Origin of the sequence: Ruegeria profundi, assembly GCF_049800715.1 — a bacterium.
GTDB classification, from domain to species: Bacteria; Pseudomonadota; Alphaproteobacteria; order Rhodobacterales; family Rhodobacteraceae; genus Ruegeria; species Ruegeria profundi_A.
The window spans coordinates 282341-466530 of sequence record NZ_JBNAFO010000002.1; the positions used below are offsets into that span (position 1 = coordinate 282341).

General features: G+C 55.1%; 164 protein-coding genes and 14 pseudogenes. 69 read left to right on the forward strand and 109 right to left on the reverse strand.

Annotation, left to right across the window (positions count from 1 at the left end; genetic code table 11):
* Positions 1-267 precede the first annotated feature (267 nt).
* Positions 268-1671, reverse strand: coding sequence for an MATE family efflux transporter (locus ACP15L_RS05280; RefSeq protein WP_425083387.1), 1404 nt, complete (start codon positions 1669-1671; stop codon positions 268-270).
* A gap of 314 nt (positions 1672-1985) precedes the next feature.
* On the opposite strand from ACP15L_RS05280, the gene ACP15L_RS05285 reads away from it, so the two are divergent.
* The 4 genes from ACP15L_RS05285 to ACP15L_RS05300 all read left to right on the forward strand — a co-directional run bounded on the left by ACP15L_RS05285 (position 1986) and on the right by ACP15L_RS05300 (position 5515).
* Positions 1986-2546 (forward strand): TRAP transporter small permease subunit, encoded by a 561-nt coding sequence (locus ACP15L_RS05285; RefSeq protein ID WP_170718254.1) that lies wholly within the window; start codon positions 1986-1988, stop codon positions 2544-2546.
* Positions 2543-3871 (forward strand): TRAP transporter large permease, encoded by a 1329-nt coding sequence (locus ACP15L_RS05290; RefSeq protein WP_425083388.1) that lies wholly within the window; start codon positions 2543-2545, stop codon positions 3869-3871. Before ACP15L_RS05285 ends, ACP15L_RS05290 begins: the two co-directional genes overlap by 4 nt.
* 66 nt (positions 3872-3937) lie before the next feature.
* On the forward strand, positions 3938-4978 hold the full coding sequence (locus ACP15L_RS05295; RefSeq protein ID WP_170376212.1) for a TRAP transporter substrate-binding protein: 1041 nt from the start codon (positions 3938-3940) through the stop codon (positions 4976-4978).
* Positions 4979-5089: 111 nt separating this feature from the next.
* Positions 5090-5515 (forward strand): VOC family protein, encoded by a 426-nt coding sequence (locus tag ACP15L_RS05300; RefSeq protein ID WP_425083389.1) that lies wholly within the window; start codon positions 5090-5092, stop codon positions 5513-5515.
* 82 nt (positions 5516-5597) lie between these two features.
* Here ACP15L_RS05300 and xylA read toward each other — a convergent pair whose 3' ends face one another.
* The 4 genes from xylA to xylF form a co-directional block, all read right to left on the reverse strand.
* On the reverse strand, positions 5598-6905 hold the full coding sequence (gene xylA / locus ACP15L_RS05305) for a xylose isomerase (protein WP_425083390.1): 1308 nt from the start codon (positions 6903-6905) through the stop codon (positions 5598-5600).
* A gap of 9 nt (positions 6906-6914) precedes the next feature.
* The gene (locus tag ACP15L_RS05310) at positions 6915-7712 is read right to left on the reverse strand and encodes an ATP-binding cassette domain-containing protein (protein WP_170551730.1); all 798 of its coding nucleotides are present in this window, start codon (positions 7710-7712) and stop codon (positions 6915-6917) included.
* A complete protein-coding gene (locus tag ACP15L_RS05315; RefSeq protein WP_170376204.1) occupies positions 7712-9010 on the reverse strand; it encodes a sugar ABC transporter permease in 1299 nt (432 codons plus the stop codon). The genes ACP15L_RS05310 and ACP15L_RS05315 overlap by 1 nt, the downstream gene beginning before the upstream one ends.
* A gap of 66 nt (positions 9011-9076) precedes the next feature.
* A complete protein-coding gene (gene xylF / locus ACP15L_RS05320) occupies positions 9077-10096 on the reverse strand; it encodes a D-xylose ABC transporter substrate-binding protein (RefSeq protein ID WP_170470315.1) in 1020 nt (339 codons plus the stop codon).
* A gap of 153 nt (positions 10097-10249) precedes the next feature.
* Between xylF and ACP15L_RS05325 the strand changes: the two genes are divergently transcribed.
* Both ACP15L_RS05325 and ACP15L_RS05330 read left to right on the forward strand, forming a co-directional pair.
* Positions 10250-11467: an ROK family protein gene (locus ACP15L_RS05325; protein ID WP_425083391.1), complete on the forward strand. Its 1218-nt coding sequence runs from the start codon at positions 10250-10252 to the stop codon at positions 11465-11467.
* Entirely contained in the window at positions 11457-12968 is a 1512-nt protein-coding gene (locus ACP15L_RS05330) for a CRTAC1 family protein (RefSeq protein WP_425083392.1), read from the forward strand. The genes ACP15L_RS05325 and ACP15L_RS05330 overlap by 11 nt, the downstream gene beginning before the upstream one ends.
* Here the strand turns inward: ACP15L_RS05330 and ACP15L_RS05335 are convergent.
* The 4 genes from ACP15L_RS05335 to ACP15L_RS05350 form a co-directional block, all read right to left on the reverse strand.
* On the reverse strand, positions 12962-14245 hold the full coding sequence (locus ACP15L_RS05335; protein WP_425083393.1) for a cytochrome-c peroxidase: 1284 nt from the start codon (positions 14243-14245) through the stop codon (positions 12962-12964). The two genes, ACP15L_RS05330 and ACP15L_RS05335, sit on opposite strands and share 7 nt — an antisense overlap.
* Positions 14246-14247: 2 nt before the next feature.
* Complete coding sequence (locus tag ACP15L_RS05340) at positions 14248-15219, reverse strand: aldose epimerase family protein (protein ID WP_425083394.1); 972 nt, start codon at positions 15217-15219, stop codon at positions 14248-14250.
* Between the two features lie 258 nt (positions 15220-15477).
* On the reverse strand, positions 15478-16404 hold the full coding sequence (locus ACP15L_RS05345; RefSeq protein ID WP_425083395.1) for an aminotransferase class IV: 927 nt from the start codon (positions 16402-16404) through the stop codon (positions 15478-15480).
* The gene (locus ACP15L_RS05350) at positions 16401-17132 is read right to left on the reverse strand and encodes an HAD family hydrolase (RefSeq protein WP_425083396.1); all 732 of its coding nucleotides are present in this window, start codon (positions 17130-17132) and stop codon (positions 16401-16403) included. Before ACP15L_RS05350 ends, ACP15L_RS05345 begins: the two co-directional genes overlap by 4 nt.
* 270 nt (positions 17133-17402) lie before the next feature.
* Between ACP15L_RS05350 and maiA the strand changes: the two genes are divergently transcribed.
* Complete coding sequence (maiA, locus tag ACP15L_RS05355; protein ID WP_425083397.1) at positions 17403-18035, forward strand: maleylacetoacetate isomerase; 633 nt, start codon at positions 17403-17405, stop codon at positions 18033-18035.
* A gap of 18 nt (positions 18036-18053) precedes the next feature.
* Here maiA and ACP15L_RS05360 read toward each other — a convergent pair.
* The 3 genes and pseudogenes from ACP15L_RS05360 to ACP15L_RS05370 all read right to left on the reverse strand — a co-directional run.
* Positions 18054-18605 (reverse strand): annotated as a pseudogene (locus tag ACP15L_RS05360) (IS6 family transposase); the annotation flags it as partial.
* Positions 18606-18716: 111 nt separating this feature from the next.
* Positions 18717-19124: a universal stress protein gene (locus ACP15L_RS05365; RefSeq protein ID WP_425083398.1), complete on the reverse strand. Its 408-nt coding sequence runs from the start codon at positions 19122-19124 to the stop codon at positions 18717-18719.
* 57 nt (positions 19125-19181) lie between these two features.
* Positions 19182-19631 carry a phasin family protein gene (locus ACP15L_RS05370; protein ID WP_170765791.1) on the reverse strand — a complete coding sequence of 150 codons (450 nt, stop codon included), beginning with the start codon at positions 19629-19631 and terminating at the stop codon, positions 19182-19184.
* A 200-nt stretch (positions 19632-19831) separates the two neighbouring features.
* On the opposite strand from ACP15L_RS05370, the gene ACP15L_RS05375 reads away from it, so the two are divergent.
* Positions 19832-20989 carry a cation:proton antiporter gene (locus ACP15L_RS05375; protein WP_425083399.1) on the forward strand — a complete coding sequence of 386 codons (1158 nt, stop codon included), beginning with the start codon at positions 19832-19834 and terminating at the stop codon, positions 20987-20989.
* A 15-nt stretch (positions 20990-21004) separates the two neighbouring features.
* On the opposite strand, the gene ACP15L_RS05380 is transcribed toward ACP15L_RS05375, so the two are convergent.
* Both ACP15L_RS05380 and ACP15L_RS05385 read right to left on the reverse strand, forming a co-directional pair.
* Entirely contained in the window at positions 21005-21589 is a 585-nt protein-coding gene (locus tag ACP15L_RS05380) for a c-type cytochrome (protein WP_425083400.1), read from the reverse strand.
* Positions 21573-23177: a Na/Pi cotransporter family protein gene (locus tag ACP15L_RS05385; protein ID WP_425083401.1), complete on the reverse strand. Its 1605-nt coding sequence runs from the start codon at positions 23175-23177 to the stop codon at positions 21573-21575. Before ACP15L_RS05385 ends, ACP15L_RS05380 begins: the two co-directional genes overlap by 17 nt.
* Before the next feature lie 440 nt (positions 23178-23617).
* Between ACP15L_RS05385 and ACP15L_RS05390 the strand changes: the two genes are divergently transcribed.
* Positions 23618-24838: an APC family permease gene (locus tag ACP15L_RS05390; RefSeq protein ID WP_425083402.1), complete on the forward strand. Its 1221-nt coding sequence runs from the start codon at positions 23618-23620 to the stop codon at positions 24836-24838.
* Positions 24839-24881: 43 nt separating this feature from the next.
* Positions 24882-26498: a hypothetical protein gene (locus ACP15L_RS05395; RefSeq protein WP_425083403.1), complete on the forward strand. Its 1617-nt coding sequence runs from the start codon at positions 24882-24884 to the stop codon at positions 26496-26498.
* Here ACP15L_RS05395 and ACP15L_RS05400 read toward each other — a convergent pair whose 3' ends face one another.
* Positions 26499-28067: a trypsin-like peptidase domain-containing protein gene (locus tag ACP15L_RS05400; RefSeq protein ID WP_425083404.1), complete on the reverse strand. Its 1569-nt coding sequence runs from the start codon at positions 28065-28067 to the stop codon at positions 26499-26501.
* Between the two features lie 243 nt (positions 28068-28310).
* Positions 28311-28814 (reverse strand): Hsp20/alpha crystallin family protein, encoded by a 504-nt coding sequence (locus ACP15L_RS05405; protein WP_425083405.1) that lies wholly within the window; start codon positions 28812-28814, stop codon positions 28311-28313.
* A gap of 278 nt (positions 28815-29092) precedes the next feature.
* On the opposite strand from ACP15L_RS05405, the gene ACP15L_RS05410 reads away from it, so the two are divergent.
* Positions 29093-30397 (forward strand): ferredoxin reductase family protein, encoded by a 1305-nt coding sequence (locus tag ACP15L_RS05410; RefSeq protein ID WP_425083406.1) that lies wholly within the window; start codon positions 29093-29095, stop codon positions 30395-30397.
* 336 nt (positions 30398-30733) lie between these two features.
* The gene (locus ACP15L_RS05415; protein WP_425083407.1) at positions 30734-31297 is read left to right on the forward strand and encodes a flavodoxin domain-containing protein; all 564 of its coding nucleotides are present in this window, start codon (positions 30734-30736) and stop codon (positions 31295-31297) included.
* Between the two features lie 79 nt (positions 31298-31376).
* Here the strand turns inward: ACP15L_RS05415 and ACP15L_RS05420 are convergent, their stop codons facing one another.
* The 20 genes and pseudogenes from ACP15L_RS05420 to ACP15L_RS05515 form a co-directional block, all read right to left on the reverse strand.
* The gene (locus ACP15L_RS05420) at positions 31377-32222 is read right to left on the reverse strand and encodes a universal stress protein (protein ID WP_425083408.1); all 846 of its coding nucleotides are present in this window, start codon (positions 32220-32222) and stop codon (positions 31377-31379) included.
* A 75-nt stretch (positions 32223-32297) separates the two neighbouring features.
* A complete protein-coding gene (locus ACP15L_RS05425; RefSeq protein WP_170376164.1) occupies positions 32298-32675 on the reverse strand; it encodes a nuclear transport factor 2 family protein in 378 nt (125 codons plus the stop codon).
* Positions 32676-32760: 85 nt separating this feature from the next.
* Positions 32761-32907 (reverse strand): annotated as a pseudogene (locus tag ACP15L_RS05430) (IS6 family transposase); the annotation flags it as partial.
* Positions 32908-32991: 84 nt separating this feature from the next.
* Positions 32992-33999, reverse strand: a complete 1008-nt coding sequence (locus ACP15L_RS05435) for a LacI family DNA-binding transcriptional regulator (protein ID WP_170718277.1) — start codon at positions 33997-33999, stop codon at positions 32992-32994.
* A gap of 5 nt (positions 34000-34004) precedes the next feature.
* On the reverse strand, positions 34005-35174 hold the full coding sequence (locus ACP15L_RS05440; RefSeq protein ID WP_425083409.1) for a dihydrodipicolinate synthase family protein: 1170 nt from the start codon (positions 35172-35174) through the stop codon (positions 34005-34007).
* A 4-nt stretch (positions 35175-35178) separates the two neighbouring features.
* Positions 35179-35487, reverse strand: coding sequence for a Dabb family protein (locus tag ACP15L_RS05445; RefSeq protein WP_425083410.1), 309 nt, complete (start codon positions 35485-35487; stop codon positions 35179-35181).
* Positions 35488-35489: 2 nt separating this feature from the next.
* A complete protein-coding gene (locus tag ACP15L_RS05450) occupies positions 35490-37076 on the reverse strand; it encodes a GMC family oxidoreductase (protein WP_425083411.1) in 1587 nt (528 codons plus the stop codon).
* A 16-nt stretch (positions 37077-37092) separates the two neighbouring features.
* A complete protein-coding gene (locus ACP15L_RS05455; protein ID WP_425083412.1) occupies positions 37093-37851 on the reverse strand; it encodes a 3-ketoacyl-ACP reductase in 759 nt (252 codons plus the stop codon).
* Complete coding sequence (locus ACP15L_RS05460; RefSeq protein WP_425083413.1) at positions 37848-39338, reverse strand: GMC oxidoreductase; 1491 nt, start codon at positions 39336-39338, stop codon at positions 37848-37850. The genes ACP15L_RS05455 and ACP15L_RS05460 overlap by 4 nt, the downstream gene beginning before the upstream one ends.
* Positions 39335-40447, reverse strand: a complete 1113-nt coding sequence (locus ACP15L_RS05465; protein WP_425083414.1) for an ABC transporter ATP-binding protein — start codon at positions 40445-40447, stop codon at positions 39335-39337. Before ACP15L_RS05465 ends, ACP15L_RS05460 begins: the two co-directional genes overlap by 4 nt.
* A 6-nt stretch (positions 40448-40453) precedes the next feature.
* Positions 40454-41335, reverse strand: coding sequence for a carbohydrate ABC transporter permease (locus ACP15L_RS05470; RefSeq protein ID WP_068340098.1), 882 nt, complete (start codon positions 41333-41335; stop codon positions 40454-40456).
* Positions 41335-42228 carry a carbohydrate ABC transporter permease gene (locus tag ACP15L_RS05475; protein ID WP_170376146.1) on the reverse strand — a complete coding sequence of 298 codons (894 nt, stop codon included), beginning with the start codon at positions 42226-42228 and terminating at the stop codon, positions 41335-41337. Before ACP15L_RS05475 ends, ACP15L_RS05470 begins: the two co-directional genes overlap by 1 nt.
* A gap of 101 nt (positions 42229-42329) precedes the next feature.
* Positions 42330-43568, reverse strand: coding sequence for an ABC transporter substrate-binding protein (locus tag ACP15L_RS05480; RefSeq protein ID WP_170677839.1), 1239 nt, complete (start codon positions 43566-43568; stop codon positions 42330-42332).
* Positions 43569-43636: 68 nt separating this feature from the next.
* The gene (locus ACP15L_RS05485) at positions 43637-45160 is read right to left on the reverse strand and encodes an aldehyde dehydrogenase family protein (RefSeq protein ID WP_425083415.1); all 1524 of its coding nucleotides are present in this window, start codon (positions 45158-45160) and stop codon (positions 43637-43639) included.
* A gap of 4 nt (positions 45161-45164) precedes the next feature.
* On the reverse strand, positions 45165-45932 hold the full coding sequence (locus tag ACP15L_RS05490; protein WP_425083416.1) for an enoyl-CoA hydratase/isomerase family protein: 768 nt from the start codon (positions 45930-45932) through the stop codon (positions 45165-45167).
* Positions 45929-47500 (reverse strand): acyl CoA:acetate/3-ketoacid CoA transferase, encoded by a 1572-nt coding sequence (locus ACP15L_RS05495; protein WP_425083417.1) that lies wholly within the window; start codon positions 47498-47500, stop codon positions 45929-45931. The genes ACP15L_RS05490 and ACP15L_RS05495 overlap by 4 nt, the downstream gene beginning before the upstream one ends.
* On the reverse strand, positions 47500-48501 hold the full coding sequence (locus ACP15L_RS05500; RefSeq protein WP_425083418.1) for a Gfo/Idh/MocA family protein: 1002 nt from the start codon (positions 48499-48501) through the stop codon (positions 47500-47502). The genes ACP15L_RS05495 and ACP15L_RS05500 overlap by 1 nt, the downstream gene beginning before the upstream one ends.
* A gap of 212 nt (positions 48502-48713) precedes the next feature.
* Entirely contained in the window at positions 48714-49538 is an 825-nt protein-coding gene (locus ACP15L_RS05505; protein WP_425083419.1) for a TauD/TfdA dioxygenase family protein, read from the reverse strand.
* A 43-nt stretch (positions 49539-49581) separates the two neighbouring features.
* A complete protein-coding gene (locus ACP15L_RS05510; protein ID WP_425083420.1) occupies positions 49582-49989 on the reverse strand; it encodes a VOC family protein in 408 nt (135 codons plus the stop codon).
* Positions 49990-50595: 606 nt separating this feature from the next.
* Complete coding sequence (locus tag ACP15L_RS05515) at positions 50596-51582, reverse strand: serine hydrolase domain-containing protein (RefSeq protein WP_425083511.1); 987 nt, start codon at positions 51580-51582, stop codon at positions 50596-50598.
* Positions 51583-51778: 196 nt separating this feature from the next.
* On the opposite strand from ACP15L_RS05515, the gene ACP15L_RS05520 reads away from it, so the two are divergent.
* Positions 51779-52759: a hypothetical protein gene (locus tag ACP15L_RS05520; RefSeq protein ID WP_425083421.1), complete on the forward strand. Its 981-nt coding sequence runs from the start codon at positions 51779-51781 to the stop codon at positions 52757-52759.
* Between the two features lie 207 nt (positions 52760-52966).
* Here the strand turns inward: ACP15L_RS05520 and ACP15L_RS05525 are convergent, their stop codons facing one another.
* Entirely contained in the window at positions 52967-53671 is a 705-nt protein-coding gene (locus ACP15L_RS05525) for a helix-turn-helix transcriptional regulator (RefSeq protein ID WP_425083422.1), read from the reverse strand.
* Positions 53672-53777: 106 nt separating this feature from the next.
* Between ACP15L_RS05525 and ACP15L_RS05530 the strand changes: the two genes are divergently transcribed.
* Entirely contained in the window at positions 53778-54215 is a 438-nt protein-coding gene (locus ACP15L_RS05530; RefSeq protein WP_170689768.1) for a hypothetical protein, read from the forward strand.
* A gap of 41 nt (positions 54216-54256) precedes the next feature.
* The gene (locus tag ACP15L_RS05535) at positions 54257-54613 is read left to right on the forward strand and encodes a VOC family protein (RefSeq protein WP_170376129.1); all 357 of its coding nucleotides are present in this window, start codon (positions 54257-54259) and stop codon (positions 54611-54613) included.
* Between the two features lie 878 nt (positions 54614-55491).
* Here ACP15L_RS05535 and ACP15L_RS05540 read toward each other — a convergent pair.
* From ACP15L_RS05540 to ACP15L_RS05550, 3 genes are read right to left on the reverse strand one after another with little or no spacing between them, the layout of a single operon-like run.
* Positions 55492-55656 (reverse strand): hypothetical protein, encoded by a 165-nt coding sequence (locus ACP15L_RS05540; RefSeq protein WP_425083423.1) that lies wholly within the window; start codon positions 55654-55656, stop codon positions 55492-55494.
* Between the two features lie 47 nt (positions 55657-55703).
* Positions 55704-56054: a hypothetical protein gene (locus ACP15L_RS05545; RefSeq protein WP_425083424.1), complete on the reverse strand. Its 351-nt coding sequence runs from the start codon at positions 56052-56054 to the stop codon at positions 55704-55706.
* Position 56055: 1 nt separating this feature from the next.
* Positions 56056-56676 (reverse strand): hypothetical protein, encoded by a 621-nt coding sequence (locus tag ACP15L_RS05550; RefSeq protein ID WP_425083425.1) that lies wholly within the window; start codon positions 56674-56676, stop codon positions 56056-56058.
* A gap of 613 nt (positions 56677-57289) precedes the next feature.
* Here ACP15L_RS05550 and ACP15L_RS05555 point away from each other — a divergent pair.
* Both ACP15L_RS05555 and ACP15L_RS05560 read left to right on the forward strand, forming a co-directional pair.
* A complete protein-coding gene (locus ACP15L_RS05555; RefSeq protein WP_425083426.1) occupies positions 57290-60889 on the forward strand; it encodes an adenylate/guanylate cyclase domain-containing protein in 3600 nt (1199 codons plus the stop codon).
* A gap of 27 nt (positions 60890-60916) precedes the next feature.
* Positions 60917-61174 carry a DUF4242 domain-containing protein gene (locus tag ACP15L_RS05560; RefSeq protein WP_170376838.1) on the forward strand — a complete coding sequence of 86 codons (258 nt, stop codon included), beginning with the start codon at positions 60917-60919 and terminating at the stop codon, positions 61172-61174.
* A 162-nt stretch (positions 61175-61336) separates the two neighbouring features.
* Here the strand turns inward: ACP15L_RS05560 and ACP15L_RS05565 are convergent.
* Positions 61337-61511: pseudogene (locus tag ACP15L_RS05565) on the reverse strand (IS6 family transposase); the annotation flags it as partial.
* 211 nt (positions 61512-61722) lie between these two features.
* Between ACP15L_RS05565 and ACP15L_RS05570 the strand changes: the two are divergent.
* Positions 61723-65103 carry a S8 family serine peptidase gene (locus ACP15L_RS05570; protein ID WP_425083427.1) on the forward strand — a complete coding sequence of 1127 codons (3381 nt, stop codon included), beginning with the start codon at positions 61723-61725 and terminating at the stop codon, positions 65101-65103.
* Positions 65104-65123: 20 nt separating this feature from the next.
* Here ACP15L_RS05570 and ACP15L_RS05575 read toward each other — a convergent pair whose 3' ends face one another.
* From ACP15L_RS05575 to ACP15L_RS05585, 3 genes and pseudogenes are all read right to left on the reverse strand, one after another.
* Complete coding sequence (locus ACP15L_RS05575; RefSeq protein ID WP_425083428.1) at positions 65124-65486, reverse strand: hypothetical protein; 363 nt, start codon at positions 65484-65486, stop codon at positions 65124-65126.
* A gap of 79 nt (positions 65487-65565) precedes the next feature.
* Positions 65566-66003, reverse strand: a complete 438-nt coding sequence (locus ACP15L_RS05580) for a hypothetical protein (RefSeq protein ID WP_425083516.1) — start codon at positions 66001-66003, stop codon at positions 65566-65568.
* A 63-nt stretch (positions 66004-66066) separates the two neighbouring features.
* Positions 66067-66756: pseudogene (locus ACP15L_RS05585) on the reverse strand (IS6 family transposase).
* Between the two features lie 137 nt (positions 66757-66893).
* Here ACP15L_RS05585 and ACP15L_RS05590 point away from each other — a divergent pair.
* Positions 66894-67592, forward strand: a complete 699-nt coding sequence (locus tag ACP15L_RS05590; protein ID WP_425083429.1) for a GntR family transcriptional regulator — start codon at positions 66894-66896, stop codon at positions 67590-67592.
* A 193-nt stretch (positions 67593-67785) separates the two neighbouring features.
* Here the strand turns inward: ACP15L_RS05590 and ACP15L_RS05595 are convergent, their stop codons facing one another.
* Both ACP15L_RS05595 and ACP15L_RS05600 read right to left on the reverse strand, forming a co-directional pair.
* A complete protein-coding gene (locus tag ACP15L_RS05595; RefSeq protein WP_425083430.1) occupies positions 67786-68607 on the reverse strand; it encodes a phytanoyl-CoA dioxygenase family protein in 822 nt (273 codons plus the stop codon).
* A complete protein-coding gene (locus tag ACP15L_RS05600; protein ID WP_425083431.1) occupies positions 68600-69658 on the reverse strand; it encodes an L-idonate 5-dehydrogenase in 1059 nt (352 codons plus the stop codon). Before ACP15L_RS05600 ends, ACP15L_RS05595 begins: the two co-directional genes overlap by 8 nt.
* Positions 69659-69727: 69 nt before the next feature.
* Between ACP15L_RS05600 and ACP15L_RS05605 the strand changes: the two genes are divergently transcribed.
* Positions 69728-70495, forward strand: coding sequence for an SDR family oxidoreductase (locus ACP15L_RS05605; RefSeq protein WP_425083432.1), 768 nt, complete (start codon positions 69728-69730; stop codon positions 70493-70495).
* 47 nt (positions 70496-70542) lie between these two features.
* Here ACP15L_RS05605 and ACP15L_RS05610 read toward each other — a convergent pair whose 3' ends face one another.
* Genes ACP15L_RS05610 through ACP15L_RS05630 form a run of 5 tightly spaced genes read right to left on the reverse strand, consistent with a single transcriptional unit; the run spans position 70543 to position 75366 of the window.
* Positions 70543-71133, reverse strand: coding sequence for a LysE family translocator (locus ACP15L_RS05610; protein ID WP_425083433.1), 591 nt, complete (start codon positions 71131-71133; stop codon positions 70543-70545).
* Between the two features lie 16 nt (positions 71134-71149).
* Positions 71150-72073 (reverse strand): 2-hydroxyacid dehydrogenase, encoded by a 924-nt coding sequence (locus ACP15L_RS05615; protein WP_425083434.1) that lies wholly within the window; start codon positions 72071-72073, stop codon positions 71150-71152.
* The gene (locus ACP15L_RS05620) at positions 72066-72914 is read right to left on the reverse strand and encodes a fumarylacetoacetate hydrolase family protein (RefSeq protein ID WP_425083435.1); all 849 of its coding nucleotides are present in this window, start codon (positions 72912-72914) and stop codon (positions 72066-72068) included. Before ACP15L_RS05620 ends, ACP15L_RS05615 begins: the two co-directional genes overlap by 8 nt.
* An 11-nt stretch (positions 72915-72925) precedes the next feature.
* Complete coding sequence (locus tag ACP15L_RS05625) at positions 72926-74722, reverse strand: IlvD/Edd family dehydratase (protein ID WP_425083436.1); 1797 nt, start codon at positions 74720-74722, stop codon at positions 72926-72928.
* Positions 74719-75366 carry an SDR family oxidoreductase gene (locus ACP15L_RS05630; RefSeq protein WP_425083437.1) on the reverse strand — a complete coding sequence of 216 codons (648 nt, stop codon included), beginning with the start codon at positions 75364-75366 and terminating at the stop codon, positions 74719-74721. Before ACP15L_RS05630 ends, ACP15L_RS05625 begins: the two co-directional genes overlap by 4 nt.
* A gap of 189 nt (positions 75367-75555) precedes the next feature.
* Here ACP15L_RS05630 and ACP15L_RS05635 point away from each other — a divergent pair, with 189 nt between their 5' ends.
* Together ACP15L_RS05635 and denD are read left to right on the forward strand one after the other, a co-directional pair.
* Positions 75556-76440: an NAD(P)-dependent oxidoreductase gene (locus tag ACP15L_RS05635; RefSeq protein WP_425083438.1), complete on the forward strand. Its 885-nt coding sequence runs from the start codon at positions 75556-75558 to the stop codon at positions 76438-76440.
* Positions 76437-77405, forward strand: coding sequence for a D-erythronate dehydrogenase (gene denD, locus ACP15L_RS05640; protein ID WP_425083439.1), 969 nt, complete (start codon positions 76437-76439; stop codon positions 77403-77405). The genes ACP15L_RS05635 and denD overlap by 4 nt, the downstream gene beginning before the upstream one ends.
* Here denD and ACP15L_RS05645 read toward each other — a convergent pair.
* Positions 77402-78052, reverse strand: coding sequence for a GntR family transcriptional regulator (locus ACP15L_RS05645; protein WP_425083440.1), 651 nt, complete (start codon positions 78050-78052; stop codon positions 77402-77404). The two genes, denD and ACP15L_RS05645, sit on opposite strands and share 4 nt — an antisense overlap.
* 198 nt (positions 78053-78250) lie before the next feature.
* On the opposite strand from ACP15L_RS05645, the gene ACP15L_RS05650 reads away from it, so the two are divergent.
* The 10 genes and pseudogenes from ACP15L_RS05650 (at position 78251) to ACP15L_RS05695 (ending at position 89255) form a co-directional block, all read left to right on the forward strand.
* Positions 78251-79264 carry a TRAP transporter substrate-binding protein gene (locus tag ACP15L_RS05650; protein ID WP_170376099.1) on the forward strand — a complete coding sequence of 338 codons (1014 nt, stop codon included), beginning with the start codon at positions 78251-78253 and terminating at the stop codon, positions 79262-79264.
* Positions 79265-79343: 79 nt separating this feature from the next.
* Positions 79344-80513, forward strand: a complete 1170-nt coding sequence (locus tag ACP15L_RS05655) for a mandelate racemase/muconate lactonizing enzyme family protein (RefSeq protein ID WP_425083441.1) — start codon at positions 79344-79346, stop codon at positions 80511-80513.
* Positions 80514-80529: 16 nt separating this feature from the next.
* The gene (locus ACP15L_RS05660; RefSeq protein WP_425083442.1) at positions 80530-81372 is read left to right on the forward strand and encodes a TRAP transporter small permease subunit; all 843 of its coding nucleotides are present in this window, start codon (positions 80530-80532) and stop codon (positions 81370-81372) included.
* The gene (locus tag ACP15L_RS05665; protein WP_170383340.1) at positions 81372-82994 is read left to right on the forward strand and encodes a TRAP transporter large permease subunit; all 1623 of its coding nucleotides are present in this window, start codon (positions 81372-81374) and stop codon (positions 82992-82994) included. Before ACP15L_RS05660 ends, ACP15L_RS05665 begins: the two co-directional genes overlap by 1 nt.
* Before the next feature lie 10 nt (positions 82995-83004).
* Positions 83005-83955 carry a phytanoyl-CoA dioxygenase family protein gene (locus tag ACP15L_RS05670; RefSeq protein WP_425083443.1) on the forward strand — a complete coding sequence of 317 codons (951 nt, stop codon included), beginning with the start codon at positions 83005-83007 and terminating at the stop codon, positions 83953-83955.
* A gap of 24 nt (positions 83956-83979) precedes the next feature.
* Complete coding sequence (locus tag ACP15L_RS05675) at positions 83980-85482, forward strand: UxaA family hydrolase (RefSeq protein ID WP_425083444.1); 1503 nt, start codon at positions 83980-83982, stop codon at positions 85480-85482.
* Positions 85479-86483: a Gfo/Idh/MocA family protein gene (locus tag ACP15L_RS05680; protein ID WP_425083445.1), complete on the forward strand. Its 1005-nt coding sequence runs from the start codon at positions 85479-85481 to the stop codon at positions 86481-86483. Before ACP15L_RS05675 ends, ACP15L_RS05680 begins: the two co-directional genes overlap by 4 nt.
* A gap of 106 nt (positions 86484-86589) precedes the next feature.
* Positions 86590-87510, forward strand: a pseudogene (locus ACP15L_RS05685) (NAD(P)-dependent oxidoreductase); the annotation flags it as partial.
* 3 nt (positions 87511-87513) lie between these two features.
* Complete coding sequence (locus ACP15L_RS05690) at positions 87514-88395, forward strand: DMT family transporter (RefSeq protein WP_170614479.1); 882 nt, start codon at positions 87514-87516, stop codon at positions 88393-88395.
* A complete protein-coding gene (locus ACP15L_RS05695; RefSeq protein WP_425083446.1) occupies positions 88392-89255 on the forward strand; it encodes a sugar kinase in 864 nt (287 codons plus the stop codon). The genes ACP15L_RS05690 and ACP15L_RS05695 overlap by 4 nt, the downstream gene beginning before the upstream one ends.
* On the opposite strand, the gene ACP15L_RS05700 is transcribed toward ACP15L_RS05695, so the two are convergent.
* Both ACP15L_RS05700 and uxaC read right to left on the reverse strand, forming a co-directional pair.
* On the reverse strand, positions 89242-90438 hold the full coding sequence (locus tag ACP15L_RS05700; RefSeq protein WP_425083447.1) for a mannitol dehydrogenase family protein: 1197 nt from the start codon (positions 90436-90438) through the stop codon (positions 89242-89244). The genes ACP15L_RS05695 and ACP15L_RS05700 overlap by 14 nt on opposite strands.
* Complete coding sequence (uxaC, locus tag ACP15L_RS05705) at positions 90439-91782, reverse strand: glucuronate isomerase (protein WP_425083512.1); 1344 nt, start codon at positions 91780-91782, stop codon at positions 90439-90441.
* 123 nt (positions 91783-91905) lie between these two features.
* Between uxaC and ACP15L_RS05710 the strand changes: the two genes are divergently transcribed.
* From ACP15L_RS05710 to ACP15L_RS05740, 7 genes are all read left to right on the forward strand, one after another.
* A complete protein-coding gene (locus ACP15L_RS05710; RefSeq protein WP_425083448.1) occupies positions 91906-92922 on the forward strand; it encodes a Gfo/Idh/MocA family protein in 1017 nt (338 codons plus the stop codon).
* Positions 92919-93920: a Gfo/Idh/MocA family protein gene (locus ACP15L_RS05715; RefSeq protein ID WP_425083449.1), complete on the forward strand. Its 1002-nt coding sequence runs from the start codon at positions 92919-92921 to the stop codon at positions 93918-93920. The genes ACP15L_RS05710 and ACP15L_RS05715 overlap by 4 nt, the downstream gene beginning before the upstream one ends.
* A complete protein-coding gene (locus ACP15L_RS05720; RefSeq protein WP_425083450.1) occupies positions 93917-94969 on the forward strand; it encodes a Gfo/Idh/MocA family protein in 1053 nt (350 codons plus the stop codon). The genes ACP15L_RS05715 and ACP15L_RS05720 overlap by 4 nt, the downstream gene beginning before the upstream one ends.
* Entirely contained in the window at positions 94966-96147 is a 1182-nt protein-coding gene (gene uxuA, locus ACP15L_RS05725) for a mannonate dehydratase (protein ID WP_425083451.1), read from the forward strand. The genes ACP15L_RS05720 and uxuA overlap by 4 nt, the downstream gene beginning before the upstream one ends.
* 224 nt (positions 96148-96371) lie before the next feature.
* Complete coding sequence (locus tag ACP15L_RS05730) at positions 96372-97262, forward strand: NAD(P)-dependent oxidoreductase (protein ID WP_425083452.1); 891 nt, start codon at positions 96372-96374, stop codon at positions 97260-97262.
* 11 nt (positions 97263-97273) lie between these two features.
* The gene (locus tag ACP15L_RS05735) at positions 97274-98137 is read left to right on the forward strand and encodes a sugar phosphate isomerase/epimerase family protein (RefSeq protein ID WP_425083453.1); all 864 of its coding nucleotides are present in this window, start codon (positions 97274-97276) and stop codon (positions 98135-98137) included.
* Between the two features lie 112 nt (positions 98138-98249).
* Entirely contained in the window at positions 98250-98669 is a 420-nt protein-coding gene (locus ACP15L_RS05740) for a secondary thiamine-phosphate synthase enzyme YjbQ (RefSeq protein ID WP_425083454.1), read from the forward strand.
* A gap of 30 nt (positions 98670-98699) precedes the next feature.
* Here the strand turns inward: ACP15L_RS05740 and ACP15L_RS05745 are convergent, their stop codons facing one another.
* From ACP15L_RS05745 to ACP15L_RS05775, 7 genes are read right to left on the reverse strand one after another with little or no spacing between them, the layout of a single operon-like run.
* A complete protein-coding gene (locus tag ACP15L_RS05745; RefSeq protein WP_425083455.1) occupies positions 98700-99470 on the reverse strand; it encodes an SDR family oxidoreductase in 771 nt (256 codons plus the stop codon).
* Positions 99467-100507 carry a zinc-dependent alcohol dehydrogenase gene (locus tag ACP15L_RS05750; RefSeq protein ID WP_425083456.1) on the reverse strand — a complete coding sequence of 347 codons (1041 nt, stop codon included), beginning with the start codon at positions 100505-100507 and terminating at the stop codon, positions 99467-99469. Before ACP15L_RS05750 ends, ACP15L_RS05745 begins: the two co-directional genes overlap by 4 nt.
* On the reverse strand, positions 100504-101604 hold the full coding sequence (locus ACP15L_RS05755) for a mandelate racemase/muconate lactonizing enzyme family protein (RefSeq protein ID WP_425083457.1): 1101 nt from the start codon (positions 101602-101604) through the stop codon (positions 100504-100506). Before ACP15L_RS05755 ends, ACP15L_RS05750 begins: the two co-directional genes overlap by 4 nt.
* Positions 101601-102593 carry an ABC transporter permease gene (locus ACP15L_RS05760; protein ID WP_425083458.1) on the reverse strand — a complete coding sequence of 331 codons (993 nt, stop codon included), beginning with the start codon at positions 102591-102593 and terminating at the stop codon, positions 101601-101603. Before ACP15L_RS05760 ends, ACP15L_RS05755 begins: the two co-directional genes overlap by 4 nt.
* 3 nt (positions 102594-102596) lie before the next feature.
* Complete coding sequence (locus ACP15L_RS05765) at positions 102597-103436, reverse strand: ABC transporter permease (RefSeq protein ID WP_425083459.1); 840 nt, start codon at positions 103434-103436, stop codon at positions 102597-102599.
* Positions 103437-103439: 3 nt separating this feature from the next.
* Positions 103440-103562: a hypothetical protein gene (locus tag ACP15L_RS05770; RefSeq protein WP_425083460.1), complete on the reverse strand. Its 123-nt coding sequence runs from the start codon at positions 103560-103562 to the stop codon at positions 103440-103442.
* Positions 103559-103864, reverse strand: a complete 306-nt coding sequence (locus ACP15L_RS05775) for a hypothetical protein (protein ID WP_425083461.1) — start codon at positions 103862-103864, stop codon at positions 103559-103561. Before ACP15L_RS05775 ends, ACP15L_RS05770 begins: the two co-directional genes overlap by 4 nt.
* A 43-nt stretch (positions 103865-103907) precedes the next feature.
* Here ACP15L_RS05775 and ACP15L_RS05780 point away from each other — a divergent pair.
* Positions 103908-104090, forward strand: a pseudogene (locus ACP15L_RS05780) (integrase core domain-containing protein); the annotation flags it as partial.
* A 678-nt stretch (positions 104091-104768) separates the two neighbouring features.
* Here the strand turns inward: ACP15L_RS05780 and ACP15L_RS05785 are convergent.
* Both ACP15L_RS05785 and ACP15L_RS05790 read right to left on the reverse strand, forming a co-directional pair.
* A pseudogene (locus tag ACP15L_RS05785) lies at positions 104769-105455 on the reverse strand (IS6 family transposase).
* Positions 105456-105554: 99 nt separating this feature from the next.
* Entirely contained in the window at positions 105555-107021 is a 1467-nt protein-coding gene (locus tag ACP15L_RS05790) for an FAD-binding oxidoreductase (RefSeq protein WP_425083462.1), read from the reverse strand.
* Between the two features lie 267 nt (positions 107022-107288).
* Between ACP15L_RS05790 and ACP15L_RS05795 the strand changes: the two genes are divergently transcribed.
* The gene (locus ACP15L_RS05795) at positions 107289-108182 is read left to right on the forward strand and encodes a YegS/Rv2252/BmrU family lipid kinase (protein WP_425083463.1); all 894 of its coding nucleotides are present in this window, start codon (positions 107289-107291) and stop codon (positions 108180-108182) included.
* Positions 108183-108306: 124 nt separating this feature from the next.
* Here the strand turns inward: ACP15L_RS05795 and ACP15L_RS05800 are convergent, their stop codons facing one another.
* Positions 108307-109401: an AI-2E family transporter gene (locus ACP15L_RS05800; RefSeq protein WP_170722253.1), complete on the reverse strand. Its 1095-nt coding sequence runs from the start codon at positions 109399-109401 to the stop codon at positions 108307-108309.
* A 257-nt stretch (positions 109402-109658) separates the two neighbouring features.
* Positions 109659-110306, reverse strand: a pseudogene (locus ACP15L_RS05805) (IS6 family transposase).
* On the opposite strand from ACP15L_RS05805, the gene ACP15L_RS05810 reads away from it, so the two are divergent.
* Entirely contained in the window at positions 110226-110492 is a 267-nt protein-coding gene (locus tag ACP15L_RS05810) for a hypothetical protein (RefSeq protein ID WP_425083517.1), read from the forward strand. The pseudogene ACP15L_RS05805 and the gene ACP15L_RS05810 overlap by 81 nt on opposite strands.
* Here ACP15L_RS05810 and ACP15L_RS05815 read toward each other — a convergent pair.
* From ACP15L_RS05815 to ACP15L_RS05855, 9 genes are all read right to left on the reverse strand, one after another.
* Positions 110476-111216, reverse strand: a complete 741-nt coding sequence (locus ACP15L_RS05815) for a metallophosphoesterase family protein (RefSeq protein WP_425083464.1) — start codon at positions 111214-111216, stop codon at positions 110476-110478. The two genes, ACP15L_RS05810 and ACP15L_RS05815, sit on opposite strands and share 17 nt — an antisense overlap.
* A gap of 11 nt (positions 111217-111227) precedes the next feature.
* On the reverse strand, positions 111228-112283 hold the full coding sequence (locus tag ACP15L_RS05820; RefSeq protein WP_425083465.1) for an aldolase/citrate lyase family protein: 1056 nt from the start codon (positions 112281-112283) through the stop codon (positions 111228-111230).
* Positions 112284-112297: 14 nt separating this feature from the next.
* Positions 112298-113098, reverse strand: a complete 801-nt coding sequence (gene hpaH / locus ACP15L_RS05825; RefSeq protein ID WP_425083466.1) for a 2-oxo-hept-4-ene-1,7-dioate hydratase — start codon at positions 113096-113098, stop codon at positions 112298-112300.
* Positions 113095-113949, reverse strand: coding sequence for a fumarylacetoacetate hydrolase family protein (locus tag ACP15L_RS05830; RefSeq protein WP_425083467.1), 855 nt, complete (start codon positions 113947-113949; stop codon positions 113095-113097). The genes hpaH and ACP15L_RS05830 overlap by 4 nt, the downstream gene beginning before the upstream one ends.
* Positions 113946-115343: a pyridoxal phosphate-dependent decarboxylase family protein gene (locus ACP15L_RS05835; RefSeq protein ID WP_425083468.1), complete on the reverse strand. Its 1398-nt coding sequence runs from the start codon at positions 115341-115343 to the stop codon at positions 113946-113948. Before ACP15L_RS05835 ends, ACP15L_RS05830 begins: the two co-directional genes overlap by 4 nt.
* Before the next feature lie 3 nt (positions 115344-115346).
* The gene (locus tag ACP15L_RS05840; RefSeq protein ID WP_425083469.1) at positions 115347-116828 is read right to left on the reverse strand and encodes an NAD-dependent succinate-semialdehyde dehydrogenase; all 1482 of its coding nucleotides are present in this window, start codon (positions 116826-116828) and stop codon (positions 115347-115349) included.
* 24 nt (positions 116829-116852) lie between these two features.
* On the reverse strand, positions 116853-117695 hold the full coding sequence (hpaD, locus tag ACP15L_RS05845) for a 3,4-dihydroxyphenylacetate 2,3-dioxygenase (RefSeq protein ID WP_425083470.1): 843 nt from the start codon (positions 117693-117695) through the stop codon (positions 116853-116855).
* Between the two features lie 155 nt (positions 117696-117850).
* Positions 117851-119359 (reverse strand): 5-carboxymethyl-2-hydroxymuconate semialdehyde dehydrogenase, encoded by a 1509-nt coding sequence (gene hpaE, locus ACP15L_RS05850; protein ID WP_425083471.1) that lies wholly within the window; start codon positions 119357-119359, stop codon positions 117851-117853.
* A gap of 3 nt (positions 119360-119362) precedes the next feature.
* Complete coding sequence (locus ACP15L_RS05855) at positions 119363-119761, reverse strand: 5-carboxymethyl-2-hydroxymuconate Delta-isomerase (protein WP_425083472.1); 399 nt, start codon at positions 119759-119761, stop codon at positions 119363-119365.
* Positions 119762-119866: 105 nt separating this feature from the next.
* Between ACP15L_RS05855 and hpaR the strand changes: the two genes are divergently transcribed.
* Positions 119867-120307 carry a homoprotocatechuate degradation operon regulator HpaR gene (hpaR, locus tag ACP15L_RS05860; RefSeq protein ID WP_170556492.1) on the forward strand — a complete coding sequence of 147 codons (441 nt, stop codon included), beginning with the start codon at positions 119867-119869 and terminating at the stop codon, positions 120305-120307.
* 37 nt (positions 120308-120344) lie between these two features.
* Here the strand turns inward: hpaR and ACP15L_RS05865 are convergent, their stop codons facing one another.
* Together ACP15L_RS05865 and ACP15L_RS05870 are read right to left on the reverse strand one after the other, a co-directional pair.
* The gene (locus ACP15L_RS05865) at positions 120345-121697 is read right to left on the reverse strand and encodes an aminotransferase class III-fold pyridoxal phosphate-dependent enzyme (RefSeq protein WP_425083473.1); all 1353 of its coding nucleotides are present in this window, start codon (positions 121695-121697) and stop codon (positions 120345-120347) included.
* Positions 121694-122509 (reverse strand): IclR family transcriptional regulator, encoded by an 816-nt coding sequence (locus ACP15L_RS05870; RefSeq protein WP_425083474.1) that lies wholly within the window; start codon positions 122507-122509, stop codon positions 121694-121696. The genes ACP15L_RS05865 and ACP15L_RS05870 overlap by 4 nt, the downstream gene beginning before the upstream one ends.
* 108 nt (positions 122510-122617) lie before the next feature.
* On the opposite strand from ACP15L_RS05870, the gene ACP15L_RS05875 reads away from it, so the two are divergent.
* The 7 genes from ACP15L_RS05875 (at position 122618) to ACP15L_RS05905 (ending at position 130679) form a co-directional block, all read left to right on the forward strand.
* The gene (locus ACP15L_RS05875) at positions 122618-123547 is read left to right on the forward strand and encodes a tripartite tricarboxylate transporter substrate binding protein (RefSeq protein WP_425083475.1); all 930 of its coding nucleotides are present in this window, start codon (positions 122618-122620) and stop codon (positions 123545-123547) included.
* A 63-nt stretch (positions 123548-123610) separates the two neighbouring features.
* Positions 123611-124147: a tripartite tricarboxylate transporter TctB family protein gene (locus ACP15L_RS05880; RefSeq protein ID WP_425083476.1), complete on the forward strand. Its 537-nt coding sequence runs from the start codon at positions 123611-123613 to the stop codon at positions 124145-124147.
* A 9-nt stretch (positions 124148-124156) separates the two neighbouring features.
* The gene (locus tag ACP15L_RS05885; protein WP_425083477.1) at positions 124157-125689 is read left to right on the forward strand and encodes a tripartite tricarboxylate transporter permease; all 1533 of its coding nucleotides are present in this window, start codon (positions 124157-124159) and stop codon (positions 125687-125689) included.
* Between the two features lie 7 nt (positions 125690-125696).
* On the forward strand, positions 125697-127181 hold the full coding sequence (locus tag ACP15L_RS05890; protein ID WP_425083478.1) for an aldehyde dehydrogenase: 1485 nt from the start codon (positions 125697-125699) through the stop codon (positions 127179-127181).
* 15 nt (positions 127182-127196) lie between these two features.
* Positions 127197-128492 carry an aspartate aminotransferase family protein gene (locus tag ACP15L_RS05895; RefSeq protein ID WP_425083479.1) on the forward strand — a complete coding sequence of 432 codons (1296 nt, stop codon included), beginning with the start codon at positions 127197-127199 and terminating at the stop codon, positions 128490-128492.
* On the forward strand, positions 128489-129421 hold the full coding sequence (locus ACP15L_RS05900) for a phosphotransferase enzyme family protein (protein WP_425083480.1): 933 nt from the start codon (positions 128489-128491) through the stop codon (positions 129419-129421). The genes ACP15L_RS05895 and ACP15L_RS05900 overlap by 4 nt, the downstream gene beginning before the upstream one ends.
* A gap of 22 nt (positions 129422-129443) precedes the next feature.
* Entirely contained in the window at positions 129444-130679 is a 1236-nt protein-coding gene (locus tag ACP15L_RS05905; protein ID WP_425083481.1) for a Tm-1-like ATP-binding domain-containing protein, read from the forward strand.
* 132 nt (positions 130680-130811) lie between these two features.
* Here the strand turns inward: ACP15L_RS05905 and ACP15L_RS05910 are convergent.
* Positions 130812-131518, reverse strand: a pseudogene (locus ACP15L_RS05910) (IS6 family transposase).
* A 254-nt stretch (positions 131519-131772) separates the two neighbouring features.
* Here ACP15L_RS05910 and ACP15L_RS05915 point away from each other — a divergent pair.
* From ACP15L_RS05915 to ACP15L_RS05925, 3 genes are read left to right on the forward strand one after another with little or no spacing between them, the layout of a single operon-like run.
* The gene (locus ACP15L_RS05915) at positions 131773-133350 is read left to right on the forward strand and encodes an ATP-binding protein (protein WP_425083482.1); all 1578 of its coding nucleotides are present in this window, start codon (positions 131773-131775) and stop codon (positions 133348-133350) included.
* 2 nt (positions 133351-133352) lie between these two features.
* Positions 133353-133724, forward strand: coding sequence for a response regulator (locus tag ACP15L_RS05920; protein ID WP_170639091.1), 372 nt, complete (start codon positions 133353-133355; stop codon positions 133722-133724).
* A gap of 8 nt (positions 133725-133732) precedes the next feature.
* Entirely contained in the window at positions 133733-134821 is a 1089-nt protein-coding gene (locus ACP15L_RS05925; RefSeq protein ID WP_425083483.1) for a response regulator, read from the forward strand.
* Positions 134822-135398: 577 nt separating this feature from the next.
* Here ACP15L_RS05925 and ACP15L_RS05930 read toward each other — a convergent pair.
* The 3 genes and pseudogenes from ACP15L_RS05930 to ACP15L_RS05940 form a co-directional block, all read right to left on the reverse strand.
* Positions 135399-136304, reverse strand: a complete 906-nt coding sequence (locus ACP15L_RS05930) for an NAD(P)-dependent oxidoreductase (RefSeq protein WP_425083484.1) — start codon at positions 136302-136304, stop codon at positions 135399-135401.
* A gap of 186 nt (positions 136305-136490) precedes the next feature.
* Positions 136491-137198, reverse strand: a pseudogene (locus ACP15L_RS05935) (IS6 family transposase).
* A gap of 536 nt (positions 137199-137734) precedes the next feature.
* A complete protein-coding gene (locus ACP15L_RS05940) occupies positions 137735-138622 on the reverse strand; it encodes a LysR family transcriptional regulator (protein ID WP_170718372.1) in 888 nt (295 codons plus the stop codon).
* A 144-nt stretch (positions 138623-138766) separates the two neighbouring features.
* Between ACP15L_RS05940 and ACP15L_RS05945 the strand changes: the two genes are divergently transcribed.
* From ACP15L_RS05945 to ACP15L_RS05970, 6 genes are all read left to right on the forward strand, one after another.
* Positions 138767-139615 (forward strand): TauD/TfdA family dioxygenase, encoded by an 849-nt coding sequence (locus ACP15L_RS05945; protein WP_170377263.1) that lies wholly within the window; start codon positions 138767-138769, stop codon positions 139613-139615.
* A gap of 135 nt (positions 139616-139750) precedes the next feature.
* Entirely contained in the window at positions 139751-140089 is a 339-nt protein-coding gene (locus ACP15L_RS05950; RefSeq protein WP_425083513.1) for an alcohol dehydrogenase catalytic domain-containing protein, read from the forward strand.
* A gap of 108 nt (positions 140090-140197) precedes the next feature.
* Positions 140198-140554 (forward strand): zinc-binding dehydrogenase, encoded by a 357-nt coding sequence (locus tag ACP15L_RS05955; protein WP_425083485.1) that lies wholly within the window; start codon positions 140198-140200, stop codon positions 140552-140554.
* Between the two features lie 444 nt (positions 140555-140998).
* Positions 140999-141670, forward strand: coding sequence for a cupin domain-containing protein (locus tag ACP15L_RS05960; RefSeq protein ID WP_425083486.1), 672 nt, complete (start codon positions 140999-141001; stop codon positions 141668-141670).
* Positions 141667-142662 (forward strand): flavin monoamine oxidase family protein, encoded by a 996-nt coding sequence (locus ACP15L_RS05965; protein ID WP_425083487.1) that lies wholly within the window; start codon positions 141667-141669, stop codon positions 142660-142662. The genes ACP15L_RS05960 and ACP15L_RS05965 overlap by 4 nt, the downstream gene beginning before the upstream one ends.
* Positions 142659-143168, forward strand: coding sequence for a TetR/AcrR family transcriptional regulator (locus tag ACP15L_RS05970; protein ID WP_425083488.1), 510 nt, complete (start codon positions 142659-142661; stop codon positions 143166-143168). The genes ACP15L_RS05965 and ACP15L_RS05970 overlap by 4 nt, the downstream gene beginning before the upstream one ends.
* A 136-nt stretch (positions 143169-143304) precedes the next feature.
* Here ACP15L_RS05970 and ACP15L_RS05975 read toward each other — a convergent pair.
* From ACP15L_RS05975 to ACP15L_RS06040, 14 genes and pseudogenes are all read right to left on the reverse strand, one after another.
* Positions 143305-143588: pseudogene (locus ACP15L_RS05975) on the reverse strand (DDE-type integrase/transposase/recombinase); the annotation flags it as partial.
* Between the two features lie 52 nt (positions 143589-143640).
* A complete protein-coding gene (locus ACP15L_RS05980; RefSeq protein ID WP_425083489.1) occupies positions 143641-144348 on the reverse strand; it encodes an IS6 family transposase in 708 nt (235 codons plus the stop codon).
* A 31-nt stretch (positions 144349-144379) separates the two neighbouring features.
* A complete protein-coding gene (locus tag ACP15L_RS05985; protein WP_425083490.1) occupies positions 144380-144928 on the reverse strand; it encodes a hypothetical protein in 549 nt (182 codons plus the stop codon).
* Between the two features lie 20 nt (positions 144929-144948).
* On the reverse strand, positions 144949-145890 hold the full coding sequence (locus ACP15L_RS05990) for a YHYH protein (RefSeq protein ID WP_425083491.1): 942 nt from the start codon (positions 145888-145890) through the stop codon (positions 144949-144951).
* 73 nt (positions 145891-145963) lie between these two features.
* The gene (locus ACP15L_RS05995) at positions 145964-146902 is read right to left on the reverse strand and encodes a 3-keto-5-aminohexanoate cleavage protein (RefSeq protein WP_425083492.1); all 939 of its coding nucleotides are present in this window, start codon (positions 146900-146902) and stop codon (positions 145964-145966) included.
* A 4-nt stretch (positions 146903-146906) separates the two neighbouring features.
* Complete coding sequence (locus tag ACP15L_RS06000; RefSeq protein ID WP_425083493.1) at positions 146907-147935, reverse strand: branched-chain amino acid ABC transporter permease; 1029 nt, start codon at positions 147933-147935, stop codon at positions 146907-146909.
* Positions 147932-148795 (reverse strand): branched-chain amino acid ABC transporter permease, encoded by an 864-nt coding sequence (locus ACP15L_RS06005; RefSeq protein WP_425083494.1) that lies wholly within the window; start codon positions 148793-148795, stop codon positions 147932-147934. Before ACP15L_RS06005 ends, ACP15L_RS06000 begins: the two co-directional genes overlap by 4 nt.
* A gap of 1 nt (position 148796) precedes the next feature.
* Positions 148797-149504, reverse strand: a complete 708-nt coding sequence (locus ACP15L_RS06010; RefSeq protein ID WP_425083495.1) for an ABC transporter ATP-binding protein — start codon at positions 149502-149504, stop codon at positions 148797-148799.
* Positions 149497-150213: an ABC transporter ATP-binding protein gene (locus tag ACP15L_RS06015; protein ID WP_425083496.1), complete on the reverse strand. Its 717-nt coding sequence runs from the start codon at positions 150211-150213 to the stop codon at positions 149497-149499. The genes ACP15L_RS06010 and ACP15L_RS06015 overlap by 8 nt, the downstream gene beginning before the upstream one ends.
* A 62-nt stretch (positions 150214-150275) precedes the next feature.
* Positions 150276-151556, reverse strand: a complete 1281-nt coding sequence (locus ACP15L_RS06020) for an ABC transporter substrate-binding protein (RefSeq protein WP_170681654.1) — start codon at positions 151554-151556, stop codon at positions 150276-150278.
* Positions 151557-151599: 43 nt separating this feature from the next.
* On the reverse strand, positions 151600-152523 hold the full coding sequence (locus tag ACP15L_RS06025) for a 3-hydroxyacyl-CoA dehydrogenase family protein (RefSeq protein WP_425083497.1): 924 nt from the start codon (positions 152521-152523) through the stop codon (positions 151600-151602).
* Positions 152524-152526: 3 nt separating this feature from the next.
* Positions 152527-153312 carry an SDR family NAD(P)-dependent oxidoreductase gene (locus tag ACP15L_RS06030; protein ID WP_425083498.1) on the reverse strand — a complete coding sequence of 262 codons (786 nt, stop codon included), beginning with the start codon at positions 153310-153312 and terminating at the stop codon, positions 152527-152529.
* Positions 153313-153323: 11 nt separating this feature from the next.
* Entirely contained in the window at positions 153324-153668 is a 345-nt protein-coding gene (locus ACP15L_RS06035) for a cupin domain-containing protein (protein ID WP_170681660.1), read from the reverse strand.
* Between the two features lie 61 nt (positions 153669-153729).
* The gene (locus ACP15L_RS06040) at positions 153730-154566 is read right to left on the reverse strand and encodes a cyclase family protein (RefSeq protein WP_425083499.1); all 837 of its coding nucleotides are present in this window, start codon (positions 154564-154566) and stop codon (positions 153730-153732) included.
* Positions 154567-154782: 216 nt separating this feature from the next.
* Here ACP15L_RS06040 and ACP15L_RS06045 point away from each other — a divergent pair, with 216 nt between their 5' ends.
* A complete protein-coding gene (locus ACP15L_RS06045) occupies positions 154783-155529 on the forward strand; it encodes an IclR family transcriptional regulator (protein ID WP_170768549.1) in 747 nt (248 codons plus the stop codon).
* Positions 155530-155654: 125 nt separating this feature from the next.
* Here ACP15L_RS06045 and ACP15L_RS06050 read toward each other — a convergent pair.
* The 5 genes and pseudogenes from ACP15L_RS06050 to ACP15L_RS06070 all read right to left on the reverse strand — a co-directional run bounded on the left by ACP15L_RS06050 (position 155655) and on the right by ACP15L_RS06070 (position 160130).
* Positions 155655-156317, reverse strand: a pseudogene (locus ACP15L_RS06050) (IS6 family transposase).
* Positions 156318-157053: 736 nt separating this feature from the next.
* Complete coding sequence (locus tag ACP15L_RS06055) at positions 157054-157332, reverse strand: hypothetical protein (protein ID WP_170642941.1); 279 nt, start codon at positions 157330-157332, stop codon at positions 157054-157056.
* 496 nt (positions 157333-157828) lie between these two features.
* On the reverse strand, positions 157829-158941 hold the full coding sequence (locus tag ACP15L_RS06060) for a cytochrome-c peroxidase (protein WP_425083500.1): 1113 nt from the start codon (positions 158939-158941) through the stop codon (positions 157829-157831).
* A gap of 8 nt (positions 158942-158949) precedes the next feature.
* Positions 158950-159327, reverse strand: coding sequence for a hypothetical protein (locus ACP15L_RS06065; protein ID WP_425083501.1), 378 nt, complete (start codon positions 159325-159327; stop codon positions 158950-158952).
* The gene (locus ACP15L_RS06070; RefSeq protein ID WP_425083502.1) at positions 159324-160130 is read right to left on the reverse strand and encodes an amidohydrolase family protein; all 807 of its coding nucleotides are present in this window, start codon (positions 160128-160130) and stop codon (positions 159324-159326) included. Before ACP15L_RS06070 ends, ACP15L_RS06065 begins: the two co-directional genes overlap by 4 nt.
* 488 nt (positions 160131-160618) lie before the next feature.
* Here ACP15L_RS06070 and ACP15L_RS06075 point away from each other — a divergent pair, with 488 nt between their 5' ends.
* On the forward strand, positions 160619-162628 hold the full coding sequence (locus ACP15L_RS06075; RefSeq protein ID WP_170642944.1) for a peroxidase family protein: 2010 nt from the start codon (positions 160619-160621) through the stop codon (positions 162626-162628).
* A gap of 208 nt (positions 162629-162836) precedes the next feature.
* The gene (locus ACP15L_RS06080) at positions 162837-163244 is read left to right on the forward strand and encodes an alpha/beta fold hydrolase (protein WP_425083514.1); all 408 of its coding nucleotides are present in this window, start codon (positions 162837-162839) and stop codon (positions 163242-163244) included.
* Here the strand turns inward: ACP15L_RS06080 and ACP15L_RS06085 are convergent.
* Both ACP15L_RS06085 and ACP15L_RS06090 read right to left on the reverse strand, forming a co-directional pair.
* Positions 163170-163877 (reverse strand): annotated as a pseudogene (locus ACP15L_RS06085) (IS6 family transposase). The gene ACP15L_RS06080 and the pseudogene ACP15L_RS06085 overlap by 75 nt on opposite strands.
* Positions 163878-163934: 57 nt before the next feature.
* Positions 163935-164099: pseudogene (locus tag ACP15L_RS06090) on the reverse strand (IS6 family transposase); the annotation flags it as partial.
* A 163-nt stretch (positions 164100-164262) separates the two neighbouring features.
* On the opposite strand from ACP15L_RS06090, the gene ACP15L_RS06095 reads away from it, so the two are divergent.
* Positions 164263-166074: a BCCT family transporter gene (locus ACP15L_RS06095; protein ID WP_170719234.1), complete on the forward strand. Its 1812-nt coding sequence runs from the start codon at positions 164263-164265 to the stop codon at positions 166072-166074.
* A 21-nt stretch (positions 166075-166095) separates the two neighbouring features.
* Here the strand turns inward: ACP15L_RS06095 and ACP15L_RS06100 are convergent, their stop codons facing one another.
* On the reverse strand, positions 166096-166704 hold the full coding sequence (locus tag ACP15L_RS06100; protein WP_170565504.1) for a TetR/AcrR family transcriptional regulator: 609 nt from the start codon (positions 166702-166704) through the stop codon (positions 166096-166098).
* 171 nt (positions 166705-166875) lie between these two features.
* On the opposite strand from ACP15L_RS06100, the gene ACP15L_RS06105 reads away from it, so the two are divergent.
* On the forward strand, positions 166876-168270 hold the full coding sequence (locus ACP15L_RS06105) for an aminotransferase (RefSeq protein ID WP_425083503.1): 1395 nt from the start codon (positions 166876-166878) through the stop codon (positions 168268-168270).
* Positions 168271-168334: 64 nt separating this feature from the next.
* Here ACP15L_RS06105 and ACP15L_RS06110 read toward each other — a convergent pair whose 3' ends face one another.
* The 7 genes from ACP15L_RS06110 to ACP15L_RS06140 form a co-directional block, all read right to left on the reverse strand.
* Positions 168335-169903 carry a trimethylamine methyltransferase family protein gene (locus ACP15L_RS06110; protein WP_170565509.1) on the reverse strand — a complete coding sequence of 523 codons (1569 nt, stop codon included), beginning with the start codon at positions 169901-169903 and terminating at the stop codon, positions 168335-168337.
* A gap of 25 nt (positions 169904-169928) precedes the next feature.
* On the reverse strand, positions 169929-171128 hold the full coding sequence (locus ACP15L_RS06115; RefSeq protein ID WP_170642949.1) for an aromatic ring-hydroxylating dioxygenase subunit alpha: 1200 nt from the start codon (positions 171126-171128) through the stop codon (positions 169929-169931).
* A gap of 8 nt (positions 171129-171136) precedes the next feature.
* Positions 171137-173203 (reverse strand): FAD-dependent oxidoreductase, encoded by a 2067-nt coding sequence (locus tag ACP15L_RS06120; protein ID WP_170660088.1) that lies wholly within the window; start codon positions 173201-173203, stop codon positions 171137-171139.
* A gap of 94 nt (positions 173204-173297) precedes the next feature.
* Positions 173298-174353, reverse strand: coding sequence for an extracellular solute-binding protein (locus tag ACP15L_RS06125; RefSeq protein WP_170565520.1), 1056 nt, complete (start codon positions 174351-174353; stop codon positions 173298-173300).
* Positions 174350-175465 carry an ABC transporter ATP-binding protein gene (locus tag ACP15L_RS06130; protein ID WP_170642951.1) on the reverse strand — a complete coding sequence of 372 codons (1116 nt, stop codon included), beginning with the start codon at positions 175463-175465 and terminating at the stop codon, positions 174350-174352. The genes ACP15L_RS06125 and ACP15L_RS06130 overlap by 4 nt, the downstream gene beginning before the upstream one ends.
* A gap of 20 nt (positions 175466-175485) precedes the next feature.
* A complete protein-coding gene (locus ACP15L_RS06135; RefSeq protein ID WP_170642952.1) occupies positions 175486-176280 on the reverse strand; it encodes an ABC transporter permease in 795 nt (264 codons plus the stop codon).
* Complete coding sequence (locus ACP15L_RS06140; protein ID WP_170642953.1) at positions 176277-177140, reverse strand: ABC transporter permease; 864 nt, start codon at positions 177138-177140, stop codon at positions 176277-176279. Before ACP15L_RS06140 ends, ACP15L_RS06135 begins: the two co-directional genes overlap by 4 nt.
* Before the next feature lie 192 nt (positions 177141-177332).
* Between ACP15L_RS06140 and ACP15L_RS06145 the strand changes: the two genes are divergently transcribed.
* The 5 genes from ACP15L_RS06145 to ACP15L_RS06165 all read left to right on the forward strand — a co-directional run bounded on the left by ACP15L_RS06145 (position 177333) and on the right by ACP15L_RS06165 (position 184048).
* Positions 177333-177974: a TetR family transcriptional regulator C-terminal domain-containing protein gene (locus ACP15L_RS06145; RefSeq protein WP_170565532.1), complete on the forward strand. Its 642-nt coding sequence runs from the start codon at positions 177333-177335 to the stop codon at positions 177972-177974.
* A 480-nt stretch (positions 177975-178454) separates the two neighbouring features.
* Entirely contained in the window at positions 178455-180425 is a 1971-nt protein-coding gene (locus ACP15L_RS06150) for an alpha/beta hydrolase (protein ID WP_425083515.1), read from the forward strand.
* 27 nt (positions 180426-180452) lie between these two features.
* On the forward strand, positions 180453-180749 hold the full coding sequence (locus ACP15L_RS06155) for a hypothetical protein (protein WP_170768558.1): 297 nt from the start codon (positions 180453-180455) through the stop codon (positions 180747-180749).
* 51 nt (positions 180750-180800) lie between these two features.
* The gene (locus ACP15L_RS06160) at positions 180801-181826 is read left to right on the forward strand and encodes a hypothetical protein (RefSeq protein ID WP_425083504.1); all 1026 of its coding nucleotides are present in this window, start codon (positions 180801-180803) and stop codon (positions 181824-181826) included.
* A 344-nt stretch (positions 181827-182170) separates the two neighbouring features.
* Complete coding sequence (locus tag ACP15L_RS06165) at positions 182171-184048, forward strand: adenylate/guanylate cyclase domain-containing protein (RefSeq protein ID WP_425083505.1); 1878 nt, start codon at positions 182171-182173, stop codon at positions 184046-184048.
* The last annotated feature ends 142 nt before the right edge of the window (positions 184049-184190 follow it).

Sequence of the window (184190 nt, forward strand, 5' to 3'; positions counted from 1 at the left end):
CACTAGCATTCAATATCTGGAAGAAAATCAGAAGTCTGGCTTCAATCTTGCATTGTTTTGTCTTTGTTGCCTCTTGCTTTGGCTTCTATTGATGCTTTTCCAGTTGTGGTTGCTAAAGTTCAATTCGTGCAAAACACTCTGGCAACCTTTCGTTCCAGAACCCCAAACCTCCGCCAGCGTGTTACGCCCTTCGACCGTTTCGACCACAAACTGATCGTTGAACCTATGGCACTCGCAGAGCCATGGTTCACCGGCACCTGCCTCGTGCTACCAGCCGCGACGGCCAAACAGAGAATGCAAGCGATTTTGACCGGCAAACGGATCGATCGCCTGCGAGCGCTCCAGACCTGAAACAACGCGGCCAACCAGTATCCAACTGATCGCGGCTAAGATGATGCCTCCGAAAGCCTGCCCCAACAGAACTCCGGACGCCCCGGCCAGTGCCGATCCGATTGAGGCAAAGACCCATGTGCCCACGGTGTGGCGGCCCCAGTTGATCCAAGTGGAATAGACCGGGTGGCCCAGGTTGTTGAAGCTGGCATTGGCGACGAAGATGACACCGTTGAAGAAAGACGCCAGCGCCAGAGGCCCGCAGAACAGGTAGATCAGCACGCGGGTCTCGCCCTCGGCCGCGAACAAATCCGCGATTGGTGCGCGCAACAGGAAAAGGACCGCCGCCATCCCAAGAACGTAGATCGCCGTAAATTTGATGCCGGCCAGAAAGGCTTCGCGCACGCGGGTGAATTGCTCGGCCCCGAAGTTTTGCCCGATGATGGGGCCGATTGCCCCAGACAGCGCAAAGATGACCGAGAACGCCACGGGCAATAGCCGCCCGATCACAGCCATTCCGGCCACCGCATCCGTTCCGTACTCGGCGATTTCACGCACGACGATGGCATTGCCGATCGGCGTTGCCACATTGGTAAGCACAGCCGGGATCGCGATGGCCCGGACTGGTTTAAGATCGGATGCGACTTGCCGCAGCGATGGGCGGGAAAAGCCTCGGTGGACGCGCAGGGCGGGCCAAAGCGCAGCGGCGAGCATGCAAATCCGCGCCAGAACCGATGCAATCGCCGCACCGTCGAGCCCCAAACCAACCCCGAAGATCAGGATCGGGTCGAGAACCGCATTCACCACGCCGCCATAGATCGTGGCCATCATGGATCGCCGCGCATCCCCATGCGCCCGCAGAACCGCCATTGCAACCATTGCAATCGCCATCACCCACATGGTCGGCAAAATGATCGACACATAGCGTGTGGCGAGCCTCAACACCTCGCCTTCGGCCCCCAATAACGACAACAACGCGCTGAGGTTCCAAAGCACCAGAACCGGGGTTATCAGCCCGACGCACAGACCCAGCGTTGCAACGCTGGAGGCATATTTTCGCGCCTCCTCTGGTCGCCCTGCCCCCAAGGCCCTTGCCGTCAACGCTCCGGCCGAGATCGACAGGCCGATATTGATTGCATTGGTGAAGAACAGCAGCGTTCCGGCATATCCCACGGCGGCGGCCAACGCGTCATTGCCAAGCATCGAGATGAACACCATGTCGACGAAATCGACCGCAAAAATCGCCATCAGACCGATGCTTGTCGTCAGAGACATGCGCGTGACATGTCGCATCAGGCTGCCACTCAGGAAAACGGCTTCGCCTTGGGATTGATTGGCCATGTTCTACCTGCTCTGCGACGGCGTTTAAGTTCTGTCACCTTCTCAGATGGCAGCGCAGCGTCAACAGTTTCATTTCGCCCAAAAGGCAGGCCGTTTCCGCGCAATCACAACTGAGTCGGGTTTTGCAAGCCCTGAGCCGAAGCCGTGCTTGACAGAATCCAACCATCTCGTTCTGATACCAGCGTGAGCAAAAACACTGAATCAAACCAATGCATTGCCCGGATCGCGCGCTGCTGTCAGCAACGCTCTCGGCATGGTTGCGTTCGGTCTAATGACCCCAAACGCCTGAAAGTCTGCCTCTCGTGACGGGACCCATGATGACTTACGTGCGGTTCATCGACCGCGCCAACCGGATGCTGGGTCGCGTGATCATGTATGGCATCTTCGTGATGATGGCGATCCTGCTGTATTCCTCGGTTTCCAAGACATTCTTTGTGCCGTCCCTCTGGACGTTGGAGATGGCGCAGTTCGCGATGGTGGCCTATTACATGCTGGGCGGGCCTTACGCGATGCAGATGGGCGCGAATGTCCGGATGGATCTGCTCTATGGTGAATGGACGGACCGCAAGAAAAGCCAGATCGACGCGCTAACCGTGTTGTTTCTGATTACCTACCTCGCCTTCCTGCTCTGGGGTGGCTGGGACAGTCTGATGTATTCCTTCCAGTATGGCGGTGAGCGTTCGTCCTCCGCCTGGCGGCCCTATATCTGGCCGATCAAGACCATAATGGTTATCGGCATCTTTCTGATGCTGCTTCAGGCGATCTCGGAACTCTGCAAGGACATCCTGCGCCTCAAAGGCTTTGACATGGGCAAAAAGGATGATGAGCCCGTCCACATGGCCCCCGAAGACCTTGAAGGAGGGCATCGCGGGTGAGCTATGAACTGATTGCCGCGCTCATGTTCTCGACCATGATGCTGATGTTGCTGACTGGTCAGCGGGTCTTTGGCGCGATTGGTTTTGTCGCCGTGATCGCCGCCTTCTTCCTGTGGGGCGACCGCGGAGGCTACGATCTCGGCTTTGCGGCGGCGATCAAGGTGATGCGTTGGTACCCCCTTCTGACCCTGCCGATGTTCATTTTCATGGGCTACATCCTGTCCGAGTCCCGGATTGCCGATGACCTCTATCGAATGTTCCATGTCTGGATGGGTGGACTGTCCGGAGGACTCGCCATTGGCACCATCGGCTTGATGGTTCTGATCTCGGCCATGAACGGACTGTCTGTGGCTGGTATGGCGATCGGAGCCACCATCGCGCTGCCCGAGCTGCTACGCCGCAACTATGACAAGCTGATGGTCACCGGCGTGATACAGGCCGGATCGTCTTTGGGCATTCTGGTGCCACCCTCAGTCGTGCTGGTCCTTTACGCCATGATCGCGCGCCAGCCGGTCGGGCAACTCTGGATGGCCGGCGTGATCCCCGGCCTGATGATGGCCACGATGTTCATCATCTACATCGCCATCCGCTGCCGCATAAACCCTGCACTCGGCCCCGTGATGAGCGCGGAGGAACGCGCAGAGGTCACGTGGGGCGAAAAGCTGCGTCTGCTGGGAGCTGGCCTGCTGCCGCTGGGCATCTTCGCCGTGATGATGGTGCCCTTTGTCAACGGCTGGACGTCCCTGGTGGAAAGCTCCGCCCTAGGTGCCATCGCGGCCTTTCTGGCGGCCGTTCTCAAACGTCGCATGACATGGCAGGTCTTTGAAACCTCGATCAAGCAGACGCTGGGCATCACCTGCATGTTCATGTGGATCATCCTCGCCGCACTTGCCTTTGGGGCCGTCTTCGACGGTCTAGGCGCGGTCAAAGCAATTGAGAACCTGTTTACCGTTCAACTCGGTCTGAACCCGTGGATCATCCTGATCCTGATGCAACTGAGCTTTCTGCTCATGGGGACATTCCTTGATGACACGGCCATGCTGGTCATCGTCGCCCCCCTTTACGTGCCGCTGGTCGGCGCGCTTGGGTTTGACCTGATCTGGTACGGCGTGCTCTACACGATCACTTGTCAGATAGCTTATATGACACCGCCTTTCGGGTATAACCTGTTCCTGATGCGGGCAATGGCCCCGCCTGAGGTGACGATCAAAGACATTTACCGCTCAATCATCCCGTTTGTCTGCGTGATGGCTGTGGCACTGGGATTGGTTATGGCCTTCCCTGACATCGCATTGTGGCTTCCGGGCGTCGTCTACGGAAACTGAGCATACAAGAAAGAGAAGCCGGAAAAACCGGTTCGATTTCAACAAAAAGCACAGGAGAGGAAGACTATGACAACAACAAGACGCAGATTTTTACGCACTGCAGCTTTGGCCGCGCCTGCGACACTGGCAGCGCCCGCAATCGTCAAAGCGCAGGCCCCGATCAAATGGCGCTTTCAGACCTACGCAGGGGGTGCGTTGGGTGAGCATGTGACCAAACCAGCCATCGATTACATCAACGCCAACGCCAATGGCGAGCTTGAGATCGAGCTGTTCTATGCCGACCAGATCGTCCCCACCGGAGAGCTGTTCCAGGCGCTTCAGCGCGGCACCATCGACGGTGTACATTCGGACGATGACTCGATGGCCTCGCCCACGCCGCTGCGCGTGTTCGGAGGGTATTTCCCTTTCGCAACCAAGCACATCCTCGACGTTCCTGTCCTGTTTAACCAGTACGGTCTAGCTGATATCTGGCGCGACGAATACGCCAAGGTCGGTGTGCAATGGCTGTCCGCCGCAGGTCAGGACCCATGCAACTTCAATACCAAGAAGGAGATCACCTCGGTCGCTGACCTGGATGGTTTGAAGCTCTATACCTTCCCGACCGCTGGTCGCTTCCTTGCCAAGTTCGGCGTGGTTCCGGTGAACATCCCCTATGAGGACGCCGAAGTCGCGGTTCAGACGGGCGAGCTGGATGGCATGGCCTGGTCCGGCATTACCGAGGACTACACGGTCGGCTGGGCTGATGTGACCGACTACTTCCTGACCAACAACATCTCAGGCGCGTGGATCGGATCATGGTTCGCCAACCAAGAGCGTTGGAACGAGCTGCCGGATCACCTGAAATCCGTCGTGATGGCAGGGATCGAGGCTGGGCACACCTATCGGAACCAGTGGTACTGGGGTGGCGAAGCGGCGCTGCGCGCCAATGGTGATAAGCTGGAGTTGCGCTCGGTTCCGCCCGGCGAATGGGCCGAGGTTGAGAACGCAGCCAAGGAGTTCTGGGACGAGATTGCTCAGGAAGGCGAAGTCCACCAGAAGATCATCGGCATCTTCCAAGAGTATAACAGCGTCATCAATCAGGCTGGCGTGCCCTATAACTTCGAATAAAGAAACGGGCGACCCCGCGCAAAGGGGTCGCCTTGCCAATTTGTCATCCACAGAAACCAACCGACATGCTAGAGGTCCCAAGACACCGAAGGTTCAGGGCAAGGGCAGAGCATGAAACTGGAATTCCACCACATCAACTTCGTCGCCGATGATGTTGATCGTATGCACGATTTTTACACCAACGTGCTGGGGCTGGATGACATCCCACAGGACAATTTCCCACGGACCGAGGCCGATGAGGAAAGCGGCTATGACGGCAAGATTCGCTTTGCGACCGAGGGCCATATGCAGATGCATCTGGCCGAACGCGCCTTTGACGTCGCCTTCAAAAACGGTCAGGTGATCAACCCCGTGGAACGCGGCCATATCGCCTTTCGTACCGATGACCTGCCCACGTTCCTGAATCTGCTGGACGAGCGCGGCATCCCTTATTCCGACTACGGCACCACCTTCGCGAAAGAATGGCACCAGGTCTTCTTTCAAGACCCGGAGGGCAACGTGATCGAAGTGCATCAACAGGTCGATCAAGGCGACTAGCCAAAAAAGGCCCGCGCACTCAGGTCGTGCGGCGGGCCTTTGAAAGAGTTGTTGGGCGGGAAACCCGCCCAAGCGTGGCGGTTCAGACGAACCTGTTGACGTAGTTCTCGAGAATTTCCTGACGACCGGAGCGAGGCTGCGGGTTGATTTCCTCGGCCAATACACGGGCCGTGATCTCATCCAGACCAGAAGAAAGCATGGATTGCGCGGCTTCCGTCGACCAGCCCGCGTATCTGTCCGCCAGCGCGGCCTCTAACCCGCCATCTTCGATCATGGCGGCGGCCGCTTTCAAACCGCGCGCGCAGATATCCATACCACCCACATGTGCGGCGATCAGATCCTCGGCGTCGATCGACTGACGCCGGATTTTCGCGTCGAAATTGGTGCCGCCCGTGGTGAAGCCTCCGGCCTTGAGGATGTGAAAATAGGCCAAGGCGACCTCGGGCGTGTTGTTGGGGAACTGGTCCGTATCCCAACCCGACTGATAGTCGTTGCGGTTCATATCTATGGAACCCAGCATGCCTTCGGCTGTGGCAGTTGCGATCTCATGCTCAAAGCTATGACCGGCCAGAATGGCGTGCCCCTGTTCGAGATTCAGCTTGACCTCATCTTCAAGGCCATACTTGCGAAGGAAACCGATGCAAGTGGCTGCATCATAGTCATACTGATGCTTGGACGGCTCCTGCGGCTTGGGTTCGACCAGAATGGCGCCCTTGAAGCCGATCTTGTGCTTGTACTCGACCACCATGTTCAGGAACCGACCCATATGATCAAGCTCGGCCCCCATATCGGTGTTGAGCAGCGTCTCATAGCCTTCACGCCCACCCCACAGCACGTAGTTCTCGCCCCCCAGCTTATGGGTCGCGTCGATACAGGATTTCACCGTTGCAGCCGCAAAGGCAAACACGTCCGGATCAGGGTTCGTGCTCGCCCCACCCATCCAGCGGCGATGGCTGAACATATTGGCAGTTCCCCAAAGCAGCTTGGTGCCCGAAACTTGCATCTTCTCACCGATATAGTCGGTGATCTCTTCCAGAGTTCTCAGGTTATCCGCATAGTTGCCCTGTTCGGGCCGGATATCCGCATCGTGCCAGCAGAAATAGGGCTGCCCGAGAATGTCGAACATCTCGAACGCGATGTCAGCTTTCATCTTAGCACGGCCCATATCGTCCTGCGGATGCCAAGGGCGCTCAAGCGTCGGGCCACCAAACGGATCGCCGCCTTCCCAAGCAAACGAGTGCCACCACGCGACGGCGAAACGCAGGTGATCCTCCATGCGTTTGCCCATGATGACTTCATCCGGATTGTAGTGACGGAAGGCGAGCGGGTTCTTGCTGTCTTCGCCCTCGTACCGGATCTTTTCGATCTCTTGAAAGAAACCACTCGCCATTGTCTTCCCTCACTCAGTCTTTTCGCCGGGCTTTTTGCCCAGAATAATCATCGACAGCAGGTCATCATCGGTGACATCGGGGATGTCGACGGTTCCCACCAATTGACCGTTCTTCATGACCGAAGCCCGATCACACAGTTCCATTACAGCATGCACATCATGGTCGATCAGGAAAATCCCGATCCCCTGCGCCTTGAGCTTCTGGATCAGTTCCGCAACCATCTGGGTCTCATGAGGGCCCAATGCGGCAGTGGGTTCATCCATGATCAGGATACGCGCGTTGAAATACACCGCCCGGGCAATCGCCACCGACTGGCGTTGACCGCCTGACAAGGCCGAGACCGGGTCATTGAACTTCTGGAAGTTCGGGTTCAGTTGACCCATGATCTTGCGGCACTCGGCCTCCATCGCAGCGTCGTTGACCAAACCCATCGGTGTCACCATCTCGCGCCCCAAAAACAGGTTCGAGCTGGCGTCTAGGTTATCGGCCAAAGCGAGCGTCTGATAGATCGTCTCGATATTATTGGCCCGCGCGTCCCGAGGGTTGTTGATCTCGACCTTTTCACCGTCGATCCGGATCTCGCCGCTGTCCATCTGGTAGGCGCCAGACAGCACCTTGATCAGCGTGGACTTCCCTGCCCCGTTGTGGCCCAGCAGGCCCACAACTTCGCCGGGGTAGAGGTCGACCGACACATGATCCACCGCCTTGATGCCCCCGAAGGAAATCGAGATGTCGTTCATTTCGACCAGAGGTGGCTGGCCTGAGCCGCGACCTGAGTTTGTGTTCTGCGTTTCTTCAGCTTGCATCATTTCGCTCCCAGACGTTTGCGATAGACGATGTCGATATAGACAGCCAGGACGAGGACAGCACCGACGACGATGTTCTGGAACGGAGCATCCACGCCGACCATAGCCATCCCCGATTGCAGCGCCTGCATGATCAAGGCACCCAGTATTGCGCCATAGATCGTCCCCAGACCACCGGACAGGGCTGTCCCACCAATTACGGCTGCAGCAATAACACGAAGCTCATCCAGCGTACCAATGTCGTTCGAGTGGTTGGCCAGACGGGCCGAAGCCACAACAGCGGACAGCGCACACAGGAAACCCATCAAGGCAAAGATCTTGACGGTCATCATGCGGGTGTTGATACCCGAAAGCTCTGCCGCGTCGGGGTTGCCGCCAGTTGCAAAGATATAGCGTCCGAACCGGGTCTTGCGGGCCACGACGGTCAGTGTGACAGCTACCAGGATCAGGATCAGAACCGAGATCGGGATGCCGTAGCCGACGACCAGACCCTCGGGCATGATCTCACCGCGCGCTTCGAACATGCGCTCGAGCCGACGTGTCGGGATGGCGTAGCTGTTGACGATGAAGACATAGCCCATGATCGCGATGCCGATGATCCCGGCCAGCGTTGTTTCAGCCCAGACGGGTTTGACGGGGAAACCATGTGCGGCCTTGGACCGGCGCGCACTCCAGAGCGCCCAGATCGCGGCGGCTGTGGCGGCAAGGCCGAACAGAAGACTGGCCGTGGTGCCGAGCGTTCCGTTTGTGCCACCGAACATCAGGAATGTGCTGTCCAGCGGGCCGATGGTCTGGCCATCGGTCATGTACCAGGCGACGTTGCGCCAGACCAGAAACCCTCCGAGGGTCACGATGAAGGCAGGAATTGTCAGGTACCCGATCATCCAGCCTTGGAAGGCCCCGATCAGGGTTCCAACCGCAAGCCCAACGACCAGAGTGATCGCCCATGTGGCCGGGTTATTCAGGCCCATGCCCAGCATGTTCGGCAAAAGCTCGGTCTGGGTCATGGCCATCACGGCGGATGTCGTCGCCAGCAAAGCGCCGACGGAAAGGTCGATGTGGCGCATCACGATGATGAACACCATGCCACAGGCCATGATCGCAACCGACACGGTCTGAATGGACAGGTTGAACAGGTTGCGAGGGGTCAGGAAACGCCCATCCGTGACGATATTGAACCCGATGCAAAGGATGATAAACGCGCCGATCATACCCAATAGCCGCATATCCAGCTCAAGCTGCTGGAACAAGTTTTGCTTGCTTTTCTGGGGTACCGGCTGAGACGAAGTTTCGGTCATATCCGATCTTTCATGTTCAGCGATTTGGATCCCGGCCCGCCTACGCAGGCCGAGAGTTATAGGTATTTAGTTACAAGGGGCCGGGCCGTTTTCCACGCCCTGACACAGGTCTTCCAGCGGAATCCAGCCTGCATCCACAACAACCGAGAGGTTGTCTTTTGTGATCGGAACCGGTGCCAGGAAGACCGAAGTCATCTCGGTGCCACCGGGCGACGTCCAACTGACCGCGCCTTCAACATCTCCTGCAGCAGTGCCACCGCTCAGCGCGACTGCGATCTCGCCTGCGGCTTTGCCCAGCTCACGCGCGTCTTTCCAGACGGATACGGTTTGAGTGCCCAGCGCGACGCGGTTAAGCGCCGCATGGTCACCGTCCTGACCCGAGACGGGGATACCCTCCATGCCTTGCGCCGTCAGCGCAGCAACAACACCACCGGCCGTACCGTCATTCGAGGCAACCACGGCGTCCACGTTGTTTTCGTTCGCCGTCAGGATCTGCTCCATGTTGCGCTGTGCGTTCGCGGGTAGCCAGCCATCGGTGTAGGCTTCGCCGACGATCACAACATCACCACTATCGACAGCGGCCTGAATGATCTCTTGCTGACCGCCACGCAGGAAGTCTGCGTTCGGGTCAGTCGGAGAGCCCTTGATCATGACGTAGTTGCCCTTGGGCATAGCTTCGAACACCGCGCGGGCCTGCATGCGGCCGACTTCGACGTTGTCGAAGGTCAGGTAGAATGCACGGTCATCTTCGATCAGGCGGTCATATGCGATAACCGGGATGCCCTCGTCCGCGGCGGCCTGAACAGCCGGGCCAATCGCCTGCGAGTCTTGCGCGAGGATGATCAGCGCGTCCACGCCCTGTGCGATCAGGCTTTCAATGTCCGCCAGCTGCTTGGCAGAAGACGACTGCGCGTCGGCAGAGATATACTCGGCCCCACCCGCTTCAAGCGCGGATTTGATCGCGGCTTCGTCAGTCTTCCAACGCTCTTCCTGAAAGTTCGACCAGCTGACGCCAACGACGGTTTCAGCAAAGGCAGCCGTGCTCATCAGAGCAGCCGCAACTGAAATGCTTAGGAATTTCTTCATGCTTTCCTCCCGGTTGTTCGAGTCCCTTCGAAGTGATTCGAGGACTTCACCTACTTGAGTAGCACATTTATTTCAGTCGGCAAAATATTTATGCTATCGCTAACATAAGAATCTGACTAAGGTGAATGCCAAGACGGGATTCGCGAGGGCAAGATGCTGAAAAACAAAGCCTCTTCTATCTCTACCGAGCAGCGGAACGTAACGCGGCTGCGCGTGCTGGAGCATATCCGCCGCAAGGGGGCGATCTCGCGCATTGATATTGCGGGTGCGTTGCAAACCAGCCCCGCTACCGTCACCACCGCAACGGCAGATCTGTTGTCTGCGGGGCTGATCCATGAGGTTGAAGGCGACCCGCAGTCCGGGTCCCCACGGCGTGGGCGGCCCCGTGTTTTGCTTAAGCTGAACGGTGGATCATTGCTGATCGCGGGGTTCAAAGTCACACGCCACTATGTCTCGGTTTTGATCGCAGATTTCGAAGGTCTTGAGTTAGCGTCGATCAAATACCCGCTGATCGAGGCCTGCATGACGCCGCTCGAGTTTGCGAAAACCATCCGCAAGGCGCTGGAAAGCGCCTGCGCGGCTGCGTCCCTTTCAATGTCGGATATCGCAGGGGTCTCGATCGGGATTGCGGGTCTGATCGATGCCGAGCACAACTTTGTTCATTGGTCATCTTCGATCTCGGAACGGAACGTGCCCCTTGGCCCGCTTCTGCAGCAAGAGGTTGATTGTCCTGTCTTCATTGAAAACGACGCAAATCTTGTTGCGAAGGCGGAGCAATTGTTCGGGCTGGGCAAGGGGCTGCGAAACTTCCTTGTTATCACGATAGAACACGGTGTCGGCTTGGGGATCGTGCTGGGCGGCAAACTTTACCGGGGCGAGCGCGGATGCGGGGCTGAATTTGGCCATACCAAGGTGCAACTGGATGGCGCGCTCTGCCAATGCGGCCAGCACGGATGTCTTGAAGCTTATGTCGGGGAATACGCCTTGATCCGAGAGGCCTCGATTGACGGTCAGGATCGCGACCAGATCACCATTGCCGACCTGCATGACAACGCGCAGTCCGGTGATCAACATGCCTTGTCCGTGCTAGATCGGGCCGGTCAGATATTCGGCATGGGCGTTTCGAACCTGATCAACCTGTTCGATCCGGAATGTATCATCGTCTCGGGCAGTCAGGTCAGCTTTCAGCACCTCTATTCCGACAGCGTGATGGAGCGGATACGTAAGGGGGTGGTCCACGTCGATGCCCCCCTGCCCGACATCAAGGTCAACCAGTGGGATGACACCATGTGGGCCAAAGGCGCCATTGCCTATGCCATCGAACAAGTCTCAACCTTGAAGATACGCGAGATGCCGACCCATGCATCGTGAGTGCGCCCTCCTACTGGCAAGCGCCACAGCTGTTGCGGCCGATCAGCCCGTACCAAGCTTTCAACAGATCGAGGTTGCCACACACGTCTATGACGGCGGCTGGGAACATTTCGTGGGCGGAGGCGTTGCGGTGTTCGACTGCAACGGAGATAGCCTGCCCGACCTCTTCGCCGCGGGTGGATCAAACCCGTCGCAGCTGTTCCGCAACACCTCGGGCCGCGATCTCTCTTTCCGCGTCGACACACCAGAGGCGCTGTCACTGACCGGTGTGATCGGGGCCTATCCTTTGGACGTCGACGGCGACGGCTTTCAGGATCTGGCGGTTCTGAGGGTTGGTGAGGACCTTTTGCTGCGCGGACAACCTGACTGCCAGTTTGCCCCTTTTGCCGATCTGAGTTTCCAGTCGGACGATCATTGGACAACCGGTTTCTCGGCCACGTGGGAGGACGGCGAGACGCTGCCAACGCTGGCCTTCGGCACCTATGTCGACCGTTTTGACCCCGAGGGGCCGTTCGAGACATGCGGTCCGACGCTCCTCTATCGTCCCGAAGGATCAGGATACGGCGCACCCACGCCACTGGAGCCGGGCTATTGCTCTCTGTCGATCCTGTTTTCCGACTGGGCACGCACGGGTCGGGCGGACCTGCGGGTCAGCAATGATCGCCACTACTACGTGCGCGGCGGGCAGGAACAACTCTGGGCGATGGAGGCTGATCCGCGCCTCTACACCGAGGATGACGGATGGCTGCCCTATTCGATCTGGGGAATGGGGATCGCCTCGCGCGATCTGACGGGGGACGGGTTCTCCGATGTCTACCTGACGTCGATGGGCGACCAGAAGTTTCAGGTGTTTGACCCCTCAAACGATAGCCCCACCTGGCGCGATGCGACCTATGAGAAAGGCACCACCGCGCACAGGCCTCATGTCGGCGGCGACGGGCGACCGTCGACCGGGTGGCATGCGCAATTCGGAGACGCCAACAACGACGGGCTGGACGATATTTTCGTGACCAAAGGCAATGTCGAACAGATGCCTGTCGCGGCCTTGAACGACCCGAATAATCTGATGCTGCAACAGACTGATGGCTCCTTTGTCGAAGCCGCCGCCGAGGCGGGCGTGGCCTCGATGGCCAAGTCACGGGGCGGCGCTTTGGTTGATCTGAACAATGATGGCCAATTGGATTTGGTCGTCGTCAACCGGGGCGCGCCGTTGGAGGTTCACCAGAACACAACTACCGCTGGAAACTGGGTTCTTGTCGATGTCTCTCAGAACACCTCCAACCGTGCTGCGGTGGGCGGGTTTATCGAGATGCGAACGCCGTCGGGCTTGCAGACCCGCGAAATCACCATTGGCGGAGGCCATGCGGGGGGGACGTCAGGCCTGCATCATTTCGGATTGGGACCGGCTGAGGCAGTCGAACTTCGGATGATCTGGCCGGATGGTTCCACAAGCGACTGGCATGCGTATGACGCCAACCAGATCATCCGCCTCCATCACTGATCCACAGGCAGCCCGCTGGGAACGGTTTCGGGAACACCAAGCCTTAGGGCCGGGTCTTCAAGGGTGTTCAGAAAACTGAGGATCGCGTCGACCTCATCATCGCTCAACGCAACCGGTTCAAGGCTGTTGGCGGCGGCGATTGCTTCGGTTGTTTCGTCCAAGGCACGCTGATCATTTGCACCCTGAAACGCGGGCAGACGTGCCTGTTCCAGCGAATACCGCTGCAACGACCCCACCGGATCAAGGTGGTGGCGCACCACATCCTCCAACTCGGCATAGGCACCGCTGTGACCATACGGGGCGGTCAGGGTCACATTGCGCAGTGACGGTGTACGGAAGGCAAAGGCATCGTCGGCCTCACCAGTCACCCGCATGCGACCATCGTCGCGCGAGTGATTTTCGAACCGCGCAGCTTTGCCCGGCCCGATCTGAGGCATCGCGATAGCATGGAACGCGTGATCCGTCTGGAGCCATCCGGAATGGCAGGAACTACACCCAGCCTCGCCATAAAACAGATCCAACCCAGCCTGCGCATCAGGCGGCAGTTCGGCTTCTCCGCGCATCGCCTGATCAAAAAGGCTGTTGTCGGCCCGCCATTCGAAGGCAATGAAATCAGCTATGACGTTGGCAATCGTCGTGAAGGTGATCTCCTCCCCCGGCAGAACGTCTTCGAACCGCGTCTGATATTCGGGAATTGCAGCGACACGCGCAGCGATCAGGTCCCAGGCCCCGCCTTCTTGCGTCAGCAGACCCAGACGCACAGCTTTGCTTATTTCATTCTCGGAGTAATGCCCGGCCATTTCGTCCGGCGACAGCACCGGGAACATGGCCTGCGCCGCGAGGGCGGATTTGAACCCCGGCCGCATATGCGTTCCAAGCGGAGTGCGGATGCCGTTGGGGCGGCTTGGGTCGGCCTCAAGCCGCCCGTCATGGAAGAAGACCGTGAACTCGTCCGCGCCGAGGTTCCACAGGGCCGGAGAATTGCGAGGAATGCGCTGTTCCGGGCGGTTTTCGGGGTCCATCGCCCGTGTAGCGCCAAGCCCGATGCCGCCCTCACCCACGCCCAGCGACAACCCGTCGGACGTGCCGAGACGCGGATGGTGACACGACCCGCAGCTGATGTTGCGATTTCCCGACAGGATCGGATCGTAAAACAGCAACTGCCCCAGCTCGACAACGGCCAGATCGGGTTCCGCGAATTCGGGAGGTGGGCCAAGCTCTAGCGCCTGTGCGGCTGAGGCCAGCCCCATCATTCCAATCGCCGAAATCACCCTCATGCTTAGATCCCTGTGAGTTTGAGTGTAAGTGTCTGATGATAGGGCCGCTCAGGTGAAAAAACCATGCTGGGGAACGCGTTGATGTTGGGCGCGTTGGGATAGCCTGATGGCTCAATACATAGACCAGCGCCGGCGTGAAACGGTGCCCCCAGTGAACCAGCAGAATAGACCTGCGCCCCTGCCTGATCGGAGAATACCTGCAATCCCAGCCCATTTGCGGCGTCTATCGCGGCGATTGGCTTCTGCGCGTCGTGGTCACTGTTGAACAAGTAGAAATGATCGACGTTTTTGCTCGGGCAGCCCGGCGTCCTGAAATCCAAAACCGTGTTTTGTACATCTTGCAGTTTGCCGGTCGGCACACCCTGCTCATCGGTTTCCAGCACATGCGCGGCATCTATTCGGAGGCTGAAATCCTCAACGCCCGCAGGACTGCCAAGTGTATAGTAGTTATGCTGCGCAATGCTGATCGGCGTTGGCCGGGCCGGCTGGGCTGTAATGGTATAGGTCAGATTGGGAAAACGGAGCGATACGTGCAGCTCGAACCTGACCTCGCCCGGAAAGCCGCCTTCGCCATCGGGGGAAAGATAACTCATCACCGCCTCACGATCCGAAAGCTGCTGCAGTGTCCAGATTTGGCGGGAAAGGCCCTCGGCCCCGCCGTGCAGGGTATTGGCGCTCTCGTTCGGGTTCAGCCGGTATCGCGTGCCTTCAAGATCAAAACCTGCGCCCTTGATCCGGTTTGCCACCCGCCCGACAATCGCCCCAAGATAAAAGGGGTCGTTCAGATAGGCCTGAGGATTGTCATATCCGAGGATCAACGACGTATCACCAATCCACCACCCTTGGGTGATTGCGCCGTAGTTGAGAAGGCTGACGGACATGTTCCTGTCCTGCAACCGCACCTGTTCGATCTGCAATTCCGCCCCCATTTCCATCGTGTCGCGCAGTGCCGCGACACCTGTAGTCCTGTCCAAAGGCCGCCTTGAAGACCAACTCAAGTTACTGCGCTCAAAAGATCGCCGAACAGGTCCCAGCCTCACGGATGCCTTAGGGGCCGCGTCTGAATGGCGACTACGCACGCCCGCACCGCCTTAAGTTAGCGCTATCATAAACGGTGTCAAATACCGAAACCAGATGAAAATTGCTTTTCACCCGCAGTTTATGGCTTTGTTTAAGCTTGGATACAGGACACCCCAAACAGCGCGATCACGCCCCCGCTGATCGGCCAAGGATCACGCTTGCGCGGCCACGTTCCGGGCGACCAGTTCTTTGTAGAGCGCCCGGATGCGCAATGTCATCGGACCCGCCTTGCCCTCTCCGATCTGTTTGCCGTCGATCTCAGCCACTGGGGTTTGCGCGCCGAAGGTGCCGGTCAGAAACGCCTCATCCGCACCGTAGGCCTCGTAGAGTGAGTAGTTCTTTTCGAAAACCGGTATGTCATTGGCGCGGCACAGGTCGATCACCTTCTGCCGCGTCACCCCGTTCATGCAGTAGTCCCCGGTCGAGGTCCAAACCTCGCCCTTGCGCACGATGAAGAAATTACAAGCGTTGGTGGTGTTCACAAAGCCATGCGGATCCAGCATCAGCCCCTCATCCGCGCCTGCCTGTTCCGCCTGCAAACAGGCGATGACACAGTTCAGTTTGGAGTGGCTGTTGAACTTCGCATCCTGGCTGGTTGGCAACCCACGCACCTGGGGCACGGTCGCCAGACGGATCCCCCGCGCGGTCAGTGCCTCGGCGGTTTTGGAGTGTTCGACGATGGCTACAATCGTCGGCCCCCAGCGCGACAGCTTGGGATGCTGAAACGGCTTGGCCTTGCGACCGCGCGTGATCATCAGTCGCGCGTGAGCATCGGTTGTTGCGCCATTGGCGGCGGCGGTGGCGTCCAGAATCTCGTGAATTTCCTCACGCGTTTTGCCGATGTCCAGAGACACGGCCTTGCAGCTGTCAAACAGCCGATCCATGTGTTCGTCAAAGAAGGCCCAGCATCCATCATAGAGCCGCAGCCCTTCCCACATGCCATCCCCCAGCATGAACCCGGAATCATAGACCGAGACCTTAGCCTCATCCTTGTGAACCAGCGCGCCATCGACCCAGATTTTCAGGTCCTCGTTGCGGGCATCGTATTCCGCGTCATGAGTTGAGAGTTCGGTCGTCATGCATCACCTTCCAGAACAAGCGCATCCGCCTTGAGCCGCTCATAATACGGCATCGCCGTGTCGCAGACGGATTGAAGCGCAGGCGGTAAGGTCGGGAGCGCCCCCTCAGCGCCCGCAAACCCGGTTGAGGCATGCACGGCCCCGTACCAGTGGCTGGCCCACACACCGTCCGACGGATGGCCGCCCGCAGGCCAAGACAACATGGCCGGGTCAAAGGGCAAATCAATTGCCGCACATAGTTTCCGCAACATCCGTTCGGGCGCCTGACGAATGTCATAGCTGTCGACGATCACCCCTGCCCCGGTTCGCGCGCAGATCAGATCGTAAATCTCGGCCTGTTGCACAAAACCAATATCCTCGAGCGTCGGGTTTTCGCGTTTTGCGGCATAGCTGGCCAGCACACGCGCTGGGTGGCGGATCAGAAAGACATGTTTCAGCCCATCCATCCAGAGCTGATCCAAGCCCCAAACCATATGCTGGGTCATGTGTTTCTGGTAGATATGCGCCTTGCCTTCGGGCGGCTGCGCTGCGCAACCCTGGCCGACCTGAAGGGGGTCCGTTTCGCCGGCAGCAACGATCTCCTCGCCCATCGGGTGATCCAGCCCAGTCTCGGCCAGATAGGCCGCGTAGAACGGCTCATCCCAGACGGCGCAATCCTCGCGCGCGCCGAAAGCATACATCATCGCAGTGGATAGATTTCTGGGGCCAGACCAGCAGGCTATGTTCATTTTTCAAGACCCCTCAATCGGGTTGACAGATGGTAACGCGGGCGTGCCTCAGCCCGAAGTTTTAGCATGCACTGCGGTCACATAAGGACACAACTTCAAGTTCACGCATACCCCGTCTGCTTGTCATAGCAACACCCCGATCTTGTCAACATCGAGTGCTCAGAGGATCACTTAAAACAGCCTTGGCAAGACGCCAGACTGACGTCGCGGTTTTTCCAGTTGAATTTCGTTGCAAATGTAACAATGTTGGAGCAACGACAGGATGATATCATGAAACTCTATTCCTACTGGCGCTCAACGACTTCATATCGGGTTCGCATAGCCTTGAACCTAAAGGGCCTCAGCTACGATTACAGCCCGGTCGATCTGGTCGCCGGAGAGCAAAGCGAACCCGGGTACACCGCGCTCAACCCTGGCAAGGGTGTTCCGACCCTGGTTCTGGAGGACGGCACAGCCCTGACCCAGTCGCTTGCAATCATCGACTATCTGGAGGCCATCGCGCCAGAACCTCGGCTGCTTCCATCCCACCCCCTGCCGCGCGCGCGTGTCCAGGCCGCCGCGCACGCCATCGCGATGGACATCCACCCGGTGAATAACCTGAGGGTCATGACCTACCTCAAATCTCAAATGGGAATGGACTCTGCCGGTCAGACCGATTGGTTCCACCATTGGATGACCGAAGGGTTTGTCGCCTACCAGGCGCTGTTGCCGCAAAACACCCGTTATAGTTTCGCAGATACCCCGACCCTCGCCGATATCTGCCTTGTCCCCCAGCTCTATAACGCGCATCGCTGGGGGGTGGACATGACACGCTTTACTCGACTGCTAGAGATCGAAAAACACGCGCTGTCCCTTGCCGCTTTTGATCAGGCGCGCCCAGAGAACCAACCCGACGCAAGTTAACAAGTTTAACTAACGGCAGGCGGATGGTCGTCGTCGGAAAGGAAGGTACGAATTCTCAACACGGTTGTGGAGCAAACTGCCCGTTTGTTGTTTTCCCTTGGCACCAAGTTCTTTGAGAGCAGCCCGATATGATACGAAAGGATCCGTGACCACATTCTCCGCAACACCGTAGCGGTTCATAAATTTCTCTATTAATTTCTATGCTTTCCGCCTGCTTCGGCGATAGGTGACGACAGCTTCGAGCACCTCTCCTTCGTGATCATCGGTGCGCCACAGGTGGTGCCACTTTCCATTGATCTCAACAAGCACTTCACCGATCTGCCATTTCAATTTTGGGTATGCCCGCAACTGCTGGATCCGTTTTATCCGAATTTCCGATGCGAAAATCGGGCTAAACCAGTTCCGCCACTACCGCACGGTCTTGTGGCTGACTTCGATGCCATGCTTACGCATCAGGTCTCCCACATTTTTAAGCGACAGAGGAAACCAAACACGTAGCATTACCGCCAAGAGAATGATTTCTGGGCTGGTTTTATAACATTTGAAGGGAACTCGTCTTTTCACGAGCAGGGGCTACAAAAGCCCCCTACCCGACTCAAGACAAGTTCCTCTGACAAGCCTTTATTTTGGTTCAGCAAGTAAGGGGCCATTACAAAAGAATCTCGTATCGCTAGCTTTGGATCACCGAATTACGTGAACCGAACACTTGGCATGATGCACGACTCTGTTCGCAGTGGAACCTAGAAATATGTCCTCGAAACCTGGCTTGTGTGACGCTAAGACGATGCAATCAACGTCGTTCAGATTTGCGAAGTCGACAATAGCCCTACCGGCATGCCCGGAGATGAGCTGTACCTTCGCGTCTGAAATTTCAGAGGCAGTCTGATGCAGGTTTTCCAATATCTCATGCCGCGTATGTGCCAGCACTTCGCTTGGGATCTGAGAACCCACATATGCCGGTATAGGCTCCTGGACGTGCACAACGGTGAAAACAGCGTCCGCATCAGCCAATTGGCGCGCGGCCTTAAACGACGCTTGTGTGTCGTGTTCTTTGTCCAGAGCAACCGGGATTAGGATATTCTTGTACATTTGACCTCCTATCTACTGCTCAGATGACTTCAGTTTGGTATTTCGGCAGCAGGAAACCTACACAGGCTCAGACTTTGAAGATTTCCCCGCACTCTTTGTAGCGGCTGCAACATCACCAACTGTTTTCTCGACAGCTTCAGCTTCGGTTTCAGCGACATAAGATGCACAACGGGACACGGTTTCGAACCATTCCTGCGCGTCAGCAACCAACCGCTCAGCCGAATGGCGCTGCCATTCTGCCATGCTCTGAAAGGCTTTCGATGGATCGGACGGGTTTGCCGAAGACACATTGCGTGCAGCTTGCAAAGCCGTCCGAACCGCTTCATGACGCCGTTCGAACCAATGCTGCGCAAAGGCCTCTGTTTCCTCGAGCAATTTTTCTTGCGCGTCCCAAAATTGTTCGATCTGGGCTCCGAAGGCCGGATTGCCAGACATGGGTGGCTGCATTTGCTTGAAAACTTCCAATAGCGAGGTCGGGCTATTTGTGTTGGATTTCTTTGTCGGCATCGAAAGTTCCTCCTCATTTCCTGAATGAGTTATTGTGCCACTTGCGGCGCGCCGTCGCCTTAACACAGATCAATATCCCTTATTTTTCGGGTCTTCGGCTTAAGCTGCGACGGGAGATTCGCATTCTCTCCGACATCGGTTCCTAGAAGGCAGGGTTGGAGTTAGAGTAGTTTAGACAAGAACTTAACGCTTGGATTTCTATGCACATTGCCGGATTTCTGATTACCCTTGGTGTCCTCTTTCTTGCCGGATTGGTGGCCGACCAACTAGGCCGGGCCACGCATCTTCCTCGTGTTACAACTTTACTGTTCCTCGGTCTGATCGCCGGGAACGCCGGAATGGGGTTGATCCCACTCGACGTTGCAATGTGGTTCGACGAGATATCCATTGTGGCCTTGACGATGGTCGCGTTCCTTCTTGGAGGATCTTTGACCCGCGAGAACCTGGTTCGGCATGGCCGAGCCATTCTGACGATTTCGATTTCAATCGTGGTTGCAACCCTTGTTATCGTGTCTGCTGGATTGACCGCAATCGGCGTACCCTTCGGGCTGGCATTGGTGCTGGCGGCAATTGCCACGGCTACAGCTCCGGCCGCCATGACAGACGTGATCAAGCAATCTGGAGTGTCCAACAGCTTCACCGAGACATTAAAGGGCGTCGTCGCAATTGATGACGCTTGGGGTCTGATCGTTTTCAGTATCGCCCTGGTTCTGGCCGGTCATTCGGATGGTTGGGCAACCGTTACGACCACAGCGATGTGGGATTTCGGAGGGGCTATTTTGTTGGGTACCGCACTAGGCGTGCCATCCGCTTACCTGACCGGCCGCTTGAAACCGGGAGAGCCAATGCAGGCAGAAGCAGTGGGCATAGTCTTTCTCACAGCGGGCCTCGCGCTTTGGCTGGAGGTTTCCTTCTTGGTAGCTGGCATGGTTGCAGGCGCAGTGATCGGGAATCTTGCCCGCCATCACGACCGTGCTTTTCATGAGATCGAGCACATTCAGTGGCCATTCATGATCCTGTTCTTTCTGTTGGCTGGCGCCACGTTGGATATCGAAGCCTTCGGCTTGATGGGCTGGGCTGGTGCTCTTTTCCTGATCTTGCGCGCCGCGGCCCGCCTTGTCGGGGGCTATTGCGGAGCAAGACTGGGCGGCCTGCCTCGCCATCAGACCCGCTGGTACGGTCCCGCGTTGTTGCCACAGGCTGGTGTCGCGGTGGGCATGGCCCTCGTTGCCGGAGAGCAATTTCCGAATTGGGCCGCGTCCATCATGGCCTTTACTCTTGCCAGCACTGTGGCTTTCGAAGTGTTGGGGCCGCCACTGACTCTCATGTCAATCAGACGCACGGCTGATACGGACTAGCTGGTTGGCCCGTGACTAGTCAGCCTGAAGCGATTCAAGAAAAGCGAGCAAATTCGCCAACGGCAGGCCAACCATAATTCGTTGCCCGTCGGGCAAAGCCACCGCGATTTGTTGGTCTGTCTCAAACACCGCGCCAAAGATTGGCATCTCGCCCCCATGGGCGAGCAGTTGTGAGCGACCATCAATCTGTTCAGCTATGCGATCTGTGGGAAACACACCGTCGTTTTGGCCCGCCAATTTGGTAAGGTCGGGCGTTCGAATAGCCAGCATTTCTGCCATTGGCCCGTCTCCGGTCGCTTCGAAACCGTGACATTGCCAGCAATACGTCCGGTACAAATCACGCCCATCATCGACGCTGACGTCCTGTGCCAGTGCAGGTCCCGTGACGAACAGTGCCGGCAAAACCCCTCGAACAATCTTCATATGCTCCTCCAATTTGCTGCCCCGGATGCAGATCCTATTAAACCGCATCCTTAAGAAACTTCTTTGACCTTGCTCATGTTGCACGCTTAAGCACGAAGAATAGCGTTTCAGTCGAAGAACGTTTGGGCGCTTACCAAATCTAATCCACGCCAGCCTCCAACTACGCCAGTTCGTCATTGACCTCACCACCCTTTCGGTCAGGCGGCACTCCTTCCAATGCGTTCAAATGCCAACGAACTCGCCAGAGGTGATAAGATACGCGATGCAACCATCTGAGAGCATCGAGCCGAGCCCAAACCACGTCGTCCGGCAGATTGTCAGTTGCCGCGTCGGAGATGAGCAAGTCTCTGCGAAGTTTCCTCTGTCGCCGCAGAAAACGGCGAAGACGGTTCAGCGTGTTTTCACACTGCACCGGATTGTCGATCTCCAAGTAGCCATCCGTTGCTGTAATCAACACCGAAGCGAGCCGCTTCAAACGCCGGTCTTTCGGTAACTCGCTTATCCGATCATCTTGGCTACACCGGTAAAGCAGCCGGTCTAGGTGATCGAGGACATGGTACATACCCTTGATGCTGGATATCTCTGCGTCGGACCTGCTGGGCAGTTCAATCTTGTCTAGGTACGAGCGCGCCTCAGAAACAGCCGTCTCAATGTTATCCCGCCCATAGTCAGGTCCGCTTGGCTGAGATGCCCCCATACATGACCGAAGGTGCCCCACTTCGGCCCTTACAATTTGTTCGACTGAAGCTTTTGCTGCATCCACCGCTATTTCCGGCACCCCAAGAACGAGCGGATCCAGAGACCTCGTCAACTCAGCACCTCTGTCGGGTACGAGCGCCTCGATAAATCTGGCGAAGGGTTTCGCGAACGGCAAGATCAGCGCTACGCCTATGGCGTTGAAGAAACTATGGAACGCGACAAGCGCAGTCAGTGAGTTTCCGGCCCCCGTCCCACTTACAAAGACCGAAGTAAACGGCCCCAGCAGAAAAAATGCCATTGCTCCTGTCATCACGTTGTAGATCACATGCGCAAAACCGGTTCGACGCGCCATAGTGCCCCCACCCAAGGTGGCCAGAACAGCGGTGAAAGTTGTCCCCACGTCCATTCCAATGACGAGAGCCGCGGCTTGAGGGAAGTTCACAGCACCGGCGCTCAACGCAGCCAATGCCGTTGCAACACCAGCACTCGAAGACTGCGTCACCATCGTGATAAGGACGCCGATCAATACAAGCTTCAGCCTGCCCAGTAATGTATCTGGCGGAAAATCGGCAGGGGTAACTACGCCGCGAAAGGCGTCAAGCCCGGACTTGAGCTGCTCGATCCCAATGAAAATCAAGCTGAAGCCGGCCAACGCCAGCCCAATGCCGGCAACCGCTTTTTTTCCTGAAAGCGCCAGCAAAGCCCCAACAAAAACAACGGGCAACATCACTTGCCCAAGGTCCAGCTTGAACCCCAAGAGCGCGACGAGCCAACCTGTCATGGTCGTTCCGATATTGGCCCCAAAGATGATCCCAAGCGCTTGGGGAAAGGTGAGAAGACCAGACGCGACAAATCCGACGGCCGCGACAGTCGTCGCACTGGAAGACTGGATCGCAGCTGTCGTAACCGCGCCTGTTACCGCCCCGGTAAACGGTGTCGACGTGAACCGGCCCAAAATATCTCGCAATCGCGCCCCTGCCAACGCCTTCAAACCGTCCGTCATCAACAGCATGCCGATAAGGAACAGGCCGATGCCGCCCAGGGCTGGTAACAGGTTCCAGAGCATTATGAATTGCCTTCCACCCTAAATCTCAAACCGCCTGACATGTTTGCTTTGCCGTTAAGTTCGACGGCAAACGACAGTTGGTTGGGATTCAGCCTCGCAGACCGGCGACCGCGAGTTGATTGACATAGATCAAAGCACCAATAGGAATCACATAGTGAAATACGAATGTTTCAGCGTGTTCTACGTTCACCCGTCTGTCCCCAAGCAAACACAAAGGTGAACGGAATTCTGAAGGAGTGGAAGTTCCACCCACTGGGGGCTCGGCAGAAGTGGTGGCGAGCCCCCAGTTAGTTTATTGGCGCCCTATGCGCCCAGACGTTGAGACACAAGGCATTCGGTGCAGCTTTGACCATCGGATCGCGCCGCTCCGCCAATCGCGGACAAAACTGGGAAGGACGCCACAGACGACGTTCTGAATGGGCAGTTGGTGGAAAACGCTTATGAACTCTGTTGACCCTAACGAACAGAAACTCAGACGAGCCCTGACTACCCCGTTGCTCACGCTTTATGGCCTCGGGGTAACGGTCGGAGCGGGCATTTATGTTTTGGTCGGCGCGACAGCAGACATTGCCGGACCGTTTGCAGCGTTTTCGTTCGTTGTAGCCGCGCTCGTCGTATCACTCACCGCGCTTTCGTATGCAGAACTCGCAACGCGATTTCCCGTCAGCGCAGGCGAAGCGGCCTATGTTGAAGCCGGATTTCGGAAAAGATGGATGGCGGTTTTCGTCGGGCTCGCGGTTGCAGCTTCTGGAATTATCTCTGCCTCTGCAGTTGCAATTGGCGCAGCGTCTTACCTGCACGCTTTAACAGGTTTTGCGATCCCTGTTTTGACCATCAGCGTCGTTTTGATCATGGGTCTAATCGCGCTCTGGGGGATCACTGAGTCGGTCTTTGTTGCGGCTGTCATTACGATCATCGAGATCGCAGGCCTTCTCTTTGTGATTGGCTGGGGCATGTCAATTCAGGATCCGCAGGGATACGGGATCAGTTCGATGCTTCCCCCGCTTGAACTCGAGGCGTGGAGAGGCATTTTCGCGGCATCACTCCTCGCCTTCTTTGCATTTGTTGGCTTCGAGGACATGGCCAATGTCGCAGAAGAGGTCAAAGACCCGGTCCGCACGATCCCAAAAGCGATTTTACTAACGCTCGTTCTGGCGACCGTGTTGTATCTGGGAACGTCAATGACGGTTCTACTTGTTGTTCCGATCGATGTTCTGTCGACATCTGCAGCCCCCCTCGCGCTTGTGTTTTCAAACGCACCCGAGGTGATCAAACAAGGCTTTTCCGCAGTCGCGATTGTGGCGACAGTCAATGGAGTACTGATCCAGATGATCATGGCCTCACGGGTGATCTACGGCCTAGCTGACCGTGACCATTTGCCGAAGGTTCTGGCGATTGTCCCGAAAGCAACTCAGACACCTGTTGTCGCTACTTTGTTGGTCGTCGCAATCATCGTTCTCCTGACCCAAACTATACCGATTGGTACTCTGGCAGAGCGCACGTCTCAGATCGTTCTAGGTGTCTTTGTACTGGTCAATGTCTCGCTGTTCCTGCTGAAGATGAAGCCGGACGAGGCCGCCAAACACTTCCGTGTTCCTCTTGTGGTACCGATCCTTGGGGTGATCACCAGCGCATTGCTTTTTGGATCTGGATTTCTCTAACTAGATACAACGAACCATAGGCCTCAGCGAGCTGCCACAGCATATGACGACTGACCAAGCTTCCATAGGATCAAAACTTTCGGCCTGGTGGCATAGAACGTTTGTGGATCTGGTTCAGCAGCTGCAATGGTCCTATTTGCCGCCACTGATGGTCTATTTCGCGGCCGGTGTGTCCGGTCTGACCTCAGTCGTCGGAGCTTTTTTCCTAAAAGACTATCTCGATTTATCCGCCTCTTTCGTTGCAGGACTTGCATTTTGGGCCAGCCTCCCTTGGATCCTCAAAATGCCACTTGGCCATGTCGTGGACTTGTTCTGGCGTTGGAAGTCCTTGCTGATCTTGTTCGGCGCATCCTTGATCACATTGTCTTTGCTCACAATGTACGGTCTCGTGACCGCGCCTGCACAGATGTCCAAGTTCATGCCGTTGGAAGACTGGTATGTTGTTGCCCTCCTCTTGGCGCCTTCCGGCTATGCCCTTCAGGATGTTGTCGCTGACGCCATGACTGTTGAGGCGGTCCCAAAGGTTGACCAGCGCGGCCTACCGTTTACGCCAGAAGAAACCCGTGCTCAGCACACGACGATGCAAACCTTGGGCAGAGTTTCGATCATTTCCGGGTTCGCGGCGGTTGCGGCTGTAAACATCTGGATATTCTCTGGGACCGAAGAACTGCAAAAATCCGAACGCCTTGCGCTTTATGGCCAAGTATACCTGATAGCTCTGGCCATACCGGTGTTGTCCGTCAGTGGAGTGGTTCTTCACAGCTTTATCCAGCGTCAGCTTGTCAAGCGCGGCCACCCGCCCCATACGCCGGATGAAGCCACCGAAGTCAGATGGTCCATATTGCTCGGCGGTCTTGCATTCGTTTTGCTTAGCATCGTGCTGGGAACCGCGGATTTCGAATTTGCGCAAGAGACCGTTTTTGCGGTTTCCCTGACGGTGATCCTCTACCTCATGTCGCGTCTGCTGAAAGAGTTGGAACCGGCCCAAGCCAAAGCCCTAATCGGGACAGCGACAATCATTTTTGTATTCCGCGCTGTGCCGCTACCGGGACCAGGCCTGACATGGTTTGAAATCGATGAACTGGGGTTCGATGAACAGTTCCTGGCAATCCTGGCTTTGTTGACTTCGATGCTGGCCCTGCTCGGGTTAATCGTCCTTCGACCATTTATGGCCAATCGCTCCATTGCGCATGTGGTGGTGTTGCTGACGATTGCGGCGGGCGTACTCGCCCTGCCCAATCTTGCCCTCTACTACGGCGTGCATGAATGGACGGCGGCGCGTACCGGCGGAGTTGTCGACGCAAGGTTCATTGCCATTCTTGACACAGCCGTTGAGTCGCCGCTTGGACAGATCGCAATGGTCCCGATGTTGGCTTGGATCGCACGCAATGCCCCTGTTCAGTTGAAAGCGACCTTTTTTGCGGTGATGGCATCGTTTACCAACATGGCTTTGTCGGCCAGCAGCCTCAGCACCAAATACCTCAACCAAACATTCGTCGTCACACGCGCTGTCACAAATCCAGAAACCGGTACGGTCACGTCCACCGCGGACTACAGTGAACTTGGGTACTTGCTGATCTCCGTAGCCGTGATCTCGGTGATCGTTCCACTGGTCACAGTGTTTTTTGTTCAAAACTCGCGCTTCCGAACGAGCGAATGATCACTGGCTTTCAACCTCTCCCAGCAGAGCTCTGAGATGTGAGACCGGGACGCCGATGTTTGAGCCACCAAACTCGGGCAGGATCGCAGCATTGATGGCAACGACCTCACCCCGCCGATTCAATGCTGGCCCCCCGCTCCCACCGGTTGTGGTCTCGGCGTCATAAACGATGGCGCTCCCACTTGTCCGCGCAACAATCCCTCGGCTTGCCAGCGGGTGTATCTTGCTTTGTGTAGAAAGCCGGGACGCGATCGACCAAAAGTTTAACGTTCCTTCTGCTTCTAGTTCCCCTAAAAAGCCCGGACCGGCCTGCGCGATCAAAGCCTTCAAACCCGTTGGATATCCCAACAGATACAGCTCTTCACCTACGCGCGACGTGGCATCCGCCAAAGGAATTCCGAGGTCCTGAACGCGGCTTGGCTCAACTGCCAAAATCGCCAAGTCTGCCGCGTCGCTGAATCGGACCAGACGCGCATTTATTGGTTCCGTTTGATCAGGCAAATAGGCCAGCAGCCTCAACATCTCTGGCTCAAGACCCGCGTCTATCAGCGCTTGTTCTCGGTTCCCCGAAGTCCAAGGCAAAGCGACATGGCGATTGGTGGCCATCAACGGTACCCCAGCAATCAAAAAGCCCGTTCCGGTGAATTGAAATTCTGCGGGTTCGCCGGTCCCGTCCGGTTCGATCCAAGGCTGGCCAAATGGGGTTTTCAGGTTTTCTCCGTTCGGTCCCAACACATGCCGCAAAATCTTGCCGCTTTCCACGTGGCGCAGCCCATAAGCTCCCTGGAGGAAAGCGACGGATCGATTTGACGCAGCGATCACGCGCGTGGGTGCTCCCGCCCGCTGCTCCAAGGTTCCAAGACGCTCCTCGGTCGATAAGACCTGGTTCTCAAATGCGTCGCGCAACGAAGCCAAGTCATCAGGCGTAAGTGCGTCTTCTCGCGTCTGTGCGAGCATAACTGCGACCGCTTCAATCTTGCGGGACTCCTGTTCGATGCTATCCGCCAAGCGCCGGTCGTTTTGATACAGCAGGTACCCAAACCCCGCGATCACAAGAAGCGTTGCAAGAACTGTGATCCTGAACAGTATCGTGGTTTGAGAGGCAAGCCGCCGCCCACTATCGCGCAAGGCACCAGACATCTTTTTGGCGAAAGGTCGACGGCTCGTTCGGGTGTAAGCATATGCATCACTTAGGATATCCTCGACTGTATGGTGCGCGGGAAATGAATGATCGCACAACCTGTATCGAGACATGGGGCCCTTTTCGCCAAACTCGATCATGTCGCCATGGTCAAGAGGCGCCGATGAGGCTTTTTGCCCGTTCACCCATACATTGCGCCCTAACGACACGGTTATCTTATAGCCGTCGTCAGCCCACTGTAGGGTCGCAATATCGTTGTCATGCGGAGGCAGGTCGTCTTTAGGTCGAAGGCTTAGCACCCTGCCCTCGTCAACTGAAACAGTTAGGGCTTTATCGACCAGCCAGTTCACCTGGCCGCGCGATGGTCCGGTCAGGCTCTCCAGAAAGGCCCGCACCTCTCCTTCACCAGCATGTCCTGAGGGTGTCATGCCACTCTCTTCTGGTTTTCGCATTATGGCCCCCTACCCAAACGCGTTATGGCATTCTACCACGCTTCAACGCCAAACCCATGGACTGGTACGAACGTGCAAAAAACACGTTTGTACAGACACTTGCGATTTCTGCCCGGTCTCAACCAAAGAAACTTATCAGGCCGCAACTCTAGGAGGGCCGATCCATGATCGACCCTCTGCCTTGGCATTTTTATGCGCGGTATCGAGCCACCAGACTGTCTATTTAGACGATACCTTGATCTTACGGCTTGGATCCTGAGGTTCAGTCTTCGGCATTTCTACATGCAGAACGCCCTTGTCGAATGTGGCTGAAATCCTGTCGATTTCTACAGTGTCCGGCAGCGACATGGCTCTGGAAAAGCTGCCATAGCTTCTTTCGCTTACACGCAAATCGCCCGCTTCATCATGCGCAATCTTCTTCTGACCGCTCAAGATTAGCCTGCGGTCCTTGATTTCAATTTCCACATCATCCTCTTCGAGCCCCGGCAATTCAGCCGTCAGGACAATCGCAGAATCCGTTTCTTGGACATCGATTGCCGGCGAAATCGCGCCCGTCATATCAAGAGACGGAAAACCCGTGCGTTGCGCAGCCGTTTCCATCGGCAGGAAGGGTGATCCTCCCCCCAAAAAACGCGACATCAAGGTTTCCATTTCACGCCGAAAGTTGTCAGAGAGCGGATGCATTCCAGTGAAAAGTTGCGGTGACTTTTTGTCTTCCAACATTTTGAGCCTCCTCCTTTGGTCGGATTTCGCGCGCGCAAAATTATGACAGGAAAAGCGGTCAAGGACCTTGATCTTGCGCAAGCATGCAACCTCAGCATCAGCCAGACTGAACGCAGCGGCTGAACGAACTGAAACGGGAAACGTCGCCCACTAAACTTGCCTCGTCGCGCCAGAGTTAACACCAATCGCAGTAGTCTTGATCGGAATCCCAGGTCAGCTTAGCGTCTATTTTGAATGAGCCCGAGCTGCCCAGCTTTAGCACAGTGGAGCAAAACTGTATGAAATGGCCTTATCTGGCGCTGATTTACGTTTTGCTGATCTTGGCTCCCTTTGGTTTTTCTTGGTCTCTGGGATGGCCACCAAGATCATTTCATCAAGAGCTCGCGTCCGGGCTTGGGATGCTTGCTTTTTCAATAATCTTAGTCGAGTTCCTGCTGTCTGGGCGGTTCAAGTTCATCTCTTCCGGCCTAGGTATAGATGTAACCATGCGGGTACATCAGTTGATGGCGCGTACAGCACTCGGCTTTGCGCTGATACACCCGCTGCTGTATCAGGGTACGCCTTCTGGCGGGCGCCGCCCGTGGGATGAAACAAACCAACTTACGATTTCGACCGACTTTTCTGTGCTGGTATCGGGCATCGGCGCATATTTTTTGCTGTTCATTCTGGTCGCCTCGGCAATTGCCCGCAAATCCCTTGATTACAAATACGAAACATGGCGCCTCTTACACGGGCTGGGAGCCTTGGTGATTGCATGCCTGCTGTTGCATCACACGGTCTATGCTGGGCGCTACGGTGGGCATCCGCTGTTGATGTATCTCTGGCTTGCCCTGACCAGTATTGCAGTTGGAACTTTGCTGTATGTCTATCTCGTTCGCCCTTTACGTCAGAGGAAAAGGCAGTGGCGCGTCACGTCTGTATCTCGACTAACACCGAAGCAATGGGAGTTGCGCCTCATGCCCCATGGTCACAACGGACTGACCTTCGAAGCAGGGCAGTTTGCCTGGCTAAACGTCGGCCACAGTGCTTTTTCGCTGCATGAAAACCCATTCTCGATTAGTTCAGCACCCGCCGAAGGCCCCGAAGTTTCATTCGTGATAAAGGAGCTTGGGGATTTCACATGCGGCCTCGGACAGATCGCTCTGCAAACCAAGGCCTATCTGGATGCCCCGCACGGGAATCTGTCGATCAGCCACCGAACTGAGAAAGGCATTGTTCTGATCGCAGGCGGTATCGGAATCGCTCCAATGTTGAGCATTACGCGTCAAGTTCGACTGAATGGAACACAGCGCGATCTCAAGCTTTTCTATGGCAACCGGGTGGAGGAGCAGATTGTTTATCGCCAGGAGTTGTCCAAAGAAGACACAGTATTTGTTCTATCCGAACGGCCAAAGGATTGGTCCGGAGAGACAGGCTTGATCGACGGTCCTCTTTTGGACCGCAATTTGTCTTCTGAACAATTTGAAAGCTGGCTTTTTGTTCTTTGCGGCCCCCCAGCCATGATGGACACCGTCGAAGATCATCTAATTGAGCGGGGCACCGCGTCACACCGGATTTTGTCTGAAAGGTTTGACTATGATTAGACTTCTCAGAAACCTGCCCGCACGCCAACAAGTGAAATTCGCAGTGTGGTTCATCAGTATTACAATCTTCGTCGCTGTCTTAGCCTTTTGCTTAAGGTAGCAAGCTAGACTACCAAGGGTTGGCTAGCTTCAAGGCTATCGGCCGAAAAGGCAGGTTTTCTTGGAGATGGACGCCGCCGCGAACTTCCCTAAAAACATGCTCTGCGTAGACAGCAAAAGCGTACGACAACGATCCCGATATGGTCCCAAGAAACGCCTTTGATGGAGATCAAGGGCAACGCACGTCACTCATTCATAATAAGCAATCTATTCAGACCGATTTATGGGAGGATCGGAATGACTGTACTCATCGCCTTCGCCACGGTCGAAGGCCAGACAGCAAAGATTGCGCGCTTCATCAGCGATCTCGCGAAGAATGCCTGTTTCAACGCAAAGCTTATCAATACCGATGAAATGCCCAGCCACGTTTCACTTGACGATGCGGTCAAGGTTATTCTTCTGGCCCCTGTCCACGAGCGTAGGCACCCCAATTCATTCGAGACATTTATCGCTTCAAATAGAGACGCCCTAATGAAGCGAAAGTCTCTCGTGCTTTCCGTCGGTTTAAAAGCTGCTTTTGCGTCAGGTCGAGAAGAAGCACGCGACTATCTTGACGAAATGCTTCTGCGGACAGGTTTTGAACCAAATGCGACGGCTTTGATCGCAGGCGCGGTGAGACCCGAAAACTACGGGTATTTTGAGAGGGAGATCCTCAAGCACGTCGTCTTGCTCGGTCGAAAAATCGATCCACGAGAAGGGGCAAGGGAGTTTACTGACTGGGATGAACTAACGTCAATTGTGATAGCGTTCCTTGGCGAAAACGGTCGGGCAAACACGCTTCAACCTCAAGCAAACTCTTAAAAAAATGGTTTCTTAACTATTTAACGATGAATTATTATAGCTATGGCTTCCCGAAAGTCACAGTCTTCGGCTCACTTCATCAGTGTCCGAAAAGCACTGGTAAACTTGTCTGCTCCAACATTGCGTGCGTCGTGCCCCCAAAAACTGACTCTCGCAAACGGGAATGCCCATAGGCGCCCATAACAATGAGATCGGCCCCCGCTTCGCTTGCTCGTTCTTGAATGCAGTCTGCAATTGAATTCCCCCCGCACTGGAACTGCGACACGGTCAAGTTGCAACCGTGATGGCCGAGCCATTCAGCTAGGTCAGTTCCCGGCACACTACCTTCTACGTCCTCAGGCAACGGCAAATCAAAACACCCAATCACGACTTCTTTGGCCGCCAGTAGAATGGGTAAAGCTAAATGCGTTGCCCTGGACGCAGGCAAGCTGTCATTCCATGCCAAAAAAACGCGGTCGCGTTGGGCAAACGGGTCTCCATTGATCATCAGAGCGACAGGCGAATGAAACAAAACTCCGCACGCGATCTTGTGAAATAAATCAGGATCTTTTCGCAATCCAGCGTCTAGATAAGCGATATCAGAGCATTTGGCTTGTTCTGCTACAAGTTGCTGTAGCTCTGCTCCAAGTCCCATGAAGCCAGTTGCATTTGCAGATACGCCCTGCCCAGCAAGAAGCGCTTCAACTTCAGTGGCCCGAGACTTCAAGGCGGCATTTTTCGCGTGAAGAACATCCAACCAGTTTGAGGGAAGACCCGCTTCCACGAACCTGTTTGATCCATACTTCAGGTAAGGCAGGTTAGGTAAGGCCGCGATCAATACGCAATTCAAGTGGTCGTTCTGGGTACGGGCAGTTTCAGCGCATTCCAAAATCGACGCGTCTTCCGCATCAACTCCTACATAATATGCCACTGTTCTGTGTTGCATTCCCGACCTCCGCCCGGAATTTCACTTCACCCAAGAGCCGTGCGCACCGACTGAACCAACAAATCGCCGATGATGTTACTTCGGCAGCATGAAGAACTCTTCCAGCACAATCTTGCCTTCCGCCACCGAATACACTGCGATCTCGCGCAGTGTCATACGCTCACCCGTGGCCTTCTGAACGACTTCGGCTCTGAAACGGACTCCAAATCGGTTGGGTGGGTGGACGTAGGGGCCATCCACTTCTAGTTCTTGGATTTCATGCGATGCCAACCAGTCCTCTCTTTTTCCCTTGATGGCTTCGCGACCCTTTGAAACGCGAAATTGTCGAACCGGAGGCACAACGGCTTCAATCGACTGCGCGTTTTCGGCATACATTTCATCAACACTTCCAAGGCCCCGGCGCTCACGCATCGCCTGAACAAAGGATCTACCGATTTCAATCAACTCTTCCATGAATCCCCTCCCCTAGATTGCCATTGAGTGTACCACTTCTTGCCCGCTCAATTCTTGACAAGGATCAATAAGCACATTGGTGGAAAGTTTCGGGACTCACGTCGATGCCTCGCTCGTGCAGCAGATCTTCGACACTCCGAAGCGAGAACGGCAAGAGAGTGTATAGCGTCACCGCAAGGCGGATGATCTCGGGACTAAACTCGAAGTGTTTGAAAAAGTCAGGTCTGGTAATGGCAAAAGCTGCGCAACCGCTCTGCCCCCTTCAACCAAAGTTCCTCCGACAAGACCTCTCGACAAGGGCTGGTATAGCCTCTTGTTACACCGTTTCTTTCGTAGTTTGCCTCAATACCAAGCGCGTTGTAGTTCGCGTGTGTTGCGCAGGCGCGACACCATCCTGCAACCACAGCAAAACAGTGTCCGCAACTTGTTCTCCAAACTCAGAGACGCCGCAATGTACTGTAGACAAAGCTGGCCAGCACTCTGATGCTTCCTTGATGTCGTCGAAACCGACAATCTGAAACTCCGTTCCAATTTTAACCTGAGTTTCATGGCAGGCATTGATCATCCCAAAAGCAACAAGATCATTGAAACATACTGCGGCATCGCACGCAGGATGCTCCTTGAATAGGTGGGCCGTCGCTTCATGTCCAAATGATCGGCTGGATTCCCCTGTTTTCACAATAGGCTGCAAGTGGTTGTCTTTCATGGCACTGATATAGCCGGACAGCCTTTCCTGAGTGACTTCGGCACCATCCAGACCACCGATAAAGGCGATGTTTCGCGCGCCTGTTTCGATCAGGTACTGCGTTGCCGTGCGTCCACCCTCTGCGTAATCAGGGGCGATAAAGGGAAACCTGCCCGTTTCGCTTTCAACTTGTCGCAAGACTTGCATCAATGGAATGCCAGCTCGCTCTACCGCGGAGAGGGTGTTTGTGACATCGCCATAAGCTGGCGAAAGGATCAAGGCAGAAACACCGTGCTCGAGCATTGCGCCCACCACCTGATCCTGAAGTTCGGGGTCTTCGTTCGTGTTGGCCAACACAACCGCATAGCCTCGGGACCCCAGCGCCATTTGCAACGAAGTCGCAAACTCGGTGAAAAACGGGTTGGTTAGGTCGTTGATCACCAAACCTATTAGCGCCGTTCCCGTGGCTCGCAGATTTGCCGCCGATCGGTTGTAGACATACCCAATCTCTTTCATCGCGGTATGGACGAGCTTGCGTGTCTCCGGCTTCACCTGTGGGCTGCCCTGCAACACAAGGCTTACCGTCGACTTGGAAACGCCCGCAGAGTTGGCGACATCTATGATCGTGGGTCTTCGCATTCAGGCTATTGTTCAACTCCATGCAAGCTAAGAAGCGTGGTCATCCGTGCTTTAGCCAGTTCAGGATCCGAGAGTAAACCGGCCTGATCCGCCAATCTGAACACTTGCGCGTAGTGGCAGATGTCACGGCTGGATTGGAACCCACCCGGCATGATGAAATGAGACTGGGCTCCGTTCAGCCATGCCAGATAGGCAATCCCGGCTTTGTAGAACCGCGTCGGAGCCTTAAATATCTCTCGGCTGAGGGGAATAGTCGGTGCGAACAGCGCGTTGTAGCGATCCATGTCGCCCATAGCCAACGCCTCAAGCGCCTGGCTAGCGGCGGGGGCGATAGCAGCGAAAATGCCAAGCAGAGCGTGCGAAAAATGCGTTCCATCCCCGGCAATAAGATCGGCGTAGTTGAAATCGTCACCTGTGTAGAGGCGCACGTCGTCCGGCAGCCGCGCGCGGAAGGCTTCTTCATGTGCCTGATCAAGCAAGGATATTTTTATCCCGTCAACCTTGGCAGGATTTTCGTTGATCAGGGACAACACAAAGTCGCTGGCCGCGTCGATATCCGTGATACCCCAATAGCCCGTCAATGCAGGATCGAACATATCGCCAAGCCAGTGCAGGATTACTGGGTTCGCCGCCCCATCGATAAGCGCGCGATAGACGTCGTGATATGTGTCCGGACCCGCGTTGATCGCTGGAAAGGCACGTGACGCCATGAGGATCAATTGCCCTCCGGCGGCCTCGATAGCCTCGGCCTGGTGCTCGTAGGCTGACAGAATTTCACCTGCTGTGTTCAACGCGCTTAGAGGCAGATGATCGGTCCCAGCGCCACAAGCCACCCGGGGCGACAACGGATGCGCTTGCGCCGCCTTCATTGTGCGCTGGATCAGCTCCAACGCGGTCTCCCAATCGACACCCATACCCCGTTGTGCGGTATCCATAGCTTCGGCCAGACCCAGCCCCTGATCCCAGAGCCCCTGACGAAATCGCAGTGTCGCTTCCCAATCAACCGTGGGGCGTCCATCCCAGGGGTTACGTTCTGCCAGCGGATCAGAAACCACATGAGCCGCTGCAAAGGCCGTGCGCGTAAGAGGCACCTGCGGCGCGCGCGGTAATAGCGGCGTTCCGGTCAGCGCATAGGGTTCCAATTGCCCATCTAGATTTGGCAAAATCAATTTCATTGTCTCAAACCTCCAAATCCAGAACCAGAATGCCGTCGATACCACCCACGGCGTTCTCAACCAGCTGCGCGCCCAGCGCCTTGTGCGTTTCGTTGTTCTGATAGGCCTCCAGCGCGGCCCAATCGTCGAAATCGATCACGAACCCATGCATGTATCCGCGCTCGATCTGCTCGGGGCTTTCACTTCGGCCCCCGGTGAACCCGCTGGCTCCGGGAAGGATCTTGGACACGTCCTCGAGGCCTTTGTAGATGGCTCCGATTGTGTCTTCGGCTACATCGGCGCGGAATTTGGTCAGTACGATGTGGCGGATCATTTTTAGAAACCCTGATCTTGTTTGATCATGTCGGCAGCTTTTTCCCCGATCATGATCGTAGGTGCATTGGTGTTGGATGAATTGACCGTCGGCATAATCGACGCATCCGCGACGCGAAGCCCTTCGATCCCATTGAATCGTAGGCGCGGGTCCAGCACGGCATCGGCATCGCTGCCCATACGGCAAGTTCCAGCACAGTGGTGCGATGTTTTCGAATGTACGCAGATAAAATCGAAATACTCCTGCTCGGTCCGCACGTCCGGGCCCGGCAAACGTTCGGCCAGGATGTACGGCTTCAGCGCATCCTGTGCGAGGATGTTCTGCACCAGTTTTAGCCCCCGAATGGACATCTCGCGATCGTAAGGATCCGCCAGATAGTTGGGATCAATAAGCGGCATCACCGCAGGGTCTGAACTTTGTAATCGGACGGTTCCGCGTGACCTGGGGCGCAGGAAACAGGCGTTCAGCGTAACCCCGCCGTTGGGCATCGCCTCGACCCCAGCCTCAATGCCGGTACCAAGCCCCAGATGCATTTGAAGATCCGGCGAACGCGCATCCGGGTCTGCGTACCAGAACCCACCCGTTTCAAATAGACTGGACGCGACCGGTCCCTTGCGGGTGAAAAGGTATTGCAGACCTGCGAAGGCTGAAAGGTGAAGCTTGGCGAAACGGTCGTAGGTGTGCGGGCCGGTCACTTCACAAATCGAGTACAAATCCAAATGGTCTTGCAGGTTCGCGCCGACCTGAGGCTGATGATAAACCGCGTCGATACCTAGACTGTCCAAATGATCCGCTGGGCCAATTCCCGACAGTTGCAACAAGCGCGGTGAACCGATGGCACCTGACGACAGAATGACCTCTTTCGCGGCCAGGATCTTGTCCCCGTTCATCATCTCGACACCAGTTGCCCTGCCCTTGTCCACAATGATGCGGCGGACCTGTGCGCCGGTGCGCACCGTCAGGTTCGGTCGGCTGCGGTTTGGCGCGATAAACGCCATCGCGGCAGATGAGCGTCGCGCATTGCGCTGGGTCAGCTGATAGTACCCCGCGCCATCCTGCTTCGCCCCATTCACATCGCGCGTTCCGGGAATCCCCACTTCCCCTGCGGCCTTGATGTAGGCATCGCAGATTGGCAAAGGTGCTGCGGGCATGGACACGCCCAGCGGTCCGCCTTTGCCGTGAAACTCGTTGTCGTAGGTGTCGTTGTCTTCGGATTTTTTGAAAAAGGGCAGCACGTCGGCATAGCTCCAACCCTCGCACCCCATCTGTCTCCAGTCATCGTAATCCTGAGCTGCACCCCGTGTGTAGATTTGCGCGTTGATCGCAGACCCTCCGCCGATCACCTTGGCCTGGGTGTAGTTGAAGACCTTGTTCTGCATGTGCTTTTGCGGAACCGTGGACCAGCCCCAGCTGCCGATACCCTTGGTCATCTTCGCGAACCCGGCTGGCAGGTGAAAGAACGGGTGACGGTCGGTGGAGCCAGCCTCTAACAACAGCACACGCGCCGAGGGTTCTTCGGAAAGACGTGCAGCGATCACCGAGCCTGCCGAGCCGCCCCCAATGACAATGAAATCATATCCTTCAGACATTCTTATGCGCCTTGATTTACAGACGTGAAATCGACAAGCCGCCATCCACCGGGATGACAGCGCCGTTCGCAAAGTGCATCTGGCCCTGAACCAGTGGGACGACGACGGATCCAATATCCTCGGGCTCACCCCAGCGAGCCGCCGGAACAAGTCCGCCTTCGATACGGTCGGTGTACTTGTCGCGCACGCCAGCCGTCATCTCAGTCGCGATGATGCCCGGTCGCAGCTCAAAGACACCGATGCCTTCGGGGGCCAAGCGTACTGCGAACAACTGAGCCATCATCGCTGCGGCCGCCTTGGACACGCAGTACTCGGCACGTTCGATCGACACCATTGTCGCGCTGACAGAGGTGACAAAGGTGATTGATCGATAGGTATCGTGCGGCTGCTCCAACATGCGCCGAGCCACTTCTTGCGCCAGAAAAAACGCGCCACGCAGGTTGATGTTCTGCACGAAGTCCCAGTTCTCGGGCTTCAGATCCAGCATGTCGCCGCGCACCGGTGCCCCTACGCCTGCGTTGTTTATCAACGCGGTGATCGGGCCCAAATCGGCTTCGATCTGATCCAGTAGCGCCGGAACGTGATCAATGTCGGACACGTCGTGCTGCACATAAATTGCGCTTGGGCCAAGCTCTTCCAAAGCCGCCCTCACGACCGGATTGTCGGGTGCAGAGCGAGAGGCTATTGCGACCTTATACCCCGCCGCGATCAAGGCGCGCGCCACCCCTAGTCCAATGCCCTGTTGTCCTCCGGTCACCAATGCTGTTCCGGTCATGCGGCGAACTCCGTTTCAATGATATGACGCCCCGCACGGAGTGCGAGTGCGGCTATCGTGAGGGCCGGATTCACCGCCGCTGATGTCGGCAGAACTGACGCGTCAACGATGAAAAGGTTTTTGTGGTCGTGGCTGCGGCAGAACGTGTCGACGACACTGCTTGCCGGGTCATTGCCCATCCGCGCCGTGCCGCATTGATGCGACGGAGTGCGCCGATCAAATGGTCGCGACAGTACCACGGGAAACCCGGCCTGCTTCAGATGCGCCTTTAGCCGCGCAACCAGGGCCTCGTGCGCAGCCCAATTCGAGCGTTTCCAATCCAGCCTGATCTGGTCACCTTCGACCGTCACCCGGCTGTCTGGGTTCGGCAGATCTTCGGACATGGCATAGAAATCAAAACTGCGATTGGCGATCAGTGCTGCAAGTGGACCCGGAAGATGGGTTTGCGACGCAAGGATCGGTCCAGTGATCTTTCCCAACATCTGAATGTTACCCAAAGGCAAGCCACCCTGTCCGTCGCTGTTGTAATAGTCGTTGAACATCAATGTCTTTTGATAGACCGCCCTGTTTCGACGCAGAGGATGAAGGGCCAGAACCGCCGAGCAATTGTGGTTCATGAAGTTACGCCCGACCTGATCGGACCGATTGGCAAGACCGGTTGGACAATTGTCGTTCGCGGACTGCAGCAACAGGACTGAGGACTGTACCGCACCTGCCGCGAGCACGATGACCGGCGTACTAAGGGCACCGTGGCCATCAACCTCGACGCTTGTGACGCGACCAAAGGCATCAGCCTTCAGTTTTCGGACACGCGCGTTAGTTAAAAGTTCGACATTCTCGTGCTTCAATGCTTCGGTAAGCGCACAGGTTTCGGCATCCATTTTGCCGCCGCATGTATTGGGAAACGCATCCCAAGTTGTTTGCCCAGCCTCTAGCCAGGTCTCAATATCCACGCCCAAAGGCACTGAGGATGGCGTCAGGCCTACTTGGCTTAGCCGCGTCCTCAGGTCTGCAATATCAACCTCATCCGGCACAGGTGGGTGCGGGTAATCCCCACTGTGCGGTGGCTCGGTGGGATCTTCTTTGGTGGTCCCATGCGCGTCGTAAAGCTGTTCCGCGGCGGTATAATCCGGCTCCAGCACTTCGTAGGGCATGGGCCAGCCGTGAGAGTAGCCACCCATATGCTGACGCGGCTCAAAATCCTCTTTCCGATAACGTATCAAAGCTGCGCCGTAGAACTTGGAATTGCCACCAACGCAGTAGTAGTTTCCGGGATTGAAAGGCTCGCCTGCTCCATCCAGCCATGTTTCATCGGGGCGGAAGTGCCCATTGGCAAAGATCGCCCTTGGGTCTCGATCCTGAGATGAGGGCTGCAACCACTCTCCTCGTTCAAGGATCAGAATGCGACGACCGGACGGAGCCAACGCGGCAGCCAGCGTTGCCCCCCCTATACCCGACCCAATGATTATGACGTCAGCCCGATTCATGGGAGGATCCGCATCTCGCTTTCGGGATCAAAAGCCACGGCCTTTTCCATGTTAACTGCAAAGTTGAAATCCTGACCCGGTGCCACTTCGGCATCCGAACGCATACGCGCGATCACATCTCGTCCGCCCAATTGCATCGAGACGAAGGTGTCCGATCCAGCGGGCTCCGTCACCACGATACGGTTGGTCATCTGCGCGACGTTCGACGACTTTCGATCCGCGCCATCCATATCGGTGATAGTCTCAGGGCGAATTCCCAACAAGATCTCGCGCCCATCCCATGCGGCCAAGTTGTCTTGGCTGAACGGAAGTTGCGCCATAGATCCGTCGTGAACGGCGACCTCTGCATGGGGGCGGCCATTCAAAACCGTAACCTTGGCCGGTACCACGTTCATCGCAGGCGAGCCCATAAACGTTGCAACGAAGATATTCGCAGGCGTGTCATAGATTTCCTGCGGCGTGCCCAGTTGCTGAACATAGCCGCCGTTCATCACGGCGATGCGGCTTGAAAGCGTCATCGCCTCGATCTGGTCATGCGTCACGTAGACGATGGTGGTGCCGAGGTTCTGATGTAGCTTCTTGATCTCGGTTCGCATGTCGACGCGAAGCTTGGCATCGAGGTTCGAGAGCGGTTCATCGAACAGGAAAACGTCCGGGTTCCGCACCAACGCGCGACCCATTGCAACCCGCTGACGTTGACCGCCGGACAACTGACCGGGCTTGCGATCCAGCAACTGCTCAATCTGCAAGAGCTTGGCAACTTCTTGCATCGCTTTGTCGCGTTCAGGCTTGGGCACACCATGCATCTCAAGACCGAAAGTGATGTTCTGCCCGACCGTCATATTGGGATACAAAGCATAGCTTTGGAACACCATGGCGATGTTGCGGTTGGACGGGTGCACCCCGTTCATCACCTGGTCCTTGATGCGGATTTCACCGCTGGTGATCTCCTCCAGCCCCGCGATCATGTTCAGCAGAGTGGATTTGCCACAGCCCGAGGGACCGACCAGCACCAAGAACTCACCCTCCTGCACCGAGATATCGACCTTGTGCAGAACCTCGACCGCCCCGTAGGATTTGGTCGCGTTGTCTATGTCTAGAAAACCCATGAGGTCTTATCCTTTCACCGAACCCGCCATCAGGCCGCGGACGAAGTATCGACCGGCCACGATGTAGACGAGCAGAGTTGGCATGGCCGCCAGAATGGCGCCTGCGAAATGAACGTTGTATTCCTTCACACCGGTTGACGACTGCACCAGATTGTTCAGTGCCACCGTCATTGGCTGGCTGTTGGCATCGGCAAAGGACGCGCCGAACAGGAAGTCATTCCAAATATTGGTGAACTGCCAGATGATCGAAACCACAGCGATCGGCCCGGAACTGGGCAGAAGTATGCGCCAGAAAATCTGAAAGAACCCAGCGCCATCAATCTGCGCCGCCCGGATCAGCTCGGTCGGGAACACGGCGTAGTAGTTGCGGAAGTACAGCGTGGTGAATCCGATACCGTAGACAACGTGGACAAGCGCAAGACCCCAAGTGGTGCCTGCCAGCCCGATTATGCCCAACATCCGCGCCATTGGGATCAGAACAATCTGAAACGGGATGAAGCAGGCAAACAGCATCAGACCGAATAGGATTGTGTCGTATTTGAAGCGCCACTTGGTCAGCACATAGCCGTTCAACGCCCCAAGAATGGTTGAGACGATCACCGCCGGAACTACCATCTTGATCGAGTTCCAGAAGTAGGGCTTCAGCCCTGTAGGATCGACGCCGATCTGCGCCGAAGACCACGCCTTGAGCCACGGCTCAATCGTGAACACCTGCGGCAGGTTCATCATGCCGCCGCCGGTGATCTCTTCCAATGGCTTAACAGAGTTCACCAGCATGACGTAGAGCGGCAGCAGGTAGAAAAGACCGAACAGCAGCAGCACCAGGTAGATCAGCGTGCGCGTAACGCGGCCGGTTCGGATTGCGGTATCCTGAGTTGCTTGGGACATCAGCGTTTCTCCCGCAATTCGGCGTAGAGATAGGGGATCATGATCGCCGCGATGGTCATCAGCATGATCGTGGCCGATGCCGCACCGATCCCCATCTGGTTCCGTGTGAACGTGTAGGAATACATGAAGGTCGCAGGCAGTTCGGTTGCGCGACCGGGTCCACCCCCGGTCAGGGCGATGACAAGGTCAAAGGTCTTGATCGCAAGATGGCTGAGGATCACAAAGGCCGACAGGAAGGCTGGGCGCAGTTGCGGGATAATGATCCGGCGATAGAGGTTCCAATTCGAGGCCCCATCCATTTGCGCGGCCCGCAGAATTTCATTGTCGATCCCACGCAGACCGGCCAGAAACATTGCCATTACGAAGCCGCTTGTCTGCCAGACGGCCGCTAGAACCACCGTGTAGATGGCGTAATCACGGTTTTTTATCCAGTCGAACTCGAAGCTGGTCCAACCCCATGTGTGCATCACGTTTTCCAACCCGATGCCAGGGTCCAGGAACCACTTCCAGGCTGTACCGGTGACGATGAAGCTCAGAGCCATCGGATACAGGTAAATCGGGCGCAGCAGCCCTTCGCCGCGGATTTTCTGATCAAGGAAGATCGCCAGACCCAGGCCTATACAGGTGCAGATCACGATATAAAGGCTCGCGAAAATCCCCATATTGATCAACGAGGTTTCCCAATGGCTCAGCCGCCACAGTTTGTCGTAGTTTTCCCATCCGACCCATCCAAAGGACGGCAGGATGCGACTGTCGGTGAATGACAGGTAGACCGAAAACAGAATGAACCCGTAGACAAAGACCAACATCATCGCCAACGACGGTGACAGGACCAGCTTGGGTATCCAGTTCTGAAGGCGTGTCTTAAAATCCGCGTCGGCTGAAGCAGCCATGGCGCGCCCTCCTCGTTCGAGTCGTGTTAGATCGGAGCTTTTGCGCCCACTTGGTGACAGGGCGGCCAGACCGCCGCCCCATCGGGAGGATCACTTATGGATCACTTGGCGATTGAAACGGCATCAACCAGTTCGGTCACGGCATCTTCGCTGCCGTACTCGCCGTTAAAGTGAGCGGTCACAACGTCATAGACGGCGTTCTTGACTGACGCAGGCGCGGCATGTCCGTGTGCCATCGAGCCGAACAGGTTGCCTGACGAAGCCGCAGCAGCCAAATCCTTCATGCCTTGCTGACCACATGCATCCAGATCACTGCCGTCCACGTCAGTACGAGCCGGGACAGAGCCCTTCACCTTGTTGAAGGCAATCTGGAAGGATGGCGACAGGATCGCGCTGGCCAGCGCGGCCTGCTCGGCCGATACCGTACCGCCCTGATCAAACATCATGAACTGATCAGCGTTAAAGGTAACCTGATCCTGAGTACCCGGGAAGCGGAAACACAGGAAGTCCTCACCCGGCACTTTGCCCGCGTTCAGGAATTCGCCTTTGGCCCAGTCACCCATCATCTGGAAACCGGCTTCACCGTTTATGACCATTGCTGTCGCCAGGTTCCAGTCACGACCCGAGAAGTTCTCATCCACGTTGTCACGGATAAAGGCCATACGGTCGAACGCTTCTTTCATCGCGTCGCCACCCAGCGTTTCCTCGTCCAGGTCGATGAAGGCCGCTTTGTAACCGTCAGGCCCCAGCGTCGACATCGCGATAGCATCGAACACGGTCGCGTCCTGCCATGCCTGACCACCATGCGCGATCGGAGTGATTCCGGCAGCTTTCAACGCCTCAACTGCTGCGACGAATTCGTCCCAGTTGGTGGGCTGAGCAATGCCGTTGGCGTCCAGCACCGCTTTGTTGGCCCAGACCCAGTTGGTCGAGTGTACGTTAACAGGGGCCGAAACCCATTTGCCGTCATGCTTGGCGAAGGCTTTCAGCGCATCTGGGACGACGTCATCCCAACCTTCCTGGGCTGCCACTTCGTTCAGGTCCGCCAGCGCGCCCTGATCGGCCCAGTCCAGAATGTCAAAGCCCAGCGCCTGAACGGCTGTCGGAGCGTTGCCTGCGGTGACGCGTGCGCGCAGAACGGTCATGGCCTGCTCACCACCGCCACCGGCTACAGGCATGTCGGTCCATCCAATGCCCTGTCCGGACAGATCGTCCTTGAGAACGTTTAGTGCTGCGGCCTCACCGCCAGACGTCCACCAATGCAGAACTTCCACGTCTTCAGCGTGCGCAAGGCTGGTCGTGCACAGTAGACCTGCTACAAACAGCGATTTTGTCTTCATAAATTTACGCATTCTTGTTTCCTCCCTTAATGCGTTATTCTCACTCGGGACCAATCTGGCGCCCGGTCTTAGTCTTGCGGAACCCATGCTGCACGGCTGTTGCCGATGCGCATGACCACTGATTTCACTTCGAAGAATTCCTCGAACCCATATCGCCCGATTTCCCGCCCCTGCCCGGATTGTTTGACCCCACCGAAAGCGACCTCGGGGAACCCGTCCATCCAGGTATTGGTCCAGACCGTTCCCGCTTCTGCTCGGCGGGCAAACTCTAGGCAGGTGTGAACGTTTTCGCTCCAGACCCCTGCCGACAGACCGTAAGCGCTATAATTGGTGAGCGCGATGGCTTCGTCCAGTGTTTTGAAAGTCAAAACAGACAGAACAGGCCCGAATACTTCATCGCGGGCAATGGGCATATCAGGCGAGACGTCGGAAATCACCGTCGGCTGATAGAACTGAGCGCCGAGGCCTTCGACCTCCAGCGGCTCACCACCCAGATCAATAGTCGCACCCGAAGCCTGCGCCTGTTTGACATACGCGTCGATTTTTGAGTTGTGCTCGGACGTTACGATAGCCCCAACCTGCGTTGTCGGGTCCAAAGGATCGCCGAATTTGACTTTGCGCGAAAGGGCGACGACACGTTCGCGGAATTCATCGGCAATGTCCTCATGCACGATGATGCGACTGCTTGAATTGCAGCATTGACCAACATTGAAATAGACACCGAACACAACTGCATCAGCGGCTGCATTCAGATCGGCGTCGGGAAAGATGACCTGAGGGTTCTTGCCCCCAAGTTCCAGCGCGACCTTCTTGAGTGTATCCGACGCTACTGCGCTGATCGTCTTGCCCACAGCGGTTGAGCCCGTAAAGCTGATCATGTCCACGCTGTCATGGCTCGACATCACGCTGCCAACGGGAACTCCGTAACCCAGAACGATATTGCATACACCGGCGGGCAACCCGGCTTCGATCAACAATTCGCCCAGCATCAAGGTTGTCGACGGTGTCATCTCAGACGGTTTCACAACAACGGTACAACCAGCCGCCAACGCGAAGGGCAGCTTCTGACTGAGAATCCAGAAGGGAAAGTTCCATGGTGTGATGATGGACACGACACCTATGGGTTCCTTCAACACGACACCCATCATATCTGCGCCAAGAGTATTGTGGCTGTCGCCGTGGGTGCTGCGCGCCAATGAGGCCGCATAGCGCCAAAGATCTGCTGCACCGCCGACCTCGCCCTTGGATTGGCTGATCGGCTTACCGCTTTCCAGCGTTTCGATCAGTGCGATCCGGTCGACATTCTGTTCAATCAGGTCGGCAACCTTAAGCAAAACGGTGGCCCGCTCTTTGCCCGATGCCCGACTCCACACACCGCTGTCGAACGACTTGCGTGCCGCCAAGATCGCCGCCTCGGCTTCAGCCTCGCCACCCAAGGCCGAACGGCTGACAATGTGCCCGTGCGAGGGCGAACGCCGTTCGAAAGTCTCATCCGACGCGCTATTCTGCCACCTGCCATCGATGAGATGCCGACCTTCGAACACCGGCGGAAGCTCGAACGGGATAGCAGGGTTGATGGTGATATCTTTCATATTGTCAAAGGCCCGAAAATGTGGGGTTACGTTTTTCCATGAACGCAGCAACGCCTTCTTCGCGGTCCGCTGAGGCGGCAATTGCTGCACTACCAAGGGCTTCGACCACGGCATGTGTGTCTTCGCCGACCGCTGCATGGATCATGTTTTTTGAGATTTCGGTGGCGCGGGGCGAAAGGTCGCTAAGTTCTGCGGTAATCTCAAGCGCGCGCGCCAGAACGTCGTCAGTCACCTCGGTCGCATAGCCTAAAGCCAACGCGCGGTCGGCACCAATTCGGCGCCCGAAGAGTGCCATCTCCTTCACCGCAGCTTCGGGGATCAGCCGGGTCAATCGCTGTGTCCCGGACCAGCCGGGCACGATCCCGACCCGAGCTTCGGGCAAAGCCAGCGTGGACCGCGGGGTCATCAGGCGCAGATCGCAGCAACTGGCCAGCTCTAGCCCACCGCCGAACGCGTGGCCGTTGATCGCAGCAATTGTTGGTTTGCCGATCCCCGCCAGACGGTCAAAGATACGATGTCCATCACGGACCCAATGTCGCGCGAATTCGGCGGGGCTCAGACCACCCCAAGCGCCAATATCGGCCCCACAACAGAACGCTTTTTCGCCTGCGCCAGTCAGAACAAGCGCACGAATGGACGCGTCACGCTCGACCTCTGTAAGGCTAGCTTCCAGCGCGTGCAGCATATCTACAGTTAGCGCATTGAGCTTGGCCTCGTTGTCCAAAGTCAGGACGGCGGTTGCACCTTCGATATGAATGCGCAGATTGCTCACAGTGTCATCCCCATCGGGCCGACTGCGAATAGCGACTTTGGCATCTGAGCCGCGTTTTCCGCGACTTTGACGCGACCGCCCGAGGCTTCGACAATATCGCGCTGCGCCTCAATGCCGGGCATAATTTCCGTCGCGACCAGCCCCTGATCCGTCAGGCGTATGACGCAACGCTCAGTCACATAGAGCACATCCTGACCGGTTTCCCGGGCACGGCGGCCCGAGAATGTGACATGCTCGACCTGATCCACCATCTTGGTGAATTTTCCGGGGGCATTCACACGGATACCGTCATCCGCCAGATCAATCTTGGCGCCGGCTTCGAACCAGCCGGAGAACACGATCTTTTTGGCCCGCGCGGTAATATCGACAAAGCCGCCGCATCCTGCAGTCAGATAGGGCTTCTTACCAAGTTTGGAGACGTTCACATTGCCTTCTACATCGACCTCGAGGAAAGAGAGGAACGACATGTCGAACCCGCCGCCCTGGAAATAGATGAATTGCTGCGGTGACGGCACAAATGCGTGCGCGTTGGATGCGCACCCAAAAGCAAACCCGGTCAATGGGACGCCACCAACGGCCCCCTGCTCGATCGCCCATGTCACAGCCTGAGGATGGCCCTCCTCCAACAAAACACGCGGGACCATTGCGCTGATGCCGAAGCCCAAGTTGGCGCTCATGCCGCTGCGCAGTTCTTGGGCGGCGCGGCGCGCGATGACCTTCTCGACACCGTGCTCGGCCAGCGAAAAACTGTCCCAAGGGCGCATAATCTGGCCAGAGATCGCAGGGTCATAGGGCGTCTCGGTCGTTTGCATCTGCTCCGGGTCTTCAACGATCAGATCGACCAGATGCCCCGGCACGCGCACGTCATGGGGGCGCAAACTTCCGGCGGCAGTCACTCTTTGAACCTGTGCGATCACGAGTCCACCGTGGTTGCGTACGCAAATCGCTTGCTCCAACCCGCCCAGATAGGCTCCTTCATGTTCATAGGTCAGGTTGCCAAACTCATCCGCCGTGGTTGCACGCAAAACGCACACGTTCGGATTGATGTTTGGGAAGTGCAACCAAGTCTGACCGTCGAATTCCTTTCGGTTAACGATTGGAGCCGCCGCACCACGCGTATTCATCGCGCATCCTTCGCGAACAGGATCCACAAAAGTATCAAGCCCGACTTGCGTCAAGACCCCTGGCCGATGCGCTGCGGCTTCGCGGTGCATGTCAAACAGAATTCCCGATGGCACGTTGTATGCGGCCACTCGATCTTCGACGATCATCTTCCAGATTTCCGGCATCTCAAGGCTGGAAGGGCCCGACGGGTACGATCCGGCGAGAACGCAGCTTAGCAGCCCATCCTGCGCCAGATAATCCATGCCCTTCACGCCATACATATCCCCGGCGGCAATTGGGTGCAGCGTTGTAATGTTGCGCGGATGCCCTTCAGAGCGATACCGCTCTCCGAGTGCCTTCAGCACAAGGTCGGGGCACCCCAGCGCAGAGGACGACGATACGGTGACAACCGCATTGTCTGGGATACGAGAAACGGCCTCGGAAACGGAAACAAGCTTGGTCATCAAAAACCGCCATAATCTATGTTGATACGATCGCCCGACGCTGCGGCCTCACGAACGCTCAGCGCGATTGACAGCGACTTCACTCCATCAGGCCCGTCGGCAGCAGGACGGCCTTGTCCCGCCGCCGCGGCGACAAATTCCGAAACGCCTTGAACATAGAGAGAGTGGTCCGAAAACGGGATCTCTTCACTTCCGGCTTCAGTCACCAGCTGTATTGCCCCAACCGGGCGCTGCGTCATGACGCCATCCGCAAAAATCGAACCCTCGGTTCCATGCACCTGCAGGCCAGACCCGGCAAAGGGGTGCGTAAAGCTTTCATGCGTCATGACCATCGCGCCTGAGGGCATCTTCCAGACGGACATGCACGAGTCTTCGACACCCTGCCCCATCCCAGAGCTGGCCATTTGGGCGACAACAGACACCGGGTCTTCATTTAGCAGGAAGCGGGTGACATCCGCGTCATGAACGACGATGTCTGGGATCACGCCACCACCAGCATCGGCCGAATTGATACGCCACCCCTGCAAGTTTTCGGGCAAATGCACTGCGTGATGGATGCGCAGCGAAAGAACCTCGCCGACGCGCCCATCTGCGATCTGGTCGCGAATGGCACGATGACTGCCAGAGCATCTCAGGTGGTGGTTAGTACCAAAAGTCACGCCAGCCGCGTCGGCTGCACGCACCATTTCGACAGCTTCCGCTTGCGTCATCCCGAGCGGCTTTTCACAAAGAACATGCTTACCAGCCGCGATGGCAGCCATCGCCTGACCATGGTGCTTCTCATTTGTGGAAGAAATGTAGACGGCTTTCACGCCATCGTCAGACAGCGCCGCGTTCAGGTCTGTGGTTGCATTGGGAATAACGTGTTTCTTAGCCCAGGTTTGCACCCGGTCAGAGGAATTACTGACGACCCAGGTCACGTCGTTGCCTGTCTGCTGACGCACCGCGCCCAACATATATTGCGAAGCTATAGTGCTCGCTCCGACAAATGCCCAGTTCATCTGATTTCCCCACAATTGGAACGTTCCAAAATATGTAATGGAACGTTCCAAATTTGACAAGAAAAAACTCTGTGCCCACCTTAAAGGCAAGAAAACATGGCTAAAAACGCGGCGTTCGATGCCTCATCCAAAACTATCACAGGGAATCGAAGAGATTCACCGCGTGCCGACACTCTAACTGAGTCGCAGAAATTCGCCGCGCGCCACTTGCATCAACGCGTCAGAGCGACCCCTTCCACCGTCACTCTGTGCATAAGACGTCGAAACCCGTGGTAGTCGTTGATCGCTTTGTGCCACGTCGCTCTGTTATCCCAAATGGCGATGTCCCCTTCCTGCCAACGCAGGCGACATTGGAATTCAGGCTGCTTGCAATGATCATAAATCATACCCAGCATTGCGGTGGACTCATCCTCGCTCAAGCCTTTGATTTTGGTCGTGAACACAGGATTGACGAACAACCCTCGCCTGCCGCTGAGCGGATGCGTGATGACAACGGGGTGTAAAGCGTCTTGCGTGGCAGCTTCGGCGTTCCCCAACCGGCCGCTTTTTGCGGCTTCTGTGTCCACAATGCTGTCGCCAAAGACATGGCGAGAGGAATGCACCGCCCACAAGCCATCTAAGAAACCACGCATCGTGGGCGACAAAGCTTCGTAGGCGGCAGCCATCGACACAAACAACGTGTCGCCACCATGGGGCGGAACCTCAAGGGCGTGCAGGATCGAGCCCATAGCAGGCTCCTGATCATAGGAGTGGTCAGTATGCCACCCCTCTCCCACAGCTTCTTTCTGATCCTTCTCTTTCAACACCATGGCAATCTCAGGATAGCCATCCACCGGTTTGAAAAATCGGTTCACATTGATTGGGCCGAACCTTCTCGCAAAGGTCAGATGCTCTTGCGGGCTAACACTTTGACCCCTCAGTGCGATAACGGAATACTTAGCGAAGGCTGACTTAATTGCGTCGAATTGATCTTCACGCCGGATGTCCGCCCCGACGATTTCCGCACCCAATCCACCGGTGAGAGGTTTTACTTCCATGCGCCTTCCTCCCTGCTTCGCTCAGCCTAAAAGACGAGAAATATCACTTCAAAGCAATCGGCTTCGCTTCATACAGCTCCAATGGAAGATCGTCCGGATCGGTGAAGAAAGTGAACCGATGGCCGGTATATTCATCGACACGGATATCTTCGACGAGGACACCTTTCTGTTCCAGGCTGTCTTTCTGCGCCTCGATATCATCCACAACAAACGCAAGATGCCGCAGACCTCGTGCTTCGGGACGAGACATGCGTTTGGGCGGGTTGGGAAAGGAAAACAGTTCAATCTGAGAGCCGTCCGGCAACGCCAAATCCAGCTTCCAAGATTGCCGCTCAGCCCTGAAATTCTCCGCAACAATTCTTAAACCTAGCGTCTCTGAGTAAAACGCCTTGGACCGTTCATAGTCCGAACAAATGACTGCAGCATGGTGGATTGCCTTCAGACTGGTCACGGGCCTGTATCCTTATTAAATCAATCAGATAAGCCAAAATCTTGAGGTAATTCTTCGCTTCACTTTCGAAACTGATCGAGAAAACGAAGAGGTGTTTGGTCAAATTTGGCAACCAAACAATACAGGAAAACATAGCAGTAATCATCAAGCGTCCGTGAGCTCACAGTCGACGTTTTGTGCAACTCGTGCAAGCGGCGACTCGTGGCTCGAGACACGCCTTTGAAACCAAGCTTCGTGATTTCCGAGTTGAGAGCCAATGCCGCCATTCTCGGCTGCTTACAAACTCGCTTGAAAGAAATGAGTGTTGCTCTCAGACAAATTCGAACCGGTCTCGGTTGGGCCAATTGGGAATGCACTCAATGCCGTGCATAAATCGCGTCATTCAAGCAATTTCAATCTGAACGGGCTCTTTGACCGACCTGCCTGGACCGGCAAAGCGAGACTTTGGGATCTCAGTCAAGCTGGTCACCGCCTCTTTCACCTTTCAGAAGAGTAATTGGTCGGCTTTCCAGTTGCTCCACCGCCCCGGCGAAGCAAAAAGCTGATTGATAGTCCAGCAACGTTGAGGCCAAACGTGACCAACCCTAAGCAGTGTTTATGAAACGTCTAGGTAGCGTTCAAAATCGGACCATCCAACAACCTGACCAATTCTCCAAAATAGCCTCCAGAACGGGCGGGACGCGTAGGATCAGATGTTATTGCGACAGCAAGGTTTCGATCAGGATGGGCCGCTATGATTTGGCCTCCGTACCCACGCGCCAATGCATAGCCTGAAGGGGAAAGAAACCAGCCATAGCCGTAGTCTAGTCCAGAGAAAGGTGAGCGGCCGTGTGGCTTGGTCGATTCCAAAACCCAACGCTCAGGAATGATTTGCGTGTTGGCAAAAGCCCCGCGGTCCCGAAGCAACACCGCGATCTTCAACATTGACCTCGGCGTAATCGCCATCTCATTACCACCTAAGTAGTAACCTTGCGGATCCCTCGTCCAAGCGGGGATCTCGATACCAAGTGGTGCACCCAGCCTCTCACGCGTCAGCCTCAAAAGGCTTTGTCCGGTCGCCACAGTCAATGCTGCGCCAAGCACATGGGTCGATCCTGTGGAATAGAGCATCTGCTCTCCGGGTTCAGCAACCATCGGTCGCGTCAGCGCGTCCGCGATCCAGTTGGGAGAGTTGATCCATTCTCCATAGTTGCTGCCCGAGGTTCTTTCGAGCCCTGCCCGGAGCGTTACCAGATCCTCCATCGTAATGCTTTCGGAACCGGGCGTCGCATTAGCGGGCAAAAGCCGCGGAGCAACCTCCTGCAAGGTGGCATCTACAGATGGGATTTCCCGCCGGTCGATCGCCGTCCCAAGCAACAAAGCCACAATGCTTTTCGAACACGACTTTATGTTGGCCGGTCTATCCAGGCCTGCACCCTGTTGGGCCTGCGCGAAAATGACCTCATTTCCGCGTTGAATTTGCAGTGAATGCAACTGCGGAAGACCGCTGATTACATCATTCAGCACCACCGTTTGTCCCCGTGCAATATACGGAGCACAAATTGCGGTTGCGGTTGCCAACAGGAACTTGCGACGTTTGATCATGGCATTCATTTGGAAGCAAATCTCGGAATGTCCAGACACCTACGCAACATCCTAGGATTTATTGTCCAAGATGTAAGAAAGCCTCCGCAAACGAAAAGTGGGATTTGAGGCAACAGCAGGCTTCGCTTGTAAACTTGGCCAGCATCCTAGCGCGCAAGAACTGTGGTAGACTGAACCCGAGGACATTCTAGCAGGAGATTTCCCGTTGCTACCGAATTCACTCCGTCTCGCACTCTCGGTCATAACAATCGCCATGTCGGTGGGCGCCCTACCGGACCGCGCCAATGCGATAACGCAAGATGTTCCAGCGTGGCTACAAAAGCACGTGGGTACAGGTGAGGGGCAAATCGCGCCGATCGTTCTGGAAAGGGCACGAGCGCTTTACATCAAGAAACTACGCCGAGGCGAAGTCAGGAACCCTTGCTACCTTGCCAAGGACGCAACCCGCCCCAGCACTGCGAGAAACGGCAATCCGGGCAAGCGTTTTTATGTCATCTGCGAGTCACAAAAGTCCTTCCGAGCGGTTTCGTCCGGCTATGGCAATGGCCGAAAACTCCAGCGCGCCAATTTTTCGAATGGCCGACAATGCGCGAAGAACTTCAGCAATGCAGAGGGCTCTAAACTAACCGCCGGAGGCGCCTATGTGACGGCTGAAACCCGCACGTCCTTCAAAGGCTACCACAGTCATTCCGGCAAAACGCAGCCGTTCTACCGCACGTTTCTTTTGTTTGATGGTGAAGGAGAAACGAGCAATGCCCGCGAGCGCGCCATCGGAGGCCATCCGGCTGTCTTCCTGAAGTGGCAATGCAGGTTCAAAAACCCTCAAAGCACGCATGCAGACAACGATGGCTATGTCCCTTACGGAAGGCTTGTGAACTACACTGGTGGTCGTAGCAATGGTTGCACAACCTGGTCACAATCCGCCTCAAAAGAGATTTTGGCGCTTGTAGAAGGGAACCCAACAACCCTGTATATCTACCCAGAATCCAAAGACATAAACGCTGTCGCCAAGGCGGTAAAAAAGGGAAAATCACTTTCTCGAACTGGAGTTTACTGGAACGCAGCTTGCCTAAAAGCGATTGGTGAACCAAAGTTTTGGCCCAAAAGCAGCCTACAGCCGATCATAAATAGTTGGAGAGCATCTTTGCCCAAACAGCCGCCGTTGGAATTGCCGATCTGCAAGTAAATTGCAAAGCAGAACCTAGGCGCGCTGCCCTTCAAGCCTTTGTGCTGTGGGCTCGATGCTGGCGTTCAGCGAATTTCGCTCAATACCTGCTTTGCGGACGAAGCCAACCTTCGGTCCACTCCAAGAAACTGGCGGTTCCGGCCCAAACGAGCCGTTGCTAAAGCAGCGCTGCAGATTTCGCAAAGCGGTCCTGCGGCAAGCCCCGCCCTATGCCCCTTCTTCATAGCGCTTTCGTTCTGCATCACCTGCATCGCGCCATTCGGCGCGGAGTAGGTCCATTCGCCGAGGAATACTGTCTTCGAGGACCTCCGCGTCAATGATCCGCTCTGTCCGAAAGTAACGAAAACCTTCTCGCATCTCGCACCATGCGGCGATGATGCGGCTGGTGTCTCGATAACCCAGCAGTATGGGCCATATCACGCGACGGGTCTTTTGGCCTGAGTTATCTGAATACTTCAAGGCTATCTTTTTGCGACACCGAATGGCCAGACGAATTGCCGCCGCGCCGAGTACTTCATCCGGCTGAGTGACGGGCGCGACGCTGACCGCCGGCTGAAGAAACGACGTCCGGTACTTGTCAGGTGCGACAGCTTCCAGCTTGGTGATCAGCTTCTCAGCCGCTAGCGCAAGCTCGGGTTCGCCTCGGGTCTGGACCCACAGCACACCAAGCGTAACGGCCTCGATCTCATCCGGGGTGAGCATCAGCGGTGGCATATGAAAGCCGGGCTCCAACACATAGCCGACCCCCGCCTCGCCATTTATTGGCACGCCCTGCCCCATCAGCGCAGCAATATCGCGATACACCGTGCGTTTGGTCACGCCCAGTTCCTCACCAATGGACTGGGCTGAGATCGGGCCTTTGGCGCGCCTCAGAATCTCGATGACTTCAAATAGCCTGTCGCCGCGCCTCATGTGATCTCCTTTCTAAGAAACAGATCATACTGACACCATGCTGACAACACGCTGTCAGCATAGGCGAGGTAAAAGCAGGAAAGGCTTCAACCAAGGAGATTAGAATATGAGACGTTTCATTGCCTTAACCCTCGCCGCTGTTCTGCCAACAACACTCGCAGCGGAGTCTTCCGAGCGGCGGGGAACTGCGACGATCATGGCCATGGGCGCCTATGTGCCGACCGACAACATGGAGGAATCGGAGGCTTTCTACCGCGCCCTGTTCGACAGTGAACCGACAATCGGGCTACCAGAATTCGTGGCGTTCGACGTGGCTGGTGGCTGGTTCGCGATCGTGTCACGGGATAAGTACGCACCGGGGGCCGAGGCAGGTTCGGGCGCGGTTCCCTACCTGCAATCCGCCGATCTGGAAGTCTTGCACGCCCGTGCCATTGCCGCCGGCGTGGCCGCTCCAAAGATCATCGAAGAGCCGGGCATCCACCTGCTCAAGATCACCGATCCGAACGGTCAACTGATCGAGTTCTTCAGACTGACCCATCAGTGACGCTCTCAACACTCCGCGCTATCTTCAAAGGACATCGCACCATGCAAATGAACTACTTCGTCGTAGGTACCAACGACATGGCCGCCGCAACGCACTTTTATGATCAGCTTTTTGGTCAAACGGGTATGGAGCGTGTCTCGCCCACCGACAGAATGACGTACTGGCTCGGACCTGGCATTGCCTTTGCAGTAGCCATCCCGTTCGACGAAAACCCTGCCACCAATGGAAACGGAACCATGGTCGGCTTCAGCGTCGGGTCGGCTGAAGAGGTCGAAAGGCTGTATGCGTTGGCCATCGAGCTAGGTGGCACGAGCGAAGGCGAGCCGAACCAACGGGGACCGCGTTTCTCGGCCTACGTCAGGGATCCGGACAGCAACAAGATTTGCCTCTCCGCCTGAGGGCAGGTCGCAAGTGCAGTTCCTGATCGAAAGGAGAAGGTTTTTTAGCCCGTTCTTTTGGGCGTGAATGGGTGGAGAGGTAAGCTTGTCCTCGATGCTGCGCTCGCAGAGGATTTAGTCGTCACAGCGATCAATCGTTCTGCAGACAAGGCACCCGATCTCAAAAATGACTGCACGTGGATGTCGGTGAACCCTGTGACCCTATGTTCCTCGCATCAGTGTTTCGCAACCATTACGCCGTCACTTCGAACTTGGACGGTCGGCTGCCTTCGAAAGGCGCGACGTCGGTGTACTACCGATCTGCAGCTACGATCCTCAAAGCTGCGTCTCTGGTTAGCCCTTCGACCCGTAAGGCCAGATTAGGTTCAGAATTAAGATTGCAACGAATAGGGTGACAAACTTAAGCACTGTTGCTTTTCGTTTCGGCATGTTCGCAAAAAGTGTCGTCTGGTCGAGGCCCCAGAGGACAGCAAAGCTGATTGCTACGGTGACAATCATATGTGGAATATCAAGGCTCACAGCGTCCCTTTCAAATAACTGAAATGATGTCTAGTGGCGTCGTTTTATGCGACGGCAAAGCAACGTTAGGATTACAAGATTGAGCGCCGGAGCCAGACTTGCAAGCCACGGACGCCAAGCCTCTGGAAAACAATCTGTCAAAGGAACCCATGGCAATCCTATGGGCAGCAGGAATATACCGGACAAAGGGTCTCGCTGCTGACCAAAAAGCCCGAAGGTGCCGACCAGAATCAGCGCAAGTGCCATGAGGTAAAAGACCCCTACGGTTCGAACAACCCAACGACAGGTATTTGCGGATCCTGACACTGCTTAATCTCTTCGGTATGTTAAAGTGAAACTCTCCGGATGCCGATGTCAGGTTAGTTGCACGCAAGATAGTTGGCGCGATCCGCTTCCGATACATCAACGGGGCATTCGGTGTTCCGGTTTGCTTCGGAAATATCCGCTTCCGTGGTGAAGGATTGCTCTTCTGCACATCCTGCCAAAACGACGAACAGTGTTGCGGCTGCAAGCGTGTATTTCATGGAGCTTCCTTTCAATCAGACCAAGTGTTCAGCCACGACCTAGAGCATTAGCAATCTGCGGCGGGCAGCATAGTGACATCCGAATAACGGCCATCGGCAGTCGCGATGCGTGCGCAGGCACCCGTGCTGCGGTTAAACCAGAAGGCAGTTAGACCGTCTGTCCGGATCAACTCATAGCCGAGGTTTTGTATGCCCATCTCGGCCTGACCGGCCCGCGCACCTTCAAATGCGGAAAGATCGGTGGAGCTTCCCACGGACGGTTGGTCAGTTGAAGGTGCCGTGGGGCTTGAAGTCTCCACGCAACCCGCCACTGCGCAGAGTGTCGCAAATGCACAAACCAGCATAAACGATTTCTTATTGGATTCTCCAATTTGATGCGGAAACTCTTCCGTATTCATGTCATTCGATGCCAAAGATCACGTTGTAGGACTGTGCACCGTTCGAAGTGTTGTAGACTTCGATCACGTGATCTCCCGACTGCCAGAGCTGCCCACGATACTCTTGCGCCGCGCCCGTTTCATCGAGCAGCACAGACCCGTCCGGATTATAGATCACATAAGTCATTCCGGGTCCGTTCGCGGCGAGACGGAAATAAAGGAACTGACCGTCGCGCGCACCCAGGATATACCGCCGGCTCTCTTGTGGCAGGAGAGAGCCGGTCAGCTCCGCACCGGAAGTGCCACTTGCGAACTGCACGCGCTCCGTGCTTGGCGCGCCTGTGCCAGAAGAGCCCGCCATCGCACCACCGCCGTCATCTGCGGCTTGTGCAACGCTCAACTCGGCAACCTGACCATCGTTTGAGACAAGGCATCGCCAGATTGTTTCGCCTCTGTCTTGCAGCATGACAAGCGAGTTTGCTTCGGAAAACTCGGTAGAGAGCACCGTACCACCTTGTCCATCTGGCCCACCTACAACGCGCAATCGGTCGATACAGCCGTCAATTGCTTCCTGCCCAACATCCGCGGCGGACGCGAGCGTTGGCAAAGCACAAGTGCATATAGTCAAAAACGTCAATCGCATTATTAAAAACTCCCAATGGAACCACGGAGAACTCTTAAATAGTAAAGCAATGCAAACTGTCGCACGCAATAATGCAATAATAATGTGAACACCGCTCCTGGCTCAAAGCAGCCGAACGACTCACAAGTCACTCAGCGAATATTGCGAGTGTACGTTGGTGTTGTGGGCGTCAAAAATGATCGTTTTTGGCACGCTTCACGAGAGTAGACGTTCTTGCGCAGTGCAGCACCCGGCAAAGTGGGCTCGCAACCGACTTCAGACTCAGCGCAGCATCTGTAGTGGTGTGTCAGGTTGGCTCATCTTGGGCGGCGCAAAGCTGCCTTACATAGCTGAGTCTGTATGCCGCGTCGCGGCCCATCAAAGTAGACGTTCACTGCGCTAATGTGGCCTAACGCTGCGTGCATTCGCACATCGCGGTCACAGGTCTCTTCAAAGACAAATCATCAAATACGTGCAGCTAATTGGCAAGTTGCGCAATTCTAGAATGCTGGGGCAAGAACCGACCTAGTCGGTTGATCTGATGGCAAAGATATTCTGCGGCTATTCATTAAAGGTCATCCCGTTTTGAATGCGTATTCTTGATTAGTGATGCGTATCCCAGCATGATCCAAAGATGTCGGTCGAAATTGGAAAGTGGTTAAAAGATCTCGAACTGAGTCAGTACGCAGATGTTTTTGCGGCAAATGATATTGATGCGCGTGTTTTGCCACTTCTGTCAGACGACGACTTAAAAGAGCTCGGCGTGAGCCTTGGCCACCGCAAGATCATCCTCGCCGCGGTGCAAGAGCTAGGCGGCCAGCAACGCGCAACTTCATCGCCACAAGCATCCCGTGAATACCCCCCGGAAAACGTAAACGCACCCATCTCAAACCATTCAAAAAGTGACGATCTGCTCAAAAGTAAGCTTAGTGAGACGGCCACTGCAGAGAAGCGCCACGTAACCGTTTTGTTTGCCGATCTCGTCGGCTCGACGGAACTCACCAATCGTTTTGACCCCGAAGATATGCGGGACTTACTACAGAACTACCAAGACGCCGTTGCGGGCGCCGTAAGTCGATATGGTGGCTATGTTGCAAAATACTTGGGCGACGGTCTTCTCGTGTTTTTTGGCTGGCCGAGGGCCTACGAAGATCACGCAATTCGGGCGATCAAAGCCGGTCTTGAGGCCGTTCATCGCGTCAGCGAACTCAAAACCCCGGACGGAGAGCGCTTGTCAGTAAGGCTGGGTATTGCGAGTGGTGATGTCGTTGTCGGCGATAATATCGGTGAAAACACATATGAAGAAGGGGCCATGACGGGCCCAGTTGTCAATCTTGCGGCGCGAATTCAAGAATTTGCGGAACCAAACTCGGTCGTGTTGTCGGCAGAAGAAACCGAGACAGCGTTGCATCGGATATTTGAATACAAATCTCTTGGGAAGAAAGAGCTAAAGGGTTTTGCAGAGCCTCGGACTCTGCTGAAAGTGGTGTCGGAACGCAGTGCGGAAAGCCGGTTCCGAGCCGCACATCGCGATGATGTCGACAGTGTTATGATCGGCCGGGACTACGAAAAGGGTATTCTGCTGCAATCATGGCAACGTGCCCAGAATGGTCATGGAGAGGTTGTGCTGCTGTCCGGTGAAGCCGGGATTGGGAAATCGCGACTTACAGAGGAATTCCTTAAAGATATCACCGCGAATGACCAGGCTGATATCATAAGGCTGAATTGTTCTCCTTATCTCAGCAGTAGCCCCTTTCATCCGGTTGCCCAACGGATATCCCAGGACGCAGGTGTCGAACCGGACTTCGATGACAATCTGATCCTTGAACATGCCAGGAAGATGCTGGAAAGACGGCCGGGACTGGACTGGGAACAAGTTCTACCTGTCTTCGCAGCTTTGGTTGCACCTCGTAGTGCGCTAGCCCAAAAGGTGCTCGAGATGTCGCCGCAGGAGCAGCGCGACATCACAATCCAAACTTTGATTCACTCAGTGCAGGTGCGATCAGACGTGTGCCCTGTTGTTCTGTGTGTCGAAGATGCGCATTGGATCGATCCTTCCACACAAGCCTTGTTGGAGCGCTTTAAGTCGATTTCCAGCGACCTTCCTCTGATGATCCTGATTACCCACAGGCCTGGGTGGGAATTGGCCCGCGAGGATGGGGACACGCACGTTCAGTCACTAGTACTGCGCCGGTTCGATTCTGCGCATGTTTCACACCTCGTGGCAAACATCACAGGCAAGAAACCGGACGATACCTTGATTGCTAAAATCATTGAAAAGACTGACGGTGTACCTTTGTTCGTGGAGGAATTGACGCGAACGATTGTGGAGGCTGGTGAGCAAGGGCAAATCCACATACCCTCGTCTTTGAAAGGCGCGTTGATGGCGCGTCTTGATGCGGTTTCGCCTAAGGCAAAACAGGTTGCGCTTACAGGGTCTGTTGTTGGCAGAGAGTTTGAGCCGAGCATATTGAATGCGGCGATGCGTCTTGCAGATTCTGATATCGACAAATGCCTCGAAGAACTTTCGCGAACAGGCATAATCTTCGAAAGCGGGCACAATCGCGGGCATTTCGTATTCCGTCATGCCCTTATTCGCGATACCGCCTATCAGTCCATGCTAAGCTCAACTAGGAAACAACAACACGCGGATGTGGCGCGTGCGTTGATACAGACAAGGTCCGCCGAGATCGCGCGTCGTCCCGAACTGGTCGCCCGACACCTTTCAGAAGCTGAGGATTGGAGGGCTGCGTTCGAAAAATGGCAAATTGCGACAGAAATGGCTTTGGCGCGATCTGCCAGCCAGGAGGCGATGACGAACGCCAGAGAAACGTTGCAAGCTGCTGAAAAACTTGGCTCAGACTCCAAAACAGAATTGATCAAAGGCAAGATTCTTGTTGGCCGCAGCCACGACAGCCTGGGTCAATTGCCTGAAGGTATTGCAGTTCTGAAAGACGCCTCCAACGCGGCCCGGGCGGTGCACGATGTGGAATTGGCCGCTGACGCGGCCAACCATTTCGCTGACTCATGCATGATGTCTAGCGAAAGGCACAATGAAGCAATCGATCTCTGCGACAATGCATTAAAAGACTTGCCCGATGCCGATGAAGTCCGTCGGTGCAGACTGATGAGCCAACTCGCGCGCGCGCACATGTTCGTCGGTCAGTTCTCCGAAGGTGCGCGTTTTGGCCAGCAGTCTATGGAACTGGCCGCAAAACTGGGAGACTATAAATCCCAGTTTTCGGTAATGATGATGCATTTTGGGGCCCCATTCGTTGCGCGGAAGGGAAGAGAAGCCCGCCATTGGCGTGAAAATCTGGAGGCTATGCACGGTGTGGCAGAGCATCTTGGTAGTATCGATCAAGGGCGAGACCGAACTCTGAGCTTGTTTGTAGGCGCCGAGATGGCCGACCGTGAATTGATGGACCACTCTCTGGGTTTGCTGACAGAGATTTCGGAAAAGGACAATCATCTGCAGCTCTATTGGGTTCAGAAACACGCACGCGCCATGGTTGCAATTATGGACGGTGATTTTGAGCAAGCCGAGAAACACGCCACCGAGGCGGTGAAAATTGGTCGAAAGACCCATGGCGAACATGTTGAGGGCGTCTTTGGAGTTCAGATGTTCACGATCCGCCGCGAGCAAAACCGACTGCACGAAGTTGCGCCTGTGATTAAGAAACTGATGACAGACAGCCCCGAAGACATTTCGTGGAAGCCCGGCTTTGGGCTTATCGCTGCCGAGCTTGGATACAAGGAACCTGCCGAACGAATACTGAATGAAATGGCTGCCAATGGCTTCGATCTTCCCCCCGACGCCATGTATTCAACGACATTGTCCTATCTGGCTGACATATGTGTCGCCATTGATCATCAGGAACACGCCAAGACACTCTATGGAATGCTTGCTCCTTATGAAGACCTGACGATCACCGCTGGGGCCACTACAGTATGCACTGGCGCGGCCGCGCGACGCCTCGGTTGTCTGGGCACGGTTCTGAAGGACTGGGATGCCGCTGAGAAGATGTTCGAGAAGGCCATAGAACTTGACACGCGCATGAAATGCCCACCTTGGGTCGCGCACAGCAAGGCGGCATATGCAACTGCATTAAGGCGGCGCGGGCGCCAGAATGATGTGGAACAGGCGTTTCAACTGGAAGGGGAAGCGTTGGCAATTTCACAGAAATTGAGTATGGTTTCCCTCAGATCAAAGCTCGAAGGAGTAGCGAGTTAAGGTTATTAATCAGGTTTGGGGGACTTTATGCCAAGGTACATAATTGAAAGAAATTTCGCCGAGCAGCTTAACGTCACAGACGATGACAAGATTCACATCAAAGAAATCAATGACGAAGTCGGCGTCGAGTGGATTTTTTCGTTTCTCAGTGCAGACAAGCGCAAAACGTATTGCTTGTACGAAGCCCCGGATGAAGAAAGCCTGAGAAAGGCGGCCGAACGCCTGAACATTCCCGCCGATGTCATAACGCCTGTGGATCGGATTGATCCGGCAATTTTCGCCTGATCAGCATCGTATTTTACTTAAATCAGTAAAGCTCATTCGCGAGGCAACGCGACGGAATCATCAACTACCTGAGGCGACACTGCAAGAAGCCTGACCTGACAATAGGGATAGTGCTTTTGGACGCATTCGAACTAGTTTCAGTTTGCCGCAGAAAACGTGAAACTAACCGGAACAAAGCTGACGCCACTCGGCGAGAGTGGCGGTTCGTGTCTAGATTGAAGGTATCTCTGCTGGCCGGCGCTCTTTCCTAGTTGAAGTGGTTGTATACGGAGGAATGGACGGAGGCGAATTTACACAGAATTAGCATGTGCCTGAAACGCTGTATCGCGCGCCCGCGACAAAGGCGTTTTTTGCTCGGGCGCTGAAGCGGCGCCGAACCGGCCCATGACCGCGACGGGTGGCAGGCGACAAGATTGAGAATCGTCGTGACTTGTGATAAGCTACTGGAACAGATCGGCGTATTTTAGTCGGTCTAATGAACATAATTTTATGTATATTTTTTAAATATTTAAGGCCAAAACGGCCAATTCTTGCAAGGAGTTTTCCCGATGTCAGAAGACAAGCGTGTTCCGGCCTATTTGCGTATTCTAGTTGTAAACGCCAAAGACGAGGTTCAGCCGAATTCCAAGGTTGTGGTGCGAACCGGTGGTCAGGATGGTGAAGAGGTTAGTGTCCCTTTTGACAAGCCCACGGGTCACTACATCGCCCGAAAGCTGAAACCGGGTCCGGTGACGCTGACCGTTACGCAATCAGGTATGGAAAAACAGGTACGTGACGCCCTTGTGGGCGACGGCGAAAACAACGAGATCTTTATTCTGGGGGAGGAAGGCGCGCGGACTTATTTTCGTGGCAAAGTCCGGGTGCCGATCACCTCAGATCCGGACCTGATCGGTGTGGTACTTGATCGCAAGTTTCGCGATCAGGGTGGCGAAGTCGACGATATCGCTGCTGACCTTGGAATGGCCGTCGAGAAGATCCCTGACCTGGCCCGTCGGGCAGGGATGCGGCTGTTTCGGGTCGGGTCAGCAAACCGTGGTGAGGCTCTTGCCCAACTGACCCGCGCCGAGACCATCGAGCATGTCGGTATCGTGGTGCAAACCCGGGAAGGCGGGTTCAGCTTTCTGACCCGTGAAGCTGTGGTCAAGTTCACCGGCCCACGGATCGAAGAGGTTCGCAAGATCGCCCGCGAGTTTGGCTTTCGCGTCCAGCGCGGGCTTGTTTATGCCGATGGTGCCTTTGTACTTGAGTGGGACGGCAGCCCCGATGAGCTGCTGGATGTGATCGAAAAGCTTGCCGCGCGCGAGGATGTGGAATGGGCCGAGCCCAGCGTCGTGGTCTCGCCCGAGCTTGATGCGATCACCCCCGGCGACACCCTTTGGCCAGGGCTTTGGGACCGCCAACTGATCGGGTTGGAGGACGCATGGCAGAACCTTCAGGACGCAGGGCTGGATACCTTTGGCGACCCGGATATTCTGTTGGCTGTGTGGGATTCCGGCACGCAAACAGCGGGTGGAGTGCCCACCAACTCGGACTATGACGGGACCTTGTCGAACGGCCAACCCAAAGTCCTGACCAGTTTCGATTTTGAATTGATGGTGGCCAACAATGACGCGCCCTGGGACGATCACGGCTCAGGTGTTGCGGGCGTGTCGGTCGCGATGGCCAACAATCCGACCCCCTTCGGGGCCAGGGGCGTGGTGGGTTCAGCTCCGAATGTGCAGACCATGCTGGTTGCGGGTCGGTTGCCTTATGTCGATATCGAGGTGGCTGACCAGTATATCTGGATGGCCGGTTTCGATCCGCAAAGCCCGCTGGCAGGATTTCCGGCCGCACCTCCGGCGAAGGGCGCGGATGTCATCACCTGCAGCCTAACACCAGGGGCCGGGTCAGTGCTTTCGGGCACCGCGCAGGCCGCGCTGGATTTTGTCACAACCTTTGGGCGCGGCGGAAAGGGGACGCTTTGTTTCTTCTCAACCGGCAACCAAAACATGAACATCACCACCTGGCGGCCCTATGGGGCGTATGAAAAGTGCATCGCGATTGCGGCATCGTCGCTGGATGATGACGGCACTACCGAGATCCGGGGGCCCTATTCCGGCTGGGGTCCAATTGATTTTTGTACCCCCTCGCAGGATGCGTTGGGAACGATTCACAACCCCAATACCGGGTTCATGCCCTGGTCCTCGGCGCATCTGGGCGCGGGGAACCTACCAAGCCGGATTACGGCAACCACCACGCTGACGGCAGCGGCTAGTGCTGGCGCCACGACAATTACCGTGGCCAGTACCGCAGGTTTTGCCGTCAATGCGGTTATTCATCTTGGACCGTTTGGCGCGGTGGGAAGCGAACCGGCCCAGGTCACGGCGGTCAACGCAGGGACCAACACCCTGACTATTCAGGGCTGGGTCGGTGGCTTCTCTGGGTGGGGAGGCGGCCTGATGAATGATCACGCCTCAGGTGACGTTGTTGTGACTGGCCCGGCCAATCACAAGAACAACTTTGGCGGCACCTCTTCGGCGACGCCGCTGGCAGCCGGGATCGGCGCCCTTGTTTTGTCTGCAGATCCGAGACTGACCCATATCGAAGCGCGAGAAATCATGCGTGACACCGCGATCAAGCTTGATCCCACAAATACCGATCCCACCGGGCAATGGCTTGATATCAATGGCGACCCGTCAGTAACCTCTGGTCTGGCGCCGGTCAGAAGCGGCTGGTACGGCTATGGACGGCTTGATGCTGCGGCGGCTGTGCAGGGCGCTATCGACAACATGGCCAACCGAGACCTTGTCATCCGCGACAACCTGTCCGACAGCGGATCGGTCGCAACGATCGGCCAGTTCTGGAACAGTCCTGATATCTGGTGCCGGACCTCTGACCCAGACACTGATCCGGCGGCCTTCCCGGCCAGCTATGCCGTCGCCGGGCCGCATCAGGCGCCGATCCGCGGGCAACAGAACTGGATCTGTCTGCGCGTCGCCAACAATGGCACCACAGCCTCGCTTGATGCATGGGTCCGCATTTCAATCGCGCATTTCCCGGGGTTGGAGTTCACCTATCCGACCAGTTGGCAACCAACCAACGGGCCAGGTGATCCCCTGCCCTCGCCCATGGTGCCCGGCACCTATTTCATTGGAGAGGCCAAGGTGACGGGGGTCGCCCCCGGGGCGGACCAAACCGTCGTTGTGCCCTGGCCCGCTGGGCTTGTTCCGCCGGCCACGGTCCCAACGGCGGGCGGCGATGTCAACTGGCACCCGTGCCTTCTGGCGGAAATTACGCCCCATGATGGGCCGACACCAACTGGCAATCACGTCTGGGACGACAACAACCTGGCGCAGAAAAACATCTCGATCGTCGATGCAGATACCGCGCCGGGCGCTGATTTCCGCGCGATTGCCGTTGTCGGCAATATCGAGAACCGGGCCAAGTGCGTCCATGTCGAGATCAACCGGGGCCGTCTGCCCCGACAGGTCCAGCTGTTCCTTGATCTGATGGATCCGGCGCTGACTCGCCAGGTTTTGCGGGGCGAGGATCAAAGCCCCGACACGCCGTTCCGGGTCGAAAATGACCGGCTGGGCCGTCTCCTGAGGATGTCTGATCTGTTTGAAAACAAAGTGCTGCGCGATCGCATCACCGGTCGTCTTCCGTCAACGATCAACGACACTTTGACCGCCTTTCACCCGTCTGTGCGTCCGCCGTGGCGACGCGGTGTGCATGAGGGGCGCGAGGTCATCCTGTTGTCGCCGCTGCATCGCATCAGGGTACCGATCTGCGCGGGCCCGGGGCGACTGGTGCCGATGATCATCGGGGGCATTCAGACCGGAGAAGCAGAGCCTGGCGAATATGAGATTGTCATGATCCAGCGTCAGGAGGATGGTTCGGTCAGTGGATCAGCAGCAACGCTCCTAAGGATCGATAAGCCAAAGGGCTGACAAGAGCGGGCAAGCGGCGGTCAGGTCGATCGGCGCTTGCGGCGAAGTTGATCAAAGCGAAGGCCACTTGATTTTTCTCCGCGCCCTTTTTGCTTGCGCACACCAAACCTTGTGAAAACCGCACCACCATACAAGCGGGTCCGCTGGAAGCTTTGACTGACCTCGATCCCAGCGCGCGGGACTTCCTCTTCGTGGATATCGTAGGGATCGCCACTGCCAAGAATGTGACGCAGCAGGTCGCTGCGCGACCTGATGGGCTCCGGCGGGATCGGGTCACCGTCGATCAGGCGGGGCATCGCAGCGCGGCGCAGCTGGATTTCGCGGATGCTGCCCGGCACATGCACCGGGATAAACGGGATCCAGTTCTCGGGCACGCGAGTCATGACGTGGTAGCGCCAAGCGGCGTCGTTTTCCAAAGGATCGGTTGGCTTAGGAAACGGCACACGCTCGTCGAACAGACGTTTAAAGTAACGCCGGGTCTCGCGCCCGCCACAAGGCCAAATCGGCGTTCGCTGTGGGCAAAGGCACACAGGGCTCGATCCCCCAAACCATGTTTGTCATCTCGTCGCCGATCAGCTCCGCCGCCTCCAGCAGGCGCCCTTCGTGGATTTTCGGGGCAGAGGGGATCAACAGGAGGATGGTATCGGCGGTAATGTCGTCGGACCCGTGTGTGGCGAGGTTATACATGGACCAGCGTTGCCAGTCCTGATCATCGCCCTTGCTTGCTGCCTCGATCCAGAGCCGTTCGCCAAAGTCGTTTGTTACGTTTAGTCCACGCAACCTTGCAACAGATCCCGCAAGCATGGTCAGAGGCAACATGAACCAATCGTTGGCGTAGACCAGCGCAAACTCCATCACCAGAAGACTGTTGATCTCGGTCGTGTCGGGAGTTGCTATCAAACAAACTCGAAGCAGACTCAGCTAGGCCAGTATAGCTGCCTTTTTTGCCACACCAAGTTCACGTCACTCGGCTAGAGCGGCGGTGCGCGTCAGCTTGAAAATACCTCTGCTGGCGAGCGATCTTCCCTGATTGAAGTGGTTGTAGACGAAGGATTGGACGGAGGCGAATTTCTGTAGACTTCGCATACTCCTGAAACGTTGCATGGCTCGTTCTCTTCATCGGAACGGCAAGTGAGAGTTCTCAGCACGGTTGTTGAGCCACCTACCCGTCTGTTGTTTTTCCATTGCACCCATTTCTCTGAACGCAGACTTGTAGGAAGCGAAGCGATCTTTGACGATCTCTTTCTTCGGCGCAACCGTGCCGCTTCATCAACCTCCTAAGGAATTTCAGTTCTGAAGTATTTTTCGACGTTTGGTGACAATAGCTTTTAGCACCTCTCCTTCGTGATCAACGGCCCGCCAAAGTCAATGTCGCTCGCCATTCACCTTCACGAAAACCTAACCCATGTGCCGCTTCCATTTGGCGAACGCGCGCAGTTGCCAAACTGGCCTGCTTCTGATCAAAGCAGCAAACATCGGGCCGAACTTGTTCCACCAATAGCGGACAGTTTCACGGCTCATGTCAATGCCTCGCTCCTGCAGTAGATCTTCGACATTCTGAAACGAGAGCGGGAAACGGATATACAGCACAACAGCTAGGTGGATGAACTGGGGACTAGTTTTGAAATATTTGAAAGAGGTGGGTCTGGTCATAGGGAAAAAGCTCAGCAACCACCCTGTCCCAATCTGACAGAGTTAATCTGACAAGACCGCTCGATAGTCATTGGGCACTGACCCTAACACATTGAATGCCAGTGTTTCGGTTGATACAGTCCTGATAGGGGAAACAAATGGCTCTATTCAACCGCCCAAAATCATTAACCGAGTTAGTGGCTGAAAACCTGAAAGACCGCATTGTAAGCGGCGAGTTCGATCTAGGTGAACAGCTTTCGGAAGCTAAAATTGCCAAAGAACTGAAAGTTAGTCGAACGCCGGTACGTGAAGCGATCAACAGACTTGAAATGGAAGGGCTATTGGTCGTCGAACCTCAACGTGGATCATTCGTATTTGATCTTGAACCTGACGAACTCGACAAACTAATCGATGCGCGCGTTTGCCTTGAAACCGCGGCGTTAAAATTCGCTATGCAAACCAAAAGCAAAAGGCTCCATGTCGAACTGGATAAATCAGTTCAAGAAATGAATCTGGCAAGAGATTCCGGAAATGATGCGGAATATCTTCGTCAGGACACTATCTTCCACCAGTGTATTTTCGATTGCGCGAACAATAGGTTCCTCAATGACGCCTATCAGACAATAGCTTTGAAAGTCTCAGCCGTGCGCAACAGGCTCGGCCGCCACCCTCGGCATATGTCGAGATCTCACAAGCAGCACATTGAACTCGTCAAGGCAGTGAACCAGGGTGATTTCCAAAATGCTTTCAAAGTATTGGAAAATCACATTGACAAAAAGAGTGGTTCATATTGGAGCGAAGTAACTGAAAAGGTCAAAACAAAGGAAGAGGCGCTGAGCGCAACGAGCGCAAATTAAGAATTAAGCAGAATACTTTAAGAGCTTCCAGTGACAATTTTGATTTCGAGCTTGCAATAGACTTCCTCTACAACTTTTCGCCCAACGGAAGAATGGCTGAGCTGCGACGAGAACTTTTGAATATCCACTAGTTTTCGCGATTTAGGTCGGCTTTCGGGCCGATGGAACAATGGTTCTGAGCTTGCGAAGGGATTCACTTCACTCCGGCGAAGAGTATTTGTTTTTTGCGGTCTGCATCCCTTTGACACACAACGAAATCCTCCTCATGCAAAAAGCCCTGAGGGGAGGACGCAACTGAGAAATGCCCAAAATCATCTCGCCCTGCAACTAGCGCAACCAAAGTTTTCACGCCGTTTTGCTGTTTCATTGAGGGCTTTATGAAACGCAACGCCGCACCGATGCGTCTATCGTCTGTGTTATTGGGCCCTGATGCGTGGAAAAGATGCCCGTGATGCATGGACGCCTGCCCAGCACGCAATTCGGCAGCGACTGCATCTTTTTCGTTCACGTCGACTGCGATTTCCTGCCCACGTGACAACAGGTTGTTTTCGCTGAAGGTGTCCACGTGAGGCACGATACGGCTTTTGTGGCTGCCAGGAACAAACTTCATACACCCGCTTTGCTCAGACGCTTCTGAAATCGCAACCCAACAGGTAACCTCTTCAGCATCATCCAGTCCCCAATAGGTCAAGTCCTGGTGCCACGAGACTATTTTCGATGATCGCGCTTCTTTTACGAAAAGTGCACCGCTCCAAACCATGAGGTCCGGCCCTAACACCGTTGAAGCAGCCTCAATCAGCTTGGGATGGCGAAGAAGTGCATCGAATGATGGTATCAGCCTGTCCGGATACGAATATAGAAGCTTGAGTTTCTCTGGGTCGTCTCTGAGAATGCGCTCCGCTTTCTCAAAATCATCGCGCAGCGTTTGGACCTCAGAAGCTGTCAGGATATCCAGCGGAGCTACGAAACCATCTCTTTCATAAGTCTTTGCAATATCACGCGTTCGTCTATCCATTGTCATTGTCCGGAAAGGTTAACTGCACCTTCATTGATTGGCTTCGATCAGACGCAACCTCGAAAGCAGTGACGGCCTCACCGACCTCGAAGGAATGCGTCACCAATTGGTCGACATTTATTAGTCCGCTTCGCATCATCTCGATCGCGACTGAGAACTCGGAATGGAAACGGAAAGACCCGCGAAGCACTATCTCTTTTGCAGTCAACGCCTGCATCGGAACTGTCATATCTCCGCCCAGACCAAGCTGAACCAATGTTCCACCTGGTCGCAAGCATGCGACGCCAGAAGCCAGAGCCGATTGAGCCCCGGAACACTCCAGTTGGACATCAACCTGGCCCTTGTCCTTTTCAAACTGCTCCAATTTTTCCGGATCGGCGTAGGTGTTGATTGCATCGTCTGCCCCGCATTCACGCGCCAGAGCGAGGGTCTGGTCCGAGATATCCGTCGCCACTATTCTGGCCGCCCCAGAACGACGTGCCGCCAAGATCGTGAGGCAGCCGATCGGACCGCATCCCGTGATAAGTGCCGTTTTACCTAGGAGGCTCCCGGCTTGTTTAATCGCGTGCAAACAGACCGCCAGAGGTTCGGCCATGGCGGCCTGCGCAGGGCTCAACCCATCTGCCGGAACGCATTGACTGGCTTTCGCCACGAGTTTGCTTTGAAAAGCGCCTTGGATATGTGGGAACGGCATCGCGCTGCCGTAGAACTTCATATCAAGACAGTGGTTTTGCTGCCCGTTCAGACAATAAGTGCAGGCTTGGCAAGGGCGGGATGGAGAAACTGCAACCAGTTGACCTAGGTGTAGCCCCTGCACGCTTGACCCAGCTTTCACGATTTCCCCGGCGACTTCATGTCCTAGCACCATAGGTTGACGCAACTTGATCGCACCGAAACCACCGTGGTTATAATAATGCAGGTCAGAGCCGCAAATCCCACCCGCGCGCATGGCAATCAAGACTTCGTCCGGCCCCACGTCGTGAACGTCCCGGTTTTCCAACCTCAGATCTTTTGCGGCATGGATAACAACAGCAACACTGGCCGAAGACATTGCACGGACTCCCTATACAGATTGCCAAAAGATACGGATAGTCGGTGCTGACAACCAAGGGATTTTTGCATGACGCTTGAAATGTTCAACTTAGAGGGAACACGCGCACTCGTAACAGGCTCTAGCCAAGGCATTGGATTTGCGTTGGCTCGTGGCTTGGCTGCCGCCGGCGCGCAGGTCGTTTTGAACGGGCGCGATACCGCGAAACTAGCGGCAGCCGCATCCGAGTTGAGTGAAACAGGCGCCTCAGTACGTGAACTTTCGTTCGATGCAACCGATCACGAAGGTGTCCGATCAGCCGTGGACAACTTTGAAGAGAACGTCGGCCCCATAGACATCCTGATAAACAACGCCGGAATGCAACATAGGACGGAGCTACAGGATTTCCCCGCTGACGCGTTCGAGCGCCTATTGCAGACAAATATCGCGTCCGTCTTTCACGTCGGTCAGGCTGTGGCACGGCACATGATTGAAAGAAAGTCAGGTAAGATCATCAACATTGCGTCGGTTCAATCCGCATTGGCACGACCAGGTATTGCGCCCTACACGGCAACAAAAGGTGCTGTAACCAACCTGACAAAAGGAATGGCAACTGATTGGGCCAAGTATGGCCTGAACTGCAACGCCATTGCGCCTGGATATTTCGATACACCTTTGAACGCCGCATTGGTTGCTGACCCAGAGTTTAGTGCATGGCTCGAGAAACGTACCCCAGCCGGTCGCTGGGGCAATGTAGAAGAACTTGTCGGTGCCGCTGTATTCCTTGCCTCCCCCGCTTCCAGTTTCGTCAATGGACATACGCTCTACGTCGATGGTGGAATAACGGCTTCACTTTGATTTGTGGCGTTCAATCGACTGTTAGGTACGACTGACGTACGCGTCGTTTAAAGCGCCGACGCCAATGCAATCACCACAACAACCATCAACGAAGCCGCCATCGCAAAGTTGATCCTTTGATGCGATCTCTCGCTTAAATCAAGGCTGCCCAGTTTTGCGCCAGCACCCAGCCAGATCATGTGCACTGGCACCCAAATCATATTGAAAACTATGATTTTTATGACGACCTCCCAAACGGGCGCATCCGGCAAAAAGGCAAACCCTGAAAACAATGCTGTGCCGACCACATAAGCCTTGGGATTAATGAACTGAAGTGTCAGCCCGTTCGCAAACCCAAGTGGCGAAACCGCAGGGGAAAACCCGACCTTTGACCCAGCGCTGGCAATACGCCAGGCGAGAAATCCCAAATACCCGACAGAGGCAAATAGCAGGAAAGTTCTAAGCACCGGAATAGCCAAAGCTACCGCAGCGACTCCGGAGACAACCATCATCATGTTGATGAACCCGCCCAGCATCAAACCGGCCACAAAAGCGAGTCCAGCTCGAAAACCAAATGCTGATCCGATGCCCGCAGTTGTCAGAACACCTGGGCCCGGCGTAATCAGTAGAAAGAAAACCGCAACAGCAAACTCAAGCACTTTTCAGATTGACCTTTTACAGATCTCTGCATTCCGGCACAGCTGTGATCACCGATCCGTCCTTGAGGTGTTGCAGCAGATTGTCGACAGTTAGGTCACCCATTGCTGCACGCGTCTCAATAGTCGCGCTACCAGCGTGAGGGAGCAAGGTGACATTGGGCAGATCGCGCAATGCTTTTGGAACACGCGGTTCGTCCTCAAAAACATCAAGCCCCGCCCACCCGAGCTCACCGTTTTGCAGTGCATTGATGAGGGCAGTTTCGTCGACGACCGAACCTCGACTAACGTTTATTAAAGTGCCGCCTGCCCCCAACGCGCGCAGCACCTCAGCGTTGACCAGCTTATTGGTCGACAGGCCGCCGGGCGTGATGCATATGAGGACGTCCACATGTTCTGCCATTTCAACCAAATTGTCGAAATACCGGTATGGGACATCCTTTTGATTGCGGGTGTGATAAGAAATTTCGGGGGCCCACGGCTCCAACTTATCAACGATCGCCTGACCAATGCGACCAAGACCAAGAATGCCTATTTTTTGATTGTCCGCTGATCGCGTCAAAGGGGCATTGCCTTCAACTGCCCACCGTCCGGACCGAACGTAGTCATCGTCACGTATGAGCTCTCGATAACATGACAGAAACAGCAGAACGGCGGTGGTCGCGACTTCTTTGTTCAACACATTGGGCGTGTGTGTCACAACAATCCCACACTCAGCCGCTGCATTTGCGTCGACGGCGTCGTAGCCGACTCCATAGACACTGATCATCTTCAGATTACTGAGTGATGTCATCAGGTCATGAGGAACACCATCGTGCCCGTTCGTAACGATATGCGTAACACTTTCCGCGTTGAAATCGTCCAATTGATGAATGTCGAACGCTGCTGACAGGCGCTCTCGCATCCGTTCTGTGATCCCTCCGATTTGCAACAAGTCAGTCATCTTGGCCGACCTTTTGCCGCTGAACACCAAGTCCATCGATGCGAAGCTCCATGACGTCGCCTTCTTTTAGGTAAACTGGCTCTGGTTTGATCCCCATTCCGACACCGGGCGGTGTTCCAGTTGAAATGACGTCACCGGGGTGCAGTGTGAAAAGTTGGCTTAGGTGCTCAATGATCTCGGCAACGGAAAAGATCATCGTAGCAGTATTCCCGGTTTGCATGCGCTGACCGTTTACATCCAGTGACATTCCAAGGCTTTGGGGATCGGGCACCTCATCCCGGGTCACTAGCCACGGGCCGGTAGGGCCGAATGTATCGCAAGACTTGCCTTTGGTCCATTGACCGGTCAGTTGAGTTTGAAAATGTCTTTCTGACACGTCATTTACGATGCAATAGCCCGCAACATGTTCAAGCGCTTCGTCCTTGGATACGTATTTGGCCGTCTTACCGATGACCACACCCAGTTCGCATTCCCAGTCGGTGTGCGTAGATCCCCGCGGCATGACAACATCGTCGTACGCCCCAATGACCGCTGAGTTAGCCTTGAAAAAAAGTATCGGATGCTCGGGAATATCTGCGCCGGTTTCTGCGGCATGGTCCGAGTAGTTCAAACCGATGCAGAGAAACTTACCAATGTCACCGACACATGGTGCGATACGAGGATCACCCTCCACAATTGGCAGGTTGTTCGGATCCAACGAACGCAAATTATCAAGCGTTCCATCATCCAGCACGTCACCCGTGATATCGTTGATATGGGCGGACAGATCCCGCAATTGACCTTCAGAGTCGACCAGAGCCGGCTTTTCCGAGCCCTCGGCTCCGTAACGAACAAGTTTCATTTCTGTTCCTTTTAGTGGTTATCGCGTGGCATAAAACCTCGCGCGATATCGCGGTAGTTTTCTGCGCCCTTGAGTGTCATACCGCGATCCAAGCGATCTACTTTTTCGCGGAATATTTCCTGCCACGGGGATTGGTTGGGCGGCATTGCATACCCACCCTTTGCCTCCAGATCGCGGGCGCGTTCATGCAGTTCTTCAAGCGAAACCAGCATATCCGCTGTGCCTTTGCCAAGATCGATGCGCAGTCGGTCACCATTTCGCACCAAGGCCAACCCACCACCCTCTGCAGCTTCGGGTGAGGCGTTCAGGATAGACGGACTTCCTGATGTACCGGATTGCCGTCCATCACCGATGCAAGGAAGGGCTTCGATGCCTTGCTTTATCAAATATGCGGGCGGACGCATGTTCACGACCTCTGCGGCACCCGGGTATCCTTTTGGTCCCGCTCCGCGCATAATCAGAATACAGTTTGCGTCGATGTTTTCTGCGGGATCATCGATCCGATGGTGAAAGTCCTCAGGCCCATCAAACACAACTGCCCTACCCTCAAAGGCATTTGGATCATCCGGGTTCGACAGGTAGGTCTCTCGAAATGCCGGTGAGATCACGGATGTTTTCATAATTGCACTCTCGAACAGGTTGCCCGAGAGATTGATGAACCCCGCCTGTTGCTTGACCGGGTTACCGACAGGCTTGATTACTTCGCTATTCTGAGACCGGCGCGCCGAGCAATTATTGCCCATCGTCTTGCCGTTCACCGTTATCGCATCGGGATGCGGCAGCAATCCAGCATCATGAAGCTCTCCGACAACGGCTGGAACACCCCCGGCCTGTTGGTAATCTTCGCCCAGATACTCACCCGCAGGCTGCATGTTTACCAACAAAGGAACGTCGTGGCCAAGCTTCTGCCAGTCATCGTTGGTCAGTGGAACACCAAGATGCCGGGCGATTGCATTCAGGTGGATTGGCGCGTTCGTCGATCCACCAATCGCCGAGTTTATAACAATCGCATTCTCAAAAGCCTGACGTGTCATCACATCGCTGGGGCGAAGATCCTCCCAGACCATGTCCACAATACGTTTGCCGGTTTCATAACTGATTTGACCGCGCTCTCGATACGGGGCTGGTATTGCTGCTGATCCGGGTAACTGCATACCCAAGGCTTCAGCAAGCGAATTCATGGTCGTTGCTGTTCCCATCGTATTGCAATAACCAACCGAAGGTGCTGCGGCGGCTGCGATTTCCATGAACTCGTCGGTGTCGATTTCATCAGCCGCAAGGTCTTCGCGCGCTTTCCAAATAACCGTGCCCGATCCAGCGCGTTCACCTTTCCACCAACCGTTAAGCATGGGGCCGACCGACAGGGCAATCGCTGGGATGTTGACAGTCGCAGCGGCCATAAGAAGTGCGGGCGTGGTCTTGTCGCAACCAATGTTCAGAACAACGCCATCAATCGGATACCCGAATAGACTCTCAACCAAGGACAGATAGGCCAGATTGCGGTCAAGCGAGGCCGTAGGCCGTTTGCCGGTCTCTTGTATCGGGTGGACCGGTATTTCGATGCACGTTCCCCCGGAGGCGATGATTCCGTCGCGAACGCGTTTGGACAACTCGATATGATGCCGATTACAGGGGCTCAAATCACTTCCGGTTTGAGCAATGCCAATGATCGGTTTGCCTGATTGCAGCTCCGCACGGGTCAACCCGTAATTCAGGTATCTTTCCAGATACAATGCAGTCATCTCAAGGTTCTCGGAATTCATAAACCACTTACGAGATCGCAGATCGTCCTTTGATACTTTTGTCATTGGGCTGACCAACCTCCGTCAATTTTACGTGTGTGTCCTGTGGTGAATGCACTCTCATCGCATGCCGGATAGACGACATATGCAGCAATCTCTTCTGCTTTCGCTACACGCCCCGTAGGCCGGCACGCCAAAAATCGAGCAAGGGCTCCGTTTCTCGTGCCCAGTTGCTCGCCCAACGCATCTACGCGATCACGCCTGCTGGGACTGTCGACCATTGCTCGGCGAACGCAATTGCACCGAATTTCTTTCGCGATGAAATCCACGGCCACCGATTTCGTCACCCCAACAACGGCAGCCTTTGTTGCGCGAACTATTGAGCGTAGGTCGAAGTCCATGGCGAAATCCCATTCACTATCAGTTGCAACCAGAATAGTTCCGTGATGCACGAACCCGTCGCCGTTGAACAAAACATCAGGCTTCAATCGCGTGACCCCATGACGAATACTGTAATCGTTCGCCACATACATCTCGAAAATTTCGTGATTTTCGAGATTCTGACTGCGAATCGAATTTAGCTTTTCGGAGTTTATATCCGTCGCATAGACTTTCGCACCCCTTCTTGCCGATGCAATCGTACTTGCAATTCCCATCCCTTGTGAGGTGGCTATGGCTAGGTCGCGCTTCCCCTTAAGCTTTTCTAACATATAAATATTCCAACTCATAAGGTGGCGGTTGAACAAGTGTTGTTTCGTTCGACAGGTCAACCGAGAAGCAAAGAAACCTTGGCGGTTTCGCAACGACTTCTGGAATGTGGGCCCAGAGCCGTTAGCGTATGACAGAGATTTTGGTTTGGCCATAACCGTGCGTGGCGCACCTTGGGAAGGACGTAGATGATGAGCAAACAGTTCAAAGTGGCTCTGTTGGGAACCGGCCTGATGGGAGCTCCCATGGCGAGGAATATTTTGCGCGCCGCATTTCCGCTCACTGTATGGAACCGCAGCTTGGAAAAGGCGAAACCGTTAGCAGCAGAAGGCGCGACATTGGCGGAAACTGCCCCGCTGGCGATTTCGGGTGCAGACGTAATAATAACGATGCTCTCGGACGGATACGCGACCCGCGCGCTACTTTCTGACGAGGCTTTCCTCGAACAACTCAAACCGGGGATGATCTGGATTGATATGTCCAGCGCCAAACCCGAACACGCCAGAGAGCAATCCGCACAATTGTCCTCAATGGGGGTGCAGCATCTGGATGCCCCGGTTTCCGGCGGCACCAAGGGTGCCGAAGCTGGCACCCTCGCGATCATGGTCGGTGGCGATCAGGACGTTATGGAGCGCGTGCGACCGGTTCTGACAGCAATGGGGCGCCCTGTGCATGTTGGCCCAAGTGGTTCCGGTCAACTATGCAAATTGGCCAATCAAACAATTGTCGCTGTGACAATATCGGCTGTCGCCGAAGCGACATTGCTGGCTCAACAAGGCGGTGCAGACCCGACCGCGTTGAGGGCCGCACTGAAAGGGGGTTTTGCGGATAGCATTATCTTACAACAACATGGCGAACGCATGTCTGATGGGAATTTTGTCCCCGGAGGATTGTCTAAGTTTCAAATAAAGGATTTGGACAACACGCTAGAAGAAGCGCGCAGCCTTGGCGTCGAACTACCCAGCACCCAATCCGTGCGCGACCGTTTCGAATATCTGATAGACGAAATGGATGGGGCCGAACTGGATCATTCGGCTTTGTATCTGGAACTCAAAAAACGGAACGGAATGCTGTGACGCGAATCCTTGTTTTAGGCGGTGGAGGAATGCTTGGCCAGAAACTGGCCCATCGCATTTCGACCCAAGAAATTTTTGGAGCAGATGCTCAACTCTCACTGTTCGATCTCTCATTCCCGCTCGACAGTGCGCCAGGTAAGCAAATTGAGGGGAACTTGACCACGTCAGGCATCGCCAAGTCTGTTGCATCTCAGCGCCCGGACGTCATATTCCACCTTGCAGCTATCGTTTCAGGCCAAGCTGAGACAGACTTTGCGTTGGGCTGGGATGTCAATCTTATGGCAACCTGGACACTGCTGAACGCACTCAAGGATGAACACGAGGCATCAGTAGGCGAGTACACCCCTCGTCTGGTTTTTGCCTCGTCCATAGCAGTTTTCGGGGCACCGTTCCCCGACAAGATAAGCGATGAGTTCCTCTCGGCACCTTTGACCAGTTACGGGGCGCAGAAAGCGGCCTCTGAATTGATGATCACGGATTTCAGCAGGAAAGGATATATCGACGGTATTTCCTTGCGCTTACCCACTTTGTGTGTGCGCCCTGGCAAAGCCAACGCTGCCGCTTCGTCCTTCTTTTCAGGTATAATCCGCGAACCATTGAATGGGGTTGAGGCGATCTTGCCTGTTGCCGAAACTGTTCGCCACTGGCACGCCAGCCCCCGCGCCGCTGCCACTTTTTTGACCCACGCAGCAACGATGGACACGCAGCTTCTGAATGACAGACGCGCGTTGAACATGCCGGGCGTAAGTTGCACCGTCGCCGAACAAATCGAGGCGTTGCGCGCCGTGGCCGGTCAAGATGCAGTTGGCCTAATCAAGCGAGAACCCGACGAGGCAATCGAACGAATCGTCAAGAATTGGCCGCGCGACTTTCAAACAGATCGCGCTCTGGAGTTGGGGTTCGAGGCGGAATCAAGCTTCGACGAAATCATTCAGGTGTATTTGGAAGACGATTTTCGGCGCTAGTCGCCCATCGTCTTTCCAGTTAGGTGGCGTTTCAGATGATCGTGAATTTTCTCTCGTGTTAACTGCTCATCCCCTGACAATGCTGCCTCAAGTATATCGGCATGGTGTCTTATGTTCTGAGAAATGAACTCAAAGTTCCGGTCTGCCACCATCAACTGCTGTCTGAATTGCGCGTAAACTCGGCCATGCATTTGTTTTAAGGTTTCCGAGCCACAGGCAGAAATGAGCGTTTGGTGAAACTCCTTCTCCGATGCAAACCATATCTCGATAAGGCCGCTCGGGTCGTCTGTGGCGTGAATGCGTTTTTCGATATGGCTGAGTTTGTGATGCGCGGCCGTCAGTCTTGCTTCCCAATCCACCCCGCCACTACGGATCGACATTACGGTACCTTCGGCCTCCAACAAAACACGGACATGTGTCAATTCGATAAGCTTCTGCGGCGAACGCATTGGCACGCGGAAACCTTTTTGTTCCTGAAAGTCCACCAACCCTACAGCGGACAATCGAAAAAGGACTTCGCGAACTGCACTCGCAGAACAGCCATACTCTCTACGTAATTCTTCGGCCCGCACCTTGGCTCCATGCTCGAATCCATTCGAGATGAGGCGCATCTTAAGGTCCTGATAAATATCGACTTCTTCTTTCATTCCGGTATGCGCCTTCAAATTTTGTCCAAGTAGGGTCCTAAGCCTATTTTCGAGTTTACGCAAGAATCTCGAAATTTTTAGAAATTTCAAATTCTTCTTGTTGCATTCGATTCGTCGGCTTAACGTTTATCTGCGTGACGGCAAAGGAGGCGGCAAGATCTCCCTCTCCGCGCAACGCTCAACGTCTGGGAGGACAATATGAAAATAGTCAAGACAGCGGCCGTGGCGGCCGTAGCCACGACAATGGCAGCTGGTTTCGCGATGGCTGAAACCACGAAGCTTAGAATTCAAACCCATTTTTCGCCCGAAACTCTGTCTGGCCAGATGGCTGCAAAATTCGTTGAAGACATTCAGGAAATGTCGAACGGCGAAATCGAAGTTGAAATGTTCTATTCCTCTTCGGTGGTCAAATCAGTTGAAACCTTCGACGCCGCAGCTACCGGAATTCTGGATTGCGACATGACGGGTGGCGGCTATCAGACCGGTAAAAACCCGGCCTTCCAGTTCGCGGGCGATCTGCTCGGCGGGTATCAGAACCCCTATCAGCAAATGGCCTGGCTCCTTCATGGCGGCGGAAGAGAAGCTGTAAATGATCTGTACAACGGCTACGACATGGAATTCATCGGATGGTGGATCCCCGGGCCAGAGTCGCTGTCTTCAACCAAGCCGATTGCAAAAGTGGAAGACTTCAAAGATTGGAAGTTCCGCTCGCCTCCAGGCCTTGCAACCAAGGTATTCGCGGAACTTGGTGCTTCTCCGATCGTGATGGACTTCAACGAAATCTTCACGGCTTTGGAAACCGGCATCATTGATGGTGCGGATGCTGCGAACCTGACGAACAACGTGGGTCTGGGTCTGTACGAGATCGCAGGTCACACAAACTATCCCGGTTTCCACTCGATGCCTGCAGATCACCTAGCCTGTCGCAAAGACGTTTGGGAAGCGATGCCTGCGCACCATAAGAAGATCATGGAAGTCGCAATGGATAGCTTGGCATTGCACAATGCGACCATCAACGAAGTGCAGAACGCTCAGACAGCAAAAGACCTGAAAGCAAAAGGTGTTCAGTTGTACGAATGGACGCCTGAAGATCTGGCAGCTTATCGCGCGGCCGTTCAGGTCGGTTGGACTGAGTTCGCAACGACCCCTGAAGCACAGGCGCTGCTGGAAAGCCACATCAACTTCCTGCGTGACCTGGGCGCAATGCAGTAATCAGGCTGCGACCGACTTACGACACACGGAAAGGCCGTGCTTGCGGCCTCTCCGGTTCGGCGCCGGGATCCAGAACTTCATGAAAATCACCAGAATAATAAGTCACGTACTGCAGTACGACATGCCGGAAGTTCTGGGCTACTCGCAACAGTATTACGACAAGCGAACAACCCATCTGGTCGAGATTCAGACAGATGAGGGGGTGACCGGTTGGGGGGAGTGCTTTGGTCCCGGAAACGTAGCCATTGCCAACAAATCCATCGTGGAAAAGGTCATCCAGCCAATGGTCCTTGGCATGGACCCTTTGGACAAAGACGTGATCTGGCACAAGGTGTACAACCTTTTGCGAGACCATGGCCAAAGCGGAATGCCAATGCAGGCTTTGTCCGGGGTGGACATCGCACTTTGGGACATCACCGGAAAAATCTCTGGCCTCCCCCTCCATAAGCTTGTCGGCGGCGCGCATCGCACAAGCGTTCCTTGCTACGGCTACGGCATGATGCTCCGGGATGAACCGATTTCTAATCTGGCCTGCCGTTTTGAGGATGAAGCCGCAAAGATCAAGGAAATGGGTTTTACCGCCACTAAAATGAAAACCGGCCTTGGTCCGAAGCCTGATGTGCAGCTATGCGAAGCAGTTCGACGCGGAGTAGGAGACGACTTTCCTTTTATGGTCGATGCAAACCATGCCTATACGACTTCGGACGCATTTTATGTCGGTCGGGCGCTGGAAGAACTAGACGCATACTGGTTCGAAGAACCCGTCGCGCCAGAAGACATGGACGGATACCGAGAATTGCGCGCTTCGCTTAAAGTCAACATCTCGGGCGGAGAGGTGGTATTCAATCGCTGGGCCTGGCGCAGTCTTCTTGAAAATCGCGGAATAGATATAGCGCAGCCAGAAGTATGCGCTTTGGGCGGTGTTTCAGAGTATCTCAGGGTACTGACCCTATGCCACGCACATTTCACACCGGTCGTGAATCACGTCTGGGGTAGCGCCATCGCTGTCGCAACAAATCTGCATTTACTGGCGGCCATGCCCCCAATTCCAGGCGGCTTGCATCCATGGGAGCCGATGCTGGAGTTCGACACAACGGACAACAAGTTTCGGGACGATCTGCTGACCGTTCCGCTGGAAATTCAAAATCAGGTCAAGGCCAATAACGGCCGTGTCACGATCCCGACTGACCCTGGACTGGGTGTCGAACCGGATCGAGACTTTATCGATCACTACAGGATCGAAGGATAGGGACGAGGGTTACGCGATGCACAAGAATTCAGGCGGACCAATTGAATGGCTCATACCGTTGGCCTTCGTCGCGACGGCCAGTTGGCTTGTTTGGCATCTCCCTGCATTCCTATTGGATTGGCTGCCTTACACTTCTGAATCCCTCAAAAGTCAGGTAACGGAAATATATCTGCGCAGCGACATCACGCCCGAATTTTCTGGCGTGTTCGGGGGGTATGTCGACATCATCGACGTGGCCGCGCTTGTCCTTCTACCGTTTCTTGCAGTGATTGGTACCAAGACCGTGCGCCCAGCTACGATGGAGTTCGAAGGCACGACGGTTATGGATCGTTTCGCCCTGTTCATAGGCCGAGTGACGATGATGATGATCGCAATCATGACTGTCGTCATGCTCTACGAAGTCTTCATGCGCTACATCTTGGAAAAGCCGACCGAGTGGGCCAATGAAATGACACTCTGGTTCGCCAGCTTTGTGTTTTTGATGTCTGGCTACTACGCGATGCAGCAACGCAGTCACATTCGAATATTCCTGCTATACGACGCGGTTCCACGTTGGCTTCAGCGCGTTTTTGATACGGTCTCGACGATACTGATCGTGCTGTTTGCATTCTTTTTGGTCTACGGCAGCTACAAACAGGTGTTCGTCAACAAGCTCTATAAATGGGAGCTTTATGGCTCTGCCTTCAATCCTCCGATCCCAGCGACGTTGCAGCCGATGGTGCTGATCGTGATTACGCTCGTCGCAATGCAAGCAATTTTGAACCTAATCGCGGATTGGAACAAAGAACCGGAAATCCACACAGATGAACCGGACGAGGACGAAATTGAAATGATCAAACGAGCGGTGGGACAAGACTGATGGATATTGGAACAATCTCACTCATCCTGATGGTCGCCCTGATCGTGCTTCTGGCGATCGGGATGCCCTTGGGTCTGGCCTCGGCTTCCCTTGCGGTTCTGGTTCTTGTCCTGAAGTTCGAACCGACACTGCTTTTGAACCCGTTTTCATTTGGCGACGGGGTTCTGACCGGTCGGCCAGGTACTGGACCGCTCTATATTCTGGCGCAGAAGATATACGGGCTCTTAACGGACTACGTGCTCATATCAGTGCCATTGTTTATCTTTATGGCGTCGCTGTTAGAGCGATCCGGGATCGCGCGTGACATGTATTCGTCGTTGAATGTCTGGCTGTCCAGAACACGCGGCGGCATCGCAATCGTGACCTCGATCATGGCGGTGATCATGGCGGCCATGTCCGGCATCATCGGTGGTGAAGTTGTCCTGCTGGGCCTTATCGCCCTGCCCCAGATGCTGCGCCTCGGCTACGATCAGAACCTCGCGATCGGCGTCATCTGCGCCTCAGGGTCGCTAGGCACTATGATCCCGCCCTCGATCGTTTTGATCATCTATGGGCTGATCACCGAAACCTCGATCAAGTCGCTGTTCACCGCGTCTTTCATTCCCGGCTTCATGCTGGCCTCAATGATCATCCTGTACATCATTATCCGCACGCAGTTGAATCCTCATCACGCTCCGCTGCCGGAGCCGGACCCGAACGACCCCGAACCGGCTGAAAAACGCAAACTGTTTGGGGCCTTCATGAGCATCGTCGTCGCCGGGTTTTCCACAGTTCTGTTTATCCGGGCCGCGTTCTTCGAGCTTTCCGGATCAAACGCTGCCAGCCAGGGCGAGCCCGCGAGGCTGGGAACAGCTGACTACCTGCCCTGGTTTGCCGGCATTACAATCGTTGCCCTTCTGCTGATCTTCTTCGTCTTTGGCAGAGAGCGCGCCAAAATCGGGTGGGAAATGGGCAAAGGCCTCGTTGCGCCGCTGGTCGTCATCGGCGTCGTTCTCGGCTCAATCTACGGCGGGATCACAGGCATCACCGAGGCTGCTGGTATGGGCGCCTTCGCCGTCCTGATCATCGCCATCCTGCGGGGTGAAGGATCGTTCGAGCTGGTTTGGGATAGCTTGATGCGAACCCTAAAATCCACAGGCACCATCATTTGGGTTACGATCGGGGCCGCCGCGCTGGCGGGTGCCTACACAATTGCTGGCGGGCCCCAATACGTGGCAGACCTAATCGTCGGCCAGGAGCTGCCCACCATGCTGGTCATTCTGGTGATGATGCTGATCTTGCTGTTCATGGGCGCATTCATGGATTGGGTCGGCATCGTGCTGCTGATCATTCCGGTCTTTCTGCCGATCGTCCTGCGACTTCCCATCGAAGAAATCGGAATCTTTGGCCAGTTGGAGCCGAGTCATGTCGCTATCTGGTTCGGCGTCGTGTTCTGTATGAACATGCAGGTCAGCTTCCTGTCGCCCCCTTTTGGCCCGGCGGCGTTCTACCTGAAGTCGGTGGCCCCGCCGCATATCAGTCTGACGGATATCTTCCGCGGCTTCCTGCCATTCATCGGGATCCAATTGCTGGCGCTTTCCGTTCTTCTGATCTGGCCGGGCATCATCGCGCTGCTGTTGTGAGGTCGCAACCATGCTGACACAAGATCAGATTGGCAATTTCCAGACGGACGGATACCTCGTGGTCGAGGATGTAATTCCCAGCGATTTGCTGGATCGGGTACAGGCCGAATACTCGGACGTCCTGAACCGGCTCTATGACGGTTGGTACGAAAAAGGGCTGGTCAAGGACGAACCGTCAGGAATGACCTTCTGGGACAAACTTCTGTCCGCCTATCAGGCCGGTTGCGACTATTTTCAACCGCTGGACATCTCGTTACCCGGCGATCGGATCATGGCGGACACACCGTTCCATATTGGACCCGCAGTGTTCGACTTACTGACGGCCCAGCCCATGCTCGACATTGTCGAGCAGTTGATTGGGCCAGAGCTGGTTAGCAATCCGATCCAGCACGTTCGGTTGAAGCCCCCTGCCCTCAAGCTGTCCAAGGACGAGGTTCGCGCGCATATCACCGCGACAGACTGGCATCAGGACCGGGCGGTTGCTTTGGAGGATGCGGACCAGACCGACATGGTCACAGTGTGGATTGCCGTCAACGATGCAACGGTCAAAAACGGCTGCCTGCAAGTGTTGCCAAAGGCACAGGACCAATCCATCCTGCCGCATTGCGCGCGGACGCAGACTGGTATTGCCGACGGGTTCATCGACGAAGGCCGAGCCGTGCCCCTTCCTGTCAAGGCGGGCGGGATCATCCTGTTTCACCCTCTGACGCCGCACGCTTCGCTGGTCAATGAAACGGACCGGTTCCGCTGGTCGTTCGACATCCGCTTCAGTGCGGCGGGCCAACCCACCGGTCGAGACCATTTCCCCAGCTTCATCGCAAGGTCCAGATCGCGCCCAGAAACCGAGCTGCGAGATTGGCGCGTCTGCAAGTCCAATTGGGAAGCGGCGCGAGCAAGGCTGTCTGGACAACCGCATATAGATATTCACCGGTGGACATCGGACTCGCCGTTCTGCGCCTAGCTGCTGCCCCCAGGAAAGCTGACTATGACTTTTGTACGTTTAGATCGATCGGATAGCGTGGTGGTTGCAACTCGGCCCCTGGAGGTCGGCAATATGGTCGAGGATGTCACGACCAATGCGCGCATCCCCTCGGGACACAAGGTTGCCACGCGAAATCTTGCACCCGGCGATCCTGTCAGAAAATACGCCCAGATTATCGGTTACGCCACCCAAATGATCGAACCTGGCGACCATGTGCACACCCACAATATCGAGTTCCGCAACACCAGCGTGGACTACGAGTTTGCGACGGATCACAGGCCTACGAAACCCGCCACCTCGGTCGATACGTTCATGGGCTACCACCGGGACAGCGGTCGCGTCGGCACGCGCAACTACATCGCCGTTTTGACCACCGTGAACTGTTCGGCGACTGCGGCCCGCATGATCGCCAACCACTTCACGCCGGACAAGCTGGCCGAGTTTCCGAACGTCGACGGCGTAGTGGCCTTTGTCCACGGAACGGGCTGCGGAATGGCCGATTCCGGCGACGGTTTCGAAGCTCTTCAACGGGTCATGTGGGGGTTTGCGAAACATCCCAATCACGCTGCTGTTCTGATGGTAGGTCTGGGCTGCGAGATGAACCAGATCGACTGGCTACTGGACGCGTATGGGTTGAAGCAGAGTGCAACCTTCCAGACGATGAACATCCAGAACGTCGCGGGATTGCGCCGGACCGTGGAAATGGGCATCAGCAAGATCAACCAGATGCTACCCATTGCCAATGAGGCGCGGCGCAGCGAAACCCCTGCGTCCGAACTGATGGTTGCGCTGCAATGCGGTGGATCGGACGCTTGGTCCGGTGTGACCGCGAACCCTGCGCTCGGACATGCCTGCGACCTGTTGGTTGCCCAAGGCGGCACCGGTGTCCTTGCGGAAACGCCCGAAATCTACGGTGCCGAACACCTTTTGACCCGCCGCGCCCTTGGTCGCGCAACTGGGGAAAAACTGATCGGACTGATCGATTGGTGGCAGGACTATACCGCCCGCAATCACGGTTCGATGGACAACAACCCAAGCCCCGGCAACAAGCAAGGCGGTCTGACGACCATCCTTGAGAAATCGCTGGGGGCAGCGGCGAAGGGCGGAACCACCCCCTTGACCGGTGTATTCAAATACGCCGAACCCATCACCGCCAAAGGCTTCACCTTCATGGACAGCCCCGGATATGACCCGGCCTCGGTGACCGGGCAGATCGCGGCCGGGTGCAACCTTGTGTGCTTTACCACGGGGCGCGGCTCTGCCTTTGGGTCGAAACCGGCGCCTACGCTGAAAATCGCCACCAACTCTGAATTGGCGGCGCGCATGCCCGAAGACATGGACGTGGATGCGGGGGACATTCTGACCAAAGGCGCCAGCGTCGAAGAGAAAGGACAGGAAATATACCGACGGTTGCTCCAAGTCGCCTCGGGCACACGGACCAAGTCCGAGGCGCAGGGCCTGGGTGACTACGAATTCGTTCCCTGGCAAATCGGAGCAGTGATGTGAAACGGATCCTTGTAGCCGGCGGTGGATTGATCGGTATCCGCCACATGCGCGCCGTGATCGAGCACCCCGGCTGCGTGTTGGTCGGGTTGGCCGATCCAGATGGCTCGATCCATATCGACGCGCCGCGTTTTGCCAGTATGGACGAGGTAGAGGGCCCGGTGGATGGCGTCATCATCGCGACGCCGACCCGCCTGCATGCCGAACATGGCATTCTGGCCGCATCCCGCAGTTGGCACATGCTGATCGAAAAGCCGGTTGCTGCATCGGTCGACGATGCCCAGCGCTTGAGGGCGGCCGTTCGCAAGGCCGATGTCCGCAGCCTTGTAGGCCACCATCGGCGGTATCACACAACCTTGCAGCACCTGAAAGAGGTGATCGCGCAAGGTACGATCGGACAAGTCATCAACGTCTCGTTGCTGTGGGCCATGCGTAAACCCGAGAGCTATTTTGAACAGAACTGGCGGACATCTGATGGCAGTCCAGTCATGATCAATCTGGTGCATGATATCGATGTCTTGCGCTTTGTGATCGGGGAAATCTCAGATGTCGTCGCCCTGCCCGGCGCGTCAATCCGCGGATCAGATCGGATAGAAAGCGGGGCTGTTGCGATTGCGTTCGAAAACGGCGCGACGGGCACTATCAGCTTTGCCGACACCGCACCCAGCCCTTGGGGGTTTGAGGCCGGAACCGGCGAAAACCCGAACATCGGCACGACAAATCAGGACATGATGTGGATCACGGGAACCAGCGGCGCTGTCAGTTTTCCCTCCATGACCCTGTGGCGTGGAAAGGATTGGGGGACTGCGGCCCAGAAAGACCAACTTACACGACCAGAACAGCAACGTGCACCGCTTGAGGCGCAACTGGATCACTTCCTTGACGTGATCGAGGGCGCCCCTCCACTGATCGACGTCGAGGACGCAGCCCGGACGCTTGAGGTCACATCATGGATCGAACAAGGGCTGAAGGCGCGAACAGCTCGAGCGCGGGCGCCGGCCTGATGGCCATGCGGCACGGCAAAATACCGGACCACCCAAAGACCAATGATTATCCGTCGGGCAATATGAGCATTCAAACTGCAAAGCCGTACGCGCCAGACACAAGAATGAAAACCAGACACATTCACGGAAAGGGAAACCAATGAGCAAACCATCAATCGGGTTTATCGGCTTGGGACTAATGGGCGGAGCCATGGTGAGCCGACTTTTGGACCAAGGATACTCGGTCGCTGTATTGGGAAACCGCGACCGCACATACCTGGACGCCGCGATTGACCGTGGCGCCCGCGAGATGCAAAACGCCCAAGAACTGGCCGAAGCCAGCGACATCGTGATGTTGTGCATGGGCACCTCGGAACAGGTCGAAAGCCGTATGCGCGGCGCAGATGGAGTGATCGCGGGATTGAAACCCGAGGCAATCGTCATCGACTTTGGCACCTCGCTTCCAGGCAGCACACGCGCCTTAGCCGAGGAGGTCGCCGCAGCTGGCGGAAGCTACCTGGATGCGCCGCTTGGTCGGACGCCTTCGCACGCACTAGAAGGCAAGCTCAACATTATGACGTCCGGCAACAAGGCTGCCTTTGACAAGGCCGAGCCGACACTGAAGGATTTGGGCGAAAACGTTTTCTACCTTGGCCCCGTTGGCTCCGGACACACGATCAAGCTGATCAACAACTTCTTCGGAATGACCGTCGCGAACGCAATGGCCGAAGCCTTTGCCATGGCAGATATTACCGGTGTTGACCGCAAGCAGGTGTATGACGTTATGGCCGCAGGGCCGCTGCATTCTGGAATGATGGATTTCGTCAAAGCCTATGGCGTCGAGAATGATCCAAACCAGCTGGCTTTTGCCATCAAGAACGCGGCAAAAGACCTCGGTTATTATGACCGTATGGCACGCGATGCAGGCGTCACTAGCGTGATGTCGCAGTGCGCGCTCTCGGCGCTGAATGACGCGCGCGACCACGGTCAGGCGGATGACATGGTCAGCCAGATGGTTGACTACTACGTCAAGCGTTTCAACACCTGATCGATGGCCGTCACCGCCAACCCCAATGCGGACCTGCCGCGCCTTGGCATCGTGCTGATGCTGACGGCGTGGCTTTTCTTTTCGCTGGTTGACCTTGGGGCCAAGTGGTTGGCGTTGGCCGGCGTGCCGGCATTTCAGTTGGCGTTCATGCGCTATGCAGGGCACTTCGTGATCTCTGTGGGGGTGATCGCCAAGGGCGGGATTGAGGCCAGCCGGTTCAAGACCGACCATCCATGGCAGGTCATTAGCCGGGCCTTGCTGCTGATCTCGGCGACCGTTTTCAATTTTTATGCCCTGCGGTTTTTGCCTCTGACCGTTGTGTCGGCAATCATGTTCTCAAGCCCGGTCATCGTGTGCTTCCTGTCCGTTTTCGTGTTGAAAGAGAGCGTGGGTCCATGGCGTTGGGCGGCTATCATACTGGGCTTTCTGGGGGTGTTGGTTGTCGTGCGGCCGTTTGGTTCGGCCTTTCATCCGACCATGCTGCTGATCGTCTACAATGCCACCGCTTTGGCTTTGTACTCGATCATGACGCGCAGGCTGTCCGGGGTTGTTGCAGTGGACACCATGCAATTCTACCTCGGGCTTACCGGGACGGTGGTCCTGCTGCCCTTCGCCATCTGGTTTTGGGTCCAGCCGGAAAACACCTGGAGCCTGATTGTCCTGATCAGTCTTGGCGTCTTTGGCTGGTGCGGGCATCAACTGCTGACGAACGCGCATCGGTTCGGAACGGCGAACCAGTTGATGCCATTCACCTATTCGTTCCTGATCTACGTTGCGATCTGGGGCTATCTGTTCTTTGACACGGTACCGGACGCATTCACGTTGGCGGGGGCTGCGCTGATCATGGTCGCCGGGCTCATCATCTGGAAAAGAGAAAAGAAATGACGCGAATTGCCTGCATCGGCGAAGCAATGATCGAATTGTCCATGCTGGAAACCGGCGCAAAGGTCGGCGTTGCGGGGGATACGCTGAACACGGCCATCTACATGCACCGCGCCGCTCCTGATCTGCAGGTGGAGTATGTGACATGTCTGGGCGACGACCCGTTCTCAGGGCGCATCGCCGACTTTATCGCAAGTCATGGCATCGGGACATCTGGCATCCGCATCATTCCCAACTCTTCTCCGGGACTATACGCGATCACAACCTCTGCGGACGGTGAACGCAGCTTTACCTATTGGCGCAGCGAGGCAGCCGCCCGTCAGCTTTTTGCCGATCACGACTTCAGCCTTCTGAACGGTTTCGACGTGCTGTACTTGTCAGGAATTTCCGTGGCAATTCTTCCGCATTCGGTAAGGCTTGCGCTTCTGGATTGGCTCGAAGGCTCTTCAGTCCAGTTGGTCTATGACAGCAACTTTCGTCCGCGTCTTTGGGACAGCGTTGAATACGCCCGGCAGATCAACCAAAGGCTTTGGCAGCTTGCGGATATTGCCCTACCGTCCATTGACGACGAGATGGCGCTGTTCGGGGAAAGCGCGGATCAGGTGGCGGCACGATTTACCGATCATCACGGTGTCGGTGCCTTGAAACGCGGAGAGAAAGGTCCTCTGTCCATAGGCCAGATCATTGACCAATCCTATGAACCTGCCAAACACGTGCTGGATACGACAGCGGCGGGCGACAGTTTCAACGGTGGGTACCTCGCGGCCTTGCTGACGGGAAAATCGCAGGCCGAGGCCCTGATGGCCGGACACAATCTGGCGTCCACCGTTGTTCAGTTCCGCGGCGCGATCATTCCCGGATAAGCGGCGCGAGATCCTCTGCTCCGACAAGACGCAAAAGCGGCACTAGCGGATCTGGCTGCTTGGCAGCCAAAGCGATTTCCGACGCGCAAGGATCGTTCAGCGCCCGACCTTTGGCGGTCTCGGACATGCAATAGGAGACCCAGGCCCGCATCCCCGCGATCACCGCCTGAGAGCCGGTCTCACGGAGTGTGGGAACAAACCGATACGGCAGCTTCTGGCTGCCATCCATTGCGATTTGGTCCAGACGGTGCGCCAGCTCGGGGTTTTCAAAACGGCGCAACAGAGCCTCGGCATAATCCGGAGCTTGTGCTTGTAGTGCTGCTGGTAGCGTTGCGACCGCATCCTTCATCAACTCGGAAACCAGCGGGCGCAAAACCGGGTCTCGAACCGCTTCGTGAACGTAGGTCAGGCCTCGCTCCAACCCGACATAAGCCAACAGGGAATGGGCACCGTTCAGCATGCGCAGCTTTCGCATCTCGTGCGGGGCTACGTCATCGACCAATTGCACGCCCGGCCAATCCGGGTGAGGACCGGCGAAATTGTCTTCGATCACCCACTCCGAGAACGCCTCGGTCGGAACAGCCATAGGATCGCCGCTGATTGCGCGAACGGCGTCCGTGGTGGCCGGGGTGATCCGGTCGACCATCGCGTTGGGGAAGCGAACGGCACCCCAATGCACGTCCAAACCGGCTGCTTCCGCAAAATCGGCAACTGCCGTTTCTAACGTTTTGCCGTTTTCCATTCGGTTGTCGCAGCTTAGCACCGTCACAGGCTTGCGCCGTCCCGCAAGGCCGAAAGCTAGAAACCCGATCAGCGTCGAAGGCCCCTGCCCAGCCAGATCGGCGGCAATCGCCGGGTCCTGATGGTTCAGATTGCCCGCGGCGTCCAAATGGTAGCCTTTCTCGGTGACGGTCGCCGAAATGATCTCGGCATTCGCCATCACATCGAAAATCGCTGCGCGATCCTTGGGCGCGACCAGAACGTCCCGCAGAGCTTTGATGCGCCGGACGCCCTGCCCCTGCACGCACAAATCGTACTCGAAACCTTGTCGCGCCAATCCATCCCTAACCGAGGATGAACGCAGGCTGACGCCGACAACGTCCCATCCGCCAGCTTGATCGGTGTAGTCCAGCAAATGCGCCCGGGCGAAGTTTCCAAGGCCGAAGTGAAGAATAGTACCCATCTAGCTTTGCAATCCGTAAACCTGTTTCGCCAGATCGACCGACAGCAGCCGCGCCAAATGCTCGGCACTGTCCCGACCGAAGTAACCGCGCGCAACCTGCTCGGCCAGATGAATCGCAACACCTTGTCGCCACAGGTCGTGCCGTGCTGGAATGGACAGAAAAGCCCGCGTGTCGTCATTGAATCCGGCCAGATTGTAGTATCCGGCCGTTTCAACGACCTGATCGAAATACCGCGCAATCCCGGCTGGGCTGTCGTGGAACCACCAAGGCGGCCCGATCCGAAGGCACGGCCAATGTCCCGCCATAGGGGCCAGTTCACGGGCGTAGGTGCCTTCGTCCAATGTAAAGAGTATAATGCGCAGTTCGGGCGAGTTTCCGACCCGGTTCAGCAGCGCCTCAAGGCCCGTGACCCAATCCATCGCGATTGGAATGTCGGCCCCCTTGTCACGTCCGAAGTCCCGCATTACCGCGTCGTTCGTGTTGCGCTTGCTGCCAGAATGTATCTGCATGGTCAGGCCATCATCGACAGACATCTGCGCCATTTCGATCAGCATATGACCGTAGAACCGGCGAGCATCCTGTTCAGTCCCGTCCTGCCGTCTCAGCCGTTGGTACAGCGCATCCGGGTCGTCCAGCCACTCAGTCTGCACGCGTTCGATACCGTGGTCGGTAGCCGTACAGCCCAACTGGATGAAATAAGCCCGCCGCATTCGGAGCGCATTGAGGTAGCCATCATAGCTGCCCAGATCGCAGCCTGTCAGCTCGGCCAACTTGTTCAGGTTTTGCACGAACTCCGGGTCCGCCCCATCCAAAACCCCGTCTGGGCGGAACGTCGGAATAACCCGCCCGCCCCAACCGCTTTCACGGACATCCCGATGCTCCGCGAGGCCGTCGAGAGCGGAATCCGTGGTGGCCAGAACCGCAATTCCAAACTTGTCGAACAAAGCCCTCGGACGAAATTCGGGTCGCGCCAGCTTTTCTGAGATCCCATCGTAAATCAGGTCTGCCGTGCGCGAAGACAACTCCTCAGATACGCCTAGCGTTTCATGCAGCACGTAGTTCATCCAGATCCGGGAAGGCGTTCCCAGAAACAGATGCCAGTGCTCGGCAAAGGTGCGGAAAACGGCGCGAGGATCCTTCTTTCGCCCCTCTTCCCCAACGCCAAGTTCGGACAAGGGAACGCCCTGCGAATAGAGCATACGGAACACGTAATGGTCGGGAACCACAAGCAGCTCTGCCGGGTTGGGAAACGGCGCATCGGTTGCGAACCACCCCGGATCGCAGTGACCATGCGGAGACACGATCGGCAGGTCCTTGATGCCCAGGTACAGGTCTTCTGCCATCCCATTCAAATTACCAGTCAATTCTGCCTCCGATACTGCTGCCCGCAATTGTTAACACAGTTTTTAATGGTTGCATCTTTCCCGTTCGAACCCGCAGACTGACCGGGGGATCCGGGGGAACGAATGAATATTGCGCTGATTGGTTTGGGGATGGTTTCGGGCACGCATGTCGCTGCCATTCAGGCATCGGAGCAAGGCCTCAATCTTGCCGGCGTCCTCGGGCGCAATCCTGAAAAAACAGCTGATTTCGCGAAGCGAAACGACACCCGCGCGTTCAGCTCGGTCGAGGAAATCGCAAACGACTCAAACGTCGACTTTGCGATCATCGCAACCCCGCCTGATCAGCGCGCAGAGTTGGTTCGGGTTCTTTCGACCGCTTCGAAACCGATCCTGATGGAAAAGCCTATCGAAAGAACGCTGGACGCCGCGACAGCTATTGTCGAGCAGTGCGAGGTGTCTGGTGTGCCGCTGGGCATCTTTTTTCAGCACCGTGCCCGCGCCGCATCGCAGGCACTGAAATCAGCCATTGAACAGGGTGAGTTGGGCACGATCGCCACATTGGAGATCCGTGTCCCCTGGTGGCGCGATCAGAGCTACTATAACGAGCCGGGTCGAGGCACTTATGCACGCGACGGAGGCGGTGTCATGATCTCGCAGGCGATCCACACGCTTGACCTCACGATGTGGCTGCTGGGGCCGATCTCGGACATTCAGGCTGTAATGAGAAAAACTCCACTACACGATCTCGAGGCCGAGGATTGGGCAGGTGCAGTCTTTGAAATGGATAGCGGCGCGGTGGGAACTTTGATGGCGACTACTGCCGAATACCCTGGGGCCGCTGAAGCTATCACGATCCAGGGCACCCGCGCCAAAGCGCATCTGGAGTCAGGTGTCCTGACCTTGACCGCTTTCAATGGTCAGAAGTCCACGGTTGGCGAAATGTCCGCCACAGGCGGAGGGGCCGATCCCATGGCGTTCACCCATGATTGGCATCAGGCGGTTATCGAGGATTTCGCCGAGGCCATCGCCGGTGGAACGCGGCCCATGGCCACCGGACGCAGTGCCCTTTTGACCCACGCCGTCATCGACGCGATGCAGATCGCCAATCGAACCGGCCAGAAAACACGAGTCATCTCATGAGCCTGACCTGCGTCGCCCTTGGCCTGGACCACCGACATATCTATGGCATGACGGAAAACATGCGTAAAATCGGCGTGGACTGCGTTGGCTACTGGACACAAGGCGATCCGGAAACGCTGCCGGGCTACGTCAAAAGGTTTCCCGATATTCCGCGGCTGGCCCGACTGGAAGACGCCCTAACCAGTGGGGCGGATCTAGCGCTGATTTCCGCAATCCCGGCAGATAGAGCTGCCTTGACGATCCGGGCCATGCAAAACGGCATGGATGTCATGACCGACAAGCCAGGCTGCACGACGTTCGAACAACTCGACCAGATCAAGCGAACAGTCACGGACACCGGCCGCATCTGGTCGGTGAATTTTTCCGAACGGTTTGAAACGCCCGTCAGCACCCGAGCGGCCGAGTTGGTCGAGGCCGGTGCCATCGGGCGCGTGATCCAGACGGTCGGACTTGGCCCCCACCGATTGAACCGGGCAACCCGGCCCGAATGGTTTTTTCAGCGTGAACGCTATGGCGGCATTCTGACCGACATCGCCTCGCATCAGATCGATCAGTTCTTGCACTACACAGGTTCGGAAACCGCTGAAATCACAAACGCTTATGTGGCGAACTACGCAAACCCCAACGATCCCGGATTGCAGGATTTTGGCGAGGTCAATCTACGAAGCGAGAATGGCACCGGTTACATCCGGGTTGACTGGTTTACGCCGGATGCCCTTCCGAACTGGGGGGATGGTCGTCTGACGATCCTAGGAACCGAAGGCTATATCGAGTTGCGAAAATATGTTGATGTGGGTGGGGCCTCAGGGACGGACCATCTGATCCTCGTCAATGGTGAAACCTGCCAAAAGATCGACGCATCTGACGCCGGCCTTCCCTACTTTTCGCGCCTCGCCGATGACATCCGCAACCGGACGGAAACCGCGATGACGCAGACCCACTGCTTTACGGTCATGGAACTGGCACTGCACGCGCAGGAAATGGCGGAACGCGGATGATCAACGTTGCGATCCTTGGCGCAGGTATCGGTGCGCAACATCTGGACGCGCTGGAACGGCTTGACCGCACATTCCGCGTAGCCGCCGTGGTGGACCAGAATACGGACCGGATCGAACAGATTCGACAGAACGCGGATTTTCGGGCACTGACCAACATTCAGGACGCGCTGGATGATCCGGCGATTGACGTCATCGACATCTGCCTGCCGCCCCATCTGCATGTGCCGACCACTCTTGCGGCACTGGCCGCAGGAAAACACGTTGTCTGCGAAAAACCCCTTGCGACCTCGATGCAGGACGTGGATCGGATCACGGCAGCGGCCCACAGCGCGGGCAAGCACGTGTTTCCAGTTTTTCAATACCGGTGGGGGCCGTCACTGGCCCAATTGCGCCACCTGCAACGCGCCGGCCTGACCGGAGCACTCCAAACGGCCGCGCTTGAAACCCATTGGTCCCGAGGGGCAGACTATTACGCGGTGCCGTGGCGGGGAACATGGGCCGGTGAACGCGGCGGCGCAGTGCTGGGCCATGCCATCCACAACCATGATCTGCTGACTCATATCGCGGGTGATATAGCCTGGGTGTCCGCAATGGCCACAACGCGGGTCAACCCGATCGAGACCGAAGATTGCGCAGCGATCTGCTTTGGCATGACTTCCGGAGCATTGTGCACAAGCAATATCACACTAGGCGCCGCCACGGACGAAACCCGCCTGCGGTTCGTCTTTGAAAAGGTGACCGCCACCTCAGGTACGGAACCCTATGCCCCAGGTCAATCGCCCTGGACATTCGTCGCGCGGGACCCGGTGGATCAAGCCGCTATCGACGAGGCTCTTGCGGCCGTCGCCGCCGAGCCAATTGGTTTCGAAGGCTTCTTTGCCGAAGTCGGCAAGGCACTGCGGTCCGAGGCAAATTCGGCCGTTACGCTGCAGGACGGCGCTGCGTCCATCGGCCTTGTGACGGCGATTTATCACGCGGCGCGCACCGGGCAGCGTGTTGCCCTTCCCATCAGGCCCGATCACCCGCTGTATGAAGGATGGCTGCCATGAAACAATGCTGGCGTTGGTTCGGACCCGATGATCCGATCGCCCTGGCCGATCTCCATCAAGTCGGGGTTCAGGGCATCGTCACCGCACTGCATCACATCCCCCCGGGACAACCCTGGGACGAACCGAGCATCGCCGATCGGCAGGCAGTTCTGGCTACTGCCGGGTACAGTTGGGACGTTGTCGAAAGCCTGCCCGTCTCCGAGGCGATCAAAACACAGTCCGCAGACATGGCTGAACATCTGCAGGCGTATAAGTCCAGCCTCAGGTCCCTGTCCGCCCGTGGCATCAAAGTCGTTTGCTACAACTTCATGCCAATCCTGGACTGGACGCGCACCGCCCTTCGCGCCCCGCAGCCGCACGGCGGAACGGCCATGCTGTTCGACCTGACCGATTTTGCTGTTTTCGACATACATATTCTCAAGCGACCGGGCGCGTCCGAAGACTATTCCAGCGTCGTCCAGCAAACGGCCAAGGATCGCTTCTTGCGCATGTCGGATGAATCCAAGGCCCAGTTGCAACACAATGTCACTGCGGGGCTGCCCGGCGCCAACGATCAGTGGAGCGTGCAGGACGTGCGCGCTTTGTTGCAGACCTATGCTCATATAGACCGTGACCGGCTTCGCGCAAACCTGATCGACTTCCTGTCAGAAGTCGCACCAGTCGCCCAAGAACTGGAACTACGCTTGTGCTGTCATCCGGATGATCCGCCGTTCTCCTTGCTTGGTCTGCCGCGGATCATGTCCAGTACCGATGACTACGGCGCCGTTCTGGATGCGGTTGATTTGTTGGCGAATGGCGCAACGTTGTGTACCGGATCGCTGGGAGTGTCCCCCGAATTCGATGGGCCGGACTTCGTGCGCAGGCATGGCGACCGAATTCACTTTGTCCATCTGCGGAATACCCAACGCATCGCCGGGTCAGACAGTCAGAAGCCGGACTTTTTTGAGGCCCCGCATTTGGAGGGCGACACCGACATGGTCGGCACCATTCGCGAGTTGATGAACGAACAACGCCGCCGCAAATCCCAGGGGCGGGACGACTGGCAAATTCCGATGCGGCCTGACCACGGACAAGAACTGCTGAGCGATCTCGGCGGACACAGCACTCCCGGTTATCCGCTGATCGGACGAATGCGCGGGCTGGCGGAACTACGCGGCATAGTGGCGGCGTTTTCCTGACGCGTCGGACCAGGCAGTTTCTTTCCGCCCGTAACACTTCTTTGCTTGCCTGAGCGCTGCATTCTTCGTTTACTTACGGCACGTAAACGGGCAGCGGGGTGTCTTCCGGACTCGCCCGACGTCTGCTCAAGACGCGTGAAACTCCCGCGAAAACCGATGCGATTGGGCATCATTTTTCGAAACGTCTGCCATACGGAAATGGCGGAAAAACGGGAGGATTCCAAATGAAAACAGCAGGCGTAATCGGTCTTGGTGACATGGGCAGCGGCCTTGCCAAGAACCTGATCAAGAATGGCTTTGAAACATCCGGTTTCGACCTGAGCGAGACACGCATGACGGCATTTACCGACATGGGCGGCCTGGCCAAGGACAGCGTGGGACAGGTCGGCCGTCACGCCGCCGCTGTGTTTGTCATGGTGATGAACGGAGATCAGGCCCGCGATGTCATTCTGGGTGAAGATGGCCTGGTTGCGAACATGGCCAAAGGCGGAACGGTCATCCTGTCGGCCACCATTACTCCGGCTGAAGCAAGCGCTATCGGGCAAGACATGGAGGGTTCGGGCATCCACCTGATCGACACCCCGGTCTCGGGTGGTTTTCCCGGCGCGCAGAACGGCACATTGACGATGATGGCTGCCGGTACTGCGGATGTGCTGGACCGAAATGCCGAAATCATGCAGGCAGTGTCGGCAACCATTCATCGGGTCGGAGAAAACGCAGGCGACGGGCAAACCGTGAAAGCCTGCCTCCAATCCCTTATCGGATCGATCTTTTCCGCCACGTTCGAGGCTGCGGCCCTGGCGGCCAAAGCCGGTGTCAACGGTCAGGCCTTGCTTGATGTGTTCTCGTCCTCCAGCGCTGGGTGCGGAGTCGTGAACACCGCCCTTGAAAACATCATTGATCGCAAGTTCGAGGCCACCGGCAGCCATATCGCAACGATGCACAAGGACCTGACGATCTCTCTGGCACTGGCCGGTGCGTTGGGCGTTCCCATGCACACAGCGTCATCCGCAATGCAGATCTTTCATGCAGGAAAAACCAAATATCCGAATGGCGACAACTGGGTGTGTACTCGCGTCATCGAAGAGATTGTTGGCGCTGAATTGCATCGCTGAGGGGGTCGAACATGAAATTAGGTGTAATTTGCGACGGCATTTCCCGCGATCTGCGGCATGCCGTGGACGTAATGGACGAATTCGGTCTGGACTATGCAGAGCTTCAGTTCGTTGGCGATACGGAGGTCGGAGACCATTCCCCGCAGGAAATTGCCGAGATCGACGCGCTCTTGCGCGACCGGGGCAAGCCTGTGTCGTGTCTATCACGCCATATCTTTGCAGGGATGACAGCTGCCAACAGACCCGGCGACGACCTGCACACTCGGCACATGGACGCTTTGAAACGCGTGATCGACATGGCGCATGTTGTTGGGTCTCCGCTCGTTCGGATCATGACGCAACGAAAGGAGCAGATACTCTGGGGAAAAAACGGCGCTGAAAAGTGGAATGTAGCGCATGGGGTATGGGACTCGATGCCGCCGCTGATCGCACCAGCGGTTGAACTGGCAAGAGCAGAGGGCGTGACGCTTGTGGTGGAAACCGGAAACGGTACGCTGGTCAATTCCAACTATACAGCCCGCAAACTGATCGACGAGTTGGACGCAAAAGACAGTTTGAAAGTGCTGTGGGACCCCGGAAACAACTGCTGGTGCCATGAACTGGCATACCCGGACGGTTACGAAGAACTGCGCGGCGGCTACTTGGGTCACATTCACATCAAGGACGTAAAGGTCGACACGCCGAGGGCGACGCTGGAAGTGCGCCGTATGGGGGAAGGTCAGCTTGCGCCTCTGTTCCAACCCATCGCGGACGCGCTCAGATCGGACGGCTATGATGGCGTGATTTCCTTCGAGAGTGTTTATCACCCCGGCAACGGAAACTTCGAAGATGGTTTTCGTCTGTGTGTGGACAGTTTCAAAAGCCTGTTTGCATGAACGTGCAGTCAATATGCGTTCAAAATCAGAAGCTTGATCCCCAATGCTGAATGCCAAATGGGGTGTAGAAAGCTGAGCGCCTTCGCGTAAAATTAATGAAAGGGCCTGCTGGATGAAGCAAGATTTTTTTGATCTGTCCATTGAAACGCCCGGCAAATCCCTCACCGACATCAGCGGGATCGTTCAGCGAGCGGTGTCCGAACATGAATTTGTGTCGGGCCTGCTGACCCTTTGGTGCGTCCACACGGGGGCTGCGTTGTTGGTGCAGGCCAATGCCGATCCCGAAGTGCTCAGGGATATCGAGACGTTCTTCGAGAAACTCGTACCAAAGTCACCAGGCAAGTATCACCACCGCCCGACCGAGGACGACAACGCTCCATCGCATCTGCGGGCGCTGTTGACGCAAACTCAGATATCCATTCCGGTCGAACAGGGGCAGCTTCCGCTGGGTCGCGTACAAAGCCTGTACCTGTTCGAACATCGAGAGGCGCCAAAAAATCGCCGATTGAAGGCTCACTACATCGGGACTTGAGGTTTCGGGTCAAATAGAGCGTTGGCGGTGCTAACGCCCCATCCAGCCCCCGTCGACGACAAGGATTTCACCGTTGACGAAGTCAGACGCGGCAGAGGCCAGAAAGACCACCGGTCCGGCAAAATCATCAGGCGTACCCCAACGGCCCTGGGGTGTTCGTTCAAGGATCGACTTCGATCGGACCGGATCATCCCGCAGGGCTTGGGTGTTGTCGGTCGCGATGTAGCCAGGCGCGATCGCATTCACGTTCACGCCCTGCCCGGCCCATTCGTTGGCCAAAGCCTTGGTCAGTTGTCCAATCCCACCCTTCGAAGCCGCATATCCCGGCACGGTAATACCGCCCTGAAATGTCAGCAGCGATGCAGTGAAGATGATCTTCCCAGAGCCGCGCACCAGCATGTCCTTGCCAATCTCGCGAGACAGAACGAACTGCGAGGACAGATTCACCTCAATCACTTCGTCCCACCAGTCGTCCGGGTGTTCGGCAGCGGGTTTGCGCTTGATCGTGCCGGCATTGTTGACAAGGATATCAGGGGTTTGTTCGTCGATCCTCAACTTATCAATGAACCCATGCAGCGCGGCGCGATCCGAGAAGTCGCATTGGTACGCCCGGAAATTGCGCCCCATCGCCGTCACGGTTTTTTCGACATCCGACCCGGACAGCTCGAGCGAGGCGGACACTCCGATAATATCGGCTCCGGCCGATGCCAATGCCTCGGCCATGCCACGCCCGATACCACGTTTGCACCCAGTCACAAGGGCCGTCTTTCCCGCCAGGTCGAAACTTTGCAAAACACTCATGAATGCGGTCCTACTTCGATCAGGCTTTTCATTGCGGTTGGACTGCGATCCAGTGCTTCAAACGCGGCCTGAATGTCTGCCAGAGGGCTGACGTCAGTAATCACGACATCCGCGTCCACTCCGCCCGAGGCGACAACTGCGATGGCTTTCTCGTAATCCTCTGGCTCATAGACCCTAGCACCGATCAGTTGCAGCTCTCGCCAGAAGAACTGGAACAGGTCGATCTGGGGCTTTTGGGCATGGATCGCGACCATCACGATCCGAGCCCGCGTCGCGGCAACGGCGGTCATCGCATCAACACCGGGCTGCGTTCCCGACACCTCGAAAACCACATCTGCCCCTTTGTTGCCCGTGCGCACGTTGATTGTGGACACCAGATCGGTTTCGGTTGGGTTGATCGTGTTAAAGCCAAGTTTTTCGGCAATGGCCAAGCGGTTCGGATTCACTTCGGAAATCACGACGTTTCCGCCTGCGTCCCGCGCAACCATGGCAACCAGGATGCCGATCGGGCCGCCACCGATGACGACAACGTCCTCTCCAGATTGCAGGCTAGATAGCCGCACATCGTGGCAAGCAACGGCGACCGGCTCGATCAGCGCCGCGTGATCCATGCGCAAGTCGTCCGGAAGAACGTGCAACGTGTGGGCCGGAACGGTCCAGATCTCTTGCATGGCACCATCGGTGTCGAGGCCGAGAAACCTGAGGTTCTGGCAGATATGCTGATGCCCCCGTTTACAGGCCGGGCATTCGCCGCAGTGATCAAGCGGTCGGACGACGACCTTTTGGCCGGGTTTTACCGTATCGACGCCCTCGCCCACCGCTTCTACGACACCTGACATCTCGTGCCCAATCACCCGGTTCAGGCCGACACGGGCATCCATGTTGCCGTGGTAGACGTGCATGTCCGTCCCGCAAATTCCACAATAGGCAACGCGAACGGCAGCTTCGCCGGGGCCTGGATCCGTCGCTTGGGCTTGCTCTACAGCAAAGCTCTTTTTTCCCCTGTAGTATGCCGCAGAGATCGTCTGGGTCGTCATGTATGCATCTCCCTGTGTTCCGCATTCAGTTTGTCCCAGTCGAATTCCACTCCGGTTCCCGGAGTATCCGGGGCTACGGCCAGACAGTCTTCCACAACCAGCGGACGGGTCGTGTACTGGTCTATCGGAAATGAGTGTACTTCCAGCCACCCCGCGTTGGGTTGCGCAGAAACAAGGCTGACGTGCAGCTCCTGCATCCCATGACTACAAACCGGAATACCGTGCTGTGCGCTTAGCGCGGCCACGCGCAGCCAGCCGGTGATTCCACCGCAGTTTGAGGCATCGGGCTGGATAAAACTCAGTTTCGCGTCATCAATGGCGTATTCAAATTCGTGTATGGTGTGCAGGTTTTCACCCATGGCAAGGGGAACGCCCGTCGCTTCGACAATTCGGCCATAACCTTTGTAGTCGTCTGGAATAGTCGGTTCCTCGAACCACAAAATATCACAGTCGGCAAACCCTCTGGCAGCCACGATGGCCTGTTCGACGCTCATAGAGTAATTCGCATCGACCATAAAGAACCGGTCCGGGCCCAGCATCTCGCGCACTGCCCGGGCACGTGCAAGATCGTCGGCCAGGTCTGGTTGACCGACCTTGATCTTGACTGCGTTGAACCCTCGCGCAAGGTACCCTTCCGTCTGGCGCAGCAGTTTCTCTAACGAGAAATTCAGGTCGATCCCGCCGGCGTAGGCCTTGCACCGTTTGGACGCTCCGCCGGCCATCTGCCACAATGGCGCATTTTGTGTTCTGCCCCGAATGTCCCATAGGGCAATATCCAAGGCCGAGATGGCAAACGAGGCGATCCCGCCCCGCGCGACGTAGTGCACATGCCACTGCATGGCGTCGTACAGGCTTTCGATCTGTTCAGCGTCTTGTCCTACAAGGAACGGTGCCAGATCATGCTGGATCATCGCCAGGATGGCATGACCACCCTTGCCCCCCGTATAAGTATATCCGACCCCCTCGACCCCATCCGAGGTTTGAATAGTAACTGTGATCAGTTGAAAAAACGTGTGATCCCCATGTTTGGCATCGACGAGGACCTCTGCGAGCGGAACGTTGAACAGCCGCGCTGAAACACTTTCTATGCGATTCACGAACCCAAGACCTTCTGCTGCCTGGCAATAACCCGAGACTGTAAAAGGATCACCGCAAATAGAAAGCCTCCAAGTATGACCATCTGCCAATAGGCACTGAAACTGATGGTGCCCGAACCGTTTTCAAAGTTTGGAGCGTTGAAGACCAGCATCAGCGCACTGGCCACCGTCGCAGGGATCGAACCCATCCCACCCGTCAACAAAGTGCCGCCCACCACGACGGACGCGATGGCCGACAATTCCCAGCCGATGCCCTCAAGGGGTTGTCCGGCTCCAAAACCCAAGGCCAGAAAGACTCCAGCTAGCCCCGCACAGCCACCCGACAGCAGGTAGACAACAGCCTTGGCGCGATTGACCTTCAGCCCCATGAGGTTCGAGGCATCCTCGCTGCCACCGATCGCCAAGACGGTCCGCCCGATGGTTGTTCTTTCCAGCACCAGCCAAAGTGCCAGAGTCAGTCCGGCCACGATGACGATCGCCCATGGAAACAGGCCAAACGCCTGCCCCATGCCAAGCTTGGTGAAGTTCGACCCCCAATCGACCGAAATTGTCTGGGCGCCCGAAATCACCAATGCGCCGCCTTTTGCGGCCAGCATGGTGGCCAGCGTGGCGATGAAGGGCGGGATCCGAAGGATGATTATGCAAAAGGCGTTGATCGCCCCGAAACCAATCCCAGCTAGAACGGCCCCCGGCAACGCAACCTGAATTCCATACGGGCTGAGATAGGCCGCAACAACCGAGGTAAAGGCCGCCACGGATCCGACAGACAGATCAATCCCGCCGGTCATGATCACGAAACACATGCCCAGTGCAATCGCGATGAACATCGCGTTGTAATTCAGGAAAGACGAGAAATTGTAGGCGCTGCCAAAGTTTTCATAGCGCATCAACCCGAACAGGATCAAAGCCAGCAGTGCGAGCCACACCGTCACCGAAGCCGAATTGCGCCGAAGGTACTTTCGCAGGTCAAAAGCCGTTTCATCCAACATCAATCAAGCCCTCCGGAACTGTTGGACCCAAACGGCCAGGATAATGATGGCGGCTTTGGCGATTAGTGCGACTTCGTCTTCTACCCCGTTAGCCAACAATGTATATTTGACCAACTGGATGATGACGGCACCCAGTATGGCACCAAAGATCGGCGCCCGCCCGCCTTGCAAAAGAGCTCCGCCAACAACCGCGGCTGCGATGGCATCAAGCTCCATCAGATTGCCGTTGCGCGCGGCGTCCGAGGCCGAGTTGATCGCAACCACAATCAGACCGGCCAGCCCCGCAAGCACCGCGCAGACGACATAGGCCCCGATCTTGACCCTTCGTACGGGACCACCCGACAGATAGGCAGCGCGTTCATTGCCACCAATCGCCAGCAGGTAGCGGCCCCATGTGGACCTAGTGATCACCCAGTACAGAACACAGGCAATGGCCAGCGCCAGCCAACCCTGAAAAGGCAAGTTAAGAACCTTGCCAGTTCCAAGGAAACTGAATGAAAGGTTTGAAAATGTCTGCAGGTTCCCGTTCGTCAAAACCTGGGCAATACCACGACCAGAGATGAAGAGAATGAGTGTTGCCACAATGGGCTGCACGTTCAATACGGCAACCATCACGCCTTTGAACACCGCGCATAGCCCCGCGACGAACAGCGGCAGGACAATGGCCAAAGTGACGCCCAGCATCGGATTGGCGGCGCCCAGTTCCGACAGAAGGATCAGCGGGGCCAGCGCCCCCGCCAGTGCCATGACCGCACCAACCGAAAGATCGATCCCGCCCTTGGCGATTGCCAGCGTCACGCCCATGACCACGATGGCGATCGTGGCAACCCGGCTGGCATTCACGAACTAGGTCCGTAGCTGCGGGAAATTGGGGGTGAAAAACGCGTTGAACGCAAGCAGGGCGACCAATGCGGCGATAACGTCGTGAAAGCGTAAGGGCATCGATACGACCCGTTGTAGCAACTTCATTGCGCGGTCCATGAACCAGTTCCTTCTTCATGATGCGCAAGCGCGCGCACCAGTATGTTCTCGTTAATCCTGGGGTTGGTCAGTTCCTTGACCGCGCGCCCTTCGTGCATGACCACAATGCGGTCGGCGTCTTCCACCAGTTCTTCGAATTCCGAACTAATGAGGACAACGCCAAACCCCTTTTCGACATACGACCGAATGAACAATTGGATATCTCGCTTGGCGCCGACATCTATGCCTCGGATCGGCTCGTCGAGTTTCAGGATGTCGGGCTGTGTCGCCAGCCAACGGGCAAGCAGCACCTTTTGCTGGTTGCCGCCGGAAGATCGGATACAGTTAAAGCTTCATGGCCAGTTCAGGGATGAGTTTATCAACGTTCAAGTATTCTACAGCCTACGCGAAGCGCAATTTCTGATCGAACAATGGAGGCGACACTACAATTCAAAGCGGCCCCATAATGCACTGGGCTATTGGCCGCCAGCACCTGAAAACAAAATCCCAGTGAATTACAGGCCGATGCTGCACTAGCAATCAATTTGTACCAGTCAGATCAGCCTACTTACCAAGTTTGTGTTCAAGTTTCTCTCTTCGTGAAAGTAGGACGCTGACATTTTGCAAAAACCGAAGTTGAATGCTCCTGTCGGGCACATCAGTGTTTCTGATGTCTTCGGTGGCGAAATAGAGATTGGTCGACCTAAAGATCGATGTACGATGTTCTTCGTCTATCGCGGGCGTCATTGTCCCAGATGCAAACGATTTCTCAACAAATTGAACGCTATACTAGCTGATTGGAGCAGCCTCTTGGACGTGGTTGTCGTTTCGGCCGACTCTAAAGAAAAGGCTTTAGCCGACAACGAAGAGTTCGGTTGGACCTATAGCTTGGGCTTTGGATTGACCGAAACGTAGATGCGATCACCTAGTCTGTACACGTCGGATCCTCTTTCAGAGGCTGAGACAACGACATTGTTTGCAGAGCCCGGTGCATTCGGCATTCAGCCAAACGGCAGTTTGATTTTGGTCGATATTTCGAACGGCCCCGCTGCACGCCCGGATCTTGAAGAATTGCTAGACGGAATGAAGTTCAATCTCGAAAACAACAGCCCTACTCGGGGAATAGTTTAATTACTGCAACGATGTTTTCAGACAAATACGAACCAGTCTCAGCTAAGCCAGTATGGCTGCCTTTTGTGCCGCACCAAGTTCACGTCACTCGGCTAGAGCGGCGATGCGCGTCAACTTGAAGGTGTCTCGGCTGTCGAGCAATCTCTCTTGATTGAAGTTGTTGTAGTCAGAGGAATGTACGGAGGCGAATTTCTGCAAACTCTGCATAAGGCTGAAACGCCGCATGGCTCGCTCTCTTCGTCGGAACGACAGGTGAGAGTACTCAACGCGGTTGTTGTGCCAGCTGCCTGTCCTTTGTTTTTCGAGAGTACCCAATTGTCTGAGCGCCGCCCTGTAGGATGCGGAGCGGTCTGTGACTATTTCCTCTACACAACCGTGGCGCTTCATCAATTTATTGTTGAATTTCAGTGTTTTAACTTTGTTTCGGCGTTTGGTGACAACGTCTTCCAACACTTCGCCCTCATGATCAAAAGTCCTCCAAGGCTAACGCAGTTTGCCATTAGCCTTCACAAAGACCTCGTCCACGTGCTACTTCCATTTGCTGAACACGCGCAGTTGCTGAACACGCTTCCATCTTATCTCAGCAGCAAACATAGAGCCAACCCTGCTCCACCAATATCGAACAGTTTCGTGGCTCACGTCGATGCCTCGCCCATGCACCTGATCCTCGACACTCCAAAGCGAGAGCGGAATTCGGATGTACAGCATCACCTCAAGGCGGATGATCTCAGGGCTGGTCTTAAAGCACTTGAAAGAGGCCGGTTCGGTCATTGCTAAACGCTGCGCAACCGCGCTGCCCTGCTTAAGCACAGTTAATCTGACGAGACTCCACTTGGCGTTTTAGGTGCGTCGAATCCTGCTAAATGCCAGCTACGGCACGATGTTCTGGTTCACGCTAAACAGGTTGCCAGGATCATATTGCCGCTTGATCGAGAGAAGCCGGTCGTAGTTCGTACCATAGTTAGCCTTCACCCGATCTCCGTCATCATCGTCCATGAAGTTGATGTAGCCTCCCTGTTCGGAATGCGGCGCCAAGGCATCAGAATAATCACGTACCCATTTGATGTTCTTTTCGTCATCCGCGGGATCATTCGAAGCAGCCAACATCACCATCGAGAAGTTTGCATCGCGGTGCCCGAAAGCGGTCGCATCGGGTGCAACTCGCTTGCACGCGCCATCAATCGGATAAAGGTGCATCGAGGCGCTGACACCCGGGGCGTTCGGTCCGTGTCTTACATGCTCAGCAATAGCCGCGTCGGTCAATTCTTTGACGTAGTTGCCCTTCCAATATTGGCGGATCCCCTTTGGGAAGAGACCGTCAAATGCCGCATTAATTGCCGGGAATGGTACCGGGCCAACATGTTCTGCCTTGACTTCTGCAACGTCGTGGAAGGGCTTGAACATCTTCTCACCCTCTGCAGGGTCACCCGCCCAACAGGCTACAAGTGCGACGAACATATCTCCGTGTCGGTCCTCAGGAATAAACGGGAGCGGGGGAGCAACTTGGAACGCCGGAAATCCACCCATCTGTTCCGGCGCGTCTTTGATGTACTCGCGGAAGAATTTCAGGATGTTTTCGGTCTCGGACACTTCATAAAACATTGGTCCCCAATAGACCGTGTCGACCGGGTACAGCCGATATTCAAACGAGGTGCATACGCCGAAATTGCCGCCGCCGCCTCGGATCGCCCAGAACAGATCGGCATTTTCGTCGTCGCTCGCGATCACCAATTTGCCGTCGGCCGTCACGACATCCACCGAAATCAGATTGTCGGCCGAAAGGCCGAAGCCGCGGGTTAGATAGCCCACACCGCCACCAAGGGTCAGACCGGCTATACCCGTTGTCGAGATAATCCCACCGGGAGTGGCAAGTCCGAACGCGTGTGTAGCGGCATTGATGTCGCCCCAGGTCACGCCCGCCTCAGCCCGTGCCGTGCGTTTCACAGGGTCCACCCTTACTCCACGCATCCCAGAGAAATCGATGACCACACCATCATCTACGGTACCGAAACCCGGCCCGCTATGCCCGCCACCTCTGATGGCTAGCTTTAGATCGTTGTTGCTCGCATATCTTACCGCCATCATAACGTCGCCAGCATTCGCCACACGAACAATCACTGCAGGACGCTTGTCGATCATGCCATTATGAACGCTGCGGGCGTCTTCATAGCCATCGTCTTCCGGCGTGAAGACGGCGCCATGGACAAGGTCGCGAAGCTCACTTGGTGATTTAGCAATCATGTCTTCCCCCCCTTTATGATACCAGAAGAATACCACAAATGGGCCAAACCAGCTAATTTCCTTTGATGAGGGACATTCGATTGCTGCCCGAGGCATAGCCTTCGCGGTGGGAAAAGTCGCCGTCCAAACCAAGTGTGCATTCTATGCTCGATGCGGCCAGTCTTTGCAGTCTTCATGATTGGCTACTCACAGCCCGAAGCGGACCTTCACTACTAAGTTTTGTATACACCGAGATGCGGAGAAAGCTGACTATCGTCACTATGGGGTTGGCTGGCACAAATATGGTTTCAATTGCTTGAGCGCCTCTGCCTTTAGAACTTTTAAAGCAGTTGCTCCAACGTGCGAGAGCTTTATGCTGGAACCATGGCCAAACGTATCCTGCTAATTCTCAATAGGAAGTCCGCAGCAAGACCCGATCTGCGTTCTGCTGTCCGCCCATTGGAAAAAGAGCTTGGCATTAGGGTGTGTATTCCTTGGTCAGGAAAAGACTTGAGGAAGACCCTTCGAGAAGCCGTAGGCGATGAGGTAACCAGGGTGATCGCGGGCGGTGGTGACGGCACTTTGAACTCGGTCGCGAATGCTGTTTTGAAGTTGAAGACAAAGTCGCATGTCTCTTTAGGTCTTGTTCCCTTAGGGACAGCGAATGATTTCGCCCGGTCGTATGGTGATAAGGGTTTGGACTTGGCAACATCTGTTCGAGTTGCTGCATCGGGAGACGCGCGACCAATTGATGTCGGATTAATAAACGGCAGTCCGTTTGTGAATGTTGCAAGCGGCGGTTTTGGAGCGATGATCACCGCAACAACTCCCAAGGAAATGAAGAAAAGACTGGGGGGACTCGCGTACACGCTGTTTGGGCTTGCTCGTTTATCTGATGCAAAATCCGTTCCCGCAAAAATCTCAATTGATGATGAAGACCCGTACGACGTTTCCCTTTCCGCTATCGCGATTGCGAACAGCCGCTATGCAGGTGGCGGTTTTGACGTGGCGCCTGAAGCGGAAGTGTCCGACGGGTTGCTCGATTTAAGCGTGCTTTCCGCAGAGCGTTTAATGCCAGAAAATCTGCCCTTTGGCAGGCTGCCGGATATCTCGGATCCCAAGGATGGTGTTGTACAGCGCTCTCGTCTCAGATCTATGGTTTTGGAAACCTCCCAGCCGTTTCATATGAATTTGGACGGCGAGCCGATGATCGATCAACGCTTTGAGGTTTCAATTAAACCAAATGCGCTGAACTTCGTTTTCCCAAGCGGTAGGTAGCTCGGGTTTCTCTTTAAACTCAAATTTCGCACGGTGTTTCGAACTATGTGCGGGGCTGACACATACACTCGCCGATAGAGTCAGGTAAAAAGCCGCCATCCAGTTTGGCGAACGTCTCTCGCGCTTAGCTGTTCCCTGCGTCAGTGTTGTTTATCTTCCCATCACCGGACATCAGTATCGCGATTGGCTGCGTAGACGGGATATTCGAAAGCACAATCATGATGCACACGGTGATCGGGACGCTCATCAACGCTCCGGCAATCCCCCAGATCGCAGTCCAAAACGTGAGCGCCAAAATGACCATGAATGGCGACAAATTCAGGCTTTTCCCAAGTAGCATTGGCTCCAGGATATTGCCGACAGAGAATTGAACAGCGCCACAACCAATTAGAACAACAAGAAATGGCACGACTTCTTCAAACTGTACCAGTGCGACAACTGAAGGAAGCGCGACGCCCACGATGGAGCCGACTGTCGGGATGAAGTTCAACAAAAAGGCAAGAACCGCCCAGGTTTCAGAGAAGTCTAAGCCGACGGATGCCATCACTGCATAACTGCCCAAGCCAGTCAGTGCACTCACCAGCGTTTTGATACCAACATATCTTTGAATGCTGTCCGACGTGCTCTCAAGAACGCGACGAACTTTTTCAGCGGCTTCCCTGTCTTTGATTGCGAGCTTGATTTTGGCGCGCATTGGAACACGTTCGACCAACATGAATGGCACGTAGAGCAGCACCAGGAAAAAAGCGCTTAGGAATGCCCCAGCAGAGCCGATCACTCCTGTCGCGAGCCCAGCCAGGTTGATCTGCTCCAAGGCTTTGATCGCGGCTGCATAGTTATCTTGCCCAACCAGTGATACCAGCTTTGCGACTATGCTGGAAAACCGTTCCTCATAGCGCGGAAACGCTTCCGAAACTTCGCCGGCTTGACTGGATAGTATCGACAACACAAGCGAGAGGCCGATTAACACAATTGAAATTGCGGCCAAATGCGCAAGCCACTTCGGGACGGTACTGCCAAATATCTTGAATCTGCCAATTCGATCCGCAGTCGCTGTGAGGAGAACGAACAGGAGGGCCGCAAAAGACAGGGGAACCAGCACAGACGAAGCGAGGACTAACGACGCTATGGTCAAGAACACAAGGACGACCAACTGATACCAGAACGTGAGTCCCAAGAAACCTGATGAAGGATCTTGATGATGCATACCCTTTTTCATTTGTAGGCTCCCTACAGGACTGAGCGTTGTCCAGCCGCTTTCCGCAATGATAAAGTATTAGCTCGCCTTGATCGTGACTTGGCAAGTGGCTTAGGTACTTCTCTCCGGCGCGAATAGCTGAGATTTTCAGATGATGGTCCTCACTTCTTTGCCTTGAACTGGCCGTTGATAAGAAACCTTAGGCTGTAAGACTATCAGAAATAGGGTGCTGTCGGACGAATTCGAACCAGTTTCAGTGTGCTACGGAAACCGCGAACTTATCCTAAACAAAGTTTACGCCACTCGCCAAGAGCAGCAGGGCTTGACAGCTTGAAGGAGTCTCGGCTGGTTAGCGATCTTTTCTGATTGAAGTGTTTGTTTACGGAGGAATGGACGGAAGCGAATTTCTGCAAAATTCGTCTACGCCTGAACAGTTGCATAGCGCGTTAGCATCGTCGAAATGGCAAGTACGAATTCTCGACGCGGTTGTTGAGCCACCTGCCTGTCTGTTGTTTTTCGAGCGCGCCCAGCTCTCAGAGCGCAGCTCTGTATGAAGCGAAGCGATCCGTGACGACGTTTTCCGCTGTGCCGTATCGCTTCATCAATTTCTTGAGGAATTTCAGTGCTGCAGATGTGTTTCGGCGTTTGGTGACGACGGCTTCCAGTACCTCGCCTTAGTGATCGACGGCCCGCCAAAGACAATGCCGCTTGCCATTCACCTTCACGAAAACCCCGTCCACGTGCCACTTCCATTTGGAGAACGCGCGCAACTGCTGAACACGCTTCCGTCTGATCTCAGCTGCAAACATCGGGACAAACCGGTTCCACCAATATCGGACAGTTTCTTGACTCACGTCGATGCGTCTCTCGTGCAGCAGATCTTCGACATTCCGAAGCGAGAGCGGGAAACGGGTGTACAGTATCACTGCAAGGCGGATGAACTCGAGACTCGTTTTGAAGTACTTGAAGTACTTGAAGTACTCGGGTTTGAACATGGGCAAAAGTTACGCAACCGCTCTGCACCGCTCAATCAAAGTTCTTCTGACAAGACCGTTTGGAAGTTTCAGCAACGAAGGATTTCTGGTTTATCAAAACCTATGTGGAGCCCATGACAGTCAGGAGCTTGCGCCCCTCGTCGTGCAACAGCCAACACTTCCATCCTTCGAAAACCGCAGCCGTCAGAGGTTTGCCATATCCCGCGCCGGTATCGATGTTCACACGGTTTCCATTGTGTTCAGGGTTGGCAACGTGGGTATGGCCGTGAACAACCAGCCATGGGTGAGGTTCCGGACAGTCCAGAAACTCTTCTCGGATCCAGATCAGGTAATCGGGATCCTGACGATGCAAGGGGATGCCGGGCCGTATTCCTGCATGGACGAACAGCACGTTGTTGCGCAGGTAGTAGGGCAACAGACCTGCCAGAAAATCGATATGGGCCTGCGGCACGGCGGCTTTGGCTTGGGCATGGACCTGATGTATCCGATCCCCTTCGCTGACCTTAACGCCGTAGGAGTTCAACGTTTCAACACCTCCTATCCGGGGATGCAGCCAATGATACCCGACCAGTAGACGCGCGTCGTTTCGCGGGTAGTCCTCAAGGAACATTGCGCACATCTGATCGTGGTTGCCGCGCAGGAATGTCCAGTTTCTGCCTTCGGACTGCCCTTTCACTAATAGATCGAGAACCTGTCGACTGTGGGCGCCGCGATCCGTGTAATCACCGATAAAGACGATTTGCGCATCAGGCCCACCGTCCTTTTCGATGCGGGCCAGCGCGTCCTCTAGCATGTGCAACTGACCATGGATGTCACCAATGGCATAGATAGGTTCTGGCATTTTTAGCGCTCTTATTCAGACCAGTGGATACGGAGCTCTTCCCGAAAGGCAAAACGCACCAAGTGGGCTTCTATCACGCCTTTCCACTGCTCCAAGTCCCCGCGCGGCCCGGTCGCAGCGTTAATCGTCAGCCTGTCGTCATTCGCTTCAAGGGTCACGCTGTCGCCATCCGCAAAGGCCACGTTTCCCTTCTTTTCGTCAAAAAACACCTCGGCCTTGTGCGACCAGTGTTTACACAGCTGCTGCAGATATTTGCTGGCCGCAGCGGTTTCCGCAACGCCTGAGGCGGTCTGATCCGGCAGCAGGCCCAGCCCGACTTCGGCTGCGTTACGCATCGCAGTTGCAAACAGGGTCACGTCGATATTGGTGGCCATGAATGTGGCCCCCAGATCCAGGCATTTGCGCTGCATCGCCAGATCAAGGGTCAGGATACCCGCCGCCTTGCCCGCCGCCACGATGCGGGCCAGCGCGTCCAAAACGGCCGCAACCACAACGGGGTGACCGGCATTTCCGATATGTCCCATATCGGCGGCCAGATCGGATGGGCCGATGAACACCCCATCCACATCGGTTGTCAGAATATCGTCCAGCGCCACCAGACCCTTTTTGTTTTCCACCTGCACCAGCAGGCAAATCTGTTCGTCCGCCGTTTTCAGGTAGTCCGGGATGGCTGAAAACCGCGAGGCCCGCGCCAGTGCCGATCCAACGCCCCGCACGCCATGCGGTGGGTATTGTACTGCCCGAACCAGCTCACGCGCGTGATCCCCGCTTTCGACCATGGGCACCAGAAGGTTCTGCACGCCCGCGTCCAAATACTGCTTGATCATCCAGGTTTCGCCTATCGGCAGGCGCGCGACCGGAGTGCTACCTGATCCTTCGATCACCTGCACCTGTTCGAGGATCGAGCGCAGATCATTCGGCGCGTGTTCACCGTCAACCAGCAGCCAGTCGAATTGCGCGGTCGCCGCGATCTCGGCCGTGTAGGCGTTGGCCATCCCGATCCAGCAGCCGATCTGCGGCTGCCCCGCCTTGAGAGCGGCTTTGAACGTATTCTTTGGCGCAGGCATATGCGGCTTTCCTTTCAGGCGAAATTGATATCGACCGAGCCAAATGGCCCGAAATCGGCATGGATTTCAGTCCCAGTCGGGCACTCGACCGGGCGGATAAAGCTGCCGGACAGGATGATTTGACCGGGTTCGATGTATTGTCCGTATTGCGCCATGCGGCGGGCCAGCCAGACAACGCTTTCGACCGGATCGTTCAGAACGCCCGCGCCTAGGCCGGTTTCTTCGATTTCACCATTGCGAAAGGTCAGCGCACCGACCCAGCGGAGATCAAAAGCATCCACGGCGTGCCGGTCCGCGCCCAGCACGATTCCTGCATTGGCGGCATTGTCGCTGATCGTGTCGAATACTGTGCGAGCTTTGCCGGACTCGGGATCCACGCGTTGAATACGCGTGTCGAGAATTTCAATGGAAGGCGCTACATAGTCCGTGGCAGCGATGATGTCCTCGCGGGTGACGTTCTCGCCTCCAACGGCAGACTTCATCACAAAGGCGATCTCGGCTTCGATCCGTGGCTGGATGAAACGGCCCGTCGGAACAGTCCCGCCATTTTCGAACGCCATGTCGTCAAACAGGATGCCACTGTCAGGGATGTCGATGTTCAGCGCATATTGCATCGCTTTCGAGGTCAAACCGATCTTCCAGCCAATCACCTTGCGCCCCTCGGCTAGTTTCTGGCGATAGATGGCGTTCTGCACCTCGTAGGCATCGTCCATGCCCATCTCGGGGTGGCGCAGGGTCAGCAGGCCGATCTGATCTCCATTCCGTTCAGCCATCAGCAGATCAGCAGCTGCGCGGGAATGATCTTCGGGCGTCATCGCATTTCGTCCTCAACAGTGTTGCGCAGCGTACCTATGCCCTCGACGGACACCTCAACCATATCACCCGGTGCCAGATATTTCGGAGGATCAAACCGCGCCCCTGCCCCGGTCGGCGTGCCGGTGACGATGATGTCGCCCGGCTGCAGGGTCATGAAGGTCGAGATGTATTCGATTTCGCGCCGGATCGGGAACATCATGCGGTTCAGGGTATCATCCTGGCGCAGCTCGCCGTTCACGTGGGTCTGAATACGCGCATCGTCCAGTTGCGCGGCGTCGGTGAACGGCACCAGCCACGGGCCGATGGCCCCCGTGTTATCCCAGTTCTTGCCTTGCGTGACGTTGAACTTGGCGTGGCGCACCCAGTCACGGATCGTACCCTCGTTACACAGCGTCAGGGCTGCGATGTGGTCGTAGGCGTCCTCCTGCGAAATCCGACGTCCAGTCTTGCCGATGACAATCGCCACTTCGCCTTCGTAGTCCAATGTGTGGTTTTCCGGCGGACGGATCAGAGGGCGGTCATGGCCGGTGAAGCCGCTTGCGAAACGTGGGAACAGCGACATGTATTTAGGCTGCGCGCTGCCGTCTTTGTACTCAGCGTTGCGGTCCGGGAAGTTAACGCCGACGCACAGGATGCGGCGGACATCGGGCATCACCATCTCGTAGGTGAAATCCGTGTGGGTCACGTCTTTTCCTTCGGCGACTGATGCCAGTTGATCAAACGCACCAGCAGCGATTACCTCATAAAGGCTCGCGTGATCTTGGAAAGCATCATTCAACGCAATTGCACCGACGTCCGTGATCGCACCAAAAAAAGTCTGCCCATCGGCAGAGAAGGTTGCGAATTTCATTTAAGTGTCTCCCAAACCTCACGAATAACGTCTGCTGCCATCAGCACATCGTCGCGTGTTGTATCGAATTGTCCGACCTGAAAACGAATAATCTTGCGACCATCAAACATGCCTTGGGTCAGATAAATCCGGCCGTCATCATTCAGCGCATCAACCAGACGCTGCTGCATTGCATCGTCACCCGGGCAACGGAAAGAGAACAGGCTGAGTATTGGCCCGGTCGTGATCTCGAATCCCTCCATCGCGCCAATCTTCTCGGCAACCTCATTGGCCCAAACGACGTGATTTCGGATTCGTGTACGCAGACCGTCCACCCCGTAAGAGCGCAACAGGAACCAAATCTTCAGCGCACGGAACCGACGCCCCAACGGAATCGTCCATTCCGAATAGTTCGTTACCTCGGCACCGGTGGTCTTGAGGTATTCAGGTTCGATCTTCAGCGTGTTGAGCTGCGGCCCGGCGTCATGCAGAAACTGGATGGCACAATCGAACTGAGCGCCCATCCATTTGTGTGGATTGAACACAATGCTGTCATAGCGATCAGCCCCGCCCCACAGGGCCTCTCGGAATTCGGGGCAGATCATTGCAGACCCGGCCCAAGCCGCGTCGAGATGGGTATAAAGGTCGTATTTCTGCGCGATGTCAGCCACAACCTCCAGATCATCACAGGCCCCAACGCCCGTGCCGCCGGTGATCGCAATGATCCCGGCTGGCACATGACCGACTTCGATGTCATCGCGGATAGCGGCCTCAAGCGCGACGACGTCAATCGCGTAGGTCGGTCCCTGTGTTGGCAGCTTGATCAAGTTATCCTGGCCGATTCCAGCAACCCAACAAGCACGGTCAATCGAGGAATGCACCTGGTCTGAGCAGTAGATCCGCAGCGCCCCTTTGGTGTTCAGCCCCTGGCGATTGCCTGTGTATCCAGTGGCGCGTTCGCGTATCGTCAGAACCGCAGACAGAGTCGCCGAAGACGCGCTGTCCTGAATGACACCGGTCATACCATCCGGCAGACCTAGCGCTTGTCGCAGCCAGTCGACCATAACGCTTTCGACCTCAGTCGCTGCGGGTGCGGTTTGCCATAGCATGCATTGCGCAGCGATGGTGGTCACCAGCATCTCGGCCAGCATCGAAGGCGGGGCAGCATTCGCCGGGAAATACGCAAAGAACCGAGGGTGCTGCCAGTGAGTGATCCCGGGCATCACGATACGCTCGAAATCGGCCATGATAGCCTCCATCGGCTCGCCAGATTCCGGGGGTGCGATCTCAAGCTGCGAAGCAATTTCCCCCGGCGCTGTCTGCGCTCGAACGGGACGATCCGCCAAAGTCTTGTGGTAGTCAGCAGCCCAGTTGGAGATTTGTTGCCCCCAGTGAGAAAATTCGTCCCAATTCATACACTAAGCCTCCTCAGAAGGGGAAATTCCGCCCATGCAGATGTACTTCAACTCCATGAAATCATCGAGGCCATATCGAGACCCCTCGCGTCCAAGACCCGACATTTTGACGCCGCCGAACGGAGCCTCTGCCGTTGAGATCAGTCCGGTGTTCACACCGACCATCCCGTATTCCAACGCCTCGGATACGCGCCAGACACGCGCCATGTCACGGGAATAGAAATATGAAGCCAAGCCGAATTCGGTATCATTGGAAGCGGCGACAACCTCGCTTTCGGTTTCGAATTTGAACAAGGGAGCGACGGGGCCAAAAGTTTCTTCGGTCGCCACCGCCATATCCGAGGTCACATCGGTCAGAATGGTTGGCTCAAAAAACGTGCCGCCCAGCGCGTGGAGCTTGCCCCCAAGAGCGACCTTTGCGCCTTTCGCGGTTGCATCATCGATATGTTCGGCTACCTTTTCCACGGCGGCTTGGTCGATCAGAGGGCCAAAGATGATACCTTCATCGAACCCATTGCCGGTTGGCAGGGTCGCAACTTTTTCAGCTAGCATTTCAGCAAAGGCGTCGTAGACCCTGGCCTGCACATAGATGCGGTTTGCACATACGCAGGTCTGCCCATTGTTGCGAAATTTCGCGATCACGGCGCCTTCGACTGCGGCGTCCAGATCGGCATCGTCGAACACAATGAACGGCGCATTGCCGCCCAATTCCAACCCCAGCTTCTTGATCGTCGGGGCGCATTGCGCATAAAGCATCGCGCCGATCTCGGTCGATCCAGTGAAGGTCAGCTTTTGCACGATCGGGCTCGAGGTCATTTCGCCGCCAATCTCCCGCGCCGAACCGGTGATGACCGAGAACAACCCTGCGGGCAGTCCCGCGCGTTCGGCGAGAACGGCCAGCGCGATGGCCGAGAACGGCGTCTGGCCGGCGGGTTTCAACACCATCGAACAGCCCGCCGCAAAGGCCGGTCCAGCCTTCCGGGTGATCATGGCGTTGGGAAAGTTCCACGGCGTTATCGCGGCCACAACGCCGATGGGCTGTTTGACGGTAATGATCCGCTTGTCCGGCGCATGGCCAGGTGTGACATCGCCGTAGGTCCGGCGGGCCTCTTCGGCGAACCACTCGATGAAGCTAGCGCCATAGGCGATCTCGCCCTTCGCTTCGGCCAAAGGCTTACCCTGTTCGGCGGTTAGAATGGCACCCAGATCATCCTGGTTTTCCATCATCAGATCATACCAGCGACGTAAGATTTGGCTGCGCTCTTTCGCGGTACGTTTGGCCCAGTCTTTCTGCGCGCGCTGCGCATCGGCAATCGCCTCGACCGTCTCGGCAGCACCCAGATTGGGCACACGCCCGATCAACTCACCCGTCGCCGGGTTTATCACGTCAATCGCGCGCTCAACGTCTGAAGCATAAATCCATCTGGACCCGACCCGCGCCTTTTCGGCAAGCAACGTGGGATCGTTAAGACGCAGTTCCGTCATTCGAATTTCCCTGTGTTTCCGGTCCTAGACCGAGAAGCTGACATTGGCTTGCCCGGTCCCGGAGCTACCGAAATACGGGGTATATATGTCGATCTTGCCCTTGTAGCTGCCCCATCCAAGGGCACCGAACAGCAAGGCGGTATCGTTCATGGCGCACTCGCCCGCGCATTTCTTGGCGTAGTCGGGCAGAAGTTCGAGGAACTCCTCAAAGCGCCCCTGTTCCCAAAGGTCCAGCACGCGCATGTCCATCTGGCGATTGAACTCGCCGTTTACCGAGTTCAGTCCATCGACCGAGCGTTCATTGGGCGTGAAGTCGTGGCTCAACGACCCCGAGGCCAGGATCGACACGTTACGGTCCGAGCGTCGGATGCCTTCGGCGATGGCTTCACCCCAGACGCGATTTTCAGCAATCGACGAGAACTGGTTGACCGCCACGGGCAAAACCCGCGCATTCACACCCTCGTTGATGAAGTGCATCGGTAGCAAGGTGCCGTACTCCATGCCCATATCGGGGTGCGAATGCCCAAGGGCCCGCTCACCACGTTCGCGCAGAACGTCAAGGATGGTTTCCCCAAGCTCGAGATCGCCGCGATAGTCGAACTCCATATCCGCCAGCATGTGCGGCAGTTCATGACTGATGAAACGGCCCTTGTGGTGCTCTTTCGTGTTCAGGTGGAAGCCCTGATTGGTGATCCAGTGCGTGTCAAAAATGACAAATGTATCGACTTTGCGGTCGATCGCATCCTGACGAAGACGCGTATAGCCGTCGATGGCAGGTTGGCGGATGCCTTTGTATTTCGGCATCGTGTGGGACATCCAGATGCTTGGCACATGCGTTATCTTCGCGGCCTGTACAATCTTTCCCATGGCAGTTCCTCCTCGCATTTGTGACGCCTGGCAACCGAAGTTGAAGCTACCTGACATCGTTCGGTCCTGCAGTAGGCGGAAAGTGCCGGACCAGTTTTGTGCGCGTTTTGTCTATCCTAGCTTTGTCCCCGCCTAATGGGGACAGTGCCGCTAGTTTACTTCCCCAATTGCATGATCTTGTGTTGACTGGTTGCAAAGCCAATATGCTTTTGCTCCATATAAAACTCGAACGACCAGTCGCCGCCGTCGCGCCCGATGCCGGACGCTTTGACGCCACCAAAGGGCGTCGGCAGGTGACGTACGTTTTCCGAGTTCACCCAGATCATTCCGGCCTCAAGCTTGTCGGTAAAGCGCAGCGCCCGCGTCAGGTCGTTGGTCCAGACATAGCCGGTCAGACCATAAGGCGTGTCATTGGCCATCTGCAGTGCCTCTTCTTCAGTCGAGAACGGGATCGAGGTCAGGACGGGGCCAAAGATCTCCTCACGGGCGATGCGCATCTGGTTGGTGGCATTGGTGAACAGGGTCGGACGGATGAAGTACCCTTCATCGCCCAGCTTCACACCACCGGCTGCTACGGTCGCGCCGTCCTCTTTGGCGATGTCGAAATAGCTGGTGACCTTGTTGTAGTGCTCCTCTGTGACCAGCGGGCCGATTTCGGTCGCCGGGTCCAGCGGATGGCCGACCTTGATGTTGTTGACGCGTTCGATCAGCTTGGCTTCGAACTCTTCCTTGATGCTGACCTGCACCAGCAGTCGCGAGGATGACGTACAACGCTCGCCATTGATCGAGTAGATCATGAAGATCACGGCATCCAAAGCGCGGTCCAGATCGGCGTCGTCGAACACGATGACCGGGTTCTTGCCGCCCAGCTCCAGATGCATCCGCTTCAGCGTGTCCGCACCTTGTTTGGTGATGATGCTACCTGTGCGGCTTTCACCGACAAAGGCGATGGCCTTAATAAGAGGGTGCTCGGTCAACGCCTTACCCGCGTCGGGGCCAAAGCCGTTCACAGTGTTCAGCACACCTTTGGGCAGACCGGCCCCTTCGGCGATTTCGACCAGCAAACGGGCTGACAGAGGCGAATCCTCGGCGGGTTTGTGAACCACCGTGCAGCCTGCAGCCAGAGCGGGCGCGATCTTCCAGGTCGACAGCATGAACGGCGTGTTCCAAGGGGTGATCACGCCAACCGGACCAATCGGCACGCGGGTGGTGACATTCATCAGGGTCGGTGATTTCAGATGCTGACCGTCCCGCGCTTGCACTACCTGATCTGCAAAATAACGAAAATTCTCGGCTCCGCGCAGAGCCGCCTTGGACATAAAACGCAGGGTCTGACCAGTGTCCCAGCATTCGCACAGCGCGATTTCCTCGGCACGTGCTTCGATGGCATCCGCCACGTTCAGCAGAATGCGGCGGCGTTCGCTGGCAGGCATATCGCGCCAGTCGGCAAAGGCGGCATGGGCTGCTTTGGCCGCGGCGTCGATGTCATCTGCTGTACCGTGTGCAACATCGCAGATCACAGACTTGTCGACTGGCGAGGTAGACTGAAATACGCCAGCGGAACCAGCAACATCCTCGCCAGCGATACGATTTTTGATACCCGTCTGTTTGAACCGCGCTAGAAAGCCCGCCAGTTTCTCGATGTTTGTGTCCAGTACGCTCATGGGTCAGGTCTCCTGCGTGGTGGCGCCAAGGTGATCGCGGATCGTACCAGTCTTGGGCGAAAGCTTCGGGTCGATGTCGCGCATCTCAAGCGAAAGTGCGATCGAATGATGTTTGAAGACAGGTGCCAAATACGCTTTGACCGCCTCGAAAATGCGCTGCGTGGCATCCTGCTTTACGTCATCGGACCGACCGGCGCGCAGGCGGATCGAGATATCGATAAAGCCATGCGCCGGATCACCGTCTGCAATTGCAAAGTGATTGACCCGCACAGCGCGGACACGAATTCCCGGCATCGGAAAGGTGTCAATCTCAGCAGCCGTTGCTCGGATGCACTCACACAAGCCATCCATGTCGACCTTGTCCTCTAGGTTCCCGGAATACTCGACGTGAAAATGTGGCATGCGCCCTCCTTTATTGGTTAACATGTTTACTTTTTCACGATCCCGCTGTCAAGAACTTGCCTTGTTAATCTTTGCAATTTCGGAATTGGCGATTTAGAAGGCCGCATGACAACGCAAAGCCATACAAAAAGTACCGCCCGATCCCTTCCGATTGCGCTATTGCGCGCACGGGAAACCGTCATGGCACCGATCCGGGACATGCTTCATGACATTCAGCTCACCGAACAGAAGTGGCGCATCCTGAGGGTTTTGGACGAGCTGGGCGAGGTTGAGCAAAGCGCAATTGCCCACGAGGCCTGCCTGCTTCTGCCCAGTCTCACCCGCATTCTGCGCACTATGGAGACCGATGGCCAGATCACCCGTCGCCAGGACAAACAAGACAAGCGCCGCACCATGGTTCGGATCACCGATGCTGGCCGCGCGGTTCTGGAAGACAACCTTGCCACGTCGCTGGCGATCTCAAACAATATCGAGTCGCAGATGGGCCGCGAGAAGCTGAACCAACTGCTGGACCTGCTTGAAGAGTTGCAGGCGGTTAAAGTCTGACCCCGCCCTAGGGCGGGCGAGGTCACGTAAGTGTTGATTAAAGAGACGTCAGACCGGTATCCAGCGCAGACAGGATCTTGGCCACGTCCTCTGATGTGATGATCAGCGGCGGAGACAGGATGATATTGTTGCCGGACACACGCACCATCACACCGTCTTCATAAGCAGCTTTCTGAACCTGCAGCGGCAAGTGTTTCGCGATGGGTGCCTTGGTCGAGCGATCCGAGACCAGTTCCAGCGCACACATCAGCCCCTCGCCGCCGCGCACATCTCCGATCACGTCGTATTTCTCAGCCAGCTTCTGCAACCCAGCAAACAGCTCATCCCCGCGCGCAGCGGCATTTTCCCAGACGCGCAGGCGTTTGATCTCGGACAGCGCAGCCAGCGCTGCTGCGGCCCCAACCGGGTGACCGGAGTAGGTATAGCCCTGATCTACCGATGCTTTGCCGGTGGTGTCATTTTCAAACACCTCGGCAACAGCACCCGAAATCATCGCCGCCCCAAACGGGAAGTAACCATTGGTAATGGCTTTGGCCGTCGTCATGATGTCGGGCCGCACCCCCCAATGCCGTGCGCCGCTTTCACTCCCGGTACGCCCAAAAGCGGTGATGATCTCGTCCGAGATTAGCAGAATGCCGTGTTTCGAGCAGACCTCGCGCACCATCGGCATGAAACTCTTGTGCGGCGGGATTACACCCCCTGCCCCAAGGACCGGTTCCATGATGAAAGCTGCAACCGTGTTCGCGCCCTGGAAGGCAATCTCGGCCTCAAGCGCTTTGATGCAAAGCTGCGCCAGACGCTCAGGGTCGGTCTCGTCGAAAGGGTTGCGATAGGTCCACGGCGCGGGCACATGGAAACAGCCCGGCATCATCGGCTCATAGGCCGCACGGAACTTCTGATTGCCGTTGACCGAAGCGGCGGCGAAATGGGTGCCGTGATAGCCCTGTTTCAAGCTGATGAATTTTGTGCGCCCGGCCTCGCCGCGCACCTTGTGGTACTGCCGCGCCATTTTCAGCGCGATCTCAACCGAATCCGAGCCGCCCGAAGTAAAGAAAGCGCGGGTCAGGCCGTCGGGCTCAAAAAACTGCGCCAGTTCATAAGACAGCTCGATTGCCTTGTCGTTGCTGGTGCCACGGAAGGTCGAATAGTAGGGCAGCGCATTCAGCTGATCGGCGATGGCCTGCTTTACCGGCTCGCAGGAATAGCCCAGATTGACGTTCCAAAGCCCGCCGACCGCATCCAGCGCCCTGTGACCATCGACATCGATAATACTGACACCCTCACCGCCGTTCAGAATCGTGGGCGGATTCTTCTGACTGTCGGCGGGATGCGCCATCGGGTGCCAGAAGTAACGCGCGTTGTTTTCTTTGAGAAAGTTCGAGTCTTTCATTTCTCTGGTCTCCGGGTTTTGCGTCCACCCGCCCACGGATGGAATTCGGTTGGAAAAGTGTCGGGAAGTTGACCGCCAAAACTTGCGGTCAGGTCAGTTGAGAGGGCGTGCAGGGCGGTCAGGATTTCCGGCAGCCGGTCGTCTCCGGCGCGGCCTTCAGGAACGGCAATCGCAATGGTTCCCAGCGCCACTTGATCAATGCCGAAGATGGGTGCCGCATAGCCATAGACGCCGTCTTCGTAGCTTCCACTGCTATTCGCCCAACCGGCCTGACCGATTGCCGCGACCCGCTCTTTGATCTTGGTCGGGTCGGTCAGCGTGGCGTCCGTGTATCGTACTTGTTCATTCTGATCGAGACGGTCCAGCAAGAAGGATGGCCCAAAGCTGAGCATACAAAGACCTGATGCTGTCGCATTGATCGGAAGAATCTCGCTGGGGTCGAGGCTGACGCGCACGCTGTGGCGGTTCGTTTCGACCACCAGCGCGGTTTGAAGCCGCTCCTTTTCAAGGAGGGAAAGATGTAGGCTTTCACCAACGTCCTGCATCGCGACCTGCATTCTCTGACGGGCACTCTCGATGCCGGGACGGGCGATCTGGCGCAACGCGGCCAGGCGCAAAGCAGCAGGTCCGACCGCATAGGATTTGGTCATGGGATTCTGCTCGATCAACCCGTATTCCTCAAGCGCCCGAAGGTGTCGCAGCGCCGTGGCTTTGTTCAATCCAGACAGACGCGCAAACTGACTCAACCCAATTTCTGGCCGAGCGTTTGAAAAGTAGTTGAGCATTTTCAGGGCGTTCAGGGCAGTACCCATGCGATTCACATCCTCCTGTTAAGGTAATACTTGACAGAACAAGCTTAACAAAGCAACATTATTATTGTTAACGCGGATCAAATAATGAACCACTGACGGGAGGTGTCAATGAAGAAAGTTCTAACAGCCGCCGCTTTTGTTGCTTCTGCAACTGCCGCACTGGCCGAGTATCCAGAGAAACCGGTTTCCTTTGTCGTTCCATGGCCTCCGGGTGACTTGGAAGACGTTCTCACACGGATGATCGCCGACGAATTTCAGGCCATGTATGGTGTACCTGCCGCCGTCGTGAACAAGCCCGGTGGCGGCGGTGGTCCGTTCCCCGGAGCGGTGGAAGTTGCGACCGCTCCGGCAGATGGCTACACCGTTGGTTCGTTCGTGATAGGTGTGCCGGTCATCGGCCCGGACATTGGCATTCCCGAGCTAAACCCCAACCCGTTCGAACCGATTGGCATTTTTCTGACCTATCCCTTCGTCATTGCCTCCAGCAAGGATGCCCCCTTCTCGACATGGGAAGAACTGGTGGAACATGGGAAAGAAAACGATGTCGCGCTTGGCCACTTCGGCTCGGTTCTGCCGCCCACACAAGTCACCTTCGCGGCCGCAGTCAGCAGTGGATTTGACTTCGCCAGTGAAGCCGCCTTCGACGCGCTGGACTGCAACACACTGGCTTCGGGTGACGTGGACGTAATCAATACGACGCTTCAACTTGTTCTCCCCTGTCTGGACCAAGTGAATGTCCTGGCCAGCATCGGTGGCGAACGGATCTCTTTGGTCCCGGATACGCCCACGGTAACCGAGCTGCACCCCGAACTGCCATTGGCCCTGTGGAATGGTCTATTCGTCCACAAGGACACTCCGGCCGAAGCACGCGAAAAGATTACTGTCGCCGCGCAGAAAGCGCTGGAATCTGACAAGGCCAAGCAACTTGCCGAAGAAACCGGAGCACTGATCTACTGGCAGGATCCGGATGCCTCGAATGCACAGATCGAACAGGACAAAGCCTCGTTCTCAAAAATCGAAGAGATTCTAGGCGAATAACGCGAAACTGGCCCGGCGTATTGCAATACTGTCGGGCCTTTTTCTTTCCAGCAGGAGGCCAAAATGATCGCAAAGACATTGCAAGACATGTTCAAACGATACCGCCGGCCCGGCGATGTTGTTTTTGCTTTGGCCTTCCTGGTATTTTCAGTTTTTCTGCTGAGCCAACTGGGAACACAGACCGAGGTTGTCAAACGCACCAAGTGGTTTGCGCAACCAAGCTTCTGGCCAATGGTCTCGCTCTGGGCAATGGCCGCCTTTGCTTTTCTGCACTGGCTCAGCTCCGCCTTATCAGACCGCATTCCGGGTCGCTGGCCCGAAGTCGCGTTCTGGCTGCGGTCCCTTGAATACGTCGCCTATTTTCTGATCTACGTCGCCGTTGTCCCGCTTCTTGGATACCTGCCTTCGACCGTTCTGTTCGCGGTATTCCTTGCAATCCGTACCGGGTTTCGAAGCGCTGGGGCAATTGGCCTTTCGGCAGCTTTCGGCGTTGCGGTGACCATTGTTTTCCGAGCCTTCCTGCAAGTGAAAATCCCGGCCGGTGCCGCCTATGAATATCTGCCCGATTCCGTGCGCGCCTTTGCGCTGACTTATCTCTGAGGTTCGCAAATGGAAACGCTTCTGTCTGGTCTTTCGATCCTGACACAATGGCAGGTGATCGTTGCCCTTCTGATTGGCTCGATCGGTGGGGTCATCATTGGCGCGCTGCCCGGTGTTGGCGCTGCGGTTGCCATCGCCATCCTTCTGCCTGCCACCTTCGCTTTTGAACCTATTGTCGGCCTGACACTGTTATTGGGGATCTATGGCTCGTCCATGTACGGAGGCGCCATCCCCGCCATTCTGATCAACACGCCTGGTACGGCGGTGAACGCGTTGACCACCTATGACGGCTATCCTATGACCAAACGCGGTCAGGGGCATCGCGCGCTGTCGCTGGCCTATTCCGCTTCGTTCTTCGGTGGCGTCTTTGCCATCATCTGCCTGATGATCCTGTCGCCGGTTCTGGCGTTGATCGCTCCGCATTTCGGCAGCCGAGAGATATTTCTGGCCGCCCTTTTGGGGATCATTCTGGTGATCCTCGCCCACCGCGGCCAGATTTTTGCCGCCGGAATGTTGGCCGCTTTCGGGATTTTCCTGAACACGGTCGGGCTTGAGCCAGTGAAATACACCCGCCGCTTTACCTTTGAACAAAGCTGGCTGGCGTCTGGCGTAGATCTGATTGTGGTCGTTCTGGGCCTGTTTGCCATCAGTCAGGCCCTGCTCTTGCTGCTTGAAAAGAACCACGCACCCGACGAAACGCATGTCAGCGGCAACATCTTCGCCGGCCTCAAGGAACTGCTGGGCATCAAGCGCGTCGCAACCGTGTCCTCGAGCATTGGGGTCTTCATGGGTATGGTGCCGGGCACGGGTGAGTTCACCTCGCAATTCCTGTCCTACACCTATGCACAGAAAACCTCGAAAGACCCCGACAAATTTGGCGATGGCGCGCCAGAAGGGTTGGTGGCGTCTGAAGCCGCCAACAATGCAGTGCCCGGCGCGGCCATGATCCCACTTTTGGCGCTGGGTATCCCGGGCGAAGCGCTGACCGCAATGATGCTGTCGGTGTTCTACGTGCACAATGTCATCCCCGGCCCACAGCTGTTTGAGAACCAGATGGATTTTGTGATGGCGCTCTATATGGCGCTGATACTGCTGAACGTCATCGTTCTGGTTTTCCTGCTCTTCTCGACCAACCTGCTGCTGAAGATCATCCAGATCCCCACACGGTTTCTGGGCATTATGATCCTGATCCTAGCCTTCGTCGGCGTCTACAGTTTGCGCAACTCAATCACCGACTGCGCCATTGCCGCCGGGTTTGGTGTGTTCGGCCTGATCCTCAAACGGCTGGATCTGCCGATTGTGCCGATCATTCTGGGCATGGTTCTGGGCGGGATCATGGAGGTCAAGCTGCGCAGTGCCATGGCGCGGGTCAAATCACCGCTCGATTTCGTCGACCGCCCGATTGCGGCGATCCTGACGGCGCTGATCGTACTGATCCTGCTGCTGCATTTCCGCACGCTATACTACGAGTTCCGCAACAAGCTGAAACCCGAGCCGACCGCGCAACCGGTCGACTCCGATCACCCCAATCAGCAAGGGTAACTCTGCCATGAACCAGTCCGATATTGACGCCCTTCGCTCTCAGGTTCTATCCACCCGATCTCACTTCATCGGCGGGCGCTGGGTCGCCGCTTCGGAAGGTGGACATCGGGAGGTGCTATCGCCTGTCGATGGCGCAGTACTGACCCAGATTGCCGAAGGCACTCCGGCAGATATGGAGGCCGCGATTAGCGCTGCGCGGGCTGCGTTCGAGGATGGCCGCTGGTCGCGCCGCTCCCCTGCCCAGCGCAAGAAGGTCCTGCTGAAGCTGGCCGACCTGATCGAAAAACACGCTCTTGAGTTGGCTGTTCTGGGGGTGCGCGACAATGGCACCGAAATCACAATGGCCATGAAGGCCGAGCCGATGTCGGCAGCTGGCACATTCCGCTACTACGCCGAGGCGATTGACAAGGTCTACGGGCAGATCGCGCCAACGGCAGAAAACGTACTGGGCATGATCCATCACGCACCAGTTGGCGTCGTCGGAGCGATTGTGCCGTGGAACATGCCGCTGATGATCGGCAGCTGGAAACTGGCCCCTGCGCTGGCTACCGGCAACTCGGTCGTGTTGAAACCGGCTGAAAGCGCATCCTTGTCGCTGCTGAAACTGGCCGAACTGGCCGCCGAGGCCGGAGTGCCCGACGGCGTGCTGAACGTCGTCACCGGGTCAGGCCGGGTTGTGGGCGAAACGCTGGCGCTGTCGATGGATGTGGACATCATGGTGTTCACAGGCTCGGGGGCTACAGGCCGACGACTGTTGGAGTATTCGGCGCGTTCGAACATGAAACGCTGTTATCTGGAACTGGGCGGCAAATCTCCCAACATTGTCTTCAACGACGCCCCGGACCTGAGCGAGGCCGCCAAAGTGTCCGCAGGTGGTATCTTCCGCAACGCAGGCCAGATCTGCATTGCAGGATCACGCTTGTTGGTCCAAGAGGACATCCACGACGATTTTGTCGCCGAACTGGTCAAACATGCCGAAGCGATGCGGGTCGGCAATCCGCTCGATCTGGACACACAAATCGGCGCAGTTCATTCGCTACCCGAGCTGGAATCCAATCTGGACTTCGTTAACAAAGCCGAGGCTGAAGGCGCCGAGCGTCGCACTGGTGGCAAGCGCATCCTTGAGGAAACCGGTGGCTACTATATGGCCCCGACCGTAATGACCGGGGTCAAATCCACGGACAATCTGTTCCAGAACGAGGTTTTCGGCCCGGTTCTGGCCGTGACCCCCTTTAAGGACGAAGACGACGCGATCAGGCTGGCCAATGACTCGGTCTATGGTCTATCCGCGGGCGTGTGGACATCGAACCTAAGCCGCGCGCATCGCATGATCGCTGGCATCCGCGCTGGCGTCGTGCATGTAAACACCTATGGTGGCTCTGACTTGACCGTACCACTGGGTGGTGTGCGCCAGTCGGGCAACGGGCACGACAAATCCCTGCATGCTTTCGAGAAATATCTCGACCTGAAAACCGCCTGGATAAAACTCTGACCAAAGGTCTGCTGAATGACACTTCCTGCGAAATCCGCCGAGCTTGTTGAACGCCGGACCAAGCTGCTGGGCCCGAATGTCTCGACCTTTTATGACGAGCCGCTTCATATCGTGAAGGGCGAAGGGGTCTGGCTTTGGGATGCGGATGGGCGCAAATACTTGGATTGCTACAACAACGTCCCCCATGTCGGCCATTGCAACCCCCGCGTGGTCGAGGCGATCTGTCTGCAGGCGTCAACGCTCAACACCCATACTCGTTATTTGCATGACGGCATTCTCGACTATGTCGAGAAGCTGACGGGCACGATGGATGCCTCGCTAGACACCGCCATTCTGACCTGCACCGGGTCCGAGGCGAACGACATCGCCCTTCGAATGGCCGAAGGCATGACTGGCAATCGCGGTATAATTGCTACGGATGCAACCTATCACGGCAACACTTCTCTGGTCAGTCAGTTGAGCAAATCGAGCGTGCCGACCGTTGGCTTTGGTCTGGATCGGTATTTCCGGTTTGTGGAGGCACCCGACAGCTATCGCAACCCGGACCCGGACGGCAGCAAGTTTGCTGATGCTGTTTCCGAACAGATTGCCGAGCATGAAAAGTCCGGCATCGGCTTCGCCGCCTTGGTCCTCTGCCCCTATTTCCTGAACGAAGGCTTCCCCGACCATCCCGACGGCTGGCTGAAACCCGTGGCCGAAGTGGTGCGCAAGGCCGGTGGCCTGCTGATCTGTGATGAGGTTCAATCGGGCTTTGGCCGCACCGGCACCCACATGTGGGCGCATCAAAAGATGGGCGTGGTACCGGATATCATGACCATGGGCAAACCCATGGCCAACGGTCATCCTGTGGGCGGTGTCGTAACGCGCAACGAAATCCTTGCCACCTTCCGCAAGGGCTATCGGTATTTCAACACTTTCGGTGGCAACCCGGTGTCCTGCGCAGCAGCGATGGCGGTATTGGAAGAGATTGAGGACAAAAGCCTCGTCGCCAGTGCCAAGATCGTGGGCAATCACGCCCGCGCGCGCATGACAGCTTTGCAGCACAAATACGAGTTCATCGGCGATGTGCGCGGCTCGGGCCTGATTTTCGGGGCCGAGATGGTGCTGGATCGTCAGACCAAGGAACCGGCCAGCGAATTCACCGATCGAATCATCAACGCGATGCGGCACCGGGGCATCATCCATTCAAAACTCGGCCGCCATAAGAACACGCTCAAGATCCGGCCACCGATGCCATTCTCGAAAGAGAATGCAGATCTGCTGTTTGACACATTGGACGAAGTTTTGGCCGAAACCCCGCTGACTCTATGACCCCGATTGTCGAGCAAGCCCTGACCCTTTGGGGCATGGACAGTGCTGAATGGTCGCTGGTCGCGGCGCGCGAAAATCATGTTTACCGGCTTCAGATCGGCGCGAAAAGCTATGCCCTGCGCCTGCACCGCAAAGGCTTGCATTCGGACACCGCCTTGAGGTCCGAGCTGCAGTGGATCGCCGAGCTGGGCGCAAAGAGCGTCGGTGTACCCACACCGGTACCGGCCACGGATGGCCGCTATCTGCAACTGCTGGACGGGATCCAGGTCGATATGCTTGACTGGTTGCCCGGCCGCCCGCTGGGATCGACAGAAACCGGGATCGACCATAGTGATCGTACCGGGTTGTTTCGGGCCCTTGGGCATGAGATGGCAAAGCTGCACGAAGTCAGCGATGCCTGGACGCGTCCCGGTGACTTTGAGCGCTGGTCCTGGGATCGTGCTGGACTGCTGGGCGATGCCCCATTGTGGGATCGGTTCTGGGAAAACCCCACGCTTTCTGGTGAGGATCGCGCCCTGTTCACAGCGTTCCGCGAGAAAGCCAACAATCACTTGCTGCAGATCGAAAACCAACTGGACTACGGCCTGATCCACGCCGATCTGGTACGTGAAAACGTGATGGTCCGAGGCGACAAGCTCTGGCTGATTGATTTCGACGATGCCGGGTTCGGGTTCCGTCTGTTTGATATCGCCACGACACTACTGAAAAACCTATGCGAGCCGGACTACGACGCCCTGCAAGCGGCCCTGCTTGAGGGATACCGGTTGGAACGTGCGCTAGACACCGAGCATCTTGATCTGTTCATGGCCCTGCGTGCGGTCACTTATGTCGGCTGGATTTCGTCCCGCATGGGCGAAGATGGATCAGAGGCACGAAACATGCGGTTTAAAGATACCGCCCGAAAGTCGCTAACGCGCTACCTCGGATAAACCGCACTAACGGGAGGAAACCATGACCAAAACAACGATCCTGCTGATTGGAACATACGACACCAAAGACCCCGAGATGCGGTTCATCGAAGAAACCGTAAAGGCGCAGGGAGCAGATGTGCTGACAATGGACGTCTCCGTTCTTGGCGACCCTGAAACACCGACCGACATCTCAAAACATGACGTCGCAGCTGCCGAAGGCAGAACCATCGACGAGGTGATTGCGTTGGGGGATGAGAATAAGGCCTTCCGCGTCATGTCCGCTGGGGCTGCCAAGGTCGTGGCAAAAGCCTATGCCGAAGGCCGGTTTGATGGGATGCTGGCCACTGGTGGAACCATGGGTACCGACCTTGCGCTGGATTGTGCACAGGCCCTGCCCATGGGGGTTCCGAAATACATCGTTTCAACCGTCAGTTTCTCACCGCTAATCCCCCCACATCGGTTGGCCCCGGACATACAGATGATCCTGTGGGCCGGTGGGTTGTACGGTATGAACTCGATCTGCAGGTCTTCGTTGGCACAGGCTGCAGGGGCCGTGGTCGGTGCTGCCAAAGCCGCCATCGCGCCGGATCGTGGCAAACCCCTGATTGGCATGACCAGCCTTGGGTCCTCCTGCCTGCGTTACATGAAAACTCTGAAACCTGCGCTGGAAGAGCGCGGCTTTGAGGTTGCTGTATTCCACTCGACAGGCATGGGTGGCATGGCCTTTGAAAAACTGGCCGCCGAAAAGGCCTTTGTCTGCGTGATGGATTTCTGCATGCAGGAATTTGGCAATCTGCTGGCCGGTTCCGTTGTTTCAAGCGGAGAGGATCGCGTTACCAATGCTGGGCGCGTTGGCACGCCGCAGATGGTTGCACCGGGCGCTCTAGACCTGCTGGATTTCGCGGGCTGGCAAGAGATCCCGGACCAATATGCAGATCGCCCGTTTCACGAACATAACCGCCTGATCAAAAGCTCGGTCTTCAATGGCGACGAACGCCGCGCCTGGATTCGGGAACTGGCAACCCGGCTAGAGGCTGCTACTGGACCCGTTCAGTTGTTCTTACCGGTTCAAGGTGTTGAAGCGTGGGACAAAGAAGGTGAAGAGGCCCATGATCCAACAGCCCTTTCGGACATGGTCGACGAAGCCCGCAAGGTCATGCCTGGTCGGGTGTCGATGACCGAACTAGACGCCCACATCAATGACGCCGCATTTTGCCATGCCGTTCTGGCCAAATTTGACGAGTGGGTCGAAAATGGGGTCGTCAGCCGTGGTTAGCTGGCTTCCTATTGCGTGCCTGAGTTTTCGTGAAGCTAGTCGCACGTAGCTACGAGGGTAGTCAAGTTGCACCACAGCGGGTGCTGTCAGACGAATTCGAACCAGTCTCAGTTTGCTGCGGAAACCACGAACCTATCCGGAACAAAGTTGACGCCACTCGGCGAGAGCGGCGGTGCGTGTCTGCTTGAAGGTGTCCCGGCTGGTCAGCGATCTTTCCTGGTTGAAGTGATTGTAGACGGAGGAATGGACGGAGGCGAATTTCTGTAGACTTCGCATGCGCCTGAAACGCTGCATCGCGCGTTCGCGTCGTCGAAACGGGAGGTGCGAATTCTCGACTCGGTTGTTGAGCCACCTGCCCGTCTGTTGTTTTTCAAGCGCGCCCATTTCTCTGAGCGCAGCCTTGTAGGAAGCGAAGCGATCTGTGACGATCTCTTCGGCGCAACCATGCCGCTTCATCAATTTCTTGAGGAATTTCAGTGCTGCAGCTTTGTTTCGACGCTTCGTGACAACGGCTTCCAGCACCTCACCTTCGTGATCAACAGCCCGCCAAGATAATGCCGCTTGCCGTTCACTTTCACGAATACTTCGTCCACGTGCCACTTCCATTTGGAGAACGCGCGCAGGTGCTGGACACGCTTTCTTCGGATCTCAGCAGCAAACATAGGGCCAAACCTGTTCCACCAATATCGGACAGTTTCGTGGCTCACATCGATGCCTCGCTCGTGAATCAGATCTTCGACATTCCGAAGCGAAGGCGGGAAACGGATTTACTACATCACCGCAAGGTGGATGATCTTGGGACTGGTTTTGAAGTACTTGAAAGAGGCAGGTTTGATCAACCTTAAACGCCACGCAACCGCCCTACCCGCCTAAAGACAAGTTCTTCTGACAAGACCGTATCTGCCAACAGCGGGATTTCAAAATGGTAGAAGCAAGTGCCGGCAACGAGCCGGAAGGTCCATTCAAAAGACGCAATTCCCCAAAAGCATAACTATTCAAATTCCCTGAGTTTCTTCAATGATTTTGTGATCTGGCATTTCTGATGCATAATTAGTCAAGTGCATATCCGATCAATACTGTCGGGAGCGATTGCATGACTGCCGAAGCTTCTGATTTCGTGAAAGCCGAAGATAGCCCAAAAATAACCTCTACCAATTCGCACAGCGGGTTTCACATCAAGATAAGAACCAAGTTGCTGGTCGCGCTACTTGGTATTGTTGGGTTAATGCTAATACTGGCGTTCACCGGGCTTTCTGAGTTGCGCAAAGCGAACCTCCGAACTGCTGAGTTGCTTCAAGATCAGGTACGGCTATCAAATCTAAAGGTGTTTGAAAGCAGTCTGCAAGAAATCTGGTTGAATGGAACAGCAATTTTTGCCGAGACTGGAGGTAACACCATGCTTGGCGACAGTGCAGGGTTCTTTGAAGCTAAGCTGCATGTTATTCAGTCGCTTGGTCATCTCATTGAGACAAGTGATCAACCGGATCTCAGCCTTTTTTCCAACGATGAAATCGCGGATGTGTCGCGAAAGACTCAAGAAATAAAACGAATAGGACTTGATATCGTTGAGCGATATGAAGCTGGGCAGATTGTAGCTGCCAAATCAATGTTTGAGTTACAGCTGGTCCCAATAATTAAGTCTTTGGATAATCTGATTGAGAAACGATACCTGCTTTTGCGCGATGGTATGCGTTCGAAAGCTTTGATTAACCAAAACGCGTTTGATCAATCGTGGCGAATGGTGCTTGCTTCAGCTGGGATTGCAGTCGTTATTGCGATTTTGCTTGGCTTCCTGCTCAGCAAATCTTTGATCCGTACGATTGAGCAAATCCGGGTAACACTAAGAAAAGTTGCTCAAGGCGACTTTACAGCTCGAGCCAATATCAAGAGCACCGACGAGCTCGGAGATCTCGCCCGCAGCGCCAATCGTATGACAGAGCGTTTGGGCACGTTGTACGATGAGCTTGAGACTGCAAACCTGCACAAGTCGCAATTTCTGGCCAATATGAGCCATGAATTGCGAACTCCAATGAATTCGATCCTCGGATACACCGAAATGATCCGGGATGGAATTTATGGTCCGGTGCCAAAAAAAATCGACGATCCGCTGCATCGGGTTCAAGTGAATGGTAAAATACTACTGTCATTGATCAATGATGTTCTGGATCTTTCAAAGATTGAAGCCGGAGCACTCGAACTGGCACTGGACACATATTCAATGTCTGAGATCCTCACAGACGTTGTTTCCACGATTGAGCCTATAGCCGCGAATAAAGGACTAGAAATCCGCTCCAAAGTAGAAGGCGGACTCCCCACTGGGCATGGCGACGCGGGTCGTATTAGACAGATCTTACTTAACATCGTGGGAAATGCGGTAAAGTTCACTGACAAGGGTTACGTCGAAATAAACTTGGCGCGTCGTGATCAACGGTTTGTAGTAACCGTAACTGATACGGGAGTTGGAATTTCCGCAGAGCAAATTGACGAGGTTTTCCTGGAATTCAAACAGGCTGACGCCTCGTCTACGCGTGCCGCCGGGGGTACTGGCCTCGGTCTGTCTATCTCTCAAAAGATCGCAGAAATGCACGGTGGGCGAATTGAAGTCGCCAGCAGCCTTGGCAACGGTTCGACATTCACTGTTGTACTCCCCGTTCAGGCCACGAGGAGCTGAGCATGTCGAAAAGAATACTTGTCATAGAAGACCAGGCTGACAACAGACGCATACTCCGAGACCTTCTGGGCAGTCACGGCTTCGAAGTGCTGGAGGCCGAAAACGGAGCGCTAGGTGTAGACCGAGCGATTGCTGAAAAGCCCGATCTAATCTTGATGGATATCCAGATGCCAGAATTAGACGGTTACGATGCCACCCGCCAGATAAAACAGCACCCAAAGGGCGCGAACATTCCAATCATCGCGGTAACATCCTTTGCTTTGTCTGGCGACGAAACAAAAGCACGGGAAGCCGGATGCGACGATTACGTTACTAAGCCCTACAGTCCGCGTGCTCTGTTGGCGAAAGTCATTACCTTTGTTGGACAGGTCTGAATGAAAATATGAAAGACCCACCACTCATTTTGATTGTCGATGACCAGCAGGACAATCGCAACCTGCTGACAATGCGACTTAGCGCGCATGGTTATGATACTGCCGAGGCCGTAGATGGCGAAGACGCCATAGAAAAAGCTACTGATTTGTCGCCCGACTTGATCTTGCTAGACGTAATGATGCCTAAGCTGGACGGTTTCGAAGTCTGTCGAAGATTGAGAATGGATCCCATACTCCCCTTTATACCGGTGGTTCTGGTAACAGCTCGTTCGAACACTGAAGATATGGTGCAAGGGCTTGAGGCTGGTGCAAATGACTATCTCACCAAACCAGTTGACACAATTGCACTCATTGCTCGCGTACGTTCCATGCTCCGAACAAAAGCTTTGCATGACGAAGTACAGAGCTGGAACAAGGAACTCGAAAAACGAGTAAATCAACAGATTGGTCAGATTGAGCGGTTCAATCGTTTGCGCCGCTTTCTACCAAGACAAGTGGCAGAAGAAATTATTTCGGTTGGTGATGACAGCGCTATTCTCAAGAACCGAAGAGCGGACATCGTCGTTTTGTTTGCGGATCTAAGGGGATTCTCGGCCTTTACGGAAGCCTCTGATCCTCAAATAGTACTGGAAGCCCTCAACGTATTTCACAATTGCGCAGGACCACTGATTGAACGACACCAGGGTACACTTGAACGTTTCTTGGGCGACGGCATCGTTGTTCTGTTTAATGCCCCGCTGCGGGCACGCGATCCTACAGGCCAGGCTGTCACCTTTGCGAGCGAGCTGCATGATGCGGTCGCAAACGCGCTTGGACCCTTTCAAAAGGAGGGATCGAGCTTGGGTCTCGGGATCGGTATCGCCAAGGGTGAAACCACTATTGGCTGTATCGGATTTGAAGGCCGGTTTGACTATGCGGCCATTGGAGAAGTGCCAAATCTTGCAGCTCGCCTATGTGAACACGCGCGAGCTGCAGAAACACTAGTCGATGCGTCGGTTGTCGAAGCGTTAGGAACATCCAAGAAAACGCGATTTTTACGGGATCAAGAATTCAAAGGACTGACCGGAACGGTTCCTGTGTTTCAGCTTCTGAGTTAAGGTGCTGTTGATCAATTCGAACCAGTCTTAGCGAGGCAGGTAGTGCTGCCCTCTACTCCAATCGACGAGGAACACCCGACGGTGCTTGAGGACAGCTATGCTGTGTCCAAGTTGCGAATGAGGCCACGGCAAAAAGTTTCCAACAAAGAAGCGGGTTCGACATCCGTGGCTTGCGGATCAACAACGTGATTGAGCCGCATGAACGCGAACTGAACTTGCCAGCCTGTATACATGATGCCTCTCTGCGCCGCAGGATTATTTTTGCATGTATTGACGCGCGCTATCTTGGCCAAATGGTTGACTGCTGCCAGAAGGTCGATGGGTTGGGTTATCAGGTTTTCAACGTATCAAACGACAACTACTCTGTGAGTTTGACAACATCAGAGTTGGTCGCGCCGATTTATTAAATAATTGAATTTAATAAGAAAATGACGCTGAATCAAACCTTCCATTCAAAACGCCAAGGCAAAGAAACTTCTCGGTTTTAATCCTCAGCATGATTGCCGGGACTACCTGAAATCCAAGTTCCTGCATCTTAAAGATTTCGCTCTTAACTGCGCGTACAACGCGACCAGAATTACGCCTTGGATACGCCGTTTCTCGCAGCTACGAAATCGACAAGGTGAGGAACATAGTCGTTTGGCCCATCACCTCCAGCGGCGAGCGCCATAGCAAAACTGTTCTTTGCGGCGTTTCCGATTGGATTGGACAGCCCCACTTCATCTGCCATGGCTTCGAGGTAACGCAAATCTTTTAGAGCATTGGAAAGAGTGAATTTGTGGGACTCTCGATTGCCTTCAACCGCGTAGCCCATAAAGGTTTGATAAAACCCGCAATCCATCCTGCTGCCACGAATGACCGAGTCGAATTCCTTGGTGGAAATTCCGACTTTTTCGGACAATGCCAACGCTTCTGAATAGAGCGCCGCGTATCCCAGTGAAAGAAAGTTATTCAGAAGCTTCATTTTGTGCCCTGCAGCACATGGGCCTATGTGAACGATGGTCTTTGCCCAAGCTGCAATAACAGGCTCCAACCGCTCAAAAACAACTGGGTCAGCGCCGACCATGGTCGCCAGCTCTCCGTTCTGTGCCTGCACAGGTGTCCCGCCCAACGGCGCGTCCGCCATATGGTGACCGGCCTGCGCTAACTTATTTGCGAGTGCCGTAGTGGAATTCGGGTCTGACGTGGAACAATCCACAATGACGCTACCGGCCTGCATGGTTGGCATCATGGCCGCGACAATTGCCTCGACCTGAGGTGAACCGGGTGCACAAATATGGATAACTGAGGAAACTGCCGCAAGCTCCGCGAGGCTTTCCGCCTCCGTCGCACCCTGAGCGACCAAGTCATCGACAGGGCCACGATTTCGATGAGCAACCACACTAACTGTGAAGCCTGCTTTTAGCAGATTTGCGGCCATACCCTGACCCATCAAGCCAACACCAACAAATCCTATCGTTTCTTCGCTCATCGAGGTCTCCATTCGACACTTACTGAGAATCAGTTTGGCCTAGTACGGAATGAAAACGCAATGACGCTTAACCTTGCATCGCGAACCAAGACACAGGACGCAGCGAATGACTGTATCTAGCTCCTTTCAACAGATGCTGCGCTTGGGTGCTGTCAGACGAATTCGAACCAGTGTCAGTGTGCTGCGGAAACCGCGAACCTATCCTAAACAAAGCTTACGCCACTCGCTAAGAGCAACAGCGCGTGTCAGCTTGAAGGAGTCTCGGCTGGCTAGCGATCTTGCCTGGTTGAAGTGGTTGTAGACGGAGGAACGGACGGAGGCGAATTTCTGTAAATTTCGCGTGCGTCTGAAACGCTGCATGGCGCGTTCGCGTCGTCGGAAAGGAAGGTGCGAGTTCTCGACGCGGTAGTTGAGCCACCTTCCTGTCTGCTGTTTTTCGAGCGCGCCCATTTCGGTAAGCGCAGCCTTATGGGAAGCGAATCGATCCATCACGATCTTTTCTACAAAGCCATGGTGCTTCATCAATTTCTGGAGAAATTTCAATGCAGCCTGCTTATTTCAACGTTTGGTGACAACAGTTTCCAGCACTTCGCCTTCGTGATCCGCAGCCCGACAAAGATAGTGCCGCTTGCCATTCACCTTCACGAAAACATTGTCCAGGTGCCACTTCCATTCAGAGGACGAGCGCAGCTGCTGCACACGCTTTCGTCTAAACTCAGCAGCAAACTTCGGGCCAAACCTGTTCTACCAACAGCGGACAGTTTCGCGGCTTATGTCGATGCCTCGCTCGTGCAGCAGATTTTCATCATGCCGAAGCGAGAGAGGGAACCGAACATAAAGCATCTCCGCCAGGCGGATGACTTGGGGGCTGGTTTTGAAGTATTTGAAGGAGGCAGGCTTGGTCATCCTTAAACGCTACGCAACCGTCCTGCGCCGCTCAAGCAAAGTTCCTCTGACAAAACCCCCTCAAGCGGCGTCTGAAACCTCGCGAGGCCGAGGTGTGGATAGTCTAGCGCACGCGAGGCCCCACTCAGACAGCGTTTAAAGCCGTGCAGACTAGGCTGGCTCAACGTCACTCACTACCGATGAACCAGCAACGTGGGTACCTTACTCTTGGACCGCAAGTGACCGAAAATCAAAATGTTAGATCACAAAGGCAGTCTGCTTTTCGCAAGGATAACAGCGAACTAGACTGCAAATTAAGAGCGTCAATGCTGTTCTTCCGGCCGTACGTTGCCTCTACATCTCTGAATTTTGCTTTGACTAATGGCAGAGATACTTTGCAGAACAGCACAACGACATAGGATGAGTGCTCTCTATAGGCTCGAAGCTGTTTTTCTCCAAATTGCATGCTAGTGACTAGCCCAAGCCCAATTTTGACTTCCAGTTTTCTTAGTTCAAGTAGTCGAAAACATCTTGTGGATACCAAATGGAGTGCCAACTCACGAATAAACCCGTTGGCTATCTACTGCCTCCAATAGCGCCGCGGTAACTGCGTCGATCATTTTAGTGTGAGGCGATGCGGTCATACTTGCCAAACCAACAATGCGCTTAGGTCCGTTCTGTTCAAGGGGGATCCTTTTAAGACGCAAGTGGTCATATGCAGCTAAGCGGCTGTCCGGTATGATTGAAACGCCAAGTTCAGCGGCCACCATACTTGAGATTGCTTCAAGGCTCTCTAGTTCCATAGCGTCTTTGACTTCAATGCCTTTTCTTTGCAGCCAAGTCTCGATTTGCCTTCCTACAACCGCATCACGCGTAAAACGAATAAACGGTGACGCACCAAGCAGTTCTTTCGGAGGTAAATCTGGGGTGTTTTCCGAGACAAGCAGTACCAATTTTTCGGATACAATTTCAGAGAATTCCAACGTGTTTGGCAGAACATCTGGTCGGGAAATGATCGCCGCTTGAATCTGCCCGCGGTCTAACTGTAGCAAAAGCTGATTAGTCAAACCTGGAACAATCCGTACATGGATATCCGGATGCACGGACTTTAGCCTCGCTAGCGCAATCGGCACCAGTCCAGTCAGGGTCGTTGGAACGGCACCCAAAGTTATTTCACCAAAGAGTTCGTTGTTCGACTTCACCCTTTCCGCCAAACCATCATATGCGGCCACCACCGCAGCGGCCTCACCGACGAACGTCAGCCCGGTATGAGTAAGTTTGGGCGATTTGGCTGATCGGTCAAATAATTCGAGCCCCAACGTGACCTCCAGATTCCGCATCTGGTGACTGACCGCAGACGGAGTTAGATGCTCCGCCTCTGACGCGGCACGGAAGCTACCATGTCGATGAACTGCTATTAGAGTTCGCAGTGACCGAATGCTCATTCCGGTAACCTCGCTACCGCCTAATCCGTGATCGATATGTGAAAGTTTTTCACCAATTAGTCAAATAAATTTCGTTTTTGTTCATTTTTGTTGGAGTGTAACTTGCGCATAGCATGCCCAAAGAAATCAAACCCAGAGGTGCTTATGGTTGCTCCCAAATCCAACGCCTATACTTCCATCGTTGCCAAACCCTTCGCTCCAAACCTTGGCGCCGAGATCTACGGAGTCGATTTGAGCCAGCCTGTGCCTGACGATCAGTTTGCTGAGATCTGCGACGCCTTTCACACCTACCAGGTGCTGTTCTTCAAAGAGCAGAAGGAAATACCGCCTACGCAGCACATCGAATTTGGGAAACGTTTTGGACCGCTTCATGCGCACCCTGCGGCCCCGACAATGGAAGGATATCCAGAGATATTCGAAATCCATGCAACGAAGAATTCCAAAGTAGCCAACGGTGAGTTCTGGCACTCTGACGTCTCTTGCGATGAAACGCCGCCCCTTGGAACTATGCTACAAATCCATATCGCCCCCCCCTGTGGCGGGGACACTATGTTCAGTGATATGTATGCGGCCTACGACGATCTATCTGAACCGATAAAAGATATGATCAACGGGTTATCTGCACTTCATAGTTCAGAGCATATCTATAAAGGCCGCTATAGCGACCGGGGCCAAAAAGACAGCGATATTGATTGTCCCGAAGCAGTTCATCCGATTGTTAGAACTCATCCGGAAACGGGCCGGAAATCGCTGTTTGTGAACCGAACATTTACTACAAAGATTGTGGGCTTGTCGGATAAGGAAAGCGATGCGATCCTCAACATGCTTTTCGAGCATGCGGAACATATCAACTATCAAATCCGGTTCAGGTGGTCGATTAACGACATGGCCTTTTGGGACAACCGGTGCTGTATGCATCGTGCTATCTGGGACTATTGGCCCGAAGAGCGTAAAGGGCGACGTGTGACCGTGAAAGGCGATAGACCTGTTTAGTCTCGACCGAACCGAATTGCTCGATCAAAGAAACTATATCTTTAGGAACGCAAAGTGCGAGCTGCAGTCGTAAGAGAGTTTTACGAAGACCTTTCGATTGAGACGGTCCCGGATCCAACCTGCCCAGACAATGGAGTGGTCCTAGAGGTCGCTGCCTGTGGCGTATGCCGCTCGGACTACCATAGATGGTCTGGTGTACACCCCAAAGTTCAAAATGGCCCTATCTTAGGGCACGAATACTGTGGAACTGTGGTAGAGGCAGGGCCTCAAGCGAAGCACAGTGTTGGAGACCGCCTCATAGCGCCGTTCATCTTGGGGTGCGGCAGCTGCAACGCTTTTCAAACAGGCATATCAAATACTTGTGCTAACCAAATCGTTCCTGGATTTGGGCCGCCCAGTGCCTACGCAGAATACGTTGCAGTGCCTTTTGACCACAACTTGGTTCACTTGCCAGAAACGCTGTCCCCTGCCTAGGCGGCAGGGCTCGGGTGTCTTGTAACCACTGCTTGGCATGCTTTGACAGACCGTGCAGATGTCGCAGCTGGTGAATGGGTAGCTGTCCATGGAACAGGAGGTATTGGTTTGTCCGTTCTTCTATTGGCAAAAATGCTCGGATGCCAAGTTGTTGTGGTGGAGGTCGCAGATGAGAAACTTGAGCATGCAAAGCTTCACGGCGCGGACGCTACAGTAAATGCAAGCAAACAAGACGCTGCGGCAGCGATCCGAGATATCACGGATGGAGGAGCACAGGTTTCCGTAGTAGCACTGGGCATCGAAACAACGACGAACGCATCCTTAGAGTGTCTCGCCACCCTTGGTCGACACGTGCAAATTGGTATGCCGTCGAGAGACGGCCAGATGCAGGTGAACATGCGGGCAATCTATTCCAAACAACTTTCGTTTTTCGGTACTCGTGTTATGACTACTAGGAATGATTGAACGTGGTAAAGTCAACATCCAACCGATGGTGGCTAGAGAGGTCCGCTTGGAGGAGGCGAGTACTTAACTTCGCGAAATGTGCGGACCAACGTCCCCAGGAACTGGCGTAGTCCCAAGGTTTCAGCCGTGATCGGTGCGAATACCCGATAGGATTCTGTGAGTACCGCCCTCTTAGCCAGCGCGCTCCTTCCTAGCGGACGATATTTGTGCAAAAGGCAGCTCGTGGCGACGCAATGCGATAGCACATTCGCCTCGAAACAGTCGTTCGCCCAAATCCGTTGAACGTCTACTTTGCGGACAGACTCACCATGCGCGGCGTTTCAAACAATGCTTCACGAACGCGTGATCACTGTTGCGATAGTGAGGTCGAGAAACAACCTACCTATCAGTAGGTAAGTTGAATCATTTTGCACAGACACAGTGAAACTGGAAGGAGACCAAACCATGCGCGTGAATGCCGACTTCAATGAACGTACACTTGTACATTTTGAAGAGAACGATTGGGTTGCATCCCCGATGCCTGGAGTTGAGCGCAAGATGCTTGACCGAATTGGAGAGGAAGTAGCTCGCGCCACCACCATCGTCCGTTTTGCGCCTGGCAGCGCCTTCTCTGCTCACACGCATGACGGTGGCGAAGAATACCTTGTGCTCGACGGTATTTTTCAGGACGAGGACGGTGATTTTCCGACTGGTTCCTATGTGCGGAACCCGCCGACATCGTCTCATACACCTGCAGCACAGGACGGCGCGACAATTCTAGTAAAGCTCCACCAATTCGATGCTAGCGACCGCAATCAGGTACAGATCGACAGCGGCAAGGCAAGCTGGATTGAAGCAGCAGATGGTGTTTCCAGGTTGCCCCTTCACACAGATGTACGTGAAACTGTAGCGATGGAACACTGGGATGCAGGTACAGTGCGCTCTCTAGATGCCTCAGGCGGGCTTGAGGTCTTTGTGATTGATGGGAGCTTGAACGAAGGTGGCGATACCCTGTCCCGCTGGGATTGGCTACGCCTACCCGTCGGGGCGAGTTTCGAGGCGACCGCTGGCGCTGACGGGGCGCAAATCTGGATCAAGACCGGCCACCTTAGTCACATCGCAGAGAGCGCGACATGAAGCCAAACGCAGAGATTGTCATCGTCGGCGCAGGGTTGTCCGGCCTCGCTTTGGCGCATGCGCTGAAGCTTGAAGGGCGCTACGTGCTTTTGCTGGAGGCCCGCGACCGCGTAGGCGGTCGCATTCTCTCACAGAGCGGCTATGATCTCGGCCCTGCTTGGATTTGGCCGCACAACCACCGCATGCTGGCCCTCGTAGACAAGCTTGGGCTGCGAACATTTCCACAATACAGCGATGGACGATTGGCGTTCGAGGATGCTCAGGGCAATGTGCGTCGTGACTTCGATTTCGCCCCCATGGGTGACGCGCTTCGCGTTTCAGGCGGACTCACTCAGATAACCGACGCACTCGCCCAAAAGGTTGTTGATACGCTGTGCCTTGGCCACGAAGTTCGGCGTGTGATCGAAGAAGACGAATTCGTGACCTTGAGCGGAAACGGGTTTTCATTGCGCGCCGACTTCGTTGTTTTGGCGTTGCCCCCGCGCCTCGCTGCACAGATGGGTGTGGTCGTTCCGGATGTTCCAACATGGATGGCCGGGCACGCCAAACTCGTTGCTCTTTACGACACCCCGTTCTGGCGCGACGCGGGCCTGAATGGCGACGCAATCTCTCATCAAGGTCCGCTGGCTGAAATCCATGACGCGTCACCCATGGACGGCACCGAGGGTGCTCTGTTCGGCTTTGCCATACCCGGCACGGCCCAGCAGTCCGGGTTCGAAGCTCTCGCTGTGGCGCAACTGGTCCGCCTGTTTGGTCCCAAAGCAGCCGAGCCGCGCGGTGTAATCGTAAAGGATTGGAGTGCCGACATGGCAACCGCCACGTCTGCCGACCTCGAGCCGCTTAAATCACATCCTATATATAGTACACTAACTCCTACTCCGAGGGTGATCTTTGCAGGAACTGAAACCGCACTGTCGCATGGTGGTTTCCTCGAAGGCGCTCTTGAAGCCATGGATGCTGCGCGGAAGGAATTGTCGCGGGTGATGGTATGACATCAGAAGAGAAAATCCTTGCCGCCGCTGAGGCGCGGGTCCGCACTGGCGGCTACAACGGCTTTTCGTTCCGAGACATTGCGCGCGACGCAGGGCTGACCAGCGCAGGCGTACATCATTACTTCCCGACCAAGTCTGATTTGGTCGCTCGACTGGCCAGAAATTACACGTCCCGTTTCTTAGCCGCATTGGATGATTGCCCGTCTGACGCGCGTGTCGAACGCCTACGCGAGCTTTTCGTGGAAAGCTTGCGCCAGGACGGAAAGATGTGCCTTTGTGGACTTCTCGCAGCTGAAAGCGGAGGTCTGCCTGAACCGGTCGCGGAGGCGGCAAAAATGTTCTTTGCAGCATTGGTCGATCGACTTGTGAGCTCATTTCCGAACAGCGACAATCCGCTTTCTGACGCACTAGCGGTGCTCGCGACGCTGGAAGGCGCTGCACTACTTGCGACTGTAAAGGGTGATCCTGACATCTTCGAGAAAGCAACGTTGGCTTTGGGCTCTTAGCTGACGCTCGCCAAATCTGATTGAATAGCTGCAAACCTATTTTGGTCAAAAATATTTGTGTTTGAAAAACGGATGTATTTCGGGGTTCTGTCAGACGAATTCGAACCAGTCTCAGTTTGCCGCGGAAACCGCGAACCTATCCGGAACAAAGTTGACGCCACTTGCTAAGAGCGGCGGCGCGGGTTAGCTTGAAGGTGTCTCGACTGGCTAGCGATCTTTCCTGGTTGAAGTGGTTGTAGACAGAGGAATGGACGGAGGCGAATTTCTGTAGACTCGCATGCGTCTGAAACGCTGCATCGCGCGTCCGCGTCGTCGGAAAAGAAGGTGCGAGTTCTCGACGCGGTTGTTGAACCACCTGCCCGTCTGCTGTTTTTCGGTAGCGCCTAGTTCTCTGAGAGCAGCCCGACACGACGCGAAGCGGTGCTGTCAGACGAATTCGAACCAGTCTCAGTTTGCCGCGGAAACCGCGAACCTATCCGGAACAAAGCTGACGCCACTCGCTAAGAGCGGCGGCGCGGGTCAGCTTGAAGGTGTCTCGACTGGCTAGCGATCTTTCCTGGTTGAAGTGATTGTAGACGGAGGAATGGACGGAGGCGAATTTCTGTAGACTTCGCATGCGCCTGAAACGCTGCATCGCGCGTTCGCGTCGTCGAAACGGCAGGTGTGAATTCTCGGCGCGGTTGTTGAGCCACCTGCCCGTCTGTTGTTTTTCGAACGCGCCTATTTCTCTGAGCGCAGCCTTGTAGGAAGCGAAGCGATCTGTGATGACCTCCTTGGCGCAACCGTGCCGTTTCATCAATTTCCTGAGAAATTTTAGTGCTGCAGCCTTGTTTCGGCGCTTGGTGACAACGGCTTCCAGCACTTCACCTTCGTGATCTACTGCACGCCACAGATAATGTCGCTTGCCATTCACCTTTACGAAAACCTCGTCCACGTGCCACTTCCATTTCGAGAACGCGCGCAGCTGCTGCACACGCTTCCGTCGGATCTCAGCTGCAAACATTGGACCAAACCTGTTCCACCAATATCGGACGGTTTCGTGGCTCACGTCGATGCCTCGCTCGTGCAACAGATCTTCGACATTTCGAAGCGAGAGCGGGAAACGGATGTACAGCATCACCGCAAGGCGGATGACCTCGGGACTGGTTTTGAAGTACTTGAAAGAGGCAGGTTTGGTCATGGGCAAAAGCTACGCAACCGTCCTGCCTGCCTCAAGACAAGTTCTTCTGACAAGACCCCTGAAAGGATTGCACATCCCCAACTCGAACTGCTGGTCCAGCAAAGAGCTTTTCCGTACAATGCGGAACTAGATCCAACCCGATATAGAGCCTTATGAAGGCAAGTTGGACACTCGCGTAGCTGGTCTGAGGACGACCCGCTGTTGCCGGTGTGCGCAATCCGTGAAGAACTAAAACAGCGAACATTGCGAGAAAACCGATAAACGCGCAGGCACATAGAATGTTGATGGTTCCCATCCCCGTCAACGTGGAGATACGCCAGCCGACCAAAAGGGGGAACAAACCCAAAAGAAAAACCAACCTCGGTATCGCGATAGGTGCCAACAAAGTCAGCGTAACAGACAAGCCAAGAAAACCGATCAGAAAGTAAATCGCAGATGAACTCTTGATCGCCGAAACTGCTTCATCGCTTACTCCGAAATGCGACAAACCTAACCAGATAAGAATGGCGAGCAACGCTGCAATACCGGTGAGCACGGCAGAAGAAACACGAAGCGTCTGTATCATTCGAGGATAGGTCAAAACTGCGCCTCCAAGTCAGGTCATCTTTTGTCGAATGAGCGATCAGGTTCTCCGACTAGACAGTTCAGCACCCACGGGTAGCTTGTGGTGACATAGTATCCGTACTGGCCGTCCACAGTCATGCCATTGCACTTATCCAGATCGCCAGCCCCAGTGAACTCGTAGTCGTCGATATATGTCCCGTCCGGAGTACCACCCGGCCCGTTAGGCGGCGCAGGCCGAGGCGTAGTTTTGAGTTGGTAGCCGGAAATCGCAGGTCTTATCGTACCATCCCTGTCTTTGAATATCGTCCCGTAGATCGGAAAGCCGTCAGCGGCGAAGCCAATAGCTGGTGACGGCTTATCAAGGTCGTGATCCAAAAACAGAGCATTTGGATTGGAATGGTAGTGATACCTGCCATCGGGCTGGGCATGGGCATTGTGCAGATCTACACCAAAATACTGATCGTAGGACGGCGGATCTAGCAACCATGGATCAGTATCTCGACACCCCGCCAATACATTTCCGTTCTTGTCTGCTCGCGGGCCGCTCGGGCGATAACACCCAGCCGAAAGCAAATCGACCGGCACGCCATTCAATAAAATGGCATCATAACTCCGTTGCGACAGCGCGGTTTGGTTGCGGGCCTTCTCTGGATTTCTGGGAATCCGAAAAGTGCCAGGCAATTCGCGTACATTGTTAGCGAAGTTGGCTGTAGGCCCATTGAAATCATGGTTAGGAATGCCATTGGTCTTGAGGGTACAGTGCTGGCTTTCTGCCGAGATTTCGATTTCGGAGTTAAACCGTTGTTGGCGCGTGACGTCTTCCACCGAAGCGGAATACACTCCTGCATAATCCGCGCAGTCTCCGGACCGGTTGCTGAACAAAAGATTGGTGATGTCTTGGGTTACGTTTTGCGCATGAGCCTGCAGGGCCACAAATCCTGTCAGAAGCGCACTGATTATCAATACTTTCAATCGCATTGCTCAATCTCCTTGGGCTTTCGGAAATTCCAAAAAATGTTAATGATGAGAGTTGTTTTTGGTCATCCTACCTTCAGAAGGCGACGCGGTCTCCTCCCTTTAAGTCTAGGATTTCCCTTGCTTCATCTGGGGTCGCGACCTGAGTGCCCAGATCTTCTACAATACGTCGAATTTTAGCGACTTGCTGAGCGTTGCTTTCGGCCAACTTTCCACGTGAGATGAACAAGCTGTCTTCTAGGCCAACGCGAAGATTGCCGCCCATCTGACTTGCAGTGGTAGCAAGCGACATCTGCGCACCGCCGGCTCCGAGAACGGACCAGCGGTAGTCATCACCAAACAGGCGATCTGCTGTGCGTTTCATGAAGATCAGGTTGTCAACCTCAGGCCCGATACCACCGAGGATTCCAAAGATGAACTGAATGAAAATAGGTGCTTTGAACAACCCGATATCCACGCAGAATTTCAGGTTATACAAGTGGCCGACATCGTAGCATTCGTGTTCGAACTTGATGTCATGCGGCGCGAGCGTTTCTGCCGCCTCGCGAATATCCCGGAATGTGTTGCGAAAGATATTCTGATCGGAATTAGCGACATAGTCCTTCTCCCAATCAAACTTCCAATCGTCATCGCCATATCGGTTGGCCAATGGGTGAAACGAGAAGTTCATCGAACCCATATTCATCGAGCACATTTCGGGGCTGAAAGTCTTGGCCGGATTGATCCGGTCCTGAATGGACAATGTCAGCGATCCACCGGTCGATAGGTTCACAACAGCGTCCGTTGCCTGTTTTATACGGGGCAGGAATGGCGCGAAGTCGTCCGGATCGACCGATGGCGACCCGTTCTCAGGGTTGCGGGCATGGACGTGTAGGATCGACGCTCCGGCCTCGGCGGCCTCGATCGCCTGCCGTGCGATGTCGTCGTAAGTGTACGGCAGCGCATCCGACATGGTTGGTGTGTGGATCGCTCCTGTTACAGCACATGTAATGATGGTCTTTTTCTGACGGGCCATAGGTTCAGTTTTCCTTGGATTGTCCGGTGTGCTTTACGCGATAGCCTAGCGGGAAAAGTTGCAGATCATAGCGGCTACGGATCACGCCCCAGATGCCTTTTGGCGCCTTGAGCATGACGACAATTGCGACCACGCCGAGAACGATCAGGTAAGTTGTTCCTAGGTCGGCCAGCGTTTCGCGCAGCGCAAAGAAGACGAGTGTGCCGATGATTGGTCCTTCGATGGTACCGATGCCGCCGATCACGACGATGAAGATGACGAAGGCAGTCCAATCATTGACGCTGAACGCCGCATCCGGCGATATGCGCAGCTTTTGCAAGAAGATCAGCGCGCCGATCATCGCCGTGAATGCCGACGTGACGACGTACACTATGAACTTCGTTCGCCAGATATCGATGCCAAGGCTACCGGCGGCCAGTTCGTTGTCCCGAATTGCCGTCAATGCCAAACCTTGGCGCGAACGCAGGAAGAGATACACGGCGGTTACAACCAGCACGGCGGCCCCGAGTGCCAGCCAATAGCTCAGCGCCTCACGCATCGCGCGCCCGGATGCCAGTGATTTCACGATGGCAACGGGCAGCGAAGATCCTGACCCTCCGCCAAGCGCTGAGATTTGCGCGAAGCTCAGTCGAAAGACCTCTGCGATGACCCAGGTGCCAATGGCAAAATATGCGCCCCGAAGCCTGAAGATCAGAACAGCAACCGGGATCGAGATCAAAGCCCCTAGCGCTCCCGCTGCTGCAATAGCAACCAAGGGGTTCAGCCCACCCAGCATCGTAAGTGCGAAGAGCATATAGCCGCCGAAGCCCACATAGGCTTGCTGCCCAACCGAGACGAGGCCGGCGTAGCCCGCCATGAGGTTCCAAAGGGTGGCAAGTGATAGGTAGAGAAACAGCTCCCCCATCAAGCGCATGTCGGCGCGGCCTGCCCACCAGGGCGCTGCAATCAGAACAAGCAATCCGATTGCGGCCACGATCGCAGCAACGCGCGCTGCTTTTGATGACCGAGATACACTGTAGTCCTGCAAGTTCATCCGGAAACCCTCGGGAAGAGGCCGTTCGGACGAACGGCAAGAATAACAAGGAAGGCAATATGGCCGGCTAGTACTTGCCAGCCCGGATCAATCTTAGCTCCGATGGTTTGCGCGACGCCAAGAATAACGCCGCCAATGAGAGTGCCCCAAAGGTTGCCAAGCCCGCCGATAATGACAGCCTCAAAGCCAAAGATCAGGCGGCCCCCGCCAATCGAGGGATCAAAGCTTGTCCGAATGCCAAGCAGAATACCGGCGATTGCCGTCACGCCGAGGGCCAGCGCCATGGCCAAGCCAAAGATGTGTCGGCGATTGAGGCCCATGAGCTGGGCAATGTCTTGATTGTCGGACACCGCTCGAAATGCGCGACCGATAGCAGTGTGATAAAAGGTCCATTGCAGCCCCCAGATCACGGCGATTGCAATCCCAAAAGTCAGCAGCGGCAAGATCCCGAGGGTCACACCGCCTACCGCAACGCTGGCTGTTTCCAGAGCACCAGCATTCAATGTTTGCGGGTCGGCTGTGTAGACCTCCAGCAACCCGTTCTGGATGATTACACTCAGCCCGAAGGTCACAAGCAGCGGTGGAAGGATATCGTCGCCCAGGGTTTGGTTCAGTAGGCCGCGTTGAAGGGCATACCCAATCAGAGCCATAGCGGGAACGACAATCACTAATGCGGCCATCGGGTGCATCCCGGTCGCGGTCGTCACGGTCAGCCCAAGATATGCAGCCAACACAATTAGATCGCCATGGGCAATATTGACGAGCCGCATGATCCCAAAGATCAATGACAGACCTGCGGCAAACAGCGCGTATAGCCCACCCAGCAAAGTTCCCTGCACGATAGCGTTAAGCCATTCCATATTATTCGATCCCGAAATACGCGCGCGAAATGTCTTCGCGCGAAACGGTGTCAGACGCGCTTTCCAGCGAAACGCGCCCCTCCTGCAGGCAATAGACCCGGCTCGAGACCGAGAGTGCCTTGGTTATGTCCTGTTCGACGATGATCGCGCTCATGCCCTCACCGATGATGCCGGGCAAAGCCTCGTAGATGTCTTTGATAATGATCGGTGCCAATCCAAGGCTGATTTCGTCAAATAGGATTAGATCTGGATTGGCCATCAATGCGCGCCCGATGGCGACCATCTGCTGCTGACCACCCGACAGCGATGTAGAGGACTGATCTTTGCGCTCCTCAAGGATCGGAAACAGATCATAGACAGCTTTCAGATCCCAAGGGCCTGAGCGACCAACTTGAGCCCCGATCATCAGGTTTTCCTTGACTGACAACGATGGGAACAACTGGCGACCTTCTGGAACCATGGCGAGGCCAAGTACTGCAACTTGGTCTGCGCGAAGGCGGCTGATATCCTGACCACGGTAGTGAATCTGATCCCGCCCGTTCGTCAGCAACCCGGTGATTGACCGCATCAGGGTCGTCTTGCCTGCGCCGTTCGCACCAATGATGGCCAGAACTTCTCCCTCGCCGACGTCCAATTCGACATCATAGAGCGCTTGGAAATCGCCGTAGTAGGAGTTCAAACCGCGTGTCTGAAGAATTGAGTCAGGCATCGGCTTCGATCCCCAGATAGATTTCCTTTACTTCAGCGCTTTCTATAATTGCCTGTGGCTCGCCTTCCGCGATTTTTTTTCCAAAGTCGATGACGATCAGACGATCCACGACGGCCAGCAGCGCATGCACAACATGTTCGATCCAGATGATGGTGACGCCAGCGGCGTGGATGTCCTTGATGGTTTGGACCAGTGACTTGCACTCAGCTTCGGTCAAACCACCTGCAATCTCATCCAGCAACAGCAGTTTGGGCTTGGCGCAAAGCGCACGTGTTAGTTCCAGGCGTTTGCGCTCCAGCAAAGTCAGGCTACCAGCAAGAACGTTTGCCTTGGGCAGCAGTTCCGTTTGGTCCAGAACCTCCAGACAAAAGTTTTCGGCCTGGTGTCCGTGCATGCCAGCTGATTGCGTGGCGGCGATCATCGCGTTTTCGAAAACAGTCATGCCCAAAAACGGCTGCGGGACCTGAAAAGAACGCGCGATGCCTGCATGGCTGCGCTTTGCCGCGCTCCATTTGGTGACGTTTTGCCCACTGAATTCTATCACCCCGGAATTGGATTTGAGCGTCCCAGTGATCAGATTGAACATCGAGGTTTTGCCAGCGCCGTTGGGGCCTATTACCCCGAGTGCCTCGCCTTTGTGGACCTCATAGCTCATGGCATCGGCGACAGTGACTGCGCCAAATGCCTTGCTCAGGTCTTGGAGTCTCAAGATTGTCGTCATGCTTCTCTCGGATGGAGGGTTCGGCACCAAGATCGGCGCCGAATGTCTGGTCAGCCCAGCAGTTTCATATCGGCCGTGATCGGAACTTCGGGCGCGGTGCTGTTCGCAACAATCTGCAGCTCATAGGCGTCTCCGGACTTCTGCCACTGGCCTCCGACCAGCGGAGTTTTGGTGACGTTGTTCATCGGCCCATCACCCCAGTTCACCGGCCCGACAATTGTGTTCAGGTTGGTTGAGGTGATTGCCGAAATGATCGAAGACGGGTCTTCCAGATCATCCGCCCGTTTGATGACATCAGCGACGACCTCGAACAGAGCGTGTTTAAAGCCAAGGGGTTGAGTCCAGGGGCGACCGGACTCTGCGGTATAACCTTCGGCTAGGTCTTTCGAGGAAATGCCGGTGAGTGAGGACGAGAACGGATGATGCGGGGACCACCAGACCTCGGTCGACAACCCGTCACCGCGGTCTCCCAGCGATTCAATGACGGATGGGAACAGAAGCGCCTTGCCAATGGTCACGACCTTTGGGTTGAACCCTTGCTGGGCGGCCTGGCTCCAGAACGTAGCGAAATCAGGTGGGATCATGTTACCCGTGACGATTTCGCAGTCGGCAGCCTTGAACGCTGCGATCTGGTTTGAGAAGTCGTCGGACAAAGGCTGATAGCGACCGGGATCGGTCAACGTGTAGCCAGCTGCGGCGAGCGGTTTAGGCAGGCCCAGTTCCGCATCGCCCCAAGCATTACCGTCGGCATCGTTGGGGAATAGACCGCCGACGGTTTTTGTGACACCCGTTTTATCCCACATATCAAGGAACGCCGCGATCACGTCTTCCAAACCCCAGAAGAAGTGATAGGTCGTTTCAAAACCCTCACCCGGAACACCATTGCGGCCAAAGAAATAGGGCTGCCAAGGGCAATCAGTCGTGATGCAGGGAACTTCGTTGATCTCTGCCTGATCCGCAACAGGGTTCACCGTGTCCGGCGTTGAAGCCGCTACGATGATATCGACCTCATCGCCCAAGATCAGGTCAGCGGCGACCTCGGCTGCGCGGTTGGGGTTGGACTGGCTGTCTTTTGAGATGATCTCGACGTTCCAAGTCTTTCCGTTATTGTCCAACCCGGCCGAAAAGACCTGCTGAATGGCTTGAAGCACATATTCATCAGCCTCGGCGAAACCAGCCAGTGGACCGGTACGCGGGCTGACATTGCCAATCCTTAGCGTCGGGTTTGCCGCATAAGCACGCGTTGCCCGGAGGATGGCCGGAGCAGCGATTGCCGCCGTAGCCCCGGCAATAAAACCGCGCCTTGTGGCCGTCTTAAAAGTCTTTGTCATTGCGTCCTCCCTTCACCGGCCTCCCGCCAGTGTTTGATTGATCTTACAAAGTCTTCTCGAGATTTTTCAGATGTTTCGCGACACGTTGGCGAACCTGATCTGCTTCGCCCTCGGCCCATTTCCTGAAACCTTCGCCTGATTTCATGCCCAGCTTGCCCGCATCGACAAGCGACTTGAGGTAGGATGAAGGGCCTTTATGCGCCTCAAGATCGTGTAGTACGTTTTCGTGGATATCGAGTGTCAGGTCAGTACCAACCAAATCTGCGTTTTCCAACGGGCCAAGGACCGCCAATCGCCGCCCAAAGCTGGACTTGATCACGGTATCAACGGCTTCCGCATCGCAAATACCGTTTTCCACCAGACTGACCGCTTCGCGCCACAGCGCATGCTGAAGGCGATTGCCGATAAAACCGGGCACGTCCTTCTCGACCATCACCGGAGTTTTTCCTGCGTCCTTCAGCAGATCGAACATGGTTTGAGCGATCTTGGGATCTGTCCATTCTGTCTTGATAACTTCAACTAACGGGATCATATGCGGCGGGTTCCACCAATGCGTCCCCAACGAGCGGTTTTTCAGCCGCAAACCGGACATGATCTGAGTAATCGGCATGACCGAGGTATTTGATGCGAGTATGCAAGTTTCTGGTGCATGCGTCTCGATCTCGGCAAAGATCGCTTGCTTGAGCGCCAACTTTTCCGGCGCCGCTTCAAAAACAGCATCGGCATTTTGAACCGCACCTTGCGTCGTCCCAAAAATCTCAATCATCTTGAGAGTTTTTGTGATTGTGACCTCGTCGTTCCCCATCGCGGCCATGCTCGCGCGGATGCGGTCAGGCACGGTGGCTCGTGCCTCTTCAACGGGATCTGTGATGGCGACATATTGACCTGCTCTTGCCAAGGTCAGTGCGATACCGTGCCCCATAAGACCCGCGCCAATTACCGCTATCTGCTGTTTCTTGTGCACCATTCTTTAACCCGCCGTATACCCGCCGTCAGCATGCAGAATATGCCCGGTGTAAAAATCAGACGCCCGCGACGCGAGAAACAGGAGAGGGCCGGCAAGGTCTTCAGGTTCACCCAGTCGTCCTTTGGGAACACGGGTCAGGAAACCGTCGCGCACTGCCTTCGCTTCGTCGGTGTCTTCGAACATCCAAGCCGTCAAAGGCGAACGAAATACAGTCGGCGCAATCGCGTTGACAGTAACTCCTGTTGGACCCAGCTCACATCCCAACGCTTTGGTTATCCCGTTCACTGCAGCCTTTGACGCACAATACGCTGTGTAACCGGCAGGGTGTCCAAGGGTGCTGCGCGCGGAACTGACGAATATGATCTTGCCATATTCGCTTTGCTTCATGTGCGCTGCCGCTGCGCGTGCCAACAGCCAGCTTTGGTTCACATTGGCGTCCATCACTGCGTCGAAGGTCTCTGGCGCCATTTCGTTGATCGGCGCAACTTTGTTCATACCGGACGCGACAACGAGAATATCGAGCCTACCAAAATTATTGACTGCTTCTTCTACCAGCGCACTGCAGGATGCCTCGTCGGACGGGCGCGTATTCACCGCAACGACGATCGCACCAAGCGACTTGCACTCTTTGGCGATCTCGTTGAGCGCGTCCTGATTGCCCGCAGCCAGAACCAGATTGCACCCAGCTCCGGCCAAGACGCGCGCTGCGACCGTGCCAAACGCGCCGGATGCTCCGGTGATCAGTGCGACGTTGTCTTTTACGTCAAACATCTTGAGTGGATCAGACATTCTTTTCGTCCTCAGCTTTCTGGCGGATACGGAATGACCACCAGCATTTTGCAGGTGTGGTTGGCGCGGTTTTCAATTTTGCGCACTTCGCCCGGTACGATCGTGCAACTATCCATCGGCCCAAGAATGGTTTCTGTGCCGTCAACGATGACGGTCATCTCACCCTCCAAGACGACGTAGACTTTCTCAAAAGGTGTGGAGTCCGGCCCGGCACCACCACCCGGTAGGAACTGGCTGAAGCCAATCCACTGATTTGTCGGCCCGCCTTCCTCAAACCCTTGCAAGCGAAGCCCATGACACCCAAAATGGTTCGGTGCTTCGTAGGGTTGGGCGTCTTGAAAGCGCTTCAGATGCATGTCCGTCTCCGCTCAAGGTTATTGGCGGCCGCCGGCGAACCGGCGACCGGTCCGTGAGTGTTCAGAATTCTTCGCCAGCTTCGATGCGGTAGGACTGGTTCTTGTCGATCATCGCAACCAGTCGGATGATGCAGCCGTCGCCTCGGTCCCAATTCCATGGGAAGAAGGCGAATGTGCAGCGCTTGCCCGTCACCGCATCCAGATCCCCACCGACATTTTCAATACCGAGAATACCTTTGGAGAACAGCATGTTGTGCACTGGTTCCCACTCGGGGAAATCAACCTCCCACGGTGTCCCCCCTGACCATTCAAGATATTCTTTTTCAAGGTGTGGCAAAATTGGACCGTTACGCTGCGGGCCAATGGCCGTTGCCAGAGGGTGATCGTTTGCCTGGGTGTCGTGGCCAACGACTTTCACACCTTTTTCGATCATCCACTCGGCAGCGGAAGGAACAAGCCCCGGGCAATAAGCAAAGTAGTCACCGTCTTCGTACTGCTTATGCCAACCAGTGTTGATGATCAGAACGTCGCCCGTGCGGATTGCGTGCCCGCAAGCCTTCTCCAGATCATCTCCTGTGATTTGCTCCCACTTCTTCTTGGGAACCGAGACGACCAATCCCGAACCGAAGAAATGCGGCAGCGGAACTTCGTCGATGAACGGCGTTCCCTGAACGACATGCGCTGGAGCATCGATGTGCGTTGTCACATGCATCGTTGTGGTAATCGTCTGAGACAACACGCCGGACTTGGCCATATAGTGCTTTCGGTCGATTTGGACGTCTTTGAAATAGGGCCAGTTCGGGCACTGGAACCCGTATCTGTGGCTAAGGTTGTAAAACTCGAGCCCCATGTCATTGTCGGTGTTTGACTGAAACTCAATGCCGCGGATTTCGACCATTGGGCATATCTCCTTTGTTCGCCGGCAACGCGGCGGTGTTCGCTTTTCAGTTGTCTGGGTGGCCTCCCCACCTGTCCCGTATGATGATGCACGCGCACCGCATTACGGTCAACTTAAAACTCACTATACGGTTGACTTGCACCGCATTGTGATACAACACTAAAAAATCGCCAGGCATCCAAAGCTACGATGCCAAGACAGAATGGGGTAGGTTAAATGTCTGAAAAACCGGATAAAGGTGGCATTCAGGTCATTTCCAGAGCAGCCTCTATTTTGCGTGTTCTAAAAGAAAACCAATCCGGAATGAGCTTGGGGAAAATCGCCGAGCGTGTTGACCTGCCCCGCTCTACGGTACAGAGAATCACAAGTGCACTTGCTGAAGAAAAACTTGTCATAGCAGATGCAAATGGAGGTGGCTTGAGGCTCGGCCCCGAACTAAGCGCTCTCGCGGGTGCCGCGCAGTACAGCATCGTCGAACACTGCCGGCTGCTTTTGACAGAACTGACCCAAAAGACCGGGGAAACCACAGACCTCGCCGTCATGCGCGGTATCGGCATGGTTTTCTTAGATCAGGTCCCAGGTGTCTATCGGTTGACGACCGTTTCGCAAGTGGGCGAGGTTTTTCCACTGACCACCACTGCAAATGGGAAAGCTTGTCTCGCTCAACTCGATGAAGAAGATGCGACAAAGCTCATTCAAAACGAATGGGAACGGAATGGTATACAAAGGAATTTGGATGAGTTCCTTTCCGAACTGAATACGGTCCGCGAACAGGGCCTTGCCTATGATTTGGACGAGCATTCCGCCGGCGTGTCGGCGATCGGGTTTTCTTTCGTCGACTGGGTCGGAGACCTGCACGCGATCTCAATTCCAGTGCCAACGACGCGATTTGCGCGACAAAAAGAAAGCATCGAAAGAGCTCTGCTGGAAACATCCTCAAGTATTCATCAAACCTTCCATTGAATACATGAAAACGACTGTGGCTCGATTTAGGCTCGGGACGGGTCAAGCTTTTGTGTCTGCAATAGACGCGAAGGTGCTGTCAGATGAATTCGAACCAGTCTTTGTTTGCCGCGTAAATTGCGTACCTATTCGGAACAAAGTTGACGCCACTCGGCAAGAGCGGCGTTGCGTGTTAGCTTGAATGTATCTCTGCGGGTCAGCGATTTTTCCTGTTTGAAGTGGTTGTATACTGAGGAATGGACGGCGGCAAACTTCTGCAAACTTCGCATCTGTTTGAAACGTTGCATCGCGCGTCCGAGTCGTCGGAAAGGAAGGTGTGAATTCTCGACTCCGTTGTTGAGCCACCTACCCGTCCTTTGTTTTTCGGTAGCGCAAAGCTCTCTGAGAGCGGCCTTGTACGATGCGAGGCGATCCGTGACGACGGTTTTCGCTTTACCGTGTCATTTCATCTACTTCTTGAGGAATTTCAGTACTGCAGCATTGTTTCGGCGTTTGGTAACAACGGCTTCCAATACATCGCCTTCGTGATAAACAGCCCGCGAGAGGTAGTGTCTCTTGCCACTCAACTTCACGAAAAGCTAGTCCACGTACCACTTCCATTTGGAGAATGCGCGCAGTTGCTGAACCCGTTTTCTTCGGATCTCAGCTGCCAACATTGGACCAAACCTGTTCCACCAATACCGGACAGTTTCGTGACTCACTTCGATGCCTCTCTCGTGCAGCAGATCTTCCACATTCCGAAGCGAGAGCGGGAAACGGATGTACAGCATCACAACAAGGCGAATGATTTAGGGGCTGGCTTTGAAGTACTTGAAGGAGGCAGGTTTGGTCATTGCTAAATGCTACGCAACGGCCCTGCCCCGTTCAACCCAAGTTCTTCTGACAAGACCCCCTCGTTCACGCTGGATGTCCACTTTGTGGACGACACTATCATTTGCGCGGCGGGGCCCATAGTTTACTATGCAATCCTAAACTCAATCTCTTCTAACGAGTGCCATTCAAACAAATGATGGCCTCTTGGCGACGCCACTCACTCCACGTCACCAAGAGGCGAGCCAGACATATCTGGCGAATGCGTGAGCAACAGAGGTAATACAAATTTGCCACGCATTCGAATACTTGAATCCAAGATGCAACAATTCAAGTATTTTTACGCGCGGGAAGAATATTTTTGTCGCGCGGACTATGCTTGCGTGAGTATTAGATCTCGCAGTCCTGCTTTTGAAGGCAGGGGCGAACTATGCAGGTAGTTGGTTACCAATCGGGTCAACACTGTCGTGAAGCAGTGGCCACACCAATCTGGTTAACTTCGCTTGCCCGAATACGCATTCCAGATAGTCTGGGCAGTCCCATGCCAGACTATGGCCCGCGCTGTCTGTCATCCCAGATCACGACAGCGCGGGTATTTGGATCACCACTACATTCTGCCCTGCCTTTAAAGTATTTGAATGAGGCAGGTCTGGTCATGGGCAAAAGCTACGCAACAACCCTACCCCGCTCAATCAAAGTTCTTCTGACAAGACCCTAAATCTCGCTATAGCCGAGCCTCGAAAGGGCACTAGCGACAGCAGGTTCTGTCGGATTCAAACTTCCTTCGCGCGCCCATTTTTTGATGCATATTTCCGTTTCTCTGGGCTTAACAAATTCACTATCTTTAGCCAAAATTACTAAGGCAGCCTCACGAGGTGTAAGTCCCATCGCCTCACAGACTCCCATTGCGTAGAGTTGGTCATCTCTTTCACTTACTACCGAAGATACCTTCATGGCCGAGAGCGCCATATCTACACCGATTTCATAAACCATTGTTACTAAAACACCCTTTTAACCCAGTGATATGAAGTACAATGGACTTGGTGCTCGAAGCTTTGGTAAGGATTACGCGAACATTATTTATTCTTAATCAGTAGGCACTCTGAGATGGAACAACTATTGGATCGTTTCGTCTGCGGTTCTCGAAACAGCGTTTTGCGATGCATTCAATAACTTTCCTTGCCGCATTGGAAACAAACACGTTTGCATTTACACGCTGAAGTCTTACAACAACACTTCCTTGTAGTACTTCGCGTCCACCCGTTTCCACTCGAGTAAAAGATCGTCGCAATCGGCAAAGTACCAACCCTCTGAATAGTTCTGCACCATCTTGGTTGCACTGCGCCTAATCCGGGTCGCTTTCTGCCCGGGATAGCGGTCGTTCACGCTAGGTGCAGCGAATGACCGCTCCGAGCCCAAGGCGGAATCCCATCGTTAGGTCTAACTATTCAGAGAAGTGGAAAACCCCAAATTCCTCTCGGGTAAAGGTCTAAGGTTTGCTAGACAGCGTCACCAAGAACGCAACCAAGTCTGCAATCTCCTGCTCGGATAAACTCAATTTCGCGAGTATGGCTTCACCGTCAGCGTGCAACCGTTCCATGTCAATTTCGCTGTAGTGTCGGATTACCGCATCCAAGTCGACCAAGTTGCCGTTATGCATGTAGGGCGCTGTTTCGGCTACGCCCCGCAGGCTGGGTGTCCTGAAGGTTCCAAAGTCAGAATGGCTCCTGCGCACACCGCGAACTGCCCAAGCCCCTTGCTTATCCGGATCGTCGCTCCAATCCCCGTCCAGGGTATATTTGCTTGATAGTAATATGTTCAATCCGCCAAACCGCCCTTCGTCTACTTCGGCTCCGTTTAGAAAATATGGTACGCCGGCGTCGTGGAACTCGTTGTTGGAGAATCTTGGACCGTTGTGGCAAAACACACAATTGCCGCGTCCCAAGAACAACTGAAGACCTCGCTGTGCAGCTTCAGGATAGTTCGCCGCCTCAGCAAAATCGCTGCGTTCTAGCGCGTCTCGAAAATCGTCAAATTGCGTCGGTTCTGTAATTAAAGTTTCCAGGTAGGCTGATAAAGCTTTGGCCGTGTTGACCAAAACCAATTCTGCGTCTTGCTTCTGGATCTCACCAAAAATCTTCTCAAAGTCATAAATATACGGACTGTCAGAAATTGCTGCTTTCAGACTCTCTTTTTTGTGCGCCATCTCTTCGTCTTCGATGATGGGATGTAAGCTGGCGGCCCAGAGGTTGTCACTCTTGCCGCCCCAACCGTACCATCGAAGACCCGCAAGGTTTCTCAGAGATGGCGTGTTCCGATCTAGCAGAACTCGGCCGAATGCGCGCGCTTCTGTCGTAGTAAATGCCTGCTCAGGATCATGGCAACTTGCGCAGGCAAATGCACCATCGACGGACAACAACGGATCGTTGAACAAAGCCTCGCCGAGCGCAATCGCGCTGGCATCGTTTGAAACTCTGTTACTTGGATCCGGCTGCAAAGATGGTGGCCACGGTCCGAAGGAAAGCGTTTGTTCAATTTCGTCTTCAGACAACAAAACTTCTGCATTCGCGGCACTTGCCAAGACCACCAACGCGACTGACACCCAAAGCCTCATCTCAGCGCAAGCTCACTTATATAGGAAACTGATTGCCCATTGAAGTCGACGTCCACCTGCAGTTCCCACAAACCCGGCATGTGAAACAACAGGTCATCGATACGGAATTTTCCTTCGTCCAACGCCGTTACCTTGGGAGTGTAGTTTAAACCGTGTTGGTGAGCCGGCATGATTGCATCGACAAGTATTTCCCTCACGGGAGTTTCATTGCAGACTTCGATTAGAATGGAAAACGGTTGAGCCAGTGGAATGACTCCTGAAGAGACATAGACCTCAGGTGCGTTTGCGGCATCTGAAGCTGCGCGTTGCCCCACCGCTTCACACGCAGCGACCGGCCCTGATGAAATCAAAAACCAAAAAGCCCAGCGGTTCATTCTGTTGCCAGCATACGTTCCGCGTTTGCGTACGCAATATTGTCTGCAATCTGATCTGGAAGAAGGCTTAACCATTCACGCGAATAGTCGGCATGAGGGCCAACGTAGTACCAACGCTCTGGGGCGAATGTATCCGTGCCAACCATAAAACGATCGGGATGTCCTTCAAACGCGGCCTTCCAACCAGGGTCGACGCGGCCCTGTGAAATCATATCAGAACGAAACGCTAGATCGGCCCAAAGTCTAGGATGGGTGTCCAGGGCGTCGACCACACTTTCAGGATCGACAAAGCCTGAATGGGCCCACAAAACACGGGCTTCGGGCCATGTTTCGAAGATCAGGTCAACCGCCTCACGATCGCCGTGGTGATGCAGAATTAAATTCCGTTCTTTTGCCAAAGCGATCATATGCTGGATGACCGGCGTTTTGATATCACTGCCATAGGCGTGAAATTCGCCTATGGCTTCGTATTCGTTCTTCGCCAGATTTGATTCCAGATAGTCGACTACAGTTTCGTCGTGCATCCAGGTGTTGATCTCTCCGCGACGACGATAAGGACGAAGTGCCGGGACAACGATATCTGGCGCTGCGTCCAAGAGCAGTTGAGTACCATTGTCATCAGAGCTGGAAACAAGCGCCTTTCGCACGCCAGCATCCCGCAAAATCCTAGCCACTTGTTCAGGTGGGACCAGCTCCACAGCGTCGTGACTGTAGTGAATATGCGCATCAAAGATTGGTCGGTCATCTGCGGTCGCTGTACCGTTCAAAACGACTAAGGCAAAGAGAAGGAGATATCTTAGCACCGTAAGCTTCCTCATTTGAACTATTGCATTTCTGACAGTGGTGTATCGTAGCAGAACGTCCAGAGCCTACGACGATCGGCCAGTATAAAGCCAATCATTTTGCCAGTTGATTTTGGTCGCGTAGAACGCCTGCTTTGTCCGCAGAGCAATCATTCGTCGCAACTCTTTTCAATGTCTGCTTTGCGGAACAAACGGTCTCAGCGTTTTTCTCGAGTGTTGCGACCAAGCGCTACTCATCCAAGAAACGGGTATTGTTTTTTGGTTTGCGCTTATCCAAGCGGTCGACCGCCGATACTTCTCAGAACTAGCGGCTTGTTGCTCGCATCGAGGCGCGATGAATTCTTAACTCATTATTATTGCGGATTTTTGTAACGCTGGGTCGGGGTGCACCCAATCTGCGGCGGCTTTCACTCGGCTGTCGCTCAAATTGAACATGAACATTCACAATGCGCGCTGATTACCTCGGCGCGTGGCAAGAGAGGTGCGCTATGAAGCAGAGCTCCGCAAGAAGACAACCAAGAGACGATCGACAAGACCGCCGGTCAAACGAGAACTTCGAAGAGCGCGGTGATCGTCAACGTGAAGATCGACATGGCCGAGACGAAAACCCACGTTCCGAAGATGTAAGCGAGATAGTAGCTCGCGCCGTAGATGGAACCGGCAACAACGCGGCGAAAGTTGACTGGGGTTCTGCCGGACAGGACCTACTTAGACTGGCACCAAACAGTTTTGTGGATGGTATCGGAGAGATGGACGTCAGCAGACCAAATCCACGTGCAATCTCCAATGCGGTTGTTGCCCAGGAAGGTGAGATTCCCAGCAGTTTTGGTATCAGCGATATGGTTTGGGCCTGGGGTCAGTTTATTGATCATGACCTTGACCTGACCGAGGGCGGAGACACCGAATTCGCTCCGATCGTCGCCCCTGTGGGTGATACTGTTTTTGAGCCCGGCGGCGTAATTTCCTTCTTCCGGGCTGATCCGGTTGAAGGCAGTGGCGAGGATTTTGAGCGCACATATCACAACGAAATCACGGCGTTTATTGATGGCAGTATGCTTTATGGCTCTGACCAAGCTACAGCCGCCACACTGCGTGATGGAGCCTATCTGATACTGGACGACAATGGGTTGCTAGTTCAAACCGAGGATGGCGGTGTTCTTGCGGGGGACGTACGCGCAGCAGAGAATATCGCGCTGACGTCTCTGCACACACTGTTCGCGCGCGAACACAACCGGTGGGTGGATACACTTGCAGAACGACAGCCTGGTTTGTCCGAAGAAGAGCTTTTTGATGCAGCCCGCATGCGGGTCGAGGCAGAGTTGCAGGCGATTACCTTCAACGACTTCCTACCAATCCTCGTCGGTGAAGAAGCTATCTCTAGTTATTACGGATATGATCCGACGATCAATCCGGGTATCGCAGTCGAATTCTCAGCTGCTGCCTATCGGTTTGGCCATTCTCTTTTGTCGTCAGATCTGTTGCGTCTTAACGAAGATGGCAGCAGCATCGCGGAAGGGTCTATTGCGCTGCAGGATGCCTTCTTAAACCCGCAAGCCATTGAAGACGCAGGGGGAATTGATCCAATCCTACGCGGATTGATGGGAAGCACAGCCCAAGAGCTTGATACTATGGTCGTCGAGGACGTACGTTCCTTCCTGTTTGCTCCCGATGGGTCCTTCGGGCTGGATTTGGCATCGATCAATATTCAGCGCGGTCGAGACCTTGGCGTCGCCAGCTACAACGACCTGCGTGAAGCGTTCGGTCTGGAACGGGCGGAAGACTTCTCGGGCGTGACATCGGATGCCGAAATAGCGGCAACGCTTTCGGACCTTTACGACAGTGTTGACGACCTAGACGCCTGGATCGGCGGGCTGGCCGAAGACCCCGCAGACGGCGGTATTCTGGGTGAAACCTTCTCGGCAGTGATAGTCGATCAGTTCCTGCGTCTGCGGGATGGCGATGCCTATTGGAGTGAAGCCGGGTATCTGAACAAAAGTGACGTAAAGGCCCTCTGGGATACGACTCTGGCGGATGTGATTGCGGCAAACACTGGTATCGAGCATCAGCAAGAGGATGTATTCTTTGCTGCTGGACGTATCGGCGGAACCAATGAAAACGATGTTCTCACTGGGACCGATGACCGCGATCTCTTGATTGGCTTTGAAGGCGATGACGTAATCACCGCAGCAAACGGCGATACCGTGGTTGGCGGTAGCGGAACCGACCGGTTTGTCTTTGAAGAAGGCGGAGCATTCATCGCTGACTTTAGCAAAGCAGATGACGATATGATCCAGATTGATGGCAGTGCCTCGCGTGTTTTAATCAGCTACGAAGTGGAGGACGACGAAATCACAACGCTGCTAACGTTGTCATACGGTCGTCGAAGCGAAGTCGAGGAACAGGAAATCCTGATCGCTGGAGACATCGTGGAGGCGGATGATCTAGAGACACAGATCTCGATCAGCGTTGACCACAGTAGCCTAGACTTGATTGCCTAGATGCTGACGAGAGGCAACACTTTGGCAATTGACTAAGACTTCATACACAGTCAGAAAATTTGCCTCTGGTATTCGCAAACAGGGCCTGCTCTGTTTGCGATTTTATCCACTACCTTTGTCATGTTTGGAAAATAAGTTGGCCAATAAATCCGCATTTAGTTCCGACGGGATAAAGTTCTCGGTACACGGCGAATTCACAGACGATACCATGGTGTTTCAACGCGGTTTGTGCGACACCGCTCAATTTCCAATTGAGGCTTTTCCGAAGGACACAATTACAAGTGTTGCCGCGATGGAATTTCGCGGACATGGCGACTCAGAAACCGGGCCTGTTGATGACTTCTCGATCAGACAATTCACAGACGACACAATTGCGCTCATAGAGGCAAAGGCTTCCCGTCCTGTGGTAATCGGTGGTATTTCCATGGGTTCTGCAGTTGCTCTGCGTGTGGCAGCTAAGCGACCTGAGCTTATCCGAGCATTGGTGGGGTGCTGTCAGACGAATTCGAACCAGTGTCAGTTTGCTGCGAAAACCGCGTACCTATCCGGAACAAAGTTGACGCCACTCGGCGAGAGTGGCGGCGCGGGTCAGCTTGAAGATGTCCCGGCTGGCTAGCGATCTTTCCTGGTTGAAGTGGTTGTATACGGAGGAATGGACAGAGGCGAATTTCTGCAAACTTCGCATGCGCTTCAAACGCTGCATCGCGCGTTCGCGTCGTCGAAACGGCAGGTGCGAATTCTCGACGCGGTTGTTTAGCCACCTGCCCGTCTGTTGTTTATCGAGCGCGCCCATTTCTCTGAGCGCTGCCCTGTAGGAAGCGAAGCAATCTGTGACGATCTCTTCGGCGCAACCGTGTCGCTTCATCAATTTCTTTAGGAATTTCAGTGCTGCAGCTTTGTTACGGCGCTTCGTTACAACGGCTTCCAGCACCTCACCTTCGTGATCAACATCCCGCCAAAGATAATGCCGCTTGCCATTCACCTTCACGATAGCCTCGTCAACGTGCCACTTCCATTTGGAGAAGGCGCGCAGGTGCTGAACACGCTTCCGTCGGATCTCAGCTGCAAACATTGGACCAAACCTGTTCCACCAATATCGGACAGTTTCGTGGCTCGCGTCGATGCCTCGCTCGTGCAACAGATCTTCGACGTTTCGAAGCTAGAGCGGGAAACGGATATACAGCATCACCGCAAAGCGGATGATCTCGGGGCTGGTTTTGAAGTACTTGAAAGAGGCAGGTCTGGTCATGGGAAAAAGTTACGCAACCGCCCTGCCCGCCTCAAGCCAAGTTCTTCTGACAAGGCCGTTCCACCAATATCGGACAATTTCGTGGCTTATGTCGATGCCTCGCTCATGCAGCAGATCTTCGACATTCCGAAGCAAGAGAGGGAAACGGATGCACAGCATCACCGCAAGGCGGATGACCTCGGGACTGGTTTTGAAGTATTTGAAATAGGCAGGTCCGGTCATGGGCAAAAGCTACGCAACAACCCTACCCCGCTCAATCAAAGTTCTTCTGACAAGACCAATCCCGCTGCTACACTCCTAATCTGGCTGGAATAGAAATAGTCTGAAACCCAGCGACTGACACCGTGGCGTGCAAAGCAGTCAATTTATGTAAGACCGGGAAAATATGGCGCTTGAAGAACCTTTCACAGAACTCAAAATAAGAACTCAGGGAACTGGCTTTTACAAAGGATATAGCCTGCCGATTGCGCTGGTAAGCAAACTTTCGGTTTCTCTGCTCGTTCTCTGGGCGCTGGTTTGGCCACTATCTGCGAACGATAAACTGCGATCCTGGAAGTCAGGAGTGCTGGCCGAGTTCAACACATTTTACAACCTTTCCGTTGGATTATTTGTATTTTTCCTTTTCCTTATCGCGCTCATACCTTCAACCGGCCGGATGAGGCTGGGTTTAGAAGATGAGAAACCGGAATTTTCAAACTTCTCTTGGTTTTCGATGATGTTTGGGGCGGGTCTAGGCGTGGGCCTAATGGTCTATGCAACCGCCGAACCACTCGGCCTTTGGGAAACAAATCCATTGACTATTTCCGGGGAAGTCGCACCCAAAAGCGAGGACGCTATTGATGGAGCCTACCGCTATACCTTTTTGCACACCGGATTTCACGCCTGGGCAATATACGTCGTCACCGGCCTTAGCCTTGCCTATTATGCGTTTACAAGAGGCATGCCGCTAACAATCCGCACCGCACTGACCCCATTGCTTGGAGAATACTCAAACGGTGTTGCAGGCCATGTGGTCGATGTACTCGGCGTCGTTGCGACAATACTCGGCGTGGCGGTAACGATCGGTTATGGCGTTTCTCAATTGGTGGACGGTGCGTTTCTAATTACCGGTGCGAATTGGCTTGTTGAAAAAGAAGTAACCAAAGTGATCCCGTCGACCGCCGGCCTAATTACGGCGTTGATCGTTGTTATGATTATGTCGACACTCTCAGCCGTCTCTGGCGTGGGGCGTGGTGTCAAATACTTGTCAAATATTAATCTTCTCTTTTCACTGGTATTGCTGGCGGTATTCATTGTTTATGGTTCATTCGCTTTTGCGGCGACGACCTACGCCACAGCACTGGTTGACTATATCAAAAACTTTGTCCCGCTGAGTTTCCAAGCTTTTCGACCGATTTCCGAAGGCGAGTTTGGCTCCGCATTGCCAGCTGAGGCTGCGCCCTTTGTCGGCGAACTCTTCGCGGGTGCAACTGATCCCTGGGGAACAAAAGCAACCTATCTTGAGGGTTTGAGCAACGATACAGCCGATCTTTCTGACGCGACCAAGACTGCAGCTTATGACGCGGGCACACGAGGCAGGTTGTTCGGATGGCAGGCCGGATGGACTACATTTTATTGGGCATGGTGGATCGCGTTTTCGCCCTTTGTCGGCCTTTTCCTAGCGCGTATCTCCAGAGGGCGAACCGTACGCGAGTTCATATTTGGCGCGGTCATTGCCCCGTCCCTCGTTTGTTTCGCGTGGATGGCCATTCTGGGTGGAGCGGCCATCGATCTGGAACTAAATGGGAATGCAAGTGGATCAATCCTCGCAGCTTCAACGACGGCAACCCTGTTCGTCACATTGGGGGAAATGATATCGGGCAACTTGCTCGCGGTAGTGAGTGTCATGTGTGTGCTCTTAACCATGACATTCCTTGTCACGTCCGCCGACTCTGGCATCCTTGTGATGAACACGATCATGTCCGGCGGGTCTGAAAACACCGGCCTTCTTCATCGTATCCTTTGGGGTGTTCTTCTGACTCTTGTAATTGGAACTCTGCTGATCGCTGGCGGCGGCGGATTGGAAGCATTGACCAATTCGATGATCATCGGGGCATTGCCGTTCAGCGTCGTTTTGCTACTGATGTGCGTCTCTCTGGCCAAAGCAATGATCAACGACTTGCGCCGATTGAACCACAAGACTCGGACGGGTTCGTGATTGCCCGTGGCTAGTTCCCAGTCACCTACTCCCGCGGATCGACCGAGTGCCAAAGTGTTTAGGAAACATCGATTGCAGCACAAACAGGCAGATCTTCAAAGCCTCGGAGGGGTTGAAGATATCTGAGTGCAAATGGTAGTCGGTCCAAAGCCCTTCCAACAAAGCAACCAACGCGTCTGTTGCAAGTTTGGCGCTTACATCCTCATATTCGCCTTCACCCTTTATTTGTTCCAACAACTCCAGGATCACCGCGCGGAAACCTTTGTCGCGCGAGTCGATGAAAGGAAATATGTTCGGGTTCGAGAGCGCTTCAGCCCGAAAGGAAAACCAGATCGCGACGTCCCGCGCATTTAGGACCAGTGGGTCGAAATCTGCCTTTATAATAGAGACTAGCTTGTCTGCCGGGTCTAACTCTGGATTGACTGCAATGGCCGTCCACTGCTCCGCGTATCGGACTGACAATTCCTCAGCCACTGCAAGCAGCAGCTTTTCCTTGGAACCAAAGTGTAGGTTGACCATCCCTTGCGATAATCCCGACAATTCTTGGATTCTTGCCGAAGTTGTTCCGCGTATTCCGTATCTATAAATGGCGTCCGCAGCCGATTGGATCAGCAGCTTTCGGTTCTGCAATTTACCCAGGTCTCGGGCATTGGTTGGTGTATCACGCTCGAGATTAATCTTATTTCTCCTTCACTGGGGTAGTCGCCTTTGTCTTCTCGCATTTAGCGTTAAGACAGTTCAAGGATTGACATTGAATGAATGATTGTTCAATTTGTGATTTATATTACATTAAGGTGCTGCATGACCCTTTTCAACTCCGACTTTCGGTCCATACGAGAATGGGACAACGAACATTTCCTGCACCCTTGGGAAGGGATGTCACACCTTGGCCAAAATGAACGAACCTTTGCCGAAAGCGGCCTTGGCGTTCATGTCGTCACAGAGGACGGAAAGCGCCTGATAGACGGCCCTGCTGGCATGTGGTGCATTCAATTGGGCTATGGAAACAACGAGATTGCCGATGCGATGGCTCAGCAGGCGAAACAGATGGCGTATTTTACGCCCTTCAACAACGCCAACTCAACTCCGGCCCGTTTGGCACATGAAATCGCCAAGAGAACGCCGGGCGATTTGAACCATGTATTCTTCACGACCGGTGGTTCAACGGCCGTGGATAGCGCTCTGCGGTTTGTACAATTTCGCAATAACCTGCTGGGAAAACCTCAAAAGAAAATCGTGATCTCGCGCCAGAAAGCATATCACGGATCGACCTATTTGGCGGCCTCGGTATCCGGAAAAGAGCGCGACAAAGGGTGGTTGGATCAAGCCTCGGACCTGACGAGGTTTTTGCCGAACGTGAATCCGTATATACGTCGCCCCGATCAGGCGGTCGATGACTTTCTGGACGAAAAAATTGCAGATCTGGAGAACATGATACTGCAAACCGGAGCAGACAAGGTCGCTGCCTTCATCGCTGAACCGATACTGTGCTCTGGTGGCGTCATTGTGCCTCCGCAGGGGTATCATCAGCGCTGTCTTGAAATCTGCCGGAAATACGATGTCCTGTATATTTCAGACGAGGTCGTAACCGGATTTGGGCGGCTTGGACATTGGTTTGCTTCAGAAGACGTCTTTGGGATTAAGCCCGACATCATAACCTGCGCCAAAGGCATGACGTCTGGGTACGTACCCATGGGGGCTTGTATCATCTCTGACCGGCTGATTGCAGATGTAAGCGGAGACAATGCGCAGAACGCTACGTTTTCAAACGGCTTCACTTACTCAGGCCATCCAGTATGCGCGGCGGCAGGCCTGAAGACGATTGAAATCATGGAGCGCGACGGCGTTCTGGAACATGTCCGCGCAATCACGCCGCTCTTCGAAGAGCGCCTCCAGGCTCTGGCAGATTTGCCGCTCGTCGGTGATGCGCGCGGCATGGGGCTCGTTGGCTGCGTCGAATGTGTTGCAGACGCAAAAGCAGATAATGCACTGGACCTAGATAAATCTGTCGGCGCTTTGATTGATCATCATTGTCAGGAGAACGGGCTGATTCTGCGGCCGATCATCAACATGTGCGTGTTTTCCCCACCTCTGATCATTACCGAAGGCGAGTTGAACCAGATGTTCGACGTCCTTGAAAAAGGTATCCAGCTGGCAACCGAAGACCTAAAGCAGCAGGGTATGTTTAAACCTTAGGAACTGCCTCGGCGCGCCATCGCGATTTTCATGGTTGCTATGCCTTCGCTTAAGTGCGCTGCGTTTAACCTGCCCGCATCACCTCTGGTGGCAATTTGATCGGGAACTTGGACCGAACCTCCGCATCCGCCTTGCTGCCAAAATAGTTTGGATAGTGATTGGATAGAATGTCGTTCACGACTGACCGGCTCCGTTCAAACATATCCTGACGACCGGCTTTTTGCCAAGTATCGGTTAGCTCCCGATCCATCAGGGTTGGATAGACATACTCAGTCTCCATGTATTGCAAGGTCTGCGTGTTGCCGAGGAAATGACCGGGATCAATTGCACATTCGTGGATGACGTCAACCGACAGAGTGTCGTCGCTCACCTCGATACCACGCAGGGTTCGTGAGATCATACCCGCGGCCTCGTTGTCGATGACCATGGACTCAAAGCTGCAACCCATCAGGCTGCCGAGCATACCGCCAAATTCGCAGAGCCTGTTGGCCCCAGCATGAGCCGCTAATGCGAAAGTCAACGCCTTTTCCAGACCATATTGTGCGTCAGGAATCTTGGAATCCGTCATGCCGCAACCAACGCTGGTCGGCAGGTTGTAGAAATTGCCCATTTGGATAGCCGCCGCGGATATCAATGCTTGCTCACCACTGCCACCCGTAAACGAACCAGTTCGCAGGTCAGTAATAAACGGCCAAGCTGCAAAGACGACGGGGGTGCCCGGGTTAATCAGGTTGGCAATTGCGACGCAAGATAGGGTCTCGGCTACGGCTTGCGCCAAAGTCCCGGCCAGAGGCGCAGGCGACGTCGCCCCAGCCTGTGGCGGAACAGCTAAATCGCAGACAAGCCCCATCTTCGCTGTATCAATCAGGATCTCCAAGTTTTCCCGCCCAAACCGGAGCGGGGATACTATGGGACAACCGCCAAAAATGACTGAGGGTTTCTCGAGGAATTTACCCTCCCCGCCTGATGCCAGATCGAACAGATGAATCGCGTCCTGAATATGCTCTCGAGTACGGAACGTCAGGCAAGATGGTTTTTCGCTACCCGCCAGAATGGCGTAGAGCATGCTCATGTCGTGCTCGTAGTCCTGTGGCACATCCGTTGCCAAAACCGTATCACCGGTCATGTGGATATTATCGAGCCGGTCAACCAATCGTGTAAAGTCGTAAATGTCTTTGAGCGTCGACGGCCGGTAACTGCGAGTTTCCGCATCAAACGTTGTCACAGCGGTGCCGGAGTTCGCATAGTACACCTTGTCTTTGGTGCAGTGCATGTCATCCTTACCGGCCCGCGATCCGCGTGCATGGACATAGAACTCACGGGCCGCCTTAGCCAAAAGATCTTCCATCAACGCGCGAGGAAAGCACAGCCTACCATGCTCGTTCAACGTCGCACCTTTGGACAGCACGAGATCGAGAACTTCCTGCGTTGGATCACCGACGCCCGTACGCTCCAGAATGCTAAGGGCGGCCTCGTGAATATTTGACATGTCAGCATCTGAAAGGGGCTTGTAGCGCCCACCCGAAATGCCCGGCCAGATCGCTTGCGAAGCGACGTTGCTGGTTCGCACGGCTGCACGTGCTTCGCGCCCACCCCCGCGCCGTCTTGATCTGCGCTTCGTTAATTCTGTCATAGTATTTCTCCGAATTCTGAGCGTGTCAGATCATGCTGAAGTAATTGCGATAGAAACCCGGAATGCTCCATTCCATCTCGGACAGCGGTCCCGGCACGAAGCGGTGGGAGTTCACGCCCTCTTGGTTGTGACGGATGATCCGCTCATCATCGAGCGACGTGACATGCCAGAGCCATGTAATGGCATCCTTGTTATAGTCCCGACCTTCTTCAGCATCGCCGCGCACATACCAGACGATTTGAATATCCGTTTCCTGCAGCGCGCGTGGGACGAACCGGTAGCCAACCATGTGATCTGCATAAACAAGGAAGTAGTTCAGCGTCCCGATCCCCAGATCGGTGGCACCGCCATCGTGACCTTTCAGTTCACCCAAAGGCGGCGCCAGCGAAGCGCCATCCTTACTACCGGTCAAATAGCCGGGAAACAGCGGGTAGCGGCGCCAATAGACATCTGCACCCGGGGCGAGCGCGTTATCTCCGGTCAGGTCCAGCTCCTCAACGGGCACTCCGGCTTCTTTCATCCGCTCATGAAGTGCGCCGCTGAACTCCAGAACCTGAGCGGGGTCTTTCAACGAATGGCTGCGCGAATAGTCCTGATGAGACGGCGCGCAGTGGTAGCATTCCAGGTAATTCTCCAAAGCCAGTTTCCAATTTGCTGGAACTGGGTATGAGGCTTCATGAGCGACCTTCAGGTTTTCAAATTCGAACGGTTTTGACAGTGGGGCCAACTGCACCAACGCAGCATCTAGCGGCGGGGCGTCTTCAGCTGCGCAGACAAAAATCAGACCTTGGAATATCTTCACCTGAACCGGGAGCAATCCGTATTGGCCCGGGTCGAAATTCGACCCCATTGAACGCCCGTTTCGTAGCTTGCCGTTCAGATCAAAAGTCCACGCATGATAGGGGCAGATGAAATTGCGTGCCTTGCCTTTCCGTTCAATGCAAACCCGCGATCCCCGGTGGCGGCAAACGTTCAGATGCGCGCGCACCTCACCTTCGCGATCCCGAACGATGATGATGGACTCGGGCCCATAGTCGAACAGGAAAAAGTCCCCCGGTTCTGCGACCTGACTAACATGGCCGACCCAGATCCAGTTACGGTTCCAGAACGCGCCGATATCGTTCTCGTATACTGCTTGAGACGTATAGAAGTGACGAGGCAGGGCGAACCCTTCCTGTTGCGCGTCCATCAAATCGCGCATTACTTGCAGGTCATCTTTTGGCATTGCGCACCTCATGCAGACTCAAGGGAAATGACTTCCCGGCGGAAGAATTCACGGTCGATGTCGTCCGCGTTACGTTCGAAATTCCGGGCAGCCATGTGACCCGAATATACAGCATCCGCGATCAAGCCGGGGTTTGCGGCATCTCCGATTAATTCCAACGTTTTCAGCGGACTTGCCGTCAAACCGCAAAGCTCGTCGTAAAGAGTGGTTTCTCGCATTCGCTGCGTCACCAGTACCACAGAGCTGCATTCAATGGAGTTCTCTCGCCCCGTGTATACGCACTGCAATGTCGCCTGGCCGGGCGCGATACCGGCCAAGGTCTGGGACAGGTTCAGACGAACGCCTTTTTCCAACAGACTGCGTTGCACTTTAGTCTGCTCCAACGTCAATTCGGTAAACGGCGAAACTATTGAGGCCGGCGTTACAAAGACAACCTCTCGCCCAACCTGAGCCAAATGATCAGCCAAGACTCCACCGAGATAGGCTTGATCATCATCGTAGACCACAATCGGGCCGTCCTGCGGCATGACTCCGGCCACAATGTCATCCGGAGTGAAAATCTGAGAACCTAAACCGATTGATACACCGTGAAATGCAGATTTCCCGCGCCCGTCTCGCCGCCATTTTGCGCCGGTTGCAACAAAGACGTTCGGTATACCCAACTCGATGACCTCACTTGCTGACAAACGGCTGTCGGTGAACAGTTGAACGTTCCCGCGTTGTTGCAGGTCGTAGATTCTGTGATCTGTCACGCGCTTCCAAGCGGATAGCCCGGTCAGGGCAGCTTCCTGCATCACACGGCCGCCGAACTCTTGCTTTGCTTCCGCCAGAGTTACCTCGTAGCCCCGCCGCGCCAATTGCATGGCGCATTCAAGTCCGGCTGGTCCGCTGCCGACAACAAGCGCAGCTTCCTCGTTTACCCGACGCTCAATGATCTCAGGATGCCATTTCCTCCGCCACTCTTCACCCATAGTCGGGTTTTGAGTGCAGCGTATTGGGACGCCGAGAGAGTCGGATGAAACACAGATATTGCAACCGATACACTCACGTATTTCTTCGATGCGATCTTCCCTAATTTTGTTGGGCAGAAACGGATCGGCGATGGATGGTCGCGCCGCGCCGATAAAATCAAGGATGCCCTTCCTGACCAGTGACGCCATCAAGTCCGGCGACGTAAGGCGCCCGACGCCCACAACAGGCTTAGAAGTCACCTGTTTCACGAACTCGATATATGAGGTCTGAAAGCCGTCGCGGGGCTCGAACCGGGTCGTAGCAGAGTCGTTGCTCCAATCCGCCACATTAACATCCCAAAGGTCTGGAAGCTCGGCCAGCAATTCGACTACTGCACGGCCTTCTTCCTGCGCTTGCATCCCCTCTGACCCGAGCATTTCATCAACCGCGAACCGAAGGGCAATGGCGCAATCATCTCCGACCTCTTCCTTGGTTTCTTCCAGAAGCTCGCGGGTAAGTCGCACCCGGTTCTCCAACGAACCTCCATATTCATCCGTCCGATCATTGAACTGTGGCAGCAGAAAATGATGAGGCAATGTCATGTGATGCCCCGCATAGACATACACAATGTCGAACCCGGCTTCGCGCGAACGACGAGCCGCCGCGCGATGCCACTTGCGAAATTCTCGAATGTCAGCCTTGTCCATTGCCCTTGCCTGTTTCGGGTATGGAGTCTGCAAGACAAGTTCTGATGGGGCCAGCAGAGGCGCGCGGGTCAGGTGGTTTTGGGCATGGTGCCCGTTATGCGCCAATTGGATTGCCGCGAGCGAGCCCTTCTCATGAATTGAGTTGGTTATCAGACGCAGTGCGGGAATATCCTGATCGTCCCAAATTCGGTTTTCAGAATAAGGAGACAAATCCGAAGTCGGATGAATCTCGGCCTCCTGAGTAGACACCACTGCCCAACCGCCCTCGGCTTTCATCGCCCGCATGGCAGCTTCGGCCTGAGGTCGCAAATGACCCAAACCATTGCAGTGGGGCACCTGGTAGAACCGGTTTCGAGCCGTTACTGGCCCGATCTTGACCGGTTCGAAGAGAACAGAATACTCGTCAGCGCCTGACATTGCCGCGCTTCCTCCAAGGAAATTGGAAATTGGTTCGTGGGAATGGAAGGATTTCTACCTCCCCACCATTCCCGGGTGTGTTGTAAGAGTGCCCTTAGAAGCCAGCTTTAATGCGCTCGAATTCCTTCAACATCTTGGCCTCCAGCTCGGGGTTAACAGCGTCAAAGAACAGGCTGCCTTCAAAGAAGCTGTCCACATCCGAAAACCCGTAGGTTTCGATCAGCTCTGGGTCTGCCTGTGCAAAAGCGTCTTCGTTGGCGTGGGCGTAACCCCAGCTTTCAATAATGTATTTACCGCTTGCCGCAGAGCTGAGCGCGTTCAGCATGTCATAGACTTGCTCATCCGACTGCTTGGCAGATTTCAGATGCACATAGCCGCAGACCCAAGTCGCGATACCTTTGTCTACATCACGCATCATGACCGCTGGCGTTTCGTTCCAGATCAGGTTCAGTTCCGATTGGTTCCATCCCCAACCCAGCGTGACCTCACCGCTGGCAATTGCCTGATCCAGTTGGCCGGCGTCAGACCAATAAAAGCGCACGTTCGGATGAATCGCGCGCAGGTAGTCCGCCGCTTTTTGGAATTCCTCGTCACTCATATCGGTATAGCTGGAGGCGCCGGTTGCCAATGCCGCCATTGCAAAGGCACTGGAAGCGGCGTCCGGAATGGCGACTTTGCCCTGATATGCAGGATCGGCAAGCAATTGCAGCGAAACGTCATCTGCCGAAATCATATCTGTTCGATAGATAAGACCAGTATTGCCCCATTCGAACGGAACCATGTAGGTCTGCCCATCAATGGTGATGCCATCGACCTCTTTGATCTTGGGCATCAGCTTGTCCCAGTTTTCCAGCTTGCTGGTGTCAATCGGCTTGATCATGTCTGCCGCTACCCACTTTCTCAGGGCATCCGTGCAGGGATGGGCCAAATCAGCTTCAAAACCGGACTGAAGCTTTGTGAACGCTTCTTCCACGCTGCCAAAATAGGTGTAGCTAGGCGCGCCGCCGTATTTTTCGACATAGTCGCCGTAAAAGCCCTGATCCTCATATCCGGACCAGTCAAAAACGGTCAGATCAGCGGCGTTCGCCAGAGTTTGGCTGGCGGCAAAGGTGGCAACTACTGCTGCCATAAGTGATGCTGTTTTATTCATTTGTCTCCTCCCAAAGATTCACGTTTACCCAAGTCAATCACCGAGGCGCTTTGAACGCCAAGCCAGACGGTATCGCCGCGCGTGTGATCGACCGTGTGAAAGTAGTTTGGTACTGCGACGGCGATACTGTCTTTCAGACCATCGACGCGCACATAATAGTGGACACTCTCTCCATAAAAGGCGACGTCCGAAACCTCGCCCTGAACAAGAGCATCGTACCCATCCGGCTTTTCCGCACTGATTTCCAATTGCTCAGGACGAACGCCGACAAGAAGTTCCTTGTCATGCACCTGGACGTTGGGGTTCACCCCGATTTCCATCTTCCCTAAGCCCTTAACGTTGACTTCAAACGTTTCAGCATTCTCTGCAGTCACTACGGCATCCAGAAAGTTCATTCCACCGATGAAAGAAGCCACTTCCCGGTTACACGGTTGGGAATACAGGACCTCTGGCTTATCCACCTGCTTGAGCTGCCCCCCAAACATGACGCCAATACGGTCGGACATGGTCATCGCCTCGTACTGGTCATGCGTGACCATTACAAAAGTTATTCCAAGCTTCTGCTGAAGGCGGCGCATTTCCAATTGCATCGCTTCGCGCAGATTCTTGTCCAACGCAGATAAAGGCTCATCTAGCAGTAAAACCTTGGGTCGCATGACGAGTGCGCGGGCGAGCGCTACTCGTTGCCGCTGACCTCCCGACAATTCGTTGGCCTTACGGTCCTGCAGGCCGCCCAGTTCAACCATCTCAAGCGCCTCGGCAACGCGTTCTTTAATTTCCTGCCGCGAAAGCTTGGTCTTGCGTAATCCGAAGCCAACATTGTCGCCGACATTCAGGTGAGGAAAGATCGCATAACTTTGGAACACCATATTGGTGGGACGCTTGTTCGCAGGCACCTCTCCCATCGTTCGACCATCGATCCGGATCTCGCCTTCTTCGTGATCTTGAAAACCCGCGATGATGCGCAAAGCCGTCGTCTTGCCGCATCCCGAAGGGCCAAGCAGCGAAAAGAACTCACCCTCTTTCAAGGTCAGGTTCAGATCGGACACAGCCACAAAGGAACCAAAGCGTTTTTCGACGCCCTGAATTTCGATGATGTTCTGTTCGCTCATCTTATTCGTTTCCTTTGGCTTCAATCTGACGATTGGATGGAACGGCGGCGGAAATATTCGGCGATCAACAACAGCAGCACCGAGGACAGCAAAAGCAGCGATCCTAGGGCCAACGTGTTGGGCAATTTTGCCGGGAAGCGGATCTGGCTCCAGATATAGACCGGCAATGTCGGGCTGTTCCCGGATAAGAAAAAGGCCAGGACGAACTCGTCAAACGACACCGTAAACGTGACCAAAAGGCTGGCGACAATACCCGGCGCTACGATTGGGAGGGTAACACGCCGAAACGTTCCCACGACGCTTTCACCAAGATCGAATGCAGCCTCCTCCAAGGACTGGTCGAAATCGTCAAACGCAGATTTCATGATCGACACGGAAAATGGCAACGCCACGAACACATGCCCAAGGATCACGGTGGCCAGCGATGGTTTCAAACCGATGCTGATGAACAGAACCAGCATCGAACTGGCCACGATGATGCCGGGAATGACCAGTGGAAGCATGACCAGTCCCTCAGACAACTCACGCCCCGTGAAACGATACCGAACGTAAGCGCGAGCTGCGAAGAGACCCAGAGATGTTGCCATCAGGGCAGTCACGCTGCCGACGATCAACGAGTTTACCATAGCCTGTAACAGCGTGTCCTGCTGCCCCAACTGTGCGTACCACTTCAACGTGAAACCCTTTAGGGGGAAGGCTACGATAGTTCCGTCGTTGAACGAAAACAGTGGCAATAGCAAAACCGGCAGGTAGAGAAACACCAGATAGGCAATCGCATAAACCAGCAACCATGAAAAACGAAATGCCTTGGTCATCTGATCCTCCGGCCCAATGCGGTGACGACCACCACGAACAGGATTGCAACGCAGCCGACCGAAAGCATGGCAAGAAGAGACAGGGTCGCACCCAACGGCCAGTTATTGGCGGCACCAAACTGCACTTGGATCAAGTTCGCCACCATTTTGCCCTGCGATCCACCGACTAAGGCCGGAGTGACGTAATCGCCCACCGTTGGGATGAAAATGATCAGGCAGGCCGCAATGACCCCCGGCACCGTCAGAGGCAGTGTCACGCGAACGAACCTTTCAAGCTTGTTACAGCCAAGGTCGGTTGCAGCCTCCAATAGGCTGCGGTCGATCTTTTGAAGCGATACATAGATCGGCAGGATAGCAAACGGTGCCCAGGCGTGGGCGAGCGTAAGGACAACAGCGAATTCGTTGTAGAGCAAGAATGTCAGCGGATCTTGTATCAAACCAAGTGAAATCAGCGCAGAATTCAACACTCCATTGAAGCCAAGGATTAGTTTCCAGCTGAACACGCGCAGAAGGTAGCTGCTCCAAAAGGGAATAGTGATCAGCAACAGCCAGAGGGTCTTCTTCTTTGTCCGAAACGCGATGAAGTATGCAATCGGATAGGCCAGACAAACCGTTGCCAATGTCACCGCGCCTGCAATTGCGACCGAACGGAACATTAGGTGTCGAACCAATGGGTCGGTAAACGCCTCTTGGTAGTTTGCCCAAGTCAAGGTCCGGTCGATCTCGACATAGTTCTGGGTCCAAAAACTGTATGCGACGAGAATGCAAAGCGGCACGGCGACGAGCAGACCGACGTAGAACGTCGCAGGTGCGCTCAGTGCGAGGCCCTTGCCCGTTTCACTTCGTAGTACTCCGGCCATGCTTCCCTGCTGAACTTTGCTTTTTTGGTGGCGCGACCATGTCGATCACAAAATGGACAATCGTCCATTTAAATCTGGAATTTTTGGACTAGTTGTGTCAACTGATAAATTCGCAACCGGGGATGGCCAATTTCACACTGGCCGTTAGAAGGAACCGCAAGAGACTGAAAACAAACAGAGCCGCCTGATCCAATGACTGGAAGACGACAAGAAATACGCGAGCGAAACCGCCTTTCCCTGATCGAGGCAGTACTCGACTCGGTCGCAGAAAAAGGGATTTCCGAAACCTCCGTCAGTGAAATCATTCAACGCGCCGAGTTGTCCCGTGGCATGATTCATCTTCATTTCGGTGGCAAGGACAACTTGGTTGACGAAGCCGCCCGCTACTCCTCCGAACAATACTACAACGGAATTTACGACTTGTTGGAAACGACCGGGCAAACCGGACAGGAACATATTGAGATGATTGTTCGGGGCGACTTAAGTGAAACCATTCTCAATAAGAAAAACGTTTCCATTTGGTACGCGTTTCGAGGCGAGGCCCGAAATAGAACAGCAATCGCTGCGTTTTCAGATACCCGCGACGCTAAGCTTCGGAACCTAGTTTTCAACGCTTTCGCTCGAATTGCGAAAGAAGCCGGAACCGAACGCCCTAATCAAGTTGCTAGGGACGCTACACACGGCACACTCGCAATGCTGGAAGGCATGTGGACCGATTACCTACTCCACCCGGATTCATTTGACCGCGACGAAGCGATGAGAATTGTTTTTCGTTTTCTGCGCGCAATGTTCCCGAAGCATTTTGACCTAAGCGGCGCTTTGTTGTCTGAGTAAAGCTTGAGACAGGTTTCCTATCTGGCTGCTTTAGAAGTGGACAATACCCATCTTCCAGTCAACATGATATCAGCGCACATTGGACGCAAAAAGTACAATTGAAGAAGCTGCCAAGTGCTGTCAGAAAAATTCTGAACCAGTCTCAGTTTGCTGCGAAAACCGCGCACCTATCTGCTGCTGTTGCAAGGTGCGTAAAACGGGCTTCGGCATCTGGTAAGCGAACGACAGAAAAGTCCGCGAAGCAGACATTGAACAGAGTTGCGACGAATGACCATTCTGCGGACAAAGCTGTCGTTGGTTGTTTAGTTTTCGATTTCCGGATTCTACAGGGTGGAGCCCTTTGCAAAGATGCTCTGACACAACCTCTCAATCCGTAGTGTTTGGATTTGAAGCGACGGAAGGACAACTTTCAATCGGTTCGCAAATGCAGTCCACTAATCTAAGGTTATAGAAAAATCAACAGCCTCATGCGGTGTGACCATGAATCCCGAACAAATATTTGCCGTCCTGTCTGCTTTGCTTGGAGAGCCTTCTGATCCGACGGCTTTTGAAGCTCAATTCGCGGGTGGAGCAGATACGCGCTATCCGGTCGAAATCACTCCGTGCACGCGCCCCGTCGTCCCCGATGAGATTGACGGAGAAACTGTAATCTGCGGTATCGTGGCAGTACCTGAGGACCACAGAGATGCTCAAAGCAGGACCCTGGACCTGAGCTTCATCGTTTTCAAGGCTCATTCGCTGGCACCCGTGGCAGACCCGGTTGTCTATCTTCACGGGGGACCGGGCGGCGGTTCAGTTGAATCTGTGCGCTCGCTCAGTCTGTTTTTTGACCATTTGCGGGGGCGAAGGGACGTCGTGGCGTTCGATCAACGCGGCGTCGATGCAAGCGCCCCGGATATGGATTGCTTCGGGACTCTGGCAAAAAACCTGGAGCCAATCGTCGATCAGTTGGGCGGGGCTGACCTACCTCAGCTGGAGACGGCACTTGTTCGCGACTGCATTTCGGAATTGACCGAACGAGGCTTCGATCTTCCGCAGTTCAACACGACCCAAAATGCTTTAGATGTGCGAGCTGTAATGTCGGCTCTTGGCTACGCTGAGTACAATATTTATGGCGTTTCATATGGCACCAAGCTCGCGCTAGAAGTCATGCGCTCTGCGCCAGAGGGTGTGCGTGCAGTCGTTTTAGACAGCGTCGCTCCACCCCAAATCGCGCTTTACGACACTCTGTTCGTCCCACACACCGAGGCCATTTTTAATACGTTCGCACCGTGTGAAGCGGATCCTATCTGTGCGGAGGCGTATCCCGATATAACGCAGCGGTATTTTAACCTCCTTGAAGACTTAGAGGCACGTCCATTGGAGGCTGCGGGGATTGAGATATCCGGGCAAATGCTTTTCAGCATTTTTTCCGGCAGAAACGATTGGTCCGACCCAACGATCCGGGGCTTCACCACTTACGCGCCCGCACTGGTCAGAGAGCTTGAGGACGGAACGGTCGACCTCATCACACAAATCATCAACGGTGACCTTCCACCCCAGCCCTCCGCAGAAACGTTGTTGGCGGGTACGTTGGACCTGAGCGCCGATGAAAAGGCTCTGGCGCAAGCTGCAATCAACGCCATGTCGCAAATGGAAATTGCTTCCGACACTGCGTCCTCGGCTTTGGAGCAACTTGAAGCGGATCGCGACCGAGATCTAGAACCGGCCTCCTTGGGAGAGTTCTTTGACGATGCTCTTGAAGATGCTCTGGCCGGGTTGCCTGATCGGGCGGATCGTTTGGCGTTTGCGCAAGACTATCTAAACCTACGGTTTGAAACGCCGCGTGCTGGAGCGTTGCTGGACCTAGTCCGCGCCCATTTCAATGAAGCGACAGCAGGACGGTTGGCCTCATTGGTCGCTTTGCTCAGCCCCGAAGATGTCGAGCGCGTTTTCAACTTGATCGCAACAGATAACGCAGCTTTGCAAACCATTATGGAGGGTGAATTCGAGCTCTTGCTCTACGCTTGCCAGGAAGATTTTGTAGACGGTTTCAACTCGGCGGCGGGGTTTGGCGCTTTAGTAGCAGAGTTGGGATACGGTCCATTGATGACAACGGCTCTAGCTGAAATTCCGAGCCTATTTGCAGATTGCAGCGAGTTCACACCGGCACCTCGAGACAACTACCTTGAACCCGTGCTTTCCGACATCGCGGTACTGGTACTGTCTGGTGAGATTGACACACAGACCGCATCTTCCTGGGGTGGACTAGCGGCAGACACTTTGCACAACAGTCAGTCGTTCCTGTTCCCGGAAACAGGGCACGGGGCCCTTGTTTTCAGCCAATGCGCCCGCGATATTGGTGAAGCGTTTCTGGAAAACCCCGGGGCAGGCATCGATAGCACATGCGTCTCGGATCTAAGGCTACCGTATTTGATGCCGGACGGCAGCTTGCATAGTGTCGAGAATTGAAGACCGCTTAGGCAAATGGAGAGTCCAATGAAGGCCCTGATCACAGCAACGATTTTGGCGATTGGCTTTGCATCGTCTGCCCATGCATTTGACCGTCAAACGACTGACGCGCTTCAACTGTGCCACGACTATTTGTGGGATGTACCCGAATATGCTGACCTGCCAAACGCCGCGATTTCCGTATTTCCGGGCATTTTGAACGATCAAAGTATCGTCGTTTTCTGGAATGTGTATTGGGACGACCCAACAATACGCGCGGCAGGCAACTGTACGATCATTGACGGCGCGGTGAAGGGTTTTGAAGATTATCTGGCGCAGGAATAGGACAAGACCCGTGCCGTCTTTTGCAAAAACGTGGCGCGGGTCGGAGACTTCATGAAGCGGTCAGCGTTTTTCTGGCTAGCGGCTGCGCTTCTTATAGCGGCGGGCATAACTTGGCTTGTATCTCGCCCTCTTTTACGGATTGAAACACTCAGAGACTTGGCTGAGGCAGTACTGCCTGAACCGGCGCTCCTGAACGCATCAGAGTTGGAGCAACGCCTTCTGGCAGTCGGCCTTCACCCGACCGGTCAGCTAAGCGATCTCGGCGTCGATGACCACCTTGCTCGGCTGGAAGCCGACAAGGTCGACGCAGCTACACTGAGCGCGTATGCCGATGCCATAGGAGAATTGTCGGCAGTCAGCGCGGATCGCGGTCAAGCCTTGCCGCCGACACTTTGGGATGTGAGCACGCCAGCGCTTCGTGAGGCGGGCTGGACTGTATACACACTCACCGAAGCAATGGCATCAGATGCCGGAGCAATTCACGTCGCACTTCTATCTGATGCTTACGCGGCTTTTCTCGAGCGCAAGCCCAATGCATTGGAAGGCGCATTGGCGCTGCTGCCGCTTTCCCGTAACTATGTCGAAACGCTGCCAGAGAGTGCGCGAGCAGAGCGTGAACGCCATGCCAAGACAGAGGGACAGGCCACTCTGTTGATCTGGCAAGCTCTGTTATCAGGCACAAGCAGGTACAATCCCTTAACGCACCGCCCCCTGTGGAGCCACGGCTACATCGGCCACTTTAGTGTGCCGCACATCCATCAATATGCAACGGGCGAAGGCCTAACCGCGAGCCAGGTTTGGGGAGTTGACGGGTTCAATCCCGCGTTCGTCGGCCCCCCTACTAATAGCAACCAAGTGGAACATTTGGGCATTAGCGCATTGCTACAGGGCGTGGCGCATGTGCCGGGCGCAGTCTTAGCCGCCACTGAAGCATTCGAAGTCTTCGTCGATCACGATGACCCAGCCGCTGCCCGAGCGGATAGGGCATTGAACGACGTCGTGAGAACAGTACTACTCCCCCGCATGGAGGAAGATCCGAACGCGCTGGTCTCTGCATTGACTAAAGCACTCCAATAGCGTTGCCACTTTGTCAGGCCAACTTTGATGCCGTTATCCGCATTATCGAGATAGTCTGTTTCTTTATCCTGGGCGGCAGTCCGGAAGCGGACAGTCGAAATAGGTGCAGAAATCTGCCGGTTTGGGCTCAGTATTGCCGTTCTCTGCGGTTTGCATGGTTGGCGGGTCGCAGCCCCAAGCGGACATTTTATGAGCTACTGCACTTCGCAGTCAGGCACAGCTTCAAGGCTGATGCCTTATCTAGACTTAACAATCGCTCTTTTTGGAAATGTGTGTTCGGTTAGCGCATCTGGCCTAGAAGCAATTTTGCGTTTAGCGTGGTGCCCACTGTGGGAGTTCAGTCTTTGGAAAGACGTCTAGCAGCGATACTTGCCGCCGATGTGGTTGGCTATAGCCGTCTTATTCGAAATGACGAGGCCGGCACGCTTGCAAGGGTCAAAGCCCATCGCGAGCAGTTTTTTGAACCAATTGTCGCTTCACGACATGGGCGCATCGTCAAATTGATGGGCGACGGTTTGCTTCTTGAGTTTGCAAGTGCAGTTGAGGCCGTTCGGTGCGCGTTGGACATGCAACACTATGTAGGCGTCGCTAATGCGGACCTGCCGCAAGATTCGCAGGTGCGATACCGGATCGGTCTCAATGTTGGCGACATTGTCGTCGATCAGGATGACATTCACGGCGATGGTGTAAATGTCGCCGCACGCATTGAAAGCCTGGCTGTCCCGGATGGCATTTACATGTCGGCTAGCGTTTTCGAACAGGTTCATACCAAGCTCGATCTCACCATCGAAGATTTGGGGATGCGAGAGGTCAAGAATATCTCCGAACCCGTTCACGTCTACAGCCTTACAATGGATGAAAAGGCAAAAGCCATCGTTTCTCCTATCGTGCCACTTACGAACAAGCCTTCGAAAAATCGCCTGATCACGGTTAGTTGCACCGCAATTGTCCTGGCGTTAGTAGTCGCGGCATGGCTTCAACCTTGGTCCGTGGTGCAATCTCCGGACACGGATGAACAAGCCGCCGCCCTGTCTGGCAAACCCTCCATCGCGGTCATGGCGTTCGACAACCTCAACAACGACCCGAGCCAAGATTACCTCAGCGACGGACTGAGTGAGAACATCTTGACCGCCTTGTCCCGTTTTTCAGACTTCTTCGTAGTCGCCCGAAATTCGACATTTTCATATAAGGACACTCCGGCAGATATACAGAAAGTGTCAGAAGAATTGGGTGTTCGCTACATTGTTGAGGGGAGCGTTCAAATTGCCGGTGAGCGTTTGCGCGTGACGTCTCAACTCATTGATGCGACGACGGGCCAAAATATCTGGGCAGACAGCTATGACCAAGACCTACAGGACATATTTTCAGTACAGGATGAGATAACGCGAACGATAGCTTCGCTTCTCTCCACTAATATCGATCTGGCGGAGTACAGCCGCCTCAAGCATCAGCCTACTGATAGTCTTGGCGCATACGAATTGCGCAAACGCGCGCAGGAGGAGTGGTTTACCTTCACAAAAGAAGGAAACATCAGGGCGGAAGAGCTTAGCGCAAAAGCCATTGCTCTCGATCCGAACTATGCCGGGGCGTATGTCGAAAACGCTTGGGCACATATTAACGGGTATCGTTGGGGGTGGACGAACTCTTTAACGCGCGAGGAATCACTGGAGCGCGCGTTTGAGATGGCGCGGAAAGCCATTGAACTGGAACCCTTCAATTTCAAAGGTCATTGGGTCTTAGCCAATGCAACCACTCAAAGCGGTAACCTTGAGCGGGCTGCTTCGCTTTACGACAAAGCAATTGCTCTGAATCCAAATTCGGCATCCGTTCTGGCAGATTCCATCGACCCTCTCGTCTATGGCGGCAAGGCGCCTGAAGCCGTTGAGCGCATGAAACTGGCGATCCGGCTGAACCCACATCACCAAGACTGGTATCTTTGGAATCTGGGTTGGGCTCAGTACTTCACCGAGGAGTATGAAGATGCAAAGGCTTCCGTTGAACAAATGAACGAAATACCCGACGGCTTGAAACGCACCTACGCGCCAATTCTTTTACGCCTTGGTCTTCCCAGTGATGCGCAGACTATTATCGATGAGTTTCTAGCGGCCAATCCCGAATTCACTATCCAAGAGGCGATGAATGCGCCATTCGAGAGTGAGGCGTATCTCAATCGGTGGGTAGAGGATCTGCAAAAATTGGGTGTGCCTGATACCAAAGAATGAACGATTTTTCGAGTTTGCTTTGCGGATGTCGCTACCAGACTCAGACACCCACAACTATCGCGACAAACTTTAATCCTGCGATTTGCGGCTGTGGCTTTGTAGTGTTTTCAGCCCAAAACGGGCCTTGCTCGTCGGGCTTTGC

Coding starts and splice junctions, on each gene's coding strand:
- ACP15L_RS05405 (WP_425083405.1), bottom strand. CDS start 28,814: ATGTTGGAAGACAAAAAGTCACCGCAACTTTTCACTGGAATGCATCCG.
- ACP15L_RS06000 (WP_425083493.1), bottom strand. CDS start 147,935: ATGAACTTGCAGGACTACAGTGTATCTCGGTCATCAAAAGCAGCGCGC.
- ACP15L_RS06025 (WP_425083497.1), bottom strand. CDS start 152,523: ATGGTGCACAAGAAACAGCAGATAGCGGTAATTGGCGCGGGTCTTATG.
- ACP15L_RS06130 (WP_170642951.1), bottom strand. CDS start 175,465: ATGAGCGAACAGAACATCATCGAAATTCAGGGCGTCGAAAAACGCTTT.
- uxaC (WP_425083512.1), bottom strand. CDS start 91,782: ATGGCAGAAGACCTGTACCTGGGCATCAAGGACCTGCCGATCGTGTCT.
- ACP15L_RS05795 (WP_425083463.1), top strand. CDS start 107,289: ATGGCCAAACGTATCCTGCTAATTCTCAATAGGAAGTCCGCAGCAAGA.
- ACP15L_RS05945 (WP_170377263.1), top strand. CDS start 138,767: ATGGTTGCTCCCAAATCCAACGCCTATACTTCCATCGTTGCCAAACCC.
- ACP15L_RS05750 (WP_425083456.1), bottom strand. CDS start 100,507: ATGACGACCCAGACGATCTCTGCGGCATACTACAGGGGAAAAAAGAGC.
- ACP15L_RS05500 (WP_425083418.1), bottom strand. CDS start 48,501: ATGAACTGGGCATTTGTCGGAGCGAGCACTATAGCTTCGCAATATATG.
- ACP15L_RS05390 (WP_425083402.1), top strand. CDS start 23,618: ATGAACTCTGTTGACCCTAACGAACAGAAACTCAGACGAGCCCTGACT.
- ACP15L_RS05570 (WP_425083427.1), top strand. CDS start 61,723: ATGTCAGAAGACAAGCGTGTTCCGGCCTATTTGCGTATTCTAGTTGTA.
- ACP15L_RS05970 (WP_425083488.1), top strand. CDS start 142,659: ATGACATCAGAAGAGAAAATCCTTGCCGCCGCTGAGGCGCGGGTCCGC.
- hpaH (WP_425083466.1), bottom strand. CDS start 113,098: ATGACGCCCGAAGATCATTCCCGCGCAGCTGCTGATCTGCTGATGGCT.
- ACP15L_RS05530 (WP_170689768.1), top strand. CDS start 53,778: ATGAGACGTTTCATTGCCTTAACCCTCGCCGCTGTTCTGCCAACAACA.
- ACP15L_RS06040 (WP_425083499.1), bottom strand. CDS start 154,566: ATGGTCGAAATCCGCGGCATTGAGTTTCAGTCAAACACCGACAATGAC.
- ACP15L_RS05675 (WP_425083444.1), top strand. CDS start 83,980: ATGACTTTTGTACGTTTAGATCGATCGGATAGCGTGGTGGTTGCAACT.
- ACP15L_RS05370 (WP_170765791.1), bottom strand. CDS start 19,631: ATGCCGACAAAGAAATCCAACACAAATAGCCCGACCTCGCTATTGGAA.
- ACP15L_RS05315 (WP_170376204.1), bottom strand. CDS start 9,010: ATGACCGAAACTTCGTCTCAGCCGGTACCCCAGAAAAGCAAGCAAAAC.
- ACP15L_RS05885 (WP_425083477.1), top strand. CDS start 124,157: ATGGAAACGCTTCTGTCTGGTCTTTCGATCCTGACACAATGGCAGGTG.
- ACP15L_RS05310 (WP_170551730.1), bottom strand. CDS start 7,712: ATGCAAGCTGAAGAAACGCAGAACACAAACTCAGGTCGCGGCTCAGGC.
- ACP15L_RS05645 (WP_425083440.1), bottom strand. CDS start 78,052: ATGAAAGAAGAAGTCGATATTTATCAGGACCTTAAGATGCGCCTCATC.
- ACP15L_RS05455 (WP_425083412.1), bottom strand. CDS start 37,851: ATGACCGGAACAGCATTGGTGACCGGAGGACAACAGGGCATTGGACTA.
- ACP15L_RS05495 (WP_425083417.1), bottom strand. CDS start 47,500: ATGACCAAGCTTGTTTCCGTTTCCGAGGCCGTTTCTCGTATCCCAGAC.
- ACP15L_RS05435 (WP_170718277.1), bottom strand. CDS start 33,999: ATGCGAAGACCCACGATCATAGATGTCGCCAACTCTGCGGGCGTTTCC.
- ACP15L_RS05330 (WP_425083392.1), top strand. CDS start 11,457: ATGCATCGTGAGTGCGCCCTCCTACTGGCAAGCGCCACAGCTGTTGCG.
- ACP15L_RS05660 (WP_425083442.1), top strand. CDS start 80,530: ATGCACAAGAATTCAGGCGGACCAATTGAATGGCTCATACCGTTGGCC.
- xylF (WP_170470315.1), bottom strand. CDS start 10,096: ATGAAGAAATTCCTAAGCATTTCAGTTGCGGCTGCTCTGATGAGCACG.
- ACP15L_RS05635 (WP_425083438.1), top strand. CDS start 75,556: ATGAGCAAACAGTTCAAAGTGGCTCTGTTGGGAACCGGCCTGATGGGA.
- ACP15L_RS06120 (WP_170660088.1), bottom strand. CDS start 173,203: ATGTCAGGCGCTGACGAGTATTCTGTTCTCTTCGAACCGGTCAAGATC.
- ACP15L_RS05965 (WP_425083487.1), top strand. CDS start 141,667: ATGAAGCCAAACGCAGAGATTGTCATCGTCGGCGCAGGGTTGTCCGGC.
- ACP15L_RS06030 (WP_425083498.1), bottom strand. CDS start 153,312: ATGTCTGATCCACTCAAGATGTTTGACGTAAAAGACAACGTCGCACTG.
- ACP15L_RS05480 (WP_170677839.1), bottom strand. CDS start 43,568: ATGAAGACAAAATCGCTGTTTGTAGCAGGTCTACTGTGCACGACCAGC.
- ACP15L_RS05550 (WP_425083425.1), bottom strand. CDS start 56,676: ATGCGATTGACGTTTTTGACTATATGCACTTGTGCTTTGCCAACGCTC.
- ACP15L_RS05515 (WP_425083511.1), bottom strand. CDS start 51,582: ATGAATGCCATGATCAAACGTCGCAAGTTCCTGTTGGCAACCGCAACC.
- ACP15L_RS05555 (WP_425083426.1), top strand. CDS start 57,290: ATGTCGGTCGAAATTGGAAAGTGGTTAAAAGATCTCGAACTGAGTCAG.
- ACP15L_RS05630 (WP_425083437.1), bottom strand. CDS start 75,366: ATGTTAGAAAAGCTTAAGGGGAAGCGCGACCTAGCCATAGCCACCTCA.
- ACP15L_RS05880 (WP_425083476.1), top strand. CDS start 123,611: ATGATCGCAAAGACATTGCAAGACATGTTCAAACGATACCGCCGGCCC.
- ACP15L_RS06110 (WP_170565509.1), bottom strand. CDS start 169,903: ATGACAGAATTAACGAAGCGCAGATCAAGACGGCGCGGGGGTGGGCGC.
- ACP15L_RS06155 (WP_170768558.1), top strand. CDS start 180,453: ATGAAGGCCCTGATCACAGCAACGATTTTGGCGATTGGCTTTGCATCG.
- ACP15L_RS06080 (WP_425083514.1), top strand. CDS start 162,837: ATGGTGTTTCAACGCGGTTTGTGCGACACCGCTCAATTTCCAATTGAG.
- ACP15L_RS05925 (WP_425083483.1), top strand. CDS start 133,733: ATGAAAGACCCACCACTCATTTTGATTGTCGATGACCAGCAGGACAAT.
- ACP15L_RS05325 (WP_425083391.1), top strand. CDS start 10,250: ATGCTGAAAAACAAAGCCTCTTCTATCTCTACCGAGCAGCGGAACGTA.
- ACP15L_RS05345 (WP_425083395.1), bottom strand. CDS start 16,404: ATGACGACCGAACTCTCAACTCATGACGCGGAATACGATGCCCGCAAC.
- ACP15L_RS05420 (WP_425083408.1), bottom strand. CDS start 32,222: ATGCAACACAGAACAGTGGCATATTATGTAGGAGTTGATGCGGAAGAC.
- ACP15L_RS05700 (WP_425083447.1), bottom strand. CDS start 90,438: ATGGGTACTATTCTTCACTTCGGCCTTGGAAACTTCGCCCGGGCGCAT.
- ACP15L_RS06105 (WP_425083503.1), top strand. CDS start 166,876: ATGACCCTTTTCAACTCCGACTTTCGGTCCATACGAGAATGGGACAAC.
- ACP15L_RS05595 (WP_425083430.1), bottom strand. CDS start 68,607: ATGGATAGACGAACGCGTGATATTGCAAAGACTTATGAAAGAGATGGT.
- ACP15L_RS05665 (WP_170383340.1), top strand. CDS start 81,372: ATGGATATTGGAACAATCTCACTCATCCTGATGGTCGCCCTGATCGTG.
- ACP15L_RS05840 (WP_425083469.1), bottom strand. CDS start 116,828: ATGACGGAACTGCGTCTTAACGATCCCACGTTGCTTGCCGAAAAGGCG.
- ACP15L_RS05830 (WP_425083467.1), bottom strand. CDS start 113,949: ATGAAATTCGCAACCTTCTCTGCCGATGGGCAGACTTTTTTTGGTGCG.
- ACP15L_RS05350 (WP_425083396.1), bottom strand. CDS start 17,132: ATGAACATAGCCTGCTGGTCTGGCCCCAGAAATCTATCCACTGCGATG.
- ACP15L_RS06055 (WP_170642941.1), bottom strand. CDS start 157,332: ATGGTTTATGAAATCGGTGTAGATATGGCGCTCTCGGCCATGAAGGTA.
- ACP15L_RS05980 (WP_425083489.1), bottom strand. CDS start 144,348: ATGACCAAACCTGCCTCTTTCAAGTACTTCAAAACCAGTCCCGAGGTC.
- ACP15L_RS05335 (WP_425083393.1), bottom strand. CDS start 14,245: ATGAGGGTGATTTCGGCGATTGGAATGATGGGGCTGGCCTCAGCCGCA.
- ACP15L_RS06115 (WP_170642949.1), bottom strand. CDS start 171,128: ATGCCAAAAGATGACCTGCAAGTAATGCGCGATTTGATGGACGCGCAA.
- ACP15L_RS05915 (WP_425083482.1), top strand. CDS start 131,773: ATGACTGCCGAAGCTTCTGATTTCGTGAAAGCCGAAGATAGCCCAAAA.
- ACP15L_RS05395 (WP_425083403.1), top strand. CDS start 24,882: ATGACGACTGACCAAGCTTCCATAGGATCAAAACTTTCGGCCTGGTGG.
- ACP15L_RS05865 (WP_425083473.1), bottom strand. CDS start 121,697: ATGAAAGACTCGAACTTTCTCAAAGAAAACAACGCGCGTTACTTCTGG.
- ACP15L_RS05400 (WP_425083404.1), bottom strand. CDS start 28,067: ATGACACCCTCAGGACATGCTGGTGAAGGAGAGGTGCGGGCCTTTCTG.
- ACP15L_RS05740 (WP_425083454.1), top strand. CDS start 98,250: ATGAAGCAAGATTTTTTTGATCTGTCCATTGAAACGCCCGGCAAATCC.
- ACP15L_RS05920 (WP_170639091.1), top strand. CDS start 133,353: ATGTCGAAAAGAATACTTGTCATAGAAGACCAGGCTGACAACAGACGC.
- ACP15L_RS05535 (WP_170376129.1), top strand. CDS start 54,257: ATGCAAATGAACTACTTCGTCGTAGGTACCAACGACATGGCCGCCGCA.
- ACP15L_RS05715 (WP_425083449.1), top strand. CDS start 92,919: ATGAGCCTGACCTGCGTCGCCCTTGGCCTGGACCACCGACATATCTAT.
- ACP15L_RS05525 (WP_425083422.1), bottom strand. CDS start 53,671: ATGAGGCGCGGCGACAGGCTATTTGAAGTCATCGAGATTCTGAGGCGC.
- ACP15L_RS05650 (WP_170376099.1), top strand. CDS start 78,251: ATGAAAATAGTCAAGACAGCGGCCGTGGCGGCCGTAGCCACGACAATG.
- ACP15L_RS06010 (WP_425083495.1), bottom strand. CDS start 149,504: ATGCCTGACTCAATTCTTCAGACACGCGGTTTGAACTCCTACTACGGC.
- ACP15L_RS05820 (WP_425083465.1), bottom strand. CDS start 112,283: ATGCCTGCGCCAAAGAATACGTTCAAAGCCGCTCTCAAGGCGGGGCAG.
- ACP15L_RS05295 (WP_170376212.1), top strand. CDS start 3,938: ATGACAACAACAAGACGCAGATTTTTACGCACTGCAGCTTTGGCCGCG.
- ACP15L_RS05385 (WP_425083401.1), bottom strand. CDS start 23,177: ATGCTCTGGAACCTGTTACCAGCCCTGGGCGGCATCGGCCTGTTCCTT.
- ACP15L_RS05600 (WP_425083431.1), bottom strand. CDS start 69,658: ATGTCTTCGGCCAGTGTTGCTGTTGTTATCCATGCCGCAAAAGATCTG.
- ACP15L_RS05890 (WP_425083478.1), top strand. CDS start 125,697: ATGAACCAGTCCGATATTGACGCCCTTCGCTCTCAGGTTCTATCCACC.
- ACP15L_RS05870 (WP_425083474.1), bottom strand. CDS start 122,509: ATGGGTACTGCCCTGAACGCCCTGAAAATGCTCAACTACTTTTCAAAC.
- ACP15L_RS06005 (WP_425083494.1), bottom strand. CDS start 148,795: ATGGAATGGCTTAACGCTATCGTGCAGGGAACTTTGCTGGGTGGGCTA.
- ACP15L_RS05895 (WP_425083479.1), top strand. CDS start 127,197: ATGACACTTCCTGCGAAATCCGCCGAGCTTGTTGAACGCCGGACCAAG.
- ACP15L_RS05365 (WP_425083398.1), bottom strand. CDS start 19,124: ATGTACAAGAATATCCTAATCCCGGTTGCTCTGGACAAAGAACACGAC.
- ACP15L_RS06140 (WP_170642953.1), bottom strand. CDS start 177,140: ATGGCCGGAGTACTACGAAGTGAAACGGGCAAGGGCCTCGCACTGAGC.
- ACP15L_RS05485 (WP_425083415.1), bottom strand. CDS start 45,160: ATGAAAGATATCACCATCAACCCTGCTATCCCGTTCGAGCTTCCGCCG.
- ACP15L_RS05380 (WP_425083400.1), bottom strand. CDS start 21,589: ATGACGAACTGGCGTAGTTGGAGGCTGGCGTGGATTAGATTTGGTAAG.
- ACP15L_RS05445 (WP_425083410.1), bottom strand. CDS start 35,487: ATGATCCGCCACATCGTACTGACCAAATTCCGCGCCGATGTAGCCGAA.
- ACP15L_RS05620 (WP_425083435.1), bottom strand. CDS start 72,914: ATGAAACTTGTTCGTTACGGAGCCGAGGGCTCGGAAAAGCCGGCTCTG.
- ACP15L_RS06045 (WP_170768549.1), top strand. CDS start 154,783: ATGTCTGAAAAACCGGATAAAGGTGGCATTCAGGTCATTTCCAGAGCA.
- ACP15L_RS06160 (WP_425083504.1), top strand. CDS start 180,801: ATGAAGCGGTCAGCGTTTTTCTGGCTAGCGGCTGCGCTTCTTATAGCG.
- ACP15L_RS05575 (WP_425083428.1), bottom strand. CDS start 65,486: ATGACTCGCGTGCCCGAGAACTGGATCCCGTTTATCCCGGTGCATGTG.
- ACP15L_RS05695 (WP_425083446.1), top strand. CDS start 88,392: ATGACGCGAATTGCCTGCATCGGCGAAGCAATGATCGAATTGTCCATG.
- ACP15L_RS05835 (WP_425083468.1), bottom strand. CDS start 115,343: ATGAATTGGGACGAATTTTCTCACTGGGGGCAACAAATCTCCAACTGG.
- ACP15L_RS05470 (WP_068340098.1), bottom strand. CDS start 41,335: ATGTCCCAAGCAACTCAGGATACCGCAATCCGAACCGGCCGCGTTACG.
- ACP15L_RS06145 (WP_170565532.1), top strand. CDS start 177,333: ATGACTGGAAGACGACAAGAAATACGCGAGCGAAACCGCCTTTCCCTG.
- ACP15L_RS05415 (WP_425083407.1), top strand. CDS start 30,734: ATGACTGTACTCATCGCCTTCGCCACGGTCGAAGGCCAGACAGCAAAG.
- ACP15L_RS05625 (WP_425083436.1), bottom strand. CDS start 74,722: ATGACAAAAGTATCAAAGGACGATCTGCGATCTCGTAAGTGGTTTATG.
- ACP15L_RS05815 (WP_425083464.1), bottom strand. CDS start 111,216: ATGCCAGAACCTATCTATGCCATTGGTGACATCCATGGTCAGTTGCAC.
- ACP15L_RS05770 (WP_425083460.1), bottom strand. CDS start 103,562: ATGAAGTTGCTACAACGGGTCGTATCGATGCCCTTACGCTTTCACGAC.
- ACP15L_RS06135 (WP_170642952.1), bottom strand. CDS start 176,280: ATGACCAAGGCATTTCGTTTTTCATGGTTGCTGGTTTATGCGATTGCC.
- hpaE (WP_425083471.1), bottom strand. CDS start 119,359: ATGAGCGTACTGGACACAAACATCGAGAAACTGGCGGGCTTTCTAGCG.
- ACP15L_RS06125 (WP_170565520.1), bottom strand. CDS start 174,353: ATGAATAAAACAGCATCACTTATGGCAGCAGTAGTTGCCACCTTTGCC.
- ACP15L_RS05875 (WP_425083475.1), top strand. CDS start 122,618: ATGAAGAAAGTTCTAACAGCCGCCGCTTTTGTTGCTTCTGCAACTGCC.
- ACP15L_RS05670 (WP_425083443.1), top strand. CDS start 83,005: ATGCTGACACAAGATCAGATTGGCAATTTCCAGACGGACGGATACCTC.
- ACP15L_RS05900 (WP_425083480.1), top strand. CDS start 128,489: ATGACCCCGATTGTCGAGCAAGCCCTGACCCTTTGGGGCATGGACAGT.
- ACP15L_RS05605 (WP_425083432.1), top strand. CDS start 69,728: ATGACGCTTGAAATGTTCAACTTAGAGGGAACACGCGCACTCGTAACA.
- ACP15L_RS05615 (WP_425083434.1), bottom strand. CDS start 72,073: ATGACTGACTTGTTGCAAATCGGAGGGATCACAGAACGGATGCGAGAG.
- hpaD (WP_425083470.1), bottom strand. CDS start 117,695: ATGGGAAAGATTGTACAGGCCGCGAAGATAACGCATGTGCCAAGCATC.
- maiA (WP_425083397.1), top strand. CDS start 17,403: ATGAAACTCTATTCCTACTGGCGCTCAACGACTTCATATCGGGTTCGC.
- ACP15L_RS05505 (WP_425083419.1), bottom strand. CDS start 49,538: ATGGAAGTAAAACCTCTCACCGGTGGATTGGGTGCGGAAATCGTCGGG.
- ACP15L_RS05930 (WP_425083484.1), bottom strand. CDS start 136,304: ATGGAGACCTCGATGAGCGAAGAAACGATAGGATTTGTTGGTGTTGGC.
- ACP15L_RS06035 (WP_170681660.1), bottom strand. CDS start 153,668: ATGCATCTGAAGCGCTTTCAAGACGCCCAACCCTACGAAGCACCGAAC.
- ACP15L_RS05745 (WP_425083455.1), bottom strand. CDS start 99,470: ATGAGTGTTTTGCAAAGTTTCGACCTGGCGGGAAAGACGGCCCTTGTG.
- ACP15L_RS05800 (WP_170722253.1), bottom strand. CDS start 109,401: ATGAAAAAGGGTATGCATCATCAAGATCCTTCATCAGGTTTCTTGGGA.
- ACP15L_RS05710 (WP_425083448.1), top strand. CDS start 91,906: ATGAATATTGCGCTGATTGGTTTGGGGATGGTTTCGGGCACGCATGTC.
- ACP15L_RS06020 (WP_170681654.1), bottom strand. CDS start 151,556: ATGACAAAGACTTTTAAGACGGCCACAAGGCGCGGTTTTATTGCCGGG.
- ACP15L_RS05855 (WP_425083472.1), bottom strand. CDS start 119,761: ATGCCACATTTTCACGTCGAGTATTCCGGGAACCTAGAGGACAAGGTC.
- ACP15L_RS05425 (WP_170376164.1), bottom strand. CDS start 32,675: ATGGAAGAGTTGATTGAAATCGGTAGATCCTTTGTTCAGGCGATGCGT.
- ACP15L_RS05450 (WP_425083411.1), bottom strand. CDS start 37,076: ATGTCTGAAGGATATGATTTCATTGTCATTGGGGGCGGCTCGGCAGGC.
- ACP15L_RS05410 (WP_425083406.1), top strand. CDS start 29,093: ATGAAATGGCCTTATCTGGCGCTGATTTACGTTTTGCTGATCTTGGCT.
- ACP15L_RS05960 (WP_425083486.1), top strand. CDS start 140,999: ATGCGCGTGAATGCCGACTTCAATGAACGTACACTTGTACATTTTGAA.
- ACP15L_RS05760 (WP_425083458.1), bottom strand. CDS start 102,593: ATGTTGGATGAAACGGCTTTTGACCTGCGAAAGTACCTTCGGCGCAAT.
- ACP15L_RS05690 (WP_170614479.1), top strand. CDS start 87,514: ATGGCCGTCACCGCCAACCCCAATGCGGACCTGCCGCGCCTTGGCATC.
- ACP15L_RS06065 (WP_425083501.1), bottom strand. CDS start 159,327: ATGAACCGCTGGGCTTTTTGGTTTTTGATTTCATCAGGGCCGGTCGCT.
- ACP15L_RS05285 (WP_170718254.1), top strand. CDS start 1,986: ATGATGACTTACGTGCGGTTCATCGACCGCGCCAACCGGATGCTGGGT.
- ACP15L_RS05475 (WP_170376146.1), bottom strand. CDS start 42,228: ATGGCTGCTTCAGCCGACGCGGATTTTAAGACACGCCTTCAGAACTGG.
- ACP15L_RS05375 (WP_425083399.1), top strand. CDS start 19,832: ATGCACATTGCCGGATTTCTGATTACCCTTGGTGTCCTCTTTCTTGCC.
- ACP15L_RS05280 (WP_425083387.1), bottom strand. CDS start 1,671: ATGGCCAATCAATCCCAAGGCGAAGCCGTTTTCCTGAGTGGCAGCCTG.
- ACP15L_RS05990 (WP_425083491.1), bottom strand. CDS start 145,890: ATGCGATTGAAAGTATTGATAATCAGTGCGCTTCTGACAGGATTTGTG.
- uxuA (WP_425083451.1), top strand. CDS start 94,966: ATGAAACAATGCTGGCGTTGGTTCGGACCCGATGATCCGATCGCCCTG.
- xylA (WP_425083390.1), bottom strand. CDS start 6,905: ATGGCGAGTGGTTTCTTTCAAGAGATCGAAAAGATCCGGTACGAGGGC.
- ACP15L_RS05995 (WP_425083492.1), bottom strand. CDS start 146,902: ATGGCCCGTCAGAAAAAGACCATCATTACATGTGCTGTAACAGGAGCG.
- ACP15L_RS05730 (WP_425083452.1), top strand. CDS start 96,372: ATGAAAACAGCAGGCGTAATCGGTCTTGGTGACATGGGCAGCGGCCTT.
- ACP15L_RS06075 (WP_170642944.1), top strand. CDS start 160,619: ATGAAGCAGAGCTCCGCAAGAAGACAACCAAGAGACGATCGACAAGAC.
- ACP15L_RS05465 (WP_425083414.1), bottom strand. CDS start 40,447: ATGGGTTTTCTAGACATAGACAACGCGACCAAATCCTACGGGGCGGTC.
- ACP15L_RS05905 (WP_425083481.1), top strand. CDS start 129,444: ATGACCAAAACAACGATCCTGCTGATTGGAACATACGACACCAAAGAC.
- ACP15L_RS06095 (WP_170719234.1), top strand. CDS start 164,263: ATGGCGCTTGAAGAACCTTTCACAGAACTCAAAATAAGAACTCAGGGA.
- ACP15L_RS05440 (WP_425083409.1), bottom strand. CDS start 35,174: ATGAAATTGATTTTGCCAAATCTAGATGGGCAATTGGAACCCTATGCG.
- ACP15L_RS05560 (WP_170376838.1), top strand. CDS start 60,917: ATGCCAAGGTACATAATTGAAAGAAATTTCGCCGAGCAGCTTAACGTC.
- ACP15L_RS05540 (WP_425083423.1), bottom strand. CDS start 55,656: ATGAAATACACGCTTGCAGCCGCAACACTGTTCGTCGTTTTGGCAGGA.
- ACP15L_RS05300 (WP_425083389.1), top strand. CDS start 5,090: ATGAAACTGGAATTCCACCACATCAACTTCGTCGCCGATGATGTTGAT.
- ACP15L_RS05940 (WP_170718372.1), bottom strand. CDS start 138,622: ATGAGCATTCGGTCACTGCGAACTCTAATAGCAGTTCATCGACATGGT.
- ACP15L_RS05720 (WP_425083450.1), top strand. CDS start 93,917: ATGATCAACGTTGCGATCCTTGGCGCAGGTATCGGTGCGCAACATCTG.
- ACP15L_RS05655 (WP_425083441.1), top strand. CDS start 79,344: ATGAAAATCACCAGAATAATAAGTCACGTACTGCAGTACGACATGCCG.
- ACP15L_RS05590 (WP_425083429.1), top strand. CDS start 66,894: ATGGCTCTATTCAACCGCCCAAAATCATTAACCGAGTTAGTGGCTGAA.
- ACP15L_RS05790 (WP_425083462.1), bottom strand. CDS start 107,021: ATGCCTCGGGCAGCAATCGAATGTCCCTCATCAAAGGAAATTAGCTGG.
- ACP15L_RS05460 (WP_425083413.1), bottom strand. CDS start 39,338: ATGAATCGGGCTGACGTCATAATCATTGGGTCGGGTATAGGGGGGGCA.
- ACP15L_RS06150 (WP_425083515.1), top strand. CDS start 178,455: ATGAATCCCGAACAAATATTTGCCGTCCTGTCTGCTTTGCTTGGAGAG.
- hpaR (WP_170556492.1), top strand. CDS start 119,867: ATGACAACGCAAAGCCATACAAAAAGTACCGCCCGATCCCTTCCGATT.
- ACP15L_RS05735 (WP_425083453.1), top strand. CDS start 97,274: ATGAAATTAGGTGTAATTTGCGACGGCATTTCCCGCGATCTGCGGCAT.
- ACP15L_RS05545 (WP_425083424.1), bottom strand. CDS start 56,054: ATGAATACGGAAGAGTTTCCGCATCAAATTGGAGAATCCAATAAGAAA.